193 protein-coding genes and 8 pseudogenes (1 of these 201 cut by a window edge) are annotated in these 230,686 nt (G+C 71.6%); 101 read left to right on the top strand and 100 right to left on the bottom strand.

Going from position 1 to position 230,686, the window contains the following annotated elements:
- Together ACWC5O_RS12935 and ACWC5O_RS12930 are read right to left on the bottom strand one after the other, a co-directional pair.
- Positions 1–1,146, bottom strand: the 5' portion of a protein-coding gene (locus tag ACWC5O_RS12935; protein WP_450586774.1) for a cytochrome P450 family protein. The gene continues 801 nt to the left of window position 1, outside the view; only the first 1,146 of its 1,947 coding nucleotides appear in the window; it begins with the start codon at positions 1,144–1,146; its stop codon lies beyond the left edge, outside the window.
- A gap of 2 nt (positions 1,147–1,148) precedes the next feature.
- Positions 1,149–2,102 (bottom strand): cytochrome P450, encoded by a 954-nt coding sequence (locus ACWC5O_RS12930; RefSeq protein ID WP_450586772.1) that lies wholly within the window; start codon positions 2,100–2,102, stop codon positions 1,149–1,151.
- A gap of 731 nt (positions 2,103–2,833) precedes the next feature.
- Between ACWC5O_RS12930 and ACWC5O_RS12925 the strand changes: the two genes are divergently transcribed.
- Entirely contained in the window at positions 2,834–3,898 is a 1,065-nt protein-coding gene (locus ACWC5O_RS12925) for a LacI family DNA-binding transcriptional regulator (protein ID WP_450586770.1), read from the top strand.
- A 182-nt stretch (positions 3,899–4,080) separates the two neighbouring features.
- Here ACWC5O_RS12925 and ACWC5O_RS12920 read toward each other — a convergent pair.
- Positions 4,081–4,251: pseudogene (locus tag ACWC5O_RS12920) on the bottom strand (ISAzo13 family transposase); the annotation flags it as partial.
- 271 nt (positions 4,252–4,522) lie between these two features.
- Positions 4,523–4,984, bottom strand: coding sequence for a MarR family winged helix-turn-helix transcriptional regulator (locus ACWC5O_RS12915; RefSeq protein ID WP_450586768.1), 462 nt, complete (start codon positions 4,982–4,984; stop codon positions 4,523–4,525).
- A gap of 103 nt (positions 4,985–5,087) precedes the next feature.
- Between ACWC5O_RS12915 and ACWC5O_RS12910 the strand changes: the two genes are divergently transcribed.
- The gene (locus tag ACWC5O_RS12910; RefSeq protein ID WP_450586766.1) at positions 5,088–5,936 is read left to right on the top strand and encodes an SDR family oxidoreductase; all 849 of its coding nucleotides are present in this window, start codon (positions 5,088–5,090) and stop codon (positions 5,934–5,936) included.
- A 68-nt stretch (positions 5,937–6,004) separates the two neighbouring features.
- Here the strand turns inward: ACWC5O_RS12910 and ACWC5O_RS12905 are convergent, their stop codons facing one another.
- The 3 genes and pseudogenes from ACWC5O_RS12905 to ACWC5O_RS12895 all read right to left on the bottom strand — a co-directional run.
- Entirely contained in the window at positions 6,005–6,268 is a 264-nt protein-coding gene (locus ACWC5O_RS12905; RefSeq protein ID WP_450586764.1) for a hypothetical protein, read from the bottom strand.
- Positions 6,265–7,128, bottom strand: coding sequence for an isocitrate lyase/PEP mutase family protein (locus tag ACWC5O_RS12900; RefSeq protein WP_450586762.1), 864 nt, complete (start codon positions 7,126–7,128; stop codon positions 6,265–6,267). The genes ACWC5O_RS12905 and ACWC5O_RS12900 overlap by 4 nt, the downstream gene beginning before the upstream one ends.
- Positions 7,129–7,288: 160 nt before the next feature.
- Positions 7,289–7,473, bottom strand: a pseudogene (locus tag ACWC5O_RS12895) (ThuA domain-containing protein); the annotation flags it as partial.
- A gap of 86 nt (positions 7,474–7,559) precedes the next feature.
- Here ACWC5O_RS12895 and ACWC5O_RS12890 point away from each other — a divergent pair.
- On the top strand, positions 7,560–8,192 hold the full coding sequence (locus ACWC5O_RS12890) for a VOC family protein (protein WP_450586760.1): 633 nt from the start codon (positions 7,560–7,562) through the stop codon (positions 8,190–8,192).
- Positions 8,193–8,234: 42 nt separating this feature from the next.
- Positions 8,235–8,807, top strand: a complete 573-nt coding sequence (locus ACWC5O_RS12885; RefSeq protein ID WP_450586758.1) for a hypothetical protein — start codon at positions 8,235–8,237, stop codon at positions 8,805–8,807.
- Between the two features lie 6 nt (positions 8,808–8,813).
- On the opposite strand, the gene ACWC5O_RS12880 is transcribed toward ACWC5O_RS12885, so the two are convergent.
- Positions 8,814–9,752 carry a hypothetical protein gene (locus ACWC5O_RS12880; RefSeq protein WP_450586756.1) on the bottom strand — a complete coding sequence of 313 codons (939 nt, stop codon included), beginning with the start codon at positions 9,750–9,752 and terminating at the stop codon, positions 8,814–8,816.
- A gap of 248 nt (positions 9,753–10,000) precedes the next feature.
- Between ACWC5O_RS12880 and ACWC5O_RS12875 the strand changes: the two genes are divergently transcribed.
- A complete protein-coding gene (locus ACWC5O_RS12875) occupies positions 10,001–10,399 on the top strand; it encodes a VOC family protein (RefSeq protein ID WP_450586755.1) in 399 nt (132 codons plus the stop codon).
- Here the strand turns inward: ACWC5O_RS12875 and ACWC5O_RS12870 are convergent.
- Positions 10,385–11,080 carry a helix-turn-helix domain-containing protein gene (locus ACWC5O_RS12870; protein ID WP_450586753.1) on the bottom strand — a complete coding sequence of 232 codons (696 nt, stop codon included), beginning with the start codon at positions 11,078–11,080 and terminating at the stop codon, positions 10,385–10,387. The two genes, ACWC5O_RS12875 and ACWC5O_RS12870, sit on opposite strands and share 15 nt — an antisense overlap.
- 10 nt (positions 11,081–11,090) lie before the next feature.
- Entirely contained in the window at positions 11,091–12,026 is a 936-nt protein-coding gene (locus tag ACWC5O_RS12865) for an AraC family transcriptional regulator (RefSeq protein WP_450586751.1), read from the bottom strand.
- A 79-nt stretch (positions 12,027–12,105) separates the two neighbouring features.
- On the opposite strand from ACWC5O_RS12865, the pseudogene ACWC5O_RS12860 reads away from it, so the two are divergent.
- Positions 12,106–13,140, top strand: a pseudogene (locus ACWC5O_RS12860) (hypothetical protein); the annotation flags it as partial.
- Positions 13,141–13,172: 32 nt separating this feature from the next.
- On the opposite strand, the gene ACWC5O_RS12855 reads toward ACWC5O_RS12860, so the two are convergent.
- Positions 13,173–14,357, bottom strand: a complete 1,185-nt coding sequence (locus ACWC5O_RS12855) for a YihY/virulence factor BrkB family protein (protein WP_450586749.1) — start codon at positions 14,355–14,357, stop codon at positions 13,173–13,175.
- Between the two features lie 130 nt (positions 14,358–14,487).
- On the opposite strand from ACWC5O_RS12855, the gene ACWC5O_RS12850 reads away from it, so the two are divergent.
- The 4 genes from ACWC5O_RS12850 to ACWC5O_RS12835 all read left to right on the top strand — a co-directional run bounded on the left by ACWC5O_RS12850 (position 14,488) and on the right by ACWC5O_RS12835 (position 19,830).
- The gene (locus tag ACWC5O_RS12850) at positions 14,488–16,125 is read left to right on the top strand and encodes an acyl-CoA dehydrogenase family protein (protein WP_450586748.1); all 1,638 of its coding nucleotides are present in this window, start codon (positions 14,488–14,490) and stop codon (positions 16,123–16,125) included.
- A 321-nt stretch (positions 16,126–16,446) separates the two neighbouring features.
- Entirely contained in the window at positions 16,447–17,712 is a 1,266-nt protein-coding gene (locus tag ACWC5O_RS12845) for a GAF domain-containing protein (protein ID WP_450586747.1), read from the top strand.
- A gap of 163 nt (positions 17,713–17,875) precedes the next feature.
- Positions 17,876–19,210 (top strand): hypothetical protein, encoded by a 1,335-nt coding sequence (locus ACWC5O_RS12840; RefSeq protein WP_450586746.1) that lies wholly within the window; start codon positions 17,876–17,878, stop codon positions 19,208–19,210.
- Positions 19,211–19,266: 56 nt separating this feature from the next.
- Positions 19,267–19,830, top strand: a complete 564-nt coding sequence (locus ACWC5O_RS12835; protein ID WP_450586744.1) for a GNAT family N-acetyltransferase — start codon at positions 19,267–19,269, stop codon at positions 19,828–19,830.
- 156 nt (positions 19,831–19,986) lie between these two features.
- On the opposite strand, the gene ACWC5O_RS12830 is transcribed toward ACWC5O_RS12835, so the two are convergent.
- Positions 19,987–20,199, bottom strand: coding sequence for a hypothetical protein (locus ACWC5O_RS12830; RefSeq protein WP_450586742.1), 213 nt, complete (start codon positions 20,197–20,199; stop codon positions 19,987–19,989).
- Positions 20,200–20,447: 248 nt separating this feature from the next.
- Between ACWC5O_RS12830 and ACWC5O_RS12825 the strand changes: the two genes are divergently transcribed.
- From ACWC5O_RS12825 to ACWC5O_RS12740, 18 genes are all read left to right on the top strand, one after another.
- The gene (locus ACWC5O_RS12825) at positions 20,448–20,531 is read left to right on the top strand and encodes a putative leader peptide (protein WP_309486338.1); all 84 of its coding nucleotides are present in this window, start codon (positions 20,448–20,450) and stop codon (positions 20,529–20,531) included.
- 125 nt (positions 20,532–20,656) lie between these two features.
- Complete coding sequence (locus tag ACWC5O_RS12820; RefSeq protein ID WP_450586741.1) at positions 20,657–22,354, top strand: nitrite/sulfite reductase; 1,698 nt, start codon at positions 20,657–20,659, stop codon at positions 22,352–22,354.
- A 28-nt stretch (positions 22,355–22,382) separates the two neighbouring features.
- Positions 22,383–22,565, top strand: coding sequence for a hypothetical protein (locus ACWC5O_RS12815; RefSeq protein WP_362684764.1), 183 nt, complete (start codon positions 22,383–22,385; stop codon positions 22,563–22,565).
- A complete protein-coding gene (locus ACWC5O_RS12810; RefSeq protein ID WP_450586739.1) occupies positions 22,562–23,272 on the top strand; it encodes a phosphoadenylyl-sulfate reductase in 711 nt (236 codons plus the stop codon). The genes ACWC5O_RS12815 and ACWC5O_RS12810 overlap by 4 nt, the downstream gene beginning before the upstream one ends.
- Complete coding sequence (gene cysC / locus ACWC5O_RS12805) at positions 23,269–23,895, top strand: adenylyl-sulfate kinase (RefSeq protein ID WP_450586737.1); 627 nt, start codon at positions 23,269–23,271, stop codon at positions 23,893–23,895. Before ACWC5O_RS12810 ends, cysC begins: the two co-directional genes overlap by 4 nt.
- Positions 23,892–24,827 (top strand): sulfate adenylyltransferase subunit CysD, encoded by a 936-nt coding sequence (cysD, locus tag ACWC5O_RS12800; protein WP_450586736.1) that lies wholly within the window; start codon positions 23,892–23,894, stop codon positions 24,825–24,827. Before cysC ends, cysD begins: the two co-directional genes overlap by 4 nt.
- A 2-nt stretch (positions 24,828–24,829) precedes the next feature.
- Entirely contained in the window at positions 24,830–26,164 is a 1,335-nt protein-coding gene (locus ACWC5O_RS12795; protein WP_450586735.1) for a sulfate adenylyltransferase subunit 1, read from the top strand.
- Positions 26,165–26,386: 222 nt separating this feature from the next.
- Entirely contained in the window at positions 26,387–27,490 is a 1,104-nt protein-coding gene (locus ACWC5O_RS12790) for an aliphatic sulfonate ABC transporter substrate-binding protein (protein WP_450586733.1), read from the top strand.
- A gap of 36 nt (positions 27,491–27,526) precedes the next feature.
- Entirely contained in the window at positions 27,527–28,312 is a 786-nt protein-coding gene (locus ACWC5O_RS12785; protein ID WP_450586731.1) for an ABC transporter ATP-binding protein, read from the top strand.
- Positions 28,299–29,177, top strand: coding sequence for an ABC transporter permease (locus tag ACWC5O_RS12780; protein WP_450586729.1), 879 nt, complete (start codon positions 28,299–28,301; stop codon positions 29,175–29,177). Before ACWC5O_RS12785 ends, ACWC5O_RS12780 begins: the two co-directional genes overlap by 14 nt.
- Positions 29,178–29,185: 8 nt before the next feature.
- A complete protein-coding gene (locus ACWC5O_RS12775; protein WP_450586727.1) occupies positions 29,186–29,944 on the top strand; it encodes a sirohydrochlorin chelatase in 759 nt (252 codons plus the stop codon).
- Between the two features lie 145 nt (positions 29,945–30,089).
- Positions 30,090–32,627: a hypothetical protein gene (locus ACWC5O_RS12770; RefSeq protein WP_450586725.1), complete on the top strand. Its 2,538-nt coding sequence runs from the start codon at positions 30,090–30,092 to the stop codon at positions 32,625–32,627.
- A gap of 3 nt (positions 32,628–32,630) precedes the next feature.
- On the top strand, positions 32,631–33,872 hold the full coding sequence (locus ACWC5O_RS12765; protein WP_450586723.1) for a TRAFAC clade GTPase domain-containing protein: 1,242 nt from the start codon (positions 32,631–32,633) through the stop codon (positions 33,870–33,872).
- The gene (locus ACWC5O_RS12760) at positions 33,869–36,457 is read left to right on the top strand and encodes a GTPase-associated protein 1-related protein (protein WP_450586722.1); all 2,589 of its coding nucleotides are present in this window, start codon (positions 33,869–33,871) and stop codon (positions 36,455–36,457) included. The genes ACWC5O_RS12765 and ACWC5O_RS12760 overlap by 4 nt, the downstream gene beginning before the upstream one ends.
- Entirely contained in the window at positions 36,454–38,121 is a 1,668-nt protein-coding gene (locus ACWC5O_RS12755; protein WP_450586720.1) for a TRAFAC clade GTPase domain-containing protein, read from the top strand. The genes ACWC5O_RS12760 and ACWC5O_RS12755 overlap by 4 nt, the downstream gene beginning before the upstream one ends.
- 175 nt (positions 38,122–38,296) lie before the next feature.
- Positions 38,297–38,971, top strand: a complete 675-nt coding sequence (locus ACWC5O_RS12750) for a vWA domain-containing protein (RefSeq protein ID WP_450586803.1) — start codon at positions 38,297–38,299, stop codon at positions 38,969–38,971.
- Positions 38,965–39,882, top strand: coding sequence for a protein phosphatase 2C domain-containing protein (locus tag ACWC5O_RS12745; protein WP_450586718.1), 918 nt, complete (start codon positions 38,965–38,967; stop codon positions 39,880–39,882). The genes ACWC5O_RS12750 and ACWC5O_RS12745 overlap by 7 nt, the downstream gene beginning before the upstream one ends.
- Positions 39,883–41,220 (top strand): protein kinase domain-containing protein, encoded by a 1,338-nt coding sequence (locus tag ACWC5O_RS12740; RefSeq protein WP_450586716.1) that lies wholly within the window; start codon positions 39,883–39,885, stop codon positions 41,218–41,220.
- 42 nt (positions 41,221–41,262) lie between these two features.
- Here the strand turns inward: ACWC5O_RS12740 and ACWC5O_RS12735 are convergent, their stop codons facing one another.
- The 6 genes from ACWC5O_RS12735 to ACWC5O_RS12710 all read right to left on the bottom strand — a co-directional run bounded on the left by ACWC5O_RS12735 (position 41,263) and on the right by ACWC5O_RS12710 (position 46,749).
- The gene (locus ACWC5O_RS12735; RefSeq protein ID WP_450586714.1) at positions 41,263–41,586 is read right to left on the bottom strand and encodes a hypothetical protein; all 324 of its coding nucleotides are present in this window, start codon (positions 41,584–41,586) and stop codon (positions 41,263–41,265) included.
- A gap of 45 nt (positions 41,587–41,631) precedes the next feature.
- On the bottom strand, positions 41,632–43,122 hold the full coding sequence (locus ACWC5O_RS12730; RefSeq protein ID WP_450586713.1) for a hypothetical protein: 1,491 nt from the start codon (positions 43,120–43,122) through the stop codon (positions 41,632–41,634).
- A 270-nt stretch (positions 43,123–43,392) separates the two neighbouring features.
- Positions 43,393–44,034, bottom strand: coding sequence for a mycothiol-dependent nitroreductase Rv2466c family protein (locus ACWC5O_RS12725; protein WP_450586711.1), 642 nt, complete (start codon positions 44,032–44,034; stop codon positions 43,393–43,395).
- Positions 44,035–44,089: 55 nt separating this feature from the next.
- Positions 44,090–45,001: a sigma-70 family RNA polymerase sigma factor gene (locus tag ACWC5O_RS12720; RefSeq protein WP_450586710.1), complete on the bottom strand. Its 912-nt coding sequence runs from the start codon at positions 44,999–45,001 to the stop codon at positions 44,090–44,092.
- 128 nt (positions 45,002–45,129) lie between these two features.
- Positions 45,130–46,149, bottom strand: coding sequence for a ketopantoate reductase family protein (locus ACWC5O_RS12715; protein ID WP_450586708.1), 1,020 nt, complete (start codon positions 46,147–46,149; stop codon positions 45,130–45,132).
- A gap of 48 nt (positions 46,150–46,197) precedes the next feature.
- A complete protein-coding gene (locus ACWC5O_RS12710) occupies positions 46,198–46,749 on the bottom strand; it encodes a DUF1697 domain-containing protein (protein WP_450586707.1) in 552 nt (183 codons plus the stop codon).
- Between the two features lie 388 nt (positions 46,750–47,137).
- On the opposite strand from ACWC5O_RS12710, the gene ACWC5O_RS12705 reads away from it, so the two are divergent.
- Complete coding sequence (locus ACWC5O_RS12705; RefSeq protein ID WP_450586705.1) at positions 47,138–49,384, top strand: MMPL family transporter; 2,247 nt, start codon at positions 47,138–47,140, stop codon at positions 49,382–49,384.
- Positions 49,385–49,473: 89 nt separating this feature from the next.
- Here the strand turns inward: ACWC5O_RS12705 and mgt are convergent.
- Positions 49,474–50,716, bottom strand: a pseudogene (gene mgt / locus ACWC5O_RS12700) (macrolide-inactivating glycosyltransferase).
- Positions 50,717–51,491: 775 nt separating this feature from the next.
- Between mgt and ACWC5O_RS12695 the strand changes: the two are divergent.
- Both ACWC5O_RS12695 and ACWC5O_RS12690 read left to right on the top strand, forming a co-directional pair.
- Positions 51,492–51,629 (top strand): hypothetical protein, encoded by a 138-nt coding sequence (locus ACWC5O_RS12695; RefSeq protein WP_450586703.1) that lies wholly within the window; start codon positions 51,492–51,494, stop codon positions 51,627–51,629.
- Between the two features lie 102 nt (positions 51,630–51,731).
- Positions 51,732–52,595 carry a phosphotransferase enzyme family protein gene (locus ACWC5O_RS12690; protein ID WP_450586701.1) on the top strand — a complete coding sequence of 288 codons (864 nt, stop codon included), beginning with the start codon at positions 51,732–51,734 and terminating at the stop codon, positions 52,593–52,595.
- Between the two features lie 23 nt (positions 52,596–52,618).
- On the opposite strand, the gene ACWC5O_RS12685 is transcribed toward ACWC5O_RS12690, so the two are convergent.
- Positions 52,619–53,527 (bottom strand): LysR family transcriptional regulator, encoded by a 909-nt coding sequence (locus ACWC5O_RS12685; protein ID WP_450586699.1) that lies wholly within the window; start codon positions 53,525–53,527, stop codon positions 52,619–52,621.
- Between the two features lie 94 nt (positions 53,528–53,621).
- Between ACWC5O_RS12685 and ACWC5O_RS12680 the strand changes: the two genes are divergently transcribed.
- Together ACWC5O_RS12680 and ACWC5O_RS12675 are read left to right on the top strand one after the other, a co-directional pair.
- Positions 53,622–54,617 carry a DMT family transporter gene (locus ACWC5O_RS12680; protein ID WP_450586697.1) on the top strand — a complete coding sequence of 332 codons (996 nt, stop codon included), beginning with the start codon at positions 53,622–53,624 and terminating at the stop codon, positions 54,615–54,617.
- Positions 54,587–55,084, top strand: coding sequence for a YbaK/EbsC family protein (locus ACWC5O_RS12675; RefSeq protein ID WP_450586695.1), 498 nt, complete (start codon positions 54,587–54,589; stop codon positions 55,082–55,084). Before ACWC5O_RS12680 ends, ACWC5O_RS12675 begins: the two co-directional genes overlap by 31 nt.
- Positions 55,085–55,094: 10 nt before the next feature.
- On the opposite strand, the gene ACWC5O_RS12670 is transcribed toward ACWC5O_RS12675, so the two are convergent.
- The 4 genes from ACWC5O_RS12670 to ACWC5O_RS12655 form a co-directional block, all read right to left on the bottom strand.
- Positions 55,095–55,826 carry an exonuclease domain-containing protein gene (locus ACWC5O_RS12670; RefSeq protein ID WP_450586693.1) on the bottom strand — a complete coding sequence of 244 codons (732 nt, stop codon included), beginning with the start codon at positions 55,824–55,826 and terminating at the stop codon, positions 55,095–55,097.
- 102 nt (positions 55,827–55,928) lie between these two features.
- The gene (locus tag ACWC5O_RS12665; RefSeq protein ID WP_450586801.1) at positions 55,929–57,170 is read right to left on the bottom strand and encodes an SAV2148 family HEPN domain-containing protein; all 1,242 of its coding nucleotides are present in this window, start codon (positions 57,168–57,170) and stop codon (positions 55,929–55,931) included.
- A 103-nt stretch (positions 57,171–57,273) separates the two neighbouring features.
- On the bottom strand, positions 57,274–58,593 hold the full coding sequence (locus ACWC5O_RS12660) for a copper amine oxidase (RefSeq protein WP_450586691.1): 1,320 nt from the start codon (positions 58,591–58,593) through the stop codon (positions 57,274–57,276).
- A 61-nt stretch (positions 58,594–58,654) separates the two neighbouring features.
- Complete coding sequence (locus ACWC5O_RS12655; protein ID WP_450586689.1) at positions 58,655–59,467, bottom strand: Tat pathway signal sequence domain protein; 813 nt, start codon at positions 59,465–59,467, stop codon at positions 58,655–58,657.
- 197 nt (positions 59,468–59,664) lie between these two features.
- On the opposite strand from ACWC5O_RS12655, the gene glgX reads away from it, so the two are divergent.
- Both glgX and treY read left to right on the top strand, forming a co-directional pair.
- Complete coding sequence (gene glgX / locus ACWC5O_RS12650; RefSeq protein ID WP_450586687.1) at positions 59,665–61,797, top strand: glycogen debranching protein GlgX; 2,133 nt, start codon at positions 59,665–59,667, stop codon at positions 61,795–61,797.
- 739 nt (positions 61,798–62,536) lie between these two features.
- A complete protein-coding gene (gene treY, locus ACWC5O_RS12645; protein ID WP_450586686.1) occupies positions 62,537–64,906 on the top strand; it encodes a malto-oligosyltrehalose synthase in 2,370 nt (789 codons plus the stop codon).
- Between the two features lie 227 nt (positions 64,907–65,133).
- Here the strand turns inward: treY and ACWC5O_RS12640 are convergent, their stop codons facing one another.
- Entirely contained in the window at positions 65,134–66,075 is a 942-nt protein-coding gene (locus tag ACWC5O_RS12640) for a LysR family transcriptional regulator (RefSeq protein WP_450586684.1), read from the bottom strand.
- Between the two features lie 87 nt (positions 66,076–66,162).
- Here ACWC5O_RS12640 and lpdA point away from each other — a divergent pair, with 87 nt between their 5' ends.
- Both lpdA and ACWC5O_RS12630 read left to right on the top strand, forming a co-directional pair.
- A complete protein-coding gene (lpdA, locus tag ACWC5O_RS12635; protein WP_450586682.1) occupies positions 66,163–67,635 on the top strand; it encodes a dihydrolipoyl dehydrogenase in 1,473 nt (490 codons plus the stop codon).
- Between the two features lie 134 nt (positions 67,636–67,769).
- Entirely contained in the window at positions 67,770–69,020 is a 1,251-nt protein-coding gene (locus tag ACWC5O_RS12630) for a M14 family zinc carboxypeptidase (protein ID WP_450586680.1), read from the top strand.
- 105 nt (positions 69,021–69,125) lie between these two features.
- On the opposite strand, the gene ACWC5O_RS12625 is transcribed toward ACWC5O_RS12630, so the two are convergent.
- Together ACWC5O_RS12625 and ACWC5O_RS12620 are read right to left on the bottom strand one after the other, a co-directional pair.
- Positions 69,126–69,539: an SSI family serine proteinase inhibitor gene (locus ACWC5O_RS12625; RefSeq protein WP_450586678.1), complete on the bottom strand. Its 414-nt coding sequence runs from the start codon at positions 69,537–69,539 to the stop codon at positions 69,126–69,128.
- A gap of 103 nt (positions 69,540–69,642) precedes the next feature.
- Positions 69,643–70,194, bottom strand: coding sequence for an FHA domain-containing protein (locus tag ACWC5O_RS12620; protein ID WP_450586676.1), 552 nt, complete (start codon positions 70,192–70,194; stop codon positions 69,643–69,645).
- A 174-nt stretch (positions 70,195–70,368) separates the two neighbouring features.
- Here ACWC5O_RS12620 and treZ point away from each other — a divergent pair, with 174 nt between their 5' ends.
- Positions 70,369–72,114, top strand: coding sequence for a malto-oligosyltrehalose trehalohydrolase (gene treZ, locus ACWC5O_RS12615; protein WP_450586674.1), 1,746 nt, complete (start codon positions 70,369–70,371; stop codon positions 72,112–72,114).
- On the opposite strand, the gene ACWC5O_RS12610 is transcribed toward treZ, so the two are convergent.
- The 4 genes from ACWC5O_RS12610 to ACWC5O_RS12595 form a co-directional block, all read right to left on the bottom strand.
- Positions 72,111–73,055 carry an aminoglycoside phosphotransferase family protein gene (locus ACWC5O_RS12610; protein WP_450586672.1) on the bottom strand — a complete coding sequence of 315 codons (945 nt, stop codon included), beginning with the start codon at positions 73,053–73,055 and terminating at the stop codon, positions 72,111–72,113. The genes treZ and ACWC5O_RS12610 overlap by 4 nt on opposite strands.
- 55 nt (positions 73,056–73,110) lie before the next feature.
- Positions 73,111–74,238 (bottom strand): M24 family metallopeptidase, encoded by a 1,128-nt coding sequence (locus tag ACWC5O_RS12605; RefSeq protein WP_450586671.1) that lies wholly within the window; start codon positions 74,236–74,238, stop codon positions 73,111–73,113.
- 214 nt (positions 74,239–74,452) lie between these two features.
- Positions 74,453–75,010 carry a PDZ domain-containing protein gene (locus ACWC5O_RS12600; protein WP_450586669.1) on the bottom strand — a complete coding sequence of 186 codons (558 nt, stop codon included), beginning with the start codon at positions 75,008–75,010 and terminating at the stop codon, positions 74,453–74,455.
- 127 nt (positions 75,011–75,137) lie between these two features.
- Complete coding sequence (locus ACWC5O_RS12595) at positions 75,138–76,004, bottom strand: LysR family transcriptional regulator (RefSeq protein ID WP_450586667.1); 867 nt, start codon at positions 76,002–76,004, stop codon at positions 75,138–75,140.
- A gap of 93 nt (positions 76,005–76,097) precedes the next feature.
- Between ACWC5O_RS12595 and ACWC5O_RS12590 the strand changes: the two genes are divergently transcribed.
- Positions 76,098–76,832, top strand: a complete 735-nt coding sequence (locus tag ACWC5O_RS12590; protein ID WP_450586666.1) for a CTP synthase C-terminal region-related (seleno)protein — start codon at positions 76,098–76,100, stop codon at positions 76,830–76,832.
- Positions 76,833–76,843: 11 nt separating this feature from the next.
- Here the strand turns inward: ACWC5O_RS12590 and phsA are convergent, their stop codons facing one another.
- Positions 76,844–78,733, bottom strand: a complete 1,890-nt coding sequence (gene phsA, locus ACWC5O_RS12585) for an O-aminophenol oxidase PhsA (RefSeq protein WP_450586664.1) — start codon at positions 78,731–78,733, stop codon at positions 76,844–76,846.
- A gap of 122 nt (positions 78,734–78,855) precedes the next feature.
- Positions 78,856–81,012, bottom strand: a complete 2,157-nt coding sequence (cyc2, locus tag ACWC5O_RS12580; protein WP_450586663.1) for a germacradienol/geosmin synthase Cyc2 — start codon at positions 81,010–81,012, stop codon at positions 78,856–78,858.
- A 222-nt stretch (positions 81,013–81,234) separates the two neighbouring features.
- On the opposite strand from cyc2, the gene ACWC5O_RS12575 reads away from it, so the two are divergent.
- Both ACWC5O_RS12575 and ACWC5O_RS12570 read left to right on the top strand, forming a co-directional pair.
- Positions 81,235–82,017, top strand: coding sequence for an alpha/beta fold hydrolase (locus ACWC5O_RS12575; RefSeq protein ID WP_450586662.1), 783 nt, complete (start codon positions 81,235–81,237; stop codon positions 82,015–82,017).
- Positions 82,014–83,288: a cytochrome P450 gene (locus ACWC5O_RS12570; protein WP_450586660.1), complete on the top strand. Its 1,275-nt coding sequence runs from the start codon at positions 82,014–82,016 to the stop codon at positions 83,286–83,288. The genes ACWC5O_RS12575 and ACWC5O_RS12570 overlap by 4 nt, the downstream gene beginning before the upstream one ends.
- Here ACWC5O_RS12570 and ACWC5O_RS12565 read toward each other — a convergent pair.
- Positions 83,265–84,473 (bottom strand): damage-control phosphatase ARMT1 family protein, encoded by a 1,209-nt coding sequence (locus ACWC5O_RS12565; protein ID WP_450586658.1) that lies wholly within the window; start codon positions 84,471–84,473, stop codon positions 83,265–83,267. The two genes, ACWC5O_RS12570 and ACWC5O_RS12565, sit on opposite strands and share 24 nt — an antisense overlap.
- 22 nt (positions 84,474–84,495) lie before the next feature.
- On the bottom strand, positions 84,496–85,143 hold the full coding sequence (locus tag ACWC5O_RS12560; RefSeq protein ID WP_450586657.1) for a ScbR family autoregulator-binding transcription factor: 648 nt from the start codon (positions 85,141–85,143) through the stop codon (positions 84,496–84,498).
- Positions 85,144–85,579: 436 nt separating this feature from the next.
- Here ACWC5O_RS12560 and ACWC5O_RS12555 point away from each other — a divergent pair, with 436 nt between their 5' ends.
- Positions 85,580–86,494, top strand: a complete 915-nt coding sequence (locus ACWC5O_RS12555) for a lytic polysaccharide monooxygenase (protein WP_450586656.1) — start codon at positions 85,580–85,582, stop codon at positions 86,492–86,494.
- Between the two features lie 18 nt (positions 86,495–86,512).
- Here the strand turns inward: ACWC5O_RS12555 and ACWC5O_RS12550 are convergent, their stop codons facing one another.
- A complete protein-coding gene (locus ACWC5O_RS12550; protein WP_450586654.1) occupies positions 86,513–87,166 on the bottom strand; it encodes a Tat pathway signal sequence domain protein in 654 nt (217 codons plus the stop codon).
- Between the two features lie 649 nt (positions 87,167–87,815).
- Here ACWC5O_RS12550 and ACWC5O_RS12545 point away from each other — a divergent pair.
- The 4 genes from ACWC5O_RS12545 to ACWC5O_RS12530 all read left to right on the top strand — a co-directional run bounded on the left by ACWC5O_RS12545 (position 87,816) and on the right by ACWC5O_RS12530 (position 90,367).
- Positions 87,816–88,514: a DUF6230 family protein gene (locus ACWC5O_RS12545; RefSeq protein ID WP_450586652.1), complete on the top strand. Its 699-nt coding sequence runs from the start codon at positions 87,816–87,818 to the stop codon at positions 88,512–88,514.
- A 4-nt stretch (positions 88,515–88,518) separates the two neighbouring features.
- Positions 88,519–88,968, top strand: coding sequence for a DUF6114 domain-containing protein (locus ACWC5O_RS12540; protein ID WP_450586651.1), 450 nt, complete (start codon positions 88,519–88,521; stop codon positions 88,966–88,968).
- 53 nt (positions 88,969–89,021) lie between these two features.
- Positions 89,022–89,672, top strand: a complete 651-nt coding sequence (locus tag ACWC5O_RS12535) for a M15 family metallopeptidase (RefSeq protein WP_450586649.1) — start codon at positions 89,022–89,024, stop codon at positions 89,670–89,672.
- A 239-nt stretch (positions 89,673–89,911) separates the two neighbouring features.
- Entirely contained in the window at positions 89,912–90,367 is a 456-nt protein-coding gene (locus ACWC5O_RS12530; RefSeq protein ID WP_097251767.1) for a tellurite resistance TerB family protein, read from the top strand.
- A 231-nt stretch (positions 90,368–90,598) separates the two neighbouring features.
- Here the strand turns inward: ACWC5O_RS12530 and ACWC5O_RS12525 are convergent, their stop codons facing one another.
- Positions 90,599–91,558 (bottom strand): ABC transporter substrate-binding protein, encoded by a 960-nt coding sequence (locus ACWC5O_RS12525; protein ID WP_450586647.1) that lies wholly within the window; start codon positions 91,556–91,558, stop codon positions 90,599–90,601.
- Between the two features lie 231 nt (positions 91,559–91,789).
- On the opposite strand from ACWC5O_RS12525, the gene ACWC5O_RS12520 reads away from it, so the two are divergent.
- Genes ACWC5O_RS12520 through ACWC5O_RS12505 form a run of 4 tightly spaced genes read left to right on the top strand, consistent with a single transcriptional unit; the run spans position 91,790 to position 95,742 of the window.
- On the top strand, positions 91,790–94,243 hold the full coding sequence (locus ACWC5O_RS12520) for an ATP-binding protein (protein ID WP_450586646.1): 2,454 nt from the start codon (positions 91,790–91,792) through the stop codon (positions 94,241–94,243).
- Positions 94,240–94,710 (top strand): roadblock/LC7 domain-containing protein, encoded by a 471-nt coding sequence (locus ACWC5O_RS12515; RefSeq protein ID WP_403947124.1) that lies wholly within the window; start codon positions 94,240–94,242, stop codon positions 94,708–94,710. The genes ACWC5O_RS12520 and ACWC5O_RS12515 overlap by 4 nt, the downstream gene beginning before the upstream one ends.
- Before the next feature lie 32 nt (positions 94,711–94,742).
- A complete protein-coding gene (locus ACWC5O_RS12510) occupies positions 94,743–95,159 on the top strand; it encodes a DUF742 domain-containing protein (protein ID WP_450586643.1) in 417 nt (138 codons plus the stop codon).
- The gene (locus ACWC5O_RS12505; protein WP_450586641.1) at positions 95,146–95,742 is read left to right on the top strand and encodes a GTP-binding protein; all 597 of its coding nucleotides are present in this window, start codon (positions 95,146–95,148) and stop codon (positions 95,740–95,742) included. The genes ACWC5O_RS12510 and ACWC5O_RS12505 overlap by 14 nt, the downstream gene beginning before the upstream one ends.
- 4 nt (positions 95,743–95,746) lie before the next feature.
- On the opposite strand, the gene ACWC5O_RS12500 is transcribed toward ACWC5O_RS12505, so the two are convergent.
- The 8 genes from ACWC5O_RS12500 to ACWC5O_RS12465 form a co-directional block, all read right to left on the bottom strand.
- On the bottom strand, positions 95,747–96,415 hold the full coding sequence (locus ACWC5O_RS12500; RefSeq protein WP_450586639.1) for an ABC transporter permease: 669 nt from the start codon (positions 96,413–96,415) through the stop codon (positions 95,747–95,749).
- The gene (locus tag ACWC5O_RS12495; protein ID WP_450586637.1) at positions 96,412–97,065 is read right to left on the bottom strand and encodes an ABC transporter permease; all 654 of its coding nucleotides are present in this window, start codon (positions 97,063–97,065) and stop codon (positions 96,412–96,414) included. Before ACWC5O_RS12495 ends, ACWC5O_RS12500 begins: the two co-directional genes overlap by 4 nt.
- A complete protein-coding gene (locus ACWC5O_RS12490; protein WP_450586635.1) occupies positions 97,062–98,186 on the bottom strand; it encodes an ABC transporter ATP-binding protein in 1,125 nt (374 codons plus the stop codon). The genes ACWC5O_RS12495 and ACWC5O_RS12490 overlap by 4 nt, the downstream gene beginning before the upstream one ends.
- 970 nt (positions 98,187–99,156) lie before the next feature.
- Positions 99,157–100,440 carry a PP2C family protein-serine/threonine phosphatase gene (locus ACWC5O_RS12485; protein WP_450780967.1) on the bottom strand — a complete coding sequence of 428 codons (1,284 nt, stop codon included), beginning with the start codon at positions 100,438–100,440 and terminating at the stop codon, positions 99,157–99,159.
- An 88-nt stretch (positions 100,441–100,528) separates the two neighbouring features.
- A complete protein-coding gene (gene msrB / locus ACWC5O_RS12480) occupies positions 100,529–100,936 on the bottom strand; it encodes a peptide-methionine (R)-S-oxide reductase MsrB (protein WP_450586633.1) in 408 nt (135 codons plus the stop codon).
- 14 nt (positions 100,937–100,950) lie between these two features.
- Positions 100,951–102,342 (bottom strand): UDP-N-acetylmuramate--L-alanine ligase, encoded by a 1,392-nt coding sequence (murC, locus tag ACWC5O_RS12475; RefSeq protein WP_450586632.1) that lies wholly within the window; start codon positions 102,340–102,342, stop codon positions 100,951–100,953.
- A 111-nt stretch (positions 102,343–102,453) separates the two neighbouring features.
- A complete protein-coding gene (locus ACWC5O_RS12470; RefSeq protein WP_450586630.1) occupies positions 102,454–102,927 on the bottom strand; it encodes an indole-3-glycerol phosphate synthase in 474 nt (157 codons plus the stop codon).
- A gap of 127 nt (positions 102,928–103,054) precedes the next feature.
- Positions 103,055–103,927 (bottom strand): pyrimidine reductase family protein, encoded by an 873-nt coding sequence (locus ACWC5O_RS12465; protein WP_450586628.1) that lies wholly within the window; start codon positions 103,925–103,927, stop codon positions 103,055–103,057.
- A 37-nt stretch (positions 103,928–103,964) separates the two neighbouring features.
- On the opposite strand from ACWC5O_RS12465, the gene zapE reads away from it, so the two are divergent.
- From zapE to ACWC5O_RS12425, 8 genes are all read left to right on the top strand, one after another.
- On the top strand, positions 103,965–105,068 hold the full coding sequence (gene zapE, locus ACWC5O_RS12460) for a cell division protein ZapE (RefSeq protein ID WP_450586627.1): 1,104 nt from the start codon (positions 103,965–103,967) through the stop codon (positions 105,066–105,068).
- A 165-nt stretch (positions 105,069–105,233) separates the two neighbouring features.
- Complete coding sequence (locus tag ACWC5O_RS12455; RefSeq protein ID WP_450586625.1) at positions 105,234–105,629, top strand: hypothetical protein; 396 nt, start codon at positions 105,234–105,236, stop codon at positions 105,627–105,629.
- Positions 105,630–105,702: 73 nt separating this feature from the next.
- The gene (locus tag ACWC5O_RS12450; protein ID WP_450586623.1) at positions 105,703–106,281 is read left to right on the top strand and encodes a carbonic anhydrase; all 579 of its coding nucleotides are present in this window, start codon (positions 105,703–105,705) and stop codon (positions 106,279–106,281) included.
- An 8-nt stretch (positions 106,282–106,289) separates the two neighbouring features.
- Positions 106,290–107,786 carry a SulP family inorganic anion transporter gene (locus ACWC5O_RS12445; protein WP_450586621.1) on the top strand — a complete coding sequence of 499 codons (1,497 nt, stop codon included), beginning with the start codon at positions 106,290–106,292 and terminating at the stop codon, positions 107,784–107,786.
- 145 nt (positions 107,787–107,931) lie between these two features.
- Positions 107,932–108,732, top strand: coding sequence for a slipin family protein (locus ACWC5O_RS12440; RefSeq protein ID WP_450586619.1), 801 nt, complete (start codon positions 107,932–107,934; stop codon positions 108,730–108,732).
- 10 nt (positions 108,733–108,742) lie between these two features.
- Entirely contained in the window at positions 108,743–109,291 is a 549-nt protein-coding gene (locus ACWC5O_RS12435; protein WP_450586617.1) for a YbhB/YbcL family Raf kinase inhibitor-like protein, read from the top strand.
- Between the two features lie 90 nt (positions 109,292–109,381).
- Positions 109,382–110,230 carry a polysaccharide deacetylase family protein gene (locus tag ACWC5O_RS12430; protein ID WP_450586615.1) on the top strand — a complete coding sequence of 283 codons (849 nt, stop codon included), beginning with the start codon at positions 109,382–109,384 and terminating at the stop codon, positions 110,228–110,230.
- Between the two features lie 18 nt (positions 110,231–110,248).
- A complete protein-coding gene (locus ACWC5O_RS12425; protein ID WP_450586613.1) occupies positions 110,249–110,467 on the top strand; it encodes a hypothetical protein in 219 nt (72 codons plus the stop codon).
- Here ACWC5O_RS12425 and ACWC5O_RS12420 read toward each other — a convergent pair.
- Entirely contained in the window at positions 110,459–111,130 is a 672-nt protein-coding gene (locus tag ACWC5O_RS12420) for an ABC transporter (protein WP_450586611.1), read from the bottom strand. The genes ACWC5O_RS12425 and ACWC5O_RS12420 overlap by 9 nt on opposite strands.
- Complete coding sequence (locus tag ACWC5O_RS12415; protein WP_450586609.1) at positions 111,127–112,005, bottom strand: ABC transporter ATP-binding protein; 879 nt, start codon at positions 112,003–112,005, stop codon at positions 111,127–111,129. The genes ACWC5O_RS12420 and ACWC5O_RS12415 overlap by 4 nt, the downstream gene beginning before the upstream one ends.
- A 105-nt stretch (positions 112,006–112,110) precedes the next feature.
- Between ACWC5O_RS12415 and ACWC5O_RS12410 the strand changes: the two genes are divergently transcribed.
- From ACWC5O_RS12410 to ACWC5O_RS12380, 7 genes are all read left to right on the top strand, one after another.
- Positions 112,111–112,827 (top strand): peptidyl-tRNA hydrolase, encoded by a 717-nt coding sequence (locus tag ACWC5O_RS12410; protein ID WP_450586607.1) that lies wholly within the window; start codon positions 112,111–112,113, stop codon positions 112,825–112,827.
- A gap of 2 nt (positions 112,828–112,829) precedes the next feature.
- Positions 112,830–113,474, top strand: coding sequence for a TetR/AcrR family transcriptional regulator (locus tag ACWC5O_RS12405; RefSeq protein ID WP_450586605.1), 645 nt, complete (start codon positions 112,830–112,832; stop codon positions 113,472–113,474).
- Between the two features lie 100 nt (positions 113,475–113,574).
- Positions 113,575–114,183, top strand: a complete 609-nt coding sequence (locus tag ACWC5O_RS12400; RefSeq protein ID WP_450586603.1) for a TIGR03086 family metal-binding protein — start codon at positions 113,575–113,577, stop codon at positions 114,181–114,183.
- A 104-nt stretch (positions 114,184–114,287) separates the two neighbouring features.
- Complete coding sequence (locus tag ACWC5O_RS12395; protein ID WP_450586601.1) at positions 114,288–115,577, top strand: DUF692 domain-containing protein; 1,290 nt, start codon at positions 114,288–114,290, stop codon at positions 115,575–115,577.
- Positions 115,578–115,940: 363 nt separating this feature from the next.
- Complete coding sequence (locus ACWC5O_RS12390) at positions 115,941–116,708, top strand: DUF4142 domain-containing protein (protein ID WP_450586599.1); 768 nt, start codon at positions 115,941–115,943, stop codon at positions 116,706–116,708.
- Between the two features lie 96 nt (positions 116,709–116,804).
- On the top strand, positions 116,805–117,590 hold the full coding sequence (locus tag ACWC5O_RS12385) for a TIGR04222 domain-containing membrane protein (RefSeq protein ID WP_450586597.1): 786 nt from the start codon (positions 116,805–116,807) through the stop codon (positions 117,588–117,590).
- 149 nt (positions 117,591–117,739) lie between these two features.
- Positions 117,740–119,374: an alpha/beta hydrolase gene (locus tag ACWC5O_RS12380; RefSeq protein ID WP_450586595.1), complete on the top strand. Its 1,635-nt coding sequence runs from the start codon at positions 117,740–117,742 to the stop codon at positions 119,372–119,374.
- Here the strand turns inward: ACWC5O_RS12380 and hemQ are convergent.
- A complete protein-coding gene (hemQ, locus tag ACWC5O_RS12375) occupies positions 119,371–120,102 on the bottom strand; it encodes a hydrogen peroxide-dependent heme synthase (protein WP_450586593.1) in 732 nt (243 codons plus the stop codon). The genes ACWC5O_RS12380 and hemQ overlap by 4 nt on opposite strands.
- A gap of 5 nt (positions 120,103–120,107) precedes the next feature.
- Positions 120,108–121,643: a protoporphyrinogen oxidase gene (gene hemG / locus ACWC5O_RS12370; RefSeq protein WP_450586591.1), complete on the bottom strand. Its 1,536-nt coding sequence runs from the start codon at positions 121,641–121,643 to the stop codon at positions 120,108–120,110.
- A 157-nt stretch (positions 121,644–121,800) separates the two neighbouring features.
- On the opposite strand from hemG, the gene ACWC5O_RS12365 reads away from it, so the two are divergent.
- Both ACWC5O_RS12365 and ACWC5O_RS12360 read left to right on the top strand, forming a co-directional pair.
- Positions 121,801–122,754, top strand: a complete 954-nt coding sequence (locus ACWC5O_RS12365) for a DUF4349 domain-containing protein (protein WP_450586589.1) — start codon at positions 121,801–121,803, stop codon at positions 122,752–122,754.
- A gap of 27 nt (positions 122,755–122,781) precedes the next feature.
- A complete protein-coding gene (locus tag ACWC5O_RS12360) occupies positions 122,782–124,215 on the top strand; it encodes an FAD-dependent oxidoreductase (protein ID WP_450586587.1) in 1,434 nt (477 codons plus the stop codon).
- Positions 124,216–124,303: 88 nt separating this feature from the next.
- Here ACWC5O_RS12360 and ACWC5O_RS12355 read toward each other — a convergent pair whose 3' ends face one another.
- Positions 124,304–124,564, bottom strand: a complete 261-nt coding sequence (locus tag ACWC5O_RS12355) for a hypothetical protein (RefSeq protein WP_450586798.1) — start codon at positions 124,562–124,564, stop codon at positions 124,304–124,306.
- Between the two features lie 115 nt (positions 124,565–124,679).
- Here ACWC5O_RS12355 and ACWC5O_RS12350 point away from each other — a divergent pair, with 115 nt between their 5' ends.
- Entirely contained in the window at positions 124,680–125,504 is an 825-nt protein-coding gene (locus ACWC5O_RS12350) for a rhomboid family intramembrane serine protease (protein WP_450586585.1), read from the top strand.
- Between the two features lie 25 nt (positions 125,505–125,529).
- On the opposite strand, the gene hemE is transcribed toward ACWC5O_RS12350, so the two are convergent.
- On the bottom strand, positions 125,530–126,597 hold the full coding sequence (gene hemE / locus ACWC5O_RS12345) for a uroporphyrinogen decarboxylase (RefSeq protein ID WP_450586583.1): 1,068 nt from the start codon (positions 126,595–126,597) through the stop codon (positions 125,530–125,532).
- Positions 126,598–126,707: 110 nt separating this feature from the next.
- On the opposite strand from hemE, the gene ACWC5O_RS12340 reads away from it, so the two are divergent.
- The 3 genes from ACWC5O_RS12340 (at position 126,708) to ACWC5O_RS12330 (ending at position 129,817) form a co-directional block, all read left to right on the top strand.
- Positions 126,708–127,385, top strand: a complete 678-nt coding sequence (locus ACWC5O_RS12340; protein ID WP_450586581.1) for a DUF3000 domain-containing protein — start codon at positions 126,708–126,710, stop codon at positions 127,383–127,385.
- A 301-nt stretch (positions 127,386–127,686) separates the two neighbouring features.
- Positions 127,687–128,346, top strand: coding sequence for a response regulator transcription factor (locus ACWC5O_RS12335; protein WP_030777669.1), 660 nt, complete (start codon positions 127,687–127,689; stop codon positions 128,344–128,346).
- A 181-nt stretch (positions 128,347–128,527) separates the two neighbouring features.
- The gene (locus tag ACWC5O_RS12330) at positions 128,528–129,817 is read left to right on the top strand and encodes a ribonuclease D (protein ID WP_450586579.1); all 1,290 of its coding nucleotides are present in this window, start codon (positions 128,528–128,530) and stop codon (positions 129,815–129,817) included.
- Positions 129,818–129,825: 8 nt separating this feature from the next.
- On the opposite strand, the pseudogene ACWC5O_RS12325 reads toward ACWC5O_RS12330, so the two are convergent.
- Positions 129,826–130,003: pseudogene (locus ACWC5O_RS12325) on the bottom strand (carbohydrate ABC transporter permease); the annotation flags it as partial.
- Position 130,004: 1 nt separating this feature from the next.
- On the opposite strand from ACWC5O_RS12325, the pseudogene ACWC5O_RS12320 reads away from it, so the two are divergent.
- The 3 genes and pseudogenes from ACWC5O_RS12320 to ACWC5O_RS12310 form a co-directional block, all read left to right on the top strand.
- Positions 130,005–130,121, top strand: a pseudogene (locus ACWC5O_RS12320) (LacI family transcriptional regulator); the annotation flags it as partial.
- A gap of 117 nt (positions 130,122–130,238) precedes the next feature.
- Entirely contained in the window at positions 130,239–131,456 is a 1,218-nt protein-coding gene (locus ACWC5O_RS12315) for a thiolase family protein (RefSeq protein WP_450586577.1), read from the top strand.
- On the top strand, positions 131,453–133,582 hold the full coding sequence (locus tag ACWC5O_RS12310; RefSeq protein ID WP_450586575.1) for a 3-hydroxyacyl-CoA dehydrogenase NAD-binding domain-containing protein: 2,130 nt from the start codon (positions 131,453–131,455) through the stop codon (positions 133,580–133,582). The genes ACWC5O_RS12315 and ACWC5O_RS12310 overlap by 4 nt, the downstream gene beginning before the upstream one ends.
- Positions 133,583–133,633: 51 nt before the next feature.
- Here the strand turns inward: ACWC5O_RS12310 and ACWC5O_RS12305 are convergent, their stop codons facing one another.
- Positions 133,634–134,650, bottom strand: a complete 1,017-nt coding sequence (locus tag ACWC5O_RS12305) for a hypothetical protein (protein ID WP_450586573.1) — start codon at positions 134,648–134,650, stop codon at positions 133,634–133,636.
- Between the two features lie 72 nt (positions 134,651–134,722).
- Here ACWC5O_RS12305 and ACWC5O_RS12300 point away from each other — a divergent pair, with 72 nt between their 5' ends.
- The gene (locus ACWC5O_RS12300) at positions 134,723–135,115 is read left to right on the top strand and encodes an NTP pyrophosphohydrolase (RefSeq protein ID WP_450586571.1); all 393 of its coding nucleotides are present in this window, start codon (positions 134,723–134,725) and stop codon (positions 135,113–135,115) included.
- A gap of 15 nt (positions 135,116–135,130) precedes the next feature.
- Here ACWC5O_RS12300 and ACWC5O_RS12295 read toward each other — a convergent pair whose 3' ends face one another.
- The 8 genes from ACWC5O_RS12295 to ACWC5O_RS12260 form a co-directional block, all read right to left on the bottom strand.
- Positions 135,131–135,421, bottom strand: coding sequence for a hypothetical protein (locus ACWC5O_RS12295; protein WP_450586569.1), 291 nt, complete (start codon positions 135,419–135,421; stop codon positions 135,131–135,133).
- A gap of 85 nt (positions 135,422–135,506) precedes the next feature.
- The gene (locus tag ACWC5O_RS12290; protein WP_450586567.1) at positions 135,507–136,955 is read right to left on the bottom strand and encodes an ArnT family glycosyltransferase; all 1,449 of its coding nucleotides are present in this window, start codon (positions 136,953–136,955) and stop codon (positions 135,507–135,509) included.
- Between the two features lie 73 nt (positions 136,956–137,028).
- Positions 137,029–138,552, bottom strand: a complete 1,524-nt coding sequence (locus ACWC5O_RS12285) for an amino acid permease (RefSeq protein WP_450586566.1) — start codon at positions 138,550–138,552, stop codon at positions 137,029–137,031.
- A gap of 151 nt (positions 138,553–138,703) precedes the next feature.
- Complete coding sequence (gene dxs / locus ACWC5O_RS12280; RefSeq protein ID WP_450586564.1) at positions 138,704–140,632, bottom strand: 1-deoxy-D-xylulose-5-phosphate synthase; 1,929 nt, start codon at positions 140,630–140,632, stop codon at positions 138,704–138,706.
- A gap of 131 nt (positions 140,633–140,763) precedes the next feature.
- On the bottom strand, positions 140,764–142,071 hold the full coding sequence (locus tag ACWC5O_RS12275; protein WP_450586562.1) for a sugar ABC transporter permease: 1,308 nt from the start codon (positions 142,069–142,071) through the stop codon (positions 140,764–140,766).
- Positions 142,068–142,859 (bottom strand): ATP-binding cassette domain-containing protein, encoded by a 792-nt coding sequence (locus ACWC5O_RS12270; RefSeq protein ID WP_450586560.1) that lies wholly within the window; start codon positions 142,857–142,859, stop codon positions 142,068–142,070. The genes ACWC5O_RS12275 and ACWC5O_RS12270 overlap by 4 nt, the downstream gene beginning before the upstream one ends.
- 186 nt (positions 142,860–143,045) lie before the next feature.
- The gene (locus ACWC5O_RS12265) at positions 143,046–144,149 is read right to left on the bottom strand and encodes a sugar ABC transporter substrate-binding protein (RefSeq protein ID WP_450586797.1); all 1,104 of its coding nucleotides are present in this window, start codon (positions 144,147–144,149) and stop codon (positions 143,046–143,048) included.
- 134 nt (positions 144,150–144,283) lie between these two features.
- Positions 144,284–145,495: an ROK family transcriptional regulator gene (locus ACWC5O_RS12260; RefSeq protein ID WP_450586558.1), complete on the bottom strand. Its 1,212-nt coding sequence runs from the start codon at positions 145,493–145,495 to the stop codon at positions 144,284–144,286.
- Between the two features lie 575 nt (positions 145,496–146,070).
- On the opposite strand from ACWC5O_RS12260, the gene ACWC5O_RS12255 reads away from it, so the two are divergent.
- On the top strand, positions 146,071–146,319 hold the full coding sequence (locus tag ACWC5O_RS12255) for a hypothetical protein (protein ID WP_450586557.1): 249 nt from the start codon (positions 146,071–146,073) through the stop codon (positions 146,317–146,319).
- Between the two features lie 9 nt (positions 146,320–146,328).
- On the opposite strand, the gene ACWC5O_RS12250 is transcribed toward ACWC5O_RS12255, so the two are convergent.
- From ACWC5O_RS12250 to ngcE, 3 genes are read right to left on the bottom strand one after another with little or no spacing between them, the layout of a single operon-like run.
- Positions 146,329–147,252: a carbohydrate ABC transporter permease gene (locus tag ACWC5O_RS12250; protein WP_450586556.1), complete on the bottom strand. Its 924-nt coding sequence runs from the start codon at positions 147,250–147,252 to the stop codon at positions 146,329–146,331.
- Positions 147,253–147,256: 4 nt separating this feature from the next.
- On the bottom strand, positions 147,257–148,183 hold the full coding sequence (locus ACWC5O_RS12245) for a carbohydrate ABC transporter permease (RefSeq protein WP_450586795.1): 927 nt from the start codon (positions 148,181–148,183) through the stop codon (positions 147,257–147,259).
- Between the two features lie 28 nt (positions 148,184–148,211).
- A complete protein-coding gene (gene ngcE, locus ACWC5O_RS12240; protein WP_450586555.1) occupies positions 148,212–149,657 on the bottom strand; it encodes an N-acetylglucosamine/diacetylchitobiose ABC transporter substrate-binding protein in 1,446 nt (481 codons plus the stop codon).
- Between the two features lie 342 nt (positions 149,658–149,999).
- Here ngcE and ACWC5O_RS12235 point away from each other — a divergent pair, with 342 nt between their 5' ends.
- Positions 150,000–153,803, top strand: a complete 3,804-nt coding sequence (locus tag ACWC5O_RS12235; protein WP_450586554.1) for a GH92 family glycosyl hydrolase — start codon at positions 150,000–150,002, stop codon at positions 153,801–153,803.
- Between the two features lie 55 nt (positions 153,804–153,858).
- Here the strand turns inward: ACWC5O_RS12235 and ACWC5O_RS12230 are convergent, their stop codons facing one another.
- From ACWC5O_RS12230 to ACWC5O_RS12220, 3 genes and pseudogenes are all read right to left on the bottom strand, one after another.
- Positions 153,859–157,125 carry a GH92 family glycosyl hydrolase gene (locus ACWC5O_RS12230; protein WP_450586552.1) on the bottom strand — a complete coding sequence of 1,089 codons (3,267 nt, stop codon included), beginning with the start codon at positions 157,123–157,125 and terminating at the stop codon, positions 153,859–153,861.
- A gap of 340 nt (positions 157,126–157,465) precedes the next feature.
- Positions 157,466–157,606, bottom strand: a pseudogene (locus ACWC5O_RS12225) (cellulose binding domain-containing protein); the annotation flags it as partial.
- 42 nt (positions 157,607–157,648) lie between these two features.
- Entirely contained in the window at positions 157,649–157,789 is a 141-nt protein-coding gene (locus ACWC5O_RS12220; protein ID WP_450586551.1) for a lytic polysaccharide monooxygenase, read from the bottom strand.
- A gap of 457 nt (positions 157,790–158,246) precedes the next feature.
- On the opposite strand from ACWC5O_RS12220, the gene ACWC5O_RS12215 reads away from it, so the two are divergent.
- Positions 158,247–160,898 (top strand): SpoIIE family protein phosphatase, encoded by a 2,652-nt coding sequence (locus tag ACWC5O_RS12215; protein WP_450586549.1) that lies wholly within the window; start codon positions 158,247–158,249, stop codon positions 160,896–160,898.
- Here ACWC5O_RS12215 and ACWC5O_RS12210 read toward each other — a convergent pair.
- Positions 160,876–162,354 (bottom strand): HAMP domain-containing sensor histidine kinase, encoded by a 1,479-nt coding sequence (locus ACWC5O_RS12210; protein ID WP_450586547.1) that lies wholly within the window; start codon positions 162,352–162,354, stop codon positions 160,876–160,878. The genes ACWC5O_RS12215 and ACWC5O_RS12210 overlap by 23 nt on opposite strands.
- Before the next feature lie 145 nt (positions 162,355–162,499).
- Complete coding sequence (gene acnA / locus ACWC5O_RS12205; RefSeq protein ID WP_450586545.1) at positions 162,500–165,217, bottom strand: aconitate hydratase AcnA; 2,718 nt, start codon at positions 165,215–165,217, stop codon at positions 162,500–162,502.
- 245 nt (positions 165,218–165,462) lie between these two features.
- Here acnA and ACWC5O_RS12200 point away from each other — a divergent pair, with 245 nt between their 5' ends.
- From ACWC5O_RS12200 to ACWC5O_RS12185, 4 genes and pseudogenes are all read left to right on the top strand, one after another.
- Positions 165,463–165,795: a hypothetical protein gene (locus tag ACWC5O_RS12200; protein ID WP_450586543.1), complete on the top strand. Its 333-nt coding sequence runs from the start codon at positions 165,463–165,465 to the stop codon at positions 165,793–165,795.
- 149 nt (positions 165,796–165,944) lie between these two features.
- A complete protein-coding gene (locus ACWC5O_RS12195; RefSeq protein WP_450586541.1) occupies positions 165,945–167,474 on the top strand; it encodes a helix-turn-helix domain-containing protein in 1,530 nt (509 codons plus the stop codon).
- A gap of 231 nt (positions 167,475–167,705) precedes the next feature.
- Positions 167,706–169,156 (top strand): annotated as a pseudogene (locus ACWC5O_RS12190) (UvrD-helicase domain-containing protein); the annotation flags it as partial.
- 323 nt (positions 169,157–169,479) lie between these two features.
- Complete coding sequence (locus tag ACWC5O_RS12185; protein ID WP_450586540.1) at positions 169,480–170,406, top strand: LLM class flavin-dependent oxidoreductase; 927 nt, start codon at positions 169,480–169,482, stop codon at positions 170,404–170,406.
- Positions 170,407–170,828: 422 nt separating this feature from the next.
- On the opposite strand, the gene ACWC5O_RS12180 is transcribed toward ACWC5O_RS12185, so the two are convergent.
- From ACWC5O_RS12180 to ACWC5O_RS12140, 9 genes are all read right to left on the bottom strand, one after another.
- The gene (locus ACWC5O_RS12180) at positions 170,829–172,001 is read right to left on the bottom strand and encodes an MFS transporter (protein WP_450586538.1); all 1,173 of its coding nucleotides are present in this window, start codon (positions 171,999–172,001) and stop codon (positions 170,829–170,831) included.
- Positions 172,001–172,504: a GNAT family N-acetyltransferase gene (locus ACWC5O_RS12175; protein ID WP_450586536.1), complete on the bottom strand. Its 504-nt coding sequence runs from the start codon at positions 172,502–172,504 to the stop codon at positions 172,001–172,003. The genes ACWC5O_RS12180 and ACWC5O_RS12175 overlap by 1 nt, the downstream gene beginning before the upstream one ends.
- A 1-nt stretch (position 172,505) precedes the next feature.
- Entirely contained in the window at positions 172,506–173,723 is a 1,218-nt protein-coding gene (locus ACWC5O_RS12170) for a type III PLP-dependent enzyme (RefSeq protein ID WP_450586535.1), read from the bottom strand.
- A complete protein-coding gene (locus tag ACWC5O_RS12165) occupies positions 173,720–175,018 on the bottom strand; it encodes a DUF6271 family protein (protein WP_450586533.1) in 1,299 nt (432 codons plus the stop codon). Before ACWC5O_RS12165 ends, ACWC5O_RS12170 begins: the two co-directional genes overlap by 4 nt.
- Positions 175,015–176,034 (bottom strand): phytanoyl-CoA dioxygenase family protein, encoded by a 1,020-nt coding sequence (locus tag ACWC5O_RS12160; RefSeq protein WP_450586531.1) that lies wholly within the window; start codon positions 176,032–176,034, stop codon positions 175,015–175,017. Before ACWC5O_RS12160 ends, ACWC5O_RS12165 begins: the two co-directional genes overlap by 4 nt.
- A 193-nt stretch (positions 176,035–176,227) precedes the next feature.
- Complete coding sequence (locus ACWC5O_RS12155) at positions 176,228–177,739, bottom strand: glycoside hydrolase family 3 protein (RefSeq protein ID WP_450586529.1); 1,512 nt, start codon at positions 177,737–177,739, stop codon at positions 176,228–176,230.
- 8 nt (positions 177,740–177,747) lie between these two features.
- Positions 177,748–178,578: a carbohydrate ABC transporter permease gene (locus ACWC5O_RS12150; protein ID WP_450586528.1), complete on the bottom strand. Its 831-nt coding sequence runs from the start codon at positions 178,576–178,578 to the stop codon at positions 177,748–177,750.
- Entirely contained in the window at positions 178,575–179,573 is a 999-nt protein-coding gene (locus ACWC5O_RS12145; RefSeq protein ID WP_450586527.1) for a carbohydrate ABC transporter permease, read from the bottom strand. The genes ACWC5O_RS12150 and ACWC5O_RS12145 overlap by 4 nt, the downstream gene beginning before the upstream one ends.
- Before the next feature lie 91 nt (positions 179,574–179,664).
- Complete coding sequence (locus ACWC5O_RS12140; protein ID WP_450586525.1) at positions 179,665–180,948, bottom strand: extracellular solute-binding protein; 1,284 nt, start codon at positions 180,946–180,948, stop codon at positions 179,665–179,667.
- Positions 180,949–181,273: 325 nt separating this feature from the next.
- Here ACWC5O_RS12140 and ACWC5O_RS12135 point away from each other — a divergent pair, with 325 nt between their 5' ends.
- Together ACWC5O_RS12135 and ACWC5O_RS12130 are read left to right on the top strand one after the other, a co-directional pair.
- Entirely contained in the window at positions 181,274–182,038 is a 765-nt protein-coding gene (locus ACWC5O_RS12135; RefSeq protein ID WP_450586523.1) for a GntR family transcriptional regulator, read from the top strand.
- Entirely contained in the window at positions 182,038–183,330 is a 1,293-nt protein-coding gene (locus tag ACWC5O_RS12130) for an NB-ARC domain-containing protein (RefSeq protein WP_450586522.1), read from the top strand. The genes ACWC5O_RS12135 and ACWC5O_RS12130 overlap by 1 nt, the downstream gene beginning before the upstream one ends.
- A 4-nt stretch (positions 183,331–183,334) precedes the next feature.
- Here ACWC5O_RS12130 and ACWC5O_RS12125 read toward each other — a convergent pair whose 3' ends face one another.
- Positions 183,335–185,626: a Dyp-type peroxidase gene (locus ACWC5O_RS12125; protein WP_450586521.1), complete on the bottom strand. Its 2,292-nt coding sequence runs from the start codon at positions 185,624–185,626 to the stop codon at positions 183,335–183,337.
- A gap of 113 nt (positions 185,627–185,739) precedes the next feature.
- Positions 185,740–187,635, bottom strand: a complete 1,896-nt coding sequence (locus ACWC5O_RS12120) for a galactose oxidase-like domain-containing protein (protein ID WP_450586520.1) — start codon at positions 187,633–187,635, stop codon at positions 185,740–185,742.
- Between the two features lie 240 nt (positions 187,636–187,875).
- Here ACWC5O_RS12120 and ACWC5O_RS12115 point away from each other — a divergent pair, with 240 nt between their 5' ends.
- A complete protein-coding gene (locus tag ACWC5O_RS12115; protein WP_450586518.1) occupies positions 187,876–188,280 on the top strand; it encodes a hypothetical protein in 405 nt (134 codons plus the stop codon).
- 21 nt (positions 188,281–188,301) lie between these two features.
- Here ACWC5O_RS12115 and ACWC5O_RS12110 read toward each other — a convergent pair whose 3' ends face one another.
- The 13 genes from ACWC5O_RS12110 to ACWC5O_RS12050 all read right to left on the bottom strand — a co-directional run bounded on the left by ACWC5O_RS12110 (position 188,302) and on the right by ACWC5O_RS12050 (position 208,046).
- Positions 188,302–189,870 carry an MmgE/PrpD family protein gene (locus tag ACWC5O_RS12110; RefSeq protein WP_450586516.1) on the bottom strand — a complete coding sequence of 523 codons (1,569 nt, stop codon included), beginning with the start codon at positions 189,868–189,870 and terminating at the stop codon, positions 188,302–188,304.
- 97 nt (positions 189,871–189,967) lie between these two features.
- Complete coding sequence (locus ACWC5O_RS12105) at positions 189,968–190,336, bottom strand: nuclear transport factor 2 family protein (RefSeq protein ID WP_450586514.1); 369 nt, start codon at positions 190,334–190,336, stop codon at positions 189,968–189,970.
- A gap of 62 nt (positions 190,337–190,398) precedes the next feature.
- Positions 190,399–191,349, bottom strand: a complete 951-nt coding sequence (locus ACWC5O_RS12100; protein WP_450586512.1) for a diacylglycerol/lipid kinase family protein — start codon at positions 191,347–191,349, stop codon at positions 190,399–190,401.
- Positions 191,350–191,536: 187 nt separating this feature from the next.
- Complete coding sequence (locus ACWC5O_RS12095) at positions 191,537–192,367, bottom strand: alpha/beta fold hydrolase (RefSeq protein ID WP_450586511.1); 831 nt, start codon at positions 192,365–192,367, stop codon at positions 191,537–191,539.
- 43 nt (positions 192,368–192,410) lie between these two features.
- Positions 192,411–193,883: an MFS transporter gene (locus ACWC5O_RS12090; protein WP_450586509.1), complete on the bottom strand. Its 1,473-nt coding sequence runs from the start codon at positions 193,881–193,883 to the stop codon at positions 192,411–192,413.
- A gap of 61 nt (positions 193,884–193,944) precedes the next feature.
- A complete protein-coding gene (locus tag ACWC5O_RS12085; protein WP_450586508.1) occupies positions 193,945–195,153 on the bottom strand; it encodes a cytochrome P450 in 1,209 nt (402 codons plus the stop codon).
- Positions 195,154–195,504: 351 nt separating this feature from the next.
- Positions 195,505–196,698 (bottom strand): cytochrome P450, encoded by a 1,194-nt coding sequence (locus ACWC5O_RS12080; RefSeq protein ID WP_450586507.1) that lies wholly within the window; start codon positions 196,696–196,698, stop codon positions 195,505–195,507.
- A gap of 243 nt (positions 196,699–196,941) precedes the next feature.
- The gene (locus ACWC5O_RS12075; protein WP_450586506.1) at positions 196,942–198,435 is read right to left on the bottom strand and encodes an MFS transporter; all 1,494 of its coding nucleotides are present in this window, start codon (positions 198,433–198,435) and stop codon (positions 196,942–196,944) included.
- Between the two features lie 161 nt (positions 198,436–198,596).
- On the bottom strand, positions 198,597–199,364 hold the full coding sequence (locus ACWC5O_RS12070) for a thioesterase II family protein (protein WP_450586793.1): 768 nt from the start codon (positions 199,362–199,364) through the stop codon (positions 198,597–198,599).
- Between the two features lie 29 nt (positions 199,365–199,393).
- Positions 199,394–200,395, bottom strand: a complete 1,002-nt coding sequence (locus ACWC5O_RS12065) for an LLM class flavin-dependent oxidoreductase (RefSeq protein WP_450586504.1) — start codon at positions 200,393–200,395, stop codon at positions 199,394–199,396.
- A complete protein-coding gene (locus ACWC5O_RS12060) occupies positions 200,392–201,993 on the bottom strand; it encodes a fatty acid--CoA ligase (protein ID WP_450586503.1) in 1,602 nt (533 codons plus the stop codon). Before ACWC5O_RS12060 ends, ACWC5O_RS12065 begins: the two co-directional genes overlap by 4 nt.
- 54 nt (positions 201,994–202,047) lie before the next feature.
- On the bottom strand, positions 202,048–207,735 hold the full coding sequence (locus tag ACWC5O_RS12055) for an SDR family oxidoreductase (RefSeq protein ID WP_450586501.1): 5,688 nt from the start codon (positions 207,733–207,735) through the stop codon (positions 202,048–202,050).
- Positions 207,736–207,746: 11 nt separating this feature from the next.
- Positions 207,747–208,046: an acyl carrier protein gene (locus tag ACWC5O_RS12050; protein WP_097251870.1), complete on the bottom strand. Its 300-nt coding sequence runs from the start codon at positions 208,044–208,046 to the stop codon at positions 207,747–207,749.
- Between the two features lie 161 nt (positions 208,047–208,207).
- Between ACWC5O_RS12050 and ACWC5O_RS12045 the strand changes: the two genes are divergently transcribed.
- The 12 genes from ACWC5O_RS12045 (at position 208,208) to serS (ending at position 220,472) form a co-directional block, all read left to right on the top strand.
- Complete coding sequence (locus ACWC5O_RS12045) at positions 208,208–209,839, top strand: aldehyde dehydrogenase family protein (protein ID WP_450586500.1); 1,632 nt, start codon at positions 208,208–208,210, stop codon at positions 209,837–209,839.
- 27 nt (positions 209,840–209,866) lie between these two features.
- Positions 209,867–211,009 carry an acyl-CoA dehydrogenase gene (locus ACWC5O_RS12040; protein ID WP_450586499.1) on the top strand — a complete coding sequence of 381 codons (1,143 nt, stop codon included), beginning with the start codon at positions 209,867–209,869 and terminating at the stop codon, positions 211,007–211,009.
- A gap of 151 nt (positions 211,010–211,160) precedes the next feature.
- Positions 211,161–212,465, top strand: coding sequence for an aspartate aminotransferase family protein (locus ACWC5O_RS12035; protein ID WP_450586497.1), 1,305 nt, complete (start codon positions 211,161–211,163; stop codon positions 212,463–212,465).
- A gap of 2 nt (positions 212,466–212,467) precedes the next feature.
- Positions 212,468–212,953: a type II toxin-antitoxin system RatA family toxin gene (locus ACWC5O_RS12030; RefSeq protein WP_450586495.1), complete on the top strand. Its 486-nt coding sequence runs from the start codon at positions 212,468–212,470 to the stop codon at positions 212,951–212,953.
- An 18-nt stretch (positions 212,954–212,971) separates the two neighbouring features.
- Positions 212,972–213,505, top strand: a complete 534-nt coding sequence (locus tag ACWC5O_RS12025) for a hypothetical protein (protein ID WP_450586493.1) — start codon at positions 212,972–212,974, stop codon at positions 213,503–213,505.
- On the top strand, positions 213,502–214,050 hold the full coding sequence (locus tag ACWC5O_RS12020; RefSeq protein ID WP_450586491.1) for a flavin reductase family protein: 549 nt from the start codon (positions 213,502–213,504) through the stop codon (positions 214,048–214,050). Before ACWC5O_RS12025 ends, ACWC5O_RS12020 begins: the two co-directional genes overlap by 4 nt.
- Positions 214,047–215,027, top strand: a complete 981-nt coding sequence (locus ACWC5O_RS12015) for a VlmB-like protein (protein WP_450586489.1) — start codon at positions 214,047–214,049, stop codon at positions 215,025–215,027. Before ACWC5O_RS12020 ends, ACWC5O_RS12015 begins: the two co-directional genes overlap by 4 nt.
- Positions 215,024–216,031 carry a beta-ketoacyl-ACP synthase III gene (locus tag ACWC5O_RS12010; protein WP_450586488.1) on the top strand — a complete coding sequence of 336 codons (1,008 nt, stop codon included), beginning with the start codon at positions 215,024–215,026 and terminating at the stop codon, positions 216,029–216,031. The genes ACWC5O_RS12015 and ACWC5O_RS12010 overlap by 4 nt, the downstream gene beginning before the upstream one ends.
- Positions 216,032–216,098: 67 nt before the next feature.
- Positions 216,099–216,329, top strand: a complete 231-nt coding sequence (locus ACWC5O_RS12005) for a phosphopantetheine-binding protein (protein ID WP_020942802.1) — start codon at positions 216,099–216,101, stop codon at positions 216,327–216,329.
- Positions 216,329–217,549, top strand: coding sequence for a beta-ketoacyl-[acyl-carrier-protein] synthase family protein (locus ACWC5O_RS12000; RefSeq protein WP_450586486.1), 1,221 nt, complete (start codon positions 216,329–216,331; stop codon positions 217,547–217,549). Before ACWC5O_RS12005 ends, ACWC5O_RS12000 begins: the two co-directional genes overlap by 1 nt.
- A gap of 171 nt (positions 217,550–217,720) precedes the next feature.
- Positions 217,721–219,202: an APC family permease gene (locus tag ACWC5O_RS11995; RefSeq protein ID WP_450586484.1), complete on the top strand. Its 1,482-nt coding sequence runs from the start codon at positions 217,721–217,723 to the stop codon at positions 219,200–219,202.
- On the top strand, positions 219,195–220,472 hold the full coding sequence (gene serS / locus ACWC5O_RS11990) for a serine--tRNA ligase (protein ID WP_450586482.1): 1,278 nt from the start codon (positions 219,195–219,197) through the stop codon (positions 220,470–220,472). The genes ACWC5O_RS11995 and serS overlap by 8 nt, the downstream gene beginning before the upstream one ends.
- Positions 220,473–220,565: 93 nt before the next feature.
- On the opposite strand, the gene ACWC5O_RS11985 is transcribed toward serS, so the two are convergent.
- The 7 genes from ACWC5O_RS11985 to ACWC5O_RS11955 all read right to left on the bottom strand — a co-directional run bounded on the left by ACWC5O_RS11985 (position 220,566) and on the right by ACWC5O_RS11955 (position 227,029).
- Positions 220,566–221,552: a L,D-transpeptidase gene (locus ACWC5O_RS11985; RefSeq protein ID WP_450586481.1), complete on the bottom strand. Its 987-nt coding sequence runs from the start codon at positions 221,550–221,552 to the stop codon at positions 220,566–220,568.
- Between the two features lie 210 nt (positions 221,553–221,762).
- A complete protein-coding gene (fabI, locus tag ACWC5O_RS11980; protein ID WP_450586480.1) occupies positions 221,763–222,530 on the bottom strand; it encodes an enoyl-ACP reductase FabI in 768 nt (255 codons plus the stop codon).
- Positions 222,527–222,856 (bottom strand): ferredoxin, encoded by a 330-nt coding sequence (gene fdxA, locus ACWC5O_RS11975; RefSeq protein ID WP_450586478.1) that lies wholly within the window; start codon positions 222,854–222,856, stop codon positions 222,527–222,529. The genes fabI and fdxA overlap by 4 nt, the downstream gene beginning before the upstream one ends.
- Before the next feature lie 28 nt (positions 222,857–222,884).
- A complete protein-coding gene (locus ACWC5O_RS11970; protein WP_450586477.1) occupies positions 222,885–224,255 on the bottom strand; it encodes an MFS transporter in 1,371 nt (456 codons plus the stop codon).
- 153 nt (positions 224,256–224,408) lie between these two features.
- On the bottom strand, positions 224,409–225,524 hold the full coding sequence (locus ACWC5O_RS11965; RefSeq protein WP_450586475.1) for a fatty acid desaturase family protein: 1,116 nt from the start codon (positions 225,522–225,524) through the stop codon (positions 224,409–224,411).
- A gap of 320 nt (positions 225,525–225,844) precedes the next feature.
- On the bottom strand, positions 225,845–225,994 hold the full coding sequence (locus tag ACWC5O_RS11960; protein ID WP_450586474.1) for a hypothetical protein: 150 nt from the start codon (positions 225,992–225,994) through the stop codon (positions 225,845–225,847).
- Positions 225,995–226,021: 27 nt separating this feature from the next.
- Positions 226,022–227,029 (bottom strand): DUF2156 domain-containing protein, encoded by a 1,008-nt coding sequence (locus ACWC5O_RS11955; RefSeq protein ID WP_450586472.1) that lies wholly within the window; start codon positions 227,027–227,029, stop codon positions 226,022–226,024.
- 409 nt (positions 227,030–227,438) lie between these two features.
- On the opposite strand from ACWC5O_RS11955, the gene ACWC5O_RS11950 reads away from it, so the two are divergent.
- The 4 genes from ACWC5O_RS11950 to ACWC5O_RS11935 all read left to right on the top strand — a co-directional run bounded on the left by ACWC5O_RS11950 (position 227,439) and on the right by ACWC5O_RS11935 (position 230,560).
- Complete coding sequence (locus tag ACWC5O_RS11950) at positions 227,439–228,224, top strand: AfsR/SARP family transcriptional regulator (protein ID WP_450586470.1); 786 nt, start codon at positions 227,439–227,441, stop codon at positions 228,222–228,224.
- 122 nt (positions 228,225–228,346) lie between these two features.
- Positions 228,347–228,781 carry a hypothetical protein gene (locus ACWC5O_RS11945; RefSeq protein ID WP_450586468.1) on the top strand — a complete coding sequence of 145 codons (435 nt, stop codon included), beginning with the start codon at positions 228,347–228,349 and terminating at the stop codon, positions 228,779–228,781.
- A gap of 31 nt (positions 228,782–228,812) precedes the next feature.
- Complete coding sequence (locus ACWC5O_RS11940) at positions 228,813–230,357, top strand: acyl-CoA carboxylase subunit beta (protein WP_450586466.1); 1,545 nt, start codon at positions 228,813–228,815, stop codon at positions 230,355–230,357.
- Between the two features lie 11 nt (positions 230,358–230,368).
- Positions 230,369–230,560, top strand: coding sequence for an acyl-CoA carboxylase epsilon subunit (locus ACWC5O_RS11935; RefSeq protein WP_097251889.1), 192 nt, complete (start codon positions 230,369–230,371; stop codon positions 230,558–230,560).
- The last annotated feature ends 126 nt before the right edge of the window (positions 230,561–230,686 follow it).

Raw genomic sequence — 230,686 nt, 5'->3', positions numbered from 1 at the left:
GAAGTCGGTGATGACGTCCAGGCGCCCCAGCGGAAGGACCGGGGCGAGGAGGTCGTCGGTGATCTCCTGGATGCGGGGACGCAGGGCCTCGATGCGGCCCGGGGTGAACTCACCTGCCACCAGGGCCCGCAGTCTGGTGTGGTCCGGGGGGTCGGAGCGGAGCATGTTGCGTGTGACGGTGTAGGTCTCGTCGGCGAAGGCCCACGGGGCGGACCGGACGGTCTTGTTGCCGTGCCCCGGATCGTTGCTCAGCCGTGGATCCTTGCCCGCCGTCCGGATGTCCTCGTGGCGCGTGACGAGCCACACCGGAGCGCCGGCGAACATCACGCGCTGTACGGGGCGTTCGGCCCGCCGGCCGGCGAGCAGCTCATAGGGGGCATTGACATAGCCCTGCTGGTCCATGAGATCGGTGGCATTGTGGGCATCCTCATGTCCCGGAGGCCGCGTGGGGCGGGTGACAACGTCGTTGACCTGCTCCGAGCTCACGAGACCTTCATGCCGCGCGGTCGTTGGTCGTCCGTTGCCCCGGGCATGGGCGGGCAGGGCCAGGCGCACCGGCAGCGCGTCGCAACGAGGGTTCGAGGGGTCGGCGGCGTTCGGGGTCCACGCACCCCACGAGTGGTACATGCTGCAGTTCCGTCGCTCCAGGTAGCAGATGAGGTTGACCGGCCACCCGGTGTTGACGAACACGTACGTGTCCATACGCGTCGGGTACTCGCTCAGCGGCGGCCCTCCGCCCGGTGAGTCGATGTTGTGCCAGTCGGGGTGCAGGTGGATCGACCCGAGGATGTCCAGGCCGTCCGCCTCGGCGCCCCGCAGGATGCGCAGCAAGTCGGTGGAATCGCACCAGTACCCGCGACGTGGGTTCTCGTAGGCCGTCCCGAAGCATGGCACGATGCATTCCGCGAACTCTCCCAGGGCCGCGCTGTCGGTGGCCCGCACGTTGCGGCCGAACTCGACGCGCTCGATGCGGGCGTTGCCACCGTGCATACGGCCGACCAGCACGCCGAAGCACGGGTAGGGGCAGCCCGGCCTGATCGCTTCGTAGACGACGAGTGCGGCGTCGAGGAACGTGGAGCAGGCGGTGCGCTCCAGGAAGACCTGCATGCTCTCCGGGCATGTGCCGGGACTCCGGCGGTTCGTCACGATCAGCGTTCCGTTCGCATGACGGGGAGGGACGTGAACCCGCGCAGCCGCCCGTACCTCTGGGCAGGAGGTTGTGCCTGCGCGAGATCGGGGAGCCGCTGCCGAAGCCGCTGCAACAGCATCGCGATCTCGAGGTGCACAAGTTCGGCGCCGAGGCAGTAGTGGGCGCCTCCACCGAAGCTCAGATGACGTGGCCCGCCGCGTCCCGGCAGGAACTCGTCCGGCCGGGAGTACACAGCGGGATCCCGGTTGGCGGCGCCGAGCACCGGCCAGACCCGCGCGCCCGCCGGTATCGTCACGCCGCCGATGACCACCGTCCTGGCGGGAATGCGCGGGGCGGGGGTGAACTGCACCGGTGCGTCGTAGCGGAGCAGCTCGTCGACGAACATCCGGGCACGGACGGGGTCGTCCAGGAAGACCGCACACTCGGGGTGACGGATCATCAGGACGATGCCGGTCTCGATCCCCGCAGCGATCTGTGGGAATCCGGCGACCGTGAGGCCCGTGAGGATGCTGACCAGTTCGTCGTGCGGCAGGGCGTCGGGACGGGCGGTGTGCACACGGACGAGTTCGGACGTCAGATCGTCGCCGGGCGCACGGCGTCTGCGGGCCACTTCCCCTTGGAGGTAGTCGGTGAGCCGTCGCATCGCCGCCGCGCCGTCGCCCTCCTCTTCGGGCAGTGGCCCCGAGGTCGGAAAGATGTCGGCGACGAGCCCCGAGACCAGCTCTCGGTCGGTCCGGGGCAGTCCCAGCATGTGCATGATCGTGTCGCGTGGGAAGGCCTCGGCGACAGGGGTCATGTCGGTGACGCCGTGGCGCAGCTTTTCGACCACGGGTTCGAGCAGGTGGTCGCAGAGGCTGCTGAGCCACGGCTGCCGACGTCGCACGTGCTCGGCGAACCGCCGGGCCACTGCCGCACGCATTCTCGTGTGCCGGGGCGGATTCTGCGAGCTCATGACACGGGACAGCACCGGCACGGCATGTCCGGTCCTCCCCCTGGACGGCCGGTGAGCACCCGGCGCGAGGAAGAGCTCGCGCCCGGTCAGTACGCGTCGGCAGTCCGGGTATCGCGTCAGGAGGTAGGTGCCGCTCCGGCACCGGTACACCGGTTCAGTCTCACGCAGTCGTTCGTAGACGGGGTACGGGTCGCCGGTGTGTACATCGGCAAGAGCGTCGATGGAGCCGATGATTCCCATGGCATCAACCCCTCGGGGCGATGAACGAAAACCTCGTGTCAGCCCTCCCCATTGACCACTCCGAACGGGTGACGCGCGACTCGGCACCCGATCGGATTACTCCAAACGGGTGATGCTCCGTCCTCCGTCACCGCGCTGAGCAGGGATTCCGTGATTTCGGCAGCGCAAACTCCCACCCCGAGTCGGCCCAGCAGCGGATGTCCGCGCCGGTCAGGGTGTCGAGGACGCCGTGGGGTGCGGGCGGCCTTGATGTCGTGGACGGCACCGGGCAACGCGGGGACCGCGCGTCAACGGCCTCACAACCACCCCACCCTGTTCGAAGTTTCGAAAGTCCCCCCGCCCACCATCCCGCGAATTCCCATGTCTTCACGCCGTGTTGACGCACACCTATCGTAGGAAGCGCTTTCTGCATGCTCGGTGAGCAGGCCGCGGAAGCAGCGTTGGTCGCAACTTTCGGTGGCCCGAGGGCGGGTCGGAGAGGCGGGTTCCCCATGGTCCGTGCGGGGAGTGCGAGCGTGGCGGCCGGGCCGACGCTGGCGGTGGTCGCCCGCGAGGCGGGGGTGTCGGTGCCGACCGCTTCGAAGGTCGTCAACGGACGGGAAGATGTGGCTCCGGAGACTCGGCGTCGGGTCACCGAGGCGCTCGACCGGCTCGGGTACGTGCGCAGACCCCGTTTCGACGCGACGAAGACGCCGGCCCTGGTGGACCTGGTGGTGCACGCGCTCGACAGCTCCTGGTCGGGTGCCGTACTGCACGGAGTGGAGGAGGCGGCGTACGAGGCGGGCCTCGAGGTGGTGGTCTCGGCGGGCCTGAACCGCACCCGGGGCGACCGCCCCGAGCGCGACTGGCTGGACAAGCTGACCGCGCGCGGTTCCTCGGGCGTGCTGTTCAACCTGGCGGAGCTGTCCCCGGCCCAGTACGCCTGGCTGGACCACCACCGCATCCCGTTCGTGATGATCGACCCCGTGCACGAGCCGCCGTCCGGAGTGATGTCGGTGGGGGCCGCCAACTGGCAGGGCGGGGTGAGCGCGACCGAGCATCTGCTGGCCCTCGGACACGAGCGGATCGCGGTGATCGCCGGCCCGCGGCGCAGGATGTGCAGCAGCGCCCGGGTGGCGGGCTACCGCTCGGCCCTCGCCTCGGCCGGGGTACGGCACCGTGGCGAGTACGTGCGGCACGCCGGGTTCGAGGAGCCGACCGCCCGCCTGCGCATGCACGAACTGCTGGACCTGCCGCAGCCGCCGACGGCGGTGTTCGTGTGCTCCGACCGGATGGCGCTCGGCGTGTACACCGCCCTGGCCGAGCGGGGGTTGCGGGTGCCGGACGACGTCAGCGTGGTCGGCTTCGACGACCTGCCCGAGGCCCGCTGGGTCACCCCGGCGCTCACCACCGTCCGCCAGCCCCTCGCGGAGATGGCGGCGACCGCGCTGCGGCTGCTGGTGCGGATGATGCAGGGGGAACGCCCGGAGGGGACACGGACGGAACTGTCGACCAGGCTGGTGCGGCGGGCGAGTACGGCCGTGCCGCCCGCCGCCCGTTCGGCCGCATCGCGGTGACCGCCCCGAACCCAGGCTTGCACCGCGCATGAATCCCACCACGCGCACCGCAGCGGCCCTCGCCGCGGCCGCCGTCGCCCTGGTCACCGCGTACGGCACCGCCCAGGCCGCACCCTCACCCCCGCACGGCACCGCACCACCATGGCCGCGCCCGGCGACGACGAACACGCCCCCGAGGAGGACACGGTGGCCAGGACCTGGCCAGGGAAGGCGAGCCGGGGCGGGCGGCCGCGTCCGGTATCGCCGTCCGTGGCCAGCGTCCGGGTCAGATCGACAGCAGAGCCGGACCCCAGGGCTGCCATCTCGGCGTCGTCGATGGCGACTCCGGTCGGGTAGGTGTCCACGCCGAGGTCAGGCCAGGTGGAGCCGTCTCCATCCTGCGCCAGCATGCGGTAACGCACGGTGTCGGGGTCGCGGCTCTCCCGGATGAGCACCCACTTGTCCACCAACTCGAATATCAGCCCGAGGACTTGCCAGTGATCGCCACCGTCCTCCGCCCAGAACAAGGATCGCTGCGGCGAAGACGCGTGCGGCAGCGTAGAACTACGTGCTCATCACGTGTTCCACGGGGAGCGGACGTCGGCTGTCAGTCCGGCTTCTTCCACTGCGTCGATGCGGGTCTCGTCAGCCGTCCTTGTTGGCCTTGAGCTTCTGCCACACCCTGCTGAGCGCCTGCAGGTCGTCCTCGTCCAGGAGGTCCGTGAAGACGGGGGCGAGGCACTCGCGGCGGGTGGCGTCGGCCGCCTCGAAGAGCCGATGCCCCTCGGGGGTGAGCGAGACCTCGACGGAGCGGGCGTCGCGGGCCGAGGGGGTACGGGTGACGAGACCACGGCTCTGGAGGGCGTCGACGACGCGCGAGACCTGGCTGCGGCTGAGCATGGTGCTGTTGCCCAGGACGGAGGCCGGAACGGGGTCGGGGCTGGAGGCCAGCCAGAGCAGGACCTCGAACCAGGAGACCGGAAGATCGTGCGCCTTGCTCAGGGCGCGGTCGACGCGGTCCGTCAGGACGGTCCCGGCCCAGACCAGCCCGTAGAAGGCGTGGTCCGCCACCGGCATCTCCGCCTGCGCGAGCTTCTTCTTCGGCATGTCATCAGCTTACCGGTTGCGTGTACACGCACGTAAGTGCATTATGGTGTGTGTACACGCACTCAAATGAGCCGAGATTCCCGTGCCCCGAAAGGCCTCCCCCATGTCTTCCCACTCCCCCAAGGTCGTCCTCATCACCGGCACCTCCTCCGGCATCGGCCTCTCCGCCGCCGTCTCCGCCGCACGCGCCGGCTGGACTACGGTCGCCACACTGCGTGACCCCGGCCGCTCCGACGCCCTGCGCAAGGCCGCCGCCGAGGCGGGCGTGGAGGTCGACATCCGTCGGCTCGACGTCACCGACGAGGCCTCGATCACGTCCGCGATCGACGGCGTGCTCGCCGACTACGGTCACCTGGACGCCGTCGTCAACAACGCGGGCGCCGGCCACCTCGGCACCCTGGAGAACGAGTCCGTGGCCGAGGTCCGCAAGGTCATGGAGGTCAACTTCTTCGGCGTGCTCAACGTCTCGAAGGCTGCCATGCCCCACCTGCGCGCCTCCGGCGGCCGTCTGATCACCGTGACCAGCGTCGGCGGCGTCATCGGACAGCCCTTCAACGAGGCCTACTGCGCGGCCAAGTTCGCCGTCGAGGGATACATGGAGAGCCTGGCCCCCGTGGCCGCGGCGCACGGCGTGTCCGTCTCCGTGATCGAGCCCGGCGCCGTCGCCACCGAATTCGTCGCCAACGTCGGCGTCGACCTGGAGGAGGCCGTCGCCGCTGCCGGGGTGTACGCGCCTCAGCTGAACGCCTACCTGAACCGCACGATCGCGCAGTTCCTCGACGGCGCGCAGACCGCCGAGGGCGCCGCCGAGTCGGTGATCGAGGCTCTGACCGCGGACGAGCCCGCCTTCCGCCTCCAGACCTCCGACTGGGCCCGCGGCTTCGTCGGCACCAAACTCACCGACCTGGACGGCTCCGCGGTCCTCGGCATCACCAACGGCTGGGTCGCCTGACCTTACCCACCCGGCGAGGGCCGGGCATCCCCCGCACGGGGTGCCCGGCCCTTTGCGATCGGCCTGTCTCAGTCCTCGTCGTCCCTCTCCAAGTCGCCGAGGAGGGCCTGGATGGCGTCCACCGCGCTGCCGTCGTGGTCGCTGCCCGCGGTGCCCTTTCCGGTCTGCACGTTGGCCGTCCGGTCGACCTCCAGGATCGAGTCGGCCTGGGAGTTGTCGATGACGGTGATCAGACTGCTTCCGTTGGCCACCGCGGGCGCGGCACCGGCCGCGAGGAGCGCCGCCGCGATCACCGCGGCCGCCCCGAGCCGGGGCCCGGCGCCACCCGTCACACGCCCACGCCCTCGGGCTGCAGCCGTTCGCGGGCGATGTTCCGTTCCAGCAGCGTGGTCGACGCCTTCACACCGACCCCGCCGGCCGGGTCCACCTGCGGCAACCGCCCGTCCGCCGCCTTCAGCTCGCCGAGCGCCGAGTCCATCGCCTCGTGCGCCGCGAACAGGCAGGGGGTGCTGTAGATCGCGACGTCGACGCCGAGGTCGGACAGCTCAGTCAGCGACAGCCGGGGCGACTTGCCGCCGGCGATCTGGTTGAACAGCAGCGGCTTGTCCCCGACGACCTCGCGGATGCGCTTGATCCACTCGACGCTGCGCACCCCGTCGACCAGCACCACGTCGGCGTCGGTCGCGGCGAGCCGCTCGGCCCGGTGCAGGATGTCGTGCTCGTCGGTGGCGTCCGTACGGGCGACGACCACGAGGTCCTGACGGGCGGCCAGAACCTTGTCCAGCTTCTCCAGGTACTCGTCCAGCGGCAGCACCTGCTTGCCGTCGGCGTGCCCGCAGCGGCGGGGCCGCTTCTGGTCCTCCAGGATCACCCCGGAGGCACCGATCCGTTCCAGTCCCTCGACGACGTGACAGGCGACCTCGGGGTCGACGTACCCGTCGTCGATGTCCACCAGCAGGTGGTGGTGCGGGAACGCGCCCCGCAGTCGCTGGACGAACGCGACCATGTCCGGCCACGCGATGAATCCGATGTCCGGCAGTCCGTAGTACGACGCCGCGAAGCCGAAGCCCGAGACGAACATGCCGTCGTAGTGGTTGGCCGCGATCGAGGCCGAGTACATGTCGTACACGCCGATCAGCGGTGTGGTCCCGGGCCCGGCGATCCGCTCGCGCAGTTTTGTCCCGTAAGTCAAGGTCCGGCTCCTCCGGTGGGTGGGTGACGCGGGACCGGGGGCGGGTCACCGCGTCTCGACGCCCTTTGCCAAGACAAGAGCATCTCTAGGTACGCATATGACCCGCCCCATACGCCAGCTTTACTCACCCCGATGGCCGAACGGGTTCACCGCAGAAACGTCACTCGCAGAGCCGTCCCGCCCAGGCGATACCGCCGCTCAAGTGGGTCAGGAAGGCCTGATCCCGATAGGCCTCGGCGGCGTGTCCGGGGGCCGCGCAGAACACCCGTCCCCCCCCCTGGCGGCGGCACCAGGCCAGCGGATGGTCGACCCCATGCCGCCGCCCTCGTACGACGTCTCGTCCGCCGACGGTGAACTCCCCCAACCCCCTCCATCTGGACCGCGTTCCTCAGGCTCCCCAACAACCTCCGAGAGCTGTAACCTCCCCCGGAATGAAGGCCATTCCTCCGCTGCTGGACCACCTCGTTCTCGCCACGCCCGATCTGGCCGCGACCGTAGCCGAGTTCGCGTCGCGGACCGGGGTGACGCCCGCGCCCGGTGGGGTGCATGTCGAGCTGGGTACGCGGAACTACCTGGTCGGGCTGGGCGGCCGGAGCTATCTGGAGATCATCGGGCCGGATCCGGAGCAGCCGGAGCCGGTGGAGCTGCGGCCGTTCGGGGTCGACCGGCTGGCCGGGCCGGCCACGGTGACCTGGGCGATCAGCCCGCCTGACCTGGAGGCGGCGATCGCGGCTGCCCGAGAGCGGGGTTACGACCCGGGGCCGATCCACCCGATGAGCCGCCGCACCCCGGACGGCACGCTGCTGGAGTGGCGGCTGACGGACAGCGGCAGCGGGCATCCCTCCGGACTGGTGCCGTTTCTCATCGACTGGGGCGGCTCGGTGCACCCTGCCGCCTCGGGACTGCCGGTCACCCCGCTGCTGGAGGTGACGGCCACGGCTCCGGAGCCGGACAAGGTACGGCCCCTGCTGTCGGCGCTGGGCACCGAGCTCGCCCTCGGCGAGGGGCCGTTCATGATCTCTTTCACCGTTCGGACGCCGGAAGGGCCGGTGACCTTCGGGTGAGCCTGGAGAACCTCCGTGCCCTCCGTGTGCCAGCATGACGCTGTGGTGGTGCTCCTCCCCGGCTGGGTGTGGCGAGGCGGTCCGGTTCACAGGGCGTTGATCATCGGACTTTCGGCCGGTGTCCTCTTCGGCGCGTTCGTGCTGGCCGAGTCGGGATCATGGGTGGGCGCGGTCGCGGCGGTTCTCGTGCTCGGCCCTTTCTACGGAATCAGGGTGGCCCGACGGATGGCCCGGGTCTGGCCCGGGGCCGGGGACCTGGATCCGGCGGATCGGACGGCAGTGGTGCGCGCCGCCCGACGTGGTGAGGACACCGGTGACGCCCGGCTGGCGCCTGCCGTCATCGACTACTGCAACGGCCTGCGGACAGCACGGGAACAAGATCGCCTCCTCCTCTGGGTGGTCCTGGTCTTCGCCGGACTGGCTGTGGCTCTCGCGCTGATCGACACCTTCTCTGGATCGATGCGGCAGGCATGGGTGTCGTGGCTGTTCGTCCTGTTCTTCCTCGTGGAGCTGACGTGGTGGCCCCGGAGGCAGGCGCGCATCATGTCCTGCGCAGAACGGGCGGAGCGGTCGGCCCGTCGCGCATTGCGACAGCGGAATTCGCCTGGTGGGTGAGACGGACTAGAACACGCGGAAGTTCCTGGAGCTCTGCAGCTGGAGGTAGATCCTGCGCAGCCACGGCTCGCGTACGGCCGGCAGTCTGGCCAGCGTGTACAGGAACAGGTTGCGGTCGGGCCGGAACATCCACCCCGGGCGCAGCGGCAGCGGGTCGTCGCGCTCGACGCCGCGGGGCAGTCCGCCGGTCACCGGCAGGCGGGGCAGGTCTTCGGGGAAGGCCAGGCCCAGCCACACGTCGGCGGGCAGCGGTACGGTCGCCGGGCTGCCGGGCGGCTGCCATGCCTCGCCGGTCTGCGGGTGCACGGGGACCAGAACGATGTCCGGGCCCGACGCGCCCGACGCGGGCAGACCCGGGCCGGTCAGGGCCAGCGTACGGACCGGCCGTCCGGGCGGGAGCAGGGCGTCGAGTGCCCGGCCGAACATGTCCGTGACGAGTCCGCCGGGCAGGGCCACGCGGGCGCCGGCCGAAGCCACCAGCAGGTGGGCCAGGGCAACACCGGCGGCCGCCTCCCACTGCGGGCTCCAGTGCCCGGGCTGCTCGACGGGCGGCGTGCCGTGCCCCTCCTCCACCACGGTCTCCCAGTCGGAGATCCGGGGAGCGGGGCCCGGAACGCGGCGTACGGCGGTGGGGGTCAGCCACACGGCCTGCCAGATCGAGCAGTCGTCCATCCGGGTCGCCACCGGCCGGCCGCACTCCTCGCAGGCCAGGTTGGGGCCGTTTCTGCCGTCCAGGCCCAGGCAGTAACCGTCGTGGCCCGGGATCAGCACGGTGCCCCGGACGTCCCCCGGCGCGACGACGACCGCGCCCGGCGGCCCGGAGAAGAGGACGTACACCGGAGCGAACACCCCCAGGGCCGCCGCTCCCTCCTCGCCCACCTCGTCCCAGGGAATCCAGGGCCCTCCCCGGGGCTCCGGGTCGATGGCGTATGTTCCCGACTCCATCAGGGCCGGGAGCATATCGTGCCAGAAGTGGTGCCGGGCCCGCACCGGAAGCGCCACCCTGGACACGGGCACGGTCAGTTCCGTACCGCACTGATCACACACGAACACGTCGGCCAACAACCACTCCCCCACGATCGAACGGATGGATCATTCCGACCGTGCGAGGCAGGCGCAACCGTTTATCCGCCGGTGCCACCGTGTCCGATTCCTTCAAGACCGGGCACCCGGCCCGTGCCTACGGTGAACCCATGACTCCACGATTCGCCGTGATCGGCGTGGTGGCCTCCGATCTGGCCGCCTCGCTCGCGTTCTACCGTCGCCTCGGACTGGTCTTCCCCGAAGGGGCCGAGGACCAGCCGCATGTCGAGGCCGAGCTGCCCGGTGGGCTGGTGCTCGCGCTGGACACCGAGGAGACCGTCCGGTCGTTCCACTCCGGGTGGCGGCCGCCCGCCGGCGGGGGCCGGGTCGGGCTCGCGTTCCGGTGCGGCTCGCCGGCCGAGGTCGACGCCGTGTACGAGGGCTTGGTGGGCGCCGGGTACCACGGGGAGCTGAAGCCGTGGGACGCCTTCTGGGGGCAGCGGTACGCCACCGTGCACGACCCCGACGGCAACGGCGTCGACCTGTTCGCGCCGCTAGCGGCCGAGTAGCTCTCCGAGCGGCATGCCCGCCAACTGCCGTACATCCCGGGCGAGATGGGGCTGGTCCGCGTATCCGGCGCGGGCCGCCGTCTCGGCGTACGGGACGCCGGAGCGGGCGAGGGCCAGGGCGCGTTGCAGGCGCAGGACGCGGGCGAGGGTCTTGGGGCCGTAGCCGAACGCGGTCAGGCAGCGGCGGTGCAACTGGCGGTCGCCGATGCCGAGTTCGCCGGCCGTCGCCGCCACCGGGCGGCCCGCGTCCAGGCACTCCACCAGATGGCGCAGGAGCGGGTCGGGGGGTTGCACCTGCGCGGCCCGGTCCAGCGCGATCTCCTCCAGGGCCGTCGCCGGGTCGGGCGCCGCCTCGATACGGTCGCGCAGTCGTCGTACCCGGGCGGCGGGCCACAGGTCCGTCAACTCGACGCGGGCGTCGCGCAGCTCGTGGGCCGGTACGCCGAGCAGGGCGGGCGCGGTGCCGGGGAAGAAGCGGATGCCCGCCCAGGCGCGGGGCGGGCCCTCGGGGACGTACGGGCGGGTGTCGGGCCCGGCGACCAGCAGCCGGCCCTCGCTGAACAGCAGGTCCATGCAGCCGTCGGGCAGTACCGGGCGGACACCCTCCAGGTCCTGCAGATGCTCCGGGGTGCGCTGCCACACCACCGCGCCGGTCAGTCGGGACGGCCGCTCCTCGTACACGTACGCCAGGCTACGCCGCGCGGGTGCGGTGCTCCTGGGGGCTGACCCCGTACACCCGCTTGAAGGCGCTGGACAGGGCGAAGGCGCTGCCGTAGCCGACCCGGCGGGCGATGGCGGCGAGGGTGTCCTCGGTGTCGCGCAGCCGGTCGGCGGCCAGGGCGAGGCGCCAGGCGGTGAGGTAGGCCATCGGGGGTTCGCCGACCAACTCGGTGAAGCGGCGGGCCAGGGCCGCCCGGGACACCCCGGCCTCGGCGGCGAGCGCGGACACCGTCCAGGGGTGGGCCGGGTCGTCCTGGATCAGGCGCAGGGCGCGGCCGACGACCGGGTCGCCGAGAGCCTGGTACCAGGCGGGTGCGGCCGCCTCGGGGCGGGAGAGCCAGGCCCGCAGCGCGCTGATGACGAGCAGGTCGAGCAGGCGGTCCAGGACCACCTTCTGGCCAGGCTGGTCGCGGACGACCTCGTCCATGAGCAGCGGGGTGAGCGGGCACTCCCACACCTCGACGGGGAGGGTCAGCAGCGGGGGCAGGGCGTCCAGCAGGCGGCCGCTGATCTCGCCCTGCATCAGATAGGTGCCGATCAGCATCACCGTCGGGGCGTCCGGGCGGTCGCCCCAGGTGCGCACGCCGAGGTCCATGGAGCCGTTCAGGAAGCTGCCGTCGGGGTAACGGCACTCGCCCCCGGGCAGGATCAGCGCCTGCGGGGCGGTGCCGGGAGTGTCGGCGCAGGTGTACGCGTCGGGGCCGCGCGCGATGGCCAGGTCGCCGGGGCGCAGCCGGACCTGCTCGCCGCCGTCGGGGGTGACCCAGGCCTCGCCGCGCGCCATCACCATCACCGTCAGCGGGGCGCGGTCCTCCACGCGGACCGCCCAGGGCGGCTCGAAGCACGCGCGGATCATGAAGGCGCCGTGCGCGCGGGGGCCGTCCAGGAGGCCTGCGAGTGCGTCCATGGGCTCAGCGTAGACGCGCGCGTATGCGGGTGAGCCGATCGGCGATGGTCCCCCGCGGGGCCGCAGTTGACTGACGGACATGACGCGGAAACTGACGGACAGGACACGGAACACGGGTGGGACACAGGGTTCGACGGTGGTGGTGACCGGCACGTCCGGTCGCACGGGCAGCCGGGTCGCCGAGGCCGCGCGGGCGGCCGGGCTGATGGTCCGGGCGGCCTCGCGGGCGGGGGGCTTCGACTGGCACGACGGGTCGACGTGGGCGCGGGTGCTGAGCGGCGCCGACCCGGCCTACCTGGTGTATCCCTCGGACGTGGGGGCGCCGGACGCCGCGGAGGCGGTCGGGCACCTGGCCCGCGAGGCCGTCGGTCTGGGGTGCGGCGGCTGGTGCTGCTGTCGGCGCGGGGCAGGCCCTGCCGTCGGTCTCCCGTCGTCCGCCCGGAGGGCGGGCCCCGCGGCGTCTGGTGCGTGCGATCGCAAAGCGCCGGAGCGCCCCGTGGCGGAGCCACGTGGGCGGTTCGGCAACGCGGCGAGCGTGCGTGCCAGACGCCGCGGGGCAGGCGGGAGACCGACGGCAGGGCCTAGGGAGCAGGCGCGGCCCACCGAGGAGGCGCTCCGGGCCTCGGGGGCGGACTGGACGGTCGTACGGGCCGCCTGGTTCGCGCAGAACTTCAGCGAGGGCCCGCTGGTGGCGGAGGTGCGGGAGCACGGGGAGCTGGTGTTCCCGGCGGGGGCGGTGCGGGAGCCGTTCGTCGACGCGCGGGACATCGCGGACGTGGTCGTGGCGGCGCCGGCCGAGGGCGAGCGGTACGTCGGACGGGTGGTGGAGGTCTCCGGGCCACGGCTGCTGACCTTCGGCGAGGCGGTCGCCGAGATCGCGGCGGCGGCCGGGCGGCAGCTGTCGTACCGGGCCGTGCCGGCCCGGGAGCACGGCGAGCGACTGGCCGGCTTCGGGGTGCCGCCCGAGGAGGCGGGCTACCTGGTCGGCCTCTTCGAGAGCCTCCTCGACGGCCGAAACGCCCACCTGTCGGGCGGCGTACGCCAGGTCCTGGGCCGCGAGCCGCGTGACTTCGCCGACTTCGTACGGGAGACCGCGGCGGCGGGCAAGTGGAAGCCGTACCCGGGCGCCGGCCGGCGGTCCGCCCGTCACCCGGCATGTGGCGGGGTGCTCCCGTTCGTTCCGTTCGCGCCCTTCACCTCGTGGCCCTTGTGGGTGTGGTGGTGGGGGTTCTTCGCGTGGGTGCGCAGGCGGGCCGTGACGTCCTCCGGGGGGAGGAAGCGGGACCAGCGTTCGGGGAACTCGGACGGCATGTCGGGGTCGTCGGGGTCGGCCTCGCGGGCGGCGGCGACGCGGGCGACGTACTCGACGACCTCCGCCTCGAGCAGCCGCTCGTTGGCGGCGCGGGCCGCGGCCGTGGCGGCGGCCGGCCAGACCCGGTCGATGGCGGCGTTCACCGCGGCGCCGACGAGCACGGCGAAGGCCGACACGCCGATCCAGAGGAGGACGGCGACGGAGGCCGCCAGGGAGCCGTAGATCGTGGCGCCCTCGATGGTGCTGGTGAGGTAGATGCGCAGGAGGAAGCTGCCCAGGACCCACATGGCCAGGGCGACCAGGGCGCCGGGGACGTCCTCGATCCAGGGGGAGCGGACGGGCACGGAAACGTGGTACAGGGTCGTCAGGAAGACGATGGACAGGACGATGACCACCGGCCAGTACAGGACCTGGACGACCGTCTCCGACCAGGGCACGACTCCCACCACCGCGTCCGGCCCGGCCACCATCAGCGGCAGTGCGACCGAGCCGATCAGCAGCGCCACGATGAACAGCAGGAAGGACATCATGCGGGTCTTGACGATGCCGCGGACGCCGTCGAGGCCGTACATGACGGTGATCGTGTCGATGAAGACGTTCACCGCGCGGGAGCCCGACCACAGGGCGAAGAGGAAGCCGATGGAGATGACGTCGGGCCGGCCGCCCTTCATCACGTCGTGCAGGATCGGCTCGGCGATCTCCTTCACGCCCTTGTCGGACAGGACCGTGCGGGAGGCCTCCAGGAGGTTGTTCTCCAGGCTCTGGATGGTGTCCGCGCCGGTCCAGGCGTCGACGTAGCCGAGGAGGCCGATGAGGCTCAGCAGCAGCGGCGGCACGGACAGCAGCGTGAAGAACGCCGCCTCGGCCGCCAGGCCAAGGATGCGGTACTCCATGCAGGAGTTGACGGTGTCCTTGAGCAGCAGCCAGGCGGTCCGGCGCTTGGAGACGTTCCGGTAGAGGACTCGGGCCCGGTGGAGCCGGCCGGCGGGCCGCTCGGGGGTTTCACTTCCTGGCTGCACGACCTAACGGTATCCGCCGAACGGGACCGCCCTCACCTTCCGGGGCAGGTGACGGGCCGGACGCGCCCACGGGCGGTGCTGTGCGACTCTGGAGGCCAGTATCGCTGCGATCCCGGGTAGGTTCGCAATCATGGCAGGCAACTCCACCCATACCGTGACGAACCAGCCCCCTCCGCTGGTGGGATACGACGTCTTCAGCGCCGACCGGGCCCTTGTCGAGGCGGTCGAGCGGCACACGGATCCCGATGTGCTGGCCGAGGTGCGCGACGAGCTGTCCGTGCTGGGCCGGGCCTCGGGTTCGGCGCAGGTGCAGGAGTGGGGCGTGCAGGCGAACGAGCATCCGCCACGGCTGCACACGCACGACCGGTACGGCCACCGGATCGACGAGGTCGAGTTCCACCCCGCCTGGCACCGGCTGCTCGGCAAGGGGGTCGGGGCGGGGCTGACCGGCGCCTGGACGCGTCCTGCCGGGCATGTGCGCAGGGCGGCCGGGTTCCTCGTGTGGACCCAGGTCGAGGCGGGCAACTGCTGCCCGCTGTCCATGACCCACGCGGCCGTACCCGCGCTGCGGGCAGACCCCGCGCTGGCCGCCGAGTGGGAGCCACGGCTGACGTCCACGGTCTACGGCCGTGAGCTGCGGCCCGCCGGGCGGAAGCCCGGCGCCCTGTTCGGCATGGGCATGACCGAAAAGCAGGGCGGCAGCGACGTACGGGCGAACACCACCGAGGCCCGGCCGCTCGCCGAGGCCGGGACGTACGTCCTGACCGGGCACAAGTGGTTCTGCTCGGCGCCCATGTCGGACGGCTTTCTGGTGCTGGCCCAGGCTCCCGGCGGGATCACCTGCTTCCTCGTCCCGCGCGTCCTCGCCGACGGCAGCCGCAACGTGTTCCTCATCCAACGGCTCAAGGACAAGCTGGGCAACCGGTCCAACGCCTCCGCCGAGGTCGAGTTCGACGGCACCTGGGCGCGCCGCGTCGGCGAGGAGGGACGCGGGGTGCGCACCATCATCGAGATGGTCGCCGCGACCCGGCTGGACTGCGCGCTCGGCTCGGCGGGCCTGATGCGGCAGGCGGTGGCGCAGGCCGTGCACCACTGCGCCCACCGGGAGGCGTTCGGCGGGAAGCTGATCGACAAGCCGCTGATGCGCAACGTGCTGGCCGACCTCGCGCTGGAGTCCGAGGCCGCGACAGCGCTGACGCTCCGGCTCGCGGCCGCCTACGACGACGGGGGCGAGCAGGAACGTGCCTTCCTGCGGCTCGCGGTGCCGGCCGCCAAGTACTGGGTCACCAAGCGCTGTGCGCCGGTGGTGGTGGAGGCCGCCGAGTGCCTGGGCGGCAACGGGTACGTCGAGGAGTCGGGGCTGCCCCGGCTGGTGCGCGAGTCGCCGCTGAACTCCGTCTGGGAGGGCGCCGGAAACGTTCAGGCGCTGGATGTGCTGCGGGCGCTGCAGCGCGAGCCGGGCGCGCTGGACGCCTGCCTCACCGAGATCGGGCGGGCGCACGGCGCCGACCACCGGCTGGACCGGGCGGTGAAGGACCTGTTCACCGAACTCGCCGATCTGGACGGCGTCGAGGGCCGCGCCCGGCGGCTCACCGAGCGCCTCGCACTGGTGCTCCAGGGTTCACTCCTGGTGCGGCACGCGCCGCCGGAGGTCGCCGACGCGTTCTGTGCCTCCCGGCTCGGCGGCGACCGGGGCGCGGCCTTCGGCACCCTGCCCAAGGGCTTGGACCCGGCCTCGGTGGTGGAGCGGGCCAGGCCGCTGCCCTGACCCGCTGACCTGAACCTTTACGGGGCATGGGGCACGGGGGTGGTGCTGCGCCGACACGGCACCACCCCCGCCTACTGGGCCCGTTGAAGGCCACAAAACGCCGCCCGAAGGCGGCGCCGGGTCAAGTCTCAGCCAGCCTCGTGCCATTCACCAGGGTTGCAGGGGGTTGCAACTTGTTGGTGACTGTGCGCGGACCCTGTGCCTCCGGCATGCGCCGGACGGCAGTATGTGAGGAACAGTCGGGCCGGAAACCGCCGCCCGGACGGCTTGACAAGTGTGTTCGATGCCCTTTCCGGGAGGACCCCAGTGGTGAACCCGCCGATGAACGTGGCGCGTCTGGCCGCCGTGGACGCGGCGCAGGCGGCGCGGGTGCTGAGCGAGGTACGCGAGGCCACACTCGCCGGGCAACGTGCGCGGATCGCACCCCGGCCGGTGATCGAGCAGTCCTGGGGACGGATGCTGCGCAGCGGCGTCGACCCCGACCACGACTTCAGATCCCGGCTGCTGCCCGCCGACGAAGTGCGGCGCAGACGCGAGGAGTCACCGCTCAGGCACGTCCTTCCGGTGTTGCGTCACGGGCTGCTTTCGGTCGCGGACGTCGCCCAGCACATCATGGTGGTCGCCGACGCCGAGGGACGTGTCCTGTGGCGGGAGGGATCCCCGCCGGTGCTGCGCAAGGCCGACGGACTCGGCTTCGAACTGGGCGCGGACTGGCGGGAAGACGTCGTCGGCACCAACGGCGTGGGCACCCCCGCGGTCGTACGGCGGCCCGTGCAGGTCTTCGCCGCCGAGCACTTCGTCCGGTCGCACGCCTCCTGGACGTGCACGGGCGCCCCGATCACCGACCCCAGGGACGGCCGGCTCATCGGGGTGGTGGACGTGAGCGGCCCGCTGGAGACCATGCATCCGGCGACCCTCGCCTGGGTGGACTCGGTGGCCAAACTCGCCGAGGCCCGGCTGCGGGAGCTGCACCTGTCCTCGCTGGAGCGGCTGCGCGCGGTGGCGGCGCCGGTGCTGGCCCGGCTGGACGGGCGGGCCCTGGTGGTGGACCGGAACGGCTGGACCGCGGCCGTGACCGGGATGCCGTACCTGCGGCGCGTGGCGGTGCCCAAGTCCCTCACGCCGGGCCACCGGTGGCTGGCAGCGCTCGGCACCTGCGCGGTGGAGCCGCTGGCCGGGGGCTGGCTGCTGCGGGTGGCCGACGAGCCGCTGCCGGCCAGCCCCACCCGGATCCTGCTGGACCTGAGCCGCCCGGGCCGCAGCTCCGTGACCGTGAACCGGGCGACGGGCTCCTGGTCCCGCGAACTCAGCCCCCGGCACGCCGAGTTGCTCTACCTGCTCGCCGAACACCGGTCGGGACGCGGCGCGGCGGGCCTGGCCGAAGACCTGTTCGGCGACCCTTCACGAACGGTAACCGTCAGGGCAGAAATATCCAGAATTCGCCGATATCTCGGGGACCTTCTGCGACACCGGCCGTATCGTTTCTGCGAGAACGCGGAGATCGAGGTGCTCCTGCCCGACAACACCCGTGACCTGCTGCCCCAGTCGACGGCACCGGCGGTGGCACGGCATCGGACAGCCGGCTGACCTGTCGGGTGACAGGTGGGTTCGATGCGGGCATCTTCCGCATATTTGCGGGTCTTGCCCCTGTGGCGCCCGCCACTGCCGTAGCATCCCTACGGGCCTCCCCACCTGCTCCTTGGTCAACGTACGGACCACCAGGCGCAGTTGGCCCGCCTCGGGAGGAGACATGAGACATCGCGGCAGACACCGCCGACACAGACGGGGCGCAGCCGTGCGCGCGTTCCTCGCCGGGACGGCGCTGGCGCTCACCGCGGCCGCCACGCTGATCAGCGCCTCACAGGCCACGGTCGCCGAGAACCCCGGCCCGCTCAAGCCACTGACCTCCCAGGCGGACACCGCGCCCCTGCGCCTGCAGGAGCACCTGGTGCCGGCCCGCACACTCAACCGGCTCGCCGCGTCCATGGGCCGCCCGGTCGGCGTGGACACCGTCCTGCAGAGCGCCGACCGCACCCTGAGCGCGGGCACCGGCTGCACCTCCGAGGACCACGCGACCCTGCCCGTCGCCCCGGCCGCCACCCGCGCCTACTGCTGGGACCCGGCCGACGCCGCCACCACCGCCTGGCGGCCGGCCTCGGTGACCACCTCCGGGGACGCCGACGAAGACGGCGTCTGGGGCACCCACCGGGCGATCCTCACCGGCTGGACCCACAGCACCACCACCGGGACCACCGCCGAGCGGGGCCTCGCCAGGGTCGCCTTCGTCGACGCCGACGACGCCGACCACCCCGTCTACCGCTGGGTGCTGCTGGTGGTCCCCGTCGACGGCGGCCGCGACTACCGAGGCCTCGCCTCCCGCGTCTTGGGCATGGTCTGGTACCAGGACAAGCTCCTGGTCACCACCACGACCGGCAGCGCCGACGCGCTCTACGTCTACGACCTCGACCGCATCCAGCGCACCACGGTCGACGCGCCCGCGATCGGCCGGGTGCCCGGCGGCTGGTCCGCCGACGGCTACGAGTACGTGATGCCCGCCGTCGGCTCCTACCGCTACCTCGCCGGCCGCTGCACCGCCGCCGGCCCGCCCTGCCCCGCGAGCCTCTCCCTGGACCGCGGCACCGCACCCGACAGCCTGGTCGCCGGCGAGTGGACCGCTCCCGGCAGCGACCGGCACGCCCGGCTGTGGCGGTACGCCTTCAGCACGGACCCCGCGCGCAGTGGACTGCTCGCCACCGACGCCGCCGGGCGGGTGGACGCCGTCGAGGCCTACCGGACCCGGACGGCCGGGATCCGGGGCGTGCTGTCGTACCGGCAGGCCGGGTCGGCCGGTCCGTCCTGGTATGTGGGACAGCTGTCCGGCTCCGGGGACGGCCACGGCGGCCTGTGGCGGCAGGACGCGAAGGGGGCGAAGGCGGCACACTGTGGATCGGACTCCTCCCACCACTGCTGGGCCGAGTCCGCGGGCTCCCTGTCCTACTGGCAGGAGACGGGCGAGGTGTGGTCCGTCTCGGACCGGATGCTGTTCGCGGTGCCCCTGGCGGTGCTCGACCGTTCGGTGCGCTGACCGGGGGTGACCTGGTCGATCGACAGACCGCCGGGCGGGATGATTCCCTGGCCCGCATGAGCAGCGTCCCTGTCACCACCTGGTCCCTGGAACAGACCTCGCCGGCCGACCTCCTGCCGGCCGCCGCCCCCGAGGGCGACGTCCGGATCGTCCGCGCCGAGGTTCCCTCCCCCGAGTTCAGCCGCTTTCTGTACACCGCGGTCGGCGGCGACATCCACTGGACCGACCGCCTCGTCTGGGACTACGCCCGGTGGCAGGAGCAGCTGGACCGTCCCGGTGCGGAGACCTGGGTGGCCTACGACCGCGGCACCCCCGCCGGGTACGTCGAGCTGAACCCGCAGGACGACGGCGTCGTCGAGATCATCCTCTTCGGCCTGATCCCCGCGTTTCGCGGCCGCCGCATCGGGGGCCATCTGCTGTCGTACGGGGCGGCTCGCGCGTGGGATCTGGCGGAGCGGTGGCCTGAGCGGACGCCGACCAAGCGGGTGTGGCTGCACACGTGCAGCAAGGATGGGGAGTTCGCCATGGACAACTATCAGCGGCGGGGGTTCAGGCTGTTCGACACGAAGGTGGAGCTGGAGGCGGAGGTGGCTACGCCGGGGTTCTGGCCGGGGGCGTAGGGGCGGTCAGGGACTCGACGGCATGGTCTTCTGCCGGGCATCCAGGGCTGGCATCCACTCGATCCAGCCGGCCCCGTCATAGGGGCGGTGCGCAGGGCGGCGTCGGGGCGCGGGCGATGTTGGACAAGTGGTGCGCCAGCGTGCCGACGACTCTTGTCATCTGCTCGTCACCACGGCGTGCAAGGGCTTCCAGACCCGATCGAAGCGCCCTTCGAGCCCCGTCTGCTGGATGCGCGCATCGCGGAAGGCTTCTTCGAGCCCGGGGTCACGCAGCAGATCAGCGAGATACGTATCATCGACCGCGCGCTCGGGAGCGTAAGGGTCCATCGCGTAGTTGAACAGCGCCAGCGTCGCCTTCTCCGTGTGCACCCGCCACAGCACCCGGGCCACCGGCCCCGAAGCGATCAGTGATGCCGCCCCCCGTTCGCCGTCTCAGTCCCTGGACCGGCAGGATAGGGGCGGAGATGTCCGGGTGTCCCAGGTTCGGACACAGGTCGCGAGACGCTTCTGACGCTACGTACGAGACCCACATCACAGTGTCCCGGCATTCGAGACAGCCATGTCCAGTATGCGGATAACAGTGGACTGCCCAGAGATCCCCGTGACACGCTTCCGTCATGTCTGGAACTGGAATTGCCTTGGTGAGTCGGCGGCACGTCGACCTCGGCCGCATGTCCAGCGCCATCTGTCCGGCGAGCTGACCGCCCCAGCACCGCCGATCTCCTCGTACACCTGATTCCTGCCTGCGCAACGCCGCGCACGCCTGCCCGCGTGCCCTTATGCGCAGCTCAGAGCCGCTTCCCGCCTGTCCGAAGGACGTAGAACCATGGCCGCCAACCCGCAGAACCCCGCCGCGTCCGCGCCCGGCCGCAAGGTGAGCCGTCACCGCGGCGAGGGTCAGTGGGCCGCGGGTCACTTCACCCCGCTCAACGGCAACGAACAGTTCAAGAAGGACGACGACGGTCTCAATGTGCGGACACGCATTGAGACGATCTACTCCAAGCGTGGCTTCGACTCCATCGACCCCAACGACCTGCGCGGGCGGATGCGCTGGTGGGGTCTTTACACCCAGCGCCGGCCCGGGATCGACGGCGGCAAGACCGCAATCCTGGAGCCTGAGGAGCTGGACGACGAGTACTTCATGCTGCGGGTGCGGATCGACGGTGGTGCTCTGACCACCCAGCAGCTGCGCGTGATCGGCGAGATCTCGCAGGAGTTCGCGCGCGGCACCGCGGACATCACCGACCGGCAGAACGTCCAGTACCACTGGATCCGGATCGAGGACGTGCCCGAGATCTGGGACCGGCTGGAGGGCGTGGGTCTGTCCACGGTCACCGCGTGCGGTGACACCCCGCGAGTGATGATCGGCTCGCCGGTCGCCGGCATCGCCGAGGACGAGATCATCGACGCCACGCCGGCGCTGGAGGAGATGAAGCGCCGCGTCCTGAACAACAAGGCGTACTCGAACCTCCCCCGCAAGTTCAAGACGGCCATCTCGGGTTCGCCGCTGCTGGACGTGGTGCACGAGATCAACGACGTGGCGTTCGTCGGTGTCCGGCACCCCGAGCACGGTCCCGGCTTCGACGTGTGGGTCGGCGGCGGTCTGTCCACCAACCCCAAGCTCGGCGTGCGGCTCGGCGCCTGGGTGCCGATCGACGAGGTCCCCGACGTCTACGAGGGTGTCATCTCGATCTTCCGTGACTACGGTTACCGCCGGCTGCGCACGCGCGCGCGGCTGAAGTTCCTCGTCGCCGACTGGGGGGCGGAGAAGTTCCGGCAGGTGCTGGAGGACGAGTACCTGAAGCGCACGCTGGTCGACGGGCCCGCTCCCGAGCAGCCGGTCCAGCAGTGGCGCGACCACATCGGTGTGCACCGGCAGAAGGACGGCCGGTTCTACGTCGGTTTCGCCCCGCGGGTCGGCCGGGTCGACGGCGCCACGCTGACGAAGATCGCCGACCTCGCGGAGGCGCACGGCTCGGGCCGGGTGCGCACCACCGTCGAGCAGAAGATGATCGTCCTCGACGTCGAGCAGGACAAGGTGGACTCGCTGGTCGAGGGCCTGGAGGCGCTGGACCTCACCGCCCGGCCGTCCTCCTTCCGGCGCGGCACCATCGCCTGCACCGGCATCGAGTTCTGCAAGCTCGCCATCGTCGAGACCAAGCAGCGCGGTTCGCAGCTGATCGACGAACTGGAGCGCCGCCTCCCGGACTTCGACGAGCCGATCACCATCAACATCAACGGCTGCCCGAACGCCTGCGCCCGTATCCAGGTGGCGGACATCGGTCTCAAGGGCCAGCTGGTCCTCGACGACAACGGCGAGCAGGTCGAGGGCTTCCAGGTGCACCTCGGCGGCGCGCTCGGCCTGGAGGCGGGCTTCGGCCGCAAGGTCCGTGGCTTGAAGGTCACTTCGGAGGAGCTGCCCGACTACGTCGAGCGCGTCCTGAAGCGCTACCAGGCGGAGCGCGAGGACGGGGAGCGGTTCGCCACCTGGGCGGCCCGGGCGTCCGAGGAGGCCCTTTCGTGAGCGCGGCGAACGAAACGAGGGACGCAGCATGAGTGAGCGGGCCGCACCTTTCCACTGCCCCTACTGCGGCGACGAGGACCTGCGTCCGAGTGAGCAGGGCCATGGCGCCTGGGAGTGCGGGGCGTGCAACCGCGCATTCCAGCTGAAGTTCCTCGGGCTGCTCGCCCGGGGTCTTCAGCGAGCCGACGACGGAGGGGATGACCGGATATGACGACGGCTCAGGAAGAGCGTACGACCGAGGAGTTGAAGCAGCTCGCCGAGCAGGCGGGCCGTGACCTGGAGGACGCCTCCGCCCTGGAGGTCCTCCAGTGGGCGGTGGACACCTTCGGCAAGCGGTTCTGTGTCACGTCCTCCATGGAGGACGCGGTGGTCGCCCATCTGGCCTCCCGCGTGCTGAAGGGCGTGGATGTGGTCTTCCTCGACACCGGCTACCACTTCCCGGAGACCATCGGCACCAGGGACGCGGTCGAGGCCGTGATGGACGTCAACGTCATCACCCTCACGCCGCGGCAGACGGTCGCCGAGCAGGACGCGGAGTACGGCCCGAAGCTGCACGACCGCGACCCTGACCTGTGCTGTGCGTTGCGCAAGGTCCGGCCGCTGGAGGAGGGCCTGACGGGCTACCAGGCGTGGGCGACGGGCCTGCGCCGCGACGAGTCCCCGACCCGGGCGAACACCCCGGTGGTCGGCTGGGACGAGAAGCGGCAGAAGGTCAAGATCTCCCCGATCGCCCGCTGGACCCAGGACGACGTGGACGCCTACGTCACCGAGCACGGCGTGCTGACCAACCCGCTGCTGATGGACGGCTACGCCTCCGTCGGCTGCGCCCCGTGCACCCGCAGGGTCCTGGAGGGCGAGGACGCGCGGGCCGGCCGCTGGGCGGGCCGCGCCAAGACCGAGTGCGGGCTGCACGGATGACGGCGCCCACAGCTACCCACACCTCGCCCACAGTTCCGGCTGTTACCGCTGTTACCGAAGCGACCACTGCGACCCAGGAGAACCACGTGACCACCGGAGCCACCGTCTGGCTCACGGGTCTGCCGAGCGCCGGCAAGACCACGATCGCGTACGAGCTGGCCGGCCGGCTGCGTGCCGAGGGCCACCGCGTCGAGGTGCTCGACGGCGACGAGATCCGCGAGTTCATCTCGGCGGGCCTCGGCTTCAGCCGCGAGGACCGGCACACGAACGTGCAGCGCATCGGCTTCGTCGCCGAGCTGCTGGCCCGCAACGGGGTCAAGGCGCTCGTCCCGGTGATCGCCCCGTACGCGGACAGCCGCCAGGCGGTGCGCGAGCGGCACGCGGAGAACGGGACGTCGTACCTGGAGATCCATGTGGCGACCCCGGTCGAGGTGTGCTCGGTGCGGGACGTGAAGGGGCTCTACGCCAAGCAGGCCGCGGGCGAGCTGTCGGGGCTCACGGGGGTCGACGACCCCTACGAGGCGCCCGAGACGCCCGATCTGCGGATCGAGTCGCAGCACCAGACCGTGCAGGAGTCCGCGGCCGCGGTCCACGCGCTGCTCACCGAAAGGGGACTGGCATGACGACCGTCGCCACGGTCGAGGAGGGTACGGCCAGCCCGTACGCCCTCTCCCACCTGGACGCCCTCGAGTCCGAGGCCGTGCACATCTTCCGCGAGGTGGCGGGGGAGTTCGAGAACCCGGTGATCCTGTTCTCCGGTGGCAAGGACTCCATCGTCATGCTGCACCTCGCGCTGAAGGCGTTCGCCCCGGCGGCGGTCCCCTTCTCGCTGCTCCATGTGGACACCGGACACAACTTCCCCGAGGTGCTGGAGTACCGGGACCGTGTGGTCGCCGCACATGGGCTGCGCCTCCATGTGGCCTCCGTACAGGACTACATCGACCGCGGTGTGCTGAAAGAACGTCCCGACGGCACCCGCAACCCGCTGCAGACACTTCCGCTGACGGAGCGGATCCAGAGCGAGAAGTTCGACGCGGTCTTCGGCGGCGGCCGGCGCGACGAGGAGAAGGCCCGGGCCAAGGAGCGCGTCTTCTCGCTGCGGGACGAGTTCTCCCAGTGGGACCCGCGGCGCCAGCGGCCCGAGCTGTGGAACCTGTACAACGGCCGCCACGCACCCGGCGAGCACGTCCGCGTGTTCCCGCTCAGCAACTGGACCGAGCTGGACGTCTGGCAGTACATCGACCGCGAGGGCATCGAGCTGCCGGAGATCTACTTCGCGCACGAGCGCGAGGTGTTCCAGCGGGCCGGCATGTGGCTGACGGCCGGCGAGTGGGGCGGTCCGAAGGAGTCCGAGACCGTCGTGAAGCGCCTGGTCCGCTACCGGACCGTCGGTGACATGTCCTGCACGGGCGCCGTCGACTCCGACGCGACCACACTGGACGCCGTCATCGCCGAGATCGCCGCCTCCCGGCTCACCGAGCGCGGCGCCACCCGCGCCGACGACAAGCTCTCCGAGGCCGCGATGGAAGACCGCAAGCGCGAGGGGTACTTCTAAGCATGAGCACGACCACGACCGAGGCGCTCTCGGCCACCACCCTGCTGCGGTTCGCCACCGCCGGCTCCGTCGACGACGGCAAGTCCACGCTCGTCGGACGGCTGCTGCACGACTCCAAGTCGGTCCTCGCCGACCAGCTGGAGGCCGTGGAGCGCGCGTCCGCGAGCCGCGGCCAGGACGGCCCGGACCTCGCGCTCCTCACCGACGGCCTGCGCGCCGAGCGTGAGCAGGGCATCACCATCGACGTGGCCTACCGCTACTTCGCCACCCCCCGCCGCCGGTTCATCCTCGCCGACACGCCCGGCCATGTGCAGTACACGCGCAACATGGTCACCGGCGCCTCGACGGCCGAGCTGACGGTGGTCCTGGTCGACGCCCGCAACGGCGTGGTCGAGCAGACCCGCCGGCACGCGGCGATCGCCGCGCTGCTGCGCGTGCCGCACGTGGTCCTCGCCGTGAACAAGATGGACCTGGTCGACTACCAGGAGTCCGTGTTCGCCGCGATCGCCGAGGAGTTCACGGCGTACGCGACCGAGCTGGGCGTTCCGGAGGTCACCGCGATCCCGATCTCGGCGCTCGCCGGCGACAACGTGGTGGAGCCGTCCGCCAACATGGACTGGTACGGCGGCCCGACGGTCCTGGAGCACCTGGAGACCGTCCCGGTCAGCCACGACCTGGCGCACTGCCACGCCCGGCTGCCCGTGCAGTACGTGATCCGTCCGCAGACCGCCGAGTACCCGGACTACCGGGGCTACGCGGGCCAGATCGCGGCGGGTACCTTCCGCGTCGGCGACCCGGTCACGATCCTGCCCTCCGGCCGTACGACGACGATCTCCGGCATCGACCTGCTCGGCGAGCCGGTCGACGTGGCCTGGACGACGCAGTCGGTGACCGTGCTGCTGGCTGACGACGTCGACGTCTCACGCGGCGACCTGATCGTGCCGACCAAGGACGCCCCGGCCACCACGCAGGACGTGGAGGCGACCGTCTGCCACGTCGCCGACCAGCCGCTGACCGTCGGGCACCGGGTGCTGCTCAAGCACGGCACCCGCACGGTCAAGGCCATCGTCAAGGACATCCCGTCCCGCCTCACGCTCGACGACCTGTCCCTGCACCCGCACCCGGGACAGCTCGTCGCCAACGACATCGGCCGCGTGAAGATCCGCACCGCGGAGCCGCTGCCGGTGGACTCGTACGCCGACTCGCGGCGCACGGGCTCGTTCATCCTGATCGACCCGAACGACGGCACCACGCTGACCGCGGGCATGGTCGGCGAGTCGTTCGCCTCCCCGGAGCCGGTCAAGGACGAGGCCGAGGGTGACGGGTGGGACTTCTGACGTGAACTCCACCGACTACTACTCCACGTTCGCGAAGGAGGGCGGCCGCGTCGGCAGCGGCGACCTCGGCAGCGGGCAGGGCGGGGTGACGCGATGTGTGCGCTGACGTACGCGCACCGCTCGCGCGCCCTCACCCCCCACCGCCGGAAACGCAGACCTGCCGACCTCCCGGCCACGACCTGAGAGACCGTGACCGCCGGGCCAACGAGAGGAAAACCTCCCGTGCCTGCCAACTCGACGTTCCTTCGCCGCGGCATAGCCGTGGTCGCCGCACTCCCCCTGCTCGCGCTCGCCGCCTGCGGTTACGGCTCCCAGGCCGACAAGGACGGCACCGCCAAGGTCGCCGTCGGCTCCAAGAAGACCGACGGCCTCGACTCCGTCAAGATCGGCTACTTCGGCAACCTGACCCACGCCACCGCGCTGGTCGGCAACCAGAAGGGCTTCTTCCAGAAGGAGCTGGGCGCCACCAAGGCCGAGTACGCCCTCTTCAACGCGGGCCCGTCCGAGATCGAGGCGCTCAACTCGGGCTCCATCGACATCGGCTGGATCGGCCCGTCCCCGGCGATCAACGGCTACGCCAAGTCCGACGGCAAGAGCCTGAAGATCATCGGCGGTTCGGCGTCCGGCGGCGTGAAGCTGGTCGTCGACCCGAAGAAGATCAAGTCCCTCAAGGACGTCAAGGGCAAGAACATCGCCACCCCGCAGCTGGGCAACACGCAGGACGTGGCGTTCCTCAACTGGGCCGCGGACCAGGGCTGGAAGGTCGACGCGCAGAGCGGCAAGGGTGACGTCACGGTCGTCCGCACGGACAACAAGATCATCCCGGATGCCTACAGGGCCGGTTCGGTCGACGGCGCCTGGGTGCCGGAGCCGACCGCGTCCAAGCTGGTCGCCGAGGGCGGCAAGGTGCTGCTCGACGAGGCGTCGCTGTGGCCGGACAAGAAGTTCGTGATCACGAACATCGTCGTGCGGCAGGCCTTCCTGAAGGAGCACCCGAAGGCCGTCGAGGCGGTCCTGAAGGCCTCGGTCGAGACCAACAAGTGGATCAACGCCAACCCGGACGAGGCGAAGGCCGCGGCGAACAAGCAGCTCGGGATCGACTCCGGCAAGGAGCTGCCGGCCGACGTCCTGGACCCGGCGTGGAAGTCGATCCAGATCACCGACGACCCGCTGGCCGCCACGCTCGACACCGAGGCGGAGCACGCGGTCAAGGCCGGTCTGCTGGAGAAGCCCGACCTGAAGGGCATCTACGACCTCACGATCCTCAACAAGGTCCTCAAGGGCGAGGGCGAGAGCACGGTCAGCGACGCCGGCCTCGGCAGCTGACGCAGGCACCCGACGAGTTCCCAGGAGGTGACGACCATGGCCACGACCACGACTCTCGCCAAGGCCGCCGAGTCGGTCGACTACGCGGCACGCCTTGAGCATGTCTCGAAGTCCTTCGCGACACCGGGCGGGCAGCAGCTCGTCCTGGACGACATCAGCATCGATGTGGCTCCGGGCGAGTTCGTCACCCTCCTGGGGGCCTCGGGCTGCGGCAAGTCCACGCTGCTGAACCTGGTGGCGGGGCTCGACCGGCCCACCGCGGGCTCCATCACGACGGACGGGCGTCCGGCCCTGATGTTCCAGGAGCACGCCCTCTTCCCGTGGCTGACCGCGGGCAAGAACATCGAACTCGCCCTGAAGCTCAGGGGGGTTCCGAAGCCCGAGCGGCGCGGCAGGGCCGAGGAGCTGCTCGAACTGGTCCGGCTGAAGGGCGCGCACGGCAAGCGCGTGCACGAGCTGTCGGGCGGTATGCGGCAGCGCGTGGCGATGGCCCGCGCGCTGGCGCAGGAGAGCAACCTCCTGCTGATGGACGAGCCGTTCGCGGCCCTCGACGCCATCACCCGGGACGTGCTGCACGACGAGCTGACCCGGATCTGGGCGGAGACCGGGCTCTCCGTCCTGTTCGTCACGCACAACGTGCGCGAGGCGGTGCGGCTCGCGCAGCGGGTGATCCTGCTGTCCTCCCGGCCGGGCCGGATCGCGCGCGAGTGGAGCGTGGACATCCCGCAGCCGCGGCGCATCGAGGACGCGCCCGTGGCCGAACTGTCCCTTGAGATCACCGATGTACTGCGTGGGGAGATCCGCCGCCATGGCCAGCACTGAGACGACAGCGGCTCAGGACGCCGGGAGCGTCGAGGCGGGCCTCGACGCGCTGGAGACCACGGCCACCGGCCGCCCGCCGTTCCGCAAGACGTTCGTCGACAAGATCCTGCCGCCGATCATCGCGATCGCGGTGGTCCTCGTGGTCTGGTACCTCCTGTACCCGATCGTCGACAACCCGACGAAGCTGCCCTCGCCGGGCGCCGTGGGGAGCGCGTTCCGGGACGCCTGGCTGAAGGGCGAGCTGCTCGGCTACATCTGGACCAGCGTCTCGCGCGGTCTGCTGGGCTTCGCCTTCGCGCTGCTCATCGGCACCCCGCTGGGTCTGCTGGTGGCCCGGGTGAAGTTCGTGCGCGCGGCCATCGGCCCGATCCTGTCCGGTCTCCAGTCGCTGCCGTCGGTGGCGTGGGTGCCGCCGGCCGTGATCTGGCTGGGCCTGAACAACTCGATGATGTACGCGGTGATCCTGCTCGGCGCGGTCCCCTCCATCGCCAACGGTCTGGTGTCCGGCGTCGACCAGGTGCCGCCGCTGTTCCTGCGGGCGGGCCGCACGATGGGCGCGACGGGCGTCAAGGGCATCTGGCACGTCACGCTGCCGGCCGCGCTGCCCGGCTATGTGGCCGGCCTGAAGCAGGGCTGGGCGTTCTCGTGGCGCTCCCTGATGGCCGCGGAGATCATCGCGTCCTTCCCCGACCTCGGCGTCGGCCTCGGCCAGCTGCTGGAGAACGCGCGCACCGCCAGCGACATGGCCATGGTCTTCGAGGCCATCCTGCTCATCCTGTTCGTCGGCATCGCCATCGACCTGCTGATCTTCAGCCCGCTGGAGCGGTGGGTGCTGCGCAGCCGCGGCCTGCTGGTGAGGGGCTGAGGCACAGCATGCGTACTCCGGTCCGCCCCGTGCTCGTGGTGATCGCCCACGGCAGCCGCGACCCGCGGCACGCCGCGACCGTGCACGCGCTCGTGCAGCGCGTACGGTCGCTGCGGCCGGGGCTGCGCGTGGAGACCGGCTTCCTGGACTTCAACCTCCCCTCCGTGCACGGGGTGCTGGAGTCGCTGGCGGCGGAGGGCGTGCGGGACGTCGTGGCGCTGCCGCTGCTGCTGACCCGCGCCTTCCACGCGAAGGCCGACATCCCCGCCGTCCTGCGGGCCGCGCCGCCGCGGCTGCGCATCCGCCAGGCGGAGGTGCTGGGCCCGTCCCCGCTCCTGCTGTCGGCGCTGGAACGACGGCTGTACGAGGCGGGGTTGACGCCCGCCGACAAGTCCTCGACCGGGGTCGTGCTGGCCTCGGCGGGGTCCTCCGACCCGGAGGCGATCGCAGTGATCGCAGACATCGCGCGGGAGTGGTGGCACACCGGTTGGTGCGCCGTGCGACCTGCGTTCGCCTCCGCTGGTTCTCGCGCGGGGTTCCCCCGCACCGAGGACGCCGTACAGGAGCTGCGCGCCCTCGGCTGCGAGCGGGTGGCCGTCGCGCCGTACGTGCTGGCCCCCGGCTTCCTGCCGGACCGCATCGCGCGCGGCGCGGCCGGGGCGGACGTCCTGGCGGACGTGCTGGGCCCGGCGCCGGAGGTGGCGCGGGTGCTGCTGGAGCGGTACGACGAGGCGCGGCTGCCGCTGCCGGCGGTGATCGGCGCCTGACGGCATGACCGTCTGACGGCCTGACGCCCACCCGTACGGTCGTTCCCGTCCCGGCCTGCTCGGGTTCCCTGAAACCCCTTCCTGGTCACGTCCGGATCTGCTGGGATGGTCCCTCGAGGCACTATCTCGGGGGAGAACGGTTCGCGTGGCCGGTCAGGAGTTCGGGCATCACCTGGGGCTGCCCCGGGCCCTGTCGGGTCTGCCGCTGAGCCCTCTCGTACCCGATTACGGCAGTCTGGCCGTCGCACAGCACGCGGCGGGGATACGTCATCTCGGCGAGGTCCTGGGCGCCTCCCCCGCGGGATTACGGGTCCTGGACGGGCTGTTCGTGCCGTCGGGGCCGTGGGGCCGGCGCCGGGTGGACGGGCTGTTCCTGGACGGTCTCGCGCACGGGCCGGGACCGGGCGCCCCGCTCGCCGCACGGCTGGCCGAGCTGCACCGGCGCGATCCGCAGGCCCTGCGCCGGGTCGTCCTCTACCAGCTGATAGGTCTGCTACAGGACCATCCCGTGTCCCAACGCCTACGAACGGCAGCCGAGTTGGGGGTGCACGCGGACGAGATCCAAGGGCTGGTGGCGGCCGCCCGGCTCCGTCCCGCCCTCGACCGGCGCCAGTGCGATGCCGCCGAGTCGCTCGCCGACGCCCTGGAGCGGCGGCGGCTGCACCAGCTGCGAACCCTGCTCGACCGGCTGCCCCCGGGCGGCGGTGACCCCGCGCTGGCCGCGCTGCGATCGGAAGTGGCCGAGCGGATGGGCCTGGTCGAGGACCTGTTACGGTCCGCGCGGCGAGCCGAGGAGCAGGGCGACCGGGACGGCGCGAGCGGCGCGTACCTGCAGGCGCTGTGCGGGGCGGCCGACGACCGGCGCGCCCTGCGCGGTCTGGTCCGCCTGCACCGGCCCGAGTCCGGCCACCGCCCGCTGCTGCGCGCCGAACTGCGCCCGGACCACGTGGAGTTGAGCTGGCAGGACCGGCACGACGTACCCGGCGAGTGGCGGCTGCTGCGGCTGTACCGCACGGAGCGGGGCAGACCTGCCGTACGGAGTGTGCCCGGCGCGGATCCGACGGCGGCCGGGACCGTACGGGACAAGGACGCCCCGCTGGGCTCCAGGGTGCGGTACGCGGCCCTGCCGTTGCGGGACGGCCGGGTGGCGGGTCCGCCGCTGGTGTCCCGCCGACTGCTGGTCGCCCCGGAGGTGGGACGCCCGGTACTGGCGGACGGTCCGGGCCGTATCCACTGCTCCTGGCGGCGGCCGACGGGCGCGACGGACGTCACGGTCGAGCGCACGGGCCCGGACGAGGCCGCCGTCCGCCACGCACGGAGGCCGGCGGGCGCCACCGGCGACACCGCCGAGCCCACGGCCCCGGACAAGACCCCCCTCCGCCCCGCCCGGCGACCAGCAGACGTGCTCAAAGGCCCCGACGAGGCAGCCATCCACCTCGCACAGCAGCCCGCGGGCAGCACCACCGGCAACACCACCGAGCCCACAGGCCAAAACCAAACCCCCCTCCGCCGCGCCCAGCGACCAGCAGACGCACCCAAGGGCCCCGACGCGGCAGCCACCCACCCCGCCCAGCGGCCCGCGGGCGCCACCGGCGACACCACCGAGCCCACGGCCCCGGACAAGGCCGCCTTCCGGCTCGTTCGGCGGTCCGACGGGTTCACCGCCACCGGGCTGCCGGCCGGCTCGCACTCCTTCCGGATCGTCTGTCACTACCGGGCGCCCGACGGCAGCCGGGTCGCCTCCCCGGGCCTGCGGGTGACCGGTACCGTCCACCCCTGGCCGGAGCCTGTGCGCAGCCTTGAGGCGCGGGCCGACGGCGGGGCCGTGCGGTTCGAGTGGAGCGGTGGGCAGGGTGCCGAGGTGCGGCTGGTGGTGTGGCCCGGGCAGGCGCCCGCGCCGGGCACCGAGTTGCGTGCGCAGGAGCTGCCGGCCGCGCTGGACTGGCCCGAGAAGGCGGGCGCCCTGTGCCCTCCGCCGGGCACGTACGCCGAGGTCGCCGCCGTCGCCGTACTCGGTACACGGGCGCTGACCGGGCCGGCCGTCGCCGTGGAGGCCGTACACGCCGTACCCGGGCTCACCGTCGACCGGCTGACGGACGGGCAGGCGCGGATCACGCTGGACTGGCCCGAGGGGGTCGGGCACCTCGTGGTCGGCTGGGCGGCCCTGGACGGCCCGGAGGGCGGCGGGGAGCGGACCCTGACCGCGCACGCCTACCGGCGCGGCGGGCTGCGGCTGCCCGTCGGCCCGGGGGCCGTGCGGATCCGGGCGGCGACCGTGCCCCGGGTGCCCGGCGCCGTCGTGGTGGTGCCGGACGCCGCCGAGGCGCTGCTGCCGCCCGACGCCACGATCCGGTACCAACTGGTGCGCGCGCCGAAGCGGTTCCTCGGCCGGGGCGGCCGCACCCTGCTCCGGGTCACCCTGGCCGCGCCGGGCGCGCCCGGGGACGTACCGGAGTTCGTGTGCGTCGCGCGCAGCGGCACCCTGCGTCCGCGCAGCGCCGCCGACGGCACGACCGTCCTGCGGATACCCGGGCCCGACCTGGCGCGGCACGGGACCGTCGAACAGGAGCTGCCGGCCTCCCCCTGCCCGGCCCCCTACACCCTGCGCGGCTTCCTGCTCGGGGAGCACGCGGCCTCGGTGCGACTCGAAGAACCCTCTCTCGCCAGCCTGGTGGTGCGCTGAGCCATGACGACCGTGATCTGCCCCTACTGCTTCGCCCGCGCGTCGGCGGCCAAGCTGCCGTACCGCTGTCTGATGACCCCGAGCGGGGTACGCGGCGACGCGCCCTGCGGACCCGAACGCGACGACACCTGGGCCGGGTTCATGGGTCCCGGCGTGCCTCCGGCGGCCCGGATGCGCGGGCCCCTGTTCACCCCCGCGCGCAAGGTCGCCGGGCTCGGCGGCGGGGGCAGCAGCATGCCCTGCCCGAAGTGCGGGGTGCCCACGCCGGTGCGGGTGTGCGCGTCCTGCCACAGCGATCTGCCCAGCGACTACTGCGACCAGGACAGCCGGATCATCGCCCTGGTCGGCGCGAAGGCCTCCGGCAAGAGCACCTATGTGTCGGTGCTGGTCAACGAGTTGAACCACCGGGTCGGGCAGGCCTATCACGCCTCGCTCGCGGCGATGGGGCAGAGCACGCAGACGCGGGACAAGGAGATGGCCGAGGACCTGTACGAGCGGCTGCGGCTGCCGGACGCCACCCGGCCGGCCGCGCTCGGCTTCAACGACCCGCTGCTGTACCGGCTGAGCCTGCCCCGCAAGGGCCTGCTGGGCGGCGCCGGGACCCGGCACACCACGCTGGTCTTCTTCGACGCGGCCGGTGAGGACCTCGCGGGCGCCGAGGCGATGGACCGCTACACCCGCTACCTCGGCGCCGCCGACGGGATCATCCTGCTCGTCGACCCGCTCCAACTCGGCTCGGTACGCGACCGGTTGCCCGTGCACGAGGGACCACCGCTGCCCGCGGTGGAGACCTCGCCGCAGCAGATCGCCGCCGACCTGGCCGCCCAGCTGCGGGCCCACGGCAAGGGGAGGACACGGGGGCGGGTGTCCACGCCGATCGCGGTGGCGGTCACCAAGACGGACATGCTCAGACCCCTGCTGGACCCGCACTCCCCGCTGCTGCGCAACGCCCCGCACAGCGCGGGCACCTACGACGGCGAGGACCGGCTGGCCGTGCACGAGGAACTCCGCTCCCTGCTGACCGACTGGGACTCCGGCGCGCTGCTGCGGCAACTGGAACTGGACTTCGCCGAGTTGTCCCTGTTCGGACTGTCCGCCCTGGGCGCGCCGCCGCCCGCGGACGCCCCGGCGGACGTACCGAAGTCGGGTCCGCAGCCGGTGCGGGTGGAGGATCCGCTGCTGTGGCTGCTGTCCCGGCGCGGGCTGCTGCCCGTGCGCGCCGCGGGGAAGGGACGTGCCAAGTGAACCTCGCCCAGCTGCACTACACCTCGGCGCCGCCCGGTCCGGACGGGTCGGGCTTCCGGTTCACCGCGGTCAGCCCCGGCGTGCCGCAGACACTGCTGCGGGAGGCGGAGCAGCTCATCGGGTACGAGCCGCCGCGCGACCTGCCCGCCCGCCCCGACGCGGAACAGCTGAAGGGCTTCCCGAAGGCCTTCAGCTGCAGCGAACTGTCCGACGGAGGACGGCTGTTGAGCCGGTCGGTGTACACCGGCGCGGACTACAGCGGGCGGTGGGGCAACTTCCATGCCCACGCCCTGCATCTGCCGCCCGGGGTACGGCTGCCGGACGGGGCGCTGCCCATCACGGCCTGGGAGTCGCCGCGCTGGGCCGATGCCACTCCCCCGGACGGGCGGCCCGAGCCGGTGGACCGGTTCGAGCCGTCCGGTCTGCTGCGCCGGGACGGGCTCGTGGCCTTCGCCCGGTCCCGCGCGGACCGGCTCGCCGCGTTCTTCGCGGACCTGCGCGCCCTGGCCGAGGAGACGGACACCCGGCAGATCGTCCTCGTGGAGCACGACAGCGCCGACGTGGCCCAGTGGATCGCGCTGGCCTGCACCGTCCTGCCGCGCGAGCGGGCGCACCGGCTGACCTTCAGCACGTACACGCGCCGTCCGCAGCAGGCCCGCCAGCAGATCGTCGGGGCACTGCCGTCCTCCGAGCCGGTCGGCCACGACCACCGGTTCCGGGTGCACGACTGCACCGCCCGGGCGGCCGAGGAGCCGGTCGGGGACGCCTGGGCCGAGGTGTGCGCGCGGGTCTGGGCGGCCGGCCGGCCCGAGCTGTTCCGCGACAGTTCCGGAGAGCTCGGCCCGCTCGCGGTGGCCGCGCTCGTCCACGGCATCGGGCTGCGTGCCGACGGGCGTGCGGCGGCGGCCCGTTGGGCGGCGGACCACGCCTTCACGATGCCCATCGAGACGCTGCCCGCGTTGATCGCGGCCCTCGCGGGCGGCAGCGTCAAGGACCCGGGCGGGCAGGACAGGCGGTACAGCTCCACCGGTACGCCCCTGGACGACGAACCGGCCGCGCTGGCGGCCCTGTCGGCCCAGCTGGACGGCCAGGTGCCCACCGCCGTGTCGGCGCCGCTCGCCGCCCGCGTGCTGGCCTCGGCGGTGCTCGGCCGGGGCCCGGTACCCCCGCTGGTCGCGGGCTCGCTGACGCCCGCGCTCCGCGCCGAGCTGGCCCGGGACCTCGCCCCGGCCCTGCGGCAGGGCATCGCCGACCCGACCGCACCGGCCGCCGGCCGGCCCCTCGCCCTGCTGCGCGTCGCCGACCTGCTCGACGTGGACTGCACGGAAGCGCTCCCGGAGTTCGCGGGGCGCATCGCCCGGGACCTGGTGATCGGGCGGACCGGGGAACCGACGAGCGAGGAACCGGCGGCCGAGAGACCGACGGCCGAGGAGCCGTCCCCCGACGGCCCGAGCGTTCCCCCCGCTCTTCTCGACGCCGTCCACGGTCATCCCGCCCTGCGCACCGCCCTGTTCGGCGCGCTGGACGCGCTCGCCGCCACCAATCCCCCGGGCGCCGCGGACCGCCTGGCGGGGTCCGGTCTGCCGGTCTCGCTCGACCCGGGCTTCCCGCACCTGCGGATGTGCGTCCAGGCGGACGGGGCACGGCGGACCGGCGGCGACCGGCGGCGCCGGTTCCACGAGGTGCTGCGCACCGCCGGGGTCTCGCCGCACGCCGAACCGGCCGTCCTACGCACGGCGTTGCTCCTGGTGTGGCCGGACGGCCTGCCCACCGGCGAGGAGGCGAGCCTGCTGCTGAGCGAGCTGGGCTCGGACGCGCACCGGCTGGCCGGGACCCGGGATCTGCTGGTCGAGGCCGCCCTCGCCGCCCCGGCCGACGACCCCGCCGTACCGGTCCTCGCCGCCGACCTGCTGCGCTGCTTCACCGCGGAGCTGCGGCCCGCGCACCGGGCGCCGCTGCTCCTGCTGGAGTACGCGGGACTGCTGGACGCCGGCCAGGACGTCGAGGGCTGGGTGGAGCAGGTGCGGCTGCTGCGGGACGGCGCGGCCGAGCCCGTTCCCGAGCCGGTGACGCAGCGGGTGTACGACGCCGTCGCCCGGCGGCTGCTGGCCGTCCCGGCACCGCGGAGCGAGGCCTACGCCGGGCCGCGCCCGACGGCGTCCGAGAGCGAGCTGTACGCGCTGGCCCGCTCGGGCGATCCGGGGCTGCTGGCGGCGTACGAGCGGGTGGCGCGCGGGGACCGGGTGGGCGAGCGGCTGCGCACCGTGCCGTCGTACGTGGCCGTCTGTTTCGGTGACTGGAGCGCGTACCCGCAGACGCACCCGGCCTGGGAGGCGACCCGCACGACCCTGCTGGCCAAGGTGTTGCGGCCCGTCGTGCGGGCGTTGCCCGACGAGGACCGGAGCGCGGTCGAGGAGGCGCTGCGCCGCACCGGCCGGGGCCGGCTGGACGCCTACCGCGCCTGGAACCGCCCCGGTGCCCTGGGCCGGCTCGCGGGCCGGCTGACCGGGCGGGGGCGGCGCGAGGAGCGGCAGGCGACCTGGTACGGCGACGTGGAACCGCCGGGCGAGGGAGGCCGCCGGTGAACGTGGGCGGGGACGACGGCGTCGACGTCCTGCTTCCGGTGCTGCTGGCCCTGTTCGGCTGGGCCGGGGCCGTGGCCGTCGCGGTGTGCGTGTTCCGCACGCTGTGGGAGTTCCTCGGACGCGGGGTGCGGGCCGTGTGGCGGGGGCTCGGGCCCTGGCAGGCGGGCCGCGCCGACCCGCGGCTCGCGGCCGTCGGGAGCGGTGAGCCCGCGCATCTCGCCTACTGGTGGCGGCAGTCGTGGGCGGACGCGGTGGCCGCCGGGCTCGCCGGGATACGGGCCGTCTGGTCCGCCTTCACCGATCCGTGGCTGAACCGGACCGTGCGGAACCTGTTCCAGGGGCGCCGTGCCTCGGGCGTGCGCGGTTCTGCGCCGCTGTACCGGTTCCTGCTGGTCGTGCTCGTCGCACCCGGCACCGCCGCGGGCGCGCTGGTCGGCGCCGTGCTGGCCACGCTGCTGCTCGGCACGGTGCTGGCGCTGTTCGCGCTGCTGCTGGCCGTGGTGTGGCTGGGCTGGGCCGCCGGCGTGCCCGCGCTGCGCGGGGTGGAGCGCGGCCGGCTGCTGCTGCGCGGCATCCGCGTGAAGTGCCCGCACCCCGGCTGTTACGCGCCGGTCCCGCTGGCGCTGCACCGCTGCCCCAACTGCCAGGCCATACATGCCCAGTTGCGGCCCGGGCGGTACGGCGTGCTGTGGCACGTGTGCCGGTGCGGGCACCGGATGCCGGCCTCCCGGCTGCTGGGGCGCGGGAAGCTCACGGCGCTGTGTCCGCGCTGCGAGCAGTTCCTGCCCCGGGCCGCGGGCACCATGCGCGTGGTGCACACCCCGCTGGTCGGCGGCACCTCGTCGGGCAAGACGATGCTGATGGCGGCCATGGTCGAGGGGCTGCACTCCTGGGCCCGGCAGGGCGAACTGCGCGTCGAGTACGCCACCGTCGACGACCAGCGCACCCAGACCGGCCTCAACCAGGAGCTGAACCGCACCGGTTGGGCCCACGCCACCACCGGCGGCCAGCCACGCGCCATGATGCTGACCGTGGCCCGGGGCCGCAGGCAGCGGCTGCTGTACCTGTACGACCCGATGGGCGAGCAGGTGAGCGACGCCGAACGGGTACGTGCCCAGCAGTACTTGGCGCACGCGGACGGGGTGGTCCTGGTCGCCGACGTGCTGGCCGATCCCAGGGTCCGCGGCCGGCTGGGGACCGCGGACACCGAGCGGACCGACCGGGCACGGCCCTCGGCGCAGGGCCCCTGGGAGACGTACCAGCGGCTCACCGGGGAGCTGGCGGCGCTGACCGGCCGGCGGTCCCGGATGTCCGTGGCCACCGTGGTCACCAAACGGGACGTGCTGGACCAGCTGACCTCGCTGCCGGTGCCCGGCCCGCGCATTGACGACTGGCTCACCGACGTCGGTCTCGGCGCGCTGGTCCGCGCCCTCGGCCACGACTTCGGGGCGGCCCGCTACTGGGCGGTCAGCGCCCACGCGGCCACCGGCACCGGCCCGCTGGAGAGCGAGCAGCGCCGGGCCGCCGAGCCGGTGCTGTGGCTGCTCGCGGCCTCGGGGCTGCGCACCGGCCCGCTCACCGGGTCCAACGGCAGCGGCGGCCGGCCGGCCAGGCAGCGGCGGCGACCGGACGACGCCGAGGCGGGGAGGTACAGCCCGGCATGAACCAGGTCACCCCCTCCGTCTCCCGGGCCCGGCGGGCGCTGGCGGGCCTGTTCGTCACCGCCCTGGTCCTGGCGGTGGCCGCGCTCGCCTACGGCATACGGCTGCTGCCCTGACCGACCCGAACTCCCCATCACCTGAAAGGAATCACGGCGTGAGCGACATTCCCGGCGGGCCCATGGCCAACCGGCCGGTCCACTTCATCTGGCTGCTCGACTGCTCGTACTCGATGCAGGGCGAGAAGATCGCGAAGCTCAACTACGCGATCAGAGAGGCCATCCCGGAGATGCGGTCGGTGGCCCACGACAACCCAGCGGCCCAACTGCTGCTGCGCACCGTCACCTTCTCCACCACCGCCCAGTGGCACCACCAGACCCCGGTCCCGGTCGACGACTTCACCTGGCAGGACGTACAGGTCGACGGCATGACCAACCTGGGTGAGGCGCTGCACCTGGTGGCGCGGGAGCTGCAGACGCCGCCGATGCCGCAGCGGGCGCTGAAGCCGGTGCTGGCGCTGGTCTCGGACGGGGTGCCCACCGACGACTGGCGGGCGGGTCTGAAGGCCGTCGACGCGAGTCCCTGGGGTCGCAAGGCGGTGCGGGTCGCCGTCGCGATCGGCGCGGACGCGGACCGCGGGGTGCTCCAGGAGTTCCTCGGCAACCCCGAGCTGCAGCCGCTGGACGCCAACAGCCCCAAGCAGCTGGCCGCCGCGATCCGGTGGGCGTCCACGGCGGCCGTGAAGGCGGCCTCCCAGCCGGTCCTGGGCGACAGCTCGGGCAAGACCCTGGCCATGGCCAAGCAGCCGTACGCGCCGCCGGTGCTGGACGACGACGATGACGACGACGTGTGGTGACGCTCGGGGTGCGACGGTGGGAGACGCTCGCGGACAGCGTCCAGGGGGTCAACAAGCGGCGCAACCAGGACTGGTACGAGTGCCGGGGCACCGGATCCGATGAGGATCCGCTGGTCCTCGCGGTGGCCGACGGGCACGGCTCGGCGGTGCACGCGCGCAGCGAGCTGGGCGCGCGGTTCGCCGTGGACCGGTTCGTGGGTCTCGCCACCCGCTTCGGACGGGCCGCGCACGACTGCCACGAGCCGGGCCGGCTGGCCCGGCTGATGACGTACGCCCGGGACGACTTCCCGCGCGCCCTGGTGCACGAGTGGCGGCAGGCGGCCCTCGGGCACTGGGACCGCAACCGCCCGGTGGTCGAGGAGGCGTCCCGGGAGCCGGGGCCCGACGAGAAGCTGGTGCTGTACGGCACGACGCTGATCGGTGCCGTGCTCACGCCGTGGCTGTTCGTGGCCTGGCAGCTCGGCGACGGGGACCTCGCGGTGGTGGAGCACGACGGCACGCTGCTCCGGCCGCTCGCGCCCGCCGAGGAGGACCTGGGCGACGAGACGGAGTCGCTGTGCGGGCGCGAGGCCTGGCGGTCGGTGCGGATGCACTGGGCACCGGTGTTCGAGGAGGCGCGCGCCCCGCGCCTGGTGGTCCTCTCCACGGACGGGCTGTCGAAGAGCTTCGCTTCGGCCGACGGGTACCGCGCGTTCGTCGCGGGCCTGGCCGGGCGGCTGGCCGAGGAGGGCGGCGCGGGAGTGCGGAAGGTGCTGCCCGAGTGGCTGGCGCAGGCGTCGCGCTACTCGGGGGACGACACGACGCTGGCGGCGGCGCTGCGCTCGGCACAGGGCGCCGTCGTGGACGACGCCGGGCAGGCCGCGGACGCGGGTGGTCCGGTGGACACGGAAGAACGGAAGACGGAGACGTAGATGAGCGGCATGCTCGATGGCGGGACGCTCCTCGCGGCGGAGACCGGTGACGAGGTCGAGATCGTCGGCCTCCTCGGCGCGGGCGGCCAGGGCGAGGTGTACCGGGTCCGCACACCGGACGGGGAGCGGGCGCTGAAGTGGTACTACCCGACCTGTGCGACCGACGAACAGGAGGCGATCGTACGTGAGTTGGTCGTACGGGACTTCGCCGACGACCGGTTCCTGTGGCCGGAGGCGTACGTGCCCGCACACCGCGGCTCGTTCGGCTATCTGATGGGGCTGCGCCCGGACCGCTACAAAGGTCTTCCGGCGCTGTTCCGGCGGCAGTTGCGCACCAGCCCGCGCGCGCTGCTGACGGCCTGCCTGTACACGGTGGAGGCCTATCAGGCGCTGCATTCGCGGGGCATCGCCTACCGGGACATCTCCTGGGGCAACATCTTCTTCGACCCGGCCACCGGTGACGTGCTCGTCTGCGACAACGACAACGCGGTGGTGGAGGGGGACGCCAGCGGCATCTCGGGGACCATGGAGTTCATGGCACCGGAGCTGGTGCGCGGCGACCCCGGGGCGCGCCCCGGCACCCAGTCCGACCTGCACTCGCTCGCCGTACTGCTGTTCATGTTTCTGATGAACCATCACCCGCTCAAGGGCAGGCGGGAGTTGGGCATCCACTGTCTGGACGAGGCGGCCGAGCGCAAGCTGTACGGCAGAAGCCCGCTGTTCGTGTTCGACCCCGCGGACGACTCCAACGCGCCGGATCCGATGGAACACGCGACCGTGCTGGCCACCTGGGACGCGGCGGCCGGGACGCTGCAGGAGCTGTTCCGGCGCTCCTTCACGGTCGGGTTGCGCGATCCGGCGGCCCGGGTGCGGGAGACCGAGTGGCGCAACGCGCTGCGGGCGGTGCTGGACTCGGTGGTCGAGTGCGCGTCCTGCGGGCGGCAGAACATGACCGAGCCGGGCGAGAGCCCGCCGCCCCGGCCCTGCTGGGGCTGTGGGGCGCTGCTGGTGCTCCCGCCTCGGCTGACGGTGACCACTCCCCCGCCCCGCACCGAGCACCACATCCGGCTGCGCCGGGGTGCCCGGGTGCAGGCCCATCATCTGCTGCCGGAGCCGGCGCGGCACGACTGCTCGGATACCGCGCTGGTCGCGGAGCTGGTCGAACACCCCAAGAAGCCGGGCCGGTTCGGCATCGCCAACCGGTCCCGGCAGACCTGGACGGGCACCCGCTCCGACGGCACCGCGCAGCAGGTCGAGCCCGGTCAGACCGTGCCGCTCAGGGCGGGCATGGAACTGGACCTCGGTGACGGGGTGCGGGCGGTGGTGCGGGCCGAGTGAGGTGTGGACGGGGCCCCGTGACGGCGGCGGGGTCCCGTCCGCTCACAGGCCCATGACATGCATGAGCTGCTGGGTGAACGTGAGGCTGCCGGTGCCGGCGGCGGCGCCGATGCTGATGGCCTCCAGGGCGGAGCGGATGCGGCCGCGGTTCGGCGGACCGCCGTCCCCGACGGACTCCATCATCGCGCCCCGGATGGTCTCTCCGTGGCGCACGAGGCCCGGGTACTCGGCGTGCAGCGCCTCGAGCAGCCCGTCCGACAGCCGGACGAGGGCCTCCGAGGCCGGTGCGTAGGGATTGATCTCGATACGGCCGTGATCGCCGATGTTGGCGGGACCGTTGATGTTCCCGAAGTTGTATGTGCTCATCGTGCTGTCCTGACTCCTGCTTCGTGAGGGCCGGCGGGGCTGAGGTTATGACGTGGGCGGACGGGGGCCCGCGGGTCCCGGTCCGCCCTGGGGTCCCGGTCCGCCGTGCGGCCCGGGACCCTGCTGACCGCCCATGGCGATCGTGCCGTCGTTGCCGAAGATGCTGGGACCGCTGACGTTACCGATGTTGTAGGTCTGTGTGCTGATGACCTGGAGAGCCTTGTCGTACGAGCTGGTGTCCACATGGTGGTCCTGGAGGAACCGTTCCGTGGCGACGAGCACGCCCTGCTGGAGCCGGAACAGGAAGTCCTGCGCGTCCATCCGCTCGGTGTAGCCCGCCTCGTCCCAGGCGCCCAGGTCCTCGCGCAGGCTCCCCTTGGCGCCGTAGTCGTGACGGACGTGCTGTTTGGTGATCGCCTTGCGCTGCCTGGTCAGCCATCGGTCGTGGTCACGCTGCCAGCGGCTGCGCGCGCTCAACCGGCCCAGGGAGCCGCGCAGTTGGGGGCCCGTGTGGCAGGTGGCGTACTTGACGAGGTCCCACCAGCGTTCGCGGGGGGCCACCGGAAGGCGGTCCACGCGGTGGAAACGGCCGTCCAGCGGGGGTATCGCGTAGGCGGCGACCTCCCAGGTCAGGCTGGGTGGCTGCAGGATCGCCCGCAGGTACATGGAGACGATCATCCGGCCGCCCTCGCCGATGCGTTCCAGGCACAGGTGGGTGCGCATGCCCGCACCCGGGCTCTGCAGCCCCGCCCGCACCAGTTGCCCGGGTATCCGGGCGCGCGGTCTGCGGGTGCTGTCGGGGACCAGTTCGGGCAGGTAGCAGGCGTTGCTCCCGATGACGTAGAGCCGGTTCTGCGCCCGCAGGTTCGGCAGTCCGGAGATGGTCTCCATGTGGCGGGCCACGTAGGTGTGCAGGTCGATGGCGTCGAAGGGCAGCAGCGGGAGCTTGCCGCCGGCGGGGTCGTCGGCGGGTCTGCTGACGTCGATGGGCTGCCAGACCAGCTCCTTGATCTTCTCGCCGCTGCCGACGAACGGCTTGGTCTGGGCGGACGCGTCCGCGTACGGCAGGACGTTGGCGCGTTTCAGCTCGTTCAGCCAGTCCTCCGCCTCGGCCTCCACGGGCGGCGCCGTCCGCTCGGGCTTCTCTGCGGAGTGGATCACCTCGCGTGCCGTGTCGCGTCCCACGGACTCCTTGTGGTGGACCAGGGTCCAGGCGATCGCGTAGGCGCCGAGAGGGCCGAAAATCGCCACCCATCCGAGTGATCCGTGCCCGTTGACCAGGGCCCACCCGCCCGCCAGAACGGCGACCGGCACGACCACCGCGAGACACGCCAGCCGACGGTCGAGGGCGGCCCGGCGGCGGGTGGCCACGCGCGCGTGCCGGGCGAGGGCGACGAAGTTGATGCCGAGGCTCAGCCCCAGGGCGTCCAGCCGGTCCCCGGTGAGCGCCCGGTCCACGTACAGGGCGAAGTCGTCGTCGAGATGTACCGAGGCGCACAGGCGCCGTGTCACCGAGTCCTTCCGGTACTGCGGCAACGTCGGTAATGGTCTCCCCGACACTCTCATCCGTCCCCCTCGGCCGTTCCGCGCGCTTCACCCTAGGGACAACCCGTGGGTTTTGTCGCGGAGTTCGGGGGAGCCGGGCCGCCGCGGTCCGGCGCTCCCCTGCGACGTCGGACCGCGGTCGGCTCTTGGTTCTGCGCCATCTCGGCCGGATGTGTCACCGGCAAGGGGAATCCGTCGCGCCGAAGCGATGCTTATCAGCCAACCTTCTTTCGTCGCTCAGGAGTTGCCCCGCTGATCGGATCAGTCGAAGCGGAGGGCTCCCGTGCGGGTCCGCTTGAGTTCGAAGAAGTCGGGGTGGCGGGCCAGCACCCGGCAGCTGTCGAAGAGTTCGGCCGCCTCGGCGCCGCGCGGAATCGCGCGCAGGACGGGGCCGAACCACACCGTGCCGTCGACATGGGTCGTGGGCGTGCCCACATAGGCGCCCGAGTCCGGTTCGGCGCCCGCCTCGTGACTGCGGCGCACCGCGTCGTCGTACGACGGATCGTGCGCTGCGGCCAACAGGTCGGCAGGTAGGCCGAGTTCGTCCAGGGCCTCGGTGATCACGACGTCGAAGTCCTTGATCCTCCGCTCGTGGATCCGGGTGCCGAACGCGGCGTACAGGTCGCGCAGCACCTTTTCGCCGTGCCGTTGGGCGGCGGCCACGGCGACCCGGACCGGGCCGATCGAGCGGTCGACCAAGTCGCGGTACCAGTCGGGGAGTTCGTTGCCGATGTTGTGCAGATACAGGCTCATGACGTGGAAGCGCAGGTCGAGCGGCCGCGTGCGCTCGACCTCCAGCAGCCAGCGGGAGGTGATCCAGGCGAAGGGGCAGGCGGGGTCGAAGTAGAAGTCGACACGGGTCGGGTCGGGGCTCGTGGTACGGCTGTTCTCGCTGGGCGTCATGGCGCCGACGCTAGTCCGCCAATGGTGCACAGTCCCGGCCCAATCCGCTCCTCTTTCAGTGGTCCGCTTCCGGCTCTCCCGGGGCGGCGATCTCGATCTCCCGCAGGCGGTCCGGCTCGGCGACGACCTCGATCCGGGTGATCCGGCCGTCGTCGCCGAACGTGAAGGCCAGGACCACACGCGGCCGGCCGTGCGGCGCCATGACGAGGCCGAACCGGCCGTCCAGCAGGGCGAGGCCGGTGAACTGGGCGCGGGCCACGGCGGCCATGGCGCCCTGGGCGACGGGCCCGGCGCCATGGACGGTGACCGGTTCGGGGGTGGGGACGACCCGGGCGTCGGCGTGCAGCACCACGTCCGGGGCGAGCAGGGCGACCAGGGCCGCGAAGTCCCCGCCCCGGGTCGCGGCCAGGAATGCCTCGACGACCTCCCGGCGGCGGCCCGCGTCAGCGGTGGGCGCGGGGGTCCGGCCCCGGACCCGGCGGCGGGCCCGGCTGGCCAGCTGCCGGGTGGCGGCCGGGGTCTTCTCCAGCAGCGGGGCGATGTCGTCGAAGGGCACGGCGAACAGGTCGTGCAGGACGAAGGCGACCCGCTCGGCGGGGGCCAGGGTGTCCAGGACGACGAGCAGGGCGACCCCGACCTCGTCGGCCAGCAGCGCCTCGCGGGCCGGGTCGCCCGCCGTACCGCCGAGGGCCGCATCCGGATCCTGGTGGTCGAGGGGATCCTCCCGGCGGTTGCGGCGCGTGCGCAGCTGGTTCAGGCACACCCGGGTCACCACCGTGGTCAGCCAGCCGGTGAGGTTCTCGACCTCGCCGAGGTCGGCCTGCTGGGCGCGCAGCCAGGCGTCCTGCAGGGCGTCGTCCGCCTCGGCGGCCGAGCCCAGCAGCCGGTACGCCACAGCCGCGAGATGCGGCCGGTCCGCCTCGAACCGTGCCGCAAGCCGTGCGCTGTCCTCCGTGACGCCGTCCACCCTGCCCCCGTCCCATCCTTCGCGCCCGCGCGCCGCGAGCCCCAGGACACGAAACGCCAACCCGGCCGGAAGATCAACCGCGTTTGCGGGCAGCCGTTGCACCGGGCAGTCGTTCACCGGTCAGTCGTTCACCGGGCGGCCGCCCGCTCCGCCTCGTCGGCGAGTCGTACCAGCTCCGCGACCGGCAGGGAGCCCGCCGGCCGGCGTTCCCGGGCGAACCGGTTGGCGAGGCGCTGCAGCAGTTCGTTCAGCGGGGTCGGTACGCCGTGCAGGCGGCCGAGAAGGACGATCTCGCCGTTGAGGTGGTCCGCCTCGATGGTGCCGGTGCCGCGGACGAGGGACTGCCAGGAGGAGCCGCCGCCGCGCGGGGCCCCGTCGAGCGGGACCAGAGTGACCTTGTCCCCGCGTGCCTCCTTCTGCTCCTCGTCGCTCGCGTACGCGATCCCGGCGGCGTCGAGCACGGCCTCTCCCTCGGCCCGCAGGCGCGCGTACAGGGCCTGTTCCCGGCCACCGGCGACGGGCCCGCACAGCGCTTCCAGGGCGGTGCCGAGGTTGTGGAGCAGCTTGGCGTACTGCCAGCGGGCCACGTCCGGCACGACCGGCGCCTCGAAGCGGGCGGCCGCCAGGTCGGCGGCGATGCGCCGGGCGGTGCCGTCGGTGCCGTGCGGATACCGGCCCAGGTGCAGGATGCCGGTGAGCGGGGTGCCGGCGGCGGAGACGACTCCGGCTTCCACGAAGGCCGAGGGCAGCCAGACACAGACGCCGTACACCTGCCGGAAGCGGCGCAGCGCCAGGCGCGGACTCTCCACGCCGTTCTGCAGGCACACCAGCGGCAGCTGCTCCGCCGCCGTCCCGCCGCCCGCGACCGGGGCCTCGCCCCAGGCCTCCAGAGCGGCCGCGGTGTCCTGTGTCTTCACGGCCAGGACGAGGACGTCGTCGACGCGCAGCTCGCCGAGCGGGTCCGGTCCCTCGACGGCGGGCAGCCGGTGCGTCGACTCTCCCTCCGGTACCCGCAGCTTCAGCCCCTGCTCGGCGAGTGCCGCCAGATGCCGGCCGCGGGCGACGAGCACGACCTCACGCCCGGCCTGGGCCAGCCGCCCGCCGACGGTGCCGCCGACCGCCCCGGCCCCGATGATGATGTAGCGCATGGGGCAGAGCCTCGCACACCGGCCGTCGCCCTAGGCCCGGACCTCCCGTCACCCTTCCGCAGCGGTCAACTCGACCAGTTTGAGCACGGTGTTCCAGTTCCGGCTGGTGGCGATGACGCCCTTGGTGACGCGCGGCCGGTACAGGGCCTCGGCGAGCTTGGAGCGGCCGAGGCCGTCCGGGGCGTACAGGTACAGACAGCGGTCGCCGAGGCGGAACTCCTCGGGGAGATGGGCGGCGGGGTCGATCTCCGCGAAGCGCTCCGCGGTGACCGGTGCGGAGAAGTAGGTGACGTGCAGCTGCTTGGCCTCCAGTTCGGCGGCCGGGAACGGGCAGGCCTCGGCCACCGCCCGCAGATAGGTGTGGTCGCGCACGATCACGTCGACCGGGAAGCCGAACCGCTCCTCGATCGCGCGGGCCAACCCGGCCGCCAGAGACTCCTCGTCGCCCCGGTCGGTGGTGAAGACGGCCTGCCCGCTCTGCAGATGGGTCCGTACGCCGTCGTGGCCGAGGCCGGTCATGAGCGTGCGCAGATCGGCCATCGGGAGCTTCTTGTTGCCGCCGACGTTGATTCCGCGCAGCAGCGCCGCATAGGTCGTCATCCGGCCAGCCTAGAGCGGCCGCCGTGCCCCGTGGGGGCGGGCACGGCGGCCGTACCCGTGCGTACGCCGGGTTGCGCGAAACTCTGTCCGATCAGGAGGGTGCGGATCAACTCCTGGACGCAGCTGTGATTTGTTCAACAACCTTTCGTAACCACAAAGTGGATCTCTGTCGGCGGATCGGACATCCCTGAGTCCCGCCCCCGAGAACCGGCTGCGAGAACCCCGATAGATGTAAGGGGCCGTGGTCCTCCCCAGCGATGACCCGGGCCCTCGGCACTTCACCGGGCAGCACGACGAGACGTCCTTATCCGGCCCATACCGTCGAAGGCGAGCAAGCGAAGACGTGGCGGCAGGGGGCCGTCACCGCACACGAGGGGGACATCCCGTCATGGGGAACACGGACGTGCGCGTGCGGGGCCTGGCCGCCCGCGCCGGCGGCTGGAGCGCCCGGCACCGCTGGGCCGCCGTCGGCATATGGGTGTTGTTCGTCGTCCTGGCCATGGGACTCGGCTCGGCGGCCGGCCGGGTCGACGTGGACGAGAGCGACCAGCTCAAGGGCGAGACGCACACCGCCGCACGCATCATCGACGACGCGGGCATCGAGCAGCCGGCCGGGGAGACCGTGCTGATCCAGTCCGAGGACGGCGCCGTGAAGGCCACGAGCGGCGAGTTCCGGGCCGCCGTCACCGACGTCGTCAAGGCCGTCGGCGCCACCGGCAAGGTCGTCAACGTGACGTCGCCGTACGACACCCGCACCATCTCCCGGGACGGCCGCAGCGCACTGGTGCAGTTCGACATGCGCGGCGACGCGGACACCGCCGCCGACCGGGTCGAGCCGGTGCTGAAGGCCGTGGCCGGGGTCCAGAAGGACCACGGCTCGCTGCGGATCGAGGAGATCGGCGGCGCCAGCATGAAGAAGCAGTACGACGACGCCTTCGGGAACGACTTCCAGCAGGCCGAGTACTCGGCGGTGCCGGTGGCCCTCGGCATCCTGCTGATCGCCTTCGGCGCGCTGGTGGCCGCGCTGCTGCCGGTGGGGCTGGCGATCACCGCGATCATGGCGACGATGGGCCTGATGGGCCTGGTCAGCCATGTGCAGCCGATGAGCGACACCGCCAACTCCGTGATGCTGCTGGTCGGTATGGCCGTCGGCGTCGACTACTGCCTGTTCTACCTGCGCCGCGAGCGCGAGGAGCGGGACGCCGGGCGGGACCCGGGCACCGCGCTCAGGATCGCCGCCGCCACCAGCGGCCGCGCGGTCATCGTCTCCGGTGTCACGGTGTGCGTGGCCATGGCGGGCATGCTGTTCACCGGTCTCGCCACGTTCGAGGCGATGGGCCTGGCCTCGCTGATGGTGGTGGCCGTGGCCATGGTCGGCTCGGTGACGGTGCTGCCCGCGCTGCTGTCGCTGCTGGGCGAGCGGGTCGAGAAGGGCCGGATCCCGTTCCTGGGCCGGCGCCGGCAGGGCGTGCCCGCCGAGAGCCGGTTCTGGACGGCCGTCCTGCGGGGCGTGCTCGCCAGGCCCGTGATCTCCGTCGTCGTGGCGGCCGGCGCGCTGCTCGCGGTGGCCGCGCCCGCGCTGGGCATGAAGACCCAGCAGCTCACGCTGGACCAGGAGTTCGGCGACACGCTGCCGATCGTGCAGACCTACAACCGCATCAACGACGCGTTCCCGGGCGGTTCCGAGCCCGCCCAGGTGGTCGTCAAGGCCAAGGACATCAACGCTCCCGAGGTGCGGCGGGCGCTGGCCGACTTCAAGCAGCAGGCAATCTCCTCGGGCGCCTCACGCGGCCCGGTCGACGTCAAGGTGCGCGAGGCGCAGAACGTCGCCCTGGTCTCCGTACCGCTGGTCGGCGGCTCCGACATGGACCGGGCGGTCAAGAGCCTCGACAAGCTGCGCGACGAGGTCCGGCCCGCCACCCTGGGCAAGGTCGCGGGCGTCGAGGCGCCGGTCACCGGACAGGTCGCGGGCAACAAGGACTTCAACGACCAACTGCTCGGCTCGGTCGTCCCGGTCTTCGCGTTCGTGGTCGTCTTCGCCTTCCTGCTGATGCTGTTGTCGTTCCGCTCGCTGACCGTCGCGATCACGTCGATCCTGCTCAACCTGCTGTCGGTGGGCGCCGCCTACGGCATCCTCGTCGCCGTCTTCCAGCACGGCTGGGGTGCCTCGCTGGTGGGCGCGGAGGGCGTCGGCGCGGTCGTCACCTGGCTGCCGCTGTTCCTCTTCGTGATCCTGTTCGGCCTCTCCATGGACTACCACGTGTTCGTGGTCTCCCGGATCCGCGAGGCACGGATGCGCGGCCGTACGACGAAGGAGGCCATCCAGCACGGCGTGGTCACCACGGCCGGTGTCGTCACCAGCGCCGCGGTCATCATGGTCGCCGTGTTCGCGATCTTCGGCACCCTGTCCATGCAGTCCATGAAGCAGATGGGCGTGGGTCTGGCCGCCGCCGTCCTCATCGACGCGACGATCATCCGTGGCGTGCTGCTGCCCGCCGTGATGGCGCTGCTCGGCGAGCGCAACTGGTACCTGCCGAAGTGGCTGCACCGGCTGCCCGACCTCACCCACGACGAGTCGCCGGAGCCGGTCGCGGCGGCCCCGGTGCTCGGTGAGGGCGAACGACTGAGCGTCTGATCCATCCCGTTGACACAGGGCCCGTTGGTTTCCGGGGGGAACCAACGGGCCCTGTCAGGCATCGTCCACGAGGCACGGCTCGACGCCGACTACCTCTGACGGCGCAGCTCGGCCTCGATCAGGTCGGCCGCCCGCCGGGTGCCGCCCTCCTCGGCCATGCACGCCTGGATCTCCTTCAGGCGCCGGGCCACCTCCGGGTCGCCGGACAGGGCGAGGGCGGCTTCGCGGAGGCGGTCGGCGGTGACCTCCTCGGTGGCCAGGCGGCGGGCGACGCCGAGGGACTGGAGCATGTCGGCGTTGCCGAACTGGTCGACGGCCTGTGGTACGGCGATCATCGGCGTGGCGGTGGCCAGCCCCTCCTGGCTGCCGCCCGCACCGGCGTGCGTGACGAACAGGTCGGCCTGCCGCAGCACCGCCAACTGCGGGACCCAGCTGTGCACTTCGACGTTGGCGGGTATGTCGCCCAGCTCGGCGGGGCCGACGTGCCGGCCGATCTGCAGGACCAGGTGCCAGCCGGGCAGGTCCGCGAAAGCGCGCACGCACTCGCGGTAGAAGCCGGGCTGTTTGGTGAAGGCCGAGCCGAGGGAGACCAGGGCCACCTTCTCGGCGTCGGCGGGCCGCTGCCAGTCGCCCTGGCCGGCACGGTCCCCCTGACAGGCGCCGACGAAGGTGTACACGCGCTCGTCGACCCGGTCGGCGTTCGGCTGGAGCGCCTTCGGGATCAGGACCAGTGAGCGGGCTGGACGGCCGACGAACGAGTCCGGGTGCTCGGTGATCCCGTTGTCCGCCAGCCAGGCCTCGAAGCGGGCGTAGTAGGCCTGCCCGCGCTCGGTCTTCCTCGGCTCCGCCCACATGGGCTCGGCGACCTCCTCCTCATATCCCTCCCAGGCGACGAGGTTCGGCGAGAGGGAGATCGCGGGGACGCCCCGGCGGTGGGCCAGGACGCGGGCCGGGTAGGAGGCGATGTCGTGCAGGACGAGGTCGGGCTCGTCGCCGCCGTAAGCCCGGATCAGCTGCGGCAGCGCCTGGACCGCGTCCTCCAGGAAGGGCTCCACGTTGTCCAGCAGAGTGCTCCCCCAGGCCTCCGGACCGGCGTCGGGCCCGGGCAGCGCGGAGGTGTACGGCACGGGCCGGGCCCCGGTCGCGGCCACCTTCTCCACGAAGGCGGGCGGAATGGCGTACGTCACCCGGTGCCCCCGGGCGACGAGTTCACGGATCACCTCCAGGCTGGGGTTCACATGACCGTGGGCGGCGATGGAGAACATGGCGATGTGAGCAGGTGCGTTCATGACGTCGAAGCTAGGCGAGACGAGACGTCTCGTTCAATCGAATAAAACTCGGAGCGCACCCCGCCGGAACGACTCCCGCCGACACCCCCTCTCCGATGGCGGGCGCCCCTACGCTGGTGGGGTGGACGACCGGCAGGCGGAGTTCATCGGACTGTCCCCGTTGAGGAGATCCGGGCGTGGCAACGGGACGAGCCGCCTCAGTTACGGACGATGCTGGGGAACTTCGTCGGGAACGACGCGACCTACGCGGTCATCGAGCTGTACGACGCGGACGGTCGGCTCCTCGACCGCTCGACCGGGCTCTGCCTGCGCGGAGGCAGCCGCCACGCCGAGATCGACGCGGTGGACCAGCTGGCGCTGAACCAGGCGCGCGGCGGGCACGCGGTCATCGCGATCAGTCGGCCTCCGCGCGGCAGGCCTCACGGCGACGACGAGTCCCAACGCAACTCGCGGCTGGCGCCGCGGGGACGTTGGACGCACGCCGCGGCGGGCCGCCCCGCCCCCTGCAGCACGCCGTTGAGTCTGCAGCGGCCGATCGACCCGGCCAGCCTTCGGGGCTGGCCGCTCGACCAGGAGATCTACCGGCTGCGCCGGCATGCGCAGGCCGACCCCGCGCGGGCCGCGGACCCGGCGGTGGCGCGGATCCGGGAGGCATTCGAACAGGAGGCCCTGCGGCGCAGCGCCGAGCACGTCGTGACCCGGGCGCTCCCCCCGACCACCGGAGTCTGGCGGGAGGTTGAACTGCTGCCGATCGTCGCCCCGGAGCTGCCGCGGGGGGGCTCGACCCGTTCTCGAACCGGGGCACCTTCGAGCCGCCCATGCACCGCCGGACCGAGGCCCAGGTGCTCGCCGTCCCGCAGGAGGGGGGCGCCCGGACCCGCTTCTTCAACCTCAGGGGCGCGTTCTGGCCCGATGGCAAAGACCTCTTCCTGGAAGACGTCCTGGTGCCCCGGTGAGACCGTGATCCCGACGCCGACACACGGTCCGACCTGTGCGAATGCGAGACTTGCCGAAGAGCGGACACGCACTGCCCGGGACGAACGGCACGGAGGCGGACGATGGACGAGGCACGGGCGCGGGACGTACTGGCCGCGGCGAAGGTGCTGCCGGGCTCGGCTCGGGACGCGCGGCTCCTCGCCCTCGGTGAGAACGCGGTGTTCGCCGCCGGTGACCTCGTCGTCAAGGTGGGCCGCGACGCCGAACTGCTGGAGCGGGCCCGGCGCGAGCTGGACATCGCCGGCTGGCTGGCCGAGGCGGCCGTACCCGCGGTGCGGGCGGCCGAGCCGAAGCCGCTGCTGGTCGAGGGGCACCCGGTGACCGTGTGGCACCGGCTGACCGACCCCGTACGACCGGCCGAGCCCCGGGATCTCGCGCAGCTGCTGCGGATCGTGCACGCGCTCCCCTCGCCTCCCTTCGCGCTGCCGCCCCGCGATCTGCTGGGCGGTGTGGAGCGCTGGCTGCGGCTCGCGGGCGAGGCGATCGACCCCGAGGACGCGGCCTGCCTGCGGGCCCGCCGGGACGGCTTCGCCGCTGCCGCGGCCGCGCTGACGCCCCGTCTGGAGCCGGGGCCGATCCACGGCGACGCGCTGCCCCGCAACGTGCACGTCGGCCCCGACGGCCCGGTCCTGGTCGACCTGGAGACCTTCTCCGCCGACCTGCGCGAGCACGACCTGGTGGTCCTGGCCCTCTCCCGCGACCGCTACGGCCTGCCCGCCGAGGCCTACGACTCCTTCACCGAGGCCTACGGCTGGGACGTACGGGAGTGGGAGGGCTGCGGGGTGCTCCGCGGGGCTCGCGAGACGGCCAGCTGTGCGTGGGTGGCCCAGCACGCGCCGAGCAACCCCAAGGCGCTGGCCGAGTTCGAGCGCCGGGTGGCGTCCCTGCGGGAGGGGGACGAATCGGTGCGGTGGTATCCGTTCTGAGCACCTGTTGAACGCCGCTCCCGTCAGGGAGTCACGTCGCCCTGGATGGTTCGTGCTGCTCGCCGCAGTTCCGTCAGGACCGTGCGGACCGCCCTTCTCGCCGTGCGCTCGGGGCGGCACAGGACGTCGATGTGCCGTGTGGCCTGGACGCCGCTGAGCGGCCGGAGGACCAGCGCCGGATGCGGGCGCATGGTCCAGCGCGGCATCAGCGCGATCCCGCCCCCGGCGGCGACAGCCTCGGCGACCACCGCGAACTCGTTGATGCGATGGGCCAGATGGAGCCGTCGGCCGGCCGCGGCGGCGATGGCTTCGATGGTGGCCATGACCGGGAACCCGTCGTGCACGGTGATCCACGGCAGGTCGGCGACGTCGCGCGGCGTCACCCGCCGCTTGGCGGCGAGCGGATGCCCGGCGGGCATCGCCACGTCGAGCGGCTCGTGCAGCAGGGTGGTCACGGTCACCGCGCGCGGCCAGGGCGGGGCATGGTCCAGACGATGGGCGAGGACGAGGTCGTAGGCGCGGGTCAGCCGGGGGAAGTCCTCCTGCGGTACGTCCTCGTCGGCGAGCGCCACCGTCGGCGCGCCCGGCCCGGCGAGGCCGCGCAGCAGCAGCGGGAAGAACGCCGCGCCCGCGCTGTGGAAGGCCGCCACCGACACCTCGCCGTCCGGCCTGCCGGCGAACTCCTCGACCGCGTGCCGGGCCCGGGCCAGAGCCGACTCCACCTCGACGGCCGCGTCCGCAAGCGCCTGCCCGGCGTCGGTGAGCACCAGGCGCCGCCCCTGCCGTTCGGTGAGCGGCACGGGGATCGAGCGTTGCAGCAGCCGCAGCTGCTGCGAGATCGCCGACGGCGTCACCAGCAGCGCCTCGGCGACCGCGGTGACGCTGCCCAGCTCGCCCAGCTCCCGCAGGATCCTCAGCTGCCGTTCGTCCACGCCGTCAGTGTAGGGCGACGATGTAGGTCTACTAAAAGATCGTTTAAGAAAGTGGTTCTGGGCTTCAGACATGTCGGGGGTGCACCGTGGGCGGGTGACCGACGCCCGCCGTACCGACGCGGTGCTGCTGCTCGTCGCGCTCGTCTGGGGTTCCAGCTATCTGTCCGCCCAGACGGCCGCGAGCGCCCTGCCCGTCCTCCTCGTCCTGTTCGCGCGCTACGCCCTTGCCGCGCTCCCCTGCCTGGGTCTCGTCGCCGCCCGGGGCGGACTGCGCGGATGGACCCGCGACGAGGTGCGGGTGGGGCTGCCGCTCGGGGTCACCCAGGCCGCGGTCCTGGTCGTGGAGACGTACGGCGTCGCCCACACCACGGCCGCCAACGCGGGCCTGATCATCAGCCTCACCATCGTGCTCACCCCGCTCCTCGACCGCGCCGGGCGCCGAGGCGGTCCGCCTCCCGCCTTCTTCGCCGCGGCCGGCGTGTGTGTCGTGGCCGTCGGTCTGCTCATGTCCGGGAACGGCTTCCACGCGCCTCGCCCCGGGGACCTGCTGATGCTCGCCGCGGCCGGCGTCCGGGCCGTGCACGTGGCCCTGGTCGGCCGGCTCACCGTGGGCAGGGCGATCCGCCCGCTGCACCTGACGACGGTGCAGACCCTGGTCGGCACCGCGCTGTTCCTCGTACCCACCGCCCGCGATCTTCCGGCGCTGGCCCGAGCCGACGCCGCGACCTGGACCCAGCTGGTCTATCTCGCCCTGTTCTGCAGCGTGTTCGCCTTCCTCGTCCAGACCTGGGCGGTGCAGCGCACCTCCGCCAGCCGGGCCAGTCTGCTGCTCGGCACCGAACCCGTCTGGGCCGCGGCGGTCGGCATCGCGTTCGGCGGCGAACACCTCACCCCGCTCACCGCGCTGGGGGCGGCCCTGATGGTCACCGGCACGTACTGGGGCCAGGCCGTGGAACGCGCCCACCGGACCGCCGGGACCGCCCTCGGTCCCGGGCCCACCGACACAGCCAGGGCATCCGCGCCCGCCACGTCCCCCGACAGGACCGGAGAAGACGCCCCATGCCGGACCACGACACTTACCAGCACCTGATCTCCCTGCTCGACGCCTCCCACGTCGACTACCGGCTCATCGACCACGCGCCCGAGGGCGCCACCGAGACCGTGAGCGCGCTGCGCGGCCATCCGGTGAGCGAGGCCGCGAAGTGCATCGTGCTGCGGGTCAAGGTCGACCGCCGCACCACGCGTCACGTACTCGCGGTCGTGCCCGGGGACCGGCGGGTGGACCTGGACGCCGTGCGGGCGCTGTTCGAGGCCCGGTACGCCGGCTTCAGCGACGCCGAGACCGCCGAGCGGCTCGCCCGCTCGGTGCCCGGCACCGTGCTGCCGTTCAGCTTCGATCCCGCGCTCGAACTCGTCGCCGACCCGGACGTCGTCGCCCAGCCGCGGCTGTACTTCAACGCCGCCCGGCTCGACCGCTCGCTGTGTCTCACCGGCACGGACTACGCGCGGCTCGCCGGCCCGCGGGTGGCCCGCATCGCGAGCCCCGCGCCGGCGTGACCTGCTCGGCTCAGACCTTCTCGTCCGCCAGGCCCGCCGGCTCCCGCAGCGGCCACGCCCCTTCGACCACCGCGCCCGCATCCCCCTTGCGGCGCAGGAACGCCTGGAAGTCCGCCGCCCACTCGGCGTACCAGTCGATCTGTCTGCGGTGCAGTTCCGCCGGCCCCAGGGACGCGATCTTCGGGTGCCGGTCGGCTATCGCGGAGGCCAGCCGGGCCGCGGCGAGGGCGTCGGCCGAGGCGTTGTGGGCCGCGTCGAGGACTATGCCGTACTCGGCGCAGACCGCTTCCAGGTTCCGCTTGCCGCGGCGGTAGCGGTCGACCCAGCGGTCGATGGTGTAGGGGTCCACGACCGGGGCCGGGGCGCGGCCGCCGAGCCGGTCGGAGAGCGACGGCAGGCCGTACCTGCGCAGCTCCGCGGAGAGCAGGGTGAGGTCGAAGGCCGCGTTGTAGGCGACGACCGGGACGCCCGTCTTCCAGTAGGAGACCAGGACGTCCGCGATGGCGTCGGCCACCTGGTCGGCGGGGCTGCCCTCGGCCGCCGCGCGTTCGTTGCTGATGCCGTGGACCGCGACCGCGTCGGCCGGGATCTCCACGCCCGGATCCGCCAGCCATTCCCGGCGCCCCAGGGGCTCACCGGCCCTGACCTCGATCACCGCGCCGGTGACGATGCGCGCCTCGCGCGGATCGGTCCCGGTCGTCTCCAGGTCGAAGCCGATCAGCAGCTCCCGGTGCCAGCCCATGGGCGGTCCCCCTTCTTGGTGGTGCTTTCCCCCAGTGGCCTCCACCATCGCACGCGGCACTGACAATCCGAGGACCCCGTTCCGCTTGCCGGGGTGGACGGTTCAGGACACCGGGCGCGAATCCGCCCAGGCCAGCTCGAATTCCTCGCGGTATGTCGGGAAGAGTCCGGGTTCGACGACATCGTCCGACTTGACCAGCCGACTGCCGTTGCGCAGCACCAGTACCGGCGACTCCATCCCGCGCGCCCCGCGCAGATAGGACTGCACCACGGCGATGCCGTCGGCGCCGTCGCCGTCCACCAGGTAGGCGGTGAAGCGGGGCGTCTCGTCGTAGACCTGGATCTCGAAGGCGCCGGGGTCGCGCAGCCGGGACCGCACCCGGCGCATGTGCAGGATGTTCATCTCGACGGACCGGCTCAGTTCACCCCGTTTCATCCCGAGTTCGCGCTCACGGCGCTTCACCGCGCTGGAGGCCGGGTTGAGGAAGAGCAGCCGCACCCGGCAGCCGGACTCGGCGAGCCGGACCAGGCGGCGTCCGGAGAAGTTCTGCACCAGCAGGTTGAGACCGATGCCGATCGCGTCGAGGCGGCGGGCGCCCCCGAAGATGTCCTCGGCCGGGAACTGGCGCATCAGGCGCACCCGGTCGGGGTGGACGGCGACGACGTCCGCGTACCGGTCGCCGACCAGGTCCTCGACCGCGTCGACCGGCAGCCGGCGTGCGGAGGGCACGTCGCCGCCCGCGCCGAGCGTCTCCAGCAGCCGGGCGGAGGCCCGCTCGGCCTGGTCCAGGACCGCCCCGGACAGGGCCCGGTTGCGGGAGACGACGTTACGGGTCACCTCCAGCTCGTCCAGGGCGAGTTCGAGGTCGCGGCGCTCGTCGAAGTACGGCTCGAAGCACGGCCAGTGCTGCACCATCAGCTCGCGCAGCTGCGGCAGCGTGAGGAAGCTGAGCACGTTGTCGTCGGCCGGGTCGAGCAGATAGCCCTTGCGGCGGCTGACCTCGCGGACGGCGACCGCCCGCTGCACCCACTCCTGTCCGGCGGGCCCGGCCGCGGCCACCACCCACTCGTCGCCGTGGACGGGCTCGTAGATGGGACGCAGCACGGCGGCCACGACAGCGCGCAGCCGCTGTTCGACGAGGTTCAGCCAGATGTAGGCCCGGCCCGCCCGCTGGGCGCGGGTGCGCACCTCGAGCCAGGCGTCGGCGTCCCAGTCCAGTTCCGGCCCGATGGACCCCGTGGCGTCCATCGGGCGGGCCAGGGACACCGCGCCGGGCGGGACGTCTGTGGAGTTCCCCTCGTGACCCTCGTCACCAGGGGGCAGCTCCAGCCCTCCCGAGCCCACCCGCGCACCGCCTTCCGCCACCCCGGGCCTTCCCCGTCTCAACGATCAAGGAAGGGTACTCCGGGAGCGGTCGGCGATGCAGCCGGATGGACAGGTCGGTTTCTCAACTACGCGGCCGCCAGTGGCCGTTCTGCCACGCCAGCGCGTCCGGAGTGAGCGGATTCATAGCCGTGACGTCCCTGGGGGAGATGGCGAAGCCCTGCCAGTGGACCGGCATGGGCTGCTGGTCCTCGTCCCGGGCGATGTGGTGGAAGCCGACGTTCATCCAGACCACCGGGTGAGTGAGGGTCTGGCCGTTGACCCACTTGTCGACGGACTTGCCCGCCCCGGCGGGGCAGGCACCCGGGTTGTTGCTGGCGAACTGCTCGCACTTGTTGTACTCGGTGAAGTACACGTCGTGCTTGGTGAAGCTGCGGCCCGGATACTTCGTGGTGGGGCCGGGGACGATCTCGTACGAACGCGCGTGCCCGTCCTTGTTCTTGCCGGTCGCGCTGACCATCCGCCACCAGCGGTAGGTCTTGTAGTCACCCGCGAGTTCCTTGGTGACCTTGGTGCGGGTGGTCTTGTTGGTGGGCGCCTGCTGGCCGTGGGCGGGGGCGGTGACGGCCGAGTCGTACTGCTCGACCTTCGTCTTGGACGAGCCGTCGAGGCCGAAGTCCAGCCGCCAGAAGACGTTGTGGCTGTGGCTGGTGGCGTAGGCCTTGGCGCCCTTGCCGATGGGCCAGCCGCGGCCGTCGCCGGCGTCGTAGTCGTCGTAGGAGAGGCTGCCGGTGGCGCCGACGTTCATGTTGACGGTGCCATCGTCCTGGAAGCGCCACTCGGTCATGTACTCGTACCAGCCGACCTGGTTGACCGTGTAGACGAGCAGGTCCTTGCCCTGCGCCTGGAAGACCTTGTTGGCGCTGTCGCCCTGCATGCGGTAGGCGTGACCGCGCGAACGCGTGGTCGTGCACAGGCCGTTGACGTTCGGGTGCTGCGGGTCCCAGGCGTCCGGGACGCGGACGGACTTGATGGTGCCGCCCGGGCACTCGCCCGGTGCCAGGTTCACCAGGCCCTGGGCGAAGCCGAAGCCGGTCAGGTCGTCGTACTCGACGCTGCCGTCGTCGTAGGGGACGTCGATCTGGGCGAGGCGGGCGCTGTTGAGGACCTTGATCGGCTTGGTCTCGCCCTTGGGCTGGTACGAGACGTTCTCCAGGACGAGGCCGGCCTTGCTGTCGTAGCGCCAGCACATCCGCCAGGTGGTGCCGCTGGAGAGTTTCTGCTCGATCTTGTACTTGGCGCTGCAGTCGGCGGTCGCCGCGGGCGCGGCCTTGGGCTGGGCGACGGCCGGTCCGGCACCGGCCGTCGCACCGGCGGCCAGCGCGGCCACGGTGACGCCTACGGCCGCCCGCGCGCGGGCACGGCTGATTCGGTTGACGGGCATGACGAAGTGGCTCCCTTGCAGGACGAGCAAGTTGGAAAAGCGAACGGAGGACTGCTGTCGCTCAGCGGCGGTCGAGCGCGGCGACCTTGCGGGCGCTCAGGTCGACGACCAACGACCGGGCGTCGATCCAGGGACCGTTCTTGACCTTCGGGAACAGCCGTACACAGCGGTGTTCGCCGCACTTGTCGAGCGCGGCGGGCTGGCCGCCCGGAGTGGCCCGGTAGACGGCGCCGTTGAGCAGCAGCTGGTCCGGAGAGGTCAGCTCGTGGCCGGTGGCGTCCTTGTAGTCCGCCTTGAGGCCCGCGCCCAGCGGGTCGGCGATCAGCAGCTTCGCCGCCTCGGCGTTCTCGGCACGGCTCAGCGGCGGCTGGACGCCGTGCTGGGTGCCGGTCCGCTCGACCTTGCCGGTCTCCAGGTTGACCGTCTTGGTGACCAGCGTGTCGCTCTTGTAGTCGTAGAAGCTCACGTCGGCCCGGCGCGGCGCGTCCGGGTCGTCCAGTTCGTTCGCTTCCGGGTCGGCGAGGTCGACGCTCAGGCGCTGCGGGCCGCTGCCGCCGTCGACGTTCTCGCCCGTGTTCAGCAGCTGCTGGTTCGTGGCGAGCTTCGCGACGCGCTGGATCTCGTCGTCGGTCAGCGGGTCGCGGCCCGTGCCCTTCTTCCCCTCGGCGGGCGCCTGTTCCACGACGCCCGGCTGGACCCCGTCCGGGCCCTGTCCCGCCTGCTGCGCGGCCTGCGTGCCGCTGCCCGGTCCTCCCGATTCGTCGGCCCCTGCCGTGCCCGGCAGGGTGATCCCCACCATCACCGCGGTCCCGGCCACCGCCAGGGCCGCACCCGCCACCACCTTGCCCAGATGGCGGTGCACTATCTCGCGCACATCTTCCCCCTACTCCCCCAACGTCCCCGGGAGTACGTGTCTGCCCCACTGGTTCGGCACACGGCAGGTAGCCCCTTCTCCGTATGCACTGGTCGGCCGGTAAGAGGGGCGTAAGTCACAGGAGGTTCCCTCACTTTCGGGCAGACTCGGAGTCAACGCGGCCCCGGCGGGGCGGCACACCTGGAAGAGTCGTGTCCATGCAGGTCTGGCCTGGCGAGGCGTATCCGCTCGGCGCCACCTATGACGGCGCCGGAACCAACTTCGCGGTCTTCACGGAGGCCGCGGACCGAGTAGAGCTGTGTCTGCTGCACGACGACGGCTCGGAGACGGCGGTGGAACTGCGCGAGAGCGACGCGTTCGTGCGGCATGCCTACCTGCCGGGCGTCATGCCGGGACAGCGGTACGGGTTCCGGGTGCACGGCCCGTACGCCCCCGAGCGCGGCCTGCGCTGCAACTCGGCGAAGCTGCTGCTCGATCCGTACGCGAAGGCGATCAGCGGGGCCGTCCAGTGGGGCGAGGAGGTGTACGGCTACCACTTCGGCGCACCGGAGCGGCGCAACGACCTGGACTCGGCGCCGCACACCATGACCTCGGTGGTGATCAACCCGTACTTCGACTGGGGCGACGACCGGCTCCCGCGCACCGAGTACCACCGCACGGTGATCTACGAGGCCCATGTGAAGGGCCTGACCATGCGCCACCCGGGCCTGCCGGAGGAGCTGCGCGGCACGTACGCGGCGCTCGCGCACCCGGCGATCATCGAACACCTGACCAAGCTGGGCGTGACGGCGCTGGAGCTGATGCCCGTACACCAGTTCGTGAACGACCACCGGCTGGCCGACCTGGGCCTGAGCAACTACTGGGGCTACAACACCATCGGCTTCTTCGCCCCGCACAACGCCTACGCCTCCTGGGGCGACCGCGGCCAGCAGGTCCTGGAGTTCAAGTCGGCGGTCCGCGCGCTGCACGAGGCGGGCATCGAGGTCATCCTGGACGTCGTCTACAACCACACCGCCGAGGGCAACCACCTGGGCCCGACGCTGTCCTTCAAGGGCATCGACAACCCGTCGTACTACCGTCTCGCGAACGATCCCCGCTACTACACGGACACCACGGGCACCGGGAACTCACTGCTCATGCGGTCCCCGCACGTCCTCCAGCTGATCATGGACTCGCTGCGCTACTGGGTCACCGAGCTGCACGTCGACGGCTTCCGCTTCGACCTCGCGGCGACCCTCGCCCGGCAGTTCCACGAGGTGGACCGGCTGTCGTCGTTCTTCGACCTGGTGCAGCAGGACCCGGTGGTCTCCCAGGTGAAACTGATCGCCGAACCGTGGGACGTGGGCGAGGGCGGCTACCAGGTGGGCAACTTCCCGCCCCTGTGGACCGAGTGGAACGGCAAGTACCGCGACACCGTCCGGGACCTGTGGCGGGGCGAGCCACGGGCGCTCGCCGAGTTCGCCTCCCGGCTGACCGGCTCCTCGGACCTCTACCAGGACGACGGCCGCCGCCCGCTCGCCTCCGTCAACTTCGTGACCTGCCACGACGGTTTCACGCTGCACGACCTCGTCTCGTACAACAGCAAGCACAACCAGGCCAACGGCGAGGACGGCCGGGACGGCGAGAGCCACAACCGGTCCTGGAACTGCGGCGTGGAGGGCGAGAGCGACGACCCTGCCGTGCTCGGCCTGCGCGCCCGCCAGATGCGCAACTTCGTCGCCACGCTGATGCTCTCCCAGGGCGTGCCGATGATCAGCCACGGCGACGAGTTCGCCCGCACCCAGCACGGCAACAACAACGCCTACTGCCAGGACAACGAGCTGTCGTGGGTGGACTGGCCCGAAGACAGGGGCGGGAACGAGGACGAGGACGGCGGCGACCTGCTGGAGTTCGTCCGCGCGATGGTCTGGCTGCGCCGGGACCACCCGGTGTTCCGCAGGCGGCGCTTCTTCCACGGGCGGCCGGTGGAGGGCACCCACGACGCGCTGTCCGACATCGCCTGGTTCACCCCCGAGGGCGCCGAGATGACCCAGCGGGACTGGGACTCGGCGCAGGCGTCCGCGCTGACGGTGTTCCTGAACGGCAACGCGATCTCCGAGCCCGGTCCGCGCGGGGAGCGGATCACCGACGACTCCTTCCTGCTGATGTTCAACGCCTCACCCGGGCCGCTGGACTTCCTGGTGCCGGCCGACCACGGCCGGCAGTGGCAGGTCGTCGTCGACACGGCCCGCACGGAGGGGGTGGCGCCGGGGACGGGCGCGAAGGTCGCGGCCGGCGACCGCGTCACCCTGCCGGACCGCAGCCTGACGGTGCTGCAGCGGCCCGCCTGAGGGGGCTTCTGCGGGAGGACCGGGGCGGGAGGAGCCGCCCCGGTGGCCGGCCGCCGACGCACCGGGAGCCCGGGACGCGCCGGTACGGCGGCCATGGCGAGCCCCGCCACGGCGCTCATCACACCCTGCGTGCCGCCCTCGCCCTCCAGGGCGCCATGTTCGGTGCGCCTGCGTTCGGGACCGGGCCGGACGGCCCGGGCGGTCGGGTGCAGCGCGAAGCCGGTGCTGCAGGTGGCCACCAGGAGGGCCGCACCGGCCAGTGCGTAGGCCGGATGGGCGAGGACCGCGGCCAGACCGACCAGGGCCGGGCCGAGGACGAAGGACAGTTCGTCCAGGGTGCTCTCGAAGGAGAGCGCGGCGCCGACGGTGGGCTCGGAGGGACCCGCGCGGCGGGCGAGGGCGACCAGGCGGGTGCGGGCCGACGAGCGGCACGGTGGCGCCGGCCGCGGTCCCCAGGAGGGCCGGGACGGGCGTGGGCAGGCCGGCCAGGGCGCCGGTGACCAGGGCCGGCCGCGGCCAGCGCGTCGGCGAGCGAGAACGCGAGCACGACCGTCCGCCGCCCGTGCCGGTCCGCGAGCCGCCCCACCAGCGGCCCGCAGGCCACCTGGCCGAGGGCGAGCGTGCCGTGCCTTGTGCGGGGCCGTTCGTTCGTTCCCATCACTCGAAGCCAGGCACGCGTGCGTGGGTGCGTGCAGGGGGCGATGACACGAAAGACTGCGGGCTGGGTACGTAGGTTTCCATGACTTCTGCGCGACCCGGACCGGAGGTGCCCACGGCCACCTACCGGCTGCAACTTCAGCCCGCGTTCCCGTTCGCCGCCGCCGCGGCGGCGGTACCGTACCTGGCCTCGCTCGGCGTCTCGCACCTGCACCTGTCCCCCGTCCTGGAGGCCGTCCCCGGCTCCGCGCACGGCTACGACGTCGTGGACCACGCGCGCGTGCGCGAGGAACTGGGCGGAGAGGAGGGGCTGCGCGCGCTGGCGCACACCGCGCGGGAGCACGGCCTCGGTCTGGTGGTGGACATCGTGCCGAACCACATGGCCATGGCACCCCGGCACAACCACGCCCTGTGGGAGGTGCTGCGCGAGGGGCCCCGGTCGCCGTACGCGCGCTGGTTCGACATCGACTGGGAGGCGCAGGGCGGACGCCTGCTGCTGCCCGTGCTCGGCGGACCGGTCGGGACGGAGCTGGACCACCTGGTGGTCGACGGCGGTGTCCTGCGCCACCACGACCACGCGTTCCCGCTCCGGGAGGGCACCGAGGAACTGCCTCTGCCGCAGCTCCTGGACGCGCAGTGGTACCGCCCGGTGTGGTGGCGGCTGGCCCGCACCGAGCTGAACTACCGGCGCTTCTTCAGCATCTCGGAGCTGATCGGGGTGCGGGTCGAGGACCCGGAGGTGTTCGACGCCACCCACGCCAAGATCCTGCAGCTGCTGGCGGAGGGCGTGGTCGACGGGCTGCGGATCGACCATCCCGACGGGCTCGCGGACCCCGACGGCTACCTGGAGCGGCTGCACGAGGCGACCGGCGGGCGCTGGACGGTCGTGGAGAAGATCCTCACCGACGGCGAGCGGCTGCCCGGCTCCTGGCCCGTCGCGGGCACCACGGGCTACGACGCCCTGCGCCACGTCGACGGCCTGTTCACCGATCGCACCGGGGCGTATCAACTGCTCGGACGGTACCGGGCGTTCGCGGCGCCGCAGACGGACCGGGGCGGCAACTGGGAAGCCACGGTGCGGCGGGCCGCCTACAAGGTGATCACGCACGAGCTGGCCGCCGAGACCGACCGGCTCACCCGGGTGGCCGCCCGGCTGTGCGCCGCCTCCCCCGACCTCTCGCTGCGCGACCGGGCCCCCTGGGCGCTGCGCACGGCCCTGGAGGAGCTGCTGGTCCGGCTGCGGGTGTACCGCCCGTACACCTCCGGTGACGCGGCCGCCGTCGTCACCGAGGAGGCCGCCGAGGAGGCCCGGCTGGCCTTCGTGGTGCCCGAGGAGGCCGAGGCCGTCGGCATCGTGCGCCGGCTGCTGGTCGAGGCGCCCCGCGACCCGTCGGCACCGGACCACGCCGACCGGGCTGACTTCCGCACCCGGTTCGCACAGACCGCGTCGGCACTGCGCGCCAAGGCCGTGGAGGACACGGCGTTCTACCGGTATGTGCCGCTGCTGTCGGCGGCCGAGGTGGGCGGCGACCCCGGCGCGCCCGGTGTGTCCCCGGAGGACTTCCACGCGTACTGCGCGCGCGTGCAGCGCGACTGGCCGGCCACCGGCACGGCCGTGTCCACCCATGACACCAAGCGCAGTGCCGATGTGCGCGCGGCCATGGCCGTGCTCACCGAATGCCCGGACCGCTGGGCGGAGTTGCTCGGCGAGGTGACCCTGGCCGAGGAGGGTGTGCCGGACGGGCAGCTGGCCTGGGCTGCCTGGCAGACGGTGTTCGGGCTGGGCCCGGCGGAGGAGGGGCGGGTCCAGGGGGCGCTGCTGAAGCATGTGCGCGAGGCCGGCATGTACACGAGCTGGACGGAGCAGGAGCCGCCCTACGAGGACGCGGTGGCGGCCTTCGTCGCGGCCGGGCCGTGCGGGCCGCCGGGAGAGCGTGTGGTGGCGTTCCGCAAGGCTCTGGAGCCGCACGTCCGGGCGAACGTCCTGGGCACCGCGCTGGTCCATCTGACGATGCCGGGGGTGCCGGACCTGTACCAGGGCACGGAGGGCGAGTACCGGGCCCTGGTGGACCCGGACAACCGGCGCCCGATGTCGTTTCCCCCCGCGGCACCCGGCGAGAAGGACGCGCTGACGACGGCGGCCCTGCGACTGCGCGCACGGCGACCCGACGCCTTCGGTACGTCGGCGACGTACGCCCCGCTCACCGCGGACGGACCGGCGGCGGAGCACTGCGTGGCGTTCGCCCGCTCCGGCGCGGTGATCACGGCGGTGACCCGCCTGTCCCTGCGGCTGACGGAGTCGGGCGGCTGGCGGGAGACACGGCTGGAGCTGCCGCCGGGGCGGTGGGCGGACGTGCTGACCCCGGGACGGGAGTTCACCGGGCACGCGCGCGCGGCGGACCTTTTCGAGCGGCTGCCGGTGGCACTGCTGGAGCGGCGGGGTGAGGACTGAGAGGCCGGCGCCTGGCCGGCCGGCCTGGGCGGCGGACAGGTCACAGGCCTCGTACCCCCGGCTGGCGCTGCCGCCGAGCGGTGGGCGCCCCTGCGGTCCCCGCGACGGGAGTTCACCAGGCCCACACCCGTGACCGGCCCTGCCGAGCGGCCGCCGGCGGCGCTGCTGGAGCCGACCGGTGAGGACGCAGGGACCGGCGCCCGCAGGGGTGAGGGACCGGCGCCCGCTCAGCGGGCCCGGGCGGCGGGCAGGGCGTGGCCCTCGTACGCCCGGGGGGCGGTTGCTCCGAGCGAGGGCCAGGTGGTGCGCAGAAGGTCCACGAAGGCCTCGGCGGCTCCGGTGGGCGGCACGCGCGCGTAGACCGTCAGGGCGCGTTTCCAGGCCGGGTCCGGGGTGAGGACGACGCAGTCCTCGCCGACGGCGCCCCGCACGACGTGGGCGGGCGCCACGCACACCCCGACCCCGGCGGCGGCCATGCGCACGGCCGTGGAGGTGTGCTCGGTCCACACGGCGGTCCGGGGGCGGTATCCGGCCTGTCCGCACGCCCAGTCGAGGAAGCGCTCGCCGTGGACGACGGGTTCCATGGCGCAGCGGATCCAGGCGCGGTCGGCGAGTTCCGGCAGCGTCACCTTCGTACGGCCCGCGAGCCGGTCGTCGAAGGACACGACGAGGACGACTTCCTCCTCGCCGACCGGTACGACGGTGCCGGGCGCGCCGACGGGCTCGGGGCCGATCGCGAGGTCCGCGGTGCCGCGCTGGACCGCCTCCTCCAGGGCCTCGGAGGTGGCGTACTCGTGCAGACGCAGCAGGACGCTGGGGTGCGCCGTACGCCAGCGGGCGAAGACATCGGGGAGGGCGCCGACGGCGATGGAATGCAGGGCCGCGATGTGCAGCTCGCCGCCCTCGGCGCCGGCGGCGGCACGGGCCGCCCGGCGGGCCTGGGCGGCGCTGCGGACGGCGAGCTCGGCGTGCGGCAGGAAGGCGCGGCCCATCGGGGTGAGGCGCACTCCGCGCGGCATGCGCTCCAACAGGGCGCCGCCGACGGTCTTCTCCAGGGCCTTGATCTGGTGCGAGAGCGCGGGCTGGGTGACATGCAGCAGCTCCGCCGCGCGCGTGAAGGACTCCTCCTCGACGACCGTCAGGAAGTACTCCATCTGCCGCAGGCTCATCGCTCCGCCTTCCCATAAGCATCTTGCATCGGTTCCACAAAAACATTGCCTTGGACTCATGGCAAGGCCGGGCGGAGGGTGGAGGTCATGAACGCACAGGTCATGAGCACAGTGGCAGCGCGCACGTCGGACGTCGTCGTCGTCGGTGGTGGCACGGGCGGGTACAGCACCGCCCTGCGCGCCGCCGCCCTCGGTCTCGACGTCGTCCTCGTCGAACGCGACAAGGTCGGCGGGACCTGTCTGCACCGTGGCTGCATTCCCAGCAAGGCGATGCTGCACGCCGCCGAGCTCGTCGACGGCATCGCCGAGGCCCGCGAACGCTGGGGCGTGAAGGCCACGCTGGACTCCGTCGACTGGCCGGCGCTGGTGGCCGCACGGGACGACATCGTGGTGCGCAACCACAAGGGGGTCGAGGCGCATCTGGCACACGCGGGTGTGCGGGTGGTGCGAGGGAGCGCGCGCTTGACCGGGGCGCGCACGGTGCGGGTGGAGGGCGTGCTCGCTGATTCCGCGCTCGCGCATGCCGAGGGCGGCGTGTGCGACCTCACCGCGCGCCGCGGGGTCGTCCTCGCGACCGGCTCGCGACCGCGCACGCTGCCGGGGCTCGTGCCCGACGGACGGCGCGTGGTGACCAGTGACGACGCGTTGTTCGCGCCGGGCCTGCCGGGATCCGTCCTGGTGCTGGGCGGCGGTGCGATCGGGGCGGAGTACGCCTCCTTCCACCGGTCGATGGGTGCGGAGGTCACCCTGGTGGAGGCCGCCGACCGGATCGTGCCGCTGGAGGACGCCGACGTGAGCCGGCATCTGACCCGCGGTCTGAAGAAGCGGGGCGTCGACGTGCAGGCGGGTGCGCGGCTGCTGGACGCGGAGGTGCTGGACAACGGCGTACGCGCGCGGGTGCGCACCGCTCGCGGGGAGACCCGGACCGTGGCGGCGGAGCGGCTGCTGGTGGCCATCGGCCGGGCCCCGGTCACCGAGGGCCTGGACCTGGCCGCCGCCGGGCTGACGACGGACGAGCGGGGGTTTGTCGTACCGGCGGACTGGAGCCGGCTGGAGACGGCCGTACCGGGGATCCATGTCGTGGGCGACCTGCTGCCGCCGCCCTCGCTCGGCCTGGCCCACGCCTCCTTCGCCGAGGGCCTGCTGGTGGCCGAGACGCTGGCGGGGCTGCCGTCGGCTCCGGTGGACTACGCGGCCGTGCCCCGGGTGACGTACTCGTCGCCGCAGACCGCCTCCGTGGGGCTCGGCGAGGCGCAGGCACGTGCGCGTGGGCACGAGGTCGACGTCAACACGATGCCGCTGACCGCCGTCGCCAAGGGGATGGTGCACGGGCAGGGCGGCATGGTGAAGGTTGTCGCCGAGGCCGGCGGCGGGCAGGTGCTCGGCGTGCATCTGGTCGGCCCGAACGTGTCGGAGATGATCGCCGAGAGCCAGCTGATCGTCGGCTGGGACGCCCAGCCCTCGGACGTGGCCCGGCACGTGCACGCGCACCCCACGCTGTCGGAGGCGGTGGGCGAGGTCTTCCTGACGCTCGCCGGCCGCGGCCTGCACCAGCGGTGAGTCCCCGGATCGCGGCGGTCCGGCACCGCCTGTGAATGCGTCCGGGCGCCCCCTGGAGCCTCCCGGCCGTGTGCTTGACAGTTCACCCACGCCGTGCGGCACTTGGAGGGCGAAGCCGGGCGGACAAGTCGGGGGTGAGTCTCCTGCCGGAGCAGCGCTACCCCAGCGTTCCCGAACTGGTCGCCTCCGCACGAGCGTTGGCCGCTCAGGAGCCCGGGCTGTGTTCGCTCAGACAGGTGGGCGTCTCGCGCGCCGGCCGGCCTCTCCACCTGCTGTCGGTGGGACACGCCCGCCGCGCCGTGCTGGTCGTCGCGGGCGCCCACGCCAACGAGCCGACGGGCGGCTCCACCCTCCGGGTGCTGGCCGAACGGGTGCTGGCCGAGCGGGAGTTGCGGGCAGGCACCTCCTGGCACTTCCTGCTGTGCGCCGACCCGGACGGCGCGAGCCTGCATGTGACCCCGGCGCCGCGCAACCTGCTCGACTACCACCTCGGCTTCTACCGGCCGACCGGCGCGGAGCAGCCGGAGTGGTCCCCGGCGGTGCTCCCGCCGGACCGCCTGCCGCCCGAGACGCGAGCCCTGACCGGGGTGATCGACGAAGTGCGCCCCTACCTCCAGGTGACCCTGCACGGCACCGATCTGGGCGGCAGCTGGGTGCAGTTGACGAAGGACGTGCCGGGCCTGGCGGAGCCGTTCGCCAAGTCCGCCGCGGAGCTGCACATCCCGGTCGAGACGGGTGCCTCGGACGCCGCGGGCTGGCCGGCCTCGGGGCCCGGGGTGCATGTGATGCCCGGCCCGGAGACGGGGGTCGCGTACCCGAGCCTGCCGGACGACGCACGGCACAGCACCTGGTACCACGCACACCGCTACGGCGGCCTGACGGCCGTGGTGGAGGTGCCGATGTGGGCCAGCGACCTGGTGGACGACCCGGCGCCGCACCCTGCACCGGCGGCGGCGATGCAACGCCTGGCCCAGCGGCTGCTGCGGGACTCGCTGGAGGTGGAGCGGGTGCTGGCCGAGGCGCTGCCCCGGCTGGAGGGCGCGGACGGGCCGCTGCTGCGGGCCGCGCGATGGGCGCTGGAACTGATACCGGGCCTGGCGCAGGACTGGATCCACACACCGCCGGCCGGCACGACGATGGCGTACGTCGGCAGTGTGGACGCCTTCGGGCGGCGCCTGCCGCTGCGGGCGGCGGCGATGCTGCTGCGGGTGCTGCGGGAGACGGACGACCGGGCGGCGCCCCGGCTGGAACAGCTGGTCGCCTCCTGGTGCGAGGCCTTCGCGGAGCGCTTCCGGGCCCGCTGGGTGCCGTTGGAGAACCAGGTGGAGCACCAGTCCCGGACGGTGCTGGTGGCGGCCCAGCAGGCCCGGGAACGGGCGGCGTGAGGCCTCCACGCCGCCGCCTCCCGTGCCCGTCGCCCCCCGTACCTGCTGCCCCCGTACCGGCCGCCTCCCGCGCCCGGCACCTCCCGCGACTACTGCCGTCCGGGCTCAGTCGTCCAGCGCGAAGACCGCGCCCGTCCGTCCGTTCATGACGCACTCGCTGGTGTACGTCTCCTGGAAGTCGACCAACCGTCCGTTCCACCGCCCGTGCGCGTGCACGGTCACGGGGGCGAAGATCATCGTGCAGAAGATCTTCTTGGGCGGGATGCGATCGATGTCACCGTCGGCGGCCGCGAGTTCGGCACAGGCCTCGGCCGCGTGCGCGTGGCCGAGGGGCGGGTCGCACAGCAGCAGCGTGTGGCGCGCGTTGCGGGACTGGACGTCGCCACGGGTCACGGTGAGGTCCAGCCAGTTGCCGGTGAGCGTGTGACGGGGTGCCGCCTGGGCCGGGCCCGCGGCGAGGAGGCCGACGGAGGCCAGCAGGGCGCCTGCGGCCACTGTGGCTCGTGTGATGTACGTCATTCCCGAAGCATCGGCGCGGCGGCCCGCGTTCCGCACCCCGACTCACCCGGACGGGACCGTATGGGCGCACAGTAGTGCGTCAGTTCGAATGCCGGACGGCGCCTCAGTCCGCCGAGAGCCGGAAGGCGATCCGCCCGAAGCCGACCTGGTCGCCCTCGCGGACCACGACGGTGCCCACCACGCGGCGGCCGTTGACGGTGGTGCCGTTGGTGGAGCCGAGGTCCCTGAGGACCCACATGTCGCCCTGGCGGCGGAGTTCGGCGTGCACGCGGGAGACGGTCTCGTGGTTCAGGCGCAGCCCGTTCGCGGGGTCGCGGCCGATGCGCAGGGGATGGCCGTTCGCCGGGTTCGGCAGCCGCAGCTTCGGCAGCCGCTCGGCCTGCCACGCCCGGCGCAGCCGTACGGTGAAGCCGGAGACGGCCTCGACGGTGCCGAGGACCGCGCGGGAGAGACGGTTCTCGCGGGGCAGGTCGGCGGTGAGGACGGCGAGTTCGTCGGCGCGGCGTGCGGCGAGCGCGAGTTCCATGCGGCGTACGAACGTGTCGTGCGACAGTCGGCCCATGGCGACGCCGTCTCGCAGCACCTGCAGCGCCTTGTCACGCTCCGCGTCGGACAGTCGCGCGGGGTGCATGGGGATCTCGAAAGACGACGTCACGCTGGCGATTGTCGGGCAGTGAACCCCTGCTGTCCAGAATCGAGTGGAACGGTTACCGCACGCGCATCGTTCCACGACACCTGCCGGTAAAGGGCGGATTCGAAAGCGGATTGATCGCTTTCGCGGCACGATGGACGGGCTACATCACGGTGAGCAGACGAAGGGGAACCGTCCGTGCAGTTCGAGGTGTGGGCACCGCAGGCAGACCGTGTGACGCTCCATTGCGACGACGCCACGCGCGCGTTGGAGCGCGATACCGGGCGCGCCGGCTGGTGGACGGGGGAGGCGCAGGCGCGGGACGGCTCGCGGTACGGGTTCGCGCTGGACGACGGTCCGGTGCTGCCGGACCCGCGTTCGCGCCGTCAGCCGGACGGTCCGGACGGCCTGAGCGCGGTCGTCGACCACGGGCGGTACGCGTGGCGTTCCGCGTGGGCGGGGCGCGAGTTGCCGGGCGCCGTGCTCTACGAGCTGCACGTGGGCACGTACACCCGCGAGGGCACCCTGGACGCGGCCGCCGGGCGTCTCGGGCACCTGGTGGAACTGGGCGTCACGCATGTGGAGTTGATGCCGCTGTGTCCGTTCCCGGGACGGCACGGCTGGGGGTACGAGGGGGTGTCGCCGTGGGCGGTGCACGAGCCGTACGGCGGCCCCGAGGCGCTGAAGCGGTTCGTGGACCGGGCGCACGAACTGGGCCTGGGTGTCGTGCTGGACGTCGTGCACAACCATTTGGGCCCGTCGGGCAACCATCTGCCGCGGTTCGGGCCGTACTTCACGGACACGCACCACACGCCGTGGGGCGCCGCCGTGAACCTGGACGCGCCGGGTTCGGACGAGGTGCGCGCGTACTTCGTGGGCAGCGCGCTGGCCTGGCTGCGGGACTACCGGATCGACGGGCTGCGCCTGGACGCGGTGCACGCGCTGCACGACACGCGCGCGTGCCACTTCCTGGAGGAGCTGTCGGCGGCCGTCGACGGCCTCGCCGGCGAGCTGGACCGCCCGCTGTTCCTGATCGCCGAGTCCGACCTGAACGACCCGCGGATCATCACCCCGCGCGCGGAGCACGGCCTCGGGCTGCAGGCGCAGTGGAACGACGACTTCCATCACGCCCTGCACAGCGCGCTGACCGGCGAGTCCCAGGGCTACTACGCCGACTTCGCGCGCGCTCCCCTCGCCGCGCTCGCCAAGACCCTCACCGGCGGCTACTTCCACGACGGCACGTACTCGAGCTTCCGGGGCCGCGGCCACGGCCGGCCGCTGGACCGGGCACAGGTGGCCGCGCACCGGCTGCTGGGTTACGGCCAGACCCACGACCAGGTCGGCAACCGCGCGCAGGGGGACCGTCTTTCGGCCCTGATCTCCCCCGGGCTGCTGGCCTGCGCGGCCACGCTCACACTGACCGCGCCGTTCACGCCGATGCTGTTCATGGGCGAGGAGTGGGCGGCGGGCACGCCCTGGCAGTTCTTCACCGACCACACGGACCCGGAGCTGGCGGACGCGGTACGGCGGGGCAGGCGGCGGGAGTTCGCGCAGCACGGCTGGGCCGAGGAGGACGTACCGGACCCGCAGGACCCGGCGACCCGGGAGCGGTCCTGCCTCGACTGGTCGGAGCCGGAACGCGAGCCCCACGCGCGCGTGCTGGTCTGGTACCGGCGGCTGATCGAGCTGCGCAGGGAGCAGCCGGACCTCACCGACCCCGACCTGGCCGACACGAAGGTGGCGTACGACGAGGAGGCCCGCTGGCTGGCGTTCCGGCGCGGGGACGTCCGGGTGGCGGTGAACCTCGGCAAGGAGCCGGCGGCGATTCCGCTGGGGACCGGACGGGTGCAGGTCCTGGCCGCCTGGGAGCCGGTGGCGGCACCGGGCCCGGACGGGCTGCTGCAGGTGCCCGGGGAGTCGTGCGTGGTGCTCTTGCAGCCCTAAGGCTCCGTCTCGTCGTCCTTGAACTCGGTCACCCGCTCCAGCAGGATCGGCTCCCAGGCGCGCCGCAGCTGGATCCGCAGCAGCGGCAGGGAGCCGGCGGCGCGGCCTTCGAGGTGGTCGGTGAGGCGGATGACGGTGTCGCAGCGGGCGAGCCACAGACCGCGCAGGCAGGGGCGTGCGCCGTAGCCGGCGAGGGTGGCGGCGCGGACGGCGGCCGGGGAACCGACGGCGACGGCGAGCCCGGCGATGTCCTCGGCGGGGTCACCGAAGGCGGCCTCGGTCCAGTCCAGGATGCCGCGGACCCGTCCGTCGGGGCTGACCACCACGTGTTCCCCGGTGAGGCCGTGGTGGGTGAGGACGGCGGTGCCGGCCTGTGCGGCGAGCTGGGCGGCGCCGGGCGGGGTGAGCTGGTGCATGCGGGCGGCGTCGAACTCGTCGGCGGCGGCGAGCCGTTCGGCCGCGTGCACGGCCATGCGGCGCAGCGCCTCCAGGGAGCGTGCGGCGGTGCGCGGCACGCCGAGTGCCTCCACCTGCCGCGCGGGCACCGCGCGCAGCCCGCTGAGCAGCCCGGCCAGGTCGGCCTCGCCGACGGCGGAGACGTCGTGCTCGTCGGCGGTGCCGCCGGGCAGTTTGGTGTCGAGGGTGTAGGCGAGGCCGGGTGCCCAGTCGCCGTGGGCGACGCTGGTCGGGACGGCGACGGGCACGTGCGGGCGGACCACGTCGCGCAGGCGCAGTTCGCGGCGGCGGCGGGCGGAGGCCTCCCGGTCGGGGGCGAGGCGCAGCACATGGCGGGTGCCGACCCACCAGGTGTGCTCGCGGCCCTCGGTGACGGGCCGGACTTCGGGTCCCTCGGTGCCGTTCGCGGTCTCCTTGCTCTCCTTGAGCAGGGAACGGACCAGTCTGCGGACGGTGTCCGCGGTGGGTGTCGGTGCCTGGGTCATGGGTCGCGCCGTAGCCGTTTCCGGGGTGTCGTCGAGGGTGTGTCTCCTGGGCCTCTCAGTCCACTATGACCATCTCACGGGTGGTGTTGTTGAGGCGGCGGCCGCCGTCCTCGGTCACCGTGACGATGTCCTCGATGCGTACTCCGAAGCGACCGGGGAGGTAGATGCCGGGCTCCACGGAGAAGCACATGCCGGGTACCAGGGGCTGTTCCTCGCCCTCGATCATGTACGGCGGCTCGTGCGTGGTGACGCCGATGCCGTGACCGGTGCGGTGGATGAAGTACTCGCCGTATCCGGCATCGGTGATCACCGCGCGGGCGGCGCGGTCGACCTCCTGGCAGGCGCCGCCCGGCCGTACGGCCCGGAAGCCGGCCTCCTGGGCGGCGCGCACGACGTCGTGGACCGTGCGTTCCTCCTCGGTCGGCTCGCCGACGTGGACGGTGCGGGTGGTGTCGGAGCCGTAGCCGTCCTTGAGGCCGCCGAAGTCGAGGACGACCATGTCGCCGTGCTGGATGACGCGGTCGCCGACCTCGTGGTGCGGGTTGGCGCCGTTGGGACCCGAGCCGACGATGGTGAAGTCGACCTGGGAGTGCCCGAAGCGGTGCAGCAGGTCGGCGAGGTCGTGGCCGACGTCGGACTCGCGGCGCCCGGCGAAGGGAACCTTCCGGATCTCCTCGAACGTTGCGTCCGCAGCCGCTCCCGCGGCTGCCAGGAGTTCCAGTTCGGCCGCGTCCTTGACCGCGCGCAGCATGGGCAGGGCGTCGGTCAGGGCGGCGTAGGAGGTGCCGGGCAGGGTGCGCTGGAGGCCCAGCAGGTGCATCGCCCAGGTGTTGTCGCTGATGCCGAAGCGGCCGCTGTGGCCGAGGAGGGCGGCGGTGACGGCGTAGGGATCCTTGCCGTCGGTCCAGTCGCGCAGGGTGAACACGGACGCGCCGGCCGCGTGCTCGGCGTCCGGGGCCTCCAGGGTGGGCACGACGAGCACGGGGTCGTGCCCCGGGGTGAGGACCAGCACGGTGAGCCGTTCGGTGACCGCGGTGGGCGTGTAGCCGGTGAGCCACACCATGTCCGGTCCCGGTGCCACGAGCAGTCCCGCCAGGCCGGCGTCGGCGGCGGCGTGCGCGGCGCGCTCCATACGGGCCCTGTAGTCGTCGGCGGTGAAGGGCGCGGGCGTGCTACCGGTCATCCGGGCCTCCGAACGCGGTCGTGGTGACGGGGCGAAGCGGTCTCGGGCAGCATCCTGCCCGGCCGGACAGGGCGGCGCGAGCCGATCGCGGAGTCCTGTGGTGGCGGTCCGCGGGGACGGTGCTCGGCATGGAGCCATCATGGCGCGTGGGGCGGGGTGCGACCAGCGGGTTTCCCGACGTGTCCAAGGACGCGGGACCGCACGTGGGCTGCCGTCAGGTCACCACGCCCGGCACGACGGTCAGCTGCTGGTAGCCCCCACCGGCGTGGCGCACGGTGAGGGTCACCTCCGTTCCGGCGCGCGTGCGGGCGACGGCCCGGACGAGGTCGGCGGCCGTGTCGACGCGGGCCCTGCCGAACTGCAGCAGGACGTCGCCGCGGACCAGGCCCGCCGTGTAGCCGGGGCCGGGCACATGAACGCCCACCACCAGGGCGCCGACCTTGTCGGCGTCGACGGCCTCCACGCCCAGGGTCGCGCCGGCCCCGGCCTCCGAGGGGCTCGGCGAAGGGGCCGGCCCGGCCGGGGAATGGTGCGGCGGGACCTGGCGTTGCAGCTCGGCCAGCCTGTTCATGCCGACGACCGTGGCGCCGACCGTGCCGATACCGACCCCGGAGAGCACCAGGACGGTGCCGGTGAACAGCCCGAGCAGCAGGGTCCTGAGCCGCCGGCCGCGACGGCGCGCGGCGTGCGGGCGCCGGTCGGGGCCGGTAACGACGCTTTCCCGCCGCTCCTGACCGGGCATCGGCTTGGGACGCAATACAGTCTGATCCATGGTTCACTCGCCTCCGGCTGGTGCTCTACCCGGGGCTCCCCTCCACGACGAGACACGAACGAGTGAGACTGGCCGAAGCGTGGCGGAGGGTAGTCATAGCCGTTGAGGCGATCCACCGAACCCCCGTTCAGTCACGGCTCACCAGCTCCCGGACCACCACCGCCGCCGCTCCCGTCGGCGCCCCGCCGTGCACGAGTTCGGTGCGGTGGACGACCCGCGGCGCGGTGAGCGGGACGGCGACGGTGCCCGGGATGCCCGTCGCCGTCGAGCGGGGCAGCAGAGTGAGGCCGTGGCCTGCGGCCGCGAGGGCGGTGAGGGTGCGCAGGTCGGTGCCCTCGTAGCGGAGGGCGGGCCGGAAGGCGCCGCCGCCGTTGGCAGCACGCAGGTGGGCGAGTGGGAGGGCCGCGTCCGGTGCGTCCAGCCAGCGGGCGTCGGCGAGGTCGCCGAGGCGCAGGCCGGTGCGGCCGGCGAGGGGGTGGCCGGTGGGCAGCAGGACACTGACGGGTTCCTCGGCGACGCCGTGTGTGGTCAGCGGTGCCACGTCGGGCAACCGCAGCGGATCGCTGGGGGCGGCGAGACCGTCGACCAGGCCGAGGTCGGCGGCGCCGGTGGCGACGACGGCCGGGATCTCGTCCCGGGTGAGGACGCGCACGGTCACGCCCGCGGCCGGGAGCGCGCCCAGGACGCCGGGACCGAGGGCGGTCGGTGTGGTGGCGAGGGTCAGGCCGTGCGCGGGCGCGGCGGCCATGCGGGCCACGTCGGCGCGGGCCGCGTCCAGGCGCAGCAGCAGCGGGCCCGCGTGCTCCAGGAGGAGTTCGCCCGCCGCGGTGGGTGCGACGGGCCGCCGGGTGAGCAGGGGCGCGCCGAGGTCCTGTTCGAGGGCGGCGATGTGCTGGGACACCGCGGACTGGGTGTAGCCCAGCTCACGCGCGGCCTCGGAGAAGGAGGCGAGGCGCGCCACGGTGACGTACGTGCGCAGCAGGTGCGGGTCCATGCGGAACAGGATCCCACTCCATCACCAGCGCTTATCGACCGTGCAGGAATCATCGTTGGACGTGAACCACGGGCGCCGCCCAGGATGAACGGCATGACGAACACCGCAGCTCACACCGCCACGCTCGCCCTCGTCGGGGACCGCTCCCCCAACGTCGTCTCGCACACCCGCGTCCCGCTCCTGCTGGACGCCCTCGCCGAACGCGACCGGCTGGTCCTGGACGCCTACTGGATCCCGTCCGAGGACGCGACGGCCGAGGGCGCGGTGCGGGGCTTCGACGCGGTGTGGGTGCTGCCGGGCAGCCCGTACCGCAGCGAGGCGGGCGTCCTCGCGGCCATCCGCACCGCGCGCGAGGAGGGCATCCCGTTCCTGGGCACGTGCGGCGGATTCCAGCACGCGCTGCTGGAGTTCGCCCGGAACGTGTGCGGACTCACCCGGGTCGCCCACGCCGAGAACGACCCCGGCGCCGAGGACCCGCTCATCGAGCCGCTGGCCTGCTCGCTGGTGGGCCACGAGGCCGTGGTGGCCATCGAGCCGGGCTCGCTGGCCGAGTCGGTGACCGGCTCGGCGCGCACGGTCGAGCGGTACTTCTGCGCGTACGGCCCCTCCCGCCACCTCGACACCCTCCGCGCCCACGGTCTGCGGTTCTCCGGGCACGACGAGGACGGCAACGTCCGGGTGGCCGAACTGCCGGGCCACCCCTTCTTCCTGGCCACCCTGTTCCAGCCGGAGCTGTCCGGCGACGGCTCGCGCCCGCACCCGGTGCTACGGGCGCTGGCACGGGCCGCGGTCGAGCACGCGGGCCGGGCGGAGCGCCTGCCCGCGTGACCTGACCGGGGTCAGCCGGTGTGACCCCCGCCGTGACCGCCGTCATGACCGCCGTGCGCCCCGTGGTCGAACTTCATGGCCTCGGCCGGCATGACGACGAAGGGCCGCATCATGCCCATGTCCTCGTGCTCCAGCAGGTGGCAGTGGTACATGAACCGGCCGTACGCCCCGTCGAACCGGCCCATGACGCGCAGGATCTGCCCGCCCGGGACGCGGAAGACGTCCTTGTGGCCCAGCTCGTTGGGCGCGAGCGGTATCCGCGTGCCCGCGTCGTACGCGATGGGGGTACGGGTGCCGCCCACCGCCGGGTCGAAGCCCGTGACGTCGTACGCGTCCCGGCCCAGCAGTTGGAAGTCGGCCAGGTGGATGTGCATCGGGTGGACGATCGGCGCGAGGTTGAGGAAGCTCCACTGCTCGTAGCCGCCCTCGGCGATGGTGAAGCCGAGACCGTCGTTGAACGTCCGTGCCGTGCGCCGGTACGTCTTCGTGGTGCCGTCCGCCCCCGTGAGCTGGATGACGCCTTCGGTGGGGAGCTGGAGGCCGCTCGGGTCCGCCACCTCGGTCATCTCCCAGATCTCCGGGTGGCCGCCGCCGCCCTTGGTGGCGGGCGGGGTGAGCACGATCAGGCGGTGGCCGTGCTCGATGTCGTGCGTGAGGCGGCGGAAGGAGCCGGAGAGCACCTCGGGCAGTTCGAAGGTGTCGCACGTCCCGGTCTCGCGGACGCGGAACTCCAGGACCGCCGGATAGCGCACGTCGCCCGCCGGGTCGGGCACGCCCGCGGGCTGGTTGCGGCCCTTGTTGACCAGCCGGAGTTTCCTGCCCTCCAGCCCCCGGAAGTCGACGAGCAGGTCGAACCGCTCGGCCGGGGCCGCGGTCAGCGTGGGCAGCGCCTCGTCGAAGTCGACCGGGACGGGCCGGGGCAGCAGCCCGCCGTCGCTGCCGATCTGGTGGACGACGCCGGGCACCGGGTCGTCGTCCTCGTCCACCAGGACGAGGTTGAAGATGCGCGCGTTGGACGCGTTGACCAGCCGGAAGCGGTACCAGGCGTCGTCGACGTCGGCGTACGGCCAGATGCGGCCGTTGACCGTGGTGTACGGGCCGCTGAACGCGATGGAGACCGGCTTGCCCGTCTCCGGGTTCTGCTGCTGGACGATCACCGTCTTGTGCAGCAGCCGGCCGTTGAGGCGGCCGTCCTCGTCCGTGTCGAGGTTACGGTCGGCGAGCAGCAGCGGTATCTCCCGCTCCCCGGAGGGGAGGTGGAGGGCGTCCTCCTCGTCGTCGCGGACGAGGTAGGTGCCGTACAGGCCCGTCATCACGTTCCAGCGCGTGATGTTCATCGCGTGGTCGTGGTACCACCACTGCACCGCCTGGTGGTCGTTCGGGTACTCGGACAGCTGGGCGTCGCCGTGTCCGACGGCGTTGTCGGCCCAGCCGTCGTTGCCGCCGCCGGTCTGGGCGCCGTGCAGATGGGTCACCGTCCAGGCGGGCAGGGCCGCGACGTCCTTGTTCGGTTCGACGCCCTCGCGACCGGGCTCGGTGGTGGCGGGCGGGCGCCCGTCGGTGCGCAGCGGCACCTCCACCGAAGTGACCGGGTACTCGCTCTCCTTCGGGATGCGGTTGGTCCAGGCGATGCGGATGCGCTGTCCGCGGCGCACCTCGATGGTCGGGCCGGGCACCTGGCCGTCGTACCCCCACATCAGGGTCGGCGGCAACTGCGGGTGCAGGCGGACCCAGGTGGGGCGCAGGGCGATCTCCGTCTCGTGCGTCACGTCGCCGGACGCGGACGCCGGGCGCAGGACGGGCGGGACCGGTAACCGGGCGACGTACGGTGTCAGTTCGCCCGGTGCCGGTGCCTGCTTCCCCGCCGTGTCCTTGGTGGTCCTCTCGATGATGTCGGTCAAGGTCGAACACCCCCCGTGTTCTGTTGTCTGTTCCCCTTGCCTCAGAAGACTCCCGACGCCCCGCCGGGGTTCCCTGAATATCCCGTTCCGTACGAGAAGATTCTGAAACATCCGGCGCGATGTCAGCCGATGGGCAGCGCGGGCCTCGGGTCCGGTACGAAGCCGTGGGTCCGGCGGGCGAGGTAGCCGGCCTTGTAGCGGTCGACCTCCCGGTGCCAGTGCAGGATGCCCGCCAGCCAGTTCTGCAGGTCGGCCACATAGTTGCCCATGGCCTCGCGTGCCTCCGCCGACAGACCGAAGTCGTCGTACAGAACGTGCAGTTCGTGGCTGATGATGTGCTCGAACTGCTGCATCCGCTGGGTCATCAGGTCGTGGACGATGCCGAGCGCGGCCGGGTAGTCGCAGCCGAAGAAGTTCTGCACGACGAGGATCGCGTTGTGCAGCTCGCCCTCGTACTCGATCTCCTTCTGGTACGAGAAGACGTCGTTCGTCAGGCATGCGTAGTCCACGGCCGCGTTCTCCAGCGCCTGGACGGGGCCGGTCCGGTAGATCTCCGGCGGGATCGCGGGTCCCTGGCCCATGCGGCACAGGCTGAGGGTGAGGTCGGAGCCGAAGGTGGCGCGCCGCATCTCCAGGTAGTCGACCGGGTCGGGGACACGGTTCTGAAGCTGGTTGGACAGCTCCCACACCCAGCTCTCGGTCATCTTGTCGACGGAGTCGCGCAAGCCGCGCCGCTGGTCGGGGGTCATGCCGGCGGTGGTGCGGGCCCACAGGTCGATCAGGCCGCGTTCCATGCCGTTGACCGGGACGACGGGTGTCTCCGTGCCGTCGACGGGCATGCAGGCCGACAGGCGGGCGGTGGTCAGCCGGGCGGCGGCCAGGTCGCGGCGGCCTCCGAAGACCAGCGGGTAGTAGTCGTCGCCGTAGGTGCCCCAGGCGAGCCAGTGGGCGCTGAGGTCGAGGGCCTCCGGTGTGGCGTCCGGGTCGAGTCCGGCCGAGCACAGCGGCAGGTCGTAGGCGGCGAGCTTGTCCTCGTCCCAGACGCCCTCCTCCAGCATGCCCATGCGGTGCATCCACGCGGTCAGGCGGGGGCGGCAGGCCGCCAGGTGCGGGCTCAGCTCCACCGCGTAGGGCATGTGGAAGTCGGGCAGTAGCGACGGGCCGACCTTCTGGAAGGGCACGTGCGCGTACGCGCGCAGGCGTTCCGCGGCGGCCGTGGCGAGCAGCGCGCCGATGTCGGCGGCGGACGTGCCGGGACCGGTCAGCTTCTGCCAGGGCGCGACGGTGGTGGCACCCTGGTTCATGTAGCGGCTGGAGCGCAGGTGCCACTCGTGGCCGCCGGACTGCCAGTCCTGAAGTCCCTTGGTGTAGGCGGCGACCGCGGCGACCTCGTCGGGCCTGAGCCCCTGCTCCAGGGCGACGGCGGGCACTTCGGTGAGTGCGGTGTGCTCGAACTGGTGCAGGCGCGAGGTGAGGATGTCGTTGACGGTCTCGGCGGCCTCCTGGGTGGTGCAGCCGAAGAAGGTCTCCAGCACGAGCACGCCGTTGCTGTTCTCGCCCTCGTCCTCGACCTCCCGCTGGTAGGAGAAGAGGTCGTTGCGCAGGTGGACCGCGTCGGAGAACGTCTCCATGAGCACCCTGAGCGGCCGGGTGCCGGCGACCGCGGCGGGCACCTCCGCGGTCGCGTACTCCACGAGCCCCGCCGACCACGGGGCGCCGCCCACCTTGCGGCGCATCTCGATGTACTCGACCGGGTTGGCGATCCGCCCCTCGTTGATGTTGGACAGCTCCCACATGGACTCGTTCAGCAGGTGCTCGGTGGCGAGCAAGAAGCGCCGGCGCCAGTCGACGGACATCGACGGCACCGTCCTCCTCCACAGGTCGGCGAGGCCCGCCTCGACCGGGTTCTCGGGCTCCGGCACGGCGGTGACCGGGTCCAGCGGCGTGAACAGGGGCAGGCGGTCCAGGTGGGCCTTTCCGGCGGCGCGGTCCTGGGTGCGCTTGTACATGTTGAGGAAGTGGTCGTCGAAGAAGAACACCCACACGTACCAGTCGGTGATCAGCGAGAGGGCCGGGCCGTCGCAGTCGGGGTGGGTGCAGGCGCACAGGAGCCCGTAGTCGTGCGCCTCCAGGTCGGCCTGCTCCCAGATCCCGGACCCCTCCAGCATGCCCATCTCGCGCGCCCACGCCGTCGAGTGGGCACGCGCCTCGTCGACATGCGGGTTGAGCCGTGCGGGATACGGCATGTAGAAGTGCGGGAGTTCGAACGGCTGCGTCATGGCCGGGCCCTACCCGGGGCCCGGAAGGGCCATCCGTGCCCCGGGCGATGATCACACCATCGCGTGAACCGCCGACGAAGCGGGCAACTTCCGTGGACTTCTGTGGCGTTGGCCTTGGCTCACGGCGAGTCCCGTCCGGTGCGCGGTACAACATCGGTTCGCCCGCCGCCATGCCCCGTCCGTGCCCTTGCCGAGCCCCCACGCGCGGGTCACGGTAGGCGCATGACCTCCTTCGTGCTGCCCCATGAGGTGCACGGCGACGGCGCCCACAAGGTGTTCGCCGTGCACGGCTGGTTCGCCGACCGCTCCGCCTACGCGGCCGTCCTGCCGGATCTCGACCGCACCGCCTTCACCTACGCGCTGGTCGATCTGCGCGGCTACGGAGCGGCCCGGGACGCCGTGGGCTCCTGTACGACGACCGAGGCGGCCGTTGACCTGGTGGAGCTGGCCGACCGGCTGGGCTGGGAGCGGTTCTCGGTGATCGGCCACTCCATGGGCGGCTCGGTGGCGCAGCGCCTGCTGTCGGTCGCCCCGCACCGGCTGCGCCGGATCGTCGGGGTCTCCCCCGTGCCCGCCTCGGGGGTGCCGCTGCCCGGCGAGCAGGGCGTGCTGTTCGCGGACGCGGCGTACAGGCCGGAGAACCGGCGCGCGATCATCGACTTCACCACCGGGAGCCGCCGCCCCGCCGCCTGGCTCGATCGGATGGTGGACCGCTCGCTGGAGCGCAGCGACGCGAAGGCGTTCCGGGCCTGGCTCGACTCCTGGGCGGGCGACGACTTCCGCGCGGACGTCGAGGGCTCGGAGGTGCCCGCCCTGGCGGTGGTCGGCGAACTCGACCCGGTGCTGTCGCCCGCGCTGATGCGGGAGACGTGGATGTCCTGGTATCCGCGCGCCGAACTCGTGGGGCTGCCCGGTGCCGGGCACTACGCCATGGACGAGACTCCGCTGGAGCTGATCCGCGCGGTGGAGGACTTTCTGCGGGCGGACGAGGGCGAGCCGGCGTGAGCGTACGGAAGGAGGCCCCGCCGGTGCCCGACGTCCCCGACGTCTTCGACCCGCGCCGGTACGCCGCCGGGGTGCCGTACACCGACTACCGCGTCCTGCGCGACCACCATCCGGTGGCCTGGCAGGCCGAGCCGGAGGTGCTGGGCTGGCCGGCCGGTCCCGGGTTCTGGGCGGTGACCCGGCACGCCGACGTGGTCCGCGTGCTCAAGGACTCGGCGACGTACTCCTCGTACATCGGCGCGACCCAGATCCGTGACCCCGACCCGGACGACCTGCCCTTCATCCGGCGCATGATGCTCAACCAGGATCCGCCACAGCACGGCCGGCTGCGCCGGCTGGTGAGCCGGGCGTTTACTCCGGGGCGCGTCGACCGGTTCACGGCGGTCGCGCGCGAGCGGGCCCGGACCCTGCTCGAGCGGGCGGTTGACGAAGCCCGTTCGGGCGACGGCAGGGTCGACCTGGTCAGCGCCGTCACCGACGAGTACGCCCTGCTCAACCTGGCGGATCTGCTGGGAGTTCCGGAGAGCGACCGGCGGCTGCTGCTGCACTGGACGCAGCGGGTCATCGGCTACCAGGATCCGGACGAGGCCGGCCCTCCGGTGCTGGACGAGGCGGGCAAGCCGGTCAACCCGCGTTCGCCGGCGATGCTGCGGGACATGTTCGCGTACGCCGGGCAGTTGGCCGCGTACAAACGGCGGTATCCCGCCGACGACATCATGACCACCCTCTCTCATGATGCCGAACTCGCCGACGCCGAACTGGAGATGTTCTTCTTCCTGCTCACCGTCGCGGGCAACGACACCGTGCGCAGCGCGGCACCCGGCGGGCTGCTGGCCCTGGCGCAGCATCCGGAGGCGTACGAGCTGCTGCGCGCCGGGAAGGCCGAAATGCAGTGCGCTGTCGACGAGTTGCTGCGCTGGCACCCGCCGGTCCTGACCTTCCGCCGGACCGCCGCGCAGGACACCGAGCTGGCCGGCCGCCGGATCCGGGCGGGCGACAAGGTCGTGGTGTTCCACGCCTCGGCCAACCGCGACGAGCGGGTCTTCACCGGGCCCGACCGGCTGGACCTCGCCCGCACACCCAACCCGCACGTGTCCTTCGGGGACGGCCCGCACGTGTGCCTGGGTGCCCACTTCGCCCGGCTGCAGCTGCGGCTGCTCTACGGGGAGGTGCTGCGGACACTGCCCGGCCTGCGCCCCGCGGGACCGGCCGGACGTCTGGTGTCCAACTTCATCAACGGCCTCAAGTCACTTCCCGTGCACGTCGCTTGAGACGTTCGAGGCGTTCACCTGGATGAGCGCGTGCGTGCCGCCGGTGCGCCAGCGCTGCCCCTCGGCCGCGACCAGCGCATCCTCGGTGGCTGCGGTCAGGCCGGTGATCACGTCGGACTTGAGGGTGCGCAGGGCGGCGACCGGACCGGGGAAGTAGGCGGTCACCTCCTGGAAGGGCACGGTGGGCGGCCACAGCCGGTCGCCCACCAGACGCCGGTAGTTGAGGTCGCCCTTGAGGATGGTCAGCGTGGCCGAGGCGAACTCGGCGCGCAGGTCGTCCGGCTGGTCGGCGTACGGCAGCGGGGCGCAGGAGAAGGGGTGGGCCCGTACCGTGAGGCGGCCGTCGGCCATGGCCGACCAGAGCGTGCGCCCGTAGCCGGCGGCCGCGCCCGGTGCCGCGGCGAGGCGCCGCAGGGCGTCGACCACGTCGGCGGTCGTGGCGTCGGAGACGTAGTAGGGGTACGGCTTGACGTGCAGGACCGCCCGGCCGATCCGGCCCTCGGCGAGGAGATGGGCGATCAGGAGCAGGTCGGGGACGAGTTCGCGGCCCGCGTTGTCCGCGACCAGCACGAGCGTGCCCGTGCCGGCGGGCGGCAGCAGCGACCACAGGGTCTCGCTGTCGTCGGCGACCAGAGCGGGCGCCGGTTCCGCGGCCTCGGCGCCCGCGGCGGACAGCCGGAAGCCTAGGTCGGCGCGGTTGCCCCACAGCGAGCCGTGCAGCAGGGCGCGGGCCCGCTCCGGCTCGGGACGGTCCTGGAGCGCGTCGAGTGCGGCTAGTTCCTCGTCGGTCTCCGGGGCGTCGAGTTCGGCACGTTTGAAGGGGCGGAAGGGGTCGATGCCCTGCCAGGCACCCGGGCCGAACCAGCCGACGGCGTCGAGCAGCCGACGGTAGAAGTGGCTCTCGGACCACAGCCACGGCACGTCGAACCAGGACCGGCCGACGCAGTCGTCCAGCCCCCAGGCCCGCCACCGCTCCCGGTCACCGGCGCCCACGGGCAGCGGTTCGATCACGCCTTCGGTGCAGCTCTTCAGCAGCTCGTCCAGAGCCCGGTGCTGCCCGGGGTCGTACGGGAACGCGTCCCGCACCTGCCGGATGATCGCGGGGTGCCGCTCGGCCAGCACGCTGTGCGGGAACGAGCCGGGTTCGTCGCCGAGGATGACGGGTGCCGTGGGGGTGTCGGGCATGGGCGTCACCGTATCGCGCGGGTCAGCCGGTTCTTGTCTCCCGTTCCAGCTGTGTGGCGAGGGTCAGATAGCGGGGACGGCGGTGCACCGGCACCAGCCCCCGGACCATCAGATGCCACATCTCGGCCACCCTGCGGGGCAGCCGTCCGACCGGTTCCAGGGAGCGGCCGGCGACCCGGGTGCCGACGAAGAAGCACACGAGGGAATGGGCGACGACACCGACATCGGTCTCGGCGTGCACATCCGCCTCCTTGACGGCGCCGCTGAACTTACGGGTGGCGAACTCCAGCCACTCCGTGAAGGGGTGCCTGAGCGGTGGCCGTACGCTGACGTCCGCGGTGGCGAGACGGAGTCCGGCGCGCGGCACCGGATCCTCCACCGCCAGCCGTGCGATGGCGAACGTGGCGCGCATCAGGGCCTCCAGCGAGGTGTAGCCCCGCCCCTCGACATCGGCCACCACCTGCTGCGCGGCCCTGGCCTGCAGCTCCAGGATGGCGTGGGCCAGATCCTCCTTCGCCGCGAAGTGGAAGTACAACGCCCCCTTGGTGACCTGCGCGTGGCCGACGATGTCGCTCAAACTGGTGGATTCGTAGCCCTGTCGGTCGAACAGATCGGCGGCGGCAGTGATGATCGTCGCCCGGGTCTGCTCAGCGCGTAATTGCCTCGCCATCGACTGACCCCTCCTTGCAGCTCTACCGAACGGGACACGCGGTTTGTTTTGACTCCACGCATACGATAACTCACCAAACGCCAAAGGGAGTCGGACGGTCGTACTTCCATGTGCCGCGGATGCCGTTCACCCGCACGACACCGGGCCAGGGCATGACACTCCGCAAACGGACGACCCCGGAACGCACTCCTCCCACCACTCCTGCGTGTTTCCGGAAGCCAAGGCACGGTGTTCACGGTGTCCTTGACCGCCACGGCGGGAGGCTCCCGGCCCGCGCTCCGGTCGTACCTCGCGGCCGGCCGTAAAAACAGTCTGACCGGTCGGGTGCTGCGCGCCGAGCCGTGCCGGGACGCCGGAGCGGCTGAACGCGACGGACGTTTCCCCCGTACTGGACTCAGCAGACCCCGTTCCCGCGCCTGCCGAGGAGAAGTCCCGGATGACTCGGATGACCGCCCGCCTGAGCGTCACGGCGGCCGCTGCGGCGACCCCACTCCTGCTCCTGCCGTGGACGGCGGGGTCTGCCCAGGCGCACGGTGCCCCGACGGACCCGGTCAGCCGGGTGTACGCCTGCTCCCCCGAGGGCGGGAGCGCGAACCGCTCGGCGGCCTGCCGGGCGGCGATCAGCGCGAACGGCGCCCCGTTCACCGCGTGGGACAACCTGCGCGTGGCGGGGGTGAACGGCCGGGACCGGCAGGTGATTCCGGACGGCAGGCTGTGCAGCGGAAACCTGCCCGCCTACCGGGGCCTCGATCTGGCCCGGCGCGACTGGCCGACGACCCGGCTGACACCCGGCGGCAGACTGACGATGACGTACGCCTCGACGATCGCGCACACGGGCACGTTCAGGCTGTACCTCACCAAGCCCGGCTACGACCCGGCGAAGCCGCTGAAGTGGTCCGACCTGCCCACACGCCCCTTCGCCGAGGTCACGGACCCGCCGCTGACGAACGGGGCGTACCACATCCGGGCGACTCTGCCGTCGGACCGGACGGGCCGTCAGGTGCTCTACACGGTCTGGCAGAACAGCAGCACGCCGGACACGTACTACTCGTGTTCCGACGTGGTGTTTCCGGGAGCAAGCAAGGGGGCGGGGTCGGAGTCGAGTTCGGGGCAGGGGTCGGCGGAGGCCACGGGGCCCGCACGCACGGAGACCGCGCGGCCGCCGTCCGCAACGCCAACTCCCGCTGAGAAAAAGCGCACTTCGGCTGGCGCCAACGGCGACAGCACACCGGTGGCCGAGGCCACCCGCGAGGACGCGGGCCCCTCGGCACCGTTGCTGGCGGGCGGCGCCGCCGCGGTGCTGGTGCTCACCGGGGGCGCCGTCCTGGTTCTGCGCCTACGACGACGCTGAACGCCCTACGCAAGAAGGTCAGTTGACGTAGACCCGGGCTCCCGCGTCGGTGACGGGGGCGTACTTGGCGGTGAAATAGCCGTTCGCGAAGCACAGCGACGAACCGGAGCCCTTCGTGAACTGCTGGTTGGTGAAGGTGATGCTGCTGTCGCTGTTGTCGGCCTTACCCGTCAGGCTCGACGCCTGGTAGACACAGGTGATGGTGCCCAGCAGGGTGCGCAGCTTGACCGTGGTCTGGATGGTGGAGCCACTGGCCGGCGAGACGGCGAGGGTGCCGTCCGAGGCGACGGTCGCGGTGTAGGGCAGGTTGTCGACCGTGATGCTGCTGACGCCGAGCACACCAGTGACGTTGCTCGTGCAGCTGCTGCTGTCGAAGGTGTGCCCGGTGACCGACTCGGTGGCCGTACCGGGTGCGGTCGGGTTGCCCGTGACCGTGGCGGTGAACTGCGAGGACGTGCAGGTGACCCCGCTGGTGCCGGTCGCGCTGGAGTAGAGCGTCGCGGTCGTGCCGCCGGCCAGCGGCGCGGTCAGGGTGTCGCCGACCGCGGCGGCGGTGCCGCCGGCGCCGCCCGTGGTGAGGACGGCGCTTCCGTCAGCGGAGGCGGGGACGGCCACGGCGACGGTGAGCGCGGCGACGGTGCCGGCCAGGGCGAGAAGGGATCGCGTACGCATACGGGTGCCTCTTTTCTGGGTGGGGGGCAACGTGAGGTGAGGTGGGGGGTGTTGGCGAGGTGGGGGGTGCCGCCGCCGGGCCGTGACGCCTTCTCCGTACGTGACGGCCCGGCGACGGCGGCCGGCCGGCGCCGGTCGAAGTCCTCGGGGGAAGGCCTCCGACCGGACCGGACAGGGGGCGGTCGGGCACGGACCACGGACGGAAGCGACCGTGCCGACGCCGCGCTGATGCGGAGCGGTTGTCGAAGGAAGAAGGGCAGAGCGGTCACCGAAATGAAGGCCGGGGACGCGGCCGATGCCGCTCGACGGATCCGGCGCCACGGATCCGGGGAAACCAGGGAGAGTTGTAGACCTGATCAACCATCAACGTCAAGGAGTAACAAGGGAGTTGCTGTTCATCGGAGGCTGCTGGATACCGCTTCGGAACGAGGCCCATCGGCACTCGCACACATCCGACACCCTTTTTTCACAACTCCCTTGACCCCCCAAAGTAACCGGCGGTAACTTCCTCGAAGGCTACTGCCGCGTAACGAGAAAGCCCTTGCATCCGCCGGGAGTGCGAGGCGGCGTGTGCGGCAGCCGCTGTCCGCGCCAGGACAACGCGCCACTGAAGCCCAACCCGCATTGATCTATGCCTATGGGAGCAGACATGGCCTCGTCCCCGGACCTCTCGTCCGCCGACAACACCCCAGAGAACCCGGGAAGCGGTTCCCCGTCCGAAACCTCAGCCGCGTCCGGGACCGCCGCCGGCGGCGAAAGACGAGGCCGGGTGCGACTGCGCAGGGCCGCGGTCATGGCGGTGCCCGCCACCATCGTCGCCGCGAGCCTCGCGGTCCTCACCGCGGAGGGCGCGCTGGGTGTGCAGTTCGCGATCTCCGGCATGCCGTTCACCGTCACGGCGACGGAACTCAACGGCACCGGGTTCGAGCAGTTCGGCGGGCTCGACACCATGGCGGACGGCAGCCCGAACGCCGGCGACACCGGCGGGCAGGTGCTCGTCGTCACCTCCGCGATCAAGAACGCCACGCTCACCAAGCTGTGCCAGAGTGTCGACCTGGGCGGCACCAACCTGAAGATCACCGCGGGCGGCGGCGAGCACAAGGTGACCGCGAGCGACCTCACCACCGACTCGACCGAGCTGTCGGGCGACGCGGCCTTCAACAACATCGAGATCGGCAACGACGCCAGCACACTGACCAAGGCGAACGCGAAGGGCCCGATCGGCGTCTTCAGCCAGCAGGCCGACATCGTGCACATCGGCAACCTGCGGCAGACCAACTACGCGACGACCGCAGGTGTGTTCAGGCTGCCGGGGCTCAAGCTGGGCTTCAGCGACTCGGGTTGCTGATCCGATGCCGGAGCGTCCAGATCAGGGACTGAGGTCCGTCTTCCGCAGGTGGCGGGCCCGCCGGCCGTTCTGGGGCGGGCTGCTGCTGGCCCTCGGCGGCGGCGAGATCCTGCTCACCGAGAAGGCCTCGCTCAAGGTCGTGATGCACATCGGCATGCAGGGCCTGGCCGGCTATCTGCTGCCGACACTGATGCTGATCCTGGGTCTGCTGATCCTCTTCAACCCCTCCCAGCGCCTCTTCTACTCCATCACCGGCGTCCTGCTCTCCCTGGGCACCTGGCTCACCTCCAACCTGGGCGGTTTCTTCATCGGCCTCCTCCTCGGCGTCACCGGCAGCTGCCTCGCCTTCGGCTGGCTCCCCGACCAGGAGCCCCGGGTGAGCCGCCGCCGACGCCGCAGGGCGGCCCGGGCCGCGGGGCAGGGACTGGGGGAAGGGGCAGGGGAACCGGCCTGAGTTCGTCGCTCGACCGCTCACGGCCGGGTGGGATCGTCGGCAATCATCGGTGCATGAACGAGATCGTACTGATGTCGGATCCGAAGATCGCGGCCGTGCCGGTGGTCGACTGCGGTGAACCGCTCGTGGACGTCCGGCTGCGGGACCTCGCCGTCGATGCCCGCAGAACCGATGACTCGGGGGCGTTCGCGCATCTGCGGGAAGGGGTGCTGACCCGGCTTCTGGCGGCTCAGGAGCTGCTGCCGGACGGCATCCGGCTGCTGTTCGTCGAGGGGTACCGGCCGCCCGCGCTGCAGCGCCACTACTTCGAGAGCTACGCCGGCCAACTGCGCGGCGACAACCCGGACTGGTCGCCGACGCAGGTCCGGGAGGCCGCGAGCCGGTACGTGTCGCCCCCGGAGATCGCGCCGCACAGCGCCGGCGCCGCGGTCGACCTCACCCTCGTCGCCGCCGACGGGCAGGAGCTCGACATGGGGACCCGGTTGAACGCCAGCCCGGAGGAGAGCGCGGGCGCCTGCTACACGGACGCCGCCGACGTCGGCGCCGAGGCACGCGCCAACCGACGGATCCTCGGCGACGCGCTGACCGCTGCGGGCCTGTTGAACTACCCCACCGAGTGGTGGCACTGGTCCTTCGGCGACCGCTACTGGGCCCTGGCCACCGGAGCCGCCACAGCGATCTACGGCCCGCGCGAACTCGGCTGACCGGGCACGGTGGCGCCTGCTCTCCGGACGGGTGACGTGGGAACTTCTACGCCGGAGCGGCGAGTTCATAGGGCTCTGTCGCCGTTCTCCGGCCGCTTCTACGCTGTCGTCCGCCTGCGTCCGAGGAATTCGGTCCAGGCTGCCGGAACTTATCGGCCGGACCAGGAGTTTCTACGTTGCTGTAGAAGTTTCTGTGGGCGTTTCGTCGAGGCATCCGACCGTGGATACGAGGAGTTCGCATGGCCCTGTGGGACCGCGTCAAGGAGTCGGCGTCGCAGATGCAGACCCAGTTGGTGGCGAAGAAGAACGACCTGAAGAGCGGCGCCTTCCGCGATGCAAGCATGGCGATGTGCGCGCTCGTGGCCGCCGCCGACGGCACGATCGACCCGTCGGAGCGGCAGCGGGTGGCCCAGCTCATCGCGACGAACGAGGTGTTGCAGAACTTCCCGGCCGACGACCTGAGGCGCCGCTTCGAGGAGAACCTGAACAAGCTGACCACCGACTTCGACTTCGGCAAGGTGAGCGTGCTCCAGGAGATCGCCAAGGCGAAGAAGAAGCCCGCCGAGGCGCGGGCCGTGGTGCAGATCGGCATCGTCATCGGCGGCGCGGACGGCGACTTCGACAAGACCGAGCAGGCGGTGGTGCGTGAGGCGTGCTACACGCTCGACCTGCCGCCGCACGAGTTCGACCTCTGATCCGGTGCCGCGGCCGTACCGACGGCCGCCCGCGGCGAGGCGGTCGGCCTGGTCGCGGGCGCGGTGGAGTCGGTCCAGGGCCGATGGATCCGGTACGGGTTCGGCCGTGGCTTCGGCGAGGCGGATCAGGTCCGGCAGGCAGAGGGCCGTTCCGTCCAGCACGACGCGGGTGTCCCCGGCCTCCGGGGGCGCCCGCGTCGTCGGGTCCGGTCGCCTCCGCGCCGCGGTACGTCAGCCGAGACCGGCGGACTTCAGCCAGGCCTTGGCGACGTCCAGCGGGTCCTTGTTCTGCGACTGCACCTGGGTGTCCAGGTCCAGCAGGGTCGCCGTGTCCAGCTTGGCGGAGACGGCGTTGAGCGCGTCGACGCCCTTCTGGGGCAGGGCGCTCTTGTAGACGAGCGGCTGGATGTTCTCGAAGCCGAAGAGGTTCTTCGGGTCCTGCAGGACGACGAACTTGTCCTTGGAGATGTCCGCGTCCGTGGTGAAGACGTCCGCGGCCTGCACGGTGTTCTTCCTCAGCGCCGCCTTGGTGAGCGGGCCGCCCGCGTCCAGCGCCTTGAAGGACTTGAACTCCAGGCCGTAGACGTCCTTCAGGCCGACCAGGCCCTGCTGCCGGGTCTGGAACTCCGGCGAGGCGCCGATGACCAGGTCCTTCGCGATGTCCTTGAGGTCTGCGATGGACGACTTCCCGGTCAGGCCGTACTTCTTCGCGGTGGCCGCGTTGAGCGTGACCGAGTCCTTGTCCTGCGCGGGCGAGGGCTCCAGCAGGGTCAGCTTGGAGCCCAGCTTGGCCTCGATGGCCGACGTGGTCGCCTCGACGGTCTTGGGCGTGGCCTTCGGGTCGAGGTAGGCCAGCAACGCGCCGTTGTACTCGGGCAGGACCGATACGGACCCGTTCTTGAGCAGGCCGTAGGTGGTCTCGCGGCTGCCGATGTTCGGCTTGTAACTGACCTTGATTCCCTTGGCCTTGAGGGCCTCGCCGTAGATGTCCGCGAGCAGGATGCTCTCGGCGAAGTTGTTGGATCCGACGACCACGCCGTCGCCGCTCGCCTTGCTGTCCGAAAGGGGGTTGTCGCCCTTGCCGTCGGAGGAGTTGCAGCCCGCCAGCAAGGCCGTCGCCGCCGCGAGGGCGACCGCCGCCGCGCCTCGGTTCCTCCGGATGGGCCTGCTGATGCGCTTGGTGGAAGTCACACCACTGATCCAATCCAGCCAGTTCTCGGTCAGTCAAGTGTCTCTGGGTCACCGATTGGCTTCGATGCGCGGTCAGTTGTGTGCGGAGAGCACACACCTTGTAACTCATTCTTGATAAAAGGCGAGGTGATTGCCCCTTCAAGGGGCCTGTAGTCTCACGGGAGTCGAAATCGGTCACAGCGGTGCACGGGGCCCGCTTCCGCCGTAAGGCGCCCCCATGAAGGAGGTCCGGTGTCCACGAACCAGGTGGACGCGCCCGCGCGGCATGCCCCGGTACACAGCGGTGTACGAGGCTTCGCCGACCGCTGGCCCTTCCGACGCAAGCTCAACCTGCTCGTCGCCATCCCGCTCGCGGTGATCGCCGCCCTGCTGTCGTACCTGGTCACCGACCTGGTCGAGCAGTCGGACAACGCCGAGTCCGCGGCCCGGACGGTGCGTGACAGCGCGCAGGTGGCCCGGCTCGTGGACCGCGTCGAGGCCGAGCACCAGCAGGCGATGCTGCTGTCCGCGCGCTACGAGTCCGGCTGGTCTAAGCCCTCGCTCGCCCCCTACCGCGCGGCGCAGGAAGGGGTGCAGGCCCAGGTGGAGAAGGTGCGCGCCACCTACGGCGACCGGCTGCCGGACGCCGAGGGACAGGCCCTCAGGGACGTCGACGGCCTCTCCAGCCTGCGCCAGAGCGTCGAGCGCGGCTATCTGCCGGCCGACAACATCGACCCCGCCTACGTCGACGCGGCAGGCCGGCTGATCGACGGACTCGGACTCGACCACGACACCGCCCTCGCGTCGACCTTCACCGGCAGCCTGCTGGACTCCCTGCTGCGCGCGGACGCCGCCCACGGCGCCTTCGAGACAAGCGTGTTCTCCGCGACGACCGGGGACACCAACGCGCTGATCGAGTTCACCAATGCGGTCGGCTCATACGACCTCTACACCCACCAGGCCGACCGCTTCGGCCGGTTCGCCACCGAGCGCCAGGCACAGCAGCTGGCCGGCATCGACCACACCTCCGCGCAGCAGGACATCGCGCAGGCGTACGCCGAGTTGCAGATCGACCCCACGCAACTGGAGGCCGGGTCGCGGGCCGAGATCCGCAAGGCGGTCCAGGACGCGCTCACCGACTACCCCCAGTACCCCGAACAGGCCGCCGCCCGGCTGAAAATCACCACCTCGCTGATCGGCCAGATCGCCGACCGCGCCGACCGCGAGGCCTCCTCCGCCAAGTGGCACGCTGGGCAGCTGCTGTACGGCACGCTGGTGGTGTTCGCGCTGTGGATCGCCTTCGCGATGCTGGTGCGCCGCTCGGTGGTGCGGCCCGTGCAGGCGCTCACCGGGGCCGCGCAGGAGGTCGCCGAGGTGGCCAGGCGCGAGCTTGACCGGGTGGCCGACGACGATGCCGAGGACGACGGTCCGCCCCGGCTGCGGGACATGCCGGTCACCGCGCGCGACGAGATCGGTGACCTGGCCGAGGCCTTCAACCGGGTGCAGACCACCGCCGCGGCCCTGCTGGAACGCCAGGTGCTCAGCCGCCGCAACACCGCCGAGATGTTCGGCAACGTCGGCCGCCGTGTCAGCAACCTGACCACCCGCCAACTCGCGCTGATCGACGCCGTCGAGCGCGGCGAGACCGACCCCGCGCTGCTGGAACGCCTCTACTCCATCGACCACATCGCCGTACGCCTGCGCCGCAACGCCGACAGCCTGATGCTGCTGGCGGGCATCCGCGAGACGGCGCTGGACGGCGGGCCCCTGGCCCTCTCCAACGTGGCGCGGGCCGCGCTCGGGCAGATCGAGGGCTATCAGCGGGTACGGCTGTACGCCGCCTCGGACGCCATGGTCGAACCCGACATCATCGGCGACCTGACGCTGATGATGGCCGAACTCCTGGAGAACGCGGTGTCGTTCTCCCCCGAGGGCAGCCCGGTGGAGGTGACCGTCCGTTCCGGTGCCGAGGGCGCCCACGTCGTCGTCACCGACCACGGCCTGGGCATGAGCGCCGAACGGCTCGCCGAGGAGAACGCCCGCCTGATCCGCCGCGAACGCCTCGACCTGGTGCCGACGAAGGTGCTCGGTCTGTTCGTGGTGGGCGCGCTGGCCCGCCGCTGGGAGATCGGGGTGGAACTGACCCGTACACCAGGCGGTGGTCTGACGGCGGAGGTGACGCTCCCGTCCTCGTTGCTGCTGACGATGAGCCCGGTGGCGGATCCTCCCGCCGGGCCCGTCGCCGTGGCACCGCCGGCGGCGGACGTCCCGTCCGGTCCGGTGCCGTCCAGCTCCGCCGGGTACAAGACCGAACCCGCCGGAAAGAAGACCGAACCCGCCGGCGAGAACACCGAACCCGCCGGCCCCCTGCCCCGCCGTGTCCCGAGCCGCGAGACCGCCACCCCCACGGAGCAGCCTCAGCTCGTCTCCTCCGGCACCGCCCGCCCCCTGCGCCGCCGGGTCCGCGGGGCCACGCTCCGGACGACCGCCGGCGCCGCCCAGGCCGTACCGAAGCCGGCGCGCCCCCGCGACGCCGAGGCGGAGCGCAGCGCGCTGGAGGAGTTCGAGGCGGCGGTGGAACGCGCTCATCGGGACAGCGACACCGGAAGCCACGCGCGACCGCACCCCGAGGAGACCTCCTCCGCTCCCCCCACGCCGCCCCCGCCGCACGACCCGAACCACCTTCCGGAAGGAGCCGAGCAGTGAGCACGTCGACAGGTGACACCCCGACGGGCGGCACCACGCCGACCGACCTGCAGGCAGCCGCAGCCGACTTCACCTGGCTGCTGAACCGTTTCGCGACCGAGACCGCGGGCGTCGTCGACGCGATCGCGGTCTCCTCCGACGGCCTGCTGATCGCCGTGTCGGAGCTGCGCGAGCGCGCCCACTCCGAACGGCTCGCCGCGATCGTCTCGGGCATCACCAGCCTGGCCGCCGGCGCCTCCGGCAACTACGGCCTGGGCGGCCTGAACAAGGTCATCATCGACCTGGAGGGCGGCCATGTCATCGTCTCCGCGATCGGCAGCGGCGCCGTCCTCGGCGTGGTCACCGACAAGGACGCCAAGCTCGGCAACATCGCCTACGAGATGACGGTGTTCGCCAACCGTGCCGGTGCGGCGCTCAGCCCGCAGCTGGTGCTGGAGCTGAAGAACAGCGTCGGTGCCACGCGCTGAGGCGCACGCCCGGACAGGAGGAGTGGACAGCCATGGCGGACGGCACCCAGCCCCCGGGCCCGGACCCGGTCGGCCCCGCCCCCGCCGTACGGCCGTTCCTGGTCACCGCCGGCCGGGTGGCGGATGCCGCCCCCGGCCGGTCGATGCCCGTGGAGACCCAGGTGGTGGCCACCGCCGCGGGTCTCGACGCGCTCGGCCGGCTCTCCTTCGAGCGGTACGACATCGTCGCCGCCTGCCGGCTGCCGCAGTCCATCGCGGAACTCGCGGCCCGGCTGCGGCTGCACCTCAACGTGGTCCGTGTCCTGGCCGAAGACCTGCGCGAGGCGGGGCAGCTGACGGTCCACGTGCCCGACGCCGCGGCCACCCACGACGCCTCCGTCCTGCGCAGGGTTATCGATGGCCTCCGGGCCGTCTCCGACTCCCGAGGGGTACCGAGTGACACCGACTGAACCGCTCACCCGGGACGCCGCGCCCGCCGCCGTGCGGCCGCCGCTGCCGGTGAAGATGGTGATCGCGGGCGGCTTCGGCGTGGGCAAGACCACCACCGTCGGCTCGATCTCGGAGATCGAGCCGCTGACCACCGAGGCCTCGATCACCGAGGTCGCGGCGGGCGTGGACGACCTCACGCACACCCCGCGCAAGACCACGACCACGGTGGCGATGGACTTCGGCTGCATCACCATCGACCCGACGCTGAAGCTGTACCTGTTCGGCACGCCCGGGCAGGAGCGGTTCGGGTTCATGTGGGACGACATCGTGGAGGGCGCGGTCGGCGGTCTCGTCATCGTCGACACCCGCCGCCTGGACGACTGCTACGCGGCCGTCGACTACTTCGAGCACAAGGACATCCCGTTCGCGGTGGCGGTCAACGCCTTCGACGGGACGGTGCAGCACTCCCTGGACGAGGTCCGCTGGGCCCTCGACGTCTCCGAGGGCGTCCCGGTCGTGGTGTTCGACGCCCGGGAGCGCGGCTCGGTGCGGGACGCGCTGCTCGTCGTACTCGAACTGGCGCTGGCCCGCACCGAGCAGTGACGCCTCAGTTGCCGCGGCGCACCCCGGGCGAGACGACGATCCGGGACACCGCCCAGAACACCACGAGGGTCGCGAGCGCCATCCCGGCGACCAGGGTGGCGCCGCCGACGACCTTCTCGTAGTTCTTCTGGTAGAGGCCGTCGATGATGTAGCGGCCGAGGCCGCCGAGGCCGATGTACGCGGCGATGGTGGCCGTCGAGACGATCTGGATGGCGGCCGAGCGCACTCCGCTGAGGATCAGCGGGAGCGCGACCGGGAGTTCCACCTGGAAGAGGACCCGTGACTCCGGCATGCCCATGCCCCGCGCGGCGTCCACCGGGGAGGGGTCGACGGACCGGACCGCTTCGTAGGTCGTGACCAGGATCGGCGGGACGGCGAGCACGACCAGCGGGATCATCACGAGCCCCGTGCTGAAGCTCAGCCAGGTGACCAGCAGCACCAGCAGGCCGAAGGTGGGCAGCGCCCGGGCCGCGGTGGCGATCAGCGCCAGCGCGTTGCCGCCGCGCCCGTAGTGCCCGGTGACCAGGCCGACCGGCAGCCCGATCGCGATGGCGAGGGCGAGCGCCTCCAGCGAGTACCGCAGGTGCTCGACGACGCGGTACGGGATGCCGTCGTAGCCGTGCCAGTGGTCGCTGTCGCTGAAGAAGGCGTTGACGAAGTGCAGGATGTTCACCGGGCCGCGCGCTCCTTCGGCATCCAGGGGGTCAGCAGGACACGCACGGCGACGAGCAACGCGTCGACCACGACGGCCAGTACCGCCGTGGTCACCACGGAGTTCACCGCGAGCAGGGGCCGGTTGTAGATCTGGGCGTCGTGCAGCAGATTGCCGAGGGCGCCCTGGTTGCCGATCAGCATGCCGACGCTGACCAGGGAGATGCTCGACACGGTCGCCACCCGCAGGCCCGCGATGATCGCCGGCACCGCGATGGGCAACTGGACCTGGAGATAACGCCGTACGGGTCCCAGGCCCATGGCCGTGGCGGCGGCGAGGGTCTCCGGCGGCACCGAGCGGACACCGTCCACGATCGCGGGGACCAGCACCACCAGGCTGTAGACGGCGAGCGGGATCATCACCGTGGTCTCGGTCTGGCCGGTGTAGTCGATGAGGACGACGAAGAAGGCCAGGGACGGGATGGCGTACAGCACGGTGGTCACACCGAACACGGGCGGGTAGAGCCAGCGGAACCGTACGCACAGCTGGGCCACGGGCAGCGAGACGAGCAGCCCGGCCAGCACCGGCAGCAGGGCCTCTCGCAGGTGCAGGCCGATCAGACCGAAGTAGCTGTTCTGGAGGTCGCTCGGGATGTCGAAGAAGCCGCTCATCGCGCGGCCTTCGCATCCTGTCGGCCCGCGGTGTGGGCGGCGCGGATCGCCTCGCCGATCACCTGCTGGGAGACGACGCCGACGGCGCGCCCCTCGCCGTCCACGGCCACGGCCCAGCCGGTCGGCGAGAGCACGGCCCCGTCGAGCGCGGTGCGCAGCGAGTCCGTGCCGGGCACGAACGGCCGCCCGTACGGCAGCAGTCGCTCCCGGTCGATCTCCCCGGCGGTGAGCTCGTCCGGCGCACTCCAGCCGAGCGGCCTGCCGTCGACGTCCGTCACCAGGAGATAGGGAGCCGCGCCTCGGGAGGAGAGCTTCTCCGCACCCGCGTCGATCGCGACGACGGGAGCGGTCTGCAGATCGAGTTCGTCGGACGGGAAGAAGGAGAGCCGCCGGATGCCCCGGTCGGCGCCGAGGAAGTCCTCCACGAAGGGGTCGGCGGGCGCGCTGAGCAGCTCGGCCGGCGGGGCGAACTGGGCGAGCCTGCCGCCGGTGCGCAGCACGGCGACCATCGTGCCCAGCTTGATGGCCTCGTCGATGTCGTGCGTGACGAAGACGATGGTCTTGCCCAACTCGTCCTGGATGCGGAGTAGTTCGTCCTGGAGGCCCTTGCGCACGATCGGGTCGACGGCGGAGAAGGGTTCGTCCATCAGCAGCACGGGCGGGTCGGCGGCGAGCGCCCGGGCCACACCGACGCGCTGTTGCTGGCCGCCGGAGAGCTGGTACGGGTACCGCTTGGCGAGCGCGGCGTCGAGCCCGACCCGCTCCATCAGCTCCGCCGCCCGGGCCCGTGCCTTCTGCCTGCTCCAGCCGAGCAGGCGGGGCACGGTGGCGATGTTGTCGAGGATGGTGCGGTGCTGGAAGAGACCCGCGTTCTGGATGACGTAACCCATCGACCGGCGCAGGGTGTTGACCGGCTGCTGCCGGATGTCCTGGCCGTCGAGGAGGATGCTGCCCTCGCTGGGCTCCACCATCCGGTTGATCATCCGCAGGGTCGTCGTCTTGCCGCAGCCGGAGGGGCCGACGAGGACGGTGATCGCGCGGTCGGGTATCTCCAACGACAGCCCGTCGACGGCGACCGTGCCGTCCGGGTACCGCTTGGTGACTGCATCTATCCGTATCAAAACGCCGCGTACCCTTCGGTTTTGGCGAAGCCTGGGCCGTTGCGGGGAGAGTCTAGACGGCGATTGTTGCCGCACTTTGGCCAGCAACCCGCCCTTGACCGGTCCCTTCGGATCCGGGGATTCGGGGGCGCTGCCGCTGAAGAGGTCCGCGGGGCTGCGATCGGGCAGCGGGGTGAGGGCCAGCAGGCAGTCCGGCGCAGGTAGTGCCGCCAGGGGGCGAGGTCCTCCAGCGCCGGGGCGCTCGACACCTCGGCGTGCGTCGCGCGCAGCCGTCGTATCGCGCACCAGCCGGGGGCGTCGCGGCCGAGGTCGTCAGGCAGGCGCACCGGCGCGGTGTGACAGCGCACTGCGGCACCGTGGGTGTCCCGGAAGGCCTCCACGACGGGCTCGGCGGGCGGGGGCGCGGCGGACGGCAGCACCGCCCGGCCCAGGGACGGGAACAGGACGCCCGTGCCGAGGACCGGGACACGGACGCGGAACGGGATACCTGCCGCGAGAGCGGCCGCGGCGGCCGGCGCGTGTATCCGCACGGCGTCCCGCCACACCCCCGGCGCGGGACCTGACGCGGAATCGGCTCGCAGCCCTCGGAGTGCGCGGGCCGGACAGCTCCCCACCGGGGGGGGAGCGGTACGGCCTCCGCCGCCGCCCGGTCCGCCGCCTCGGCCTCGGCCAGGAGGTCCCAGGCCGTCTGCGCGGACGCCCGTGCCTCGTCGGGCGGGACGTCCCGGTCGACGGTTTCGACCAGGGCCCGCAAGAGGGCCGGCCGCCGGCTCCGCTGTGCCGTTCTCAGGGCCGCGACGGCATCGCGGTCACCCATCGGAACGGCTTCTCCTCACCATCAGCCGGGCAGGAGCATGTGGGCGAGGAGTCGACCAGAGCCAGCAGGCGGCCGGCCTCCTCGCTCAGCCCGCGGACGCCAAGGAGCCGGCGGCACGCAGGATGCGCGAGGCGTTGGCGGAGAGGGCGGGCCTCAGGAACCTGTCACCCGGGCGTCGTCCTCCCGTTCCGCGCTCTCCCGCCGCGGATGCGGCCGTGCCGCGAGGACCGCCACGTCGTCCTCCGCGTGGCGTGCGTCCAGGTTGGTCAGGATGGTTTCCAGGACCTCGTCCACGCCATGGCCGGTGAAGCGCAGTGCGGACAGGCGGGCCATGGAGCTGTCTATGTCCTCGTCTCGGCGTTCCACGAGCCCGTCGGTGAAGAGCACCAGTGTCTGGTCGGGGGCCAGTTGGTGGGTGGCCGACTCGTAGCCGCCGAAACCGGTGCCGAGCGGCGGCCCGACCGGAACGGGCAGCGGTGCGGTCCGGCCGTCCCCGCCTATGAGCACGGGCGGCAGATGACCGGCGCTGGCGAGCGTGGCCTGCCCCCGGCCGGGGTCGATGCGCGCCAGCAGACAGGTGGCCGGCCTCCGCTCGGCCTCGCCGGCGGCGATGTCGTCCATCTGCCGCAGCACGCGGTGCGGGGGCAGGTCGGAGGAGGCGATGTAGCGCAGCGAGGAGCGGTAGGCGCTCATGTCGACGGCGGCCTCCAGGCCGTGGCCCATCACATCGCCGACGACCAGCAGGGTGCGGCCGAAATGGAGCCGTACGGTCTCGCACCAGTCGCCGCCGACCAGCACCCGGCTGCTGCCGGCCGGGAGGTAGCGGATCGCGACGTCCAGGTTCGGGTGCGGCCGGCCGGGCTCCGCCAGCAGTGCGCGTTGCAGGTCGCCGGCCGTCCGGCTGACCAGGTCGTGGGCGCGAGCGTGCCGGATGTGGGAGGCGGCGCGTTCGGCGAGGAGGGCGAGCCGCTCGGCCTCCGACCGGGCGAACCGCGCTCCGTGCCGCCCCGCGACGAGAACGCCGTACTGGTCGTCGCCGCTGGTCAGAGGCAGACAGAGCGCGGGGCGGCCGCGGCTGCCGGGCGGCTGCTCGGTCCAGGGCTCCGGTTGTCTGTCGGCCGCCGGGGTGCCCGCCTCCCGGGCCACGGCCGTGGCCCAGCGGACATCGGGCAGCACGTCCGGATCGCCGGCGATCGCCTCGTACCCAAAGACGGTCTTCCCGGTCCGGCGCATGACCGCGGCCGCGCCGCCCGCCAGCCGTACGACGGCCTGGGTCAGCTCGGAGCAGGTGGTTTCCTCGTCGAGCGTCGTACCGATCGCGCCCGCGGCGGCCCGCAGCGCCGTCAGCCGGACCTCCTCGCCCTCCGGCTCGCCGGCCCCGTCCGCGCGGTGGCCGGCAGCGGGCACGGACCTGCGACGGGCCTGGATCCAGCGCACGACACCCATCACCCTCACAGAATCTCAAACCGGAGCGGGCCGGGCACCGGTCACAGGTGTCCCGGCCGCCCCTGGAGCCCCTGAGACCTCAGGACTCATCCGGCGCCAGCCGGAGCGAGATGCTGTTGATGCAGTACCGCTGATCGGTGGGGGTCGGGTAACCCTCACCCTCGAACACATGGCCGAGATGGGAGCCGCAGCGGGCGCAGCGCACCTCGGTGCGGACCATGCCGTGGGAGCGGTCCTCGATCAGCTCCACCGCGTCGGTGTCCTTCGGGTCGTAGAAGGACGGCCAGCCGCAGTGCGACTCGAACTTGGTCGTGGAGGTGAACAGTTCGGCACCGCAGGCACGACAGGAGTAGACGCCCTTGGTCCTGGTGTCCGTGTACTCACCGGTGAAGGCCGGTTCGGTGCCGGCCTGGCGCAGCACGGCGTACTCGGCCGGCGTCAGCTCTGCGCGCCACTGCTCGTCCGGCTTCTCGACGTCGTACGACATGAGCCTCAGCCCCTTTACTGCTGCGACAGGCGGTCCAGGATCTGCGGGCCCAGGTCGGTCACGTCGCCCGCGCCCATGGTGAGAACGAGATCACCGGGCTTCGCCATTCCCGCGATCACCGCGGGGATCTCCGCCTTGTCGTGCACGGCGGTGACGTCGGCGCCCGCCGCGCGCGCGGCCTCGATGATCAGCTCGCTGGTCACCCCGGGGATCGGGTCCTCGCGGGCCGGGTAGATGTCGAGCACGACCGAGGCGTCGGCGAGCGCCAGCGACTCGCCCATCTCCTTGCCCAGCTCCTGGGTGCGGGAGAAGAGGTGCGGCTGGAAGACGACCAGGATCCGGGAGTCACCGGCGGCGCCGCGCATGGCCTCCAGGTCGGCGGTCATCTCGGTGGGGTGGTGGGCGTAGGAGTCGATCACCTGCACACCGGCCGCCTCGCCCTTGAGCTGCAGGCGCCGCTTGACCCCGGTGTAGGCGGCCAGCGCGGGCGCCAGCTCCCCGGCGGGAATGCCGAGGGCGGCACCGGCGGCCAGCGCGGCGACCGCGTTGAGCGCGTAGTGGCGGCCGGGCACGGAGACCCCGAAGGTCAGCTCCTGCCCGTCCAGCACCACGGTGACCTGGCTCTTCAGCCCTTGCGGTACGACGGACAGGACCCGCACATCGGCGTCCTCGGCCTCTCCGTACGTCACGGTCCGCACCGACCCGTCCAGCCGCCGCGTCAGCTCCCGCGCACCCTCGTGGTCGGCGGAGATCACCAGCGTCCCGCCGGGCACGATCTTCCCGGCGAAGGTCTCGAAGGACTCGTAGATCTCGTCCATCGAGGCGTAGTTGGCGTGGTGGTCCAGCTCGACGTTGAGGACGATGGCGACCTCGGGCGCGTACGTGTGGAAGCTGCGGTCCGACTCGTCGGCCTCGGCGACGAAGATGTCACCCTCGCCGTGCAGTGCGTTCGAGCCGGGCCCGTCCAGGTCGCCGCCGATGGCGTACGACGGCTCGCGGCCCAGCTCGCTCAGCGAGACCGCCAGCATCGACGTGGTCGTGGTCTTGCCGTGCGTACCGGCCACGGCGATCGGCCGCAGCCCGTCCATCAGCGCGGCCAGCGCGTCGGACCGGTGCACCACCGGAATCCCCAGCTCGGCGGCGCGGGCCAGCTCCGGGTTGTCCTTGCGGATCGCCGACGACACGACGACACAGCTCGCGTCGTCGGCGAGGTGCTCGGCGGCGTGCCCGATGTGCACGGTCACACCCAGCGCCCGCAGCGCCTCGGCGGTCGCCGACTCCTTGGCGTCGCTCCCGGCCACCATGGCCCCACGCTGCGCGAGGATCTTGGCGATACCCGACATCCCAGCACCGCCGATGCCGATGAAGTGCGGTCGGTCCATGGCGGCAGGAAGTCCGGGTGCCATGCAAGTCTCCATAAGATCCGGTACGAGGCTGAGCGCCCCTAGCCTATGCGCTGAAACCCGGGCCACTTCGCAACGGGGACAGCCGGTCCGACCGCGGGGCCCCGACGGCGCCTAGGCCTTGCTGTGCGAGAACAACTTCAACACCGGCACCCCCACCTTGTGCCGAGCCCGAGAAGCCCAGTCCCGATGGAAGAACTCCTCCACATAGTGAGGATCGGTCAGCACGATCACTTCATCGGCATCAACCTCGGCGACCAAGGACTTCAGCGCGTCCAGCGGATGATCCTCCACCAACCGCCCCTCGGCCTCGCTGCCGGCAGCCCGCAGGGCCTGGAGAGACACATCGAGCGCCTGCTGCCCGACACTGCGCGCCTCCTCCCCCTCCGGCGTGGCCCCCTCACGCCGCGCCTCGTCGAGTTCGCCCAGCGCGATGTCGTCGATGGCCCGCAGCAGCCGGTCCGCCTGGTCGCCGCGCGGCTGAAGGAGCACATGGAAGGAGACCGACTCGTCTCCGTGCAAGGTGGTGACGAACTCCACGTCGGCGGACGTCAGGGCCTTCTCGATCATCAGAACGCTTGTGAACACGCGGCGCCTCTTCCCTCCGTGGGCCCGGCAAGGCCCTGCGGAAACCATCCTGCCCCGTGGTCGCACGGGTTGTGCCGGACCTAGTCTGCCCGCCCAAAGCTAAACGGAACGGTAGATTCCGCCGATTTCAGGACCGACGGTAACGACTGAACAGGAATCCGTCCTCTTCCAGTAGGGACGCCAGTTCGAAGCGGCGTGGAACGGTGACGGACGGCCCCCCGGCGATGCGCTGCGCGTCCCCCGCGCTGAGCATCGGCGACACGGTCAGGCACAGCTCGTCGAGTACGTCCGCGGCCACCAGCTGGCCGAGCAGCCGGGGCCCGCCCTCGGTGAGCTGCCGGGTGTGGCCGAGGTCGGCGAGGGCGCGTACCGCGCGGGCCGGGTCGACGGCCATGCCCTCCCCGGCGACGACCACCCGGGCGCCGGCCTTCTCGGCGGCCGCGACCCGGTCCGGGGCCGCGGTGGCACCGGTGAGGATCATGGTGGGCACCAGGGGCGAGGTGAAGAGGGGGAGAGAGAAGTCCAGGTCCAGCCCGGCCGTGACGATCGCGATCGCCGGGGCCGCGCCCTGTCCCGCGGCCTGCCGGGCCGCCGCGAACTCCGCCCGCGCGCGTGCCGGACGGTACCCCTCCTGCCGTACCGTTTCCGCACCCACCACGATCACGTCAGCGAGCGCCCGGAGCGTGCCGAAGATACGCATGTCGGCCGCGCTGGAGATGGGCTGGGAGTGCCCCTCGTGCTGGGCGGCACCGTCGAGGGTCGAGACCATGTTGGCCCGCAGCCACGACTGCCGGGCCCCGGAACCCGTCTCCGGATACGCGTAGGCGGCGGCCAGCTCGGCGAGGCTCCACTCACGGTTCACGAGCGCGTCGGCCCCGGCAGGTCCACCGGGTCCGCCCGGCGCGGCAGCCCCTGCCGCCCCACTCACCTCCGCCCTCTCGGTGCCCCCACCGAAGGCCTGGGCTGCTGTTTCGTAGGTCACAGGGAACAGGCGTCGCATGTCGTGCAGTGTGACACGGCGCTTAGCATGGGTAACCGTGTCGTCCTCCACCGCCGCCCCCGGTTCCAGCCCTCTGACCGATGCGGGCCCCCTCTCCCTGTGCGCCCGTGAGCCGCACGTCCCCGCGGACCGTCTGGTCGCCGAGATGGTGCCGCCCCCGCGTTTCGACTCGGTGCGCTTCGCCACGTACATCCCGGACCCGAACCAGCCCAGCCAGACCGAGGCCGTGGGGGTGCTGGACGGCTTCGCGGCCGGGCTCGGCGGCGCCCACGCCTCCGGCGCCGGCCGGCGCGGTCTCTTCGGGTTCGGCAGGGCCAAGGCGCCCAAGGCCCCGGCGGGCCCCCGCGGCGTCTACCTGGACGGCGGCTACGGCGTCGGCAAGACCCACCTGCTCGCCTCCCTGTGGCACGCCACCCCGGCCGAGCCCGCGCTCAAGGCGTTCGGCACCTTCGTGGAGCTGACCAACCTGGTCGGCGCGCTCGGCTTCCAGAAGACCGTGCAGACGCTTCAAGGCCACCGCCTGCTGTGCATCGACGAGTTCGAGCTGGACGACCCCGGCGACACCGTGCTCGTCTCCACGCTGCTCGGCAAGCTGGTCGAGGCGGGCGTGGCGCTCGCCGCCACCTCCAACACGCTGCCCGGCAAGCTCGGCGAGGGCCGGTTCGCCGCCGCCGACTTCCTGCGCGAGATCCAGGGCCTGTCGGCCCACTTCCGCACCTTGCGCATCGACGGCGAGGACTACCGCCACCGCGGCCTGTCCAAGGCTCCGGCGCCGCACTCGGACGAGCAGGTGACCAAGGCGGCCTACGCCACCGCGGGCGCCTCGCTGGACGACTTCCCGCATCTGCTGGAGCACCTGGCCAAGGTGCACCCGAGCCGGTACGGCGCCCTGACCGACGGACTGAAGGCGGTGTGCCTGACCGACGTGCGGCCGGTGCCGGACCAGTCGACGGCGCTGCGGCTTGTGGTGCTGGCGGACCGGCTGTACGACCGCGAGGTCCCGGTGCTCGCCTCGGGCCTGCCGTTCGACCAGCTGTTCAGCGAGGAGATGCTGAACGGCGGCTACCGCAAGAAGTACTTCCGCGCGATATCCCGGCTCACCGCGCTGGCCCGGGACGCGAAGGGCCTTGTCAACTCGTAGTCAAGAGCCAGATCACGCCATCCGACCGGCATTTTTCACGCTCTCTTGCGCTCATAACGTCCAGTTAACCCTGCAAAGGACTTTGCGGGGTTAACGTGTTTCTTGACCAGCCATTGACCAATGCTTGGTGCGTGATAGAGGTGTGAACTCCTGGGAGGAGGGTGCATGTTCCGAGGTACGACGGCCCGGACCCTGCTTGCCCTGCTCGCCACCGCCCTGCTCGCCCTGCAGTTCTTCGCACCCACGGGAACCTTCGCATCCGCGCATACGCTCAGTCATGCGAAGGCCAAGGCAGCACCCGAAACCGTGCGTCCCCCGAAGCCCGTGCGGGGCGGGACGGGCGCACTCCGCGACGGCGGCTGCACCCAGAACCCCGGCGGGGGCCGGCACCTGCGCGACCGGCAGCGCGGCCCCGCCTCCGGGTGGGCGCAGGAACGCCCGCTCATAGCCCGGCAGACGGCAACCCCGCAATCGCCGGCCGCGTCCGGTGCCCCGCACCACCGCACCACGAGATCCTCCAGAGCCCACTCCTCGGCAGCTCTTCAGGTCTTCCGCTGCTGATCGACGGCTCATCCCCCACGAACGTCGTGCAAGCCCGACGCGCCGCTGCGGCGCGCCAGGAGGAGTCCACAACATGCAGCCCCTCATCGACAACGCCCGTACCTTCGGACAGCGCCCTGAGGAGTTCGCCAAACTCGCAGAAGGCCAGTCCCCGCAGGTCCTGTTCATCACCTGCTCCGATTCCCGGGTCGTCCCGGCCCTGATCACGGGCGCCCGCCCCGGCGAGCTCTTCGAGCTGCGCACCGCGGGCAACATCGTCCCGCCGTACACCTCCCAGCACCCGACCGGCGAGGCCGCCACCATCGAGTACGCCGTTGAGGTGCTCGGCGTCCGCGACATCGTCGTCTGCGGCCACTCGCACTGCGGTGCCGTCGGCGCGCTGGTGCGCGGCGACGACCTGACCGCCGTACCCGCCGTGCGCGACTGGCTCGCGCACGCCACCCCGCGCCCGGCCGGCGCGGCCGAGGACCCGGAGGTCGCCGAGGGCGTCCAGAGCCATGTCCTGACCCAGCTGCTGCGGCTGCGCTCGTACCCGTGCATCGAGCGGAAGCTGGCGCAGGGTCAGCTGGACCTGCACGCCTGGTACTACGAGGTGCACACCGGCGCCGTACGCGCGCACCGCCCGCAGTCCGACACCTTCGAAGCCCTGTGAGCGCGCCAATGAACAGTCCTCTCATATCCCGTTTCCCTCACCTGAGGCAGGACTTCGCCGCCTCCCTCGTCGTGTTCCTGGTCGCGCTCCCGCTGTGCGTGGGCGTGGCCGTCGCCTCCGGTGTGCCGGCCGAACTCGGCCTGGTCACCGGCATCGTGGGCGGCCTCGTCACCGGGCTGATGCGCGGCAGCAGCCTCCAGGTGTCCGGGCCGGCCGCCGGACTGACCGTGCTCGTCTTCGAGGCGGTCCAGGAGTTCGGGCTGCCGATGCTCGGCGCCATCGTGCTCACCACCGGCGTGCTCCAGCTGCTCATGGGCGCGCTGAGGCTGGGCCGGTACTTCCGGGCCATCTCGGTCTCGGTCGTCGAGGGCATGCTGGCCGGTATCGGTCTGGTCCTGATCGCCGGTCAGCTGTACCCGGCCATGGCGGCCAAGGCTCCCGACTCGGGCCTGGGCAAGACGGCCGGGCTGCCGAGGGCGTTCCTGGACGCCCTCGGCGACGGGGCGGCGCTCGCGTCGCTCGCCCTGTGCGCGGGCACCGTCATGGTGCTGGCGCTGTGGAAGTACGCACCGGCGAAGGTGCGTACGGTGCCCGGTCCGCTCGCCGCGGTCGGCCTCGCCACGCTGGCCGCGCTGGTGCTCAGCCTGCCGGTGGCCACCGTCGAGGTGCAGGGGCTGCTGGGCGCCGTCCAGCCGCCGCCGCTCGACGCCTTCGCCGGGTTCGCCGGTGTCGGGGTGCTCGGCACCGTCGTCGCGTTCACGCTGATCGCGTCCGCCGAGTCGCTGTTCAGCGCGGCGGCCGTGGACCGGCTGCACGACGGACCGCGCACCGAGTACGACAGGGAGCTGATCGCCCAGGGCGCGGGCAACGCGGTGTGCGGGCTGCTCGGCGCGCTGCCGATGACCGCGGTGATCGTGCGCAGCGCGGCCAATGTGCAGGCGGGCGCCCGGACGAAGGCGTCCCGCGTGCTGCACGGCGTCTGGCTGCTGCTGTTCGCGGCCCTGCTGCCGGGCGTGCTCGCCTACATCCCGATCCCGGCTCTCGCGGGCATCCTGATCTACTCCGGCGCCAAGCTGGTGCCGGTGCGGGCGCTTGCCGTGCTGTGGCGCGAGCACCGGGGCGAGGCGCTGATCCTGGGCGTCACCGCCGTGTCGATCGTGGCGGTCAGCATGTTCGAGGGCGTGCTCATCGGCCTGGCGCTGGCGATCGTCAAGACGGCCTGGGAGGCCTCGCACCTCCGGCTTGAGGTCGTGGACAAGGGCGCGGGTCCCATCGAGGCGTACCTGTCGGGCAACGCGACCTTCCTGCGGCTGCCGAAGATGCTCGACAGCCTGGAGTCGCTGCCCCGGGACCGCCCGGTCCGGCTCGACCTGTCCGGCCTGCACCACCTGGACCACGCATGCCGCACGGCCCTGGAGAACTGGGCGGCACGACACAGCGCGACGGGCACCGAGCCGGTGGAGGTGACCGCACCCGAGGAGCCTGCCAGAGCCGCGGTCGCCTGATCCGGCCGCTGTCCCCGGGCCGGGCTGCCGACGCCCCTCGGCAGCCCGGCCCGGCCTCTCGGCGCAGCCCATGGCTTCCGCCCCAACCCGGAACTATCGTTACAGCAACGGACACAAAGCAAGGCCTCTCCCTGAGGAGGTCACCATGCTCCAGGAGCTGCTGGGGGCGCTTGCGGCGCTGGGTTCCGTCGGGGTCGTGTACTTCGCGATGGCGGCACGGGTCGTCAAGCAGTACGAGCGGGGGGTGCTCTTCCGGCTCGGGCGGGTCGCGGGTGAGGTACGCAATCCGGGCCTGAACCTGGTGATCCCGTTCGTGGACCGGCTGCACAAGGTGAACATGCAGATCGTGACCATGCCGATCCCGGCCCAGGAGGGCATCACCCGCGACAACGTCACGGTGCGCGTGGACGCGGTCGTCTACTTCCGGGTGGTCGACTCGGTGAGCGCGCTGGTGAAGGTCGAGGACTACAAGTTCGCGGTCTCCCAGATGGCGCAGACCTCGCTGCGCTCGATCATCGGCAAGAGCGACCTGGACGACCTGCTGTCCAACCGTGAGAAGCTCAACCAGGGCCTGGAGCTGATGATCGACAGCCCGGCCGTCGGCTGGGGCATCCAGGTCGACCGGGTGGAGATCAAGGACGTGTCCCTGCCGGACGCGATGAAGCGGTCCATGGCCCGCCAGGCCGAGGCCGACCGGGAGCGCCGGGCGCGGATCATCAACGCCGACGCCGAACTGCAGGCCTCCAAGAAGCTCGCCGAGGCCGCCCAGCAGATGGCCGACACACCGACCGCCCTCCAGCTGCGGCTGCTGCAGACGGTGATGGCGGTGGCGGCCGAGAAGAACTCCACGCTGGTCCTGCCCATCCCGGTGGAGCTGCTGCACTTCCTGGAGAGGGGCCAGCAACAGCCCGCGCCGCACGAGGACGGAGGACCTTCCTCCGGCTAGCGTGCCGGACATGCGCAAAGGTTGGGTGATCGCCATGGCCGCGATGGCCGTCGTACCGGGATGCGCGGACGGGGGCGGCTCGTCCTCGGCCCCTTCCCCCACCGGCACCCTGAGGCTCACGGTCACGAGCCCCGCGTACGCCGACGCCGGCACGATCCCGGGCCGCTACACCTGCGACGGCGAGGACGTCTCACCTCCGCTCGCCGTCACCGGCGTACCCCCGCAGGCCGCCTCCCTGGCCTTCCTGCTCCAGGACCCCGACGCCCCGCGCGGCACCTTCACGCACTGGCTGGTGTGGGACATCGACCCGCACACCGCGCACCTCACGGCCGGCGAGCGTCCACAGGGAGCGGTCGAGGGCCGCAACGGCTTCGGGAAGACGGGCTACGGCGGCCCCTGCCCGCCCCGTGGCGACGGCCCGCACCGCTACGTCCTCACGGTGTACGCCGCCGACCACCGCCCGGACCCCGCCCCCGACGCCACCCCCTCCGACCTCGTCCGGGCCATGTCCGGCCACACCCTGGCGACGGGCACCCTGACCGGCCGGTACGGGCGCTAGCAGCCCGCCGCCACCTGCGTGGGTGAGGGGTACTGCCACGCATGGGCGCATAGGACCGCAGAGTCGGTCAATTAGTAATACTTTCATACTGTGATTTCAGTAGCACGCAGTGTCACCGCCGTCTGCGCCCTGGGCGCAGCCCTCGCCGCCTGCGGTACCGCGGGCACCCACGACGGCGCGCGCCCGGACCATGCCAGGCCCGCCGCCTCCCCGTCCGCCACGCGTCCGCCCGTGCTCGCTCCGGGCCCGGGCGGCCTGACCCCGGTGTTCGAGCACGGTCCGCGCACCCTGGGCAAGACCGTCGCGCTGACCTTCGACGCCGACATGACCGCCGACGAGGGGCCCCGCGCCGCCTCCGGCGAGCACTTCGACAACCCGGACCTGATCGGCGCCCTGCGCACGCTGAAGGTGCCGGCGACCATCTTCATGACCGGCCGGTGGGCCGAGCAGTACCCGGCCCAGGCCCGATCCCTGGGCCACGACCCGCAGTTCGAGGTCGCCAACCACTCCTACAGCCACTACGCGTTCACCGACGACTGCTACGGCCTGCCGACCATCGGCGCGGACCGGATGAAGTCGGACGTCGAGCGGGCGTACGCCGCCATCCGCAAGGCGGGCGTGCCCCATCCGCTGCCGTACTTCCGCTTCCCCGGCGGCTGTTACGACCGCCAGGTGCTGCGCGCGCTCAGCGGGATCGGGGTCACCGCGGTGCAGTGGGACGTGGTGAGCGGTGACGCGTTCGCCACGGACGCCGACGCGGTCGCCCGGCAGGTCCTGGACGGTGTGAAGCCCGGCTCGGTGGTGATCATGCACTGCACCCGCAGCGCCGCTCCGACGACCGAGCGAGTCGTGCGCACGGTCGTGCCGGAACTGCGCAAGCAGGGCTACCGGTTCGTGAAGGTCTCCGAGCTGATCGGCGAGACGAACGGCCACCGGTGACCGTCCTACGCTGAGGGCATGAGCGACGACGACTACTGCACCGTCACCGACGCGACCCGGCCCCCGAAGGCCGACGGCCCGCCATATGCGGAGTGCGTGCTGTGCCGGGAGCCCACGGAGTACCCGGAGTCGTACAAGGGCATCACGCTGTGCCCCGTCTGCATGGGGGTCCCCCCGCTCGAGCGAAGCCGAGAGTGGGGGAGGCAGGAGGCGCAGCGCACCGCCTGTTCAGGGTGAGCGGCGGGCGGTGAGCGCGCAGGCCGCCGCGAAAGCCGCGGCGGTGACGAGGGCGGCCCCGGCCAGGGGCAGCAGCGGCACCGGGACCCGGCCGGACTGCGAACCGGTCACCAGACCGCTGACCGCGGCCTGGGCCGGGGAGCCCGCGAGCACCACCGACAGCAGCGCGGCCAGCAGCATCGCGGGCACCGCACGACCGGTGGAGTGCAGCACCGGCCGGTTGGTGAGCGCGCCGACGGCACTGCCCAGCAGGGCGCAGGCCAGGGCGGCCAGGAGTCCGGCCGCGCCCGCCCTGAGCGGCGGGACGTGGATCCGGTGGCCGTTGCTCGCCGGGTCGCTGATCAGCGTCATCACCAGAGTCGCCACCGTCCCCAGCGCCGCCGAGACGAGCAGCGCCGTCAGCAGGCAGGCCAGGTGGGCGCGGGCGGGACCGCGCGCCGCGGCGACGCAGGCACGGGCGGCGTCCGGCTCGCCCGTGACACAGATCCGTACCAGCCAGGCGGCAACCGGCAGCAGGCCGGCGGCCGCGTAGCCGAGCGAGTCGAGCACCGGCTGACCGCTTTGTACGCCGACCCCGAGGAAGGCGACGTAGAGGATCACCGGCGGCAGCCAGCGCTGCGAGCGCAGCAGCAGATCGGCCTGATAGCGCAGGAGGGCGGTCATGGGCGGCTTCCGGGGTCGAGTGGGATGGTGCCGTCCGGCTCGACGCTCACCACGTGCCAGGGCGGGCGGGCCGTCAGCAGGGAGCGCAGGAGAACGTCCGAATGGGAGGCGGGGACGCTGAGGCGGTGGAGGCCGGGCGCCGTCTCCTCCGCCGACGCGGCTGTCCGCACCGCGTCGGGCGGCGGCTGTGCCCCCGGCGGCCCCTGCACGGTGACGCGGGTGAGCGGCCCGGCCGTCGGTGAACTCCCGCCGTCCGCACCGAGTGTGATGCCGCCGTCCACGACGGTGTACGTCGCGTCGGGCGCCCCGGCCAGGCGGCGCGGGTCGTGATCCACGAAGACCACGGCACCCCCGGCCGCGGTACGCTCGGCCACCGCCCGCTCCAGTTCGGCCCGCGCGGCCGCGTCCAGTCCGGTCCACGCCTCGTCCAGTACCAGCAGCTCCGGGTCGGCGAGCAGGGCCTGCGCGACGGCGACCTTCTGGCTGCTGCCCTTGGAGAGGCGTGACATGGGGGTACCGGCGTAGGCCGCGGCGCCGAACCGCTCCAACCAGCTGTGTGCGGCGTGCGCGGCGGTCGTCCGGGAGAGACCGCTGATGGTGCCGAGGTGGGTCAGGTAGCCGGAAGCGGTGAAGGGCAGGGCCGAGGGGAAGCGCTCCGGGACGTACGCCGTGCGCGGGCGCCCGGTGACGCGGCCTTCGGTCGGGGCGTCAAGGCGGGCGATGACTCGCAGGAGGGTGGATTTTCCGGTGCCGTTCGCTCCTTCGATGCGGGTCAGGGTTCCGGGGGCGAGCGTGAGGTGGATGCCTCTTAACACCCAGGGGCCGCGGATGCCGTAGCGGCGGCCTACGGCTGCCAGGCGTAGGTCATGTTGCATAGGGGGATTTTGTCCGGTCTCGCTGTAGGGGGTGATCTTGAGTCCTCATCTGCGAGACGTCCGGGCTGGTCGCGCAGTTCCCCGCGCCCCTTAGGGTTGGCTCTTGTGAGCCAAGTTCCAGCCGCCCCCACCGACAACCCCTTCCAGGCCGAGCGCAATCCTCGCGACGAGGCGCCGCAGTATGTGCTGCCCCTCGTCGTCCGCATCGAGCGGAGCGCTCCCCCGGCCCGTACCGATGCGCTGGAGACGGCCGCTCGGGCCGTGCTCCTGCTGCTGAGTGACGAGCGGGCCGTCGGGGACGGGGAGTGGGCTCAGGCCGTGCGGGACTGGGAGGACGCGCGGATCCGGAAGGTCGTGCGGCGGGCCCGGGGATCCGAGTGGCGGCGGGCCGAGGCGCTGCCCGGGATCACGGTGAACGGCAAGTCCGCGGAGGTGCGGGTCTTCCCGCCGGTTCCGCTGGACGGCTGGCCGAAGGATCTGGCGAAGCTGCAGGTGTCGGGAACCGAACTGGACGATCCCGAGCCGCCCCTCGCGGCCGACCGCGACCGGCCGGTGCTGTGGCTGAACCCGGAGCTGGAGATGTCGGCCGGGAAGGCGATGGCCCAGGCGGGGCACGGCGCCCAGCTGGCCTGGTGGGCGCTGTCCGACGAGGAGCGGACCGCGTGGCGGGAGGCCGGGTTCCCGTTGGCCGTCCGCACCGCCGATCCGGCCGAGTGGGGCCGGCTGACCGGCGGCGGACTGCCGTTGGTGCGGGACGCCGGCTTCACGGAGATCGCGCCGGGCTCCTGCACGGTGGTCGCCGACCACCCCGCGCTGCGGTAGGGGTGCCGGTGACTCGGCTCGACGGGCGCGTCGAACGGGGCAACCGGACCCGGCAGTTGGTGCTTCGCCGAACCGTCGACATCGCCTCGGTCGAGGGGCTGGAGGCACTGACCGTCGGCCGGCTGGCCACCGAGCTGGAGCTGAGCAAGAGCGGGGTGTTCGCGCTCTTCGGCTCCAAGCAGGAGCTGCAACTGGCCACCGTGCGGGAGGCGGCCCGGATCTTCACCGAGCGGGTGATCCGGCCCGCCGGCGAGGTGCCGGCCGGTGTCGGACGGGTGTGGCGGCTGTGCGAGCTGTGGCTGGAGTACTCGCGGGAGCGGGTGTTCCCGGGCGGCTGCTTCTTCTACGGCGTCATGGCCGAGTTCGACGCGCGGACGGGCCCGGTGCACGACGCGGTGGTCCGTGCCCAGCGCGACTGGTCGGCCCATGTGGAGCGCACGATCGAGGAGGCCCGTGCGGCGGGTGAGCTGCGCGCCGACACGGACGTCGACCAACTGGGCTTCGAGTTGCTGGCGTTGATGGAGACGGCGAACGCGCTCTCGGTGCTGCACGACGAGGAGACCGCCTATCGCAGAGCCCGGGTGGGTATCGCGCAGCGGTTGCGGGGCGCGGTGGTGGAAGAGGCACCGGTTCCCGAAGTTCCTTGAGGGGATGAGTCATTGATGTGTGAACGATGAGTCATCGAGGACCGTGTCCGGGCGCCGTAAAAAACTAGCACGATCGTTCGCACAGTTTTATGCTCGGCGCATGACCGTCACCGAGAGCGACATCGTGGAACTCGACCGCATCGCCGTGCGCGAGGCCGTGCGGGTGGTGGGACTGGCGGAGGAGTCGGACTGGGAGCGGGGCACCCCGTGCGCGGGGTGGACCCTGGGGCGGCTCGTGGCGCACATGACCGCACAGCACCTGGGCTTCGCGGCGGCGGCGCGGGGTGCGGGGCACGAGAGGGCGTACTGGCGGGAGCCGGAGGACATGCGGGAGCCCGCCGGGGTGCACCGGGGGGCCGCCACCGCCGTACTCGCGGCCTTCGCCGAACCGGGAGCGGCCGAGCGGGAGTTCGCGCTGCCGGAGCTGGGCGGGAGCTTCCCGGGCGGCCGGGCCATCGGTTTCCACTTCATCGACTACGTGGTGCACGCCTGGGATGTCGCCGCCGCCCTCGGCGTGCGCCTGGAGCTGCCGGAGCACGTGCTCGACGCCGCGCTCGCCGTGGCCCGGCGAGTGCCGGTCGACCCTGCCCGGCGCGGGCCGGGATTCGCCTTCGCCCCGGCGCTGGACGCGCCGGAGGGATCGGGGCCCCTGGAGGAGGCGTTGCGCCTGCTGGGCCGGGTCCCGCAGGAGTGGCCGGTACGAGGGTGAGGAACGGCGAACCTCAAATGTTGCTCTGAAGGCACGGGCGCGGGGGTTGGGGGCCGCGTGCCGGGGCCATACCCCCGTCACTCGGAGACGGAGGGGGTGGAGGCGTGCAGCGACTGGGGACGGGAATCGGCTGGCGGCCGGAGATCGCGGACGCCGTGGAGCGCATGCCGGGCATCGACTGGGTGGAGGTCGTGGCGGAGAACGTCTGCCCCGGCCACCTCCCGGACTCGCTGCTCAGGCTGCGTGAGCGCGGGGTGACCGTGATTCCGCACGGCGTCTCCCTCGGCCTCGGCGGCGCCGACCGGCCCGACGAGGGCCGGCTGACGGCGCTCGCCGAGCGGGTGGAGGCGCTGGGCGCGCCGCTGGTCACCGAGCACATCGCGTTCGTACGGGCGGGCGGCGCGCTCACCGCCTCCCCGCACCTGGAGGCGGGCCATCTGCTGCCCGTGCCGCGCACCCGGGACGCGCTCGACGTGCTCTGCGAGAACGTGCGGATCGCACAGGACGCGCTGCCGGTGCCGCTCGCCCTGGAGAACATCGCCGCGCTGTTCTCCTGGCCGGGCGAGGAGATGACCGAGGGGCAGTTCCTGGCCGAGCTGGTCGAGCGGACCGGGGTACGGCTGCTCATCGACGTGGCCAACCTGCACACCAACCACGTCAACCGGGGCGAGGACCCGGCCGAGGCACTCGCCCGGCTGCCCCTGGAGGCCCTCGCCTACGTGCATGTCGCGGGCGGTGTCGAGCGCGACGGCGTCTGGCACGACAGCCACGCGCACCCCGTGCCGCGTCCGGTGCTCGACATCCTGACCGTCCTCGCGTCCCGGGTCGCGCCGCCCGGGGTGCTGCTGGAACGGGACGAGAACTTCCCCGAACCGGCCGAGCTGGAGCGGGAGCTGGGGGCGATCCGGGGGGCCGTGGCGGCGGGGCGGGCGGCCGCGGTGGTCGTCGGTTCGGCGCGGCCGGGCGGGGGCGTCGCCGCCCTGGCCCCGCCGGAGGCCCGGCAGCGGCTCGGTGTCGCCCAGGCCGCGGTGCTGTCCTCGCTGGTGGCCGGGACGCCGGTGCCGGAGGGGTTCGACCGGGTGCGGATGGGAGTGCAGGCGCGGGCGCTCGCGGCGAAGCGGGCGGGTGTCGTGGCCAAGGTGGCGCCCGAACTGCCCGCTCTGCTCGGGGAGGGGTACCGGGGAGCGTTCCTCGAATACGCGCGGGTGCGGCCGATGAGCGGGGGGTATCGGCGGGATGCGCTGGACTTCGCGGGGCATCTCCTGAAAGTCGGACGCCCGCAGGACGCGAGGGTACGACGTCAGCTGCGGGAGTGGTGGCTGGACCGTTCCGGTCCGGCGCCGAGGTCCCCGGGGTTGGCGGCACGGGCGAAGGTGCTGCTCCAAAGACGCTGAGCGGCACTGCTGCCGGCCGGGGTCGGGACCGCCTACCGGCGCGGGCAGGGCACCGCTGCGCCCACCCGTGCCGCCCCAGCGGCACGACTGCCACAGCTGGGCGGGGATTGCTGGGGCGCGGCCTTCTGCGGCTAAGTGGCCGTGGCTGGGCCACGACCGGCTGCCGCTGCGCGGCCGCCATGCGGCCGCCGGGACCGCAACTCCCCAGGGGCTCGGGGAACTGCGCGACCAGCCACAACGCACCCGCATCCGGCCGGCGGCCCGCAGTTCGACGGCGCGATGCAGAGCCACCGAGAACCCCGCAGTAATATGCCAAGCCCGCCCCCGCCGCACGAACCCCCGGGGTGCGGAGCAGGAGGCACCATGCGACCGCGACCCCCCATCAAGGGCCGAGGCATATTCAGCGGCACAGGACTCATCATCACGGGCCTGGCGGCGACAACCGCAGCGCTGCTCTTCCCGATCTGGTCCTACGCCGACCGATCGGGCACGACCGACGCGAACACCCTCAGCGCACAGACCGTGACGACCCCGTACGGCCCGCTGTCCGCGCAGGACCGGGACCTCGTCACCAAGGTCCGGCTCGCGGGCCTGTGGGAGCTGCCCGCCGGACAGCTGGCGGAGCGGAAGGGGACCACGCAGGCCGTACGCGACGCCGGCCAGCACCTGATCGACGGCCACACCTCCCTCGACGCGCACGTCCGCACCGTCGCCACCCAGCTCGGCGTACCCCTGCCCAACGAGCCCAACGAGCAGCAGAAGCAGTGGCTCGCCACCCTGAACTCGGCGCAGGGTCAGGACTTCGACCGCGAGTTCGCGAGCATCCTGCGACTCGCGCACGGCCGGGTCTTCTCCCTGGTCGCCCAGGTCCGCGCCGGTACCCAGAACTCCCTGGTCCGCGACCTGGCCGACGACGCCGACGCGACCGTGCTGGACCACATCAAGATCCTGGAGGCGACCGGGTACGTCGACTTCTCGGCGCTGGCCCGGGACCTCGCGGCGTCCGCCTCTCCCGTGCCCACGCCCCCGGCGGTCGACCCCGCCTCCGCGGTGCCGGTGGCGCCCTCGCCGTCGACGACGTACTCCCTGCCGCCCGCCGCCGCCGTCCCGCCACCGGCGAACAGCCCCTGACCTGCGGGAAAAGCGGAACGTCACATACCTGCAACACTCGGTCCGGATGGTGAACAGGGCATGGCGTTTCCCAGGCCCCTGGCATAGAAACACGTCATGTTCTGGGTCCTCCTGCTGCTCCTGGCCTGGGCGTTCGCCGGCATCGCGTGCACCCGGCTGTGCGTGGCCGCCGTACACGCCGCGGCCGTCGACACGGACGGCACCGTCGCGAACCACGGCCACGCGCTGACGTTGTACGAGGCGGCCTTCCTGTCCGGCGGCCCCGCGCGGGTCGCCGATGTGACCATGGTGTCCATGGCCCGGCAGCGGCGGCTGCTGCTCGCGCACACCGGGTGGGCCACGGTGGTGGACCCGCGGGGCCACGACGAGATGGAACAGTCCGTCATAGGGGCGATAGGACCAGAAGGACAGTCCCGGATCGCTCCCGTGCGCGCCGCGGCGGCCGGTGCAGAGGCTGTACGCCGGCTCGCCGACGGTCTGGTGCGCGCGGGACTCGCAGTGCCCGACGGCGCGCGTACGACTGTGGCCGCCGGGGTCCGCCAGGTACGCGCCGCCGCTGTGGTCGTGCTCGCCCTGGGCCTGACCGCACTGCTGATGCCCGGTCAGACCGGCATGCCGCGCCTCCTCGTCGCCCTGTGGTTCGCGCTGCCGCTCATCCTCACCCTGAGCTGTCTGGCCATCGCCCGGGTCGAGGTGCATCCGTACTCGCGCTGGGCGTCCCCGGCCGGACAGCGGCTGCTGGGGACGCTGACCCGGCGGTCGGCCCGCGACGGCGACGAGCGCTCCTTCCTCACCTCCGTCGCCGTACGCGGTGTCCGCGCGATCGGCGAGCCCGAACTCCGTGCTGCCTTCACCCACCGCGACCAGCCCTGGCGGGAGTGAGGCCGGACTCGGGGGCGCATCGGGGGCATTGACCGCGACACCCGCCGGGCGGTGCTTGCCTTCGTCGACGGCCGAACGAAACATCCCTTTTGTCGTCGCCGGGGCCGTGGCAGCCGCGCCATCGCCGCCGCGCACGGAAGGGATACGCGATGAGAGCTGCCGCCCTGTACTCGGCCGCCGGTTCCTTGCTCCTGACCACCCTGGCCGCGGCCCCGGCAGGCGGCGCCCCCGCCGTGCCGGGTGCGGCGGAGCTGCACGGGGCCGCGGTGGCCGCCTCGCGCGCCCGTACGGCCGGCGTCGACTTCGGCAAGTGCGCCGCCGAACCGCACGCTCCGGCGGGCATGCAGTGCGGCACGGTGAGCGTCCCGTTGGACTACGCGCACCCCTACGGCAAGCAGATCAAGCTGACCGTCAGCCGGATGAAGGCCACCCACAAGGACCCGCACAACAGCAAGCGGAAGGTGCCCCGGCAGGGCGCCCTCGTCTACAACCCGGGCGGCCCCGGCGCGTCCAGCATGTACTTCCCGATGATCGGCATGATCCCCGAGTGGAAGCGGATCGCCGCCGCCTATGACCTGGTCGGCTACGCCCCACGCGGGGTGGAACGTTCGGCGCCGCTGTCGTGCGTGGACCCCAAGCACTTCTTCAAGGGGCCCACCCAGTCGCCGACACACCCCTCGGAGCAGTACAAGCGCCGGCGCATCGACCAGGCGAAGGCGTACGCGCGCGGCTGTGCCGGGCGGTCGGGCAGCGGGCTGCGGTTCTACAACTCGCTCAACAATGCCCGTGACCTGGACGTCCTGCGGGCGGCGCTGGGCGAGGACCGGCTGACCTTCATGGGAGCGTCGTACGGCACCTACATCGGCGCGGTGTACGCGACGCTGTTCCCCACGCACGTCCGGCGGATGGCGCTGGACTCGGCGGTGGACCCGGACCCGGCGAAGGTCTGGTACCGCGACAACCTCGACCAGTCGGCCGCGTTCGAGGACCGCTGGACCGACTTCCGCGAGTGGATCGCCCGGCACGACGACGTCTACCGGCTCGGCGACACGGCGGCGAAGGTGCAGCGCGCTTACGACACCGCGCGCGGGCGGCTGGCCGCGAAGGCCGCGGACGGGAAGGTCGGGCCGGGGCAGTTGCAGAACGTGTTCCTCAGCGCCGGGTACGACGACGACTTCTGGCCGAGCCGGGCCGCCGCGCTGTCGGCCTATCTGAAGGGCGATGCCGAGCCGTTGGTCCGGCTGGCGGCGCCGAACCCGGAGACGGCCGCCGAGGCCGAGAACGGCAGCGCGGTGTACACGGCCGTCGAGTGCAACGACGCGGCCTGGCCGACGGACTGGAAGGTGTGGGACCGCGACAACACGCGGCTCGCGCGCGCGGCACCGTTCGAGACCTGGGACAACGCGTGGACGAACCTGCCCTGCGCCTACTGGCCGGCGCCCCGGCAGCAGCCGCTGGACGTGCGCACCGGACCCGGTGAGCTGCCGCCGGTGCTGATCCTGGCCGCCGAGCGGGACGCGGCCACGCCGTACGCGGGCGCGCTGGAGATGAACCGGCGGCTGGCCGGCTCGGTGCTGGTGACCGAGCGGGACGCGGGCACCCACGGGATCGGGGGCGGCCCCAACCGGTGCGTCAACGCGCACCTGGACGCCTACCTGCTGGAGGGCCGGCTCCCGGGGCGGCACACGGCCTGCGCACCGCGCCCGGAGCCGAAGCCCGAGGCCCCCGCGGACAACGCCCCCAGGAAGTCCCTGCGGGACTCCCTGAAGGGCAAGGCCGTCTAGGCGAGCCCGGCGACCAGCTCAGCCACGGACTTGCGGCGTCCCGTGAAGAACGGGACCTCTTCGCGGACGTGCATGCGGGCCTCCGAGGCGCGCAGGTGGCGCATGAGGTCGACGATGCGGTACAGCTCGTCGGCCTCGAATGCGAGGATCCACTCGTAGTCGCCGAGCGAGAACGAGGCGACCGTGTTGGCGCGCACGTCCGGGTAGCCGCGGGCCATCTTGCCGTGGTCGGCGAGCATGCGGCGGCGGTCCTCGTCCGCCAGCAGGTACCAGTCGTAGGAACGCACGAACGGGTAGACGCTCACGTAGTTGCGGGGCGTCTCGTCGGCGAGGAACGCCGGGATGTGCGAGCGGTTGAACTCGGCGGGGCGGTGCAGCGCCATGTTCGACCAGACCGGCTCCAGTGCGCGGCCGAGCTTGGTGCGGCGGAAGAGGTTGTACGCCTCCTGCAGCTGGTCGCTGGTCTCGGCGTGCCACCAGATCATGAGGTCGGCGTCGGCGCGCAGGCCGGAGACGTCGTAGGTGCCGCGGATCGTCACGTCCTTGGCCGCGAGCTGGTCGAACAGCTCCTGGACCTCGTCGGCGTAACCCGCACGGTCCTCGGGCAGTACGTCCTTCAGCTTGAAGACCGACCAGAGGGTGTAGCGGATGACCTCGTTGAGGTCCTTGGCCAGCTTGCCCTTGTTCGGGATCCTGCCGGACTCGGTGGTGGGGGCGTCGTCACTCATGGTCCCTATTCTCCCGCTCCGCCGTGCAGGCTCTGCACCGGGTTGGCCGTCAGCTCCCGGACCCCGCTCAGGTCGCCACCCAGCTGGTCCACCGCCGCGTACGCGCTCGCGATGCACGCCGGGATGCCGACGCCGTCGTACTGCGCGCCGCACACCGCGAGGCCCGGCAGCTTGGCGACGTGCTCGCGGATGCGGGCCACGCGCGCGTGGTGGCCCACCGGGTACTGGGGCAGACCGTCGGTCCAGCGGGTCACCCGGGTCCGCAGCGGTACGGCGTCCAGGCCGGTCGCCTCGCGCAGGTCGTGCCGGGAGACGCCGACCAGGTCGGCGTCCTCGCGCTGGAGGATCTCCGTCTCGCCGTAGCGCCCCACGGAGGTGCGCAGCACCACCACGTCGGGGTCCTCGTCCGCGATCCAGCCCCACTTCTGGGAGGCGAAGGTCGACGCCTTGATGGTGCGGCCGTCGACGGGCGGCACCAGGAAGCCGCTGCCCTCGGGGAGGGCGAGGTCGGCTCGGCGGTAGGCGAGGGTGATCAGGGCCATGGAGGCGTACTCGACGGCGGCGAGTTCGGCGGCGGCCTCGGGGGACTCGGCGCGCAGGAGGCCGGCCGCGACGGGTGCGGGGACGGCGACGATCACGGCGTCGGCATGCAGGACACGGTCGCCGGCGACCACGCGCCAGACCGTGTGCGGCCGCGCCGCCGCAGGGGGCTGCGCCGGCGGCGAGCCGACGGCGCCCGCGCGCCCCGAGGTGTCGGGACCACCCGGCTCGGCCACCCTTCTCAGCTCCGTCACCGTAGCGCCGGTGAGGATCTCCCCGCCCCGCGCCCGCACCGCCTCGGCGACCGCGAGCGGCAGCGTGCCCACCCCGCCCTCGATGCCCATGAACACGGGCCCGGCCTGCTGGTTGGCGGCGGCCTTGGCCTGGATGTCGCGGACGGCGGCCGTGAGCGAGTCGTGGGTGCGGGCGGCCTGGAAGAGCTGCGGGACGGCCGAGCGCATCGAGATGCGGTACGCGTCGCCCGCGTACACCCCGCCGAGCAGGGGCTCGACCAGGCGGTCGACGACCTCGTGGCCGAGCCGCGCCGCCACGTACTCCCCCACGGCCACGTCGTCACCGAGCTCCGTGCGGGGCAGTTGGGCGTCGCGCTCGATGCGGGCCAGGCCCTCGTCGGACAGGACACCGGCCAGGGCGTTCGCCGTGCCGGGGACGCCCATCACATGGCCCTTGGGCATCGGGCGCAGGGCGCCGCGCGTCCAGATCGAGGCGGTCGCGGTGGCCGGCGGCTGGAGCCGGTCGGCGAGGCCCACCTCGCGGGCGAGGGCCACCGCCTCGGGGCGGCGGGCGAGCATCGACTCGGCGCCCAGGTCCACCCGGACGCCCGCGATCTCGCCCGGCAGCAGCTTGCCGCCGACCCGGCCGGATGCCTCGAGGACGGTCACGCGCAGCCCGCGCTCCAGCAGCCGGTGGGCGGCGGCCAGCCCGGCGATACCGGCTCCGATGACGACGACACGCTCCGTGCCCGTAGGTGGTCCGCTCATGGGTCCACCCTCTCAGACGCCATTGGCACTCGTGCCAGGGCCATGTGGCCCTGCCGAGTCGTGACCGTGACCACATCGCGACCGCATACCCCAAACGTCCGGCCCGGCCCCGGCGTCCAAGGAGCGTCACAGGTCACCGTCATCGGGGGTACCGCCCATGCGCACACCACGCTCCGCACGTTCCGTCCAGGTCCTGGCCGGGGTCCTGCTCGCCGGCTCGCTCGCGCTCGCCGGGTGCAGCGGCGCGAACGACTCGGGCGACGCGAAGTCCGCCGGGGGCAGGTCGGCACCACAGGCGGGCGCCGCCGATGCCAAGGCGCAGGACTCCGGGCCGGCCCCGAGAGCGCCCAGGCCTACCCCGAGCGCCATCATCCGCACCGCCTCCCTGACCGTCGAGGTCAAGGACGTGCCCAAGGCCCTGGAGGAGGCCCGTACGACCGCCGAGAGCGCGGGCGGCTACGTCGGCAGGGAGAGCACCGGCCGGGACGCCGAGGGCCGCGAGCGGACCCGGGTCGTGCTGCGCGTGCCCACCCAGAAGTACGACGAGGTCCTCGCCGATCTGCAAGGCTCCGGCAAGCTGGTCGAGCGCACGGCGAAGGCGGTGGACGTCACCGACCAGGTCGTGGACGTGGACAGCCGGATCAGGTCGCAGCGGGCGAGCGTGGCCCGGATCCGCGAACTGATGGACAGGGCGACCAAGCTGAGCGACGTCGTCACCCTGGAAGGGGAGCTGAGCAGCCGGGAGGCGGACCTGGAGGCGCTGCTCGCACAGCAGGCGTCCCTGAAGGACCGCACCAGCTTCGCGACCATCACCCTGGCCCTGTCCGAGACGCCCGTGAAGAAGGCCGCCGAGGACGCCACGCCCGGCTTCGTGGACGCCCTGTCGGGCGGCTGGCACGTGTTCGTCACGATGCTGCGCTGGATCGCCCTGACCCTCGGCGCGGTCCTGCCGTTCGCCGCACTCGCGGCACTGCTGGCGCTGCTGTGGCTGCGCGTCGTACGCCCCCGCCTGTCGCGCCACGCCCAGCCCGCACCCGCGACGACGACCGCCGTCCCGCTGCCCCGGGCCCGCCCCGTGCCGGACCCTTCCGGCACGCCCGGCCAGGACTGAAATGATCTCGCCCCGTAGCGTGTTCGCATGAGCATGAGTAGCGGGCGGGGCGGCAGGGAACGGCTGGTCGTGATCGGCGGCGACGCCGCGGGGATGTCCGCGGCGTCGCAGGCGCGCCGGATGCGGGGGCCGGACGAACTGGAGATCGTGGCCTTCGAACGCGGCCACTTCTCCTCCTTCTCGGCGTGCGGGATCCCGTACTGGGTCGGCGGTGACGTGCCCGAGCGGGACCGGCTGATCGCGCGCTCACCGGAGGAGCATCGCGTGCGGGACATCGACCTGCGGATGCGGACGGAGGTCACGGAGATCGACGTCGCGGGACGCCGTGTACGCGCGCGGGACGTCGATCGCGGGGACGAGTCCTGGGTGTCGTACGACAAACTCGTGATCGCGACCGGCGCCCGCCCGATCCGTCCGGACATGCCCGGCGCCGACGCCCCGGGCGTGCACGGCGTGCAGACGCTCGACGACGGCCAGGCGCTGCTGGACTCGCTGGCCCGCACGCGCGGCCGGCGCGCGGTCGTCGTCGGCGCCGGATACATCGGCGTGGAGATGGCCGAGGCGCTGATCAACCGCGGCTACGAGGTGACCGTCGTCAACCGGGGCAGCGAGCCGATGTCCACGCTCGACCCGGACATGGGCCGCCTGGTGCACCGGGCCATGGAGGGCCTCGGCATCACCATGGTGAACGACGCCGAGGTCACCAAGCTGCTCACCGGCGATGGGGGCACCTCCCTGCTCGAGCGAAGCCGAGAGCTTGGGGGAGGCCGGGTCCGCGCGGTGGCCACGGAGGACGCCGAGTACCCCGCCGACGTCGTCGTCCTCGGCATCGGTGTACGCCCCGAGACCGCGCTCGCCCGGGCGGCGGGCCTCCCCCTCGGCACCCACGGCGGCCTGCTCACCGACCTGGCGATGCGTGTGCGCGGCCACGAGGAGATCTGGGCGGGCGGCGACTGCGTCGAGGTGCTGAACCTGGTCTCGGGGCAGGAGCAGTACGTCCCGCTCGGCACTCACGCCAACAAGCACGGCCAGGTCATCGGCACCAACGCCGGCGGCGGTTACGCCACCTTCCCGGGCGTGGTCGGCACGGCCGTCAGCAAGGTCTGCGACCTGGAGATCGCCCGCACCGGCCTGCGCGAGAAGGACGCCCACCGCGTGGGCCTGCAGTTCGAGACCGTCACCATCGAGTCGACCAGCCGCGCCGGCTACTACCCCGGCGCCTCCCCCATGACGGTCAAGATGCTCGCCGAACGCCGCACCGGCCGCCTGCTCGGCGTCCAGATCGTCGGCAGAGAGGGCGCGGCCAAGCGGGTCGACATCGCGGCGGTGGCCCTCACCGCGGGCATGACGGTGGAACAGATGACAGCCCTGGACCTGGGCTACGCCCCACCGTTCTCACCGGTATGGGACCCCGTTCTGGTAGCCGCACGAAAGGCTGCGTCGAAAGTACGGGCAAGGTGACCGGCCCAGGGGGCGCGGGGCTGGGCCGATATGCGGCTCCGCCGCGTGGCCGCGACCAGCCACAACTCACCCGCGCCCCGCGACGCTCCTAAGCAGTCCCACTGATCCGCGGCAATGAAGTGACACCCGTAGCCGACGTCACAGCCGCAGGCTGCTCGGCCGGAGGCTTCGCATGGGAGGCGGACGGCCGAGTCGACCGCAGCCGATAGCTCACCGCCTCGTCCAGCGTCACAGGCCGCTGCATCTGCGAGGCCAGCCGCCCAGCCTCCTGACCGAGTCGCGCAACGTCCTCCCAGGGGAGCCGTACCACCAAAGACAGCTCGGCCTCACCATCTGGCAGAGCATGCATCGCCGAAACCTGCGGAGCTTCCATCGCCTGTCCTCACGTCGGTTGAGAACAGATACGCAAGCCCGCCCGGCCGCGTTCACCGATTCGCGGGTCGCATGGCGGGCAGTACTTCTGTGTGGTCATCCCCGTCCATGACGTGAACCCGGCACGCCGCACGCCCTATGTGACGTACGCGCTCATCGCCGCGAACGTCCTCGTCTTCCTCACCATGCCCGGCATAGCCGGCTCCGTGGCGGGCGGCAGCGATCTGGCGCAGCTGTGCCATCTGCAGGCGTTCATGGACCACTACGCGGCGGTCCCCCGGGAGTTGATCCACCATCAGCTGCCGCAGCTGGTCCCGACGGGCGACGTGGGCGTGGGCCCGCACGGCCCGGGCTGTGTGGTGGGACCGGCCCGCTACCACAAGTCCCCACCCCTGTCCGTGTTCACCGCGATGTTCCTGCACGGAAGCTGGCTGCACCTGCTGGGCAACATGCTCTTCCTGCTGATCTTCGGCAACAACGTCGAGGACCGGATGGGCCACATCCGCTACTTCCTCTTCTACGTCGTCTGCGGCTACGCGGCCGGTTACGGCTTCGCGCTGCTCAACGACAGCTCCGGCGACCCGCTGATCGGCGCGTCCGGGGCGATCGCCGGAGTCCTCGGCGCCTATCTGGTGCTGTATCCGAGGGCGAGGGTGTGGGTCCTCGTCCCGTTCCTGGTCTTCCTGCCGCTCAGGCTGCCCGCCTGGCTGGTGCTGGGCTTCTGGTTCGCCCTGCAGGCGGTGTACTCCTCCGGGCACGGCGTCTCCGGCGCCGGAACGGTGGCCTACGCGGCCCATGTGGTCGGCTTCGCGGCCGGCATGCTGCTGGCCTGGCCGCTCAAGCCCGGCACCCCGCCCCCGCCGGAGCCGCCCCGCCTGCTGTTCGGCAGGCAGGCCCGGCCCCGTCAGGTGTGGTGATCGGGTCCCCTCCGAGCGGGTCCGCTCAGCGGACGCTCGCCGTGTGGACGTAGTCCACGAGCCGGGTCAGCGCGTCCGGGTCGGTGTTGGGCAGCACGCCGTGGCCGAGGTTGAAGACGTGCCCCTCGAGACCGGCGGCCGCGTCCAGCACCTCGCGGGCCCGGGCCTCGACGGTGTCCTTGTCGGTGAACAGGACGGTCGGGTCCAGGTTGCCCTGCAGCGCCTTGCCGGGGCCGACGCGGCGGACGGCCTCGTCCAGCGGGACGCGCCAGTCGACGCCGACGACGTCCGCACCGGCCTCGCCCATGAGCTTCAGCAGCTCACCGGTGCCGACACCGAAGTGGATGCGCGGGACGCCGTACCCGGCGACGGCCTCGAACACCTTCGCCGAGGCGGGCATCACGGACTTCACGTAGTCGGCCGGGGCCAGCGCGCCGACCCAGGAGTCGAAGAGCTGGACGGCCGAGGCACCCGCCTCGATCTGCACCTTCAGGAAGGCAGCCGTGATGTCGGCCAGGCGGTCCAGCAGGTCGGCCCACAGCTCGGGGTCGCCGTACATCATCGCCTTGGCGTTCTCGTACGTGCGCGACGGACCGCCCTCGACCAGGTAGCTCGCGAGGGTGAAAGGCGCGCCGGCGAAACCGATCAGCGGGGTCGAGCCCAGCTCACGGGCGAGCAGGCCGATCGCCTCGGTGACGTAGGAGACGTCCTCGGGGGTGAGGTCGCGCAGCCGGGCGAGGTCGGCGCGGGTGCGGATCGGCTGCTCGACGACCGGACCGATGCCGGGCTTGATGTCGAGGTCGAGGCCGATCGCCTTGAGCGGGACGACGATGTCGCTGAAGTAGATCGCCGCGTCCACGTTGTGGCGGCGCACGGGCTGGAGTGTGATCTCGGTGACCAGCTCGGGCCGCATGCACGACTCGAGCATGGGGATGCCCTCGCGTACCTTGCGGTACTCGGGCAGGGAGCGGCCGGCCTGACGCATGAACCACACGGGGGTGTGCGGCACGGGCTCGCGCCTGCACGCCTTCAGGAAGGCACTGTCGTACGTGGCTGTCGGCTGCTTGCCCGTGGAGGCGTCGTTGGCGGTCACGGGGCAAGTCTCGCACGAGGCCGGTGAGCGGAACGCACGTGGCCACGGCAACATCGGGTGCGGGGTGTGTTGCCCTGCACAAAGCCCCGGTTCCCCTTACTCTTCCCCGCATGGCTGCGGCTCAGGGACGACTGTCGGACGGCGCTGGCGGAATGGACGACGCGAAGGGGAACGCGGAGGCGGAGGGGCATGCGGGCACGGCGGGGCCACCGGCGTTCCGGGCCGCGGTCGAGGCGCTGCGGGCCGCGCGCCTGAGGCCGCAGGTCGAGGTGGAGCCGACGCCCGCACCACAGCGGCTGGCGCCGTACGCGTACGCGGTGGAGGCCGTCGTGGTCGACGGCGAGCAGGAGCTGGCCGACGGCCGGCTTGTGCTGCTGCACGACCCGGCCGGGCATGACGCCTGGCACGGCACGTTCCGGCTGGTGACGCTGGTGCGCGCGGAGCTGGAGCCGGAGATGGCGGCCGATCCGCTGCTGCCGGAGGTGTGCTGGTCGTGGCTGACCGGTGCGCTGCAGGCGCGCGGGTTGACGTACGGCGAGCCGAGCGGCACCGTCACGCGCGCCAGCTCGCACTACTTCGGCGGCCTGGCCGAGCGCCCCGCCGCCTCGCAGATCGAGATCCGGGCCTCCTGGACGCCCCGCGAGGGCCTCGGCGGAGTGCCGGACACCGCCGGCCACCTGGCCTCCTGGTGCGATCTGCTGGCCCAGGTCGGCGGACTGCCCCCGGCCGGACCGGGCGACGCCTCGGTGGTGACCCTGCCGCAGCGCAGGGGTCCGCAGTCCCGGTGACCTGATCGCCGGCCGTATCGGCGTACTGCTCACAGACCTCCGTAATCCTCAGAGACCCCTTGTTGACCATCTCTTTGTCGATACGGCCACTTTCCGCACTCGAATCGCACCAGCCCGAACCGACTCGATCTTCGGATGATCGATCGCGTGTCCGAATTGCACGGATTGTTACTCACTAGATCGTGATCATTCTCTAAAGGCGGACGCGTTTACTGCCGAAGACGACTGTGACCTTGAAAGCACGGTTCGTCCCGGCTTCATCCCCACAAGCCGGCCCCGCCCCCCCACCCCAGGAGGCCTGGTGTCCGTTCTCCTCGAGCAGCCCGCAAGCCTGGTCGCCTACCGCCCGAACAAGCCGACCGCCATGGTGGTCGTGGCCGACCCCCGCGTCCGCTCCACCGTCACCCGCCATCTGTGGGCGCTCGGTGTCCGCGATGTCATCGAGGCCTCGTCCATCGCGGAGGCTCGTCCCCGCATCGGCAACCCCCGCGACATCTGCGTCGCCGACGTCCACCTGCCCGACGGCTCCGGCCTGACCCTGCTGTCCGAGACCCGCGCCGCCGGCTGGCCCAACGGGCTGGCGCTCTCCGCCGCCGACGACATCGGCGCCGTCCGCAACGCCCTGGCCGGCGGGGTCAAGGGCTACGTCGTCACCGGCACCCGGACGAACATCGGGCTCCCCACCCGACCCGGCGCCGCTCCCCTCGGTGCCGCCGCCCGGATGCACCGCCGCCCCCCGGGTGCTCCGAGCCACCCGGGCGGCTACCGCGAGCTGTCCGGACGCGAGGTCGAGGTGCTGCGACTGGTCGCGGAAGGCCAGTCGAACAAGGCCATCGGCGTCTCGATGGGCCTGTCCGCCCTGACCGTGAAGAGCCACCTCGCCCGCATCGCGCGCAAGCTCGGCACGGGCGACCGGGCCGGAATGGTCGCCGTGGCCCTGCGCACCGGAATCATCCACTGAGCCCCTGCCCCTAAGCCCTTTGAGCCCCTGACCGGCACCGCCGCCAAGTCGCACGGCGGAACCCTGGGTTCACTCATGTGAACCGTGAGTTTCACCGGCCTGACTGGTTTACGACCCTCCGGCGCCCGTCGGCGGAACGTTCCGTCGACGGGCGCTGTCCACACACGGATACTCTTGACAGGTGACCGACGCCCAAGAGACCGCAGCAGACAGTGCCCTGCGCACCACCGGAGGTACCCCTCCGGACGACGCCGGATCTTCTGTGACGGGGGCGCCGACGCCACTTCTCGAACCTCGCGAGGGCATTCCGCCGGTGATCACCGACGAGAACGTCCTCGCCGAGGTGATCGCCGCCTTCGCCGCCGGCTCCGGCCCCGTCGCCGTCGACGCCGAGCGCGCCTCCGGCTACCGCTACGGCCAGCGGGCCTATCTGGTGCAGCTGCGCCGCGAGGGCGCCGGCACCGCGCTGGTCGACCCCGTCGCCTGTCCCGACCTGTCCGGTCTCGGCGAGGCGCTGTCCGGCGTCGAGTGGGTGCTGCACGCCGCCACCCAGGACCTGCCCTGCCTGCGCGAGATAGGCATGCTGCCGAGCGTCCTCTTCGACACCGAGCTGGCCGGCCGGCTCGCCGGGTTCCCGCGGGTCGGCCTCGGCGCCATGGTCGAGGGCGTCCTCGGCTTCGTCCTGGAGAAGGGGCACTCCGCCGTCGACTGGTCCACCCGGCCGCTGCCCGAGCCGTGGCTGCGCTATGCCGCCCTGGACGTGGAACTCCTCGTGGACCTGCGGGACGCCCTGGAGAAGGAGCTGGACCGGCAGGGCAAGCTGGACTGGGCGCGCCAGGAGTTCGACGCGATCGCGGCCGCTCCGCCCGCCGAGCCCCGCAAGGACCCCTGGCGCCGTACGTCCGGCATGCACAAGGTGCGGCGGCGACGGCAGCTTGCCGTCGTGCGGGAGCTGTGGCAGACCCGGGACCGGATCGCCCAGCGACGGGATGTTTCGCCGGGCAAGGTGCTGTCGGACGCGGCCATCGTGGAGGCCGCGCTCTCTGTGCCGGGCAATGTGCACGCGCTGGCCGCGCTGAACGGGTTCGGGCACCGGGTGGGGCGGCGACAGCTGGAGCAGTGGCAGGCGGCGGTCGACCGGGCCAAGGCCCTGCCGGACTCCGCGCTGCCGCAGCCCGGGCAGCCGGTCGCCGGGCCGCCACCGCCGCGGGCCTGGGCCGACAAGGACCCCGCTGCCGCGGCCCGGCTGTCCGCGGCACGGGCCGGAGTGTCCGCCCTGGCCGAGCAGCTCAACATGCCCCAGGAGAACCTGGTCTCCCCGGACACGGTGCGCAGGATCTGCTGGGCGCCGCCGAAGGTGGTGGACGCCGGGTCCGTCGAGGACGCGCTGGCCGGGTACGGTGCGCGCGCCTGGCAGGTGGAGCAGGTGACGGCGGTGCTGGTGGCCGCACTGTCGGTCAAGGGGGTCTGAGCCGCCCACCTGGTCGCTCCTCGTTTGAAGCCGTTGCAGATGACCGCTGCAGCGCAAGGGAGACGATCAGGGTGGGCAGGATCATGAGCACCGCTCCCGCCGAGATGATCTCCCAATAGCGCCGTACGGGCCGCGGAAGCGGAACAGGGACGTCGAGATCACGCCAAGATCCTGGGAGTCGTTGTAGGCGATGAGCCATGAAGTGCACGGCTTCGGGGCGATCACGGGAGAGGGCCCGGGGTCGCATCCGGTGCCCACGCCGGTACTGACCCCGAGGGGCTCGACGGCACCACCGGGGATGTGACGTTCGCCGCTCCCGCCGCCGGGACTGGGCAGCTACGTTACTCATAAGTAGCATGGGGCCTGAGCGCGCGCTCAGCGCATCGCAGCAGTGCCATCCCGCACCTGGAGGAGAGCCATCGTGCCTCGTACCGTCAGGGACGTCGTCTTCGTAGACGGCGTCCGCACCCCGTTCGGCAAGGCGGGCCCGAAGGGCATCTACCACGAGACCCGCGCCGACGACCTCGTCGTGAAGGCGATCCGGGAGCTGCTGCGCCGCAACCCCGGGCTGGACCCCAAGAAGATCGACGAGGTCGCCATCGCCGCGACCACGCAGATCGGCGACCAGGGCCTGACCCTCGGTCGTACGGCCGGCATCCTGGCGGGTCTGCCGCAGTCCGTCCCGGGCTACTCGATCGACCGCATGTGCGCCGGCGCCCTGACCGCCGTGACGACCACCGCCGGTTCGATCGCGTTCGGCGCCTACGACGCCGTCATCGCCGGTGGTGTCGAGCACATGGGCCGCCACCCGATGGGCGAGGGTGTGGACCCGAACCCGCGCTTCGTCAGCGAGAAGCTGGTCGACGAGTCCGCCCTGTTCATGGGCATGACCGCCGAGAACCTGCACGACCGCTACCCGCAGATCAGCAAGCTGCGTGCCGACGAGTACGCGGTGCGCTCGCAGGAGAAGGCCGCCAAGGCGTACGCCAACGGCAAGATCCAGCAGGACCTGGTGCCGATCTCGGTGCGCCGCACCAACCCGGAGGCCGGCGAGACCGGCTGGGGTCTGGTCACCGCCGACGAGCCGATGCGTCCGGGCACGACCCTGGAGAACCTGCAGGGCCTCAAGACGCCGTTCCGCGTCCACGGCCGGGTCACCGCCGGTAACGCGGCCGGTCTGAACGACGGCGCCACCGCGTCGATCATCGCGAGCGAGGACTTCGCCCGCGAGAACAACCTGCCGGTCAAGATGCGCCTCGTCTCCTACGCCTTCGCGGGCGTCGAGCCCGAGGTCATGGGCTACGGCCCGATCCCGGCGACGGAGAAGGCCCTCGCCCAGGCGGGGCTGTCCATCTCCGACATCGGCCTGTTCGAGATCAACGAGGCCTTCGCCGTCCAGGTGCTGGCCTTCCTCGACCACTACGGCATCGCCGACGACGACGCGCGCGTCAACCAGTACGGCGGCGCCATCGCCTTCGGCCACCCGCTGGCCTCCTCCGGCGTCCGTCTGATGACGCAGCTGGCCCGCCAGTTCGAGGAGCAGCCGAACGTCCGCTACGGCCTGACCACCATGTGCGTCGGCTTCGGCATGGGCGCGACGGTCATCTGGGAGAACCCGCACTTCGAGGGGGACAAGTGAGCACCACCGCTGAGCTTTTGAAGGGTGCGGCCGAGCTGTTCCCCGACGAGGTCGTGACGTCGGCGCACGTACGCCACCTCGACCTCCCGTTCGGCGCCGGGCGCTTCGCGCTCATCACGCTGGACAACGGCCTGGACCACACCAAGCCGACCACCTTCGGCCCGGCCTCGCTGGCGAACCTCAACACCGCCATCGACCAGGTCGAGAAGGAGGCGGCCGAGGGCACCATCGTCGGTGTCGGTGTCACCGGCAAGCCGTTCATCTTCGCGGTCGGCGCCGACCTCAAGGGTGTCGAGCTGCTGAAGAAGCACGAGGACGCGCTGGCCATCGGCAAGGGCGGCCACGAGGTCTTCAAGCGTCTCGCGGCCCTCGCGGTCCCGACCTTCGCGTACTACAACGGTGCGGCGATGGGCGGCGGCGTCGAGGTCGGCCTGCACTGCTCCTACCGGACCGTCTCCAAGGCGATCCCGGCGTTCTCCCTCCCCGAGGTCTTCCTGGGCCTGGTCCCGGGCTGGGGCGGCTGCACGATCCTGCCGAACCTGATCGGCGCCGACAAGGCCGTCTCGGTGATCATCGAGAACAGCCTCAACCAGAACAAGCAGCTCAAGGGCCAGCAGGTCTTCGACCTCGGCATCGCGGACGCGATCTTCGAAGGCGCCGACTTCCTGGAGCAGTCGCTGATCTGGACCGCGAACGTCCTCAAGGGCGACATCGAGGTCGAGCGTCCGGTGATCGACCGCGGCGAGGCCTGGGACCAGGCCGTCGCCAAGGGCCGCTTCGTCGCGGACTCCAAGGTGCACGGGGCCGCTCCGGCCGCCTACCGCGCCCTGGACATCATCGCGGCCGCCAAGAACGGCGACCTGCAGCAGGGTTACGACGCCGAGGACGTCGCCCTCGCCGACCTGATCATGGGCGGCGAACTGCGCTCCGGCATCTACGCGTTCAACCTGGTGCAGAAGCGCGGCAAGCGTCCCGCGGGCGCCCCGGACAAGAACCTGGCCCGCCCGGTCACCAAGGTCGGCGTCGTCGGCGCCGGTCTGATGGCCAGCCAGCTCGCGCTGCTCTTCCTGCGCCGCCTGGAGGTGCCGGTCGTCCTGACCGACATCGACCAGGAGCGCGTCGACAAGGGTGTGGGCTACGTCCACGCCGAGATCGACAAGCTGCTCGGCAAGGGCCGGATCAACCAGGACAAGGCCAACCGCCTCAAGGCGCTGGTGACCGGTGTCCTGGACAAGGCCGAGGGCTTCTCGGACGCCGACTTCGTCATCGAGGCGGTCTTCGAGGAGATCGGCGTCAAGCAGCAGGTGTTCGCGGAGGTCGAGGCGGTCGCCCCGGCGCACGCGATCCTCGCCACCAACACCTCCTCGCTGTCGGTCACGGAGATGGCGTCGAAGCTGCAGCACCCCGAGCGGGTCGTCGGCTTCCACTTCTTCAACCCGGTCGCGGTCCTGCCGCTGCTGGAGATCGTCCGCGGCGAGAAGACGGACGACGCCTCGCTGGCCACCGCCTTCGGCGTCGCCAAGAAGCTGAAGAAGACCGCGGTTCTGGTCAAGGACGCCCCGGCGTTCGTCGTGAACCGCATCCTGACCCGCTTCATGGGCGAGATCCAGAACGTCATCGACGAGGGCACCCCGGTCGAGGTCGCCGAGAAGGCCGTCGAGCCGCTCGGTCTGCCGATGTCCCCGCTGGTGCTGCTGGAGCTGGTCGGCCCCGCGATCGGTCTGCACGTCTCGGAGACCCTCAACCGGGCCTTCCCGGACCGCTTCACGGTCTCCCCGAACCTCGCGGCCGTCGTCAAGGCGGGCAAGCGCGGCTTCTACGTCTACGACAGCGGCAAGCCGGAGCTGGACCCCGAGGTCGCGGCGCTGCTGCAGCAGGGCGACTCCGTCCTGACCGAGGAGCAGGTGCGCGAGCGCGTGCTCGACGCGGTGGCGCAGGAGATCGGGCTCATGCTCGACGAGGGCGTCGTCGCCGAGGCACAGGACATCGACCTCTGCCTCATCACGGGCGCCGGCTGGCCCTTCCACCTGGGCGGCATCACGCCGTACCTGGACCGTGAGGGCGTCTCGGAGCGCGTGAACGGCAAGAAGTTCCTCGCTCCCGGCGTGGCGAGCGTTCCCGCGTAACACCCGGTGACATGACGAAGGGCCCCGCTTCGGCGGGGCCCTTCCGCGTGGTCAGAGCGGCCGCCACGCCTGTAGCGCCAGCCCGGGTTCGTCCTTCCGTCCGGTCAGCAGGAGTTGGCCGGTCGACGGGGACAACGTTGCCGCCACCACCCGGTCCTCCTCGTCCACGGCCAGGGACACCAGCGCGTCCACCGGCAGTTGCGGACCCGACTCCGTCCACCACGCGCCCGCCGACTCCAGTTCGGTCGGGTAGGCGGCGAAGGCGACCCGGCCACTCGCCGAACGCTGGGCCAGCAGCGTGCAGTCGTGGCCGTCGAGCTCGCAGCGGACCGCCGTGACCGGGCCGGAGCCCGCCGCGGCAAGGAGGGGGACCGGCTTGGTACCGGGGCGCCAGGCCCACAGGTCGCCCGACTCGTCGGTGTAGTAGACGGTCGTGCTGTCGGGGGACGTGGCCAGGGCGTGCAGGGTGCCGGGGCGCACCGCCGTCTCCAGGGCCTCCTGGAGCACCGGCTGGGCGCCCGGCTCCTCCTGACGCCAGTACAGGACGGCTCCCGGGGCGGCCGCGTACAGCTCGACCCTGCCGGACTCCCCCGTCACCGCCGCCAGGCCCTCCTGGACCTCACGGCCCTTCAGGTCCCGCCAGGGGTCCCATCCGCCCTTCTCCTTCTGCGCGAGCAGACTCACCCCGCCGTCCTTGTTGCGTACGAAGACATGGGCACGGCCCTGCGCGTCCACGGCGACGGCGGGGGTGCCGGTGCGGTCGCCCTTCTTGTCCGGGTGGCCGATCGGGTTCCAGTCGAGGGCCGCGAGGTGCGGGCGGAAGTGGGTGGAGTGCACCAGGCCCGACTCGCCCTTGGTGGTGGGCCGCCAGGAGACCAGGTGGGCGTAACCGTCGGCGCCCTGGCCGACGGCGAGGACGGGGTGGAGTCTCTGGTCGCCGCCCACCTTGCGTGGGTCGGTCCAGGGGCCGTCCGGGCCGCGCTCCGCCCGGCACAGGACGGCGTCGCCCGACAGCTGGTAGACACTGAGCCGGCCGTCGCGGCCGCGCATGAGCCAGTCGCCGTTCACCGGTTCACTCTAAGCGGCCGTGGCCGCAGGCCGGGGCCCGCCCCCGCACGGGCGGCGTGGGACCCTTGCCCCATGGACGACCCCCACGGCTCCCCGGACCCGGACGGCCCGCTGCTCGTGATCGTCGACGGCGCGAACGTCGTCGGGTCGCGGCCCGACGGCTGGTGGCGGGACCGCAGGGGCGCGGCCGAGCGGCTGCGGGACCGGCTGGCCCGTGAGGGGCTGCCGGGTCATGAGGGCGCCGTGGAGCTGGTGCTCGTGGTCGAGGGCGCCGCGCGTGGGGTGGAGTCGGTGCCGGGGGTGCGGGTCGCAAAGGCGCCCGGGAGCGGGGACGACCGGATCGTGGAGCTGGCCGCCGAACACCCCGACCGGGCCCGTCTCGTGGTCACGGCCGACCGTGAACTGCGGCGCCGGGTGACCGAGCTGGGCGCGGACGTGGCCGGGCCGCGCGCGGTCCTCGGCTGAGCGTGGGGGGCCGCCCTACCACGCGGCCAGCGCCACGATCAGGGTGAGGATGCCGGCCACGCCGACGGCTCCGAGGGTGGTTCCGGCGACGGCGGTCCACATGCGGCCGATGCCCCGGCGGGCGTAGTGGATGCCTGCGAGGCCGAAGGTGACGGCCAGGGGTGCCGCGATGAACGACCACGGCAGTACGGCCAGCATGAGGGAGGGCCAGGCGCCGGTGGCCGCGACGGCCCCGAGGGCGAGTGAGGTGGGGCCCAGGGCGACGGCGGGTGAGTCCTTGTGGCCGGGCGCGGTCGGTGCGGACATGAGAGATCCCCCCTGAATTGAACGTGTTCAAATCGCTGCTGCGAGCATAACAGCCGACCCGCCCGGCACCGCGGCCAACTCCCCCTCAGCCACGCGGAATCCGGGCATAGAGCACCGCCCCGTCCACCGTCCCCACCTCCTCGTAGCGCGCGTCCAGCACCCGGCGCAGGCTCGGCACGCGGTCGGGTGCGTACGGCTTGCCGCGCGAGTCGTCGACGACGAGGGCGGGGGCGTGTGCGGCCAGCTCCGCCCGGAAGACGGGCCAGGCGCCCTCGACCGCGTACTTCTCGCCGACCTGGAGGCCGTCGCGGCCACCGCTGTAGTTGGTGAGCAGGCCCGCGGTGAGGTAGCGGGTGGCGGGGGTCCGGCGGGCCAGCCAGTACGTCTCCGGGTGCATGCCCCACACGAGGACACGGTCGGCGGGTGCGGTGCGCTGGGCGAGGGCGGCCGCGAGGCGCTGGGCGTGGATGAGTTCGTGGCGTGGCGCGAGCAGGCCCCAGGCGAGGAACACGGCGCAGCAGCAGGCCGAGGTGAGGACGGCGGCCGACAGCCGTTCGCGGGACGACGCCCGCAGCGCGGCCGTGGCCAGCAGGGCCACGGGCGGGGTGAGTTGCAGGTAGTAGTGGCCGAAGAAGTGGAAGCCGAGGGTGACGGCGACGGCCGAGGAGGCCAGCCACAGCCACAGGTCGGCCGCGCCGGTGCGGGCGGTGCGCAGGGATCGTACGACCGGCGGGATCAGGCCCGCGCAGGCCACGGCCAGGAGCGCGGTGTTGGCCAGGCCGCGGCCGAGGACGTGGAGATCGGACCCGGCGAAGGAGGCGTAGGCGGCGGAGCCGGTGACCGTCCAGAACAGGAACCCGGCGGGGTCCGTGACCAGGGCCGCGCACAGCACCGGTACGGCGAAGCCGGCCCCGAGCCGCAGCGCACCCGGGCCCGGGGTGCCGGCGCGGTGCAGCAGCCAGGCCACCGGCAGCAGCACCGCGCCGCCGGTCTGCTTGGTGAGGAAGGCGCAGGCGACGGCGGCCCCGGCCGCGCCCCAGCGGCCGCGGTCCGCGCACCACAGGGCGGCCGCCGTGGCGGGCAGTATGAACACCTCGAAGGTGGCGGCCTGCGCGTCCTCGGGGTTGAGGCCGACGGACACCAGCAGGTACAACACCCCCGCGGTACGGCCCGCGGCATCGCCCCAGCGGCGCCGGGCCAGGGAGGCGAGCAGGACGGCGGTGAGCGTCTGCGCGAGGACCGCCAGCACCCGGACCGGGGCGAGGGAGCCGGAGCCGCAGACCGCGAAGGCGGCCTCGTACAGCCAGGGCAGCAGCGGAGGTTTGCGGTCCACGACCGTCTCGTACAGGTGCCCGCCGTGGGCGAGGAGGCTGGCCTGTACGGCGAGATAGCCCTCGTCCGGGTTCCACACCGGCCGGACGAAGGAGGGGGCGCGGGTGACGCAGGCCAGGGCCGCGAGGGCGGGCAGCAGCCGCGCCCAGTACGCCGTCCGGGTCGTCACGGGCCGTGCGGGGGCGAGCGGGGCGGCAAGCATGGGGAGCACGTTATCCGGCCCGACAGTTCCCATCGAAGCAGGACATACGGGGCCGGGTCAGAGACCGGGTCGGTTACTTGGTGTTTCCGTCCGGTGGGCGCATGACCTGGCCGACGGTGGGCTCCTCGTGCCGTCCGAGGCGGCTGTGCGAGCGGCCGTAGAGGAAGTAGACGAGGAAGCCGATGACCATCCAGATGGCGAACCGGAGCCAGGTCTCGGCGGGCAGGTTCAGCATCAGCCACAGCGTGGCGGCGACGGACAGGATCGGGATGAACGGCACCCACGGGGTGCGGAAGGACCGGTGCAGATCCGGGCGGGTGCGGCGGAGGATGACCACGCCGATCGCGACGACGACGAAGGCGAACAGCGTGCCGATGTTCACCAGTTCCGCCAGTTCGCTCAGGCTGGTGAAGCCCGCGATGACGGCGATGAGCACACCGAGCAGGATCGTCGGCCGGTGCGGGGTGCGGAAGCGCGGGTGGACGATCGAGAAGAAGCGGGGCAGCAGGCCGTCACGGCTCATCGCGAAGAAGACCCGGGTCTGGCCGAGCAGCAGGATCATGCAGACCGTGGTCAGGCCGACGACGGCGCCGAAGCTGATCGCGCCCGCGTACCAGGGGTGGCCGTTGGCCTTGAAGGCGTCGGCGAGCGGGGCGTCCACGGAGAGGTTGGTGTAGTGCTGCATGCCGGTGACGACGATGGACACCGCCACGTACAGCGCAGTGCAGATGAACAGGGAGCCGAGGATGCCGCGCGGCATGTCCCGCTGCGGGTTCTTGGTCTCCTCGGCGGCGGTGGCCACGACGTCGAAGCCGATGAAGGCGAAGAAGACCACGGAGGCGGCGGTGAAGATGCCCATCACCCCGAAGTTGGACGGCGCCCAGCCGGCGATCAGCTGGATGAGCGGCGCCTTGAGGTTGCCCCCGGCCTCCACCGCCTGGGCCTTGGGGATGAACGGCTTGTAGTTGTCACTGTTGACGAAGAAGGCACCGGCGATGATCACGATCAGGACGACCGTCACCTTGATGGCCACGACGACCTCCGTGACCCGCGCGGACAGCTTCATGCCGATGACGAGGATGGCGGTGAGCACCAGGACCAGCGCGGCGGCGAGGATGTCGAAGCCGAAGCCGTGGGCCCCGTCCCGGCCGGCTAGGTAGTCGGGCAGATGCCAGCCCGCGTTGTCCAGCAGCGACCGCATGTAGCCGGACCAGCCGACGGCGACCACCGCGGTACCGAGCGCGAACTCCAGGACCAGGTCCCAGCCGATGATCCAGGCGGGCAGTTCACCGATGGAGGCGTACGAGAAGGTGTACGCCGAACCGGCGACCGGGACCGTGGAGGCGAACTCCGCGTAGCACAGGGCGGCGAGGGCACAGACGACGCCGGCCACCACGAAGCCCAGGGAGACCGCGGGGCCGGCGGTCTCCCTGGCGACCTTGCCGGTGAGGACGAAGATGCCGGTGCCGATGATGACACCGACACCGAAGACGGTCAGGTCCAGCGCGGTCAGGGACTTCTTGAGCGCGTGCTCCGGCTCCTCGGTGTCGAGGATGGACTGCTCGACCTTCTTCGTCCGGAAGAGGCTGCTGCTCACGGGGCCTACCTCCCACGCGCTCGTCGTCCTCGACATGATCGAGAGGGCTGGGGATGCGTATGCCCCGGCACAGGCAGGTTCACGCAAAAGGGCCGGCTCCGCCACCTGGAAAGGGGGCGAAACCGGCCATACGGGGCTTTCCCGGAAGTGCCTAGTCGCGCGCGGGTTCCACGGAGTCGACCACGTCGGCCGTGCGGTCGAACCGGCCGTCCAGCTTGGCGACCAGCCCGGTGACCTGGCGGGCGATGTCGGGCGCGGTCAGCCCGATCTCGGCCATGACCTCGGCGCGGGAGGCGTGGTCGAGGAAGCGCGGCGGAATACCGAAGTCGCGCAGCGGCATGTCCACGCCCGCGTCCCTGAGGGCCTGGGCGATCGCGGAGCCCACACCACCGACGCGGCTGTTGTCCTCGACGGTGACGACGACCCGGTGCCGCTCGGCGAGCGGGGCCATCGCCTCGTCGACGGGCTTGACCCAGCGCGGGTCGACGACCGTGGTGGAGATGCCCTGCTTGTCGAGCAGGTCGGCGATCTCCAGGCACATCGGGGCGAGGGCACCCACGGAGACCAGCAGCACGTCCGGGCGTTCGGTGCCCGGCTCGCGCAGCACGTCCATGCCGCCGACGCGGCCCACGGCCGGTACGGCGGGGCCCACGGCGCCCTTGGAGAAGCGCACCACGGTCGGCGCGTCCTCGACGGCGACGGCCTCGCGCAGCTGCGCCCGCACCTGGTCGGCGTCGCGCGGGGCGGCCAGCCGGAGCCCCGGCACGACCTGCAGGATCGACATGTCCCACATGCCGTTGTGGGAGGCGCCGTCGGTGCCCGTGACGCCGGCCCGGTCCAGCACGAAGGTCACCCCGCACTTGTGCAGGGCCACGTCCATCAGGACCTGGTCGAAGGCGCGGTTGAGGAAGGTGGCGTAGACGGCGAACACCGGATGCACACCGGCGTGGGCCAGGCCGGCCGCGGAGACGGCGCCGTGCTGCTCCGCGATCCCGACGTCGTACACGCGTTCGGGGAATCGCTTGGCGAACCGGTCCAGGCCGACCGGCTGGAGCATGGCCGCGGTGATGGCGACGATGTCCTCGCGCTCCTCGCCGAGCCTGACCATCTCCTCACCGAACACCGAGGTCCAGTCGGCGCCGGAGGACGCGATCGGCAGGCCGGTGTCCGGGTGGATCTTGCCGACGGCGTGGAAGCGGTCGGCCTCGTCCTGGAGGGCGGGCTGGTAGCCGCGGCCCTTCTCGGTCAGGCAGTGCACGATGACCGGCCCGCCGAACCGCTTGGCCCGCGCCAGCGCGGATTCCAGCGCCTCGATGTCGTGTCCGTCGATGGGACCGACGTACTTCAGACCCAGGTCCTCGAACATGCCCTGCGGGGCGATGAAGTCCTTCAGTCCCTTCTTGGCGCCGTGGAGGGTCTCGTACAGCGGCTTCCCGACGACCGGGGTGCGGTCGAGGATGTCCTTCGTCCGGGCCAGGAAGCGCTCGTAGCCGTCGGTCGTGCGCAGGGTGGCCAGGTGGTTGGCGAGCCCGCCGATGGTCGGGGCGTAGGAGCGCTCGTTGTCGTTGACGACGATGACGAGCGGACGGTCCTTGGCCTCGGCGATGTTGTTCAGCGCCTCCCAGGCCATGCCGCCGGTCAGCGCCCCGTCACCGATCACGGCGACGACGTGGCTGTCCCGCTTCTTCAGCTGGTTGGCCTTGGCGATGCCGTCGGCCCAGCCGAGCACGGTGGACGCGTGGCTGTTCTCGATGACGTCGTGCTCGGACTCGGCCTGCGCGGGGTAGCCGGACAGGCCGCCCTTCATCTTCAGCCGGGAGAAGTCCTGCCGGCCGGTGAGCAGCTTGTGCACGTAGGACTGGTGGCCCGTGTCCCACAGCACCTTGTCCTTCGGGGACTCGAAGACGCGGTGCAGGGCGATGGTGAGCTCGACCACGCCCAGGTTGGGGCCGAGGTGGCCGCCTGTCTTGGCGACGGCGTCGACGAGGAAGGTCCGGATCTCCTCTGCCAGCTGGTCCAGCTCCTCCAGGCTGAGCCGGTCCAGATCGCGCGGTCCCCTGATGCGGGTCAGCAGCGGCACCCGTGCCTCCTTGCAAGTAGAGCTGATCGAGCTGTTGCCGGGCCTGACGAGTCTAATGTTCCGGCTTTGTAGGACACGACAGTGCCCGGCACCTTTGAGGCACCGGGCAACTGGTCCAACCCTAAGGGGCGCTACGCGCGACCCGCGGTCTTCTGTGTCTTCCGGGTGATGGAGTCGATGACCACGGTGGTCAGCAGAACCGCGGCGGTGATCATGTACTTCACCGGCTCCGCGATGGACTCCAGCTGGAGACCGTACTGGATCGACACGATCACCAGCACACCCAGCAGGGCGTTCCACGTACGGCCACGCCCACCGAAGAGCGACGTACCGCCGATGACGGCCGCGGCGATCGCGTTCATCAGCAGGTCACCGGTGCCCGCGCTCTGGTTGGCGGAGGCGATCTTCGAGGCCAGGAAGAGGCCACCGATCGCCGCGAACCCGCCGGAGATGGCGAACACGGAGATCCGCACCGCGGTGACGTTGATACCCGCACGCCGCGAGGCCTCGACGCTGCCACCGAGCGCGAAGATCTTGCGGCCGTAGGCGGTGCGCCGCAGGAGGAAGTCGGTGGCGATCAGGAACGCGAGGAAGATCACGGTGGCCAGCGGCAGGCCCTTGTACTGGTTGTACATGTAGGCACCGGCGAAGGAGACCACGGCCAGCAGGGCCGTGCGCAGGACCGTGTCGCTGAGCGGCCGGGACGGGACGCCCGCGGCCTCCCGGCGGCGGTTGCCCAGGAAGGAGCTGATGAAGAACAGGGCGACCACGACGATCGCGAGCCCGTAGGCGGCGGCCACGTCCGTGAAGGTGTACGTGGTCAGCTTGCCGATCAGACCGTCGCTGTCGAGGTTGATCGTGCCGTCCTCGCCCAGCACCTTGAGCATGAAGCCCAGCCAGAACAGCAGACCGGCCAGGGTCACGGCGAAGGCGGGCGCGCCGAGCACCGCGAAGAAGAAGCCGTGCAGCGAACCGATGGCGGCACCGACGGCGACGGCGACGAGCACGGCGAGCCACTCGGGCCAGCCCTGGTTGACCGTGAGGACGGCCGCGAGGGCGCTGGCCGCGCCGCTGACCGAGCCGACCGACAGGTCGATCTCGCCGAGCAGCAGCACGAAGACGATGCCCACGGAGATCATGCCCGTGCCGACCATCGTGACCGTGATGTTGCTGATGTTCTGCGCGGAGAGGAACTCGGAGTTCAGGACCTGGAAGATGACGCAGATGATCGCGAGGCCCAGGACGACCGGGAGGGAACCCAGCTCGCCGGCCTTCATCTTGCGCTTGAACTCGGTCCAGTAGCCGAGCAGGCCCTGCTCGCGCACCAGCAGGCGCGGGTCGACCGCGGTGACCGCGGCGGCCGCGGCCTCGGGGTTCACGACGGGCGCGTCCGCGCCGGGGGTCTTGTCCATGTTCGCGGAGGTCTTGTCGATGCTCACTTGGAAACCTCCCCGGACGTGCGCGCCGCACGGCGGGTCACGGCGTTGTCGGTGGCGCCGGTGATGGCGGAGATGATCGCCTCCTGCGAGGTCGACTTGACCTCGAAGACGCCGTTGTTGCGGCCGAGGCGCAGGACGGCGACCTTGTCGGCCACCGCCTTCACGTCCGCCATGTTGTGGCTGATGAGGATGACGGCGTGACCGCGCTCGCGCAGGCGCTCCACGAGGTCGAGGACCTGGGCGGTCTGCTCGACACCGAGGGCGGCGGTGGGCTCGTCCAGGATGACCAGCTTGGGGTCGCCGAGCATCGAACGGGCGATGGCCACGGTCTGGCGCTGACCGCCGGAGAGCGAGGCGATCGGGATGCGGACGCTCGGGATGCGGATCGAGAGCGTGGTGAGCAGCTCGCGGGCGCGGCGCTCCATCTCGACCTCGTCGAGGACGCCCCACTTCCGCAGCTCGCGGCCGAGGAACAGGTTGCCGACGACGTCGATGTTGTCGCACAGCGCGAGGTCCTGGTACACCGTCGCGATGCCCAGGGCCTGGGCGTCGTGCGGCCTGCTGATCGAAACAGGCTTGCCGTCCCATTCGATGGCGCCCTCATCGATGGGGTGCACGCCGGCGATCGTCTTGACCAGCGTGGACTTTCCGGCGCCGTTGTCGCCCACGAGGGCGACCACCTCACCGGCGTGGACCTCAAGCTCTACGTCGGTGAGCGCCTGAACGGCACCGAACCGCTTGGAGACCCCGCGCAACGCCAACACGGGCGTAGCGGACACGTGAACCATCTCCTTCGCCGCCTGACCCGGCGGGAGGTTGTGCAGAAGTTTGGGGGATTTCCGTCCGGCGCCCCGCACCGAGCTTGCGGGGCTGTCTGATGCGCGGGGCGCCGGAGGAGCCTGGGGCAGTCCGTCCGGTCCCGGACGGGCGTTCGGGGAGCGAACGCCCATGACCGGGAAGGGACTTGGGACTGCTTAGTTGATGCCGAGCTTGCCGCAGGCGGACTTGTACTTGCCCGTGCAGATGTCGGCGGCCGTGTAGACGCCGTCCTTGATGACGGTGTCCTTGATGTTGTCCTTGGTCAGCGAGGTGACCGGGACCAGGACCGACGGGACGTCCTTGGCGGAGCCGGAGGAGACCTTGTCCTTGGCGACCGAGTCGAGCGACTTGCCCTGGGCGAGCGCGACGGCCATCTCGGCGGCGGCGTCGGCCTCGGGGGCGTACGGCTTGTAGACGCTCATGTACTGCTCACCGGCGACGATGCGCTGCACACCGGCCAGCTCGGCGTCCTGGCCGGTGACCGGGACGGAGAGGCCCGCGGCCTTCAGGGCGGTGATGATACCGCCGGCCATGCCGTCGTTCGCGGAGTAGACACCCGCGATCTTGCCCTTGCCGACCGCGGAGATCGCCGACTCCATCTCGGAGTTGGCGTTGTCCGGCGACCACTCCTTGGTGTCGTACTCCTTGGCGATGGTGACCTTGCCGTCGAGGACGGAGTGCGCGCCCTTCTTGAACATGGCGGCGTTCGGGTCGGTCACCGAGCCGTTGACCATGACGATCTTGGAGGACTTGGTGGCCTTGCTGCCCAGCGCCTTCAGCAGGGCCTCACCCTGGGTCTTGCCGACCTCCTCGTTGTCGAACGAGGTGTAGGCGCTGATCGGGCCCTCGGCGAGGCGGTCGTACGCGACGACCTTGATGCCGGCGTCCACGGCCTTCTGGACGGAGTTCTGGATGGCCTTGGCGTCCACCGCGTCCACGATCAGGACGTCCACCTTGTTGGTGATCATGGTGTCGACCTGCTGCGCCTGCAGGTTCGCGTCCTGGCGGGCGTTGTTGTACTGGAAGTCCGCCTTGTTGTTCGTCAGCTCCATGATCTTCTTCTCGATCAGCGGCTTGTCGAACTTCTCGTAACGGGCGGTCTTGTTCTCCGGAAGCAGGAGACCGACCTTGATGTTGTCGCCCTTCTTGGCGGACGCCGAGGAAGAGCTGTCGCTGCCCTTGGACTCCTTGGCGCTGCCACAGGCGGCCAGCGAGACGGCCATGGCACCAGCAGCAACGGCGAAGGCCGCACGACGCATACGCATGTTCACTCTTTGAAACCTCCCTGACGAGGCCGCGTCGTTGCGGCCGAGGTGGCTGGAAGTCAACTCGGCCACACGTGCGACGTCAAGAAGTAAATCCTTAACGAGATGGCAACGGTGCCATCCGTTCTCTAAGTGAAGGCAGGCGCGGCCGCGGACAGTGAGCCGACCGCAGAGCCGTCCAAAAGGGTCGAATCACCCATCTCGCTGAGCGCGAGAGCGAGCGCTCCGAGCACCTCCGCACGGCCCCCAAGTGCCCCCGGGAGAACGGACAGTTGGCGCGCCGCACTAGGGATGGCATAGCGGCCGACAGACTCCCTGATGGGCCCGAGAACGAGCTCTCCGGCCTCGGCGAGATCACCGCCCAGGACCACCCGGCTCGGGTTCAGAAGGTTGCAGAGATTGGCCACTCCACTGCCGATGTGGCGGCCGACGTCGGCGATCACCCGACGGCAGCCCGGGTCTCCGTCCCTGGCCAGCCGTACGACGCCTTCCATCGTCAGATCGGTGCCGTGACTGGGCTGGAGCAGCGGGAGCACGTAGCGCGCGGCCGCGAAGGTCTCCAGGCAGCCGCGGTTGCCGCAACGGCAGACCGGACCGGATTCGTCGAGTGTAATATGTCCGATTTCGCCTGCGGTGCCGCCCGGGCCGCGATAGATCTTGCCGTTGATCACCAGACCGGCGCCGACACCGCTCGCCACCTTGATGTAGGCAAGATCACGCACGCCCTTGCCGCTGCCCCAGACCAGCTCGCCCAGGGCGCCGAGGTTGGCGTCGTTGTCCACGTACACGGGCACGCCGAGGCGCTCGCGCATCTCCTCGGCGGGCTTGGTGCCGCCCCAGCCGGGCAGGATCGCGGTGGACCCCAGCGTCCCCGACTCGACGTCGATCGGGCCGGGCACACCCAGCCCCACACCCGCCACCTTGGACCGGTCGACGCCGGTTGCCGCGATCAGGCGATTGACCAGCTCTTCCGCCCGGTCGAAACCCTGGGTGGCGGAGGCGTCGACGTCCAGCGGCTCGGACTCCTCGGCCAGTACCTGGTGCGCGAGGTTCCCGATCGCGACGCGCAGGTGTGTGTGCCCGAAGTCGACGCCGATCACGATGCCGGCGTCGCCGCTCAGCGACACGCTGCGGGCCCTTCGCCCGCCCGCCGACGTGGGCGTGACCTCTACCGTCCCGCCGTCCTTCAGCTCCCGCACGATGTTGGAGACCGTCGCCGCGGACAGGCCGGTCGTCCGTGCGATCTCCGCCTGCGTGAGCGACCCGGCCAGCCGCACTGCCCGTACGACTCGTTCCAGGTTGGCTCGGTGCAGCGACGACTGCGACCCCGGAGTCTCCATCGACCCATCCACTCCCGCCATCGGCCGGGCGGCCCCTGCGCCGCCCGTGGCCCAGGTCACATCTGCGGAACCGGGCCACTTACAAGTTATGAACTCCAAGCTCGGCTGTATGGGTTACCGCAGTCAAGTACTTGACGGAAATCGCTGTCACTTCCGTGGTCCGCCCCGGACACCTCACGGGCCTGTGAATGCCACCCTGAGCAGGGCGGGAGGCCACTTGGACGGGGCCGCGGGACGGGGTGCGAGGCACACCACTCGGAAGCCGTAGGGGAACCGGCGGGTCGTTCGGCCGCGGAATCCGGGGGCGACTGTGGTGTGACCGGAGACCCGGAGGACTGCGCACGAATCGCGGCTGCGAAGTTACCCGGCCGCGGGGACCCCGCCGGCTCCGGTCCGCACGGCGCGGCAGCGGGCGACGGCCACCGGGGGGTGAGAGGCCGAGCCTCGAGGGCCGGGGGTGAAGCGGTGGCCCGGGTGGGCCGGGTGTGCGGCAGGATGGGTGGGTGCTTCCCGCTCGGCTGTCGTGGTGCGATCCGCGGCCCATCCCCCGGTTCAACCGGCAGGGACCGGTGACCGTGATCGTTCGTGATCCCGGGTTCTACGAGCCGGGCGACGAGGACGACTGTGTGAGGGTCTGGTACGTCTGCCGGTCGCACGGGCGGCCGTACCTGCACGAGGCCTGCGGGGAAGGGGACCACCTGATCGCGCTGCACTGCGAGGAGCACGGGCCCGAGAACGTGTGGCCGGACCCGCGCATGCTGATGTTTCCGGAAGGCTTCAGTCCCCCGCTGAGCGCGGCCCAGCTGAGCTGGGCTCGCTCGTGAGGATGTTTCCTACTTCAGCGCGCCCGCCGTCAGGCCCGCGACCACCTGGCGTTGGAAGATGATGTACGCGGCGAGGACCGGGAGCATCGCCATCACCAGGCCCGCGAAGAGGCCGGACCAGTCGCCCTTGTAGCCCTGGCTGACCGCCAGCTGGACCAGGCCCTGGGTGAGGACGCGCTTGTCGGGGTCGGTGTTGAGGACCGTCGGGAGCATGTACTGGTTCCACTGGCCCAGGAAGTTGAAGATGCCCACGCTGATCAGGCCCGGCTTGGCCATCGGCAGCATGATCTGGAAGAACGTACGGGTGTGCGAGGCGCCGTCCACGAAGGCCGCTTCCGCCACCGAGGTGGGCAGGGTGCGGAAGAACGCGGTCAGGAAGAACACCGTGAACGGCAGCGAGTACGCGATGTAGACCAGGATCAGGCCGTGGATCGTGTTCAGCAGGCCCATGTTGTTCACGACGTAGAACAGCGGGACCAGCGCCAGCATGATCGGGAAGCTCATGCCGCCGATGAACAGGAAGTAGATGAAGCGGTTGCCGGGGAAGTCGAAGCGGGCCAGGACGTAGGCCGCCATCGAGCCGAGGACCAGGGTGCCGATCAGCGAGCCTCCGACCACCAGGATGGTGTTCAGGAAGTAGTCGCTCATGTTGGCCTGGGTCCAGGCCCGCGACCAGTTGTCGAAGTGCAGCTTGTCCGGCAGGGACCAGGGCGAGCCGAAGATGGAGCTGTCGTCCTTGAAGGACGTCATCACCGCCCACAGCAGCGGCATGACCACCATGATCGCCCACAGGATCAGCATGCCGTGGGAGAAGACGTTGAGGACGGTGCCCTCTTTCTTCTCGGCTGAGGGCCTCGCCGACGGCACGTCGACCTTGGAGACGGTCGCACCGGACTCGGCCGGCAGCGGAGCGGAGGTCTCGGTCGTCTTCATCGCTTCAGTACTCCAGCCGCTCGCGACGGCCCAGCCGCATCACGATCGCGGCGAACGCGAGCGTGACGACGAGCAGGGCGACGCCGATGGTGGTGGCGTAGGCGGCCTGACCGTCCCGGAACGCCTTCTGGTACACGTACAGGACCATCACGGTGGTCGAGTAGTCGGGACCGCCCGGCCCGGTCGTCATGATCTGTACGACCGCGAACGACTCGGCGCCGAGCGCGAGGATGCCCATGTAGACCCAGCCGGACTGCACCGTGTCCCACAGCAGCGGCAGGGTGACGCGGAAGAACGTGGTGGCGCGGCTCGCGCCGTCCAGCAGGGCCGCCTCGTACAGCTCGGCCGGGATCGACGCCATGCCCGCCGAGAACAGGACCACGAAGAAGCCGACCGTGGACCACACGAGCACCGCCATCACGCACCACAGTGCGAGGCTCGGGTCGCCGAGCCACAACGGCTGGACGCTGTCGAGGCCGATGCCGCGCAGGAGTGAGTTGATCGCACCGCTGTCCGGGTTGTACGCGAAGGCGAACAGCAACGACACGATCGCGATCGACAGGACCTGCGGGAAGAAGTAGACGATCTTGTAGAAGGACGAGCCCCGGACCCCGGAGATCACGGGGCCGCCCCTTCTCCGTCGTCCGCCCACATTGATCATGAAGGCGAAGAACAGCGCCAGACCGAGTGTCACCAGTGGCAGCACCAGGGCGAAGAGCAGACTGTGCTGCAACGACTTCCAGAAGATGTCGTCGTTGAACATCCTCTTGTAGTTGTCGAAGCCGACCATCTTGAATTCGGGGCTGAGGCCGGTCCAGTCCGTGAACGAGTAGTAGATGGACTGGATGAACGGCCACACCACGAATAGCGCGTACAGTCCCAGGGGCAGTGCCAGAAACCCCACGATGAACCGGTACTTGCCGTGCTGCATCGCCACTCCGGTGCGGTAAAGGTGCTGGTTACTGGTGCTTGTAGTGCTTGATCGAGGTGTCCTTGGCGGCCTCGTCGGCAAATCCCTGGATCTTCTTGATGGCCTCGGCCGGGGTGAGTCGGCCGGCCATCATCTCGCCGAGACCGGCCACACCGATCTTCTCCTTCTGCAGCTGCACGTACCAGTCCTGCAGCCGCGGGTTCACCACGTTGGAGCCGGCCTTGTCCAGCGCCGCCACACCCGACTTCAGACCCGGGGTGAGGCTGATGCCGCTGGTGCCGCCGTTGTACGCGGTCAGCGACTTCACCTTGGCGGTGAAGTTCTTCGAGGACGCCTCGGAGAGCATGATGCGCAGCTGCTCCATGCCGCCCTCGGCGTTGGCCGCCTTGGCCGGCACGACGAAGGGCTCACCGCCGGAGGCCCAGATGGTGCCGAACGGCATCTTGTCCGAGCTGTCGATGCCGGTGGGCGCGGAGACGGCGAGGTTGAAGTCGGCCGGGATGACGTTGGCCGACTCGTTCTCCACCCAGGAGCCGTTCGGGATGAACAGCGCCTTGCCCTTGGCCCAGGCGGTCTGCGACTGGATGTGGTCCAGGCCCGGGGTGCCCTTGAGGATGTAGCCCTTCTTGTAGAGCTCGTAGTAGGCCTCGAAACACGCCTTGACGGCCGGGTGCTTCCAGGCGTTCGGCTCCAGGTTGTCGATGGCGTCGAGTACCTCGCGGCCGCCGACCTTGCCGATCATCGGGTACAGCGAGAAGGGGATGTAGTACGGGTACTTGCCCGCGTACGTCCAGCCCGCCATGCCCTTCTTCTTGGCCTTCTCGCACACGGCGAGCATCTGGTCCCAGGTCTCGGGGTACTCCGCGTCCAGGGAGTCCAGCGCCTTCTGCGAGTACCAGACGCCGTAGACCGTGTAGGCGTAGTACAGGATCCAGACCGGCTTGCCGTCGAACTGGCCCATCTCCACGATGCCGGGGCGCAGCGTGTCGCGGACCTTCTTGCCCGGGTCGTCGTACGACGGCGCGTCCAGCAGCGGGGTGAGGTCCGCCAGCTGGTTCTTGCCGACGAGGACGCCCATGTCCATCTGCTCGGCGCCGGAGTTGTCGATGAGGTCCGGCGGGTTGCCCTGGTTGAAGCGGGGCTGCAGGGTGGACTGGATCTTCTGGGTGGCGGAGAACTTCACCGTCGCCTTGGGGAAGTCCTTCTGGTAGATCTTCACGGCGTCCTGGGCGTACTCCTTGCCGAAGCCGCCGTCGAAGAGGACGAATTCCATCTTCGCCGTCTCGTTGACGCCGAGCGGGTTCTTCGCGGTCTTCTTGCCCGCCTTCGCCTTGTCCTGGCCGCCGCCGCCGCTGCTCGCGCAGGCGGACAGCAGACCCATTCCGGGGGCCGCCACCAGACCGAGCGCGGCCGAACGCTTGATCAGATCGCGGCGGCCGACGCCTTCGCCACCGTGGTGCGCAGTGGATCCCATGCTCAAGTCCTCGCCTTCTCCAGGACTCAGGCGGTGAACCGGATCCTCCCCGGCACCGCTGTCGGGTAGTGCAGGGTCATGCGGGAAACGCCGACAGGTATAGTCCACTTCCCGCCAGCGGAGCAAGATCGAATGCAAGGTTGGCGGTGGGTCTTTTCCGAGTTGAGACCTCTCGGAAATATGAGCGACCTGTGGGTGCCGCGGCGGAAAAACAGGCGACACGGGCCCCTGAACGCTACACCCAACACCCTTGACATCAAGGGCCACTTGACCACCTACTGGTTCCTGCGCATCGATGTTGACAACGTTGTCCAGAGCGGGGCGCAGGAGGGGAATCCGTAGATGCAGCGGAGAACTCGGCACAGATACGGTCCGGCGGTCGTCCTCACGGCCGCCTTTGTCATGGCCGTCGGCGCGCAGGGCGCCGCGGTCGCCCAGCCGGCCAGGACCGCGGCCGCCGACCAGGAGTTCGCATCCTCGTTCGAGGCCGGTGACCCGGCGCCCGACTGGCTGAACACCGTCGACACGGCGCCGGACGGGAGCAAGCGCTCCTCGGGCGTGGACGGCGGCTACAGCACGGGCATTCCGGGCAATGTCACCGACCATGTGACCGAGGTCCGGGCCAGCGGCGAGAACGAGGGCGCGGGCGAGGTGAAGGAGAATCTCGTCGACGGCGAGCCCGGCACCAAGTGGCTGACCTTCCAGCCCACCGGCTGGGTCGAGTTCGACCTGGACAAGCCCGTCAAGCTGGTGACGTACGCGCTCACCTCCGCCAACGACTTCGACGAGCGCGACCCGAGGGACTGGACGCTCAGGGGCTCGACGGACGGCAAGGACTGGAAGCCGATCGACACCCGCTCCGGCGAGTCCTTCTCGGAGCGCTTCCAGACGAAGTCGTACGACCTGGCCGAGCCGGGCGAGTACCAGTTCTTCCGGCTGGACGTGACGCGGAACAACGGCGCCCCGGACATCCTGCAGATCGCCGACATGCAGTTCTCGACCGGCGGCGGGGGCGGCCCGGTGCCGCAGGACATGCTGTCGCTGGTCGACAAGGGCCCGAGCGGCTCGCCCACGGCCAAGGCGCGGGCCGGCTTCACCGGCAAGCGGGCCCTGCGCTACGCCGGGCGGCACACGGCGGCCGGCCGGGCGTACTCGTACAACAAGGTCTTCGACGTGAACGTGAAGGTCGGCGCCGACACCCAGCTGTCGTACCGCATCTTCCCGTCGATGGCCGACGGCGACCGCGACTACGACGCCACGAACGTCTCCGTGGACCTGGCCTTCACCGACGGCACCTGGCTGAGCGGCCTGGGCGCGCGGGACCAGCACGGCTTCCCGCTGTCGCCGCGCGGGCAGGGCGCGGCGAAGGTGCTGTACGTCAACCAGTGGAACAACGTGCTCTCGCGGATCGGCTCGGTGGCGGCCGGCAAGACCGTCGACCGGATCCTGGTGGCGTACGACTCCCCGAACGGCCCGGCGAAGTTCCGGGGCTGGATAGACGACGTGGCGCTCAGGCCGGTGGCTCCCGAGAAGCCCAAGGCGCATCTGTCGGACTACGCGCTGACCACCCGTGGCACCAACTCCAGCGGCAGCTTCTCGCGCGGCAACGACTTCCCGGCCACGGCCCTCCCCCACGGCTTCAACTTCTGGACGCCGGTGACCAACGCGTCCTCGCTGAGCTGGCTGTACGAGTACGCACGCGCGAACAACGACGACAACCTGCCGACGATCCAGGCGTTCAGCGCGAGCCATGAACCGAGCCCGTGGATGGGCGACCGGCAGACCTTCCAGCTGATGCCGTCCGCCGTGTCCGGCACCCCGGAAACCGACCCCGGGACACGGGAGCTGGCCTTCCGGCACGAGAACGAGACCGCGCGGCCCTACTACTACGGCGTCAGGTTCGAGAACGGCCTGAAGGCGGAGATGACGCCGACCGACCACGCGGCCGTGCTGCGCTTCACCTACCCCGGCGACGACGCGAGCGTGCTGTTCGACAACGTCACCGAGCAGGCGGGCCTGACCCTGGACAGGGAACACGGGATCGTCACCGGCTACTCGGACGTGAAGTCGGGCCTCTCGACGGGTGCCACCCGGCTGTTCGTGTACGGCGTCTTCGACAAGCCGGTGACGGACGGCGGCTCCAGCGGGGTCAAGGGCTTTCTGCGCTTCGACGCGGGTGCCGACCGCACGGTCACGCTGCGTCTGGCCACCTCCCTGATCAGCGTCGACCAGGCGAAGGAGAACCTGCGCCAGGAGATCCCGGACGGCACGTCCTTCGACACGGTGAAGAAGCAGGCCCAGCGGACCTGGGACGGGCTGCTCGGCAAGGTCGAGGTGGAGGGGGCGACCCCGGACCAGCTGACCACGCTGTACTCCAGCATGTACCGGCTGTACCTGTACCCGAACTCCGGCTTCGAGAAGGTCGGCGGCAAGGACCAGTACGCCTCGCCCTTCTCCCCCATGCCGGGCCCGGACACCCCGACGCACACCGGTGCGAAGATCGTCGACGGCAAGGTGTACGTCAACAACGGCTTCTGGGACACCTATCGGACCACCTGGCCGGCCTACTCCTTCCTGACGCCGTCCCAGGCGGGTGAGATGGTCGACGGGTTCGTGCAGCAGTACAAGGACGGCGGCTGGACCTCGCGCTGGTCCTCCCCCGGTTACGCGGACCTGATGACCGGCACCTCCTCGGACGTGGCGTTCGCCGACGCGTACGTCAAGGGCGTGGCCTTCGACGCGAAGGCGGCGTACGACGCGGCGGTCAAGAACGCGACGGTCGTTCCGCCCTCCTCGGGCGTGGGCCGCAAGGGCATGAGCACCTCGCCGTTCCTCGGCTACACCAGCACCGACACGCACGAGGGCCTGTCGTGGGCGATGGAGGGCTACGTCAACGACTACGGCATCGCGAAGATGGGCGAGGCCCTCTACAGGCAGACCGGCGAGAAGCGCTACCAGGAGGAGTCGCGGTACTTCCTCAACCGCGCCCGGGACTACGTGAACCTCTTCGACTCCAAGGCGGGCTTCTTCCAGGGCCGTGACGCCAAGGGGGCCTGGCGCGTGGACTCCGCGAAGTACGACCCGCGCGTGTGGGGCTACGACTACACGGAGACCAACGGCTGGGGCTACGCCTTCACCGCCCCGCAGGACAGCCGGGGCCTGGCCAACCTGTACGGCGGCCGCAACGGCCTCGCGGACAAGCTCGACGAGTACTTCGCCACCCCCGAGACCGCCTCGCCGGACTTCGTCGGCTCCTACGGCGGTGTCATCCACGAGATGACCGAGGCCCGGGACGTCCGGATGGGCATGTACGGCCACTCCAACCAGGTCGCGCACCACGTGATCTACATGTACGACGCGGCCGCCGAACCCTGGAAGGCGCAGGCGTACGTCCGCGAGGCACTGTCCCGGCTCTACACCGGCAGCGAGATCGGGCAGGGCTACCACGGCGACGAGGACAACGGCGAGCAGTCGGCCTGGTACCTCTTCTCGTCGCTGGGCTTCTACCCGCTGGTCATGGGCAGCGGCGAGTACGCCATCGGCTCCCCGCTGTTCACGAAGGCGACCGTGCACCTGGAGAACGGCCGGGACCTGGTGATCAGGGCGCCGCGCAACAGCGCGCAGAACGTGTACGTGCAGGGCGTGAAGGTCAACGGCCGTCCCTGGACGTCGACTTCGCTCCCCCACTCGCTGCTGGCCAAGGGCGGGGTGCTGGAGTTCTTCATGGGGTCCAAGCCCTCGACCTGGGGCACGGGCAGGAACGCGGCGCCGGTCTCCATCACCCAGGACGACAAGGTGCCGACGCCCCGCGCGGACGTGCTCGAGGGTGACGGCGCCCTGTTCGACAACACGTCGGCGACGAGCGCCACGGTCACCTCGGTGGACCTGCCGGTCGGCGCCGCCACCCGGGCCGTCCAGTACACCCTGACCTCGTCGGCCGACCACACCAAGGCGCCGGCCGGCTGGACCCTGCAGGGCTCCACGGACGGCACGACCTGGAAGACCCTGGACCACCGTTCTGGCGAGTCGTTCACCTGGGACCGCCAGACCCGGGCGTTCACCGTCGCCGCACCGGGCTCGTACGCGAAGTACCGCCTGGTCCTCGACGGCGAGTCGACGCTGGCGGAGGTGGAACTGCTGGCCTGACCACGGCACGGCAAAGGGGGCGGGCCCGCTCGGGTCCGCCCCCTGGCGTGTGCGCTCAGCCGGTGGCGAGGGTGAACACGTGCAGGTCCGTGTTCTCCGGCAGCCGGACACTCCTGACGGTCCTGCCGGCCGGCGCCGCGAACGGCTTGGTGGCGAAGACGTACGTCGTCACCGGGTCCTTGTCGGCGCCCGCGACGTTGCGGTACGCGGTCTTGGCGACGACCTCGTTGCCGTACTGGACGGTGCCGCCCCCGCCGCCGACGGTCCAGTCCGTGAAGGAGAGGTCGACGGTGTCGGTGGTGCCGTCGGTGTAGGTCACGGTCGCCTTGGCCTGCTGGTTGCCGTTGACCGCGCTGCCGATGAAGGACAACTTGCTCGCGGGCTTGGCGAGTTCGACGGTCTGGCCGGTGGCCGAGGCGTTGTCGGGGCGGCCCGCGGGCGAGCCCGGCCAGGTGAAGGTCAGGCCGTCGACCGTGCCCTGCCCGCCCGGAGCGAGGCCGGCCGCGGCGAGGGCCTGACGGGAGTAGCTCCAGCCGCCGCCGTCGTAGTCGGCCTCGTCGTGCTCGCCCTCGTCGTCGGAGACGCCGGTGTTGTTGTAGGCGGCGAGCAGGGTGCCCGGTGCGGCCACGGTGAGGGAGACCGGCTGCCCGTAGGAGGTGTCGCCCGAGGTCACCGTGACCTTGACGGCGTAGAAGCCCTGGGTGGCGTCGTCGGCCGCGGTGAGGGTGATCTCCTGGGAGCCGTCGGTGACCGTGCCCTCGGCGGGCGTGGCCGTGACACCGGAGGGGGTTTCGACCCGGAAGCGCACCTCCGGGCCGGTGCCGCCGCCGAGCGCCAGCGCGCGGATGCCGATCTTCGTGCGGTCACCGGGTGCGACCGTGGCGGCGGTGGGGCCGACGCCGATCTGGTACGGCTGCTCGCCCTCCCGGAAGGACGGCGGCGGGCAGGCCGCGCCCCAGGTGCGGTTCGGGGTGGTGGCGAGGGTGTAGTCGAGACGGCCGCCGTCGCGCACGAAGGAGGCGGGCAGCCATGGCCGGTCGCCGGCCCGTCCGTCGACCTTCAGGGACTGGACGTACGGCGCGTCGGCCGCCGCCCCGGTCGCGTGCACGGAGATGTCGTTGCCCTGCGGGCGGTCGATCTCGATGCGCTCGAACAGCGGTGAGGCGAGGACGAGTTCGGCCCGGGAGGGCACCTGCGGGTACATGCCGAGCGCGGAGAAGACGTACCAGGACGACATCGCGCCGAGGTCGTCGTTGCCGGGGATGCCACCCGGCTCGGTCGACCAGAGCTGCCGCATCGCCGCGCGGACGGTCTCCTGCGTCTTGTAGGGGGCGCCCGCGTAGTCGTACAGGTAGGGCACGTTGACGGAGGGCTCGTTGTCCAGCTCGGACTTGGTGCCGCCCTGGCCGGTGAAGGCCCAGCCGCCGTCGCTGGTGTGGAAGAAGTCGTCGAGCCGGGCCAGCGCCTTGTCCGTGCCGCCCATCGCCGCGAACAGGCCCGCCGGGTTGTGCTGGACCATCCAGGTGTACTGGGCGGCCGTGCCCTCCACGAAGCCGTTGCCGGTGTCGGGCGTGAAGCCGGTGACCCAGCTGCCGTCGGCCTTGCGGTTGGCGACGTAGCCGCCGCTCGGGCCGGCCGCGATGTCGAAGTTGTTCTGCCACCACTGGGCGCGGCGGGCGAAGGCGGCCGCCGTGTCCTTCTCTCCTGCCGCCGAGGCGAGTTGGGCGAGGGAGAAGTCCGCGGTGGACATCTCCAGGGTCTCCGCGGCGCCGCCCCAGGCGTTGGAGACGCTCGGCATGTAGTGCAGCTTGAGGTACTTGTCGAGCGACGGGCGCTGGCCCACCGACAGCACCGGCTTGCCGGCCGCGGACAGGTCCTGCCGCGTGGGTACGGTCGCCGCCTTGACCAGCGAGTCCAGGGCACCCTTGAGGTCGAAGCCGGTGCCGCCGAAGGCGTGGATGCCGGCCAGTGCGGTGGGCGAGGGGTCGCCGTTCATGACGTGGGTGCCGCTCGCGCCGTGCAGCCAGCGGTCCCAGACCCCGCCGTTCTGCCCGGCGAGTTCGTACAGCGACTGGGCGATGTCGGAGCCGGTGCGCGGGTCGAGGAGGGTGAGCAGCTGCACCTGGTCGCGGTAGACGTCCCAGCCGGAGAAGGTGCCGTACTGCGCGTGATGGCGACGGTCGACGGTGTGCGGCCGGCCGTCCGCACCGCGGTATCTGCGGTCGGCGTCACTGATGACGTTCGGATGCAGCAGGCAGTGGTACAGCGCCGTGTAGAAGGTGGTGCGCTCGGCGTCGGTGCCGCCGCCGACGCGGACCGCGTCCAGCCGGTCGCGCCAGGCGCGCCGCGCCGCGTCCGCGACGGCGTCGAAGGAGCGGCCCTGCGGGTTCTCCGCGGCGAGGTTCGCCTCGGCGCCCGCCTGGCTGACGTAGGAGATGCCGACCTTGACGTTCACCGGTCCGGTGCCGGGCGCGAACTGCACGTACGCTCCGGCGCCCTTGCCCGCGACCGGCCGGCCGCCGTGCGAGAAGCCGCCCGTGCCGCCGGAGGCCTCCCGTGAGCCGGGGCTCAGCTTGTCGTCCTGCCAGGTACCGGTGGCCGTGAAGGCCCGGTCGAAGCGGGCGGTGAAGTACAGGGTGTAGTAGGAGCGCCGGCCCTCCGGGTCGAGGTAGCCGCAGAAGTTCCCGGAGGTGACGGAGCCGGAGACGGTGCGGGTCGCCGGGTCGACGGTGACCTTCGAATCCGCCGAGCCCACCTCGGAGTTGGCGGTGCGCACGAGCAGCGAGGCGGGCTTGTCGGCCGGGTAGGTGAAGCGGGCCGAGCCGGTGCGGGTGGTCGCGGTGAGGTCGGCGGTGACGCCCGAGGCGAGGCCCACCTTGTAGTGGCCGGGCTCGGCGGTCTCGTCGGCGTGACGGAAGTCCGCGGCGTAGAGGGCGTCCTTGGTGTCGCTCGCCGGGGAGGACGTGACCTCGCCCGCGTACGGGAAGAGCGGGATGTCGCCGCTGCCGCCCGCGCAGCCGGTGCCGGACATGTGGGTCAGGCTGAAGCCGCGGATGCGGGTGGCGTCGTACTGGTAGCCGCCGGGTGCGGCGGTGCCGGTGGCGTTGCCTCTGGTGTTCTCCGGGCTGAAGGAGAACATGCCGAACGGCACGACGGCGCCCGGGAAGACGTTGCCGCCGTTCCTGGTGCCGATCAGCGGATCGACGTACGGGGTCGGGTCCTTGACCAGGCCGGGGGGAGCTGCGGTCGCCGCGAGGGCGGGGGTGGCACCGCCGGTCGCGAGCACCGCGGCCAGCAGCAGGGACGTGGGACGGAATCGCATGGCGCGGCCCTTCCTCCTGACGGATGGGTCGCGCACCACAGGTCGCACAAGCCGCAGGGACACTAACGTGCGCCACCCGTAGCACGGAAGACCGCGTACGCCCCGCCAGGCGCGCGCCGGGATCACCCGGTCGGGCTACCCCAAGTGGCTTGACATCGTTGTCGGTTGAGGCGGTAAAGTCATGTACAGACCATTCGACAACGTTGTCGCGCCCCGCACGGCAGAGGCCCGCCCAAGGCCTCGCCGCCACAAGCCAGCACCACCCGGGCAGGGACTCACCCCCTCGCCTGCCCGGCTCGCGGACCCGGTGTGCACGGCCACCGGGTCCGCCCAGAGCGACTCAACCGACCTGACAGGGAAGGGGTGCGGAGTCCTCACCGCCGGAGCCCTGGACGGCGTAGCCGAAGGCCGCGCTCCGCCCCGGACTCAGCGAGCCGTTCCAGTCGGCGCTGTGGACCATCACGTCCTGTCCGGTGCAGGTGGCGTTGCCGTCCCGGAGGCCGGCCCCCGTGCTGTCCGAGCGCTACGCGCCCGCGGTCAGACGGGTCACCGGCCAGTCGTCGCGGACCAGGCCGAAGCCGGTGAAGCCGGGGGTGCCGCCGCTGCACAGCTTGCCGTCCTGCACGAAGCGGCGGGTGCGGCCGGCGCCGTCCGAGCGGAGCACCGGGAACCAGGATCGGACCGAGGCCGGGGAGGGCGGTGAGCAGGGCCGGAAGGGTCGGGAGAATGGCTCCGCCACGGGCCGGGTGTGGTGATCGCGAACGCCATGGGAGGCCCGTGCCGATTTTCGCAGACATGACACTTCTGCCTCGGGTGCGGTCTCCGTCGTACCGTAGGAAGGCAGGGCGGGAGCGCCCGCGCGATCCGGGCGGGTTCCGGTCCACCCGGGCCGCGCCGGGGCCCTCGGGACCTTTGGGAGCGCTCCCACCCTGTGCGTGAAGCTAGCGCGCACGGCGCCAGGTGTAAACGCCTGCCGCCGGCGCTGTGGCACACGGACCGGCGTACCGGCCGGGATGTGATGTCCATCGCTCGGACCAGCCGTAGTCACCCGGAAAGGCCGGTGCTAGAAATATCGCATGTGGGACCTTTTGGCCCGATTCAGGCACCTCTCAAGACGTGCGATGAGCGGCAAGAGCCCCCGTAGCGTCGCCGGGCAGGTCTTCGTCCTTCAGGTGGCGCTGGTGGTGGTGCTTGTGGTCTGCGCCGTCATCGCCCTTGTCCTGCAGTCGGAACGTGACACCAGCACGGAGGCCAAGCGGCGGTCCATCGCCGTCGCGCAGACCTTCGCGCACTCTCCTGGCGTCCTCCAGGCCCTGCAGACCCCCGAACCGTCGAAGGTGCTCCAGCCGCTCACCGAGGCGGGGCGCAAGAGCGCGGGCGTCGACTTCATCGTGGTCATGGACACCAAGGGGATCCGCTACACCCACCCCCTGCCGAGCAAGATCGGCCATCGGTTCGTGGGCCAGATCGGACCGTCGCTGGCCGGGAAGGTCTACACCGAGAGCGTGCACGGCCCGCTCGGCCACGAGGTCCAGGCGACCGTGCCGATCAAGGACAAGAACGGCAAGGTGGTCGCCCTCGTCTCCGCCGGGCTGAAGGTCAAGAACGTGACCAGCGAGGTGAACCGGCAGCTGCCGATCATCCTGGCCGCCGGGGCCGGAGCGCTCGTGGTGTCGACCGGTGGAACGGCACTGGTGGGCAGGCGGCTGCGGCGGCAGACCCACAGCCTGGCTCCTGCCGAGATGACCCGCATGTACGAGCACCACGACACGGTGCTGCACTCGGTGCGGGAAGGCGTGCTGATCGTCGCTGACGACGGGCTGCTGCTGCTGGCCAACGACGAGGCCAGGCGGCTGCTGGAGCTGCCCCCCGAGGCCGAGGGGCGGGACGTGCGCGAGCTGTCGGTCCTCGACCCGGAGATGACGGAGCTGCTGGTCTCCGGGCGCGAGGCCACCGACGAGGTGCACTTCGCCGGGGGACGGCTGCTGGCGGTCAACCAGCGGCCGACGGACCGCGCGGGAGGCCCCAGGGGCACCGTGGTGACGCTCCGCGACTCCACCGAGCTGCAGGCGGTGTCCGGCAGGGCGGAGGCCGCCCGGGAGCGGCTCGAGCTGCTGTACGACGCGGGACTGGGCGTCGGCACCACCCTCGACGTGGTCCGTACGGCCGAAGAGCTGGCGCAGCTCGCCGTCCCGCGCTTCGCCGACTTCGTCACCGTGGACGTGGCCGACGCCGTGCTGCACGGAGAGGAGCCGGCCCCCACCGCGACGGCCATGCGGCGCGTCGCCGTGAACGGCGTCCGGGACGACCACCCGCTCTACGAGAAGGGCCGGCTGATCGACTTCCTGCCCTCCACCCCGCAGGCGCGCGGCTACGGCGCCGGCCACTCCGAGCTGGTGACCGACCTGTCGGCCGCACCGGGCTGGCAGGCACAGGACCCGAGACGGGCCCGGCAGATCATCGACTTCGGCATCCACTCGCTCATCGCCGCCCCGATCAAGGCCGGCGGTGTCGTGCTGGGCGTGGTCAACTTCTGGCGGTCCAAGCAGGACGCCTTCGACGAGGAGGAGCTGTCGCTCGCCGAGGAGCTGGTGGCCCGGGCCGCCGTCAGCATCGACAACGCCCGCCGGTACACCCGCGAGCACGCCCTGGCGGTCACCCTCCAGCGCAGCCTGCTGCCGCGGGCCCTGCCCGAGCAGAGCGCCCTGGAGGTCGGCTACCGGTACCTCCCCGCCCATTCGGGTGTGAGCGGCGACTGGTTCGATGTGATCCCTCTGCCGGGGAGCCGGGTGGCACTGGCCGTCGGAGACGTGGTCGGGCACGGTCTGCACGCGGCCGCGACGATGGGCCGGCTGCGGACCGCGGTGCACAACTTCTCCACGCTCGACCTGCCGCCCGACGAGCTGCTCAGCCATCTGGACGACCTGGTGGGCCGCATCGACCAGGACGAGTCGTCGTGTGCGGAGCCGGCCGGGGAGATCGTCGGCGCCACCTGTCTGTACGCGATCTACGACCCGGTGACGCGCCGCTGTGTCATGTCGCGTGCGGGGCACCTGGCGCCCGCGCTGGTCCACCCCGACGGCAGCGTCACCTTCCCCGAGCTGCCGGGCGGGCCGCCGCTGGGCCTCGGCGGCATGCCGTTCCGGACCGCCGAGCTGGAGCTGGCCGAGGGCACCCAGCTCGTGCTCTACACCGACGGGCTCATCGAGGACCGCAGGCGCGACCTGGACGTGGGCATGGAGCTGCTGCGCCAGGCGCTGGCGGGGCACCCCGACCGGACGCCGGAGGAGAGCTGCCAGGCGGTGCTGGACGAGCTGCTGCCCGAGCGGCCCAAGGACGACGTCGCCCTGCTCATCGCGCGCACCCGGGCGCTGCCGCCCGAGAACGTGGCCGACTGGGACGTGCCGCGCGACCCGGCCGCCGTCTCGGGGATGCGCGGCGCCGTGTCCGAGAAGCTGGAGGAGTGGGGCCTGGCCGAGCTGGGCTTCGGCATGGAACTGGTGCTGAGCGAGCTGATCACCAATGCCATCCGCTACGGCTCCGAGCCGATCCATGTCCGGCTGATCCGTGACCGCACACTGGTCTGCGAGGTGTCCGACGGCAGCAGCACCTCGCCGCATCTGCGCTACGCCGCGACGACCGACGAGGGCGGCCGGGGTCTGTTCCTGGTCTCGCAGATGACCGAGCGCTGGGGCACCCGGTACACACCGCAGGGCAAGGTGATCTGGGCCGAGGTGGCGCTGCCGGACCTCACGGGGCTCCTTGCGGAGTGAGGGGCTTGCGGCAGAGCTGCCGAGCGGTCGCGGGGAGTTCGATCGTGAACTCGGTCCGGCCCGGGGCGCTGGTCACGCTGATGCCGCCGCCGTGCGCCGCGGTGATCCCCGCGGCGATCGCGAGCCCGAGGCCCGAACCACCCCGGGATCCGGGCGCCCGGGAGCGTGAGGTGTCGGCCCGGGTGAAGCGTTCGAAGACGGTCGGGAGCAGGTCGGGCGGGATTCCGGGGCCGTCGTCGCGGACGCGGATCAGGTGGCGGCCGGCGGTGGACTCGACGGTGGCGGTGACCGTCGTACCGGGCGGGGTGTGCGTGCGCGCGTTGGCCAGCAGGTGGGCCACCACCTGGTGCAGCCTGGCCGCGTCCCCGGTGACGGACGCCGGGGTGTCCGGCCTGAGGTCGAGCTGCCAGACGTGATCGGCGCCGGCCGCCCGGGCGTCCCGGACGGCCTCGGCGACGACGGCGGCGAGGTCCACCTCGGCGGTCTGCAGGGGGTGTCCCTCGTCGAGGCGGGCGAGCAGCAGCAGGTCCTCGACCAGGTCCGTCATGCGGGCCGACTCGGTGAGGACGCGGCGCCAGGCCAGGTCGGGGGCGACACGGTTCATCAGCTCCGCGTACCCGGCGATGGAGGTGAGCGGGGTGCGCAGTTCGTGGCTGGCGTCGGCGACGAAGCGGCGCATGCGTTCCTCGCCGCGCCGGCGCTCGGCGAGCGAGGCCTCGACGTGGTCGATCATCCGGTTGAGGGCGGCGCCGACCTGGCCGGCCTCGCTGCCGGGGTCGGTGTCGCGTTCGGGCACCCGGGGCAGCGCGGTGACGTGGCCGTGGCCGAGCGGGACCCGGGAGACCTCGACGGCGGTGGCGGCGACCCGGTCGAGCGGGCGCAGCTGCCTGCGGATGACGACCGCGCAGATGCCGCCGGCGAGCGCGAGCCAGGCGGCCCCGACGATCGCCTCGATCTCGACCAGCCGGCCGAGTGTGGCCCGGACGTCGTCCATGGGCAGGCCGGTGAGGACGCGGATGCCGCTCGCGTCGAGCGTGGTGACCCGGTAGGTGCCGAGTCCGGGCACCGTCCGGGTGTGCGCCGAGCCGTCGGCCCGGATGCCGGCGAGGGCGGCGCGCTGGGCGGGGGTGAGGGTGCGCGGGGCCGCGTCCCGGGTGACGACCGCGGCGGAGACGAGGTGCCCGGCGGCATCCGGCCGGGCGGCGAGCAGCCCCTCGGTGTGGCCGCCCTCGCCGAGGAAGGCGAGGTCGGCGGGGAGTTCGGGGTGGAGTGCGGCCCCGCCCACGCTGCGTTCGGCGGCGTCGTTCACCCGGTCGTCCAGGGTGCCCATGAGATAGGCGCGCTGGGCGAGGACGGTGGTGAGGGCGAGCGCGGCGCACACGCCCACGAGGGCGACGGTGATGAGGACCAGCAGGCGTGTGCGCAGCGAGCGGGCCCAGGGGCGGCGGCTGCTCATGTACCGATCCTGTCCCGGTTCGCTGGGGGAAGCCTGTGTTCCGTCTGAGGGTGGGTGATGACCTTCGCCGTACCCGGCTCGCACACGGCGAAGGGCCGCACCCCCGTCACCGGGGATGCGGCCCTGTACCGCCGTGCGCTGTCGCCTACTTGCGGATCAGGCTGCGCAGCACGTACTGCATGATGCCGCCGTTGCGGTAGTAGTCGGCCTCACCGGGGGTGTCGATGCGGACGACCGCGTCGAACTCGACACCGGTGTCGGTGGTGACCTTGACCGTGCGCGGCGTGGTGCCGTTGTTGAGCTCCTCGACGCCGGTGAAGGAGAAGGTCTCCTCGCCGGTCAGACCGAGGGACTCGGCGGAGGCGCCCTCCGGGAACTGGAGCGGGAGCACGCCCATGCCGATGAGGTTCGAGCGGTGGATCCGCTCGTACGACTCGGCGATGACGGCCTTGACGCCGAGGAGCGCGGTGCCCTTGGCGGCCCAGTCACGGGACGAGCCGGAGCCGTACTCCTTGCCGGCCAGGACGACCAGCGGGATGCCCTGCTCGATGTAGTTGCGGGAGGCGTCGTAGATGAACGACACCGGCGCGTCGGCCTGCGTGAAGTCGCGGGTGTAGCCGCCCTCGGTGCCCGGCGCGATCTGGTTGCGCAGGCGGATGTTGGCGAACGTACCGCGGATCATGACCTCGTGGTTGCCGCGGCGCGAGCCGTAGCTGTTGAAGTCACGACGCTCGACACCGTGCTCGGTGAGGTACTTGCCCGCCGGGGTGTCGGCCTTGATGGCGCCGGCCGGGGAGATGTGGTCGGTGGTGACCGAGTCCCCCAGCTTGGCGAGCACACGGGCACCGGCGATGTCGGTGACCGGGGTGGTCTCCATCGTCATGCCCTCGAAGTACGGGGGCTTGCGCACGTAGGTCGACTGCGGGTCCCACTCGAAGGTGTTGCCGGTCGGGATCGGCAGGGACTGCCACTGGGCGTCGCCCGCGAAGACGTCCTGGTAGGACTTGTTGAACATGTCCTCGCCGATGGCGTTCGCCACGACGTCGTTGACCTCGGCCTCGGTCGGCCAGATGTCGGTCAGGTAGACCGGGTTGCCGTCCTGGTCGGTGCCGAGGGCGTCCTTGGTGATGTCCACCTTCATGGAGCCCGCGAGGGCGTACGCGACGACCAGCGGCGGGGAGGCCAGGTAGTTCATCTTGACGTCGGGGTTGATCCGGCCCTCGAAGTTCCGGTTGCCGGAGAGGACCGAGGTGACCGCGAGGTCGTGGTCGTTGACGGCCTTGGAGACCTCCTCCGGCAGCGGGCCGGAGTTGCCGATGCAGGTGGTGCAGCCGTAACCGACGAGGTTGAAGCCGACCTTGTCGAGGTACGGGGTGAGGCCCGCCTTGTCGAAGTAGTCGGTGACGACCTTCGAGCCCGGGGCGAGGGTGGTCTTGACCCACGGCTTGCGGGTCAGGCCCTTCTCGACCGCCTTCTTGGCCACCAGCGCGGCGGCGACCATGACGTACGGGTTCGAGGTGTTGGTGCAGGAGGTGATGGCCGCGACCGTCACCGCACCGTGGTCGAGGGTGTAGGTCGTGCCGTCGGGGGCGGTGACCTGGACCGGGTTGGACGGGGCACCGTTCGGGTGGACGGCCGGGGCGTCGGAGGCCGGGAAGGACTCCTCGCCCGCCTCGTCGGCGGTGGAGACGTAGTTGAGGACGTCGCGCTTGAACTGCTCGGCGGCGTTGGCGAGGACGATGCGGTCCTGCGGGCGCTTCGGGCCGGCGATCGACGGGACGACCGTCGACAGGTCCAGCTCGAGCTTCTCGGAGAAGTCCGGCTCGGCCTTCGGGTCCAGCCAGAGGCCCTGCTCCTTGGCGTACGCCTCGACGAGCGCGACCTGCTGGTCGCTGCGGCCGGTCAGACGCAGGTACTTCAGGGTCTCGTCGTCGATCGGGAAGATCGCGGCGGTGGAGCCGAACTCCGGCGACATGTTGCCGATGGTGGCACGGTTCGCGAGGGAGGTGGCGGCCACGCCCTCGCCGTAGAACTCGACGAACTTGCCGACCACGCCGTGCTTGCGGAGCATCTCGGTGATGGTCAGCACCAGGTCGGTGGCGGTGGTGCCGGCGGGCAGCTCGCCGGTCAGCTTGAAGCCGACGACGCGCGGGATGAGCATGGAGACCGGCTGGCCGAGCATGGCGGCCTCGGCCTCGATGCCGCCGACGCCCCAGCCCAGCACACCGAGGCCGTTGACCATGGTGGTGTGCGAGTCGGTGCCGACGAGGGTGTCGGGGTAGGCCTGCCCGCCTCGGACCATGACGGTACGCGCGAGGTGCTCGATGTTGACCTGGTGGACGATGCCGGTGCCCGGCGGGACGACCTTGAACTCGTCGAAGGCGGTCTGGCCCCAGCGCAGGAACTGGTAGCGCTCCTTGTTGCGGCCGTACTCCAGCTCGACGTTCTGCTTGAAGGCGTCGTTCGTGCCGAACTTGTCGGCGATGACGGAGTGGTCGATGACCAGCTCGGCCGGCGCCAGCGGATTGATCTTCGCCGGGTCGCCGCCCAGCTCCTTCACGGCCTCACGCATGGTCGCGAGGTCCACGACACAGGGAACGCCGGTGAAGTCCTGCATGATCACGCGGGCCGGCGTGAACTGGATCTCCTGCGAGGGCTGGGCCTGCGAGTCCCAGTTGCCGAGGGCGCGGATGTGGTCGGCGGTGATGTTCGCGCCGTCCTCCGTGCGGAGCAGGTTCTCCAGCAGGATCTTGAGGCTGTACGGCAGGCGAGCGGAGCCCTCCACCTTGTCCAGCCGGAAGATCTCGTACGACTCGTCGCCCACCTGCAGCGTGCTGCGGGCGTCGAAGCTGTTCGCCGACACGACAGTCTCCTTCATTGATGTGCGCGTACCACCGCAATCCTGCCGCCACGCCGTCTTGGCCGATCCGCCAAGGTAAGGCTAAGTTAGGTAACCCTTACTGGAGTGGCGGCTGCGGTGCGCCTCGGCAGATATCTCGATGTCGAGATAACTCTAGTACATGAGGGCTGGCTGGTCATGTTCCGGCCGGGCCCGGCCTGCCGTTTTTCGGTGGCGTCGGCCACAGGACGATGGGCGAAGATCGCCACATGCCTCTCGATACCGCACTGATCGGCCACTGGGACAGCTCCCCCTTCGCCTACGGAGTGATGGAGGCGTCCGGGCTGGCGCTCCTCGACGACGGGCGGGGTACCGGCACGGTGGCCAACGCCCTGGGGGAGGACGTCACGGAGTTCGCGTGGCACTGCCCGGAGCCGGGAGTGCTGGAGGTGCGCGACGAGCACGGCGGCGTCGAGCGGGTTCGTCACGTCGTCGCGCCCGCCGTACCGGTGCACGCGACGGACCCCGTGCCGGCGGTCCGCTTCGAGCCGCCACTGTTCTTCGCCCGGGAGTACGCGAGGATTTGCGCTGCATCCGTGTGATTACGAGAGAAACCAGAACATTGGACAAGTACCGGACGAACCCCCCATATCGTCCCACATCACCCGCATCTGCGCTGGTCACTGACGTCCCGTCACCCGAATGGACCCCCCAACAGGCGCCATCTCATATCTGAGATAACCTCAACCTCATGGCAGACGACTACCTCGTACGCATCGGCAAGCTCATCCGTGACGCCCGGCAACACCGTGGCTGGACACAGACGCAGCTCGCGGAGGCGCTCGGCACCAGTCAGAGCGCGGTCAACCGCATCGAGCGCGGGAACCAGAACATCAGCCTTGAGATGATCGCCCGCATCGGTGAGGCCCTCGACAGCGAGATCGTGTCCCTGGGCTATGCGGGTCCGATGCACCTGCGTGTGGTCGGCGGCCGTCGGCTCTCCGGCGCCATCGACGTGAAGACCAGCAAGAACGCGTGCGTCGCCCTGCTGTGCGCCTCGCTGCTGAACAAGGGGCGCACGGTGCTGCGCCGGGTGGCCCGGATCGAGGAGGTGTACCGCCTGCTGGAGGTGCTCAACTCCATCGGCGTGCGCACCCGCTGGATCAACGACGGGGTCGACCTGGAACTGGTGCCGCCGGCCGAGCTGGAGATGGCGGCGATCGACGCGGAGGCGGCCGTACGCACCCGCTCGATCATCATGTTCCTGGGCCCGCTGCTGCACCGCATGGACGCCTTCAAGCTGCCGTACGCCGGTGGTTGCGACCTCGGCACGCGGACCATCGAGCCGCACATGATCGCGCTGCGCCGGTTCGGTCTGGACATCGCCGCCACCGAGGGTCAGTACCACGCGCAGGTCGACCGCACGGTCCGCCCCGACCGCCCGATCGTGCTGACCGAGCGCGGCGACACCGTGACCGAGAACGCGCTGCTGGCCGCCGCCCGGCACGACGGCGTGACGGTCATCCGCAACGCCTCCTCCAACTACATGGTCCAGGACCTCTGCTTCTTCCTGGAGGCGCTGGGAGTCAAGGTCGAGGGCATCGGCACCACCACGCTCACCGTCCACGGCGTGCCGAACATCGACGTCGACGTCGACTACTCCCCCTCCGAGGACCCGGTCGAGGCGATGAGCCTGCTGGCCGCCGCGGTCGTCACGGAGTCGGAACTGACCGTCCGCCGCGTCCCCATCGAGTTCCTGGAGATCGAGCTGGCGGTCCTGGAGGAGATGGGCCTCGACCACGACCGCAGCCCCGAGTACTTCGCGGACAACGGCCGTACGCGCCTGGTGGACCTCACGGTCCGCCCCTCCAAACTGGAGGCGCCCATCGACAAGATCCACCCCATGCCCTTCCCGGGCCTGAACATCGACAACGTCCCGTTCTTCGCGGCCATCGCGGCGGTCGCGCAGGGGAAGACGCTGATCCACGACTGGGTCTACGACAACCGCGCGATCTACCTGACCGACCTCAACCGCCTCGGCGGCCGTCTGCAGTTGCTGGACCCGCACCGGGTCCTGGTCGAGGGCCCGACCCGCTGGCGCGCCGCGGAAATGATGTGCCCGCCCGCCCTGCGCCCCGCCGTGGTCGTCCTGTTGGCGATGATGGCGGCCGAGGGCACGTCGGTCCTGCGCAACGTGTACGTCATCAACCGGGGTTACGAGGACCTCGCGGAGCGCCTGAACTCGATCGGGGCGCAGATCGAGATCTTCCGGGACATCTGAGCATCCTTCGAAGGAACGTCGCCTCGCGCCTCCTGACCAGGACGAATTCGGGTCGGGAGGCTGCGCGACGTCGCCTCTGAGACTTTTCTGGGATTTGGGGCCTCGACCGGCGTGCTCCCGATCGGACCGGTCTACGCGGAGTCGCGTCGAGTGCCGCAGAACGTCGTAATGCCGAGTGCCGCACATGGTGGCCGAGCCAAGACGCTTTCAGGCGCGGTCAGACCACTCAGCTCCGGGCCCGCCCGGGTCGGCGGCGGCCCGGGCACCGGCAAGCCCATCGTTGCCCTGCACCGTGTCCGCCACCTGGTGTCCCAGCTGCCACTGGTCACACCTAGCCGGTCCTGCTGACCACCTACAACAAGAACCTCGCAGCCGACCTGCGGTCCCGTCTCCTGGAACTGGGCGGCGAGCCGCTGCTGTCCCGGGTCGAGGTCGGCCATGTCGACCAGCTGGCTCTGCGCGTCGTGCGGGAGGCCGAGCCCGGCAGCCGCAAACAGACCATCGACGACAGCCAGGCCGTACGGGAATGGCGTGCCATGCTCGACGAACTCGGCGAGAACTGCTGGGACGCGGAGTTCCTGCACGACGAGTGGACGCAGGTGATCCTCGGACAGGCCGTCGGCACCCGCACCGACTACTTCCGGGCCCGACGGGCCGGACGCGGCAAGAACATCGGCCGGTCGGAACGGGCCGCCGTCTGGCAACTCGCGGAACGCTTCACACAGCGCCTCGACCGGCTGGGGCGCCAGACGTGGGACCAGGTCGCCGAGCGCGCCGCCCGCCTGGAAATAGGGCGCGAGCAGCGCATCCGCGCCATCGAACAGCAGCGGGAGGGAGCCGGCGGCCCGGACAACATCCACCTCCAGGACGGCTCGGGCGGATGGCTGCGCTACCGGTATCGCCACATCGTGGTCGACGAGGCGCAGGACTTGCGTCCAGCCCATTGGAAGATGCTCCGCGCCATGACGGCCCGTGACTCCGACGACCTGTTCCTGGTCGGCGACACCCATCAGCGCATTTACAAGAATCAGGTGACCCTAGGAAGCCTGGGCATCAACATTCGCGGCCGGTCCGCGAAGCTCAGCCTCAGCTACCGCACGACGCGCCAGATCCTGCGATCCGCGCTGGAAGTGCTGGGCGAGGAGTCGTACGACGACCTCGACGGGAGTTCGGAGACTTTGGCCGGATACCGCTCCGTGCTCAGCGGTGGCGCGCCCGGCATGCACCCGTGCGCCGACTGGCAGGCGGAGCGCGAGGCGATCGCCGCGCACATCGTGGACTGGGACGCCCACCCGGACGAGCGGATCGCGCACGAACAGATCGCCGTCTGCGTACCCACCAACCAGATGGCGAGCGAACTGGCGACCACACTGGCGGAGCACGGCATCCGAGCCATGGAGATCGGAGCCGACGGCGCTCGGGGCGAGTCCGGAGTCCACATCGGAACCATGTTCCGGTTCAAGGGGCTGGAGTACCAGCGCATGATCATCGCTGGGGTCAGCGACGGCCTGATCCCCCGCGAGCAGGTCCGCCAGCTGCGCCATACGGATCCCGCCCGCCACCGCAGGGAACTCCAGCGGGCGCGATCCCTGCTCTTCGTGGCGGCTACCCGGGCGCGCGACAGCCTGGACATCTTCTGGCATGGCACTCCCAGCCCCTTCTTGCACCGCCTGCTCGCCTGAGCGGGTGTGTCTGGCGACAGGCCTGGCAGATGTTCGCAACAAGCAGCCGAAACGTGGCTGTGCGCCGGTGGACTGTCTCGGGACTTTCCTGGGACTTCCGGCTGCATCAACGGGTAATCAAGGATCTGATCAACGACCTCTGGCAGTCCTCAGAGGGGATCGCCCACGAGCGGGGCGTTCCCGCCTGGATCCAGCAGCGCGCGGCCCCATGGATTCATCCCGGCCGGAAGTGATCGGTCGAGCAACCAGGAAGCGCGGCAACTGTGTTACACCGCACCACAGTTGCCGCCCCCCCCTCCCTGACATGAAAGACGCACCTGCAGATGAGTGAGCCCAGACGAGTGAGCTTCGGCCTCAAGACCACCCCCATGCATGTCGATTACGACGACATCCTGCGGGTGTGGCTCGAGGCGGACGAGATACCCGAGATCGAGCACGCCTGGCTGTGGGACCACATGCTTCCCCTGGCCGGCCCGAAGGACGGCAAGATCTACGAGGGCTGGACGCTTCTGGCCGCGCTGGCCGCGCAGACGCGGCGCCTGCGGCTCGGGCTTCTGGTCACCAGCAACCGCATCCGCCAGCCGGCGGTGCTCGGCAAGATCGCCACCACCGTCGACGTGGTGTCCCGGGGCCGGCTGGTGATGGGCCTCGGCGTGGGCGGGACGCACCAGCCCGCGGGCGCCGGCGGCATCGCCGGTGACAACCCGGCCGTCGCCGAGTACGAGGCGTACGGGCTCACCCTGGTGCCGCCTCGTGAGGGCATCGAGCGGCTGGAGGAGACCGTCACGATCCTGAAGCGGATGTGGACCGAGAAGGAGTTCGACTTCGAGGGCCGCCACTACACGCTGAAGGGCAACCGGAACGAGCCCAAGCCCGTTCAGCCGTCGGGTCCGCCGCTGCTCATCGGCGGCTGGGGCAACAAGACGCTGCGGCTCGTGGCGGAGCACGCCGACATCTGGAACATCCCCGGCCCGCCGCACAACCCGATCGACTACATCACCGAACGCTCCCGTGTGCTGGACGAGCATTGCGCGGCCATCGGGCGGGACCCGTCCGAGATCAGCAGGTCCGTCCAGGTCGTCATGTCCTACGACGACATCGAGACCTCCCGTCGGCAGGTGCTCGAACTCATCCACGCCGGCCTCGACCACATCGTCCTGAGCCTGCCGCGCGGCTACCCGCAGGGCGTGGCCCAGTGGCTGACGGACGAGGTCATCAAGCCGGTTCGGGCGGAGCTCCCGGACGCATAGAGCCACTTCGTCACTCCGAACCCGGCCTGCTTCCGCAGGCCGGGCCCTTTCCCGTTTGATCCGGCCCGGGAACAGCGCCTGGGCGTTGGCGAAGTTGATGCCGTCGCGCTGCTCGGACGTCATGTCGTGCGTGTCGAGGAAGCCGTTGTAGTAGGGGATCTCCTCCTCCACGAACGGCCAGTCGCTGCCGGTAGAAGGAGCGCATCTGCTCCACGACGTCGACCGTGCTGAGGTCGCCCCAGGCGGCAGGCGCGGTGGCCATGCGGTGGGCGAACGCATCGCGTCCGCCTGTGGTTTCCACACGGTCCACACGGTCGACACGTTCATCCGTGCGTTCCGCCGATAGCCTCGACGCGACGCCGACGGGGTGCCGGAGCCGGTTCCGGCACCCCGTCCGGTACCCCGGTACGTCACCCGGTACGTCAACCGGCCGGCACCGGGGCCCGGTCCCGCCAGGGGATGCGGGTGGCGGCCAGGGTGACGATCAGCGCCGAGGCGGCGACCGTGGCCATACCCAGGGTCAGGCCGCCTGCGCCCGCGACGAAGCCGATCACGGCGGGCCCGGCCAGCAGTCCGGTCGTCCCCATCGCGGCGACCAGGGACAGCGCGCCCGAGCCGCGTTCGGCGGCGGCGACGTACACGCATGGCGTCACGGCGGCCGCGCCGAGGCCGACGCAGGCGAACCCGAGCAGGGTGGGCACCACCCCGCCGGCCGGCAGGGCCAGGGCCAGGCCGAGGCCGGCCACGGCGCTGCCGGTGCGTACCACGCGTCCGTCGCCCCAGCGGCTGCGCCAGCGGTCGGCGCGCACCCGGGCGAGCAGCATCATGACCGAGACGACCGCGATGCCCAGCGGCGCCACCGTCGAGGAGGCCTTGACGACGTCCCTCAGGTAGAGCGTCGACCAGTCGTTCATGGCGCCCTCTGTGATGGTGCCGAACGCCATGGCGCAGCCCATCAGCAGGGTCTTTCCGGACGGCAGGGTCAGGCGTGTCCGCTGCTTCGGTGCCGTCTCCGGGTCCGCGGGCCCGGATTCCGGGTGCGGGAGGAGGCCCGGGCGCGCGTAGCCCAGCAGGAGCAGCAACAGCGCCGCGGCCACCGCGAAGTGGGCCGGAACGGACACCGTGACGCTGGTGATGCCGGAGGCCAGCAGGGCGGCGGCGAGCAGGCCCGCGCTGAACGTGGCGTGCAGCTGGGACATGGCGGTGCGGCCGTACGCGGTCTCCAAGGCGGCGCCCTGGGCGTTCATGGCGACGTTCAGACAGCCGACGGCGACACCGTCACCGCAGATGACCAGCAGGGCGAGCGGATAGTTCGGCACCACCGAGAGGGCCGCCAGCAGCGCCACCAGGCACAGGGCGGAGGCGAGGGACAGCCGCCGGGAGCCGAGCCTGCGCATCAGGACGGCGACGAGCGGGAAGGAGGCCGCCGCGCCCGCGCCGCAGGCCATCAGCAGCAGCCCGAGTTCCCCTGGGCCCAGGTCCAGCCTGGTCTTCAGGGCGGGCAGCCGGGCGGCCCAGGTGGCGTACTGGAACCCGAGGAAGCAGAACAGCGCCGCGATCGCCCACTTGGCACGGCGGAAGTCGGAGTTCTCCATCAGCTCGCCTCCCGGTACGCGGCCAGCCGGGCCGACATGTACACCGCGTCGCTGCCGTAGCTCGACGGCAGCCGGGCCTCGCGGTGCGCCCGGTAGCCGTTGGCCCGCCAGAAGGGCTCCTTGCCGCCGACCGCGATCAGCGACATGGTCCGGAAGCCGCGGGCGCCGGCCGCGTCCGTCAGGTGGCGCACCAGCCGACGGCCCAGCCCTCTGCGCCGCAGGGGCGCGCTGATGACGAGGTCGTGCAGGTGGAGGTTGGCCGAGTGGTGGGCCACGCGCTCCGGCCGGGTCAGGTCCGGGTAGCGGAACATCGGGTACGGCAGGGCCAGGACGTAGCCCTCGACCCGGCCGTCGAGGTCCAGGACGAAGCAGGTGCCCGCCGCGGCCCGGGACCGCAGCGCGGCCTCGCCCTCGGTCAGCGCGGTGTCCGCGTACGCCCCGGCTTCCAGGGCGGCGACCTGGGGCCAGTCGGCCTCGGTGATGCCCCGTACGAGGTCTCTCATCTCAGTGGTGTCCTTCCGGGGCGCGGGTGCACACGCACGGCAGCGGGCGGATGCCGTTGAAGCCCTGGGTCGTGTAGCTGGTGGCGTAGGCGCCGGCGGACAGGATCCAGACCGGGTCGCCGGAGGCGAGGGAGTGCGGGACGCGCACCGGGTGCCGGCCTCCGCCGTAGGCGTCGTCGCTGTCGCAGGTCGGGCCCGCGACGACGGCGGAGACGTACTCGCCGTCGTCCTCGCCGTCGTCCTCAGCGGCCTGGGCGGCCTGGGCGGGAAAGACCAGCCGGTAGCTCAACTGGTCCATCTCATAGAGGCCGTTGAACTTTCCGACGCTCAGGTACAGCCAGCGGGCGTGCGTCCCGTCCGGCTGCGCTCGCCCGGTCAGCCGGTACACGTGCGCGCGGACCGCCCCGTGGTCGGCCACCAGATGCCGCCCCGGCTCCAGGACGAAGCCGAGCGGGGCTGCGGTGAGGCCGCTCAGGCGCTCCATGCCCTCGCGGATCACGGTGAAGATCTTGTCCAGGGGCGGGTCGAGGGGGTTGCCGTGGCGGTCGAGGTAGCCGAGCGCGGGCAGGCCGCCGCCGAGGTTGACGTGGTCCGGTACGATCCCCAGTCCCTCCAGCGTCACCAGCACCTCGGCGATCGAGTCGAGGGCCTGCTGCCAGGCCTCGCCGGTCAGCTGCTGCGAACCGACGTGCACGGACAGGCCAGCCGGGACGAGTCCGGACGCGCGAGCCGTGGTGAGGACCTCGACGGCGTTCCCGGCCGAACAGCCGAACTTGCGGCTCAGGCCCCACAGGGCGCCGTCCCCGCTGGTGGCGAGGCGGCAGAACACCCGGGCCCCGGGTGCGTGTTCGGCGATCGCCCGCACGTCCTGCACGCTGTCGGTGGCGAAGGTGCGGACGCCGAGCCGGTGGGCCGCGGCGATGTCCGTGTCGGACTTGACGGTGTTGCCGTAGTGGATCCGGTCCACGGGCACGCCGGTCTGCAGGGCCTGGGCGATTTCGGCGGGACCGGCCGCGTCGAAGCCGGCGCCCCGGTCCGCGAGGCACCGCAGCACCTCGTCCACGGGGCAGGCCTTCAGGGCGAAACGGACCTGGACGCCGGGCAGCTCGGCCAGCAGCCGGTCGTACTGGGCCTCGATGCCGTCGAGGTCGTAGACGATGCGGTCCGCCGGGGCGGCGGCCAGTGCGGCGGCCAGCCGCGCGCTGATCTCCACGCTCACCAGCCCTCGTGTCCGGCCGCCTCGACCAGGTACGGCCAGGCCTCGGTCAGCAGGGCGAAGTCCTCGATGTCCCGGCAGGCCTCGGTGAGCAGCTGCGCGCGGCGCTCGGCCAGTTGATCGGCGAACTGCTCGTAGCGGCCGCCCAGTTTGCGGTAGGCGGTGTCGACGCGGTCCAGGCGCCACACGTTCTCGGCACGGTCCAGGGCGGTGCTCTCGCGCAGGAACTCCACGATCCGGTCGGCCCGTACGTGCTGCCGGTCGTCGAGGAGCCGGGCGCCCTCGGCGGTCATCCGGTCGTAGACGTGGTGGAAGTAGTGCATCGACAGCAGGAACTTCACGAACCGGGTCTGGTAGGCCGGGAAGCCCGCGTCGGTACGGCGTTCGGGGGTGTAGAAGTTCTCGATGTGCCGGTTGTGCAGGATGCCGGGGAGCGTGGCGTCGTGGACGAGGTGGATGAGGAAGTAGTCGCTGCCGATGGTGTCGGTGGCCGGGGGCAGCGGGATCCGTTCGTACACGTCGCGGTGGAAGGCGATGTTGCACATGTCGACCCGCATCGGGTCCACGAGGGTCAGCGTGGAGTGGTCGACGGTGAAGGGGACTGTCCCCGCACCGGTGAAGGACTCCTCGACCAGCTGCCGCCGGTCCTCCGGCGACGAGTCGGCGGGCGCCCACAGGCCGACCACGTCGTGGTAGACGCCCTCGTCGAGGCGCCGTATCTCGGCTATGTCGACGGAGAGTTCACCGATGAAGGAGGCACCGGCCAGCGACACCGGACGCTCCGCGTGGGCCGGGTCGAGATCCGTGCGGGTGACGGAGGCCGAGGCCTGCGCGGCGGGCCTGCCCAGCCACGGGAGTTCGTGGTGGACGGGGAAGGCCGGCTCTCCGTCCAGGAGTTGGTAGGTGCTGTCGGAGTCCCTGCGGTGCACCGAGTGGCAGCCGAGGGCGGTGGCCAGCAGGAAGGCGCGGTCGGTGCAGGAGCCGTAGGAGACGCCGGTGGGGAGCAGGAGGCCGAGCATCCCGTCCGGGTCGGGCAGGCCGGCCCGCCGGATCACGCGGCGCAGGAAGTCGCGCTGCGGGTCCTCGCCGAGGTGGTGCACGGTGACGTTCGCCGCCGGGGGCAGCGCCGCCGCGACGCGGGCGTGCTCGGCGCGGGTGCGGTCGTCGCAGGAGTCGAGGATGAGGAGCTGGACGTCCGCGTCGAACTGCTCGGCGGCGTAGGCGGCTTCCCGGTGGATCGCGGTGATGGTGGCGGAGCAGGCCCGGTTGGTGGGCAGGCACAGGCAGATCCGGTTCACCGTGCCGCCCAGGAGTCGAGGCCCAGCAACTTCCGTCCCAGGTCGTCCAGTTCGGCCGGTCCGTAGCGGAGGGCCTCCGGCCTGCGCGCGTCGCCGAGCAGGGTGGCGTTCCAGTCGGGGGTGGCGAGGGTGCGCCAGGACTCGACGCGCGACCTCCGCAGCTCCGTGTGCTCCTCCAGGGCGGGCATCATCGACAGGTACTGGACGGCCCGGACAGCGTTGTCGGAGAGGTTCGGTGCCACGCCGTGGGCCAGCAGCCCGTTGAAGATGAGCAGGTCGCCGGCCTGGAGGTCGGGGCGGACCACGGGGAACTCGGCGCGGTCGACGGCGGGCCGGATCGGGTCGCGGCCGGCCGGCTGGGCGATGCGCCACTCCTCGAAGCGGCGGAACAGCTCCGGCGCGCACTGGAAGCCGCCGAGTTCGGGCCGGGTGTCATTGAGGGCGATGATGCCCTGGACCCGCTGCGGCAGGACCGCGAGGGTGGTGTCGACGTCCCAGTGCAGCTCGATGTCGAAGCCCTCGTCGGTCGGCTCGATCAGGGAGCGCGAACGGGTGCGGACGTTGGGCGGGTTGAGGTTGAGCCGGTCCAGGGTGACCCACAGCTCCTCGCAGTCCCACACGTCCACGAAGGCGTCGTAGACGCGCTGTGCCTGGCGGCTGTCCCAGATCAGCTGGTGGTGGTACGCCTCCACGAAGCCGTAGATGAACAGGTGCTGGTCGAGTTCGGAGCGGAACTCCGGTTCCTCGTACCAGGTTTCGGGGCGGTCGGGGTCGAGGCCCTGGAAGTCCCAGGCGAATTCGGCCAGGCTCTTCGCCTCGCCGGGGGTGATGGCCTCCCGGACGACGACATAGCCGTACGTCTGCCAGAAGGCGAGGTCCTCCTCGGACAGCACCCGCAGCGGCCGGGACTTGTCGAGGTCGCGCAGGGGGGTCGGGGCGAGGTACGTCTCGCCGTCCGCGCTGAAGTAGGGGCGGCCGGACGCCGCGCGGTGGAGGTAGGGGGTGGGCTTGTGCATGCCGTCACTCCGTGGTGATCGAACTGTTGCGCCCCCTCAAGCTGGACTAGACCAATTGTGGGTGTCAACGATTACCGGCCGGTACCCCCGTCAAAGTGCCGCCCAACTGCCGCCCAGATGCCGCTGGTTGAGCAAAGCAAAGGCCGACACCGGAGAGACTTCCGGTGTCGGCCCGAGCGGGTGAAGGGAAGGTTCAGCCCGCGACGACCGCCTCCGCCGCCGCGATCCCGCAGACGCGGGCCGCGCCGTGGGTGGCGATGTGCAGGGCGCCGCGCGGCGGGGCCTGCGGTACGCCCATCTCGACCACGACGGTGTCCGGCCGGGCGGCGAGCAGCGTGTCGAGGGCGGAGCCCATCCAGGCGTGCCGGTGCTCGTCGCGGACCACGGCGACGACCCGGCGCCCGGCCGCGGCCGTGAGGGCCTCGTGGCCCGCGTCGGGTCCGCTGAAGGAGCCGGCCGTACTGCCCGGCAGCAGCCGCAGCAGCTCGGCGGCCACGCCCCAGGGGGTCTCGTCGCCCACGGCGATGTTCGGGGCCGGGTTGAACTGGGCGACGTGGACAGGCTCGGTGACCGGCGCGGCCGAGCCGTGACGGGCCACCGTCAGAGCTCGGCGGGCCGCGAAGAGCCCGATCTCCGGTTCCGGTACGACGGTTTCGGCGTCCTTCTTGGTCTCGGCCGTCCACCGCGCCAGCTCCCGTACCCGGGCGGCCGCGTCGGCCAGCCGCTCCTCGGGCAGTTCGCCCGAGCGCACGGCGGCCACGAGCGCGTCCCGCAGTTTGAGCACGGTCGCCTCGTCGCACAGGCCGCCGCCGACGCAGATCGCGTCCGCGCCCGCCGCGATCGCGAGGACCACGCCGTGCTCCAGGCCGTACGTCCCGGAGATGGCACGCATCTCCATGCCGTCCGTGACGATCAGTCCCTGGTAGCCGAGTTCGCCGCGCAGCAGCTCGGTGAGGATACGGCGGGACAGGGTGCCGGGGCGCTCCGGGTCGAGGGCGGGGACGAGGATGTGCGCGCTCATCACGGCCCGGGTGCCGGCCGCGACGGCGGCGCGGAACGGCGGCAGTTCACGCGCGTACAGCGTCTCCGCGTCGACATCGATGCGCGGTACGGCGTGGTGGGAGTCGACGTTGGTGTCCCCGTGCCCCGGGAAGTGCTTGGTGCACGCGGCGACGCCGGTGGACTGCAGGCCCTCGACCCAGGCGGCGGTGTGCCGGGCCACCAGCGCGGTGTCCGCGCCGAAGGAGCGCACGCCGATGACGGGGTTGTCGGGGTTGGCGTTGACGTCGGCGGACGGCGCCCAGTCGAAGTTGACGCCGCAGGCGGCCAGCCGCCGGCCCAGCTCGCGGGCCACGCCCCGGGTGAGGCCGGGGTCGTCGACGGCGCCGAGGGCGTGGTTGCCGGGGAAGGAAGAGCCGGTACGCACGTCCAGGCGGGTGACGTCGCCGCTCTCCTCGTCGATGGCCACCAGCAGGTCGTCCCGCTCGGCGCGCAGTTCGGCGGTCAGAGCGGTGACCTGCTCCTCGGTGACGACGTTGCGGCCGAACAGGGCGACGGAGGCGAGGCCTTCGCCGAGGCGGCGGCGCACCCAGTCCGGCGCGGTGGTGCCGTCGAATCCCGGCTGCAGCACCGCGAGGGCGTCCCGGGCGAGGGTGTCGCCCGCGGCGGAGCCGCTGTCGGATGCGGTAGTGGGGAGCGTTGTCATCGGCGGTGTCATCCCTTCACGGCGCCGTCGGTCAGACCGCTGACGGCCTTGCGTTGCAGGAAGATGAAGAGGATCAGGATGGGCAGCGCGAACAGGGACGAGGCGGCCATCGTGGCGCCCCAGTCGTCGCCGAAGGCGGTCTGGAACTGGGAGAGCCAGAGCGGCAGGGTCTGCTTCTCGATGTCCTTGTTGAGGATCAGGACCAGCGGGAACTCGTTCCAGGCGGTGATGAAGCCGAAGAGCGAGGTGGCCATCAGGCCGGGCGCCAGCAGCGGGAAGATGACCTTGATGAAGGCCTGGGTGCGGGTGCAGCCGTCGACCATCGCCGACTCCTCGAGATCCTTCGGCACAGCAGATACGTATCCGCGCAGCGTCAGGATGGTCAGCGGCAGCACCATGATCGCGTAGAAGACGGTGAGCGGGACCAGGCTGTCGAGCATGTCGTTGTCGCGGACCAGCATGTAGATGGCGATGACCATGACCTCCCAGGGCGCCATCTGCGCCAGCATGAAGGTCACGATGAACCCGCGCCGGCCCTTGAACCGCATCCGGGCGAGCGCGAAGGCGGCGAACAGGGCGATGACGAGCGACAGCAGCACCGCACTGACCGTGACGGTCACGGAGTTGAGGACCAGGGTCCAGAAGTGGTCGGCGTCCACGGCCTTGGCGAAGTGACCGACCGTGAGGTTCGTCGGGAACCACACCGGGTTCTCGGAGATGATGTCGCCGGTCGGCTTGAAGGCCGTCGCGAACATCCAGTAGACGGGGAACGCGAAGCCGACGAAGAGGATGACGGCGGTCGCGTTGGGCCAGATGCGGCCGAAGACGGAGCGCTTCACAGCTCGTCCTCCTCTTGCTTGAGCACCATGCGCAGGTAGTACGAGGTGAGAGCGAGCAGCACCAGGATGGTCAGGAAGGAGATCGCCGCGCCGACGCCGAAGTGCTGGTTGCCGACGCCCTCGACGAAGGCGTAGACCGGCAGGGTCTCGGTGAGGCGGTCGGGGCCGCCCTCGTTGATCGCGAAGATCTGCGGGAACGCCTTGAAGACCCAGATGACTTCGAGGAATGTCGTGGCGTACAGGAAGGGCCGCAGGAACGGGAAGGTCACCGAGGTGAAGCTCTTCCAGGCTCCGGCGCCGTCCAGGGACGCGGCCTCGTACAGCTCCCTGGGGATCGTGGTGGTGGCGGCGTACAGGTTGATCGCCACGAACGGGATCGACTGCCAGACGATGATCAGCGTGATCACGGAGAAGGTGGAGAACTGGGAGCCGAACCAGTTGTAGTCGGCCATGGAGTGCCAGCCGAGCTTGTCCAGGCACCAGTTGACGACGCCGAAGCGCTGGGCGAACAGCCACTGGTAGACGGTGGTGGCCGCGATCACGGGCATGGCCCAGGCGAGGACGAGGCCCAGCATGAGCAGCAGCCGCACCTTCTTGCCGAGCCGGGCCAGCAGCAGTCCGATCAGGGTGCCGAGCAGCATGATCAGGACCACGTTGGCGGCGGTGAAGACGACCGAGCGCTCGACGACCTTCCAGAAGTCCGAACCGCTCAGGACCTCTTTGTAGTTGTCGCCGCCGTTCCACTCGGTGAGGTGCTGGATGAGCTGCCGCGGGTTGAGGTTCTGGAACGACAGCATGCCGTTCTTCACCAGGGGCCAGCCGAGCAGGATCAGTGTGGCCAGCAGCGCGGGCAGCAGGAGCAGATAGGGGGCGGCGGCACCGCGGCGGGACGGCGACCCGGAGCCGCGGTCCTCGCTCCTCGGCGACCCTGGTATCCGGGCCTTGCGGACAGCGGGCTCCCCGCCCGTGTCCGTGCCTTCGGTCTGCACTGACATGAGTTGCCATCTCTTCCGTGGCGGTACCGGCCTTGCCGGCCGTACGAACGACTGAGCCGGGGGCGTCCGCCGACGCCCCCGGCGCGGGTCATCAGTTCTGCTGGGCCAGGCGCTTGTTGATCTCGCCCTCGACCTGCTTGGCGGCGTCCGCCGGGGACTTACCGTTCAGCACCGCGGTCATGTAGGACTTGATCGGGTTAGGGGTGTTCTCCACCGCGGCCCACTCGGGGATCAGCGGGGTGGTGCCACCGACCGAGGCGCCGGGCGCGGCGGCCTCGGCGACGGCGTTGCCCTTGAGGTTGGTCTCCAGGGACTGCTTGTTCGGGATGACGCCGTTGAGCTTGGCCAGCTCGCCCTCGAACTGGTCGGACAGGGCGATCTTCAGGAACTCCTTGGCCAGGGCCTGCTTCTTGCTGCCCTGGGCGACGGCGAGGTTGGAGCCGCCGAGGAAGACGCCCTCGGGCTTGTCGGCCGTGGCGCCCGGGATGGTGAAGTAGCCGAGGTCCTTCTCGATGGCCTTGTTGGCCTGGATCGCGGTGCCGGCCTCCCAGCCCATGCCGATGAAGGCGCCGCTCTTGCCCTTGGCGAACACCTGGGCCTGCTGCGGGGTGGCCTCGTCCTTGTCCTTGGGGGCCTTGGAGTAGGAGGCGTACTTCTTGTAGACCTCCATGGCCGCGGCGACCTTCGGGTCGCTCAGGTTGGAGACGTACTTGTCGCCGTCCTTCTTCACCAGGTCGGCGCCCTGGCCGATGGTCAGGCCGTCGAAGAAGTACCAGTTCTGGCCCGGCATGTAGAGCGGCTCGGCGTCGGTCTTCTTGCCGATGGTGTCCAGGTCCTTGAAGAACTCGTCCCGGGTCTTCGGGGTGTCCTTGATGCCGGCCTTGGCCCAGATCTTCTTGTTGTAGATGACGACACGGTTGGCGAAGTACCAGGGCGCGGCGTACTGCTTGCCGTCGTACACGGAGGACTGGGAGACCGACGGGGTCCAGTCCGAGCCGATCTGCTGCTTGAGGTCGCTCAGTTCGGCGAGGCCGCCGGTGGCCGCGTAGGCCGGGGTCTGGGTGTTGCCGACCTCGATCACGTCCGGCGGGGTGGACTCGGAGAGGGCGGTGGTGATCTTCTGCTGGATCCCGTCCCACTTCTGGATCTCGAACTTCAGCTTCGCGCCGGTCTTCTTCTCGAAGGCGGCCTGGACGTCCTTGGACCACTGCGGCGGAGCCGAGCCGTCCATCGTCCAGACCGTCAGGGTCTGACCCTTGAAGCTGTCCGGTCCCGCGTTCTTGCCACTGTCGTCGTTGCCGTCGTCGCCGCCGCACGCCGAGACGGAGACCATCATGCCCGCGATCACGATCGCGGCAGCAAGCTTGCGCTTCACGCCACCCTCCTCAGGGATGCCACTTATCCCCCCACGCCCTCGGCGGTGACCTGCGTACGACGCTGTTGCACGTAGGGCTCGGGACCTGGTCACTAATGGTGTAGACCAGTACGGTGGAGCTTGGCCTAGACCTTTTGAGGTGTCAAGGGTGGTTCAGGAAGGCGATCCGGCCGTTACGAGAAAGTCACCGGAGTGCACCCGTCCCCTTTTGCGCCGGCCGGCAGCGGCGCGCCTACTGGACTAGACCTCCAGTACTGGTTGGACTAGACCATAGGGCAGTTGGTCGCTATAACGGGAGCCCACCCACACAGCCGGGAAGGCAGGCATGGCCACCGACGTCAGCAGCGCCCAGCGCCCCACGGGGGCGCCCGGCCGCGCCGCGCGCGTGCCGAAGTACTACCGGATCAAGCAGCTGGTGCTGGAGATGACGCAGGCGCTCGAGCCAGGCTCGGCCATGCCCGCGGAGCGCCTGCTCGCCGTCCGGCTCGGCACCTCGCGCACCACCGTCCGGCAGGCGCTGCAGGAGCTGGTCGGGGAGGGCCGGCTCGACCGCATCCAGGGCAAGGGCACCTTCGTCGCCCAGCCCAAGCTGTACCGGACCCTCCAGCTCACCTCGCACACCGAGGACATGCGCGCCCAAGGCCTGGAGCCCGCCTCGCAGATGCTGGACATCGGCGAGGTCGCGGCGGACGCCAAGCTGTCCGGCCTCCTCGGCATCGAGGTCGGCGAGCGCGTCCTGCGCATCGAGCGGCTGCGGCTCGCCAGCGGCGACCCCATGGCGATCGAGACGACCCATCTGTCGGCGCGGCGCTTTCCCGGGCTGCGGCGGTCGCTGGCCACGTACCCGTCGCTGTACACGGCCCTCGCCGAGGTGTACGGCGTCCATCTCGTCGAGGCCGACGAGACGATCGAGACCTCGCTGTCGACCCCGCGCGAGGCCCAGTTGCTCGCCACCGACGTGGGCCTGCCCATGCTGCTGCTGTCCCGGCACTCCCGGGACGCCGAGGGCAGACCGGTGGAGTGGGTGCGCTCGGTGTACCGGGGCTCCCGCTACAAGTTCGTCGCGGCCCTGCGCCGGCCGGCACGCTGATGAGCCCGCTGCACGCCGTGGCCGCCCCGGACAGCCTGGGCGGCGCGCTGGTCCGGGCCCGTGAGGCGGCCTGCCTCACCCAGGGGGAACTGGCCGAGCGGTCGGGGCTGAGCGTGCGGGCCATCCGCAACCTGGAGACCGGCCACACCGCCCGTCCCCGCAGACAGTCACTGCTGCTGCTCGCCGAGGCGCTCGGGCTCCCGTCCCGCGAGGCCGGGCGGTTACTCCGGCTGCCCCGCACCGGGTCCCTGCCCGCTCCCCCGGACGTGTCCGTACCGGCGGAACTGCCCGCGGCGCCCCGCCACCGGCTCGTCGGGCGGGGTGCGCTGATGGCGGACCTGACGGCCGAGGTCGCCCGGACCGAGCCCGGTCACGGACGGCCCGCCGTCGTCGTCGGACCGCCCGGAGCCGGGAAGACCTCGCTGGTGCTGCGGGCCGCCCACGAGGTGCGCGGCCGGTTCCCGGACGGACAGGTCTTCGTCGACCTGCACCGCGCCTCCTCCCTCTCCTTCGCCTCGGACGTGCTCGTCCGCCGGATCCTGCGCTCCCTCGGCGGCGCTCCGGCCGCCAAGAACCCGGAGGAGGCGCGCGCCCGGCTGCGGGACGCGCTCAGCAGACGGCGGGTGCTGGTGGTCCTCGACAACGTCGACAGCGAGGCGCAGGTACGGCCGCTGCTCGTGGACGACGGCAGGAGCGCGGTCCTGGTCGCCGCGCGGCGCGAACTGTCCGCGCTGCCCGACGGGTTCCACCGCCGGATCGGCGCCCTGGACCGGCAGGACGCCGACCGGATGCTGGCGGACCTGGTGGGCGCCGCCCGTATCCGGGCCGAGCGGCAGGCGGCGCGGAGCATCGTGGAGTCCTGCGCGGGGCTGCCGCTGGCCCTGCACATCGCCGGCCTGTGGCTCACGGCGCGCCCGCACCGGTCCCTCGGCGACCTCGCGGACCGGCTGGCGGACGAGAGCGAACGGCTGCGTTCGCTGCGCATCGGGGACCTGTCCCTGCACGCCAGCGTGACCGCGTACTTCCGTCAGCTGCCGCCCCCGCTACGGGCCGCCCTTCGTCAACTGGCCGGTATCCAGGGTGACTTCGACATTCAGGAGATGACGACCCGGGTGACACCGTCCCGGCGGCTCGCCGTGGACCTGCTGGAGGAGCTGCTGCACCGCCAGATGGTCCAGGCCGGCAAGCCGGACCGGAACGGTCAGATCCGCTACCGCGCGTACGACGCCGTACGCCTGTACGTGGCGCACGGCGCCGTACTGCCGCGGGCACGGCACCTGCACTGCCTGTAGGAGTTCAGCCTCTGCGGAACCACGGAGTGTTCGGGCGGGACTCGCGGACCAGTGTGTCCGGGTGACCGGCACCGTCGGAGATGGAGATCACCCGGTACTGCTGCTCGTGGAAGACCCAGCACCACGTCTGGCCGCTCACCCGGAACCTGCCTGGGACGAAGAGGAATCCCTCGGCCTTCCCGACGCCCTGCAGCGAGACCCACTTGGTCAGCTCGCGGTCGGTGCGCTCCATGACGTCGGTGTGCATACCGCCGTCGGCGATGGAGATCAGTCGGTAGCGCTGGCCCTGTGGGGTGGTGTGGAAGAGCCAGTACCAGGACTTGCCGTCGGTCCCGTCGGTCCGGCGCTGGTCGGGCACCGGCAGCACCGCGTCGACCCGGGTGACCCCGCCGAAGGAGTTCCAGCGCGACAGCGGCTGGTCGTCGCCGATCCTGCGGCTGGTGTGACGGGCGTCGTGGGCGATGTTGATGCGGCGGTAGACCTGGTTGCCGCCCTTGGTGTGGAACAGCCAGTAGCTGCTCTCGCCGTTGAGGCCTTGCTCGTCCGGGACGGGCAGGATCGCGTCGACCCGGTCCACGCCGGCCAGGGCGGGCCAGGAGGACAGGTCGATGCCCGGGTCCATGACCGTCCCGGTACGGTCGTCCTTTCCCGTGGTCAGCTGTTCCAGCTCGGGGCCGCCGGTGCCGGCGACGCGGACGGTGCGCCCGGAGAAGGTCCAGTAGCGGCCCTCGACGTCCGGCCAGGGCAGGATCTCGTCCATCAGACCGGGCTGTCCGCCGGTGCCGGGCTTCGTCTGGTTGCCGCCGGCGGAGGTCGCGCCCTCCAGGCGGCCCCGGCTGAGTCCGCGCAGGGTGGTGAGGGAGGGGCTGAAGGCGTAGACCGAGCCCTCGGTGGTCACGAACGGCTTGAAGCTCAGGATGGTGGTCTTCCGGTCGCCGTTGATGTTGGAGTGGCTCTCGAAGGCGATCTCGCCGGTGGTGACTCCGGGGAGCGCGCCGCTGACCATCGGGTCCGGGCCGGGCTTGGGCTTGCGGTCGTGCGGGAAGTTCGGGTCGTTGATCCAGTCGGTCTGGATGAACTCGAACTGCTGGCGCAGGTCGGACTGGTAGCAGACGAAGAGCAGACCGCGGGACTCGTCGGGGCCGCCGCCGTCCTCGTTGGCGGGGTCGAAGGGGGCGCCGTAGGGGATGCCGCGCCGGATGATGCGGCGTAGGTCCATGAACTTCTCGTCGACCAGCTCGCCCCCGTCGACCAGGCCGTCACGCGGAGCGGTCTTGCGCAGGTGGGAGAAGAGCGGGGTGGTGATGCCGTGGGGGTCGTCCTTGAAGCTGAGATCGTTGTCGGGCTTGGTGCCCGGCGGGGGCGCGGCGTCGGGGTACTTCGCGATCGAGGCTCCGCAGCGCCAGCGGCCCACCAGGCGGGCGCCGAGCCACTCGCTCTTGGTGTTCTCGTCCACCACCTTGGCTTCCCGCAGCTTCGCCAGCTCGGAGTTGACCTGCGCCCACCAGCCGGGGACGTCCTGGCCGAGTCGTCGTACGACCTGGAAGGAGCCGTACTTCATCCAGTCGGGCACGCCCTTGGGCAGAGGGGTCTCCTGGTCGGCGCCGAGGACGAACTGGCCGGCCGGGATCATCCGGGCGCCCTCGGCCTCCTCCGGGTCGTCGAAGCCCACCACGAACGGCTCGCTGACGCCGTCCTTGAAGCCGAAGTGCTCCTTGCCCTTGCGCTTGCCGGGCAGCGTGGCGCCGGACTGCGGGTGGACGATCAGGACTCCGGCACGAGAGGCGGCCTCCGTCTGGCGGGTGACCTCGGTGTCGTGGTCGCCCTTGAGGTCGGCCGCGATGGTCAGCACGGCGTGGATGGGGGGCTTCTGTTCGGAGCCGAAGATCCATCTCTTCGGATCGTTGCACCCCGTGTCGCCGAGCGCCTCGGCACGGACGGCGGGCCCCTGGACGAACGCCTGGACGGTGGTGCCCGTGGGCACCTTGTCGAACACCTTGTCGTTGCCGGTGAGGAACTGGATGCCCGGATAGGTGAGGCTGAGGCCCACCCAGGTGGCCTTGAGGTTCTTCGGGTCGTCGCCCTGGGAGTTGACGCGGGCGTCGTGGAACTTCTGGTTGAACTGGGCGACCTGCTCGGTGGTGGCGATGGAGGGGATCAGCTCCGCCAGCCAGTTCCGGGCGGCGGTCATGTCGCCGAACTGGAGGAAGAGCAGGGTCATGTGGTCCTTCTTGAACCCGGCGAGGATGTCGCCCTGGATCTCGGTGCTGTCGCGCAGCGGTAGCGGGGTGGTCATGGAACTCCTCTGCTGGATGGGGACGGTGGGGACGGTCCGGGTTCCCGGGCGGCGCGTGGACGGCGCCGCCCGGGCCTGCGGAGGCAGGGAACGTGACAGGGGGTACGGGGGCGTCAGGCGCCGGGCCGCAGCTGCACCCACTTGGCGATGCTGGGCACCCCGCGCTCGTCGAGCAGGAACAGCAGGTAGTAGCCGGGCGGCGCGTCCTTGACCGACGGCGGGGTCTTCAGCACGAGCTTGTTGCCGGCACTGCTGGTGATGGGCAGCTCGATGCGGCGCTGGCTGGTGTCCACCGAGTGCGTGGAGGTGATGGGCGCCATCAGGACGGCCTTCTCGGCCAGTTCGGGCGTGCCGGTGCTGATCCGGAGGCTGCTGTCGTAGCCCACGGTGGGGTTCGTCACGTCCGTCAGGGTCGGCCGTTGGCCGCCCTGGTGGAGATACGGCGGCTCGTAGATCTCGATGGTGCCGTTCATCCCGGACTTGATGTCCTTGTTGTTGGCGATCTCCTGCAGCTCGTCGCCGGTGATCATGATGCGGCCGTCGGGCAGGATGACGGCGTTGGAGTGGTAGCCGCGCGGCAGCCGCTGGCTGGGGCCGACCCGCCAGGTGCCGTCGACACCGCGGATCTCGGTCTGCCGCCACTTGTCGTCGGCGTTGGGGTTGTAGTCGCCGTTGCCGTAGTTGCGGATGTCGTAGCCGCCGTTGACGGTGAACAGCCGGCCGTCGGGGAAGATCAGCGTGTCGTCCTGGGTGCGGCCGAAGGCGCGGGCGCTGTCCTCGGCCCAGCGGCCGCCGGAGAACTTGTACGTCTTCGGGTCGTTGCGGTCACCGCCGAGGATCAGGACGGAGTCCGGCCCGTTGCCGGGGGTTTTGTTCGGCAGGGCCACCGCGGAGCCGTAGTTGCGCATGCCGCCGCCGGGGCGGTCGCGCAGCGGCTGCTCGGTCTCGGTCTGCGGGTCGAAGACGTACTGCTCGTTGTAGGTGCGCCCGAAGCCGTAGATCCTGCCGTCCCGCAGCGAGAACAGGTGCGGGTAGTCGGTCGAGTACTCGGCCTTGACCGGCCACTTGTCGAGTGCCTGATTGGCCGGGGTGGTCGACGGGTCGTACGACACCGCGGTGTTCTTGGCCGGGAAGCGCTCGATCGTCTGGGAGAGCTTGCCCCAGCCGATGTCGCCGTGGCCGGAGGTGATGAACTGCCGGCCGTCGGCGCCGGTGACGACCGACGGGTACCAGCGGCCCTCGGCCATGTCCTTCTGCTGGTGCCAGGTCTCGGTCCAGGGGTCGAAGACCAGGGCGAGATGGGCGCCGGTGCCGTGATTGCCGCCGAGGTTGCCGCCGAAGATGCCGACCATGCCGTTGGGCAGGTAGGAGTGTCCGGCGCAGAAGATCGGGGCGGGGCGCGGTTCGTCCGTGCCGTCGTCCATGTTCAGGACCGGCGGTGGTACGGCCTTGAAGGTGCCGGTGCCCGTGCCGTTCTCGGGTGGGGTCCAGACGTAGGCGCGGCCTGCGTTGTCACGGCCGATGACCTCGGTGGGCGCCGTCTCCTTGTTCGGGCTGTCCTCGACGGCCTCGAAGGAGAACAGCAGGACCTTGCCGGTGGGGAGCAGTGCGACGTGGTCGCCGTAGTCCGGGCTGTCGATGTACTGGGCGAACTTCCCGGACGTCGACGGGTCGAACGCCGCGTTGGTCTTCGTCTGCGAGTCGGTGTGCTCCTTCAGGCTGCGGTTGCGCATCGGCTGCGGGTAGCCGCGGTCGACGGCGCGCAGGCCGATGCGGTCCCGGGCCAGGTTCTCGGCGCGGGCCCGGCCGAGGGCCTTGACCTCCTCGGGGCGGACTTCCTTCGCGACCTGTTCGCGGGAGATGCGCACCGGCCCCGGCCGGGGGTCGAGGTCGTGCGTGGCGGAACGGGACGAGCCCAGGGCTGCGGGTGCGGTGACGGACAGAACGAGCGCGGCACAGCCGAGCGCGAACGTCCACCTCCCCCTGCGGGGGATCCCTCTGCGGGACATGGGACTCCTCGTGGGAACACGGGGCGCCGCGGGCGGCACGAGGCAGCATGGGGCGACCACGTAGAGTGACGGAATGCCCTCACTCAATCACACAACGTAGCGATTCAGGGCGGCCTGCTCGAAAGATTGAGCGTTTTACCCCGTTGAGCGGTAACGCTGCGTGTCCGGCACGGCCCGGCGAGAGGCGGCGGGCTCCAATGAGCCGAACCCGTCCCCTTCGCTCTTCCGAGGAGTCTCACCATGCCGGGAACACGCACGCCCCTCGCCGTGACCGCTGGCGCCCTGACCCTGCTCTGCTGTGCCGCCGCACCGGCCGCCGCGGAACCGCAGCCCCCGCAGCACACGGCCGCGCCCGTCATCCACGGCGGTGCCGACGGCAGCCGTCACGAGGTGTTCTGCCCCGGGATGCAGCACGTCGAGAGCGGTGGGTACGTCCTCACCGCCAAGTCCGGCACCAAGCTCTCCGAGGTACCGGCCGACGTCCTCGAGAACCGGCCGAACGACCACGCCACCGGCTGGATCGTCGCCGTGCGCAAGACGACGCGGCGGGACCTCGGCTACGGCATGCTGGGGCGGGAGGCCGGCCCGGCCGACCTGCAGATCCACCTCGTGTGCACGGACGAGACGATGTCGCACGGCGCCTGACGGCGGCGTCCGGCGGCGCTCTCAGTCCAGGAACGCCGTCTCGATCCAGCGGCGCACCGCCCGCGGGCGCATCCGGTGCAGGCGGTCGACGGTGTCGGCCACCTGCTGGGAGCCACCGAGCGACAGGAACTTCTCCCGCACCAGGTCGGCGTGGCCCGCCCGGGTCTCCGGACCGGCGGCGCCCACCGGGATCAGCCGGGTGCGGGAGACCGTACGGCCGTCCGTCAGCCGTACGGTGACCCGCGCGCCGGTGGCCTTGGTGGACCGGGAGAAGTCCCGGTCGTCGGCCCGCAACGCGCCGATCAGGTCCACGAGTTCGTCGCCGCCGAAGCCACGCAGCCACGGCACGGCCAGCTCCCCCGCCTCCCGCACGGCCTCGCCGAACGGCGCGTCGGACAGGAACAGTTCGCGGGTCATCTCCGTGTCGTGCTCCAGCCGGATCCGCTTGGCCAGCGCCCAGCGGTCGGGGTCGTCCAGATACGGCGCGGAGAAGTCGTCCACCGAGAACTCGCCGGTGAGCAGGGTGGTGGCCACGGGATAGGGCACGTCCAGGACCAGCGCGCCCAGCGGCGAGCCGGGCCCGGTGACGTACTGGGCGGCCCGCTCCCCCGCGAACAGCGTGTACAGGGAGGCCTCGACGACCACCTCGGCCACGTCCTCGGGCCTGACCGGGCCGAGTTCCCGGTGGATCTCGGCGGCGCAGTCCACGGCGGCGTCGATGCCGGGCCCGCCGGGGTGCATCTTGAACGACAGCGTGTCGGTGTGCCAGCGGCGGCCCAGCCCCTTCGCCACCGCCTGCGGCAGCGGCACGGTCGCGAACCGGGCCAGGAAGCCGTCGCTGTGCTCCATGATGTCGGGCGCCCCGCGCAGCCCCGCGTACGCCGCGTCGCAGGCGTCCATCGCGGTGCGTACCGGCGTGAAGGTGTTGAACAGCCGGGCGTCACTGGCGAGGAAGGCCCGCATCAGCGGCCAGTTGGGCATCGCGAAGGCCAGCCCGAAGGAGTTCTCGAAGAGGGAGGCGGAAGCCCGGTCGCAGTGCAGGCGGCCCGCGACCGCGCCGGCCAGGTGGGTGTGCACGGCGCTCTGGCCGCGCAGCGGCCCGAGGGTCGCGGAGGCGGTGATGCGGGCCGCGCACTCGTTGGCCACGACCACCGCGGTGAGCAGCGAGAGCCCGTCCAGCCGGCGGGCGTAGGCGAAGGCGAGCGGCACCGCGACCGTGGAGTTGGACAGGTGCCCGGCGTACGCGGTGTCGTCCAGGTTCAGCCAGGAGCCGAGCGCGGCGAAGACGCCGGCGGCCTGCCGCGGGTCGCGCTGCATGGGGTGGCCGAAGGCGGCCACCAGCTTTCTGCCGAGGGGGTGCTGGAGACCGGCCCGGATGGAGGCGATCTGCGACAGCACCTGGCTCGCGGCGAGTTTCAGCACCCGGCACGGGATGTGCTGCGGGCGCAGGGTGGCGGCCCAGTGCGAGAGTTCGCGCAACGGGGTGTCGGCGGGCGCGCGGCCGCGGCCCGCCCGGGGCAGGGTCTCTGCCTGCTCGGCCCAGTCGGCGCACAGGGCCCGGGCGACGCTCTCCCCGAGGACAGCGGTCATGAGGCGGCTACCTTCCAAGACGTGCGTGCGTCACGGGTGGGAACGCAACCGCGGGAGCACCGTCGCCCCGGTGCTCCCGCGGTCTTGGGGGTGTGGCTCAGGCGGCCGGGACCTTGTCGAGGAAGCCGTAGACCGCCTTGATCTTGCCGTCGGCGTCGGTGACGATCACGTCGAAGCCGATCGCGATCGGCTCGGCACCCGGCTCGGTCACCAGGCCCCACTGGAAGCGGGCCTGGCCGTGGTGGGCGTCGACGGCGCCGTGCAGCTCGAAGGCGAGGCCCTTGAACTGGTCGCGGGCACCGGCCACCACGGCCCCGAAGCCCTCGTGGCCCTCGACCGCCGCGAGCGGGTCGATGTACGGGGCGTCGGCGGTGAACAGCTCGGCGATGGCCGCGGCGCGCTTGTCGGCGTCCGCCTCGTTCCAGATGTCGAGGTAACGGGAGACGGTGGTGGTCAGGTCGCTCATGCGGGCGTTCTCCTCTGTGACTTGCTTGACTTGTTCTTCTGACAGGTGGCTTCGTACGGGCTTCAGGGGGTGGCCGGCGCCCAGACCGGGAGGGCTCCCGGGAGCACCTCGAAGGTGGCCGAGGCGCCGATGCCGTGCTGGTACTCGCCGTCGTGCTCCAGCGGCAGCCGGAGGCCGTCGGTGCGCTCGACGGTGATCGTGCGGCCGCGTGCGTACACGGTCGCCGGGTGGTCCATGTGCGCGGCGTTCAGGGTCAGTTCGGGCACGTCGGCCGCGGCGATCCCGCCGCCGATGACACAGACGTCGAGCAGTCCGTCGTCGAGCAGCGAGTCGGGCAGCACCTGGAACCGGCCGCCGCGGTACCGGCCGCCGCCGACGTTGGCGAGGACCGTGGGGCCCTCGTGCACGACCCGGCCGTCGACGGTGACCCGGCCCGGGTACGGCGGGTAGCCGTCGGCCGTGTCCGCGAAGGCGCGGGCATAGCGCTCCCGTCCGGTCAGGGGCAGCTCCCGGGCGGTGATCAGCGCGTCGGCGATCACGCCCGAACAGGCGCCCAGATAGACGTAGTTGCGGGTCTGGGCGAGGCGGGCCAGGTCCAGGCGACGAAGCCGGGCGCTGCCGCCGACACCGTTGTCGGTCAGGACCGCCTTCAGGGACTCGCTCCAGGGCCGCTCGCCCCACAGCATCTTGTAGCCGGAGTTGCCGGTGCCGCCGGGCACCACCGCGAGGGTGGCGTCGCCGGTGACGGGCACAAGGCCCTGTACGGCTTCGCGAACGGTCCCGTCGCCGCCGATGACGACGATCAGGTCGGGCGCCCCGGCGGGCCGCTGGAGCGCCCGGCGCACGGCGAGGGTGGCGTCGCCCGGTCCGGTGGTGAGGTGCACCTCGGTGCGCTCCAGGCAGGACGCGCACAACTGGCTCACCTCCTCGACCAGTTCGGGCGAATGGCTGCCGGAAGCGGGGTTGCCCAGGACGAGGGCCCGGGTGGGAGCCGGGGCTGCGGTGTCTGCCATGGGGGGCGTACTCCTTCGTCGGACGGCACCCGCGGGCCGCCGGCTGTGCGCCCGGCGTCGCGGCGATCTCCACTCTGCCGGGGGGCGCTGTCACAGTGCTGACACGGCGCTGACGCGGCACGAAGGGGCGGGAACGCGAACGTCCGGCCCCTTGCGCAGGGGCCGGACGCGGTGGGAGCGACGGGTGTCACTCCTTGACGAACGCCAGCAGGTCGGCGTTGAGCCGGTCCGCGTGGGTCGCGAACATGCCGTGCGCCGCGCCCTCGTAGGTGATGAGTCTGCTGTCGGGTATCAGTTCGGCGGTCCGCGGGCCGCACAGCGGGTACGGCGCCGCCAGGTCGGCGGTCCCGTGGATCACCAGGGTGGGCACCGGGACCGCGGCCGTCTCCGCGCGCTGGTCGGTGGTGAACAGCGTGCGGTAGATCTCGATCCCGGCTCTCGGCGAGGTGTTCAGGCACATGCCGATCAGCCAGTCGGCGAGCTGCCCGGAGAGCGGCAGGTTGTCCGGGTCCGGCTCCGGTCCCGCGAAGAACGGCCAGGTCAGCGCCTCCAGCCAGGCGGCCCGGTCGGTCCGGATGGCCTGCTCCACCTGGTCGAGGAGCCCGGGTTCCAGTCCGTCGGGGTTGTCCGGGGCGCGCAGCAGGAACGGCGTCGTCGAGGCGACCAGGGCCAGCCCGGCCACCCGGGCGGTGCCGTACCGGGACAGGTGGCGCACGCACTCCCCGCCGCCCACCGCGTAGCCGACCAGCACGACGTCCCTCAGGTCGAGGTGGTCGAGCAGGTCGGCGAGGTCGCCGGCCAGGGTGTCGTAGTCGTATCCGGTCCAGGGGATGTCCGAACGGCCGCTGCCGCGCCGGTCGTAGGTGATGCAGCGCAGCCCGTTCCCGGCGAGGAACGGTGCCTGGAACTCCCACATGCGCGAGTCCGCCATGGCCGCGCCGAGCAGGACGACGGGCCGTCCGTCGCCCCAGTCGCTGTAGTGCAGCCGGGTCCCGTCCCGGGTGGTGAGGTACGGCATCCCTTCCTGCCTCCTTCCTTCGTACGGTCGGGGCGCCGGGCGCTCACTTGCGGGCGGCGCGGCCCGGGGCCGCGAGCACCAGCAGCGAGGCGAGGACGCCCAGGCAGACGAGCGGGACCAGGGTGACGGCGAACGCGTGCGGGTAGGCGTCGGCCTTGCCGCCGGCGTCCGCGAGCGCGGGGAAGAAGACCGTGCCGGCGACCGCCACGCCGATGGCGGCCCCGCCCTCCTGAGCGGTGTTGAGCAGCCCCGAGGCGGCGGCCGCGTGCTCGGGGACCGCGCCGCCCAGCACCAGGTTGGTCAGCGGGCCGGTGGTCAGGCCCATGCCGAGGCCGGCGACCAGCAGCACGGGCAGCAGCCACAGCACCTGGCCGCTCATGTCCAGGCCGCGTGCCGTCAGCGCGATCGCGGTGAAGCCGGCGGCCAGGACGAGTGGGCCGACGGCGACCCGGCGGGCGGTCACCGAGGCGGCGAACCGCGCCGAGACGATGGAGGCGCCGAAGTAGCCCGCGCCCAGCGCCAGGAACATCAGCCCGGACTGCAACGGGGTCAGGCCGCGGCCCAGTTGCAGGTAGAGGGCGAGGGTGAAGAAGAACGAGCCCATGGCGAGGAAGTAGACGACCGTCGCGACCAGGCCGACCGAGAACAGCCGGGAGCGGAACATCCCCGGCTCGATCAGCGGACCGCGCCCGGCGGCGGACCTGCGGCGCAGGTGCCGGACGGTCACGGCCAGCAGGACGGCCGCACCGGCGAGCGACTCCCACACCCACACCGGCCAGTCGCGCTCCTGTCCTTCGAGCAGCGCGAACACCAGCAGGCCCAGGGCCGCCGTGACCAGCAGGGCGCCGGCCAGGTCGAGCCGGGTGCCGCCCTGGCCGCGGGACTCGGGGATGGTACGGCGGACGAAGGCGAGGGAGAGCAGGCACAGCGGGACGTTGATCAGGAAGATCGTGCGCCAGCTCAGGCCGGCCACGTCGACCGAGATCAGCGCGCCGCCGATGAACTGGCCGAAGACTCCGGCGAGTCCGATGACCAGGCCGTAGACGTTGAAGGCGCGGTCGCGGGCCTCGCCCGTGTACACCGTGCCGATGATCCCCAGCACCTGCGGCACCATCAGCGCGGCGGACGCGCCCTGGGCGATCCGGGCCACCACGAGCACGGTCACCGAGGGCGCGAAGCTGCACGCGGCCGAGGCCACCATGAACAGCACCATGCCGAGGGCGAACATCCGCCGGCGGCCGTAGAGGTCGCCGAGCCGGCCGCCGGTGATCAGGCCCGAGGTGAAGGCCACGCCGTAGCCGACGACGATCATCTGGGCCTGTGCGGCGGTGGCGTCGAGGTCGGCCTTGATGGCGGGGACGGCCACGTTGGCGATGAAGAAGTCCAGCACCGTGATGAACGTCCCGACGAGGACCACCAGGAGGGCACCGGCGGAGGGGGCGGCAGCCGGTGCGTCCACGGGGGTCGTGCGCTCGCGCCCCTCCACCGCGACGTCGGGGGTTAATTCAGAAGTCATGACGACTCCGTTTCCTTGATCGTGCGTTGTGGGTTGTGCGGTGCACCGGGGATGTCTCCGGTCACCAGGTCACGGGCAGATGGGTCACCCCGTGGAAGACGGTGCCGCGGCGGAACAGCGTGCGCGGGTCGGCCGCGAGGCGGAGGTTCGGGAAGCGGCGCAGCAGGGAGCGCAGGGCCAGCTCCATCTCGAGCCGCGCCAGCGGGGCGCCCTGGCAGTAGTGCGGGCCGAAGCCCCACTGCAGATGGCCGCTGGTGTCGCGGTGCGGGTCGATGCGGTGCGGGCAGGCGAAGACGGACTCGTCGTGGTTGGCGGCGGGCACCGAGATGACGACGGCGTCGCCCTTCTCGATCGCCACGCCACCCAGCTCCATGTCCTCGATCGCGAGGCGGACCATGGCGTCCTGGGAGATCGACCAGTAACGCAGAGATTCCTCGATGAAATTGCCGATCAGCGCGCCGTCGTCGGCGGCGACCTGAGCCCGCAGCTCGTCGTCGCGCAGCAGGGCGAGGACGTTCAGGGCGATCTGGTTGGTGGTGGTCTCGTGGCCCGCGACCAGTACGAGGCGGGCGATGCCGACGAGTTCGTCCAGGGTGAGGGCGCCGGTCGCGTGGTGGTTGACGGCGAGCCTGCTGATCAGGTCGTCCCCGGGGTCGGTGAGCTTGCGCAGCGCCAGCTTGGCGAGGTACTCGGACATCTCGACGAACGCGGCCTGGGAGACGGCCGGGTCCTCCTGGGAGATGGTGAGGCGGGTCTTCTCGATGAAGAACGGGGAGTCCTCCTCCGGGACACCCAGTAATCGCGCGATGACGAGGGTCGGCAGTGCCCGGGAGAAGACGGCGTGCAGGTCGGCCGGCTGGGGCTGGGCGGCCAGTTCGTCAAGCAGCTCGTCCACCAGCCGCTGGACCGGCTCGCGCAGCCGCTTGACGCGGCGGTAGGTGAACTCGGTCTGGATCATGCCACGCAGCCGCGCGTGCTCGGGGTCGTCCAGGCGAAGGAACGAGCTGGGGTTGCCCCCGGGCGGCACCTGGATGCGCACGGGGGCGCCGGGTAACGTCTCGTCGGCGCTCAGCCGCGGGTCGGACAGGGCCTGGCGCACGTCGGCGTACCGGGTCACCAGCCAGGCCAGTCGTGACTGGGCTGCTCCCGCCGGGATGCGCACCACGCAGGGGGGTGCCTGGCGCAACTCGGCCAGTTCGGGCGGCGGGTTGCCGTCCTCGGTGCGGGCGAAGGGCCAGTCCAGGATGTCGGTGTGGTCCGCGAGTGACATGTTCGTCCTCCGTGATCGGGGGGCAAAGGTGATCCTCGGCACCGACTCTCTTTCTGCACGGGGCACGGTTGAAGGGGGCCCGGGAGGCGCACGGAAGAGGAATCTTTACCTCCGAGTTGTGCGCGGACGCCGAACGCCACCTTCGCGCGGTGCCCTGACGCGGCGCTGACACAGCGCTGACACGGGTCCCCGCAAGGGCCCGTGTGAGTCGGTGGTGAGTAATGACTTTGCCAAGGAGGACTGACTCGATGCTGATCGCGGACTGACGGGGTGGGCCGCGGGCGGGCGGCCGCGTGGGGGGCGGGGCCGTGGTGGGGGCACGGCCCTCCTGTCACCCGGATGGAGCGGCCGTCACCAGGTGACGGGGAGTTCCTCCAGGCCGTACACGAGGGTGTTCTCGCGGAAGCGCACGTCGTCGACGGGGACGGCCAGGCGGAGCCCGGGGAAGCGCGCGAAGAGCAGGCTCAGGCACACCTCCAGCTCCATGCGGGCCAGCGAGGCACCGGGGCACAGATGCGCGCCGAAGCCGAAGGCGAGGTGGCCGGAGGCGTTGCGGTGGATGTCGAGGCGGCCCGGGTCGGGGTAGACCGACTCGTCGTGGTTGGCGCCGGGGATCGCCACGATCACGCCCTCGCCCTTGTGGATGTGCGCCCCGCCCAGCTCGACGTCGGCCACCGCGGCCCGCACCTGGTTGTCCTGCGAGATGGACCAGTAGCGCAGGAGTTCCTCCACCGCCGGCTTGAACAGGGCGGGGTCGGCGCGGAGTTCGGCCAGCTGGGCCGGATCGCGCAGCAGGCTGAGGACGCTCAGGCTGATCTGGTGGGCCGAGGTCTCGTGCCCGGCGACCAGGAAGAACCGGGCCATGGCGACGAGTTCCTGGTGGCTCAGCTCGCCGCTCGCCACATAGCGGGTGACCAGCCGGCTGATCAGGTCGTCCTTCGGGTCGGCGGTGCGCTGGGCGGCCAGCTGGTCCAGGAACCGGGTCATCTCCACGAACGCGCCGTACGTCTCCTCGGGCGTCGCGTCCTGGGAGAGGATGACCCGGCTCTGCTCGGTGAACGTCGCCTCGTCCTCCTCCGGGACGCCGAGCATGCGGGCGATCACCAGCGACGGCAGCCGGACGGCGAAGTTCTCCACCAGGTCGACCGGGTTCGGCCCCTGCTCCAGCTCGTCCAGCAGCCGACCGACGAGGAGTTCGACCTCGGGGCGCAGGGCACGGGTGCGGCGGGCGGTGAACTCGGTCATCGCCATCCGGCGCAGCCGGCCGTGCTCGGGGTCGTCCATGCGGTTGAAGGACATCACGCCGGGCTCCGGCGGCAGCTGGATCCGGATCGGGAAACCGGGCTGCTGGTCGTCGGCGCTGAAGCGGTTGTCGTTGAGCACCTGGCGGACGTCCGCGTGCCGGGTGACCAGCCAGGCCTCGCCGCCGCGTATGCGCACGCGCACCGGTGGCTCCTTGCGCAGGCCCGCGTAGGCGTCCGGTGGCGCGTACGGGCAGGAACGGGCCATCGGCCACTCCGGCAGCTGCTGCTCGCATTCGGACATGGGGTTTCCCTCCGTTGGCTGGTTTCCAGTGGGTGTCCAGCGTTGGAGACATCCTGATGAGCAGCCCTGACAGGGATCTGATGGATTACTGACGCGTTTTCAGCCAGTAAATGACTGGTTTCCGCTTGGCAAAAAGGGAAGGTTGCGTTCTGAACATTCGGAGGTGAGGGTCTTCCGGGAACACGGAAACGGGGGCCGGCGAGTTCTCGCCGGCCCCCGTCGGGGACTGTTTTCGGCCGTCGGTCAGGCGGCCTCGGGCGCGCCTGCCTCACCCGCCCGCCGAGCCCGCGGCAGCAGCTGCACCAGCGCCGCCACCAGGACGCAGAACCCGGCCTGCACCAGCAGGCTGGTGCCGAAGGCGTGGGCGTAGGAGTGGGCGTCGATCCGGTGCCCGGCCACGCTGAAGAAGACCACGCCGATCACCGCGATGCCGATGGCGTTGCCCATCTCCTGGGCGGTGGAGAAGACACCGGACGCGGCCGCCGCGTGGTGCGGGGCCACCCCCTCCAGGACCAGTGAGGTGAGCGGGGCGACGACGAAGCCCATGCCGATCCCGCCGAGCACCATGGCCGGGATGCACCAGGCCACGGAACCGCTGGTGTCCAGGTGCCACACGGTCTCGGCCAGCGCCAGGTCACCCGCCGCCAGCAGCACGGCGCCCAGGGCCAGTACCTGTTTGCCGAGTTTGGCCGCGATCTTCGGCGCCTGCATCGAGCCGACGAAGAAGCCGAGGCCGAGCGGGATGAACAGCAGCCCGGACCGCAGCGCGGACTGGCCGCGGCCCTCCTGCAGATACAGCGCGAGGACCAGGAAGAAGGAGGCCATCGCGGCGAAGAACACCAGCAGGGAGACCACGCCCACACCGAACGCGCGGTCCTCGAAGAGGCTCGGGTTGACCAGTGGCGACCTGCCGCGGGCGGCCTTGCGGCGCTGGGTGTACCAGAAGGCGGCCAGCAGCGGCACGGCGGCCACCAGGCACTCCCAGGTCCAGGTGGGCCAGCCCTGCTCGCGGCCCTCGACCAGCGGCAGCACCACGGCGGTGAGCCCGGCGGTCACCAGGACCACACCCGTCAGGTCGAGGCCCGTGTGACCGTCGGCCCGGGACTCGGGCACCAGCTTCGGAGTCAGCAGCAGGACGACGGCGCCGATCGGCACGTTGATCAGGAAGATGGTCCGCCAGTCCCAGCCGAACACGTCCGCCTTGATGAGCAGGCCGCCGATCAGCTGCCCGAAGACGGCCGAGGCGCCGAGGGTCAGGCCGTAGGCGTTGAACGCGGCGACCCGGGCCTTGCCCGTGTACGTCGTGGTCAGGATGCCGAGGACCTGCGGGATGACCAGCGCGGCCGCGGCGCCCTGCACCGCGCGCGCCGCGATCAGCTCGCCCATGTTCGGCGCGATGCCGCAGGCCAGTGAGGCGAGCGTGAACAGGGCCAGGCCGATGGAGAAGATCCGCCGGCGGCCGTAGAGGTCGCCGAGCCGCCCGCCGGTGATCAGCATGGCCGACAGACCGATGTTGAACGTGGCGGCGACCAGCTGGATCTCGGCCGACGTGGCGTGCATCCCCTGTTGCAGGGAGGGGATGGCCACATTGACGATGAAGAAGTCGAGGTTGGTGATGAACAGGCCGGCCAGCACGACCAGAAGCGCGCCCCAGGCGGGTGCTCCGGCGGCCTCCTCGATGTCCGGTGGCGGTGCGGCCGAGGCCGCGCTGCCGGTCAGTTCCGCTTCGGTGGTCATGGACGACCCTCCCTAGGTCGTTTCGTGCTGGTTGATTGCGGGCCGCGGGGGTCCGCGACGCACTGCGGGGCGCGGGACGGCACCCGGAACACAGTCATCGGGTCACTGTCCCGCGCCCCGCTGACACGGCGCTGACGCGGTCTCCGGGCGCAGGGTCCGCCCTAGCCCGCGGCCTTGGCCACGGTCCGCTGCAGTCGGTGCGCGAAGTGCGCGGTGACGGCCTGGGCGTGCGTGTCGATGTAGAAGTGGCCGCCCTCGTACTCGTTGTGGCCGAGGTAGGCGGGGGTGCGTCCGGCCCAGTGGGTCATGGCGTCCGGGGCCTCCTGCAGCGGGTCGCTGCGGCCGCCGTAGGAGGCGAGCGGGCAGGTGACGCCGGCGCCGTCGTCCTCGTAGTCCCCGGCGACCCTGAGGTCGGCACGCAGGGCGGGCACGACGAGCGCGAGCATCTCGGGGTTGTCGTAGATCTCGGCCGGGAACGAGCCCAACTTCTTGATCCACTCGACCAGTTCGGGCTCCGGCATCCGGCTCTGCTCCTCCGTCGGCTGGAAGAAGCCCACGGGCGACCAGCCGGACATGCCGACCATCACCGGAACCGGTCCGCCCTCCTCCTCCATCCTGATCGCCAGCCGGAACGCCAGCTGGGCGCCGAGGCAGTGGCCGAAGAAGGCGAACGGCCGCTCGTCCAGGTCGTTGAGGACCGCCTCGTGCAGGGCGTCGAGCAGCGGCCAGAAGTTCTCGTAGGTCTGCTCCTCCCGGCGGTTGTGGCGGCCGGGCAGGGTCACCGCCTGCGGCGCGATGTCCGGGGGCAGCAGGCTCTCCCAGTCGCGGTAGATGATGGCGCCGCTGCCCGCGTGGGGCAGCAGGAACAGCCGGATGGAGGCGTCGGGCGAGGGCTCCACGGGGTGGAACCAGTGCCCCTCGGTGGACATCTGGCTGCCGACGGTGCCGATGGCGGTGGTCACGACTGCGTACTCCCAACGGTGGTGGACGGGCCGAGGGCGCGTACCGCGGGCAGCAGCACCTCGGCGATCTCCTTCAACTGCGGCTCGGGGTCCAGGGATCCGATCCGTACGACCAGGTGCCGGGCGCCGGCGCGGACGTAACCGCCGAGCCACTCGGCGCACTTCTCGGCGCTGCCCCAGGCGTAGGCCTGGATGCTGCTCATCTGCTCCAGGGAGCGGCCGTAGTAGTGGCTGACGTAGTGCTCGAGTTCGGCCCTGGCCGCGCTCTCACTGGCGTTGACCGTGACGGTGGCGTACAGCGCGGGGACGACCGCGTCGGCGCCCCGGCCCGCCTCCTCGGCGAGTTCGGCGATACGACGGCGGGCGCGTGCGTAGGCGTCGACGTCCGGGAGGAAGGGCAGCCAGCCGTCGTAGCGGGTCGCCGCGCGGGCCAGGACCTTGGGGGTGTCGCTGCCGGCCAGCCAGAGGGGCGGGCCGCCGGGGATCGCGGGCGAGGGGAGCCGGTCCAGGTTCTCCGCCTGCCAGAACTTCCCTTGGAACTCGGCGGGTTCGTCCTCCTCGCCGGACCGCCACGCCGTCCGCCACAGGGCGGTGATCTCGTCGAGGCGGCCGACGCGGCCCTGGAAGGACGCGCCGACCGAGGCGAACTCCTCCTCGGTCTCGGGCATGGGGAAGCCCGAACCGAGGCCGAGGATCAGCCGGTCGGCGGCGACATGGCTGAGGCTCGCGATCATGTTGGCGCCGATGAGGGGGTGGCGCAGGGCCGGGGTGAGGGCGGCGGTGCCTACCGCGATGCGCCGCGTGGCCGCCGCCGCGGCCGACAGCACGACCAGGGGGTCCAGGCGGGGGCGGGCGGTGAGCGAGTCCCCGGCCCACAGGGAGTCGAAGCCGAGCGCTTCCGCCTGGCGGGCGAAGTCCAGCAACGGGGCCGCCGCGTAGGTGCCGTTGATGGCTTGTTCCCGGGTAGGGAGGAGGATGCCGATCCGTAGTGAAGTCACACTGAACTCCCGAGTGGGTCCCTGGCCGGTGTCGTCAGCTGCTCCCGTACCGCCCGGCGCAGGATCTTCCCCGAGGGGTTGCGGGGCAGGGAGTCCGTGAAGTGGTACGTGCCCGGGATCTTGTAGTCGGCGATGCGGCCCCGCAGGGACAGCAGGAGTTCCCGGGGGGTGGCGCTCGCGCCGGGCCTGAGGACCACCACCGCGTGCACGCTCTCGCCCCAGCGGTCGTCGGGGAGGCCGACGACGGCCGTGTCCGCGACGGCCGGGTGCGCGGCGAGCGCCTTCTCGACCTCGGCCGGGTAGATGTTCTGCCCGGCGACGATGATCGTGTCGTTGATGCGGTCGCACAGGTGGAGGTAGCCGTCCTCGTCGAGGTAGCCGGCGTCGCCCATGTGCAGCCACTCCCCCACCAGGGTACGGGCGGTGGCTTCGGGCAGGTTCCAGTAGCCGAGCATCCGGGAGGGTGCGCGGACGCAGATCTGGCCGATGGCGCCGGACGGGAGCGTCTCGCCGCCGGGGCCGATCACCTTGACCTCGTTGCCGGGGCAGGGCCTGCCGACCGAGGTGAGGACCGTGCTGCCGGGGTGGTGCGCCTCGGGCGGGAGGCAGACCGCGACGCTGCCGGTCTCGGTGCTGGCGTAGATCTGCGCGAACTCACAGCGGTAGGTCTCCAGGCACTGCTTGAGCAGCGTCTCGGACATGGGGGCTGCGCCGTAGGCGATCTTGCGCAGGGAGGCGAACGCCTCGGGGCCCGCGCCGCGTTCGGCCGACATCGCCTGGAGCATGGCCGGGGCGGCGAACGTGGTGGTGACGCTGTGGGTGCGGATGAGCCGTACCGCTTCCTGCGGGTCGAACTGCGGCATGATCACGTTCGTGCCGCCGGCGTTGAACGTGTGCAGGAACCAGCCGATGCCGGCCACGCCGAAGCCCGGCAGGGAGATCAGGGCGACGTCCTCGGGCAGCCAGTCGATCCAGTCCACACCCCGCTCGCGGCTCGCGTGCGGCAGCGTGAAGAAGCTGCGGTGGGCGAGGACCGCGCCCTTGGGCAGGCCTGTGGTGCCGCTGGTGTAGATCTGGATGACCGCGTCGTCCGGGCCGGTGCCGGGCGCGAGGTCGGTCTCGGGCTGGTCGGCGGCCCAGGCGGGCAGGCCCGCGCCGCGGGCGGGCTCGCCGTCGGCGTCGGTGCCGTCGACCCGGATCACCCTGCGCAGTCCGCGCAGCTGGTGGCGGACGGTGGCGACGGTGTCCCAGAACTCGTCGTCGACGAAGATCAGGGCGGCACCGGAGTCGCGCAGGATGTGGTCGACCTCGTGCGGGGTGAGCCGCCAGTTGACCGGCACCAGGACCGCGCCGGCCTTGGCACAGGCGATCATCACCAGGTAGTAGTTGGCCGACTCACGGCCCAGGTAGGCGACCCGGTCGCCGCGCCTGACCCCGCTGGTGTGCAGGGCGTGCGCGGCGCGGTTGCTGTCGCGGTGGAGCTTCTCGTAGGTGGTGACGCGGCCCTCGCAGATGATCGCCGGGTGGTCCGGGCGGCTTCCGGCGTGGGCCCGGGAGGAGTGGTGGAGCGTCCAGCGCTCCCTCGGTATGTCAGTCATCGTGGTTTCCCGTCCCTGGGGGGCGTCCCCTGCCGAGGACGCCCCCCAGCTCTGTCACGCTGCCGGTACCGGGCCGAGCTGACCGTCGACGAACTGGGCCAGCGCACGGACCGTGGGGTGGTCGTGGGTGAGGGAGGCCGGCAGGGGCAGCCGGAACGTCTGCTCCAGTGCGGCCTTGACCTGCTGGGCCATCAGGGAGTCCAGGCCCAGCGACACGAACTCGGTGGACACGTCCAGCTCGTCGCCCTCCTCCAGGTGCAGGACGGCGCCGACCTTCTCGCGGACCACGCCGGTGACGGCGGCCAGGCGTTCGGCCCCGGGCAGCGCGGCCAGTGCCGTGAGGTCGAGGCCGGTGCCGTCGTCGTCGGGGGTCTGCCGGGCGAGCCGGTCGTAGAACAGATCGCCGGTGACGCTGCCGGCCACATAGCGGTCCCAGTCGAACTCGCCCACGATCCGCTGGGTACGCGGCCGCCCCCACAGCCGGGCCAGGGTGTCCAGGGCCCGGGTCGGGGAGAAGAAGCGGACGCCGCTGCGCTCGATCTCCTGGCTGAGGTGCTCCTCCAGGCGGGCCGACATGCCGACCCGGGCCCAGGCGCCCCAGTTGACCGAGAGCCCCGGCACCCCGCGGCGGCTGCGCCACTCGGCGAGCGCGTCGAGTCCGGCGCTTGCGGCGGCGTAGTGGCCCTGGGTCGCGCCGCCGAGTACGGAGGCGATGGAGGAGTAGGTGACGAAGAACTCCAGCTCGGGGAAGGACTCCTCGGCCGCCTCGTGCAGCAGCCAGCCGCCGTACGCCTTCGCCGCCAGCTGGGCGTCGATCGACTCCCAGGTCAGCTCGGAGATCAGCTTCTTGTCGTAGGAGCCGGCCGCGTGCACGATCCCGCCGAGCGGGTACGGGCCCGTCTTGAGGTGCCGCACCAGGCGCTGGACGTCCTCCGAGCGGGAGACGTCGGCGCGTACGACGTCGATCTCGGCGTCGGCGGCCAGGTTCGCGAGGACCGGTGAGGCCTCCTCGGTGGCCCGGCCGCTGCGGCTGACCAGGGTCAGGTGCCGGGCGCCGAGCGCGACCAGCTTGCGGGCGGTGACCAGGCCGAGGCCGCCGAGACCGCCGGTGACCAGGTAGGTGCGGTCGGCGCGGAGCCCGGCCGGGCCCTCGTCGGCGGGGTCGGTCTGCTCCTCCGCCGGGTCCTCGGGGAGCGTCACCCAGGCGCGTCCGGCGGGGTCGGACAGGGCGGTGCGCAGGGCCTCGCCGGTCTCGTCCAGCCGGAAGCGGGGCGCGGTGTCGTCCGAGCCGGTGGCGTGGACGACGGCCACCGCGGGGACGGTGAGCGTGGAGCGGAAGGTGCCGTCGTGCCGGACGAGGACCTCGTCGCCGGGAGCGAAGCCGGTGCCGTCGGCGGACGCGAGGACCGTGCCGCGGGCCAACTGGCCGAGCAGCGGCGGCGGTTCCTCCTCGGTCGCCTCTTCCTCCGCGCGCTCGGCGCGGCCGGTGTCCAGGGCGGTGCGGGCGTCCTCGGCGGTCAGGCCGACGGTGTGCACGCGGACCTGGACCTCCTCGGCCTCGGGCGCCCGCTCGGTGACCGAGGCCAGAGCCAGGTCGGACAGGTCACCGGAGTCGGGGGCGCGCAGTTCGAACCCGCCGGTCCAGGTGAGGGTGGAGTCACCGGCGAGCAGCCGGCGCACATAGCGGCGGCCGGGGCGGTGGGCGACCTGGTACTCGCCGGGCGGCTCGCTGCGCCACTCGTCGGCGAGCGGGGCGAGGCCGCTGCCCGGGGCGAGGTCCACCAGGGTCGTCCGGTACTGGGGGTACTCGGTCAGCAGCACCCGGCCGAAGCCCCACAGGGTGGCGGCGCCGAGGTGCCCGCCGTCGCCGGCCGGGTCCCCGGGCAGCCACTGGGCGCCCTCGGTGACCAGCCACAGCCGGGGCGGCCGCGCGGCGCCGGAGGCGTCCAACGCACCGATGAGAGTCAGGAGTTCGCGGTAGTTCTCCTCACATTCCACGCGCAGCCGGCCGTCGGACATCGGCGCCGGGCGCTGCCGCCAGATCCGGCAGACATCGGTGACGGTGGGGTCCTCCAGGGCGGCCTTGAGGTCGGTGAGGTCGGGCAGCCAGGTGACCTTCAGACCGGGTTCGGCGGCGAGTTCGGCGGCGCGCACCGCGGACGGGTCGAGCAGGACGACGTGCCGGGCCGGTGCGTGCTCCTTGGCGGGCAGCGCCCGGCGCACCCAGTCGGGGCGGTGCAGGAACTGGCGGCGGCCACCGCGGCCCTCGGGCCGGGCCATGCGCACGCCGAGCAGTTCGGCGACCGGATCGCCGTTCTCCAGCAGCAGCACGTCGGCCAGGCGCCGGTCCTGCTCGCCGCGGACCCGGGCGAGAACACGCAGGTTCTCGCCGCGCGGCTTGCGGAAGTGCCGTACGGAGGCGATCTCGCGCGGCACGAACACCGGACCCTCGGGGTCGAGGACGACCAGGGCCTGCACCGCGGCCTCCAGCAGCTCCGCCGGGACGTGCTCGACGGCGGTGGCGTCGCGGCCGGTCAGCTCGCCGGTCACCAGGCCGGCGCCGTGCCGGGCCGCGCGCAGCAGCAGCCGCATCCGGGGTCCCTGCGGGCGGCCGACGGAGGCGAGGTCGGTGTAGATGTCCTCGTCGTCGATCTGCTGTCCGGCGGGGGCGAGGGTGGCGTCCAGCTCGGCCAACTCCGAGACAGGGACGAGGGGTTCGCGTTCCGCGGCGACCACGGCGGTGGCGTGCATGTTCTCCTCGCCGCCGACGACCGTGAACACCTCGACCTCGGCGCCGCCACCCGGGCGCGGCCGCCAGCGGGTGGTCAGCGCGGTCACGGTCTCGGCGGGCAGCTCCAGCGGGGCGAGCAGCCTCAGATCGCGGACGGCGGAGCGGGCGTGGCCCTGGACCGCGTCCTGCACGGCGAGCAGCAGGTCGACGTAGGCGCCGGCGGGCAGGACGGTACGGCCGCCGTCGGCGAGGTCGGCGAGCGCGCCGAGTTCCTCGGTGGTGAACTCCGCGTTGAACTCCCGCACTCCACTGGCGAACCGCTCCTCGACGCCGAGCAGCAGGTGCCGGGCGGTGCCGTTCGCGGCCGCCCTGCGGGGCGTGACGGTGGGCAGCCAGTAGCGCTTGCGCTGGAAGGCGTACGTCGGCAGGTCCACGCGTGCGGGCGTGGGGTGACCGGCGTGGTAGTCGGCCCAGGAGACGCCCAGTCCCGCCGCGTAGTAGTCGGCGAGTGCGGTGAGGGTGGTCGCGGTGGTGGTGTCGCGGCGGCGCAGGCTGGCCAGCCACAGGTGGTCCTCGACGGTGACACCGCGTCGGGCGAGCGCGGTGAGCCCGGCCTGCGGGCCCACCTCGATCAGGGCGTGCCGGCCGCGCTTGGCGACGGCCCGGATGCCGTCGAGGAAGCGGACGGGTTCGCCGATGTGCCGCACCCAGTAGTCGGGGTCGCCGATCTCGCGGAACCGGGCGAGGCGTCCGGTGACGTTGGAGATGAGGCTGATCTTCGGCTCGTGGAAGGTGATGCCGTCGAGGGCGGCGCGGAAGTCGTCGTAGACCTCGGCCATCAGCGGCGAGTGGAAGGCGTGCGAGACCTTGAGGCGGTCGACGCGGACTCCCCTGCCCTCCAGGATGCCCACGACCTCGTCCAGCGCGGCGGTGGCACCGGAGATCACCGTCTGGTCGGGGGCGTTGATCCCGGCCAGGGCCAGGTCGGCGCGGCCCTCCAGCAGGGGGGCGACCTCCTCGACGGGGGCGGCGACGGCGGCCATGCCGCCCTCGGTGCGCACGGCCTGCATCAGCCGGGCCCGGGCGGCGACCAGCGTGACCGCGTCGGCCAGACTGAACAGGCCGGCCACGGCGGCGGCGACGACCTCGCCGATGCTGTGCCCGATGAGCACGTTCGGGCGCACGCCCCAGGCCATCCACTGCTGGGCGAGGGCGTACTCCAGGGTGAACAGAGCGGGCTGGGTGTACTCGGTGCGGTCGATCGCCTCGGGGTCGGCGGCGGTGCCGAGCAGCAGCTCGCGCACCGAGCGGCCGAGGTGCTCGGCGAACAGCCGGTCGCACGCGTCGACCTGGGCGCGGAAGACGGGGAGGGCTTCGTAGAGGGCGGCGCCCATGCCGGCGTACTGGGAGCCCTGGCCGGTGAACATGAACGCGGTCTTGCGGATGCCGGAGGGCCCCTCGTGCTCGGCCTCGGCGGCCCGGTCCAGGAGCCGGGCGAGGGCGGCGCGGTCGGCGACGGGCGCGGCGACGCGGTAGGGGTGGTGGGCGCGGGTCGTGTTGGCGCTGTGGCAGAGCGCCGACAGGGGCTGTTCCTCGACCAACTGCCGGTATTCGGCGGCCAGTTCGCGCAAGGCGCCGGCGTTCTTCGCGGACAGCGTGAACACCGGTGCGGCCCCGCCCTCGGAGAGCTCCTCGGCCGGCTCGGGCGCCTGCTCCAGCACGACCGCGCCGATGGTCCCGGCGAAGCCGAAGCTGTTGACGACCGCGCGCCGGACCTCGGCGTCCCAGGGCTCGCAGGCCGTCGGGACCCGGACCGGGTAGAGGTCCCAGGGGATGCGTCCCGAGGGGGTGTTGAGGTTGATGTGCGGGTAGATCGTGCCCGCGCGCAGCTGGAGGACGGTCTTGATGACGCCGACGATGCCGGAGGCGGGCTCCATGTGACCGAGGTTGGTCTTGACCGAACCGACCAGCACCGGCCGGTCCTTGGTGTGGGAGTCGACGAACACGTCGCCGATGGCGCCGAACTCGATGGGGTCGCCGAGCGGGGTGCCGGTGCCGTGCGCCTCGACGTACTGGATGTCCTCGGGCGCGAGGTGGGCGGCGGCCAGCGCGCTGCGGATGACCTTCTCCTGGGCGGGGCCGTTGGGCACGGTCAGGCCGGCGCTGTCGCCGTCCTGACCAACAGCGGTGCCGCGCACCAGGGCGAGGACGCGGTCGCCGTCGCGCTCGGCGTCGGCGAGCCGCTTGAGGACGACGATGCCGCAGCCCTCGGCGCGCGCGTAGCCGTCGGCGGCCTCGTCGAAGGTCTTGCACTGCCCGTCCGGGGAGAGCATCTGCGCGTTGGAGAACATCACCGGGATGCGCGGGTGGTGCAGGGCGTTGACGCCGCCGCACAGCGCGATGTCGGACTCGCCGGCGCGCAGCGCCTGCACCGCGAGGTGCAGCGCGACCAGGGAGGACGAGCAGGCGGTGTCGACGCTCATGCTCGGGCCGCGCCAGCCGAGGAAGTAGGAGAGGCGGCCGGACAGCGGGAACATGGTGATGCCGGACGCCAGATGGCCGTCCAGCTCCTCGTAGGGCAGCGAGTCCAGTTCGAGTGCGTAGTCGATGGAGCTGGCGCCGATGTACACGCCGCCGTTGCCCCGGCGCAGCGGCGCCGGGTCGATGCCGGCGTGCTCCAGGGCCTGCCAGGCGGTCTCCAGCAGCAGCCGCTGCTGGGGGTCCATGTACCGGGCTTCCTTCGGGGAGATGTTGAAGAAGCCGGCGTCGAACAGGTCGATGCGGTCCAGGAACCCGCCGGCCGAGGCGCGGATCTTGCCCTTGTCGTCGGGGCCCTCGGGGGTGAACGCGTCGACGTCCCAGCGGTCCCGGGGGATCGGGCCGATTCCGCTGCGGCCCTCCTTCAGGAAGGTGTCGAACTCGTCGGGCGAGCCGCTGCCGCCGGGGAACCGCAGACCGATTCCGACGATCGCGACCGGCTCGGGCGCCTGCTCTGATTCCGTACGCGGCATGGAACGACTCCTCAAGCTTCCTGGATGGCCTGGGTCAGGTGGTCCACGAGGTGGGCGATCGTCGGCTCGTTGAAGAGCACGTTGACGTTGATCGACAGGTCCAGGAGCTGCTCCAGGCTCTGCCGTATCTCGGTCAGCCGCAGCGAGGTGAGGCCGAGATCGAAATAGCTGACGTCGAGGGGGAGATCCTCGGAGTCGTCCATGAGAAGTACTGCCTTGAATTTCTTCAGGACGATTGACTCGATTTCTTCGGCGAGTTCACTGCGCGGCAGATCGCGCAACCGCTGGATCGTGCTGTCGACAGGTGGCATGCGGTCATGCAAGCAAGGCCGGCTGACGCCCCGCTGACAGCTCCGAGAGCGCTCCCGTGGCTTGATCGGCGCGGTCAGTCACGTGTCAGCGCGGGGTCAGATTCCGCTGTCAGGCTCGCATTGCTTCAAGAAATCCACACGCCATATCCGAAAGGCTGAAGATGCTTCGCGAAGCCGCGCAGGAGGAGAGTGCTGAGGCACCTTCCGGATTGAAGAGTTACGACCTCTACATCGCGGGCAAGGACGTCGCCGGGGACGGGTGGGTCTACACCGTCAGCGGGCGCTCCCTGCTGGAAGACGTTTTCACGAGCGTCACCCTGAAGCGCTCGCTCGAACAGGACCCGGAATCCGACGCGGCCAAGCACCCCTATGTCGTCGGGCGCTGCGCGATCGCGGACGACTCCGCCATCGACCTGGCCACCCAGGCGGCCGCCGCGGCCGCCCCCGACTGGGCGGCCGTACCGCTGGAGCGGCGGATGCAGCTGGGTACCCGCTTCCGCGAGGAACTGATCAAGCACCAGGACGAGTTCCTGCGCATGCTGGTCGCCGAGTCCCACCCCGTGAAGCTGGCCCGCTGGGAGCTGAGCTGCCTGCTGCAGATCTACGCCCCGGGCTCCCTGCGCTGGTACCTGAAGCAGATGCGGGTCGAGAAGGAGTACAACGGCCGCAAGCTGATCCTGCACCGGCAGCCGGACGGCGTGGTCGCCTTCAACCCGCCGCAGAACGCCCCGCTGCCCAGCACCGCCCTGTGCGTGCTGGCCCTTATGGCCGGCAACGCCGTGGTGGTGCGGGCGCCGCGCAGCATCGCGCTGTCCACCATGTGGCTGCTGCGCGACATCGTCGCCCCGCTGCTGGAGGAGATCGACGCGCCGGCCGGCGTGCTCAACGCGGTGTGTTCCAACCCGAAGCAGACGATGGACCGCTGGATCGCCGACCCGCTGATCAACGACATCTTCTACATCGGCGGCAGCCAGGAGGGCCTGCGCTTCGAACAGCAGTGCGTGGCGCACGGCAAGAAGCCGATCCTCGAACTCGCCGGCAACGACGGCATCGTGGTGTGGAAGGACGCCAACGTGAAGTGGGCGGCCGAGGCCATCACCGAGGCGTTCTACGGCTCCGGGCAGATCTGCATGGTGCCCAACTACGTGCTGGTCCACCCCGAGATCGCCGAGGCGCTGATCGCGGAGGTCAAGGAGCAGGTCAAGGGCATCAAGCCGGGCCTGCCCGAGGAGGAGGACGTGCTGCTGTCGCCGGTCAGGCGCAGCGAGCGCTTCTTCCGGCTGCTGCGGCAGGCGATGGACAACGGCGCCGAGCTGGTCACCGGCGGCAACCGCACCGAGGTCGACGGCACGGTCTCCGAGACGGGTGTCTTCCTGCAGCCGACGGTGGTGCGGGTGGACGGCCTGGACCGGGCCCGGACCTATGACGTGGTCCGCGAGGAGACGTTCTTCCCGCTGATCCCGATCGTGGTCGCCGAGCGCGACAACGACGACGCCCTGCTGGAGGCGTTCCTGCAGTTCGTCAACAGCAACGACTACGGGCTGCGCAACTCCCTGTGGTCGCGCTCGGACCACGTCATCGAGACCTTCGTGCGCCGCGTGGTCAACGGCGGCCTGCTCAAGGTCAACGACTCCCACATCGGCTTCCTGCCGTACCTGCCGAGCCACGGCGGCACCGGCCGCACCGGCGGCGCCTTCGGCGAGGCCAACTACCCGATGCTCAAGACCTCCCACGTCCAGGGAGTCAGCATCGCCCGCGACGTGAGCCCGTACGACGCGGTCTTCGGCGCCTGACCACACCCAGTCCTGCGGAGGTTTTCCGTGCGTTCCCTCGATGCTGCCCGGACCGTCTGCGAGCGGTTCCACCCCGGACTGCTCAAGGAGCTGGAGCAGATTCCGTATGCCGAGCGGGAGCGGCCCGGCAGCCCGGTGATCGACCTGTTCCGCATCCACGGCGGGGTCGGTCTGCTGATACCCGAGGCCTACGGCGGCCACGGCGCCGCCCCGCTCGAGGCGCTGCGGGTCCAGCTCGCCCTCGGCGCGCTCTCGCCGTCGCTGGTCGCGGCCGTGTCCATGCACCACTTCACCGCCGCCATGCTGTACTCGCTGGCGGTCAAGTCGGGCCGGCTCACCGCCGCGCAGACCGACCTGCTGCGCCGGATCGTGCCGGACCAGCAGGTGCTGGCCTCCGGCTGGTCCGAGGGCCGTACCGCGCAGAACATCCTGAAGCCGGCCGTGACCGCGCGTCCGGTGGAGGGCGGGTTCCTGCTGTCCGGCTCGAAGAAGCCGTGCAGCCTGTCGGGTTCGATGAGCCTGCTCACCGCGTCCATCGCCATCCACGGCGAGGAGGGCGGCGAGCCGGAGCTGGCGCTCGCGCTGGTGCCGGCGGACGCGCCCGGCATGTCCGTGCACCCCTTCTGGGGCAACGACCTGCTGGCCGGCGCGGAGAGCGACGAGGTGCGTCTGGAGGACGTGTTCGTCCCGGCCGAGATGGTCGTCCGGGCCGGCGCCGACGATCCCACCCGCCTCGACGACCTGCAGTCGGCCGGGTTCGTCTGGTTCGAGATGCTGATCTCCGCCGGCTACGCGGGCTCCGCCGCCGCCCTGGTGGAGCAGGTGCTGGAGCGGCAGCGGGGCAGCGCCGAGGAGCGGGCCGCGCTCGCCGTCGACATGGAGGCCGCCCTCGCCCTGCTGGAGGGCGTGGCCCGCGGGACCGGTCCCGAGCCCGGTGACGAGGAGTCGGTGGCGCGGGTGCTTGTTGCCCGGTACGCCGTGCAGAACGCGCTGCCGGGCATCGTGGCCCGCGCGCTGGAGCTGCTCGGTGGGCTGGACTTCATCAACAACTCGGCGAGCGCGCAGGCCGCTGCCGCTACTCGGGCGCTGGCCTTTCATCCGCCGTCCCGTATCGCTGCCGCGGAGCCGCTGCTCGCGTATTTCGGCGGAGGCGCACTGGTCCTGGCGTAAAGCTCGGCAGGCGGAGCTGGGCGGGCGACTGCGGGTCCGTCGTGGCTGGTCGCGCCCACGCGGCGGAGCCGCATATCGACAGGGCCCCGCGCCCCTTGGGGGCGCTGCACCCACCGACCTTATGACCACCCCCCTTTGGAGTGAGCGACACGTGACCGTCATCCAGGAATCCCCCGAAGTACCGGTGGCTTCGGCCGTCGACGACGAGGCGGAGATCCTCAATCTGTACCGGGCCCACCTCAGCAAGGGCCGGGCCACGCTCGCCGAGTTGTTCGGCAGTCACATGGAGGTGGCGTCGGAGGGCGCCTGGCTCACCACCAGCGACGGTGAGCGCTTCCTGAACGCGGGCGGCTACGGCGTGTTCATCATGGGCGCCCGGCACCCGATCGTCATGGAGGAGGTGGAGCGCCAGCTGCGCACCCACCCCACCGCGACCCGCATCCTGCTGGAGCCGACGGTGGCCCGCGCCGCCGAGGCCCTGGTCTCGGTGCTGCCGCCCGGACTCGACCGCGTGCACTTCGCGCTGTCCGGCGCGGAGGCGGTGGAGACCGGTCTGAAGCTGGCCCGCGCGAACGGCTTCAAGCGCACCATCTCGATGCGCGGCGGCTACCACGGCAAGACCCTGGGCGCCCTGTCGGCGACCGCGAAGGACGTCTACCAGGCGCCGTTCCGCCCGCTCGTGCCCGACTTCCAGCACCTGCCGTTCGGCGACGCCGACGCCCTGGAGGCGGAACTGCGGGCGCATCCGGGCGAGGTGTGCGTGATCCTGGAGCCGGTGCAGGGCGAGGGCGGGGTGATCATCCCGCCGAAGGGCTACCTCAAGCGGGTCGAGGAGCTGGTACGCGAGTACGAGGGCTTCCTGATCCTCGACGAGGTGCAGTCCGGCTTCGGGCGGCTCGGTGAGTGGTGGGGCGCCGACATCGAGGGCGTCGTCCCGGACGTCCTGCTCACCGGCAAGGCGCTCGGCGGCGGGGTGATGCCGGTGTCGGCGGCCGTCGCCACCCGCAAGGCGTTCCGCCCCTTCGACAAGGACCCCTACGTCCACACCGCCACCTTCTCCGGGCAGCCGGTGCTGATGGCCGCCGTGCAGGGCGCGATCCGGGCCGTCAAGGAGGAGCGCCTGGTCACCCGGGCGATGGACCTCGGTGCCCGGCTGCTGCCGCGGATCGCGGAGGTCGCCCACCGCAACATCCCCGAGCTGGTCGTGGACGTGCGCGGCCGGGGCCTGCTCATCGGCGTGGAGCTCGTGGAGGCCGGCCTGGCCGGCGAGCTGCTGATCGAGCTGTTCAACCACGGCGTGGTCGCCAACCACTCCATGAACGGCAGCTCGGTGGTGCGGTTCACGCCGCCCGCCGTGCTGGACGACACCGACGTGGACTTCCTCGTCAACTCCTTCGACCTGGCCACCCGCGACCTCATCCGGGGCGCGGCCAAGATGCCGGAAGGCGGTAACTGATCGTGCGGCACGTCGAACTCGATGCCCTGATACCCGCGGAGCAGGCCGAAACGGTCCTGCACGCCGTACGGCGCTGGGAGAAGTACCCGGACCTCGCGCCCCACGTCAACGCGACCACCGTGCACGCCTCCTACCCCGACCCGAAGGCCTCCTCCAGCTGGGAGCTGCACTTCCGCAGCGGCCTGCTGCGCTGGACCGAGGACGACACGGTGCTGCCGGAGAGCGGCGAGATCCGCTTCGAGCAGTCCGACGGCGACTTCGACTCCTTCTCGGGTACCTGGTCGGTCCAGCAGGACGGCGCCGACGTCACCGTCCGCTTCGACGCGGACTTCGACTTCGGCATCCCGAGCCTGGAGGGCATCCTCGATCCGATCGCCGAGCGGGTCATCAAGGAGACCGTCGCCTGGGCGCTGACCGGGCTGTACCCGGCCGTGCGGATCCAGGGCGGCATCGCACTCACCGAGCCCGCCGCGGTCGGCGCCCAGTAGCCCGCCGAGGAGCTGACCATGGACCAGGCGAACCCCTTCGAGACACCGCGCACGTACTCGCTGCACCGCGCCGAGTACCTGGTGGGCCTCGCCGTCACCACCGGCCTGATCGTCTACCACTTCGGCGACATCCGCTGGCTGCCGGCGCTCGGACTGTTCCTCTACATCGACCTGATCGGCTACATCCCCGGCGCCATCGCGTTCAAGAAGAGCGGCGGCCGGCCGATCCACAAGGCGTACTACGTCCTCTACAACGTCATGCACAGCCTCATCACGCAGGGCGCGGTGGCCGCGCTGTGGTGCTGGCTGGTCAGGCCCGAGTGGGCGCTGCTGGTGCTGCCGTTCCACCTGTTCGGCGACCGCGGTCTGTTCGGCAACTTCATGAAGTCCTTCGCACTGCCCTTCGAACCGGTGCGTCAGGAGGGCTATCTGCGGCTGCTGGACGACCTGGGCCTGCCCCACCCGAAGCCGGTCGGGCACGCCATGGACCCGGTGCCGGTCGGGCACGTCCCGGCGCGGCCGGTCGTACGGGAGACGGAGGCCGTGCGATGACCACCGCGACCGGCGTACGGCGGACGGTCCGGCAGGACCCGGCCGAACGCCGCCGGGCCCTGTACCACCTGGCGTCCCCGGTGTCGGTGCTGACCACCGGGCCCGAGGACCGGATGCACGGCACCACCGCGAGCACGGTCACCCTGGTCTCGCGCTCCCCCCTGCTGGTCGGTGTGGCACTGCGGGCGGGCTCGTCCTTCGCCCGGCTGGCCGCCGCCGAGGGCCGGTTCGCGATCAACGTGCTCGGCGGCGACCAGGCCGACGTGGCCCGGCGGTTCGCCGACAGCGGCCGGCCCGACGGTGACGAGGCCTTCGCGGGCCTGGCCTGGACGGCGGACCGCTACGCGCACGCCCCGCTGATCGCGGGCGCGCTCGCCCACTACGTCTGCCGGTTCCACTCCGCGCACGCGGCGGGGGACAGCGAGCTGCTGCTCGGGTACGTCGTCCGCGCCACCGCCGACACCGGGCGGCTCCCCCTGTTCAGTTACGCCGGCGGGCTGTTCGCCGGCTCCCTGCGCCCGGCGAAGGAGGCCGCCGCATCATGAGCGCACCCGTAGCACCCGAGGCCGACTGGGAGAAGGCACCCGGTCTGCTGGACGGCGCGAAGGAACTCACCCTCGGCCCCGAGGAGTGCGACCTCGCCTACTGGATCACCTCGGTGGCCCAGGGCACGCTGCGCGACCGCGGGGTGACCGGCCACCACGAGAACGCGATCACCCCGGACTTCCTCAAGGCGCCGGGCCCGTTGCGCGAGGCGCTGGTCCTGGAGTTCGGCTTCCGGGCACTGGCGGAGGAGCTGGCCACCCGGCTGCTCGGCCACTACGTCTGCGTCGCGCCCGGCATCCCGCAGATGGAGTTCTACGCCACCCAGCTGATCGACGAGGCCCGGCACGCCCGGGTCTTCCGCCAGCACCTGGTGGAGCTGGGCATCCCGGCGAGCACGCTGCTCAAGGACATCGACGAGATGGCCCGGGACTACCGCAAGCGGGTCCTGGACCCGGTGGTGGACTTCACCCTGGACATCGTCCGCGACCAGTCCGACTTCCCCGGCGGGGTGGCCGTGTTCGCCATCATCATCGAGGGCGTGCTCGCCCCGGCGGCCGAGCTGAGCGAGCGCAAGTGGACACCGCTGTCCCCGGCGACCGGCGAGATCTCGCGCGGCACCGCGATCGACGAGATCCGCCACCTCACCGTGGCCAGCACCATCCTGCGCGACCACGTGATCGAGCACCCGGAGTACAAGCCGCGGCTGCTGGAGATCCTGCGCGCGGGCGTGAAGCTGTGGGACGAGATCCCGGACCGGGAGTTCGTCATCCACCGCGAGGAGCTGTTCCAGGAGGGCATGTTCCAGCATGCCGACAAGATCGGGGACTACGAGATCTGGCCGGGTGTCCGGCTGCTCGACACCACCGCCGAACAGCGCTACGACATGGCCGAGCAGTGGACCGACGAGATGGCCGAGGTCCGCATGGACTACATGGGCCTGCCCGTCGGCGTCCTCGCCTCGGAGGCCGGCGCATGAGCACCGGGCGGGCCGCGGTCGTCACCGGCATCGGGTCGTACGTCCCGCCCAACGTGGTGACCAACGACGACCTGGCCGCCCGCCTCGACACCTCCGACGCCTGGATCCGGTCGCGCACCGGGATCGCCGAGCGGAACTTCATCTCCCCGGGCACCTCCACCGGCGATCTGGCGGTGGAGGCCGGCCTGAGGGCGCTGAAGTCGGCGGGCGACGAGCAGGTGGGGGCGGTGGTGCTGGCCACCACCACCCCGGACCAGCCCTGCCCGGCCACCGCACCGCAGGTGGCCGCGCGGCTGGGGCTCGGGCAGGTGCCCGCCTTCGACGTGGCGGCCGTCTGCTCCGGGTTCCTGTACGGCCTGGCCTCGGCCGCGGGGCTCATCGCGGCCGGGATCGCGGACCGGGTGCTGCTGATCGCGGCGGACGCCTTCACCACGATCATCAACCCCGAGGACCGCACCACCGCGGTGATCTTCGCGGACGGCGCGGGCGCGGTGGTGCTGCGCGCGGGCTCGGCCGCTGAACCCGGTGCGATCGGCCCGCTGGTGCTCGGCAGCGACGGCGAGCTGAGCCATCTGATCGAGGTCCCGGCGGGCGGCTCCCGGCAGCGGTCCACCGGCCGGCCGGCCGCCCCGGAGGACCACTACTTCCGGATGCTCGGCCGGGACACCTACCGGCACGCGGTGGAGCACATGACCGCCACCTCCACGGAGGCGGCCGAGCGGGCCGGCTGGCGGCTGGACCACATCGACCGGTTCGTGGCGCACCAGGCCAACGCCCGGATCCTGGAGGCCGTTTCGGACCGGCTCGGCATCCCCGCCGAGCGGCAGCTGAGCAACATCGCGCGGGTCGGCAACACCGGCGCCGCCTCGATTCCGCTGCTGCTCGCCGAGGCCACCGCCGAGGGCCGGCTCGCCGCGGGCCACCGGGTGCTGCTCACCGCGTTCGGCGGGGGCCTGTCCTGGGGTGCCACCACCGTCGTCTGGCCGGAGCTGCAAACCATCTGACCGTTCGTCAGTCACTCATATCGATTCAGCGGTACGCGGGGCGCGTACACCTTCGAAAGGAACCGACATGCTGGAGCAGCTCAAGGAAATCCTGTCCAACAAGCTCAAGGTGTCGCCCGAGTCGATCACTCCGGAGGCCACCCGGGAGGACATCGAGCTGGACTCGCTGGCCGTGGTGGAGCTGTCGCTGCTGCTGAAGTCCGAGCTGGACCTGGACATCAGCGACGACGACCTCCTGGAGGCCGAGACCGTGGGCGACATGGTCCGGCTCATGGAGGAGCGGAGCGCGAAGGTCTGATGGCCGGGATGGACATCGCCGTCACCGGGCTCGGCCTGGTCACCCCGGGCGGTATCGGGGTCGGGCCGAGCTGGGCGGCGGTCTGCGACGGCAGGCCGGCCGCCGCCCTCGATCCGGTGCTGACGGACAACCCCGTACAGATCTCCTGCCGGGTGCCGGACTTCGACCCCGAGATCCTGCTGAGTGCGCGGCGGGCCCACCGCCTGGACAGGTTCGTGCAGTTCGCGCTGGTCGCCGCGCACGAGGCGGTGGCCGACGCGGGCCTCGACCCGCAGACCTGGGACGGCGCACGCGTGGGCGTCGTGCTGGGCTGCGCCGACGGCGGTCCGGGCACGGTCGAGGAACAGCACCATGTGCTGCGCGAGCACGGCGCCGACCGCGTGTCGCCGCTCCTGCTGCCCATGCAGCTGCCGAACATGCTGGCCGGTCAGACGGCCATCGAGTTCGGGGCGACCGGACCCAACCTGGTGGTGGCCACCGCCTGTGCCTCGGGCGCGACCGCCATCGGGACCGCCCGGGACCTGCTGGCGCTCGGCCGGTGCGACATCGTACTGGCGGGCGGCAGCGAGGCCATGATCACCCCACTGGTCATGGCCGGGTTCGCGCAGATGGGCGCGCTCTCCAAGCGGCACGACGATCCGGCGGCCGCGTCCCGCCCGTTCGACGTGGACCGCGACGGCTTCGTCGCCGGTGAGGGCGCGGGGATCCTCGTGATGGAGCGTGTCGCGGACGCCCGCGCCCGCGGTGCGCACATCCACGGCCGGATCATCGGGTACGGCGCGACCGCCGACGCGCATCACATGACGTCGCCGCATCCCGACGGTGCGGGGATCGAGGCTGCGGTGCGCGCGGCGCTGGCCGATGCGGGTGCCGATCCGGACGACGTGCAGCACGTCAACGCCCATGGGACTTCGACTCCGTTGAACGATCTGTCGGAGGCCCGGATGATCCAGCGGACCCTGCGTGGGGATCCGGTGGTCACGTCCACGAAGGGAGTCACCGGTCATCTGCTGGGTGCCGCCGGCGCGGTCGAGGCCGCGTTCGCTGTGCTCAGCGTGGAGCACGAGTTGATTCCGCCGACCGCCAACCTGGTCATGCCTGATCCTCGGATCGAGGTCAAGTTGGCCCAGACCGTCACTGAGATGCCGATCGACCTGGCGTTGAGCAATTCGCTGGGGTTCGGTGGGCAGAACACTTCGCTCGCCATCGCACCTGCCTAGTCCGGTTGTTCGGCGGGTGCGGGCCGTCCTGGGCTGGTCGCGCCCACGCGGCGGAGCCGCACAGGCAATGCAGCCCCGCGCCCCTACAGGGCGCTTTCACAGCCGTCCGCTGAGCAGCCTCCGCGGGCGGCTGTTCCCCGTCCCCCTCCTCTTCACTGCTCTGGAGTCTCCATGTCCACCAGCGGTTCCCCACCCCGGTCCGGCCGGCTCGGTACCGGGCACATCCTGTTCCTGATCGTCGCCGCCGCGGCCCCGCTCTCCGCCATGGTCGGCACGGTCCCCCTCGCGTTCGCCTTCGGTGACGGAGCCGGGGTGCCGGCTGCCTTCCTGTTCGCCGGGGTCACCCTGCTGTGCTTCTCGGTCGGGTATGCGGTGAGTGCGCGTCGTACCGGAGGCTCGGGCGGGTTCTACGCCTCGGTGGCCGACGGGCTCGGGCGGCCGCCCGCGGTCGCCGCCGGGTATGTCGCCCTGCTGTCGTACAACTGCGCGACGATCGGGCTGGCGGGTGCGCTCGGGTACTTCACCCACCTGGTCTTCGCCGCCCACGGGATGACGGTGTCCTGGGAGTGGTGCGCGGCCGTCGGGCTGGTGCTGACGGCCGTCCTCGGCTACCGGGAGATCGCGCTCAGCGCCCGGGTGCTGGCCCTGCTGATGCTCGGCGAGATCGGCGTGCTGGCCGCCCTGGACGTGGCGATCCTGGCCCGGCACGGACTGCACGCGCTGCCCACCGCCTCGTTCTCCCCGCACGTCGCGGCCGGGCACGGCGTCGGTGTCTCGCTGATGTTCGCGTTCGTCTCCTTCATCGGCTTCGAGTCGGCCGCCCTGTACGGCAAGGAGGCGAAGGACCCGCGGCGCAGCGTGCCCCGGGCCACCTACGCGGCCGTCGTCCTGATCGCCGGTTTCTACGCCCTCACCAGCTGGCTGGCGGTCGGCGCGGTCGGCAGCGACAAGGTGCGCGAGGTCGCGGGCAGGCAGATGGGCGATCTGTTCTTCGTGCTCGGCGACGACTTCCTCGGCAAGGCGGGCAGCACCGGGCTCCAGGTCCTGCTCTGCACCAGTCTGTTCGCGGCGACGCTGGCCCTGCACAGTGCCGCCAACCGCTACGCCCAGGTACTCGCCGAGGACGGTCTGCTGCCGCGCGGGCTGGCCGCCGAGCACCCGCGCCACCGCTCCCCGCACCGGGCCAGCCTCGCGCAGAGCGCGCTGACCACGCTGGTCGTGGGCGGTTTCGCCGTCGCCGGTCTCGACCCCTACGCCGATCTGACCACCAGCATGCTCGGTCTCGGCACCCTGGGCATCGTCGCCCTGCAGGCGCTGGCCGCGCTGTCCGTGCTCGGGCTGCGGCTGCGGGGCGGCGGCGGGCACTGGTGGCGGGAACTGCTCGCCCCGCTGCTGGGCTTCGCCGGCCTGGCCGCCTCGGTGTGGCTGGTGGTGGGCAACTTCGACATGCTGACCGGCTCCCCGTCCAAGGTCATCGCCGCGCTGCCCTGGCTGCTGCCGCTGGTCGCCCTGGGCGGCCTGCTGTACGCGGCCCGCCTGCGCTCGGCCCACCCGCTCCGCTACCGCCTGCTCGGCACCCGGCACACCGCGACCGCCGTACCGGAGCAGTCCCCCGCCTCCTCCCCCGCCCTGTCAGGAGACCGCCATGCATGATCCCAACGAGCTGATCGAGGCCGGTCCGGACGCCGTACGACGCCTGGCGCGCCGCCGCTACGACCTCGACCTGGACGCCCTGAGCACCGCGCTGCACGCCCGCTCGGCCACCCAGGCCGAGGTGACCCGGCTGCGCACGGAGCTGAACCGCACCGCCAAGGCCCGCCGCTCCGGCCCGCCCACCGAGGCGGAGAAGGAGGCCGCACGGGCGCTGCGCGCCGAGGTGCAGCAGGCCGAGGGCGCCGCCCGCACGGCCGCCGGCGAGCTGACGGAGCTGCTGCTCGGCATCCCCAACCTCCCGCTGGACACGGTCCCGGACGGCGACTCGGAGAAGGAGGCCGTGGAGATACGGCGCGGTGGTCCGGCCCCGCGCCCCTCGGCCGGCGCCCGGCACCACGCGGAGATCGGCGAGGCCCTCGGCATCCTCGACTCCCCCGCGGCCGCGGGGCTCTCCGGCGCCCGCTTCAGCGTCTCGCACGGCGCCGGAGCCCGTCTCGAAAGGGCCCTCGGCAACTTCTTCCTCGACCTGCACACCCGCGAGCACGGCTACACCGAGCAGTCGGTGCCGTTCCTGGTCAGCCGCGACACCATGACCGGCACCGGGCAGCTGCCCAAGTTCGAGGAGGACCTGTTCCGCACCCAGGTCGGCGACCGCGAACTGTTCCTGATCCCGACCGCCGAGGTCCCGCTGACCAACCTGGTGGCCGGACAGCTCCTGGACGCCCGGACGCTGCCGTACGCGTTCACCGCCCGCACCCCCTGCTTCCGCGCCGAGGCGGGGGCGTACGGCCGTGACACCCGGGGCGTCCTGCGTCTGCACCAGTTCGAGAAGGTGGAGCTGGTACGCGTCTGCGCCCCGGAGGAGGCCCAGGAGCAGCTGGAGCTGATGGTCTCGCAGGCGGAGGAGTGCCTGCGCCGGCTCGAACTCTCCTTCCGGACCGTGCTGTTGCCCGCGGGCGACATGGGCTTCTCGGCGCGGATGACGTACGACATCGAGGTCTGGCTGCCGGGCGGCGGCTCCTACCGGGAGATCTCCTCGGTCTCCGACTGCGGCACCTTCCAGGCCCGCCGCGCCGACATCCGGGTCAAGCGCGCCGACGGCCGCAAGACCCCGGCGGCCACCCTGAACGGCTCGGCCCTCCCGATCGGCCGCACGGTCGCCGCGCTGCTGGAGCAGGGCGTCCAGGAGGACGGGTCCGTGCTCCTGCCCGAGGCGCTGGTGCCGTACACCGGCTTCCGGCGCATCCTGCCGGACGGGTCCACCGAGTAACGCCCGTAAGAGGAACCAGGAGTTGAGGTTGCCGAAAAACCCGCCCGCCCCGCCCGAGGCCTGCGGTCCTCCGGCGGGGCGGGCGCCCTGGCATCACAGCGTCGCGGTCGTCCCCTCCCCGGACCCGCTGCCGGCGAGCCACTCGTCCCATCCCAGGTTGAAGTCGGCGTAGCCGTTGTCGGCCGGGGCCTTGGCGCGGGTCGAGCCGGTGATGGTGACGGGGTCGCCCTGCTTGACCTGCTGGTAGAACCACTTGGCGTCCGACATGGACAGGTGGACGCAGCCGTGCGAGCCGCGGGCGCTGCCGCTGCCCGGGTTGGGGTCGCCGGTCGAGAAGTGCACGTACGTGCCGGACTGGGTCAGGTGGACGTCCCAGGGCAGCGTCAGGTCGTAGTAGTTGGGGCTGCCCTTGTCGCAGCTGATGCCGACGCTGCAGGAGGTCATGTGGACCTTCTCCTGCTTGTCGATGACGGCCATCGTGCCGTTCCACGTCGGATACTGGGGGCTGCCCGCGTTGATCGACAGGGTGCGCACCGCCTTGCCGTTCCGGGACACCTTCATGGTGTGGCCGGTCACCGAGACATCCGCGCGCACGTCGTCGCCGACCGTGAAGGTGTGCGTGTAGGCGCGCACGCCGTAACGTCCGGCTCCGTTGCTGACGCCCTTCATGTCGGCGTCGATCTTCACCTTCGTGCCGGAGGGCCAGTACGTCTTCGGTCGCCAGTCGGCGCGCTTGTCGCCGAACCAGTGCCAGGCGCCGGCCACCGGCTGCGAGGCGCTCACCTTCATGTGCTTCTCGACCGTGGCCCGTGCCTTCGCCGCCACCGGGTTCGTGAAGACCACCGAGATCGGCATGGCCACGCCGACCGTGGATCCCGTCTGCGGGGTGATCGTCTCCAGCAGCATGGGCGGACCCGCGGGCTTCGTCGGCGACGGAGAGGCGCTCGCGCTCGGCTTGCCCGACGGCTTCGCGTCGTCCCCGCTCGCCTTGTCACTGTCGCCCCCGCCGCAGGCGCTCGCGCCCACCAGCACCGCAGCCGTGACGAATGCGATCCCTATGCCGCCCTTGCGCCGTCCCACGACCTGCCCCCGCTCTCTCGTTCTTCGGCCCTGCCAGGCCCGGCTCACTGTCAGACAGCGTAGGCGTGCGCCGCAGTTGCGCGCGTCGTGTAAAGCGTGTGTCAAAACTCGGGGCGCATCCCGACCGGGTCGGCTCTTTCCGGGTGCAGGGCTCCGGGAGGCGGGATCGAGGTGTGCGGCCACGATCCCCGCCCCTTTGTGGCCCGTGGTTCACGCGCCCATCATGTGCACCCCGCCGTCCACGTGGACGACCTCGCCGGTGGTGCGCGGGAAGAAGTCCGACAGCAGGGCCACGACCGCGCGGGCGGCCGGGTCCGGGTCGGTGAGGTCCCAGCCGGCCGGGGCCCGCTCGGTCTCCCAGACGTCGGCCAGCTGCGAGAAGCCGGGGATGGACTTGGCGGCCATGGAGCGCAGCGGGCCGGCCGCGACGAGGTTGCTGCGGATGCCGCGGGGGCCGAGGTCGCGGGCGAGGTAGCGGCTGGTGGACTCCAGCGCCGCCTTGGCCACGCCCATCCAGTCGTAGTGCGGCCAGGCGACCGTCGCGTCGAAGGTGAGACCCACGACCGAGCCGCCGCGCCGTTCCAGGAGCGGCAGGCAGGCCGTGGTGAGGGACTTCAGGGAGTACGCCGACACCTGCACGGCCGTCGACACGTCGTCCCAGGTGCCGTCCAGGAAGGAGAAGGCGCCCAGGGGGCCGTAGGCGATGGAGTGGACCACGCCGTCGAGGGAGTCGACGTGCTCGCCGACGCGGTCGGCGAGGGTGTCCAGGTGGGCCTGGTCGGTGACGTCCAGCTCGATGACGGGGGCGGGCTTGGGCAGCCGGGACGCGAAGCGCTCGATGAGGGTCAGCCGGCCGAAGCCGGTCAGCAGGACCTCGGCGCCCTCCTCCTGGGCGATCCGGGCCACGTGAAAGGCGATGGAGGCGTCCGTGACGACCCCGGTCACCAGGATCCGCTTGCCGGCGAGGATGCCGCTCATGCCACCGACACCCCCTTCGGCAGGGCGCTGACCAGCGGGGAGTCATGGTCCTGGGGGCCGAGGGCGCTGCCGCCGCCGGGTGCGCCGAGGCTCTCGAAGAAGGCGGCGTTGGAGGCCGCGTGGTCGTCGCCCCACTCCTCGGGCAGGTCGTCCTGGAAGTAGATGGCGTCGACGGGGCACACCGGTTCGCAGGCGCCGCAGTCCACGCACTCGTCCGGATGGATGTACAGGGCGCGTTGCCCCTCGTAGATGCAGTCCACGGGGCATTCGTCGATGCAGGAGCGGTCCTTGACGTCGACGCAGGGCAGTCCGATGACGTAGGCCATGCTCAACTCCTTCCGAAGTGCGATGGGTTCACCGGACCGGTCGGCCGGTGGTGCGCTCGCCGAGGGTCAGCACGGTGGCGGCGAGAAGGGTCATGGCGGCGGCGATGACGGCGAACAGGGCGCCGGGGCCGTGCGCCTCCAGAACCGGGAGCAGTACGAACGGCAGTGCGGCGGCGCTGAGTTTGGACAGCGAGTAGGCGGCGCCGGAGGCGGTGGCCCGGATCGCGGTGGGGTACTGCTCGGACAGGTAGACGTGCGAGACGCTGGAGAACACGTTGCTGCACAGGGTGTAGGCGAAACCGCAGGTGACGATCAGCTCGGCCGAGCCGGCGTAGGCGAAGCCGAGTCCGGCCAGGACCATGGCGGCCGCCGACAGCGCGATCAGGGTGCGCCGCTCGACGCGGTCCACGACGGGCAGGGCGAGCGCGGAGCCCACCGGGTAGCCGAGGAAGGACAGCGCCGTGAAGCCGAGGCCGGCGACGACGCCGTAGCCCTTGGCGGCGACGATCTGCGGGGCGAGTGTGCCGAAGCCGTAGTAGCCGACGACCGACAGCACGCAGAACAGCCAGAGGACGAGGGTGCGGCGCAGCATGCCGGAGCGGAGGACGTCCCGCAGCCGGGACTCCTCGGCCACCGGGGCCGGTTCGGCCGGCGCGGGCGTCTCCAGCGGCAGTCCGCGGCCCGCCGCCTCCGCCTCCATGCGGTCGACCAGCCGCTCGGCCTCCGCGGTCCGGCCGGTCGCGGCCAGCCAGCGCGGGGACTCGATCAGCTGCCGGCGCAGCACCCACACCACGGCCGAGCCCAGCGCGCCGAGCACGAACAGCCAGCGCCAGCCGGCCACGCCCAGCGGGGTCAGCGGCACCAGCCACAGCGCGGCGAAGCCCACCGCGGGCACTCCGCAGAAGGCGAGGGTGTAGGCCCAGGCGATGAACCGGCCGCGCTTCTTCGCGGGCAGCACGTCGGCCAGGTAGCAGTCGGACAGGGCCTGTTCGGCGCCGATTCCGATCCCGGCGAGGAAGCGGGTGACGATCAGCCACGTGGCGTTCGGGGAGAAGGCGCCGAGCAGCGAGAACACCGAGTAGATGGCGAGGTTGACGAGGAAGGCCCGGCGCCGGCCGAACCGGTCGGCGATCCGGCCGAGCGTCAGGGAACCGATGAACTGGCCGACGAACACGGAGGCCAGGACGAGTTTGAGCGAGGTGGCGCCGAAGCCGAAGCCGCTCTGCAGCACTTTGCCGATGGTGCCCGACAGGTTGTTCTCGAAGGTGTCGAAGAACAGGCCGACGCCGATGACCGCGGTGAGTCTGCGGTGCAGGGGAGTGATCGGCATACGGTCCAGGCGGACCCCGATCGGGGCGGGAGCGGTGACACCGCCCGCCGCCGCGGTGGTCTGGGACATGGGGCTGGCTCCTTTGGGGACTCCTTGCGAACGCCCCCGTCGCTCCTCGGAAGGAACCGCCCGGGCCGCCGGCGGGCCCGGGCGTGCGGCCCGGGGGCCGGAATGTGGGGGGTGTGGGGGAAGCAGCGGTGTGAGTAAGGGAGGTGGGGGAGGTCAGGCCGCCTCTTCCATGGCCCGGCGGCGGAGCTGCTCCTCCACGTCACCGCGCCGCACGGGCGCGCTGACCTCGTGCAGGTAGGAGGCGACCTCGCGGTACGAGGCCCAGAACCCGACCTCGTGGTACGGCACCCCGCGCTCGGCGCAGTACTCCATCGTCAGCTCCCGGGCCCGCCCCAGGTTCTTCTGCGGCATGGCCGGGAACAGGTGGTGCTCGACCTGGTAGTTGAGGCCGCCGTAGAGGAAGTCGACCAGCCAGTTGGGGCGGATGTTGCGGGAGGTGAGGACCTGGCGCTCCAGCCAGTCCAGGGTCTCCTCCTCGCCGTCGCGGACCTCCATGCCCTTGTGGTTCGGGGCGAAGATCATCCCGAAGTAGACGCCCAGGGCGGCGTGCTGGACCAGAATGAAGGCGACCGCGAGGCCCGGGGACAGGACGGTGAAGACGAGGCCGAGGTAGACGGCTGCGCGCAGCAGGATCAGGAAGGTCTCCAGGGCCGGCCGCTTGGTCTTGCCCTGGACGATCGACAGGACCGCGGTCCTCAGCATCTTGAAGCCCTCGAGCACCAGCAGCACGAAGAACAGCACGCTCTGGTAGCGCACGACGAACTTCTGGGTGCCCTTGCGGCTCGGGTACTGCTTGATGTCGAAGATGGCGGTGCGCCGGCCGATGTCCGGGTCCATGTCCAGGTGGTTGGGGTTGGAGTGGTGCCGGTTGTGGTGGTTGACCCACCAGCCGTAGCTGACCCCGTTGACCAGGTTGGCGTGGATGTAGCCGACCGCGGAGGCGGCCCTCTTGCTGCGGAACATCGCCTTGTGGCCGGCGTCGTGCCACATGAACGCCGACTGGCCGCCGCACAGGCCCATCCACAGGGCCGTGACCAGCTGCCACCAGGAGTCGCCCAGCTCGAAGAAGGCTGCGAACCCGAGCAGCAGCAGGGCGGTGTTGAGGACCAGCTTGCCCACGTAGTACCGGGGGTCGAGGTCGAGGAGACCCTCGGCCTTGACCCGTTTGAGCAGTTCGGCGAAGGTCGCCGAGGCACCGGTGCGCTGCCCGGCGCCGGCGCCTCCACCGGCGGCGAGTGCCCCGGCTTCTTGTATGTGCGGACGCTGCATGCGTTGCTCTCCTTGGGAGAAGTGCCCGGATCGGGCGGCGGCGCCGCTGCTGCGCGGACCTGCGGGCGCCGCGAGTCGACAAGGCTCCCGCGTGCGGTCACCGTCGCGGGTCGGGTCCTGTCGTCAGACTCCCGTCGTCTTCCCGGAGGGCGGCAGGCGGGAGTCTGACGACAGGGCCCAGTGCCCGCCCGGCGGACCGAGGAGACGGGAGCACAGTGCGGTACTCCCGGGCCCGGACCGCCGGGCGAACGTGTGTCCAGCGTTCCGTGGAGCGCTGATGTGGCACTGATGTCCCTCTGATCGGACGTGCCGTGCCGGGTTCAGGCAGCCGCCCCGGCGCTCAGCCGCTCGTCCAGGGCGCGGACCACCGCGTCGGCGGCCTCGGCGACCGCCTGGTCGTCGGGGGCCCCGATGACGGCCATCAGCTGCTCGACCATGGCGTGCTGGAGTTCCTCGGTGGACTGGCTCATGTCGTCGTCTCCTTGGGGTGAGGGGGGTCAGAAGGCGTTGCAGGCACGGAAGATGTGCGCGAAACCGGGCAGCGAGGCCTGCGGCCCGTCGAAGGCGACGTACTCGGGAATCAGCACGTCGGGGGCCCACTTCTGCTTGTACGACAGCTGCGTCTGCGCCGGGTACAGCGCCGCGCCCTCGGCCCACAGGGCATGCATCAGCCATTGGAACGCGGGGCTGTGGCCGTCGAGTTCGTGGCCCGCGTCCAGGCCGGTGAACGGCGTGAACCCGAAGTGCAGCCACTCGACGCCCTCGGCCCGGAACACCTCGATGGCGTGCGCGTTGATGGCCTCCATCAGGCCCGGGGAGCCCTCGGGGACACGGCGGCTGAGGTCGTGCATCCAGCCGGCCCGGCTGCCGTAGACCGGCGAGTACGAGATGTAGGCGACCGGCGCGCCGTCGATGGTGCCGGTGAAGAGCCGCCGGTGCGCCTGGGCCGCGCCGCCGATCTGGCCGACGAGGAACTCCAGTTGCTGGGCGCCGCCCTTGGAGCCGAGCCAGGCCCGGTCGATGGCGGCGATGGCGTCCTGCACGTCGGCCGCGTCGACCTCCTGGACCTGCAGGCCGTTGCGGTGGGCGCGGGAGATCTTGTTGCGCAGCTGCATGAACTTGGTGCCGCGCAGGGTGAACTCGGGGAGGCTCACCGCCCAGGACGCGCCGACCTGGTTGACGGTGAAGCCGAGCGCGGCGTAGCGCTCGGCGTCGCTGCGCTGGAGCTGGACGCCGACGAGGGTGAGGCCCTCGTCGCGGACGTACTTGCGGAAGGCCTCGAGGAGGGTGCCGTAGTCCTGCTCGGCGGCGAAGGGGCCGCCGAACTGCACGGCGTGGCGGCCGGTGCGGCGGTAGACGACGACACCGTCCGCGTCCGGGACGGTGAAGACACTGTTTCCGCTGTTGAGCGCCAGGAACGAACTCGGGTTCTCGCTTGCCGTGTGGGCCCGTATCGCCTCGAGAACCGGGTTGTCCGTGCTGGTTTCGGTGGTGGTCGCGGTCATTCCCGTACCCCTTTCGGGAGCGTTTTCCATCGAAGGGAGTACAGCACCGAGAGGATGCCCGGGAAAAGGGCCACAAGGAATTCATTGCCAGTGTCAGAAGCGTGTCAGCATTCCGTCAGCGAGTGATGCCATTGTGGTTCCAGACCGGAATTCCGTACGCGGTGATCCTGAATTCACCACTCGTCGCACGGAACGAACTTTTCCCACCCGGTGCTGCGCCAACGGCGGCTCGGCACCGGTCCCCCAGGACCGCCGGCCGCCCCCCGTCCCGGCGGAGCAACCGCCCCGGCGGGCCGTCCAGGAAGCAGACGCCCGCCGGGGCGCGGCGCGTTCGGTCACCCTTCCTTCACCGCAGCCCGACCCCGTAAAGAAACACCTTCGCCAGGAATTTTCACCAAGGGGGGAAGACATGCTGAGGTTCTCCATTCTCGGGGCACTGCAGATACTCACCGCCGTCGGCCCGGCGGACATCTCCGGCGATCTGCAACGCACCCTGGTGCAGACGCTGCTGGTCAGCGAGGGCCAGCCGGTGTCCGGGGAGAGCCTGGCCGAGGCGATGTGGGGGGACGCCGTCCCCGACAACCAGGCCAACGCCCTCCAGGCCCATGTCAGCCGGTTACGCCGCAGACTCCGTGACCTGGAGCCGGACCGGCCGGCCTCCCGGGTGACCATGCACCCCTCCGGCTACCGGCTCGGCATCGGGGAGGGCGAGCTGGACGCGGCCGAGTTCATCAGGGCGGTGCGGCTGGCCGAGTCCGCCGCGCCGGACGACGCGGCCCGCACGGCACGGCTGCTGGGCGACGCGCTCGGGATGTGGCGCGGCCCCGTCTTCGGCGGGTTCGCCGGCGGGACGCTGTGCCAGCTGGCGGGCGCCCGCTACGAGGAGTACCGGATGCGGGCCATGGAGCTGCGCTTCGACGCCGAGCTGCGGCTGGGCCGGCACGCATCCGTGCTCGCGGAGCTGACCGAGGCGCACACCAACCACCCCTTGCGGGAACGCTTCTGCGAGCAGCTGATGATCGCCCTGTACGGCTCGGGACGACAGGCCGACGCCCTCGACGTCTTCCGCCGGATGCGCCGCCACCTCGACGACGAGCTGGGCATCCAGCCCTCCCCCGCCCTGCGCCGGGTGGAGAGCGCCATCCTCTCCCACGACCCCGCCCTGACCGGCGACCTGCGCCTGCAACCGGTCTGAGAACCGGTCGACTTGAGGGAGGAGCGAGTCGAACCGCGTAAGCAGTCCGTCAGTCACCGGTCAGTCCGCCTTGGCACGCTCGACGGGCAAGTGGAATCAGACCCCCTACCTTCGGAGGCCCCATGACCACGAGCCAGACCCCGGCACACGCGGCGACGCATACGCCCACCCGTGTCGCCGCGGCGCGCCCGTTACGGACCTTCCTCGCGCTGGACGCGGCCGTTACCGCCGCCAACGGCCTCATCTACCTGCTCGCCGCGGGCCCGGTGGGCGATCTGCTCGGACTCGGCACCGGGTTCCTGCGGGGCATCGGCGTGTTCCTCACGGTGTACGGCGGCCTCGTGGCGCTGCTGGCGAGCCGCCCGGTGCCGAGCACGGCCGCCACCAAGGCGGTCATCGAGGCCAACGCGCTGTGGGCGGTGGCGTCCGTCGCCACCGCGCTCTTCGGCTGGTTCGGCCCGAACACCGTCGGCACGGTGTGGACCGTGCTGCAGGCAGCGGTCGTAGGGGCGTTCGCCGTACTCCAGTCGAGCGGGCTGCGCCGGCTCGCTGACTGACGTTCCGTCACTTCAGGAATCAGGGGGAGACATGAGGTCCCACGTCGAGGAACTGGCCGGCATACGCGAGAGCGTTCTCGCCGGCCCCGGTGAGAAGGCGACCGCCGCCCAGAAGGCCAAGGGCAAGCTCACCGTGCGCGAACGCATCGGCCTGCTCCTCGACGAGGGCTCCTTCCAGGAGGTCGAACCGCTGCGCAGGCACCGGGCGACCGGATTCGGCCTGGAGGCGAAGAAGCCGTACACCGACGGTGTCGTCACCGGCTGGGGCACGGTCGAGGGCCGTACCGTCTTCGTCTACGCCCATGACTTCCGGATCTTCGGCGGTGCGCTGGGCGAGGCCCACGCCACCAAGATCCACAAGATCATGGACATGGCCATCGCGGCGGGCGCGCCCCTGGTCTCCCTGAACGACGGCGCGGGCGCCCGCATCCAGGAGGGCGTCACCGCGCTCGCGGGCTACGGCGGCATCTTCCGGCGCAACACGGCAGCGTCCGGTGTCATCCCGCAGATCAGCGTGATGCTCGGCCCGTGCGCCGGAGGTGCCGCCTACAGTCCCGCGCTCACCGACTTCGTGTTCATGGTCCGCGAGACGTCCCAGATGTTCATCACCGGACCTGACGTCGTCAAGGCGGTGACGGGCGAGGAGATCACCCAGAACGGCCTGGGCGGCGCCGACGTGCACGCGGAGACCAGCGGGGTGTGCCATTTCGCCTACGACGACGAGGAGACGTGCCTGGAAGAGGTCCGCTACCTGCTGTCCCTCCTCCCCCGCAACAACCGCGAGAACCCGCCCGCCGTGCCCTGCGACGACCCGGCCGACCGCCGCTGCGAGACGCTGGCCGACCTGGTACCGGTCGACGGCAACCGGCCGTACGACATGGCCAGGGTCATCGAGGAGATCGTCGACGACGGCGAGTACCTGGAGGTCCACCAGCGCTGGGCGCGGAACATCATCTGCGCGCTGGCCCGGCTGGACGGCCAGGTCGTCGGGATCGTCGCCAACCAGCCGCAGGCCCTGGCCGGCGTCCTGGACATCGAGGCGTCCGAGAAGGCGGCGCGCTTCGTGCAGCTGTGCGACGCGTTCAGCATCCCGATCGTCACCCTGCTCGATGTGCCCGGCTTCCTGCCGGGCGTCGGCCAGGAGCACGGCGGCATCATCCGCCACGGCGCGAAGCTGCTCTACGCCTACTGCGACGCGACCGTGCCCCGCATCTCCCTGATCCTGCGCAAGGCCTACGGCGGCGCCTACATCGTCATGGACTCCCAGTCGATCGGCGCCGACCTCACCTACGCCTGGCCCACCAACGAGATCGCCGTGATGGGCGCGGAGGGTGCCGCGAACGTCATCTTCCGCCGCCAGATCGCCGAGGCCGACGACCCCGAGGCCAAGCGTGCCGAGCTGGTCAAGGAGTACAAGGCCGAGCTGATGCACCCGTACTACGCGGCCGAGCGCGGCCTGGTGGACGACGTCATCGACCCCGCCGACACCCGCCGCGTCCTCATCGGCGCGCTGGCGATGCTGCGCACCAAGCACGCCGAGCGTCCCGCCCGCAAGCACGGCAACCCCCCTCAGTGACGGAGGTCCCCATGTCCGTATCCCCCACAGCCCCCATCCGCGTCGAGAAGGGCGAGGCCACGGAGGAGGAGCTGGCCGCCCTCGCGGTGCTGCTGCTCAGCCGTACCGCCCTGGCCGGGTCCGGCGCCGAGCCCTCCTCCCCGGGCACCACGTCCTGGCGCCCGCACGCCTTCCACGCCCCCCACAGCTGGCAGCGCTCCTGACGACCGCCGCCGCGCCGAGCGGCCCGGCACACACCGGACACGTGTGCCCCACGTCCTCGCAGGTCGCCAGGGTGTCGAGGGCGACGACCTGGACGCGCGGGGTCAGCACGTTCTCCGCGGTGAGGT

The sequence above is a fragment of the Streptomyces sp. NPDC001450 genome (genome assembly GCF_053597295.1).
Note: the sequence above shows the minus strand (reverse complement) of the source record. Positions and strands in the feature narration are given on the sequence as shown.

Coding starts and splice junctions, on each gene's coding strand:
- ACWC5O_RS12865 (WP_450586751.1), bottom strand. CDS start 12,026: ATGGACGCACTCGCAGGCCTCCTGGACGGCCCCCGCGCGCACGGCGCC.
- ACWC5O_RS12385 (WP_450586597.1), top strand. CDS start 116,805: ATGTTCTGGGTCCTCCTGCTGCTCCTGGCCTGGGCGTTCGCCGGCATC.
- ACWC5O_RS12290 (WP_450586567.1), bottom strand. CDS start 136,955: ATGCTTGCCGCCCCGCTCGCCCCCGCACGGCCCGTGACGACCCGGACG.
- ACWC5O_RS12875 (WP_450586755.1), top strand. CDS start 10,001: ATGACTCCACGATTCGCCGTGATCGGCGTGGTGGCCTCCGATCTGGCC.
- ACWC5O_RS12425 (WP_450586613.1), top strand. CDS start 110,249: ATGAGCGACGACGACTACTGCACCGTCACCGACGCGACCCGGCCCCCG.
- ACWC5O_RS12785 (WP_450586731.1), top strand. CDS start 27,527: ATGGCCACGACCACGACTCTCGCCAAGGCCGCCGAGTCGGTCGACTAC.
- ACWC5O_RS12735 (WP_450586714.1), bottom strand. CDS start 41,586: ATGAGCACATACAACTTCGGGAACATCAACGGTCCCGCCAACATCGGC.
- ACWC5O_RS12045 (WP_450586500.1), top strand. CDS start 208,208: ATGCTTCGCGAAGCCGCGCAGGAGGAGAGTGCTGAGGCACCTTCCGGA.
- ACWC5O_RS12100 (WP_450586512.1), bottom strand. CDS start 191,349: ATGGCAGACACCGCAGCCCCGGCTCCCACCCGGGCCCTCGTCCTGGGC.
- ACWC5O_RS12175 (WP_450586536.1), bottom strand. CDS start 172,504: ATGAGAGACCTCGTACGGGGCATCACCGAGGCCGACTGGCCCCAGGTC.
- ACWC5O_RS12095 (WP_450586511.1), bottom strand. CDS start 192,367: ATGCCGTACCTCACCACCCGGGACGGGACCCGGCTGCACTACAGCGAC.
- ACWC5O_RS11955 (WP_450586472.1), bottom strand. CDS start 227,029: ATGACCGCGACCACCACCGAAACCAGCACGGACAACCCGGTTCTCGAG.
- ACWC5O_RS12420 (WP_450586611.1), bottom strand. CDS start 111,130: ATGACCGCCCTCCTGCGCTATCAGGCCGATCTGCTGCTGCGCTCGCAG.
- ACWC5O_RS12160 (WP_450586531.1), bottom strand. CDS start 176,034: ATGCACAAGCCCACCCCCTACCTCCACCGCGCGGCGTCCGGCCGCCCC.
- ACWC5O_RS12415 (WP_450586609.1), bottom strand. CDS start 112,005: ATGCAACATGACCTACGCCTGGCAGCCGTAGGCCGCCGCTACGGCATC.
- fabI (WP_450586480.1), bottom strand. CDS start 222,530: ATGAGCGGCATCCTCGCCGGCAAGCGGATCCTGGTGACCGGGGTCGTC.
- ACWC5O_RS12265 (WP_450586797.1), bottom strand. CDS start 144,149: ATGCGTCGTGCGGCCTTCGCCGTTGCTGCTGGTGCCATGGCCGTCTCG.
- ACWC5O_RS12025 (WP_450586493.1), top strand. CDS start 212,972: ATGGACCAGGCGAACCCCTTCGAGACACCGCGCACGTACTCGCTGCAC.
- ACWC5O_RS12845 (WP_450586747.1), top strand. CDS start 16,447: ATGAACGTGGCGCGTCTGGCCGCCGTGGACGCGGCGCAGGCGGCGCGG.
- ACWC5O_RS12600 (WP_450586669.1), bottom strand. CDS start 75,010: ATGGATCAGACTGTATTGCGTCCCAAGCCGATGCCCGGTCAGGAGCGG.
- ACWC5O_RS12215 (WP_450586549.1), top strand. CDS start 158,247: ATGAGCGGCAAGAGCCCCCGTAGCGTCGCCGGGCAGGTCTTCGTCCTT.
- cyc2 (WP_450586663.1), bottom strand. CDS start 81,012: ATGACGCAGCCGTTCGAACTCCCGCACTTCTACATGCCGTATCCCGCA.
- ACWC5O_RS12530 (WP_097251767.1), top strand. CDS start 89,912: ATGGCCCTGTGGGACCGCGTCAAGGAGTCGGCGTCGCAGATGCAGACC.
- ACWC5O_RS12560 (WP_450586657.1), bottom strand. CDS start 85,143: ATGGCGAGGCAATTACGCGCTGAGCAGACCCGGGCGACGATCATCACT.
- ACWC5O_RS12230 (WP_450586552.1), bottom strand. CDS start 157,125: ATGCGATTCCGTCCCACGTCCCTGCTGCTGGCCGCGGTGCTCGCGACC.
- ACWC5O_RS11995 (WP_450586484.1), top strand. CDS start 217,721: ATGTCCACCAGCGGTTCCCCACCCCGGTCCGGCCGGCTCGGTACCGGG.
- ACWC5O_RS12355 (WP_450586798.1), bottom strand. CDS start 124,564: ATGCATGCTCTGCCAGATGGTGAGGCCGAGCTGTCTTTGGTGGTACGG.
- ACWC5O_RS12450 (WP_450586623.1), top strand. CDS start 105,703: ATGCAGCCCCTCATCGACAACGCCCGTACCTTCGGACAGCGCCCTGAG.
- ACWC5O_RS12565 (WP_450586658.1), bottom strand. CDS start 84,473: ATGCCCGACACCCCCACGGCACCCGTCATCCTCGGCGACGAACCCGGC.
- hemG (WP_450586591.1), bottom strand. CDS start 121,643: ATGAGCGGACCACCTACGGGCACGGAGCGTGTCGTCGTCATCGGAGCC.
- ACWC5O_RS12000 (WP_450586486.1), top strand. CDS start 216,329: ATGGCCGGGATGGACATCGCCGTCACCGGGCTCGGCCTGGTCACCCCG.
- serS (WP_450586482.1), top strand. CDS start 219,195: ATGCATGATCCCAACGAGCTGATCGAGGCCGGTCCGGACGCCGTACGA.
- ACWC5O_RS12145 (WP_450586527.1), bottom strand. CDS start 179,573: ATGTCAGTGCAGACCGAAGGCACGGACACGGGCGGGGAGCCCGCTGTC.
- ACWC5O_RS12380 (WP_450586595.1), top strand. CDS start 117,740: ATGAGAGCTGCCGCCCTGTACTCGGCCGCCGGTTCCTTGCTCCTGACC.
- ACWC5O_RS12715 (WP_450586708.1), bottom strand. CDS start 46,149: ATGCGCTACATCATCATCGGGGCCGGGGCGGTCGGCGGCACCGTCGGC.
- ACWC5O_RS12270 (WP_450586560.1), bottom strand. CDS start 142,859: ATGGTTCACGTGTCCGCTACGCCCGTGTTGGCGTTGCGCGGGGTCTCC.
- ACWC5O_RS12185 (WP_450586540.1), top strand. CDS start 169,480: ATGAGTGAGCCCAGACGAGTGAGCTTCGGCCTCAAGACCACCCCCATG.
- ACWC5O_RS12085 (WP_450586508.1), bottom strand. CDS start 195,153: ATGTCACTCGCGGACCACACCGACATCCTGGACTGGCCCTTCGCCCGC.
- ACWC5O_RS12245 (WP_450586795.1), bottom strand. CDS start 148,183: ATGCAGCACGGCAAGTACCGGTTCATCGTGGGGTTTCTGGCACTGCCC.
- ACWC5O_RS12835 (WP_450586744.1), top strand. CDS start 19,267: ATGAGCAGCGTCCCTGTCACCACCTGGTCCCTGGAACAGACCTCGCCG.
- ACWC5O_RS12590 (WP_450586666.1), top strand. CDS start 76,098: ATGACGAACACCGCAGCTCACACCGCCACGCTCGCCCTCGTCGGGGAC.
- ACWC5O_RS12545 (WP_450586652.1), top strand. CDS start 87,816: ATGGCCTCGTCCCCGGACCTCTCGTCCGCCGACAACACCCCAGAGAAC.
- ACWC5O_RS12390 (WP_450586599.1), top strand. CDS start 115,941: ATGCGACCGCGACCCCCCATCAAGGGCCGAGGCATATTCAGCGGCACA.
- ACWC5O_RS12495 (WP_450586637.1), bottom strand. CDS start 97,065: ATGAGCGGCTTCTTCGACATCCCGAGCGACCTCCAGAACAGCTACTTC.
- ACWC5O_RS12660 (WP_450586691.1), bottom strand. CDS start 58,593: ATGCCCGTCAACCGAATCAGCCGTGCCCGCGCGCGGGCGGCCGTAGGC.
- ACWC5O_RS12250 (WP_450586556.1), bottom strand. CDS start 147,252: ATGAAGACGACCGAGACCTCCGCTCCGCTGCCGGCCGAGTCCGGTGCG.
- ACWC5O_RS12295 (WP_450586569.1), bottom strand. CDS start 135,421: ATGTCCGCACCGACCGCGCCCGGCCACAAGGACTCACCCGCCGTCGCC.
- ACWC5O_RS12075 (WP_450586506.1), bottom strand. CDS start 198,435: ATGACCACCGAAGCGGAACTGACCGGCAGCGCGGCCTCGGCCGCACCG.
- ACWC5O_RS12445 (WP_450586621.1), top strand. CDS start 106,290: ATGAACAGTCCTCTCATATCCCGTTTCCCTCACCTGAGGCAGGACTTC.
- ACWC5O_RS12795 (WP_450586735.1), top strand. CDS start 24,830: ATGAGCACGACCACGACCGAGGCGCTCTCGGCCACCACCCTGCTGCGG.
- ACWC5O_RS12010 (WP_450586488.1), top strand. CDS start 215,024: ATGAGCACCGGGCGGGCCGCGGTCGTCACCGGCATCGGGTCGTACGTC.
- treY (WP_450586686.1), top strand. CDS start 62,537: ATGACTTCTGCGCGACCCGGACCGGAGGTGCCCACGGCCACCTACCGG.
- murC (WP_450586632.1), bottom strand. CDS start 102,342: ATGGCACCCGGACTTCCTGCCGCCATGGACCGACCGCACTTCATCGGC.
- ACWC5O_RS12705 (WP_450586705.1), top strand. CDS start 47,138: ATGGGGAACACGGACGTGCGCGTGCGGGGCCTGGCCGCCCGCGCCGGC.
- ACWC5O_RS12595 (WP_450586667.1), bottom strand. CDS start 76,004: ATGGACCCGCACCTGCTGCGCACGTACGTCACCGTGGCGCGCCTCGCC.
- ACWC5O_RS12605 (WP_450586671.1), bottom strand. CDS start 74,238: ATGACCGGTAGCACGCCCGCGCCCTTCACCGCCGACGACTACAGGGCC.
- ACWC5O_RS12640 (WP_450586684.1), bottom strand. CDS start 66,075: ATGAGCCTGCGGCAGATGGAGTACTTCCTGACGGTCGTCGAGGAGGAG.
- ACWC5O_RS12815 (WP_362684764.1), top strand. CDS start 22,383: ATGAGTGAGCGGGCCGCACCTTTCCACTGCCCCTACTGCGGCGACGAG.
- ACWC5O_RS12575 (WP_450586662.1), top strand. CDS start 81,235: ATGACCTCCTTCGTGCTGCCCCATGAGGTGCACGGCGACGGCGCCCAC.
- ACWC5O_RS12625 (WP_450586678.1), bottom strand. CDS start 69,539: ATGACGTACATCACACGAGCCACAGTGGCCGCAGGCGCCCTGCTGGCC.
- ACWC5O_RS12695 (WP_450586703.1), top strand. CDS start 51,492: ATGCACCGCCGGACCGAGGCCCAGGTGCTCGCCGTCCCGCAGGAGGGG.
- ACWC5O_RS12300 (WP_450586571.1), top strand. CDS start 134,723: ATGGACGACCCCCACGGCTCCCCGGACCCGGACGGCCCGCTGCTCGTG.
- ACWC5O_RS12340 (WP_450586581.1), top strand. CDS start 126,708: ATGGCTGCGGCTCAGGGACGACTGTCGGACGGCGCTGGCGGAATGGAC.
- ACWC5O_RS11965 (WP_450586475.1), bottom strand. CDS start 225,524: ATGCAGCGTCCGCACATACAAGAAGCCGGGGCACTCGCCGCCGGTGGA.
- ACWC5O_RS12780 (WP_450586729.1), top strand. CDS start 28,299: ATGGCCAGCACTGAGACGACAGCGGCTCAGGACGCCGGGAGCGTCGAG.
- ACWC5O_RS12235 (WP_450586554.1), top strand. CDS start 150,000: ATGCAGCGGAGAACTCGGCACAGATACGGTCCGGCGGTCGTCCTCACG.
- cysC (WP_450586737.1), top strand. CDS start 23,269: ATGACGGCGCCCACAGCTACCCACACCTCGCCCACAGTTCCGGCTGTT.
- ACWC5O_RS12015 (WP_450586489.1), top strand. CDS start 214,047: ATGAGCGCACCCGTAGCACCCGAGGCCGACTGGGAGAAGGCACCCGGT.
- ACWC5O_RS12890 (WP_450586760.1), top strand. CDS start 7,560: ATGAAGGCCATTCCTCCGCTGCTGGACCACCTCGTTCTCGCCACGCCC.
- ACWC5O_RS12200 (WP_450586543.1), top strand. CDS start 165,463: ATGCCTCTCGATACCGCACTGATCGGCCACTGGGACAGCTCCCCCTTC.
- ACWC5O_RS12360 (WP_450586587.1), top strand. CDS start 122,782: ATGAGCATGAGTAGCGGGCGGGGCGGCAGGGAACGGCTGGTCGTGATC.
- ACWC5O_RS12540 (WP_450586651.1), top strand. CDS start 88,519: ATGCCGGAGCGTCCAGATCAGGGACTGAGGTCCGTCTTCCGCAGGTGG.
- ACWC5O_RS12930 (WP_450586772.1), bottom strand. CDS start 2,102: ATGAGCTCGCAGAATCCGCCCCGGCACACGAGAATGCGTGCGGCAGTG.
- ACWC5O_RS11950 (WP_450586470.1), top strand. CDS start 227,439: ATGCTGAGGTTCTCCATTCTCGGGGCACTGCAGATACTCACCGCCGTC.
- ACWC5O_RS12195 (WP_450586541.1), top strand. CDS start 165,945: ATGGCAGACGACTACCTCGTACGCATCGGCAAGCTCATCCGTGACGCC.
- ACWC5O_RS12710 (WP_450586707.1), bottom strand. CDS start 46,749: ATGACGACCTATGCGGCGCTGCTGCGCGGAATCAACGTCGGCGGCAAC.
- ACWC5O_RS12690 (WP_450586701.1), top strand. CDS start 51,732: ATGGACGAGGCACGGGCGCGGGACGTACTGGCCGCGGCGAAGGTGCTG.
- ACWC5O_RS12210 (WP_450586547.1), bottom strand. CDS start 162,354: ATGAGCAGCCGCCGCCCCTGGGCCCGCTCGCTGCGCACACGCCTGCTG.
- cysD (WP_450586736.1), top strand. CDS start 23,892: ATGACGACCGTCGCCACGGTCGAGGAGGGTACGGCCAGCCCGTACGCC.
- ACWC5O_RS12825 (WP_309486338.1), top strand. CDS start 20,448: ATGTCTGGAACTGGAATTGCCTTGGTGAGTCGGCGGCACGTCGACCTC.
- ACWC5O_RS12365 (WP_450586589.1), top strand. CDS start 121,801: ATGCGCACACCACGCTCCGCACGTTCCGTCCAGGTCCTGGCCGGGGTC.
- glgX (WP_450586687.1), top strand. CDS start 59,665: ATGCAGGTCTGGCCTGGCGAGGCGTATCCGCTCGGCGCCACCTATGAC.
- ACWC5O_RS12090 (WP_450586509.1), bottom strand. CDS start 193,883: ATGACTTCTGAATTAACCCCCGACGTCGCGGTGGAGGGGCGCGAGCGC.
- ACWC5O_RS12550 (WP_450586654.1), bottom strand. CDS start 87,166: ATGCGTACGCGATCCCTTCTCGCCCTGGCCGGCACCGTCGCCGCGCTC.
- ACWC5O_RS12260 (WP_450586558.1), bottom strand. CDS start 145,495: ATGGAGACTCCGGGGTCGCAGTCGTCGCTGCACCGAGCCAACCTGGAA.
- ACWC5O_RS12750 (WP_450586803.1), top strand. CDS start 38,297: ATGGCCAACCGGCCGGTCCACTTCATCTGGCTGCTCGACTGCTCGTAC.
- ACWC5O_RS12820 (WP_450586741.1), top strand. CDS start 20,657: ATGGCCGCCAACCCGCAGAACCCCGCCGCGTCCGCGCCCGGCCGCAAG.
- ACWC5O_RS12105 (WP_450586514.1), bottom strand. CDS start 190,336: ATGAGCGACCTGACCACCACCGTCTCCCGTTACCTCGACATCTGGAAC.
- ACWC5O_RS12125 (WP_450586521.1), bottom strand. CDS start 185,626: ATGACCACCCCGCTACCGCTGCGCGACAGCACCGAGATCCAGGGCGAC.
- ACWC5O_RS12725 (WP_450586711.1), bottom strand. CDS start 44,034: ATGACGCCCAGCGAGAACAGCCGTACCACGAGCCCCGACCCGACCCGT.
- ACWC5O_RS12070 (WP_450586793.1), bottom strand. CDS start 199,364: ATGTCCACCGAGGGGCACTGGTTCCACCCCGTGGAGCCCTCGCCCGAC.
- ACWC5O_RS12740 (WP_450586716.1), top strand. CDS start 39,883: ATGAGCGGCATGCTCGATGGCGGGACGCTCCTCGCGGCGGAGACCGGT.
- ACWC5O_RS12925 (WP_450586770.1), top strand. CDS start 2,834: ATGGTCCGTGCGGGGAGTGCGAGCGTGGCGGCCGGGCCGACGCTGGCG.
- ACWC5O_RS12555 (WP_450586656.1), top strand. CDS start 85,580: ATGACTCGGATGACCGCCCGCCTGAGCGTCACGGCGGCCGCTGCGGCG.
- ACWC5O_RS12180 (WP_450586538.1), bottom strand. CDS start 172,001: ATGGAGAACTCCGACTTCCGCCGTGCCAAGTGGGCGATCGCGGCGCTG.
- ACWC5O_RS12080 (WP_450586507.1), bottom strand. CDS start 196,698: ATGTCCGAATGCGAGCAGCAGCTGCCGGAGTGGCCGATGGCCCGTTCC.
- lpdA (WP_450586682.1), top strand. CDS start 66,163: ATGAACGCACAGGTCATGAGCACAGTGGCAGCGCGCACGTCGGACGTC.
- ACWC5O_RS12005 (WP_020942802.1), top strand. CDS start 216,099: ATGCTGGAGCAGCTCAAGGAAATCCTGTCCAACAAGCTCAAGGTGTCG.
- ACWC5O_RS12110 (WP_450586516.1), bottom strand. CDS start 189,870: ATGACCGCTGTCCTCGGGGAGAGCGTCGCCCGGGCCCTGTGCGCCGAC.
- ACWC5O_RS12440 (WP_450586619.1), top strand. CDS start 107,932: ATGCTCCAGGAGCTGCTGGGGGCGCTTGCGGCGCTGGGTTCCGTCGGG.
- ACWC5O_RS12400 (WP_450586603.1), top strand. CDS start 113,575: ATGACCGTCACCGAGAGCGACATCGTGGAACTCGACCGCATCGCCGTG.
- ACWC5O_RS12510 (WP_450586643.1), top strand. CDS start 94,743: ATGGCGGACGGCACCCAGCCCCCGGGCCCGGACCCGGTCGGCCCCGCC.
- ACWC5O_RS12915 (WP_450586768.1), bottom strand. CDS start 4,984: ATGCCGAAGAAGAAGCTCGCGCAGGCGGAGATGCCGGTGGCGGACCAC.
- ACWC5O_RS12670 (WP_450586693.1), bottom strand. CDS start 55,826: ATGGGCTGGCACCGGGAGCTGCTGATCGGCTTCGACCTGGAGACGACC.
- ACWC5O_RS12135 (WP_450586523.1), top strand. CDS start 181,274: ATGGCCACCGACGTCAGCAGCGCCCAGCGCCCCACGGGGGCGCCCGGC.
- ACWC5O_RS12675 (WP_450586695.1), top strand. CDS start 54,587: ATGCCGGACCACGACACTTACCAGCACCTGATCTCCCTGCTCGACGCC.
- hemQ (WP_450586593.1), bottom strand. CDS start 120,102: ATGAGTGACGACGCCCCCACCACCGAGTCCGGCAGGATCCCGAACAAG.
- ACWC5O_RS12120 (WP_450586520.1), bottom strand. CDS start 187,635: ATGTCCCGCAGAGGGATCCCCCGCAGGGGGAGGTGGACGTTCGCGCTC.
- ACWC5O_RS12055 (WP_450586501.1), bottom strand. CDS start 207,735: ATGCCGCGTACGGAATCAGAGCAGGCGCCCGAGCCGGTCGCGATCGTC.
- ACWC5O_RS11935 (WP_097251889.1), top strand. CDS start 230,369: ATGTCCGTATCCCCCACAGCCCCCATCCGCGTCGAGAAGGGCGAGGCC.
- ACWC5O_RS12850 (WP_450586748.1), top strand. CDS start 14,488: ATGGCAGGCAACTCCACCCATACCGTGACGAACCAGCCCCCTCCGCTG.
- ACWC5O_RS12115 (WP_450586518.1), top strand. CDS start 187,876: ATGCCGGGAACACGCACGCCCCTCGCCGTGACCGCTGGCGCCCTGACC.
- ACWC5O_RS12765 (WP_450586723.1), top strand. CDS start 32,631: ATGACGACCGTGATCTGCCCCTACTGCTTCGCCCGCGCGTCGGCGGCC.
- ACWC5O_RS12050 (WP_097251870.1), bottom strand. CDS start 208,046: ATGCCACCTGTCGACAGCACGATCCAGCGGTTGCGCGATCTGCCGCGC.
- ACWC5O_RS11945 (WP_450586468.1), top strand. CDS start 228,347: ATGACCACGAGCCAGACCCCGGCACACGCGGCGACGCATACGCCCACC.
- ACWC5O_RS12775 (WP_450586727.1), top strand. CDS start 29,186: ATGCGTACTCCGGTCCGCCCCGTGCTCGTGGTGATCGCCCACGGCAGC.
- ACWC5O_RS12910 (WP_450586766.1), top strand. CDS start 5,088: ATGTCTTCCCACTCCCCCAAGGTCGTCCTCATCACCGGCACCTCCTCC.
- ACWC5O_RS12130 (WP_450586522.1), top strand. CDS start 182,038: ATGAGCCCGCTGCACGCCGTGGCCGCCCCGGACAGCCTGGGCGGCGCG.
- ACWC5O_RS11940 (WP_450586466.1), top strand. CDS start 228,813: ATGAGGTCCCACGTCGAGGAACTGGCCGGCATACGCGAGAGCGTTCTC.
- ACWC5O_RS12455 (WP_450586625.1), top strand. CDS start 105,234: ATGTTCCGAGGTACGACGGCCCGGACCCTGCTTGCCCTGCTCGCCACC.
- ACWC5O_RS12840 (WP_450586746.1), top strand. CDS start 17,876: ATGAGACATCGCGGCAGACACCGCCGACACAGACGGGGCGCAGCCGTG.
- ACWC5O_RS12435 (WP_450586617.1), top strand. CDS start 108,743: ATGCGCAAAGGTTGGGTGATCGCCATGGCCGCGATGGCCGTCGTACCG.
- ACWC5O_RS12155 (WP_450586529.1), bottom strand. CDS start 177,739: ATGACAACGCTCCCCACTACCGCATCCGACAGCGGCTCCGCCGCGGGC.
- ACWC5O_RS11970 (WP_450586477.1), bottom strand. CDS start 224,255: ATGTCCCAGACCACCGCGGCGGCGGGCGGTGTCACCGCTCCCGCCCCG.
- ACWC5O_RS12020 (WP_450586491.1), top strand. CDS start 213,502: ATGACCACCGCGACCGGCGTACGGCGGACGGTCCGGCAGGACCCGGCC.
- ACWC5O_RS12060 (WP_450586503.1), bottom strand. CDS start 201,993: ATGACTGACATACCGAGGGAGCGCTGGACGCTCCACCACTCCTCCCGG.
- fdxA (WP_450586478.1), bottom strand. CDS start 222,856: ATGGCCTACGTCATCGGACTGCCCTGCGTCGACGTCAAGGACCGCTCC.
- msrB (WP_450586633.1), bottom strand. CDS start 100,936: ATGTCGTACGACGTCGAGAAGCCGGACGAGCAGTGGCGCGCAGAGCTG.
- ACWC5O_RS12880 (WP_450586756.1), bottom strand. CDS start 9,752: ATGGAGTCGGGAACATACGCCATCGACCCGGAGCCCCGGGGAGGGCCC.
- ACWC5O_RS12465 (WP_450586628.1), bottom strand. CDS start 103,927: ATGCGACGCCTGTTCCCTGTGACCTACGAAACAGCAGCCCAGGCCTTC.
- ACWC5O_RS12535 (WP_450586649.1), top strand. CDS start 89,022: ATGAACGAGATCGTACTGATGTCGGATCCGAAGATCGCGGCCGTGCCG.
- ACWC5O_RS12810 (WP_450586739.1), top strand. CDS start 22,562: ATGACGACGGCTCAGGAAGAGCGTACGACCGAGGAGTTGAAGCAGCTC.
- ACWC5O_RS12610 (WP_450586672.1), bottom strand. CDS start 73,055: ATGACCCAGGCACCGACACCCACCGCGGACACCGTCCGCAGACTGGTC.
- ACWC5O_RS11960 (WP_450586474.1), bottom strand. CDS start 225,994: ATGAGCCAGTCCACCGAGGAACTCCAGCACGCCATGGTCGAGCAGCTG.
- ngcE (WP_450586555.1), bottom strand. CDS start 149,657: ATGGGATCCACTGCGCACCACGGTGGCGAAGGCGTCGGCCGCCGCGAT.